At 70.8% G+C, this 230,686-nt stretch carries 178 protein-coding genes, 5 tRNA genes and 6 pseudogenes (1 of these 189 only partly in view); 118 read left to right on the top strand and 71 right to left on the bottom strand.

All coding sequences use genetic code 11. The annotated features are described in order from the left end of the window. Nucleotides 1-2,023 precede the first annotated feature (2,023 nt). The 3 genes and pseudogenes from K2224_RS01465 to K2224_RS01460 form a co-directional block, all read right to left on the bottom strand. Nucleotides 2,024-2,161, bottom strand: a complete 138-nt coding sequence (locus tag K2224_RS01465) for a hypothetical protein (protein ID WP_221904837.1) — start codon at nt 2,159-2,161, stop codon at nt 2,024-2,026. A 474-nt stretch (nt 2,162-2,635) separates the two neighbouring features. Continuing rightward, nucleotides 2,636-2,754: pseudogene (locus K2224_RS41275) on the bottom strand (IS5/IS1182 family transposase); the annotation flags it as partial. A 71-nt stretch (nt 2,755-2,825) separates the two neighbouring features. Beyond that, nucleotides 2,826-3,152 (bottom strand): hypothetical protein, encoded by a 327-nt coding sequence (locus K2224_RS01460; protein ID WP_221904836.1) that lies wholly within the window; start codon nt 3,150-3,152, stop codon nt 2,826-2,828. Nucleotides 3,153-3,310: 158 nt separating this feature from the next. Between K2224_RS01460 and K2224_RS01455 the strand changes: the two genes are divergently transcribed. Beyond that, nucleotides 3,311-5,104 carry an Hsp70 family protein gene (locus K2224_RS01455; protein ID WP_221904835.1) on the top strand — a complete coding sequence of 598 codons (1,794 nt, stop codon included), beginning with the start codon at nt 3,311-3,313 and terminating at the stop codon, nt 5,102-5,104. Between the two features lie 100 nt (nt 5,105-5,204). Here K2224_RS01455 and K2224_RS01450 read toward each other — a convergent pair whose 3' ends face one another. Further along, nucleotides 5,205-5,399: a hypothetical protein gene (locus K2224_RS01450; protein WP_221904834.1), complete on the bottom strand. Its 195-nt coding sequence runs from the start codon at nt 5,397-5,399 to the stop codon at nt 5,205-5,207. Nucleotides 5,400-5,522: 123 nt separating this feature from the next. Here K2224_RS01450 and K2224_RS01445 point away from each other — a divergent pair, with 123 nt between their 5' ends. Then, nucleotides 5,523-5,849 (top strand): hypothetical protein, encoded by a 327-nt coding sequence (locus K2224_RS01445; RefSeq protein WP_221904833.1) that lies wholly within the window; start codon nt 5,523-5,525, stop codon nt 5,847-5,849. A 360-nt stretch (nt 5,850-6,209) separates the two neighbouring features. Here K2224_RS01445 and eccCa read toward each other — a convergent pair whose 3' ends face one another. Further along, a complete protein-coding gene (gene eccCa / locus K2224_RS01440) occupies nt 6,210-10,169 on the bottom strand; it encodes a type VII secretion protein EccCa (RefSeq protein ID WP_221904832.1) in 3,960 nt (1,319 codons plus the stop codon). A gap of 324 nt (nt 10,170-10,493) precedes the next feature. Here eccCa and eccD point away from each other — a divergent pair, with 324 nt between their 5' ends. The 9 genes from eccD (at nt 10,494) to K2224_RS01395 (ending at nt 23,114) form a co-directional block, all read left to right on the top strand. Then, on the top strand, nt 10,494-11,984 hold the full coding sequence (gene eccD, locus K2224_RS01435) for a type VII secretion integral membrane protein EccD (RefSeq protein ID WP_260692283.1): 1,491 nt from the start codon (nt 10,494-10,496) through the stop codon (nt 11,982-11,984). 120 nt (nt 11,985-12,104) lie between these two features. After that, nucleotides 12,105-13,664: a type VII secretion protein EccB gene (gene eccB / locus K2224_RS01430; protein ID WP_221904830.1), complete on the top strand. Its 1,560-nt coding sequence runs from the start codon at nt 12,105-12,107 to the stop codon at nt 13,662-13,664. 181 nt (nt 13,665-13,845) lie between these two features. After that, nucleotides 13,846-15,000, top strand: a complete 1,155-nt coding sequence (gene mycP / locus K2224_RS01425) for a type VII secretion-associated serine protease mycosin (protein ID WP_221904829.1) — start codon at nt 13,846-13,848, stop codon at nt 14,998-15,000. 190 nt (nt 15,001-15,190) lie between these two features. Beyond that, nucleotides 15,191-15,682: a hypothetical protein gene (locus tag K2224_RS01420; protein WP_221904822.1), complete on the top strand. Its 492-nt coding sequence runs from the start codon at nt 15,191-15,193 to the stop codon at nt 15,680-15,682. A 1,783-nt stretch (nt 15,683-17,465) separates the two neighbouring features. Then, on the top strand, nt 17,466-18,662 hold the full coding sequence (gene mycP / locus K2224_RS01415) for a type VII secretion-associated serine protease mycosin (RefSeq protein WP_221904820.1): 1,197 nt from the start codon (nt 17,466-17,468) through the stop codon (nt 18,660-18,662). Between the two features lie 133 nt (nt 18,663-18,795). Next, nucleotides 18,796-19,158: a WXG100 family type VII secretion target gene (locus tag K2224_RS01410; RefSeq protein WP_221904819.1), complete on the top strand. Its 363-nt coding sequence runs from the start codon at nt 18,796-18,798 to the stop codon at nt 19,156-19,158. A gap of 83 nt (nt 19,159-19,241) precedes the next feature. Then, a complete protein-coding gene (locus K2224_RS01405; RefSeq protein ID WP_221904818.1) occupies nt 19,242-19,538 on the top strand; it encodes a WXG100 family type VII secretion target in 297 nt (98 codons plus the stop codon). An 820-nt stretch (nt 19,539-20,358) separates the two neighbouring features. Then, nucleotides 20,359-22,161 (top strand): alpha/beta hydrolase, encoded by a 1,803-nt coding sequence (locus K2224_RS01400; RefSeq protein ID WP_221904817.1) that lies wholly within the window; start codon nt 20,359-20,361, stop codon nt 22,159-22,161. Beyond that, nucleotides 22,158-23,114, top strand: a complete 957-nt coding sequence (locus tag K2224_RS01395; protein ID WP_260692282.1) for a hypothetical protein — start codon at nt 22,158-22,160, stop codon at nt 23,112-23,114. The genes K2224_RS01400 and K2224_RS01395 overlap by 4 nt, the downstream gene beginning before the upstream one ends. Nucleotides 23,115-23,569: 455 nt before the next feature. Here K2224_RS01395 and K2224_RS01390 read toward each other — a convergent pair whose 3' ends face one another. Further along, nucleotides 23,570-23,956 (bottom strand): recombinase family protein, encoded by a 387-nt coding sequence (locus K2224_RS01390; protein WP_221904816.1) that lies wholly within the window; start codon nt 23,954-23,956, stop codon nt 23,570-23,572. Beyond that, nucleotides 23,953-24,297, bottom strand: coding sequence for a DUF6415 family natural product biosynthesis protein (locus tag K2224_RS01385; protein ID WP_221904815.1), 345 nt, complete (start codon nt 24,295-24,297; stop codon nt 23,953-23,955). The genes K2224_RS01390 and K2224_RS01385 overlap by 4 nt, the downstream gene beginning before the upstream one ends. Before the next feature lie 586 nt (nt 24,298-24,883). On the opposite strand from K2224_RS01385, the gene K2224_RS01380 reads away from it, so the two are divergent. Further along, nucleotides 24,884-26,356 (top strand): helix-turn-helix domain-containing protein, encoded by a 1,473-nt coding sequence (locus tag K2224_RS01380; protein ID WP_260692281.1) that lies wholly within the window; start codon nt 24,884-24,886, stop codon nt 26,354-26,356. Nucleotides 26,357-26,398: 42 nt separating this feature from the next. Next, a complete protein-coding gene (locus tag K2224_RS01375; protein ID WP_221904813.1) occupies nt 26,399-26,995 on the top strand; it encodes a 2'-5' RNA ligase family protein in 597 nt (198 codons plus the stop codon). A gap of 439 nt (nt 26,996-27,434) precedes the next feature. Here the strand turns inward: K2224_RS01375 and K2224_RS01370 are convergent, their stop codons facing one another. After that, on the bottom strand, nt 27,435-27,806 hold the full coding sequence (locus K2224_RS01370; RefSeq protein WP_221904812.1) for a hypothetical protein: 372 nt from the start codon (nt 27,804-27,806) through the stop codon (nt 27,435-27,437). A gap of 780 nt (nt 27,807-28,586) precedes the next feature. On the opposite strand from K2224_RS01370, the gene K2224_RS01365 reads away from it, so the two are divergent. The 15 genes from K2224_RS01365 (at nt 28,587) to K2224_RS01295 (ending at nt 43,948) form a co-directional block, all read left to right on the top strand. Beyond that, a complete protein-coding gene (locus K2224_RS01365) occupies nt 28,587-29,069 on the top strand; it encodes an ATP-binding protein (protein ID WP_221904811.1) in 483 nt (160 codons plus the stop codon). Between the two features lie 349 nt (nt 29,070-29,418). Beyond that, the gene (locus K2224_RS01360) at nt 29,419-29,802 is read left to right on the top strand and encodes a hypothetical protein (RefSeq protein WP_260692280.1); all 384 of its coding nucleotides are present in this window, start codon (nt 29,419-29,421) and stop codon (nt 29,800-29,802) included. 284 nt (nt 29,803-30,086) lie between these two features. Then, the gene (locus K2224_RS01355) at nt 30,087-30,656 is read left to right on the top strand and encodes a hypothetical protein (protein ID WP_399017386.1); all 570 of its coding nucleotides are present in this window, start codon (nt 30,087-30,089) and stop codon (nt 30,654-30,656) included. Between the two features lie 215 nt (nt 30,657-30,871). Then, entirely contained in the window at nt 30,872-31,441 is a 570-nt protein-coding gene (locus K2224_RS01350; RefSeq protein WP_221904810.1) for an SAF domain-containing protein, read from the top strand. Between the two features lie 11 nt (nt 31,442-31,452). Further along, entirely contained in the window at nt 31,453-32,265 is an 813-nt protein-coding gene (locus tag K2224_RS01345) for a hypothetical protein (RefSeq protein ID WP_260692279.1), read from the top strand. Then, the gene (locus tag K2224_RS01340; RefSeq protein WP_221904807.1) at nt 32,250-33,602 is read left to right on the top strand and encodes a CpaF family protein; all 1,353 of its coding nucleotides are present in this window, start codon (nt 32,250-32,252) and stop codon (nt 33,600-33,602) included. The genes K2224_RS01345 and K2224_RS01340 overlap by 16 nt, the downstream gene beginning before the upstream one ends. Then, nucleotides 33,599-34,513, top strand: coding sequence for a type II secretion system F family protein (locus K2224_RS01335; protein WP_221904806.1), 915 nt, complete (start codon nt 33,599-33,601; stop codon nt 34,511-34,513). The genes K2224_RS01340 and K2224_RS01335 overlap by 4 nt, the downstream gene beginning before the upstream one ends. Next, nucleotides 34,510-35,409: a type II secretion system F family protein gene (locus K2224_RS01330; protein ID WP_221904804.1), complete on the top strand. Its 900-nt coding sequence runs from the start codon at nt 34,510-34,512 to the stop codon at nt 35,407-35,409. The genes K2224_RS01335 and K2224_RS01330 overlap by 4 nt, the downstream gene beginning before the upstream one ends. 51 nt (nt 35,410-35,460) lie before the next feature. Then, on the top strand, nt 35,461-35,655 hold the full coding sequence (locus K2224_RS01325) for a hypothetical protein (RefSeq protein ID WP_221904803.1): 195 nt from the start codon (nt 35,461-35,463) through the stop codon (nt 35,653-35,655). A gap of 11 nt (nt 35,656-35,666) precedes the next feature. Further along, the gene (locus K2224_RS01320) at nt 35,667-36,065 is read left to right on the top strand and encodes a TadE/TadG family type IV pilus assembly protein (RefSeq protein WP_221904801.1); all 399 of its coding nucleotides are present in this window, start codon (nt 35,667-35,669) and stop codon (nt 36,063-36,065) included. Between the two features lie 50 nt (nt 36,066-36,115). After that, complete coding sequence (locus K2224_RS01315) at nt 36,116-36,499, top strand: TadE/TadG family type IV pilus assembly protein (protein ID WP_221904799.1); 384 nt, start codon at nt 36,116-36,118, stop codon at nt 36,497-36,499. Beyond that, a complete protein-coding gene (locus K2224_RS01310) occupies nt 36,496-36,945 on the top strand; it encodes a Tad domain-containing protein (RefSeq protein WP_221904797.1) in 450 nt (149 codons plus the stop codon). Before K2224_RS01315 ends, K2224_RS01310 begins: the two co-directional genes overlap by 4 nt. 38 nt (nt 36,946-36,983) lie before the next feature. Next, nucleotides 36,984-39,746: a BTAD domain-containing putative transcriptional regulator gene (locus K2224_RS01305; RefSeq protein ID WP_221904795.1), complete on the top strand. Its 2,763-nt coding sequence runs from the start codon at nt 36,984-36,986 to the stop codon at nt 39,744-39,746. 1,242 nt (nt 39,747-40,988) lie between these two features. Further along, nucleotides 40,989-42,032, top strand: a complete 1,044-nt coding sequence (locus K2224_RS01300) for an AAA family ATPase (RefSeq protein WP_221904794.1) — start codon at nt 40,989-40,991, stop codon at nt 42,030-42,032. A 98-nt stretch (nt 42,033-42,130) separates the two neighbouring features. Continuing rightward, nucleotides 42,131-43,948 (top strand): VWA domain-containing protein, encoded by a 1,818-nt coding sequence (locus K2224_RS01295; protein WP_221904792.1) that lies wholly within the window; start codon nt 42,131-42,133, stop codon nt 43,946-43,948. 138 nt (nt 43,949-44,086) lie between these two features. On the opposite strand, the gene K2224_RS01290 is transcribed toward K2224_RS01295, so the two are convergent. Both K2224_RS01290 and K2224_RS01285 read right to left on the bottom strand, forming a co-directional pair. Next, nucleotides 44,087-44,476 carry a hypothetical protein gene (locus K2224_RS01290; protein ID WP_221904791.1) on the bottom strand — a complete coding sequence of 130 codons (390 nt, stop codon included), beginning with the start codon at nt 44,474-44,476 and terminating at the stop codon, nt 44,087-44,089. A gap of 78 nt (nt 44,477-44,554) precedes the next feature. After that, nucleotides 44,555-47,938: a hypothetical protein gene (locus K2224_RS01285; protein WP_221904785.1), complete on the bottom strand. Its 3,384-nt coding sequence runs from the start codon at nt 47,936-47,938 to the stop codon at nt 44,555-44,557. 375 nt (nt 47,939-48,313) lie between these two features. On the opposite strand from K2224_RS01285, the gene K2224_RS01280 reads away from it, so the two are divergent. Both K2224_RS01280 and K2224_RS01275 read left to right on the top strand, forming a co-directional pair. Continuing rightward, entirely contained in the window at nt 48,314-50,764 is a 2,451-nt protein-coding gene (locus K2224_RS01280; RefSeq protein WP_221904780.1) for a LamG-like jellyroll fold domain-containing protein, read from the top strand. A gap of 254 nt (nt 50,765-51,018) precedes the next feature. Further along, nucleotides 51,019-53,025, top strand: coding sequence for a LamG-like jellyroll fold domain-containing protein (locus K2224_RS01275; RefSeq protein WP_221904778.1), 2,007 nt, complete (start codon nt 51,019-51,021; stop codon nt 53,023-53,025). 156 nt (nt 53,026-53,181) lie between these two features. Here K2224_RS01275 and K2224_RS01270 read toward each other — a convergent pair whose 3' ends face one another. From K2224_RS01270 to K2224_RS01240, 8 genes and pseudogenes are all read right to left on the bottom strand, one after another. Further along, nucleotides 53,182-54,126: a helix-turn-helix domain-containing protein gene (locus tag K2224_RS01270; RefSeq protein WP_221904776.1), complete on the bottom strand. Its 945-nt coding sequence runs from the start codon at nt 54,124-54,126 to the stop codon at nt 53,182-53,184. A 374-nt stretch (nt 54,127-54,500) separates the two neighbouring features. Then, nucleotides 54,501-55,373, bottom strand: a complete 873-nt coding sequence (locus K2224_RS01265) for an extensin (protein ID WP_221904775.1) — start codon at nt 55,371-55,373, stop codon at nt 54,501-54,503. Beyond that, nucleotides 55,370-56,311 (bottom strand): bifunctional lytic transglycosylase/C40 family peptidase, encoded by a 942-nt coding sequence (locus tag K2224_RS01260; RefSeq protein WP_221904773.1) that lies wholly within the window; start codon nt 56,309-56,311, stop codon nt 55,370-55,372. The genes K2224_RS01265 and K2224_RS01260 overlap by 4 nt, the downstream gene beginning before the upstream one ends. Next, nucleotides 56,308-57,297: a replication-relaxation family protein gene (locus K2224_RS01255; protein WP_221904772.1), complete on the bottom strand. Its 990-nt coding sequence runs from the start codon at nt 57,295-57,297 to the stop codon at nt 56,308-56,310. Before K2224_RS01255 ends, K2224_RS01260 begins: the two co-directional genes overlap by 4 nt. Before the next feature lie 46 nt (nt 57,298-57,343). Further along, a complete protein-coding gene (locus K2224_RS40165; RefSeq protein ID WP_260692278.1) occupies nt 57,344-57,703 on the bottom strand; it encodes a type IV secretory system conjugative DNA transfer family protein in 360 nt (119 codons plus the stop codon). Nucleotides 57,704-58,380: 677 nt separating this feature from the next. Further along, nucleotides 58,381-58,494: pseudogene (locus K2224_RS40160) on the bottom strand (helicase HerA domain-containing protein); the annotation flags it as partial. Nucleotides 58,495-59,753: 1,259 nt separating this feature from the next. Beyond that, nucleotides 59,754-61,628 (bottom strand): VirB4 family type IV secretion system protein, encoded by a 1,875-nt coding sequence (locus K2224_RS01245; protein ID WP_260692277.1) that lies wholly within the window; start codon nt 61,626-61,628, stop codon nt 59,754-59,756. Beyond that, nucleotides 61,625-62,575 (bottom strand): PrgI family protein, encoded by a 951-nt coding sequence (locus K2224_RS01240; RefSeq protein WP_221904770.1) that lies wholly within the window; start codon nt 62,573-62,575, stop codon nt 61,625-61,627. Before K2224_RS01240 ends, K2224_RS01245 begins: the two co-directional genes overlap by 4 nt. A gap of 766 nt (nt 62,576-63,341) precedes the next feature. Here K2224_RS01240 and K2224_RS01235 point away from each other — a divergent pair. Next, nucleotides 63,342-64,283: a hypothetical protein gene (locus K2224_RS01235; RefSeq protein WP_221904769.1), complete on the top strand. Its 942-nt coding sequence runs from the start codon at nt 63,342-63,344 to the stop codon at nt 64,281-64,283. A gap of 281 nt (nt 64,284-64,564) precedes the next feature. Here K2224_RS01235 and K2224_RS01230 read toward each other — a convergent pair whose 3' ends face one another. The 5 genes from K2224_RS01230 to K2224_RS01210 form a co-directional block, all read right to left on the bottom strand. Then, nucleotides 64,565-64,945, bottom strand: coding sequence for a pilin (locus tag K2224_RS01230; protein ID WP_221909361.1), 381 nt, complete (start codon nt 64,943-64,945; stop codon nt 64,565-64,567). 351 nt (nt 64,946-65,296) lie between these two features. Continuing rightward, nucleotides 65,297-66,127, bottom strand: coding sequence for a hypothetical protein (locus tag K2224_RS01225; RefSeq protein WP_221904768.1), 831 nt, complete (start codon nt 66,125-66,127; stop codon nt 65,297-65,299). 359 nt (nt 66,128-66,486) lie between these two features. Further along, nucleotides 66,487-67,092 carry a hypothetical protein gene (locus K2224_RS01220; RefSeq protein ID WP_221904767.1) on the bottom strand — a complete coding sequence of 202 codons (606 nt, stop codon included), beginning with the start codon at nt 67,090-67,092 and terminating at the stop codon, nt 66,487-66,489. Between the two features lie 2 nt (nt 67,093-67,094). Continuing rightward, nucleotides 67,095-68,195: a WXG100 family type VII secretion target gene (locus K2224_RS01215; RefSeq protein WP_260692274.1), complete on the bottom strand. Its 1,101-nt coding sequence runs from the start codon at nt 68,193-68,195 to the stop codon at nt 67,095-67,097. Nucleotide 68,196: 1 nt separating this feature from the next. Continuing rightward, entirely contained in the window at nt 68,197-68,511 is a 315-nt protein-coding gene (locus tag K2224_RS01210) for a type VII secretion target (RefSeq protein ID WP_221904765.1), read from the bottom strand. Nucleotides 68,512-69,119: 608 nt separating this feature from the next. Between K2224_RS01210 and K2224_RS01205 the strand changes: the two genes are divergently transcribed. The 3 genes and pseudogenes from K2224_RS01205 to K2224_RS41560 form a co-directional block, all read left to right on the top strand. After that, nucleotides 69,120-69,776 (top strand): hypothetical protein, encoded by a 657-nt coding sequence (locus K2224_RS01205; RefSeq protein WP_221904764.1) that lies wholly within the window; start codon nt 69,120-69,122, stop codon nt 69,774-69,776. A gap of 17 nt (nt 69,777-69,793) precedes the next feature. Next, a complete protein-coding gene (locus K2224_RS01200; protein WP_260692273.1) occupies nt 69,794-70,747 on the top strand; it encodes a TRM11 family methyltransferase in 954 nt (317 codons plus the stop codon). A gap of 503 nt (nt 70,748-71,250) precedes the next feature. Further along, nucleotides 71,251-72,264 (top strand): annotated as a pseudogene (locus K2224_RS41560) (recombinase family protein); the annotation flags it as partial. Nucleotides 72,265-73,084: 820 nt separating this feature from the next. Here the strand turns inward: K2224_RS41560 and K2224_RS01190 are convergent. After that, a tRNA-Arg gene (locus K2224_RS01190) sits at nt 73,085-73,160 on the bottom strand. Between the two features lie 311 nt (nt 73,161-73,471). Here K2224_RS01190 and K2224_RS01185 point away from each other — a divergent pair. The 7 genes from K2224_RS01185 (at nt 73,472) to K2224_RS01155 (ending at nt 83,452) form a co-directional block, all read left to right on the top strand. Beyond that, a complete protein-coding gene (locus K2224_RS01185) occupies nt 73,472-75,223 on the top strand; it encodes a dynamin family protein (RefSeq protein ID WP_260692271.1) in 1,752 nt (583 codons plus the stop codon). 413 nt (nt 75,224-75,636) lie between these two features. Next, complete coding sequence (locus K2224_RS01180) at nt 75,637-77,487, top strand: YfjP family GTPase (RefSeq protein ID WP_260692270.1); 1,851 nt, start codon at nt 75,637-75,639, stop codon at nt 77,485-77,487. A 572-nt stretch (nt 77,488-78,059) separates the two neighbouring features. Next, nucleotides 78,060-78,614, top strand: coding sequence for a single-stranded DNA-binding protein (locus tag K2224_RS01175; RefSeq protein ID WP_221904762.1), 555 nt, complete (start codon nt 78,060-78,062; stop codon nt 78,612-78,614). A gap of 241 nt (nt 78,615-78,855) precedes the next feature. Continuing rightward, a complete protein-coding gene (locus K2224_RS01170) occupies nt 78,856-80,247 on the top strand; it encodes an LAETG motif-containing sortase-dependent surface protein (RefSeq protein ID WP_221909359.1) in 1,392 nt (463 codons plus the stop codon). Between the two features lie 286 nt (nt 80,248-80,533). Beyond that, nucleotides 80,534-82,198: an energy-dependent translational throttle protein EttA gene (gene ettA / locus K2224_RS01165; RefSeq protein ID WP_221904761.1), complete on the top strand. Its 1,665-nt coding sequence runs from the start codon at nt 80,534-80,536 to the stop codon at nt 82,196-82,198. A gap of 4 nt (nt 82,199-82,202) precedes the next feature. Continuing rightward, complete coding sequence (locus tag K2224_RS01160) at nt 82,203-82,637, top strand: thioesterase family protein (protein ID WP_221904759.1); 435 nt, start codon at nt 82,203-82,205, stop codon at nt 82,635-82,637. Then, nucleotides 82,634-83,452: a hypothetical protein gene (locus tag K2224_RS01155; RefSeq protein WP_221904757.1), complete on the top strand. Its 819-nt coding sequence runs from the start codon at nt 82,634-82,636 to the stop codon at nt 83,450-83,452. Before K2224_RS01160 ends, K2224_RS01155 begins: the two co-directional genes overlap by 4 nt. A 443-nt stretch (nt 83,453-83,895) precedes the next feature. Here the strand turns inward: K2224_RS01155 and K2224_RS01150 are convergent, their stop codons facing one another. The 8 genes from K2224_RS01150 to K2224_RS01115 all read right to left on the bottom strand — a co-directional run bounded on the left by K2224_RS01150 (nt 83,896) and on the right by K2224_RS01115 (nt 94,993). Further along, nucleotides 83,896-84,300: a globin gene (locus K2224_RS01150; RefSeq protein ID WP_221904756.1), complete on the bottom strand. Its 405-nt coding sequence runs from the start codon at nt 84,298-84,300 to the stop codon at nt 83,896-83,898. A 133-nt stretch (nt 84,301-84,433) separates the two neighbouring features. Then, nucleotides 84,434-86,083, bottom strand: a complete 1,650-nt coding sequence (locus K2224_RS40150) for an FHA domain-containing protein (RefSeq protein ID WP_260692269.1) — start codon at nt 86,081-86,083, stop codon at nt 84,434-84,436. 44 nt (nt 86,084-86,127) lie between these two features. Then, nucleotides 86,128-86,970 carry a hypothetical protein gene (locus tag K2224_RS01140; RefSeq protein WP_221904755.1) on the bottom strand — a complete coding sequence of 281 codons (843 nt, stop codon included), beginning with the start codon at nt 86,968-86,970 and terminating at the stop codon, nt 86,128-86,130. 98 nt (nt 86,971-87,068) lie between these two features. Beyond that, a complete protein-coding gene (locus tag K2224_RS01135) occupies nt 87,069-88,448 on the bottom strand; it encodes a protein phosphatase 2C domain-containing protein (RefSeq protein WP_221904753.1) in 1,380 nt (459 codons plus the stop codon). Nucleotide 88,449: 1 nt separating this feature from the next. After that, nucleotides 88,450-90,993 (bottom strand): serine/threonine-protein kinase, encoded by a 2,544-nt coding sequence (locus tag K2224_RS01130; RefSeq protein WP_221904751.1) that lies wholly within the window; start codon nt 90,991-90,993, stop codon nt 88,450-88,452. Then, nucleotides 90,990-92,303, bottom strand: coding sequence for a hypothetical protein (locus K2224_RS01125; RefSeq protein WP_221904749.1), 1,314 nt, complete (start codon nt 92,301-92,303; stop codon nt 90,990-90,992). Before K2224_RS01125 ends, K2224_RS01130 begins: the two co-directional genes overlap by 4 nt. Nucleotides 92,304-92,489: 186 nt before the next feature. Continuing rightward, nucleotides 92,490-93,497: a glutamate ABC transporter substrate-binding protein gene (locus K2224_RS01120; RefSeq protein WP_221904748.1), complete on the bottom strand. Its 1,008-nt coding sequence runs from the start codon at nt 93,495-93,497 to the stop codon at nt 92,490-92,492. Between the two features lie 14 nt (nt 93,498-93,511). Beyond that, entirely contained in the window at nt 93,512-94,993 is a 1,482-nt protein-coding gene (locus tag K2224_RS01115; RefSeq protein WP_260693396.1) for a hypothetical protein, read from the bottom strand. A gap of 430 nt (nt 94,994-95,423) precedes the next feature. Between K2224_RS01115 and K2224_RS01110 the strand changes: the two genes are divergently transcribed. Both K2224_RS01110 and K2224_RS01105 read left to right on the top strand, forming a co-directional pair. After that, entirely contained in the window at nt 95,424-96,116 is a 693-nt protein-coding gene (locus tag K2224_RS01110; protein WP_221904742.1) for a FadR/GntR family transcriptional regulator, read from the top strand. A gap of 299 nt (nt 96,117-96,415) precedes the next feature. Next, entirely contained in the window at nt 96,416-96,757 is a 342-nt protein-coding gene (locus K2224_RS01105; RefSeq protein ID WP_221904741.1) for a hypothetical protein, read from the top strand. A gap of 57 nt (nt 96,758-96,814) precedes the next feature. Here K2224_RS01105 and K2224_RS01100 read toward each other — a convergent pair whose 3' ends face one another. The 8 genes from K2224_RS01100 to K2224_RS01065 form a co-directional block, all read right to left on the bottom strand. Next, nucleotides 96,815-97,807 carry an N-acetylglucosamine kinase gene (locus tag K2224_RS01100; RefSeq protein WP_221904740.1) on the bottom strand — a complete coding sequence of 331 codons (993 nt, stop codon included), beginning with the start codon at nt 97,805-97,807 and terminating at the stop codon, nt 96,815-96,817. Continuing rightward, nucleotides 97,798-99,177 (bottom strand): 6-phospho-beta-glucosidase, encoded by a 1,380-nt coding sequence (locus K2224_RS01095; RefSeq protein WP_221904739.1) that lies wholly within the window; start codon nt 99,175-99,177, stop codon nt 97,798-97,800. The genes K2224_RS01100 and K2224_RS01095 overlap by 10 nt, the downstream gene beginning before the upstream one ends. An 8-nt stretch (nt 99,178-99,185) precedes the next feature. Continuing rightward, entirely contained in the window at nt 99,186-100,088 is a 903-nt protein-coding gene (locus tag K2224_RS01090; protein ID WP_221904738.1) for a carbohydrate ABC transporter permease, read from the bottom strand. Nucleotides 100,089-100,094: 6 nt separating this feature from the next. Next, a complete protein-coding gene (locus K2224_RS01085) occupies nt 100,095-101,051 on the bottom strand; it encodes a carbohydrate ABC transporter permease (protein WP_221904737.1) in 957 nt (318 codons plus the stop codon). A 10-nt stretch (nt 101,052-101,061) separates the two neighbouring features. Beyond that, a complete protein-coding gene (locus K2224_RS01080; RefSeq protein WP_260692268.1) occupies nt 101,062-102,483 on the bottom strand; it encodes an ABC transporter substrate-binding protein in 1,422 nt (473 codons plus the stop codon). Between the two features lie 102 nt (nt 102,484-102,585). After that, nucleotides 102,586-103,722, bottom strand: a complete 1,137-nt coding sequence (locus K2224_RS01075) for an ROK family transcriptional regulator (protein ID WP_260693395.1) — start codon at nt 103,720-103,722, stop codon at nt 102,586-102,588. Between the two features lie 480 nt (nt 103,723-104,202). Beyond that, the gene (locus K2224_RS01070) at nt 104,203-104,541 is read right to left on the bottom strand and encodes a hypothetical protein (RefSeq protein ID WP_221904735.1); all 339 of its coding nucleotides are present in this window, start codon (nt 104,539-104,541) and stop codon (nt 104,203-104,205) included. A 140-nt stretch (nt 104,542-104,681) separates the two neighbouring features. Beyond that, a complete protein-coding gene (locus K2224_RS01065; RefSeq protein ID WP_221904734.1) occupies nt 104,682-105,767 on the bottom strand; it encodes a mechanosensitive ion channel family protein in 1,086 nt (361 codons plus the stop codon). Between the two features lie 289 nt (nt 105,768-106,056). On the opposite strand from K2224_RS01065, the gene K2224_RS01060 reads away from it, so the two are divergent. Continuing rightward, nucleotides 106,057-106,593 (top strand): HNH endonuclease, encoded by a 537-nt coding sequence (locus K2224_RS01060; protein ID WP_018088296.1) that lies wholly within the window; start codon nt 106,057-106,059, stop codon nt 106,591-106,593. Nucleotides 106,594-106,668: 75 nt separating this feature from the next. Here K2224_RS01060 and K2224_RS01055 read toward each other — a convergent pair whose 3' ends face one another. Further along, entirely contained in the window at nt 106,669-109,626 is a 2,958-nt protein-coding gene (locus tag K2224_RS01055; protein ID WP_221909355.1) for a beta-N-acetylglucosaminidase domain-containing protein, read from the bottom strand. Between the two features lie 584 nt (nt 109,627-110,210). Between K2224_RS01055 and K2224_RS01050 the strand changes: the two genes are divergently transcribed. The 7 genes from K2224_RS01050 to alc all read left to right on the top strand — a co-directional run bounded on the left by K2224_RS01050 (nt 110,211) and on the right by alc (nt 117,700). After that, nucleotides 110,211-110,471 (top strand): hypothetical protein, encoded by a 261-nt coding sequence (locus tag K2224_RS01050; RefSeq protein ID WP_221904733.1) that lies wholly within the window; start codon nt 110,211-110,213, stop codon nt 110,469-110,471. 6 nt (nt 110,472-110,477) lie between these two features. Beyond that, nucleotides 110,478-112,670, top strand: a complete 2,193-nt coding sequence (malQ, locus tag K2224_RS01045) for a 4-alpha-glucanotransferase (protein ID WP_221904732.1) — start codon at nt 110,478-110,480, stop codon at nt 112,668-112,670. Nucleotides 112,671-112,775: 105 nt separating this feature from the next. Beyond that, a complete protein-coding gene (locus tag K2224_RS01040) occupies nt 112,776-113,024 on the top strand; it encodes a hypothetical protein (RefSeq protein WP_221904731.1) in 249 nt (82 codons plus the stop codon). 276 nt (nt 113,025-113,300) lie between these two features. Then, nucleotides 113,301-114,275 (top strand): acyl-ACP desaturase, encoded by a 975-nt coding sequence (locus tag K2224_RS01035; protein WP_221904730.1) that lies wholly within the window; start codon nt 113,301-113,303, stop codon nt 114,273-114,275. A gap of 157 nt (nt 114,276-114,432) precedes the next feature. Beyond that, on the top strand, nt 114,433-115,371 hold the full coding sequence (locus tag K2224_RS01030; protein ID WP_399017357.1) for a DMT family transporter: 939 nt from the start codon (nt 114,433-114,435) through the stop codon (nt 115,369-115,371). A 35-nt stretch (nt 115,372-115,406) separates the two neighbouring features. Beyond that, complete coding sequence (locus K2224_RS01025; RefSeq protein ID WP_221904729.1) at nt 115,407-116,381, top strand: LysR family transcriptional regulator; 975 nt, start codon at nt 115,407-115,409, stop codon at nt 116,379-116,381. Nucleotides 116,382-116,554: 173 nt separating this feature from the next. Further along, nucleotides 116,555-117,700 (top strand): allantoicase, encoded by a 1,146-nt coding sequence (gene alc / locus K2224_RS01020; protein WP_221904728.1) that lies wholly within the window; start codon nt 116,555-116,557, stop codon nt 117,698-117,700. A 268-nt stretch (nt 117,701-117,968) separates the two neighbouring features. Here alc and pepN (K2224_RS01015) read toward each other — a convergent pair whose 3' ends face one another. Then, nucleotides 117,969-120,542 (bottom strand): aminopeptidase N, encoded by a 2,574-nt coding sequence (gene pepN / locus K2224_RS01015; protein ID WP_221904727.1) that lies wholly within the window; start codon nt 120,540-120,542, stop codon nt 117,969-117,971. 122 nt (nt 120,543-120,664) lie between these two features. Between pepN (K2224_RS01015) and K2224_RS01010 the strand changes: the two genes are divergently transcribed. Both K2224_RS01010 and K2224_RS01005 read left to right on the top strand, forming a co-directional pair. Continuing rightward, nucleotides 120,665-120,895: a ribbon-helix-helix domain-containing protein gene (locus K2224_RS01010; protein ID WP_221904726.1), complete on the top strand. Its 231-nt coding sequence runs from the start codon at nt 120,665-120,667 to the stop codon at nt 120,893-120,895. Beyond that, complete coding sequence (locus tag K2224_RS01005; protein WP_313904739.1) at nt 120,882-121,229, top strand: type II toxin-antitoxin system PemK/MazF family toxin; 348 nt, start codon at nt 120,882-120,884, stop codon at nt 121,227-121,229. The genes K2224_RS01010 and K2224_RS01005 overlap by 14 nt, the downstream gene beginning before the upstream one ends. Nucleotides 121,230-121,324: 95 nt before the next feature. On the opposite strand, the gene K2224_RS01000 is transcribed toward K2224_RS01005, so the two are convergent. The 3 genes from K2224_RS01000 to pepN (K2224_RS00990) form a co-directional block, all read right to left on the bottom strand. Further along, on the bottom strand, nt 121,325-122,356 hold the full coding sequence (locus tag K2224_RS01000; protein ID WP_221904725.1) for an aspartate-semialdehyde dehydrogenase: 1,032 nt from the start codon (nt 122,354-122,356) through the stop codon (nt 121,325-121,327). A gap of 215 nt (nt 122,357-122,571) precedes the next feature. Beyond that, the gene (locus K2224_RS00995) at nt 122,572-123,597 is read right to left on the bottom strand and encodes a hypothetical protein (RefSeq protein WP_221904724.1); all 1,026 of its coding nucleotides are present in this window, start codon (nt 123,595-123,597) and stop codon (nt 122,572-122,574) included. 124 nt (nt 123,598-123,721) lie between these two features. Beyond that, complete coding sequence (gene pepN, locus K2224_RS00990) at nt 123,722-126,310, bottom strand: aminopeptidase N (protein WP_221904723.1); 2,589 nt, start codon at nt 126,308-126,310, stop codon at nt 123,722-123,724. A gap of 114 nt (nt 126,311-126,424) precedes the next feature. On the opposite strand from pepN (K2224_RS00990), the gene K2224_RS00985 reads away from it, so the two are divergent. Continuing rightward, entirely contained in the window at nt 126,425-127,069 is a 645-nt protein-coding gene (locus K2224_RS00985; RefSeq protein ID WP_221904722.1) for a DsbA family protein, read from the top strand. Nucleotides 127,070-127,222: 153 nt separating this feature from the next. On the opposite strand, the gene K2224_RS00980 is transcribed toward K2224_RS00985, so the two are convergent. From K2224_RS00980 to K2224_RS00970, 3 genes are all read right to left on the bottom strand, one after another. Beyond that, nucleotides 127,223-127,864: a superoxide dismutase gene (locus K2224_RS00980; protein ID WP_221904721.1), complete on the bottom strand. Its 642-nt coding sequence runs from the start codon at nt 127,862-127,864 to the stop codon at nt 127,223-127,225. Nucleotides 127,865-128,059: 195 nt separating this feature from the next. Then, complete coding sequence (locus K2224_RS00975) at nt 128,060-129,481, bottom strand: amino acid permease (RefSeq protein WP_221904720.1); 1,422 nt, start codon at nt 129,479-129,481, stop codon at nt 128,060-128,062. Nucleotides 129,482-129,756: 275 nt separating this feature from the next. Next, nucleotides 129,757-131,187, bottom strand: coding sequence for an amino acid permease (locus K2224_RS00970; protein WP_221904719.1), 1,431 nt, complete (start codon nt 131,185-131,187; stop codon nt 129,757-129,759). Between the two features lie 345 nt (nt 131,188-131,532). On the opposite strand from K2224_RS00970, the gene K2224_RS00965 reads away from it, so the two are divergent. After that, on the top strand, nt 131,533-132,132 hold the full coding sequence (locus K2224_RS00965) for a biotin transporter BioY (RefSeq protein ID WP_221904718.1): 600 nt from the start codon (nt 131,533-131,535) through the stop codon (nt 132,130-132,132). A 77-nt stretch (nt 132,133-132,209) separates the two neighbouring features. Here the strand turns inward: K2224_RS00965 and K2224_RS00960 are convergent, their stop codons facing one another. Next, nucleotides 132,210-133,676, bottom strand: coding sequence for an amino acid permease (locus K2224_RS00960; RefSeq protein ID WP_221909352.1), 1,467 nt, complete (start codon nt 133,674-133,676; stop codon nt 132,210-132,212). A gap of 188 nt (nt 133,677-133,864) precedes the next feature. On the opposite strand from K2224_RS00960, the gene K2224_RS00955 reads away from it, so the two are divergent. Together K2224_RS00955 and K2224_RS00950 are read left to right on the top strand one after the other, a co-directional pair. After that, a complete protein-coding gene (locus K2224_RS00955; protein WP_221904717.1) occupies nt 133,865-134,353 on the top strand; it encodes a ribose-5-phosphate isomerase in 489 nt (162 codons plus the stop codon). A gap of 126 nt (nt 134,354-134,479) precedes the next feature. Then, nucleotides 134,480-135,301 carry an Fpg/Nei family DNA glycosylase gene (locus K2224_RS00950; RefSeq protein WP_221904716.1) on the top strand — a complete coding sequence of 274 codons (822 nt, stop codon included), beginning with the start codon at nt 134,480-134,482 and terminating at the stop codon, nt 135,299-135,301. 28 nt (nt 135,302-135,329) lie between these two features. Here the strand turns inward: K2224_RS00950 and K2224_RS00945 are convergent, their stop codons facing one another. Beyond that, entirely contained in the window at nt 135,330-136,559 is a 1,230-nt protein-coding gene (locus K2224_RS00945; RefSeq protein ID WP_221904715.1) for a GNAT family N-acetyltransferase, read from the bottom strand. Between the two features lie 127 nt (nt 136,560-136,686). On the opposite strand from K2224_RS00945, the gene K2224_RS00940 reads away from it, so the two are divergent. Then, nucleotides 136,687-137,832, top strand: a complete 1,146-nt coding sequence (locus tag K2224_RS00940; protein ID WP_221904714.1) for a PP2C family protein-serine/threonine phosphatase — start codon at nt 136,687-136,689, stop codon at nt 137,830-137,832. 33 nt (nt 137,833-137,865) lie between these two features. Here K2224_RS00940 and K2224_RS00935 read toward each other — a convergent pair whose 3' ends face one another. Then, complete coding sequence (locus K2224_RS00935) at nt 137,866-139,044, bottom strand: cation:proton antiporter (RefSeq protein WP_221904713.1); 1,179 nt, start codon at nt 139,042-139,044, stop codon at nt 137,866-137,868. Nucleotides 139,045-139,468: 424 nt separating this feature from the next. Between K2224_RS00935 and K2224_RS00930 the strand changes: the two genes are divergently transcribed. Next, the gene (locus K2224_RS00930) at nt 139,469-139,663 is read left to right on the top strand and encodes a hypothetical protein (protein ID WP_026247383.1); all 195 of its coding nucleotides are present in this window, start codon (nt 139,469-139,471) and stop codon (nt 139,661-139,663) included. A 97-nt stretch (nt 139,664-139,760) separates the two neighbouring features. Here the strand turns inward: K2224_RS00930 and K2224_RS00925 are convergent, their stop codons facing one another. The 3 genes and pseudogenes from K2224_RS00925 to K2224_RS00920 form a co-directional block, all read right to left on the bottom strand. Further along, the gene (locus tag K2224_RS00925) at nt 139,761-140,141 is read right to left on the bottom strand and encodes an arsenate reductase family protein (RefSeq protein WP_221904712.1); all 381 of its coding nucleotides are present in this window, start codon (nt 140,139-140,141) and stop codon (nt 139,761-139,763) included. Nucleotides 140,142-140,428: 287 nt separating this feature from the next. Next, nucleotides 140,429-140,827, bottom strand: a pseudogene (locus tag K2224_RS41555) (FkbM family methyltransferase); the annotation flags it as partial. Nucleotides 140,828-141,007: 180 nt separating this feature from the next. Then, a tRNA-Gly gene (locus K2224_RS00920) sits at nt 141,008-141,078 on the bottom strand. 135 nt (nt 141,079-141,213) lie between these two features. Here K2224_RS00920 and K2224_RS00915 point away from each other — a divergent pair. The 5 genes from K2224_RS00915 (at nt 141,214) to clpX (ending at nt 145,988) form a co-directional block, all read left to right on the top strand. Beyond that, nucleotides 141,214-141,290, top strand: a tRNA-Pro gene (locus tag K2224_RS00915). Nucleotides 141,291-141,501: 211 nt separating this feature from the next. Next, nucleotides 141,502-142,899, top strand: a complete 1,398-nt coding sequence (gene tig, locus K2224_RS00910) for a trigger factor (protein ID WP_221904711.1) — start codon at nt 141,502-141,504, stop codon at nt 142,897-142,899. 302 nt (nt 142,900-143,201) lie between these two features. After that, nucleotides 143,202-143,804, top strand: coding sequence for an ATP-dependent Clp protease proteolytic subunit (locus K2224_RS00905; RefSeq protein WP_221909351.1), 603 nt, complete (start codon nt 143,202-143,204; stop codon nt 143,802-143,804). A gap of 64 nt (nt 143,805-143,868) precedes the next feature. After that, nucleotides 143,869-144,543 carry an ATP-dependent Clp protease proteolytic subunit gene (locus K2224_RS00900; protein ID WP_313904738.1) on the top strand — a complete coding sequence of 225 codons (675 nt, stop codon included), beginning with the start codon at nt 143,869-143,871 and terminating at the stop codon, nt 144,541-144,543. A gap of 161 nt (nt 144,544-144,704) precedes the next feature. Then, on the top strand, nt 144,705-145,988 hold the full coding sequence (gene clpX / locus K2224_RS00895) for an ATP-dependent Clp protease ATP-binding subunit ClpX (RefSeq protein ID WP_221904710.1): 1,284 nt from the start codon (nt 144,705-144,707) through the stop codon (nt 145,986-145,988). 89 nt (nt 145,989-146,077) lie between these two features. On the opposite strand, the gene K2224_RS00890 is transcribed toward clpX, so the two are convergent. Further along, nucleotides 146,078-147,040 carry a hypothetical protein gene (locus K2224_RS00890; RefSeq protein ID WP_221904709.1) on the bottom strand — a complete coding sequence of 321 codons (963 nt, stop codon included), beginning with the start codon at nt 147,038-147,040 and terminating at the stop codon, nt 146,078-146,080. A gap of 169 nt (nt 147,041-147,209) precedes the next feature. Between K2224_RS00890 and K2224_RS00885 the strand changes: the two genes are divergently transcribed. Continuing rightward, on the top strand, nt 147,210-149,828 hold the full coding sequence (locus K2224_RS00885) for a valine--tRNA ligase (protein WP_221904708.1): 2,619 nt from the start codon (nt 147,210-147,212) through the stop codon (nt 149,826-149,828). Here K2224_RS00885 and K2224_RS00880 read toward each other — a convergent pair. Beyond that, nucleotides 149,794-151,011: a hypothetical protein gene (locus K2224_RS00880; RefSeq protein WP_221909350.1), complete on the bottom strand. Its 1,218-nt coding sequence runs from the start codon at nt 151,009-151,011 to the stop codon at nt 149,794-149,796. The genes K2224_RS00885 and K2224_RS00880 overlap by 35 nt on opposite strands. 283 nt (nt 151,012-151,294) lie before the next feature. Here K2224_RS00880 and K2224_RS00875 point away from each other — a divergent pair, with 283 nt between their 5' ends. The 9 genes from K2224_RS00875 to K2224_RS00835 all read left to right on the top strand — a co-directional run bounded on the left by K2224_RS00875 (nt 151,295) and on the right by K2224_RS00835 (nt 161,924). After that, nucleotides 151,295-152,743, top strand: coding sequence for a penicillin-binding protein 2 (locus tag K2224_RS00875; RefSeq protein WP_221904707.1), 1,449 nt, complete (start codon nt 151,295-151,297; stop codon nt 152,741-152,743). 101 nt (nt 152,744-152,844) lie between these two features. After that, nucleotides 152,845-154,371, top strand: a complete 1,527-nt coding sequence (locus K2224_RS00870) for a folylpolyglutamate synthase/dihydrofolate synthase family protein (protein ID WP_221904706.1) — start codon at nt 152,845-152,847, stop codon at nt 154,369-154,371. 6 nt (nt 154,372-154,377) lie between these two features. Further along, nucleotides 154,378-154,722, top strand: a complete 345-nt coding sequence (locus K2224_RS00865; protein WP_221904705.1) for a DUF4233 domain-containing protein — start codon at nt 154,378-154,380, stop codon at nt 154,720-154,722. Nucleotides 154,723-154,942: 220 nt separating this feature from the next. Next, nucleotides 154,943-155,356, top strand: a complete 414-nt coding sequence (gene ndk / locus K2224_RS00860; RefSeq protein ID WP_221904704.1) for a nucleoside-diphosphate kinase — start codon at nt 154,943-154,945, stop codon at nt 155,354-155,356. A 298-nt stretch (nt 155,357-155,654) separates the two neighbouring features. Next, nucleotides 155,655-156,674: a rod shape-determining protein gene (locus tag K2224_RS00855; RefSeq protein WP_003985182.1), complete on the top strand. Its 1,020-nt coding sequence runs from the start codon at nt 155,655-155,657 to the stop codon at nt 156,672-156,674. Nucleotides 156,675-156,907: 233 nt separating this feature from the next. After that, on the top strand, nt 156,908-157,837 hold the full coding sequence (mreC, locus tag K2224_RS00850) for a rod shape-determining protein MreC (protein ID WP_221904703.1): 930 nt from the start codon (nt 156,908-156,910) through the stop codon (nt 157,835-157,837). Nucleotides 157,838-157,840: 3 nt separating this feature from the next. Then, entirely contained in the window at nt 157,841-158,575 is a 735-nt protein-coding gene (mreD, locus tag K2224_RS00845) for a rod shape-determining protein MreD (RefSeq protein WP_221904702.1), read from the top strand. Then, on the top strand, nt 158,572-160,713 hold the full coding sequence (gene mrdA / locus K2224_RS00840) for a penicillin-binding protein 2 (protein ID WP_221904701.1): 2,142 nt from the start codon (nt 158,572-158,574) through the stop codon (nt 160,711-160,713). Before mreD ends, mrdA begins: the two co-directional genes overlap by 4 nt. Then, complete coding sequence (locus tag K2224_RS00835) at nt 160,710-161,924, top strand: FtsW/RodA/SpoVE family cell cycle protein (RefSeq protein WP_221904700.1); 1,215 nt, start codon at nt 160,710-160,712, stop codon at nt 161,922-161,924. Before mrdA ends, K2224_RS00835 begins: the two co-directional genes overlap by 4 nt. A 19-nt stretch (nt 161,925-161,943) precedes the next feature. Here K2224_RS00835 and K2224_RS00830 read toward each other — a convergent pair whose 3' ends face one another. Then, nucleotides 161,944-162,432, bottom strand: coding sequence for an ATP-binding protein (locus K2224_RS00830; RefSeq protein ID WP_221904699.1), 489 nt, complete (start codon nt 162,430-162,432; stop codon nt 161,944-161,946). Nucleotides 162,433-162,587: 155 nt separating this feature from the next. Here K2224_RS00830 and K2224_RS00825 point away from each other — a divergent pair, with 155 nt between their 5' ends. The 3 genes from K2224_RS00825 (at nt 162,588) to K2224_RS00815 (ending at nt 167,112) form a co-directional block, all read left to right on the top strand. Beyond that, the gene (locus K2224_RS00825) at nt 162,588-164,174 is read left to right on the top strand and encodes a CYTH and CHAD domain-containing protein (RefSeq protein ID WP_221904698.1); all 1,587 of its coding nucleotides are present in this window, start codon (nt 162,588-162,590) and stop codon (nt 164,172-164,174) included. Nucleotides 164,175-164,302: 128 nt separating this feature from the next. Further along, nucleotides 164,303-166,249, top strand: coding sequence for a TIGR03960 family B12-binding radical SAM protein (locus tag K2224_RS00820; RefSeq protein WP_221904697.1), 1,947 nt, complete (start codon nt 164,303-164,305; stop codon nt 166,247-166,249). A 473-nt stretch (nt 166,250-166,722) separates the two neighbouring features. Continuing rightward, the gene (locus K2224_RS00815) at nt 166,723-167,112 is read left to right on the top strand and encodes a rodlin (RefSeq protein ID WP_221904696.1); all 390 of its coding nucleotides are present in this window, start codon (nt 166,723-166,725) and stop codon (nt 167,110-167,112) included. Between the two features lie 988 nt (nt 167,113-168,100). On the opposite strand, the gene K2224_RS00810 is transcribed toward K2224_RS00815, so the two are convergent. After that, the gene (locus K2224_RS00810) at nt 168,101-168,415 is read right to left on the bottom strand and encodes a hypothetical protein (RefSeq protein WP_221904695.1); all 315 of its coding nucleotides are present in this window, start codon (nt 168,413-168,415) and stop codon (nt 168,101-168,103) included. 503 nt (nt 168,416-168,918) lie between these two features. Continuing rightward, a complete protein-coding gene (locus K2224_RS00805; RefSeq protein ID WP_260693513.1) occupies nt 168,919-169,092 on the bottom strand; it encodes a hypothetical protein in 174 nt (57 codons plus the stop codon). Between the two features lie 130 nt (nt 169,093-169,222). On the opposite strand from K2224_RS00805, the gene K2224_RS00800 reads away from it, so the two are divergent. After that, entirely contained in the window at nt 169,223-170,239 is a 1,017-nt protein-coding gene (locus K2224_RS00800) for a terpene synthase family protein (protein WP_221904694.1), read from the top strand. Between the two features lie 581 nt (nt 170,240-170,820). Next, nucleotides 170,821-171,219 (top strand): replication initiator, encoded by a 399-nt coding sequence (locus K2224_RS00795; protein WP_313904737.1) that lies wholly within the window; start codon nt 170,821-170,823, stop codon nt 171,217-171,219. Between the two features lie 218 nt (nt 171,220-171,437). Here the strand turns inward: K2224_RS00795 and K2224_RS00790 are convergent, their stop codons facing one another. Together K2224_RS00790 and K2224_RS00785 are read right to left on the bottom strand one after the other, a co-directional pair. After that, nucleotides 171,438-172,472, bottom strand: coding sequence for a hypothetical protein (locus tag K2224_RS00790; RefSeq protein WP_221909968.1), 1,035 nt, complete (start codon nt 172,470-172,472; stop codon nt 171,438-171,440). Nucleotides 172,473-172,977: 505 nt separating this feature from the next. After that, on the bottom strand, nt 172,978-173,394 hold the full coding sequence (locus K2224_RS00785; RefSeq protein WP_221904693.1) for a MarR family winged helix-turn-helix transcriptional regulator: 417 nt from the start codon (nt 173,392-173,394) through the stop codon (nt 172,978-172,980). 279 nt (nt 173,395-173,673) lie between these two features. Here K2224_RS00785 and K2224_RS00780 point away from each other — a divergent pair, with 279 nt between their 5' ends. Continuing rightward, a complete protein-coding gene (locus K2224_RS00780; RefSeq protein WP_221904692.1) occupies nt 173,674-174,306 on the top strand; it encodes a class II aldolase/adducin family protein in 633 nt (210 codons plus the stop codon). A 644-nt stretch (nt 174,307-174,950) separates the two neighbouring features. Here the strand turns inward: K2224_RS00780 and K2224_RS00775 are convergent. The 4 genes from K2224_RS00775 to K2224_RS00760 all read right to left on the bottom strand — a co-directional run bounded on the left by K2224_RS00775 (nt 174,951) and on the right by K2224_RS00760 (nt 178,201). Further along, complete coding sequence (locus K2224_RS00775) at nt 174,951-175,118, bottom strand: hypothetical protein (RefSeq protein WP_221904691.1); 168 nt, start codon at nt 175,116-175,118, stop codon at nt 174,951-174,953. 223 nt (nt 175,119-175,341) lie between these two features. Further along, complete coding sequence (locus tag K2224_RS00770) at nt 175,342-176,550, bottom strand: cytochrome P450 (protein ID WP_221904690.1); 1,209 nt, start codon at nt 176,548-176,550, stop codon at nt 175,342-175,344. A 39-nt stretch (nt 176,551-176,589) separates the two neighbouring features. Further along, the gene (locus K2224_RS00765; protein ID WP_221904689.1) at nt 176,590-177,984 is read right to left on the bottom strand and encodes an NAD(P)/FAD-dependent oxidoreductase; all 1,395 of its coding nucleotides are present in this window, start codon (nt 177,982-177,984) and stop codon (nt 176,590-176,592) included. After that, nucleotides 177,974-178,201: a ferredoxin gene (locus tag K2224_RS00760; RefSeq protein WP_221904688.1), complete on the bottom strand. Its 228-nt coding sequence runs from the start codon at nt 178,199-178,201 to the stop codon at nt 177,974-177,976. Before K2224_RS00760 ends, K2224_RS00765 begins: the two co-directional genes overlap by 11 nt. 386 nt (nt 178,202-178,587) lie before the next feature. Between K2224_RS00760 and K2224_RS00755 the strand changes: the two genes are divergently transcribed. The 6 genes from K2224_RS00755 (at nt 178,588) to obgE (ending at nt 186,637) form a co-directional block, all read left to right on the top strand. Beyond that, nucleotides 178,588-179,118: a GNAT family N-acetyltransferase gene (locus tag K2224_RS00755; protein ID WP_221904687.1), complete on the top strand. Its 531-nt coding sequence runs from the start codon at nt 178,588-178,590 to the stop codon at nt 179,116-179,118. 269 nt (nt 179,119-179,387) lie between these two features. Continuing rightward, on the top strand, nt 179,388-180,215 hold the full coding sequence (locus K2224_RS00750; protein ID WP_221904686.1) for a TIGR03936 family radical SAM-associated protein: 828 nt from the start codon (nt 179,388-179,390) through the stop codon (nt 180,213-180,215). A gap of 215 nt (nt 180,216-180,430) precedes the next feature. Then, nucleotides 180,431-184,129, top strand: coding sequence for an Rne/Rng family ribonuclease (locus tag K2224_RS00745; RefSeq protein WP_221904685.1), 3,699 nt, complete (start codon nt 180,431-180,433; stop codon nt 184,127-184,129). Nucleotides 184,130-184,416: 287 nt separating this feature from the next. Continuing rightward, the gene (gene rplU / locus K2224_RS00740) at nt 184,417-184,737 is read left to right on the top strand and encodes a 50S ribosomal protein L21 (RefSeq protein WP_018538042.1); all 321 of its coding nucleotides are present in this window, start codon (nt 184,417-184,419) and stop codon (nt 184,735-184,737) included. A 14-nt stretch (nt 184,738-184,751) separates the two neighbouring features. Further along, nucleotides 184,752-185,009, top strand: a complete 258-nt coding sequence (gene rpmA, locus K2224_RS00735; protein ID WP_221904684.1) for a 50S ribosomal protein L27 — start codon at nt 184,752-184,754, stop codon at nt 185,007-185,009. Nucleotides 185,010-185,200: 191 nt separating this feature from the next. After that, nucleotides 185,201-186,637 (top strand): GTPase ObgE, encoded by a 1,437-nt coding sequence (gene obgE / locus K2224_RS00730; RefSeq protein WP_221904683.1) that lies wholly within the window; start codon nt 185,201-185,203, stop codon nt 186,635-186,637. Between the two features lie 201 nt (nt 186,638-186,838). Here obgE and K2224_RS00725 read toward each other — a convergent pair whose 3' ends face one another. After that, nucleotides 186,839-188,926 carry a HupE/UreJ family protein gene (locus K2224_RS00725; RefSeq protein ID WP_221904682.1) on the bottom strand — a complete coding sequence of 696 codons (2,088 nt, stop codon included), beginning with the start codon at nt 188,924-188,926 and terminating at the stop codon, nt 186,839-186,841. A 374-nt stretch (nt 188,927-189,300) separates the two neighbouring features. Here K2224_RS00725 and proB point away from each other — a divergent pair, with 374 nt between their 5' ends. The 5 genes from proB (at nt 189,301) to K2224_RS00700 (ending at nt 194,412) form a co-directional block, all read left to right on the top strand. Continuing rightward, nucleotides 189,301-190,419 carry a glutamate 5-kinase gene (gene proB / locus K2224_RS00720; RefSeq protein ID WP_221904681.1) on the top strand — a complete coding sequence of 373 codons (1,119 nt, stop codon included), beginning with the start codon at nt 189,301-189,303 and terminating at the stop codon, nt 190,417-190,419. Nucleotides 190,420-190,636: 217 nt separating this feature from the next. Next, a complete protein-coding gene (locus tag K2224_RS00715) occupies nt 190,637-191,134 on the top strand; it encodes a hypothetical protein (protein ID WP_221904680.1) in 498 nt (165 codons plus the stop codon). A 121-nt stretch (nt 191,135-191,255) separates the two neighbouring features. Beyond that, nucleotides 191,256-192,524 (top strand): glutamate-5-semialdehyde dehydrogenase, encoded by a 1,269-nt coding sequence (locus K2224_RS00710; RefSeq protein WP_221904679.1) that lies wholly within the window; start codon nt 191,256-191,258, stop codon nt 192,522-192,524. An 86-nt stretch (nt 192,525-192,610) separates the two neighbouring features. After that, a complete protein-coding gene (locus K2224_RS00705; protein WP_221904678.1) occupies nt 192,611-193,228 on the top strand; it encodes a hypothetical protein in 618 nt (205 codons plus the stop codon). Between the two features lie 59 nt (nt 193,229-193,287). After that, on the top strand, nt 193,288-194,412 hold the full coding sequence (locus tag K2224_RS00700) for a hypothetical protein (RefSeq protein WP_221904677.1): 1,125 nt from the start codon (nt 193,288-193,290) through the stop codon (nt 194,410-194,412). On the opposite strand, the gene K2224_RS00695 is transcribed toward K2224_RS00700, so the two are convergent. Next, the gene (locus K2224_RS00695; protein ID WP_221904676.1) at nt 194,375-195,469 is read right to left on the bottom strand and encodes a M48 family metallopeptidase; all 1,095 of its coding nucleotides are present in this window, start codon (nt 195,467-195,469) and stop codon (nt 194,375-194,377) included. The two genes, K2224_RS00700 and K2224_RS00695, sit on opposite strands and share 38 nt — an antisense overlap. A 142-nt stretch (nt 195,470-195,611) precedes the next feature. On the opposite strand from K2224_RS00695, the gene K2224_RS00690 reads away from it, so the two are divergent. The 9 genes from K2224_RS00690 to K2224_RS00650 all read left to right on the top strand — a co-directional run bounded on the left by K2224_RS00690 (nt 195,612) and on the right by K2224_RS00650 (nt 200,937). Next, nucleotides 195,612-195,761 (top strand): hypothetical protein, encoded by a 150-nt coding sequence (locus K2224_RS00690; protein WP_221904675.1) that lies wholly within the window; start codon nt 195,612-195,614, stop codon nt 195,759-195,761. Between the two features lie 133 nt (nt 195,762-195,894). Further along, nucleotides 195,895-196,056: a hypothetical protein gene (locus tag K2224_RS00685; RefSeq protein ID WP_221904674.1), complete on the top strand. Its 162-nt coding sequence runs from the start codon at nt 195,895-195,897 to the stop codon at nt 196,054-196,056. 53 nt (nt 196,057-196,109) lie between these two features. After that, on the top strand, nt 196,110-196,721 hold the full coding sequence (nadD, locus tag K2224_RS00680) for a nicotinate-nucleotide adenylyltransferase (protein WP_221904673.1): 612 nt from the start codon (nt 196,110-196,112) through the stop codon (nt 196,719-196,721). Nucleotides 196,722-196,745: 24 nt separating this feature from the next. Next, nucleotides 196,746-198,548 (top strand): LCP family protein, encoded by a 1,803-nt coding sequence (locus K2224_RS00675; protein WP_221904672.1) that lies wholly within the window; start codon nt 196,746-196,748, stop codon nt 198,546-198,548. Between the two features lie 188 nt (nt 198,549-198,736). Continuing rightward, nucleotides 198,737-199,171 (top strand): ribosome silencing factor, encoded by a 435-nt coding sequence (gene rsfS / locus K2224_RS00670; RefSeq protein WP_221904671.1) that lies wholly within the window; start codon nt 198,737-198,739, stop codon nt 199,169-199,171. Further along, nucleotides 199,168-199,821 (top strand): histidine phosphatase family protein, encoded by a 654-nt coding sequence (locus K2224_RS00665; protein WP_221909349.1) that lies wholly within the window; start codon nt 199,168-199,170, stop codon nt 199,819-199,821. The genes rsfS and K2224_RS00665 overlap by 4 nt, the downstream gene beginning before the upstream one ends. 114 nt (nt 199,822-199,935) lie before the next feature. Further along, nucleotides 199,936-200,008: transfer RNA gene (locus K2224_RS00660), tRNA-Ala, on the top strand. 515 nt (nt 200,009-200,523) lie between these two features. Next, on the top strand, nt 200,524-200,700 hold the full coding sequence (locus tag K2224_RS00655) for a hypothetical protein (protein WP_221904670.1): 177 nt from the start codon (nt 200,524-200,526) through the stop codon (nt 200,698-200,700). A 3-nt stretch (nt 200,701-200,703) separates the two neighbouring features. Then, a complete protein-coding gene (locus K2224_RS00650; RefSeq protein WP_004571982.1) occupies nt 200,704-200,937 on the top strand; it encodes a hypothetical protein in 234 nt (77 codons plus the stop codon). A 299-nt stretch (nt 200,938-201,236) separates the two neighbouring features. On the opposite strand, the gene K2224_RS00645 is transcribed toward K2224_RS00650, so the two are convergent. Further along, nucleotides 201,237-202,649, bottom strand: a complete 1,413-nt coding sequence (locus tag K2224_RS00645) for a glycosyltransferase 87 family protein (protein ID WP_221904669.1) — start codon at nt 202,647-202,649, stop codon at nt 201,237-201,239. 214 nt (nt 202,650-202,863) lie between these two features. On the opposite strand from K2224_RS00645, the gene K2224_RS00640 reads away from it, so the two are divergent. The 15 genes and pseudogenes from K2224_RS00640 to K2224_RS00575 all read left to right on the top strand — a co-directional run bounded on the left by K2224_RS00640 (nt 202,864) and on the right by K2224_RS00575 (nt 223,167). Then, a tRNA-Ala gene (locus tag K2224_RS00640) sits at nt 202,864-202,936 on the top strand. A 343-nt stretch (nt 202,937-203,279) separates the two neighbouring features. Further along, a complete protein-coding gene (locus K2224_RS00635; RefSeq protein ID WP_221904668.1) occupies nt 203,280-205,238 on the top strand; it encodes a protease pro-enzyme activation domain-containing protein in 1,959 nt (652 codons plus the stop codon). 321 nt (nt 205,239-205,559) lie between these two features. After that, nucleotides 205,560-208,457 (top strand): leucine--tRNA ligase, encoded by a 2,898-nt coding sequence (locus K2224_RS00630; protein ID WP_221904667.1) that lies wholly within the window; start codon nt 205,560-205,562, stop codon nt 208,455-208,457. 205 nt (nt 208,458-208,662) lie between these two features. Beyond that, nucleotides 208,663-209,427: a hypothetical protein gene (locus tag K2224_RS00625; RefSeq protein ID WP_221904666.1), complete on the top strand. Its 765-nt coding sequence runs from the start codon at nt 208,663-208,665 to the stop codon at nt 209,425-209,427. 201 nt (nt 209,428-209,628) lie between these two features. Next, nucleotides 209,629-210,474 carry a DegV family protein gene (locus K2224_RS00620; protein WP_221904665.1) on the top strand — a complete coding sequence of 282 codons (846 nt, stop codon included), beginning with the start codon at nt 209,629-209,631 and terminating at the stop codon, nt 210,472-210,474. A gap of 134 nt (nt 210,475-210,608) precedes the next feature. Then, a complete protein-coding gene (locus tag K2224_RS40145; RefSeq protein WP_260692267.1) occupies nt 210,609-211,775 on the top strand; it encodes a ComEA family DNA-binding protein in 1,167 nt (388 codons plus the stop codon). Further along, nucleotides 211,772-213,808 (top strand): annotated as a pseudogene (locus K2224_RS00610) (ComEC/Rec2 family competence protein); the annotation flags it as partial. The gene K2224_RS40145 and the pseudogene K2224_RS00610, both read left to right, overlap by 4 nt. A 115-nt stretch (nt 213,809-213,923) precedes the next feature. Next, nucleotides 213,924-215,357, top strand: a complete 1,434-nt coding sequence (locus tag K2224_RS00605) for a hypothetical protein (protein WP_221904664.1) — start codon at nt 213,924-213,926, stop codon at nt 215,355-215,357. Continuing rightward, entirely contained in the window at nt 215,341-217,278 is a 1,938-nt protein-coding gene (locus tag K2224_RS00600; RefSeq protein WP_221904663.1) for a hypothetical protein, read from the top strand. The genes K2224_RS00605 and K2224_RS00600 overlap by 17 nt, the downstream gene beginning before the upstream one ends. After that, nucleotides 217,275-219,434 carry an integrase gene (locus K2224_RS00595; protein ID WP_221904662.1) on the top strand — a complete coding sequence of 720 codons (2,160 nt, stop codon included), beginning with the start codon at nt 217,275-217,277 and terminating at the stop codon, nt 219,432-219,434. Before K2224_RS00600 ends, K2224_RS00595 begins: the two co-directional genes overlap by 4 nt. Then, nucleotides 219,431-219,871, top strand: coding sequence for a hypothetical protein (locus tag K2224_RS00590; protein ID WP_221904661.1), 441 nt, complete (start codon nt 219,431-219,433; stop codon nt 219,869-219,871). Before K2224_RS00595 ends, K2224_RS00590 begins: the two co-directional genes overlap by 4 nt. 100 nt (nt 219,872-219,971) lie before the next feature. Then, nucleotides 219,972-220,694 (top strand): hypothetical protein, encoded by a 723-nt coding sequence (locus tag K2224_RS00585; RefSeq protein ID WP_221904660.1) that lies wholly within the window; start codon nt 219,972-219,974, stop codon nt 220,692-220,694. Continuing rightward, complete coding sequence (locus K2224_RS00580) at nt 220,684-221,328, top strand: hypothetical protein (protein WP_221904659.1); 645 nt, start codon at nt 220,684-220,686, stop codon at nt 221,326-221,328. The genes K2224_RS00585 and K2224_RS00580 overlap by 11 nt, the downstream gene beginning before the upstream one ends. A 94-nt stretch (nt 221,329-221,422) precedes the next feature. After that, nucleotides 221,423-222,433 (top strand): annotated as a pseudogene (locus tag K2224_RS40140) (ComEC/Rec2 family competence protein); the annotation flags it as partial. Next, nucleotides 222,394-223,167, top strand: a complete 774-nt coding sequence (locus tag K2224_RS00575; RefSeq protein ID WP_221904658.1) for an arylamine N-acetyltransferase — start codon at nt 222,394-222,396, stop codon at nt 223,165-223,167. The pseudogene K2224_RS40140 and the gene K2224_RS00575, both read left to right, overlap by 40 nt. Nucleotides 223,168-223,232: 65 nt before the next feature. On the opposite strand, the gene K2224_RS00570 is transcribed toward K2224_RS00575, so the two are convergent. Then, the gene (locus K2224_RS00570) at nt 223,233-223,508 is read right to left on the bottom strand and encodes a hypothetical protein (RefSeq protein ID WP_221904657.1); all 276 of its coding nucleotides are present in this window, start codon (nt 223,506-223,508) and stop codon (nt 223,233-223,235) included. A gap of 164 nt (nt 223,509-223,672) precedes the next feature. On the opposite strand from K2224_RS00570, the gene holA reads away from it, so the two are divergent. Further along, complete coding sequence (holA, locus tag K2224_RS00565; protein ID WP_221904656.1) at nt 223,673-224,656, top strand: DNA polymerase III subunit delta; 984 nt, start codon at nt 223,673-223,675, stop codon at nt 224,654-224,656. A gap of 359 nt (nt 224,657-225,015) precedes the next feature. Here holA and K2224_RS00560 read toward each other — a convergent pair whose 3' ends face one another. Beyond that, nucleotides 225,016-225,750: a hypothetical protein gene (locus tag K2224_RS00560; RefSeq protein ID WP_260692266.1), complete on the bottom strand. Its 735-nt coding sequence runs from the start codon at nt 225,748-225,750 to the stop codon at nt 225,016-225,018. A 797-nt stretch (nt 225,751-226,547) separates the two neighbouring features. After that, entirely contained in the window at nt 226,548-226,814 is a 267-nt protein-coding gene (gene rpsT, locus K2224_RS00555; RefSeq protein ID WP_018538013.1) for a 30S ribosomal protein S20, read from the bottom strand. A gap of 351 nt (nt 226,815-227,165) precedes the next feature. Here rpsT and lepA point away from each other — a divergent pair, with 351 nt between their 5' ends. Together lepA and K2224_RS00545 are read left to right on the top strand one after the other, a co-directional pair. Continuing rightward, a complete protein-coding gene (gene lepA, locus K2224_RS00550) occupies nt 227,166-229,040 on the top strand; it encodes a translation elongation factor 4 (RefSeq protein WP_221904655.1) in 1,875 nt (624 codons plus the stop codon). Nucleotides 229,041-229,312: 272 nt separating this feature from the next. Next, on the top strand, nt 229,313-230,686 hold the 5' portion of the coding sequence (locus K2224_RS00545; RefSeq protein WP_221904654.1) for a long-chain fatty acid--CoA ligase. The gene runs 516 nt beyond the window's last position; the window shows 1,374 of its 1,890 coding nt (coding positions 1-1,374); it begins with the start codon at nt 229,313-229,315; its stop codon lies off the right edge, out of view.

Here is a 230,686-nt window from a genome sequence, read left to right as displayed (position 1 = left end):
GTCTCACGCCGCCGGGTCTCGGTCTCACGGGACCGGGTCTCGGTCTCACGCTGCCGGGCCTCGTCTCACGGTGCCGGGCCTCGGTCTCACGGTGCCGGGTCTCGGTCTCGCACAGGTCTCAGCGGGCAGGCAGCGGCACAAGATCGCGCTTCAACGACATGAAGCCCGGCTTCAACGACGGCTGTCGCGACACGACGACGTACTCCGTGTCGCTGTCGCCGCCTTGCCCCCGGACGTCTGCCACGTCCGGACGGCATGGGGTGTCCGACGTCGTCCGACGAGTTGTCGCCCTGCCCGTGCCCGGACTGCGCCCTGCCTTCGCCTCGGCTGCGCCCTGCCCGTGACGGGGCCCTGACGAACCGGCACGGTTCGCGTCACGCTGCACCGGCGAACCGTGCCGGACCGTGACGCGGTCCGTTACGGTCCCCGGCGGACCGTGCTGGGGAACTGGGGAACCCTGTTGAGGACCGCGTGGGGACCGGTCCCCAACCCGCTTCACCGGTGAGCGCACGAGCGCGAGCGCGACCACGCTCAGTGAGCGTAAACGCCGTGAAACCGTGAGCGTGAACGGTGCGCACCACACCGTCCTCCGCACCATTCACGCACACCGGTAAACCGGTAAACCGGAGATTTCCAGTTCCCAGAACGTGCGGTAGTGCAAGCGTCCTACCGCTCCCGTACGGCTCCCGTACGGGAGCGTCCCCGAGACTCCCGTAAGGCGCTTGTACGTCGCCCGTACGGCCACCGCGAGGGATAGGCGGCCTGCCGGGAATCCGCTTCCCGCCTGGGCGGGAAGCTCTTCGGGAGACGCCCGTACGGCCGTGCCGGTACAGCTGCACGCCTCCGTACGGTACGGAGGCGTGCAGTCGTACGTCGCCGTGTCTGTACGGGCGCCGTACCGTACGGATTACCGCTCCTGTTTACCGGTTTACCGGTGTGCGTGAATGGTGCGGAGGACGGTGTGGTGCGCACCGTTCACGCTCACGGTTTCACGGCGTTTACGCTCACTGAGCGTGGTCGCGCTCGCGCTCGTGCGCTCACCGGTGAAGCGGGTTGGGGACCGGTCCCCACGCGGTCCTCAACAGGGTTCCCCAGTTCCCCAGCACGGTCCGCCGGGGACCGTAACGGACCGCGTCACGGTCCGGCACGGTTCGCCGGTGCAGCGTGACGCGAACCGTGCCGGTTCGTCAGGGCCCCGTCACGGGCAGGGCGCAGCCGAGGCGAAGGCAGGGCGCAGTCCGGGCACGGGCAGGGCGACAACTCGTCGGACGACGTCGGACACCCCATGCCGTCCGGACGTGGCAGACGTCCGGGGGCAAGGCGGCGACAGCGACACGGAGTACGTCGTCGTGTCGCGACAGCCGTCGTTGAAGCCGGGCTTCATGTCGTTGAAGCGCGATCTTGTGCCGCTGCCTGCCCGCTGAGACCTGTGCGAGACCGAGACCCGGCACCGTGAGACCGAGGCCCGGCACCGTGAGACGAGGCCCGGCAGCGTGAGACCGAGACCCGGTCCCGTGAGACCGAGACCCGGCGGCGTGAGACCGAGACCTGTGCCCGTGAGACCGAGACCCGGCGGCGTGAGACCGAGACGAGACCCGCCGGCCTCGAAGCCCCAGGGCGTGCTCCCGAAACGGACCTGAAGCCGAGGAACGTGCTCCCGAAACGAACGGGGATGCCCTCGAAGCCGACCCACCCCACCCCGAAACACCACACAGAATCCCGAAACAAAACCGCCGAAGCAGAAGTGAAACGGGAGAACGAAGGCTCACGCTCGCGGGAATTCCCATTTCACGAGTTTCTGCAGTTTCTCGATTCCGCGAGTTGAGATCCGGAATTGATTGGGTACCGCGAATCGGTAAATCGATGTATGCTGGCGTCTGATCGCCAGTTCCGGGAAGCCGGATGGATCACTCGGTCCTCAAATGAGTCGGGCCCCACGCCTCTGATGCACGAGATCGTGGGGCCCCCGGTTCCGGACCTTGGATGGGCTCGGCCGTTGCACCGGCCGGGCCCATCGATGCTGCTAGAACAGCTCCCAGAGCAGTTTGTACACCCAGTACGCGGCCTGGCTGGCTCGCGCGATCAGAGTGAACGCCTGGACGGCTAACTGCCGCTTGGTCCGGTCCGGCCTGGTCTCCTCGTCGAGGTTCCTGCCGGACAACCAAATCACCTCCTCCCGGTAGACCAGCTGAAATCCACCGGAATTCTTGAAGTGACGTCTCGACGGTAGCAGAACTCCCCACCCCCAAAAGACAATCACCCAATGCCCCGCCACCCACGGATCCCCTAAGCGTGAGACCTGTCCGTGTTGGGGAGGGCCGGGTAATAGGCGTTTGGAGCGGATCTCTTGCTCCGCGCATTGCTCGGCAGGATTCCGTTTCCCAGTCAGACCCGCTCCTCCCGCTAGTACCTGGGGGTCCGGTCGTCACGGCAGCGGAGGCCGCTGCCTCCGCGCCGGGTGCCTGGGCTGCCAGTCCATTGCCGGTCTGGCCCGCGATCGCCATGTCAGCCGCGGAGCCATCCACACCGCCGTCGCCGACCTCATGCCCGAGCGTCCCGCCACGCCAGGTCGGCTCAGCCCGGTGGAACGCCCAAGATCACGGGTCCGCATGGGCACTCATGGGCCATGCGTGGCGTGGTCGAGGGAGGGGGCCAGAGTGCCGTCCATGATCAGCACGGTGGCCTTATGAATAGCCCTTTACGTTGCTGGAGTGCGAGCGACGGGTCAAGGTGGTCGATGATGCGGTCCGCGGCGCAGACGGCTCCTGCGCCGGCCAGCCACGGCAAGATCACCCCACCTCTGACCAGCGGTTACGAGGAAACGCTTAGGAGATCCCGTGGCTCTTCAAGACACTCCGCACTGTGTTGCGGGAGTGCCCTGAGAGCTCGGCAATGGCCACCTCGGAGAAGCCCCCCTTCTTCGCTTCGAGGATCAGGCGATCCCGTTCCTGGCACATGCGCCGGTACTCCGTGAGCTTCGCGCGGATCACCGCTTCGGCCGCGGGTTGCGGCGGCGGTGCGATCCAGGTTGGGGACCCCGGCACGCACGTATGCGACATGTTGTGCCTATCCAGTTCCACGCGCGGCAGCGCAGAACTGTCGGCGGCGAACCGCAGGTCAACACGCTGTGCAGAAATGCGCAGAATGCTCAAAATTGCACAGTCTCTTTAGTCTGCTCGGGTGAATATCGCGCTCCTGCCAGGGTTGGGAGTTGAAGGCGCAGCCGCCCCCTGCGACACCTTGACTGCTCCGCCACGGCGGACCGCCCAGGGAACTCATCCTGTGGCGCCATCCGAGTAAGGAACGCACAGTGTTCGACGCCCGCGTCTTCGCCGCTGTAGACATGGGGACCTATGCGATCGGCGGAGGCTGGACCACGGCCTCACCAGACAACGAGTCTCCCGAAACACGAAAGATCCACTTCTTCAACAACTGGGAATCGCAGCCGGGCCCCACCGTGAAGAACCTCTCGGCGCTCCTCCTGGACGCCAGCGACGAGATGATCGCGTGGGGCTACGAAGCCCGGCGCATGTGGCTCACCCAGGGCATGGCCCTACGCACCGTAGGAGCCAAGTACTACCACGGCTTCAAGATGGACCTCGGCGCTCTGGAGGAGCGCAAAAGCCTGGAGGAGGGCGCAACCTCGGAGGAGGGCGCAAGCCCGGTCGACGACACCTCCGAACCCGAACGCACCGACAACGCCTGCGGCGTGAGCTCCAGCGACCTTTTGACCGCGAACCTGCTCACGATGCTGCTGCGCCAGGTCGTGCAGACGATGCTTCAGCAGATCACCGCCAGCGGCTATGACGAGGACGACGTCCGCTGGGTGCTGACGGCACCCGCCTGCTTCACCGACTACCAGAAGGCCATTTACCGTGATGTGATCAAGAACGCCGGGCTGCCGGGCGAAGACGGGCGGGTCCTTCTCTCGCTGGAACCCGAAGCCGCCGCCCACTACGCTCGAGTATCCGGAGCACGCCAAGGCCACGCCGGCCCCGCACTGATGGCCCCGGGCGCTCGCTTCATGGTCGTTGACTGCGGGGGTGGCACGGTCGACATCACCGCCTACCAGAACGACCAGGACGGCAAGATGATCGAGATCGGGCGGTCCATGGGCGACCGCCTCGGCTCGGACTTCCTCAACCGCCGAGTGGAGAGCGAATACCTCCTCGATGGCTTCGGCAAGGACGTCATGGAAGACATCCGCGAGGCGTGCCCCGATGCCCTGCTGCACATGATCGACCAGTGGGAACGCGCCAAGGTCGCGGTGAGACTCGACCAAGAGGAGAACATCAACCTCCTCATCCCCACCGGGATCGACCGGAGGATGGGGGCGGCGGGCCGACGCCGGCTGGCCCGCCGCCAGAACAAGGTCGACGACGCCATCGTCCTCACCCCTGCACAACTGCACGCGCTCTTCGACACCGTCGTACCGGGCACCCTCGACCTCATCGAGGCGCAGCTCAACGAGATGGAATCCGCTCAGAACGACCCCGACGTCCCTAACGTGATCGTCCTTGCCGGCGGCTTCAGCAACTCGCCCTACCTCCAGCAGGCCATCAGGGAGCGCTTCGCGACCCGTGCCACCATTGTCGTGCCGCCGAACCCCGACATCGCCGTCCTAGCCGGCGCTGTCCACTTCTGCTATGACCCACAGACCCGCGCCCGCCGCAGCCGGTTCACCTACGGCATCGACACCTCGATGCCCTTTGAAGAGGGCATCGACCCTGAATCGGCCCGGCTGAGCACACCGGACGGGGACAAGTGCATGGACCGGTTCAACGTCTTCGCCACAGCCGGACAGTCAGTGCCGACGGACGCCGAGGTCTGCCACGTGATCTTCCCCTTGTTCGACCAACAGAAGAAGATCACGTTCGGCGTCTTCGCAACCCGGGACACCGAGCCCCGATACGTCACCGACGACGGCTGCGACCAGTTGGCAGAGGTCGCCATCGACCTCGGCCCGGTCATGCGCTTCGACCGGCAAGAACGCGGAGTACGCATCTTCATGAAGTTCGGCGAGACCGAGATCAAGGTCCGCTCCGAACTGGTGCAAGGAGGTGGAGAAGCCGCTACACAGGTCCGCTTCCACTCCAACTACTGATCCGAGACTCATGATCTTCCTTGAGCCCGGGCAATCCCCGCGGCAGACTGCCAGCTGTCCAGCAGAAGCCGACACTGACATGTGCATCCCCCCGGCCCCCCTACCAAGCACCGAAGAAGCCCTGGAGACCGCCCTGCAGCGGATCGACGCGCTGGAGTTCGAGGTACGACGCGGAGCCACCGAGCATCGACGCATGTGGGCGCACATCAGCCGCCTCGAACGGCAGCTCGGCGCACTCCTTGCCGCCCAACTCGATCGTCGCGACGATCTCGCGGGAACACAGCACTGCGAGCACCAGGAACTCTCTCGCCAGACCCGGACACTGATTGAGCAGCAGTTCCAGAACTTCGCCCGCCGGTACAGCGACAGAACCGACCTCGACACGGACCGGCCCTGCCGGGAACGTACCGCGCACCTCATGTCCATGCTCATCCGACAGCTCCTGGACAAAAGGCCAGCGTCCAGCTGGTCTATCCAGCAGTCCCTTCGTCTAGCAGAAGACCCCGGCATCGAGGCTGCGATCAACCGGCTGCGGACCGACTGTGTCACCCTGACGGAGCGCATCGCCAAGGTCGGGCTCGCACACGAATGGAGCTACGCCCACACGGTAGGAGCGCCCCTGGACTCTGGCAGACAGGAAGCCTGGGCGTCGTGCGACCCTGATGCGCCGATCTCCTTCCTCGTAGCGCCGGCGTACCTCGTCAACGGGCGCATCTACAGCCGCCAGCTCGTCTATACCGTCTGACGGACAAGGGCCCATGGGCCTGGGCCCCGACCCGTCCCTGGCGGTGGGCGACACACCGATGCCCAAGGCCGGTGGGGCCTGGCAGCCCTCCTCAGTGGCGCCGAAGAGGACGCAACCGACGACCAGGCAGCGCGCACCCTGGGCGCCGTCCAGATGGCCCTGCTCACAGGCATCATGAAGCCCCCGGCTGACAGTTCGTCGGGGGAGTGTCGCGTCGAGCAACGTTCAACCACTCCCGATCCTCTGACGTGGTGTTGGACGCCCACGCTGCAACGACGACCGCTACTGGGTCCGCACCTGCCACCGCAACGACAGCGCCTGGCGCCGCACCTACGAGGCCAGCTCCTGCTCGCAGGTGGGCTATTGGTCGGGTTGCCAGCCCAGCTGGACCAGGGATGTGCCGCGTTTGCGGGTGATGTAGTGGGCGCGCCCTGGGGGTAGGGGGCGGGGGCGGACGTTGGCGAGGATGTCGCCTTCATTGGGGTCGCCCGAGAGGATGAGGGCCTGGGCACCGAGTTCTGTGAGGCGTTGGAGGACGGGTTCGTAGAGGGCGCGGGAGATGCCGGCTGTGGTGCGGGTGAGGATGAAGTGGATGCCGGTGTCGCGGGCGTAGGGGAGTTTGTCGGCAAGAACTGCTAGGGGGTTGTTGGTGCTGGTGGCGATGAGGTCGTAGTCGTCGAGGAAGACGAAGAAGCGGGGGCCGGTCCACCAGCTGCGGTCGCGGAGCTGTTGGGGGGTGACGTCGGGGGCGGGGCGGCGGCGTTCCATGAGGCCGGCGAGGGCGTTCATGTGGATGTCGAGGGTGTCGTCGGTGGGGGCGTATTCGAGGAGGTGCCCGTCCGGGACGGCGCCGAGGAGCGTGCGGCGATAGTCGCCGACGACGATTTTGGCTTCGTCGGGGGTGTAGCGTTCGGCGATTTTGTGGGCGAGGTGGCGGAGGGTGGCGGTCTTGCCGGATTCGCTTTCGCCGAAGATGAGGAGGAAGGGGTCGGTTTCGAAGTCGGTGTAGACGGGTTCGAGGTTGGTTTCGTCGAGGCCGAGGGCGATGCCGCGGTGGGGGAAGTCGGAGCCCTTGGGGAGGTGGGCGGTGGGGACGGTGAGGGGGAGGAGGCGGACGGCGGGGGCGGAGGGGCCGGTCCAGTTTTCGGCGACTGTGCGGATGAACTCTGCTGTGGCGTCGACGAGTTCGGTGGTGGTGCCTGGCTTTCCTGTGTGGGGGAGGGCGGTGAGGAAGTGGAGTTTGGCTGGGGTTTGGCCGCGGCCGGGGACGCCGGGTGGGACGTTGGCGGCGGTCTTGCGGTCGAACTCGGAGTCCATGGGGTCGGTCAGGCGGAGTTCGAGTCGGCCGAGGATTTGGTCCTTGAGGGCGGCGCGGACTTCGAGGTGGCGGGAGGTGGTGAGGATGATGTGGATGCCGAAGCCGAGGCCGCGGGAGGCGAGGTCGGTGACGATCGGTTCCAGGTGTTCGTATTCGTCCTTGAAGGGGCCCCAGCCGTCGATGACGAGGAAGACGTCGCCCCATGGCTGGTCGGGGAGGTGGCCTTCGGCGCGGCGTCGGCGGTAGGTGGTGATGGTGTCGATGTGGTGGGTGCGGAAGTACTCCTCGCGGCGGGCGAGGATGCCGGCGACCTCGGCGACGGTGCGGCGGATGCGTTCGGGGTCCAGGCGGGAGGCGATGGAGCCGACGTGCGGGAGGCCGGTGAGGGAGCTGAGTGAGCCGCCGCCGAAGTCGAGGCCGTAGAACTGGACTTCGTGGGGTGTGTGGGTGAGGGCGAAGGCGCTGATGAGGGTGCGCAGGAGGGTGGATTTGCCGGACTGGGGGCCGCCGATGATGAGGAGGTGGCCGGTGGCGCCGGAGAAGTCGTGGTGGAGGGTGTCGCGGCGTTGTTCGAAGGGCTTGTCGACCAGGCCGAAGGGGACAGTGAGGGGGCGGCGGCCGGTTGTGGGGTGGTCGGTGGCGTGCAGGCCGCGGTCGGGGGTGGTGGTCAGGGCCGCGAGGAGTTGGTCGAGGCTGGGGGCGGTGTCCAGGGGCGGGAGCCAGACGCGGTGGGCGGGTGGTCCCTGGCCGTCCAGGCGGCGGACGATGACGTCCAGGACGGTGTCGGCCAATGCGCCGTCGGTCTGGGCGGGTGCCTCGGGGGCGGCGGGTTGCGCGGTCGGGGCGGGGCTGGTGACGGGGACGGGTGTGGCGGTGAAGAGGGCGGCGCGCTGCTGGATGGGGAATGCGTCGTGGTCCGTGCGGCTGCTCGCCGATCGGTGGGGGCCGGAGACGTAGGCGGCCTTGAAGCGGGTCATCTCGTCGGTGCCGAATTTGAGGTAGCCGGAGCCGGGGACGGAGGGGAGGTGGTAGGCGTCGGGGACGCCGAGGGCGACGCGGGATTCGGCGGCGGAGAAGGTGCGCAGGCCGATGCGGTAGGAGAGGTAGGTGTCCAGGCCGCGCAGGCGGCCTTCCTCCAGGCGTTGGGAGGCTAGGAGGAGGTGGACGCCGAGGGACCGGCCGATGCGGCCGATCTGGATGAACATCTCGATGAAGTCGGGCTTGGCGGTGAGGAGTTCGCTGAACTCGTCGATGACCAGGACGAGGGAGGGCAGCGGGTCGAGGGGGTGGCCGGCGGCTCGGGCCCTTTCGTAGTCATGGATGCTGGCGAAGTTGCCAGCTTGGCGGAGCAGTTCCTGGCGGCGTTGGAGTTCGCCGCGGAGGGAGTCGCCCATGCGGTCGACGAGGGAGAGATCGTCGGCGAGGTTGGTGATGACGGCGGCGACGTGCGGGAGGGCGGACATGCCGGCGAAGGTGGCGCCGCCCTTGAAGTCGGCGAGGATGAAGTTGAGGGTCTCGGAGGAGTGGGTGACCGACAGGCCCAGGACGAGGGTACGCAGGAGCTCGGATTTGCCGGAGCCGGTGGCACCGACGCACAGGCCGTGGGGGCCCATGCCGTTCTGGGCGGCTTCCTTGAGGTCGAGCATGACGGGTTGGCCGGATTCGTCGACGCCGATCGGGACGCGTAGGCGTTCGGGTTGGGAGCGGGGGCGCCAGGTGTGAGCGGTGTCCACGTCGGCGGGGTCGCCGAGGTCGAGGAGGTCGGTGAAGTCCAGATTGGCCAGGAGCGGTTCGTCCTCGTCGGTGCCGTCCACGTACAGGGGCGCGAGTTGACGGGCGAGGGTGTCGGCGCGCTCCAGGGACAGCAGGTCGGGAGTGCCGTCGTAGACGGAGACGGCCGATTCCAGGCGCAGGCGGGTGGGGTGGGAGGTTACCGACAGGCCGCCGCGGGGTTCGTCGAGTTCGCCGGAGACGACCTCGATGACAGTGACGCCTTGGAGGCCCTCGGGGGCGGCGAAGGCGGAGTCGGCGGGGACCATGCCGCCGTCCAGGACGATGACGAGGTGGGGCCGGTCGAGGAGGGGCGGAGCGTCCTTGCTGAAACGGGGGCGGTCGGCGAGGTGGCCGGCCAGGAGGGTTTCGAGTTCGGTGAGGTCGTCGGTGAACAGGCGTCGGGTGCCGGCGCCGTCAGCTGAGGTGGGCAGTTGGGTGTGCGGCAGCCACTTCGTCCACTCCCACCGGTCGATGGCGCCGGGGGCTGCCACCACGGCGACCAGGAGGTCGGCCGGCGAGTGCAGGGTGACGAGCTGACCGATCAGGGCGCGGGCCGTGCCCTGGGCGCAGGCCGGCTCGCCGGAGACCGTGAGGTGATAGAAGGCGCGCAGGGAGAGTGCGATCGGCATGTTGTGCAGCGAGCCGTGGGTGGCGAGAAAGCGCTGCATGATGCCGGCGGTCAGCGGTTCGAGTTCGTCGACGGGGGCGGTGTCGGGGGCGACAAGCGGGGTGGCCAGTTGCTGGGTGCCCAGGCCGATGCGGGCCTGTGCGAAGTCGGCGTCGCCGATGCGGCGCTCCCAGACGCGGCTGCCCTCGGCGACGATGGACCACAGCTGGTCGGGGGCGGGGTGGAGGTAGTGCTGGGCGCCCTGCTGGGCGGTGGCGGTGCGGCGGATGCGGCGGCGGGTCTGCGCCAGGTATTTGAGGTAGTCCCGGCGGCTCTGCGCCATCTCGCCCTGGGTGCCTCTGCGGTAGCGGACGATCTGGGCGAGGACCATGCCGATCGTCGAGACGAGCATCAGCGCGCCCATGATGCGCATGAACGGCGGCATGCCCGGCATGAAGAAGAAGACCACCGACGAGCCCATGCCGAGCATCGGCAGGAGCTGCATCAGCACGCCCTCCTGCTGGCCGCGCGGCAGCTCCGGCGGGGCTTGCAGGTGCAGCTCGTCCGTGGCGGGGCCGGGCGGAAGCGCCCGCGGTGGGCGCTTGACGACGATCTGGCTCACCGAGCATCAATCCCTCGACACGGAGGGAAGTTCCGTCCCGATCGCCCCCTGGCGACGGCGCCCCCCGCGTCAGGCGATCCTACTGCCGACTAATGTGACGAGTGGGAAGGGCCTCGCGGCGCGGTGACACAAAGCCTGTGACACAAGGCTGGTGACGCAAAGCTGCGGTGGCCGCCACGGTGCGGTGGCACGATGGCGCCCCGGCAGTGCCGCGTGCGGAACGCCGCGGCGATGAACAAGTGGATGAGCAAGTGACCGGGCGGCCGCGTGACCTAAGTGGCCGGATGACCAGGTGAGCAGGGGGCAGAGCTGAACACGGTGAGCATGAGTACGGGGACCGGCTTCCGCAGGGTCGCGGTGGTCGCCCCCGACAGCCGTATCGACGTGGCCCTGCCCGAGAACATCCCGGTCTCCGACATCTACCCGGAGATCCTGCGCCTGACCGGCCAGCGACAGCCCCCGGGCGCACCGACCGGCTACTACCTCTTCCGTGCCGACGGCAGCGCGCTCGACAGCGCCCGCACCCTCGCCGACCAGCGCGTCGTCGACGGCGAGATGCTGCACCTGCGCCCCTTCTCGAAGTCGCTTCCGCCGGCGGTCTTCGACGATGTTTCGGACGCGGTGGCTGCCGCCGTCACCCGGGACCGCCGTTTGTGGCACGACGGTCTGCTGCGCGGGACGGGTCTGGTCGGGGTCGGGGTGCTGCTCGCTCTTCTTGCTCTGGTGCTGTGGTTCGCCGACCCGGTGCGGCACGACATGCACAGCCTGCCGGGCGTGATCGCCGGTACGGCCGGTGTGCTGTTGGCCGCGTTCGCAGGGGTCCGGGCCCGGGTCTACGGGGACCAGCCGTCCGCCGTCGCGCTCGGCCTGGGCGCGTTGCCGGTGATGCTGTGCGCGGGCTCGGGGATCGTCGGTCCGGACGCAGGGCATGGGGCCGGGCGGCTGCAGTTCCTGCTGGGCTGTGTTGCCGTGCTCGTCGTCTCCGTCGCCCTGGTTGCGTTGTCGCCGTCCGGTGACGCGCCGTTCATCGCTGCCACGTTCGCCGCAGCCGTCGCCACTCTCGCCGCCTTCCTCGCCATCATCAGCGAGGCGACGGCCGCCCAGGCCGCGGCCGTCTGCGCGCCCGTGGTCATCGGCGTCATGGCCTTTCTGCCAGGGCTGGCCACGCGCCTGGCCCGGCTGCCTATCGGATACGCCACTCCGCGCAGCCTGAGCCAGGAGCGGGAGGCGGGGGCGGAACTGAGGGGTGGTGAGCAGCCCGTCGGTCTGGGCCCGGTTGGTCTGGAGCCCGTCGATGAGGAGCGCATCGCTGCCCAGGCCCGCCGCGGGCATGAACTGCTGCTGGGGCTGCTCGGCGGCTGTTGCGCGGTCCTCATCGGGGCCGCGGGCGTCCTCGGCTTCGCCCACTCCGCGTGGGCGCAGCTGCTTGCCCTCGCCACCGGTCTGGCGACGCTGTTGCGCGCCCGGCTCTTCCGCTACACCTCCCAGGTCGCCTGCGCGGTCGTCGCCGGCCTGGCCGCACTCTCCCTCCTGACACTGGGCGTGGCCTTCAACCCGCCCACCGGGATGCTGAACGACTTCCTTACGGGCGACCGCACCCCGCTGGATCTGCGTACGCTGTGGCTGGCGCTCGTGGTCATCGGCGCGGTGGCGCTGGTGACGACGGTCGCGCTGACGGTGCCGAAGAAGGGGATGACACCGTTCTGGGGCCGGGTGCTCGATCTCGCCGACGGATTCCTGCTGCTGTCCCTGATGCCGCTGTGCCTGGCGGTCCTGGACCTGTACAGCCAGGCGCGAAGCATGACCAGCGGTTGAGGAAGACGAGCGGTTTAAGGACATAGAGGCTCGGCCCGGGGCCCGGGAACCAGCAGGACCGGACGGCTACCGGATGACTCCAGAAGCGGCCGTAGAGGGAGCAGGGGGAAGCGCAGCGTCATGGCATCACGGCGGGACGAGCTCAACGGCTACACCTTCGCCAAGAAACGGCTGGTGGCCGCCTTCCTGCAGCCCTCCCCCGACCATACGGACGAGGGCGCCCCGAGCCCGCTGCGCGCGGTGCTGCCCGGCCTGGTCGTCGCCGCCCTGGTCCTGGCCGGATTCGGCGCCTGGGGCATGTTCCGCCCCAAGGCCCCCAAGGGCTGGGACACCCCCGGCGCGCACGTCATCCTGGGCAGCAAATCTGCCACCTTGTACGTGGTCCTGGAGACGGGCGGCAAGCGGCAGCTGCATCCCGTCCTGAACATGGCCTCCGCCCGACTGCTCGTCAAACCCGACCGTTCTGACGTCCTCAAGGTCGACGAGAGCGAGCTGGACAACGGAAAGCTCCAGCACGGCCCGACCCTGGGCATCCCCTACGCCCCCGACCGCCTCCCGGATGCCGGCGACGCGGCGAGGAGCAAGCGCTGGGCGGTCTGCGAACAACCGGGCAACAACGGCAGGTCCGTACAGAAGGCCACCTTCCTCTTCGCCGACCGCGACGCGGACAAGGTGGAGGGACCAGGCCGGCTACACGGAGGCCAGGCCCTCTACGTCCAAGAGACCAAGGGATCCGGCGAATCCGGAGAATCCGGCGGGGCTCGGTACCTGGTCGACCCGAAGGGCACCAAGTACCTCATCGACGGTGGCAGCGACACCGAACTGCTACTGCGTGCCCTGGTGGGAAGCCGGCAGCCCCAGCAGGTCACCAAGGACTGGCTCGCCACCTTCCACGACGGCACACCGATCGCCTTCCCCACCCTGCCTGGAACGGTCACCCAGCCCGCCAACGTCAAGGGACTCGGCGCACGCGAAAACCGCATCGGCACGGTGCTGCGCGCGACAACCGGCGACGGCACCCAGCACTACGTCGTCCTCCAGGGCAAGGTCGTCCCCGTCTCCGACTTCGTCGCCAAACTGCTCCTGTTCTCCCGTCAGACGGCCCCGCTGGAACAACACAACCGCCCCACCGAGGTGGACGCACAGTCCTTCACCCCACAGGCGCAGCAGCTGTTCGCCGAGAAACAGTGGCCGCAGGAGATGACCGAGCAGGTCAACACGGCCACGGCTCAAGGTGGCCGGGGCACGGTCTGCAGTGTGCTGCGTGGGGTGTCGAAGACTGGTGGTACGGAGCTGAGTACCTGGGCCGGAAAGGATTTCCCCCAGCAGATCGCCAACGGCGGTACCAGCGCGTACGTGACCCCGGGAACGGGCCTGTTCTACAAGCAGATCCAGCCGGGAGATGTCGTCTCCGGGGCGCATTTCCTCGTCACGGACACGGGCCTGCGTTACGGCGTCCAGACCAACAACGACAGCAGCGCCAAGCACTCCGGCATCGGCACCACAGGCCCGGCCAAGGAACAGCAATCCGGCCAAGGCTCCCAGGAGACCAACCGGGCGCAGATCCTCCTCGGCTACAAGGGCATCAAACCGGTGCTGGTACCGACGAACTGGTCGCAGTTCCTCCCGATGGGGCCCCGGCTGGACGCGAACGCCGCCCGCCAGCCCCAGGGCTCCTGAGGAACGGGGAGACGCAGTGAGGCGGAGAAGTACATCAGCCGCATGGGGCACGGCCACTGCCACCCTGTTTATGGGACTGATCGGGAGCGTTGCCCCCGTGTCGTCGGCCGCGGTCGCCCACGCCGCGGACGGGGAGGACGTCACGCCGGTCCCTCGGGGGAACGGTGTCTGTACCTTCCCCATGAAGCAACAGATCAAGGAACGCCCCTGGGCGCTGCAGCGCATCGTCTTCGACCAGCTGTGGCAGGACACCAAGGGCCGGGACGCGCACGGCCGCCCGGTACGCGTCGCCGTCATCGACACCGGCGTCGACAACACCAACCCACAGCTGGCCGAGGCCGTCGACGCCAAGAGCGGCTGGGATTTCCTGCACAACACCAAGGACGCCGGAAGCGACGTGGCGAGGGATCCGAAGGCGCCGACGGACGGCACGTACGACCCGGTGGGCCATGGCACCAAGGTCGCCGGCATCATCGCCGCCCGCCCACGTGCGGGCACCGGCTTCGTCGGGCTCGCCCCCGAAGCCACCATCATCCCCCTTCGCCAGAACGACGAGAAGGGCAGCGGCAACGCCGCCACCCTGGCCCAAGCCATCCGCAAGGCGATCGCCGCCGACGCGGACGTCATCAACATCTCCCAGGACACCACCAAGCCCCTCTCCCCCAACTCCGACTTGGCGGCTGCCATCCAGGAAGCCCGGCACAAGAACATCGTCGTCGTCGCCTCGGCAGGCAACGACGGCCTCGACGGCCAGCTCAAGGACACCTACCCGGCCGCGTACGACGGGGTGCTGGCCGTCGCCTCCTCCGACCGCAACAACGAACGCGCCCCCTTCTCTCAAAGCGGCGCCTTCATCGGCGTCGCCGCCCCCGGCGTGGACATGGTCTCCACCGTCCCCAAGGGCGGCCAGTGCGTGGACAACGGCACCAGCTTCTCCGCCCCCTACGTCGCCGGCGTCGCCGCCCTCCTGAAGGCCAAGCACCCGGACTGGAAGGAGTACCAGATCGTCGCCCAGATCGAGCAGACCGCCGAACGCACCGTCAACGGCCAAGACCCCTTCGTCGGCTGGGGCGTCGTAGACCCGGTACGCGCCCTCACCGACGACACCCACCCCATCGACCACCCCACCGCGACCAACGGCCTGACCAAGGCCACACCACCCGACCCCACCGCCTGGCCCGACGGCGAGAGCCCACAGGAGCGGACGGAGCGCTACGCGACGTACGGCCTGGGAGCGGGCGGCGTCGCGGTCGCGGTCATCGCGGGCGCCGCCGTCGTCTGGCGAGATGCCCGCAAACGGGGCGCACGCCCGCGGGCGCCCCGCGTCAATAAGTAGCCGTACTCACTTTCCTGGGGTCGTGGCCCATGAACCAAACGGCGCCAACGACTACGCTTCTGGACATTAGGAGATAGCGAGCTCCCCGAACGCATGGATGTAAGACGCACGGCCGTTGTCAGAGGTGATGGATAGAGTGGCTCCTGACGTAGGTGACTTACGCATAGCAGCATCCGGGGGGAAGAACGCCATGCGGGCCGACGAGACCACTGGCATGCAGGTGAACGGGGTAGCACCACAAGGCAAGAGCGCCGATCTTGCCGTCGAAGCCGAGACGCTGGCGAACTTCAAGAAGCGGGTAGACGACCTGCTGGCACGCTTGAAAGCCTCGAACGCGGCCCCGGGGACGCTCGGCCACCGCAAGATCGCTCCTGCCTCCTTCGGCCAGGGCTTCGCCGAGGCCCACGGCCTGGCCACCGCGTACGAGAAGGTGCTGGCCCAACTGGAAGCGTTCTCCAAGGCGTTCGGCGACCAGATCGAGGCACTGAGCATCGGCTCCCAGGTCGCCCAAAGCGGCTACGAAGCCATCGACGCCGACGTGAAGCACCGCCTGGCGACCATCCAGCGCCGCACCCAGGAGCTGTACCAGGCACCACGGCCCGAGAAGCGGCCCACCGACACCGCCGGTTCCGCCACAGCCGGCAGGGGCGAGGGCCAGTCCGCGGGCGCCGACGGCATCTGACGCGAGGGGGAAGAGAAGACGATGGCGGGGAACCCCAGCTCGTCCGGCAGCAGCAACTTCGAGAACGCAACACACCAGGCCCTGTACGACATGGTGGCCGGCGCGGACCACACGGAGATCTCGTTCACCGGCGCCAGCCTGACCCAGGCAGGCAAAGAGATCGAGCGGATCGCCACCGAGCTCAAGGCGCACGTCGAACGTGTGCAGTGGGAGGGCGAAGGCGCCGACGCCTTCCGTGAATGGAGCAACGACACCGTCAAGCAGAGCCACAAACTGGCCCACTTCGCCTCCACCACCGGCAACGCCCTCTCGGACGCCGGAACGGCGTTGTGGGAGGCGAAATCGATGCCCCAGCCGAAGCAGAACAACGCCGTTCAGCTAGACAGCGCGGCAACGCCTACGGCGCGCGGCGCAACCGGAGCTCCCCTGATGACGGACCCGGACCGCGAAGCGGCCGTGACGGCCATGAACCGGCTGGCCTCGTACTACCGCACGGCCCAGCAGACGATCGAGAGCCAGGAACCGCCCAACTTCAAGCCGGCATCCGGATTCGTGCCGGATCCGCCGCACTTGAAGGACGGAATCAGCAAGCGCTACACCTTCTTGGACCAACCGGCGGGTAGTAGGGCAGGAAATAGCGCCGGTAGTGCAGGGGGCGCTTCTGCAACGGGGAGCGGCGGTGGCGAGCAGCACGCAGGAGCCTCCCGTTCGGCTGTAGGTGGTGTGCAGCAAGACCCACAGGTCGGTACGTCTATCGACTCCACTGCACCCGTGGTCGTGCCCGGTAAGACACCGCAGCAAGGAGGCACCGTTCCGGTCACTCCCGAGCAGCACCCCGGAATTCCCTCCAGTCCCGTCGTACCCGGTCTGCCGACGACCCCTGGGGCGACTAAGGCTCCCTCAGGGCGTGGAGATACGACAAGCGCCCCGCAGCCGGATACCGCCCGTCCGGGCAAGGTGCAGGAAGGCCCCCGTGGTGCCATGCAAGACGGTGTTCCCGGTGCAACCACCCAGCGGAGCGGCACCACTTCTGGACGTCCCCAAGCGCCAGGGGGGACGGTCATGGGTGAGGAACGCGGCGTGATTCCGGCCAGGCCGGTGGGCAACGGCGGGAACCCTCCCGTCGCTGGAAGCGGGGCGGGCAGCGGCGCGGGAAGTTCTGGACAGCGCCCATTCTCTCCTCGCGGGGAGACGGTCGGAGCGCCCCGTGGGTCGGTCATGGGAGAGGACCACAGTGCCATGGCGCGCGGCGTCACGGGCGGAGGCCACCCTGGAGGCCCCAGCAGCGGTGGGAGTCGGGGTGTTCCTGGGCGTCGTTGGGCGTACGAGCCCGGTGGCACCGTGGGCGCGACGCCAGGCGGATCGGTGATCGGCGGCGAGCAGCGGCCCGCGCCGCCCGGCTCCGCGATGAGCAAGGGCGGCTCAGGCGGTGTAGCAGAGGGCACCGCGTCTGGAGCGCCGTCGGTCACGGGCCGTAGCTCGGCCGCTGAGCTGGGCGAGGCACGGGGACGAACGCAGGCGCCGAGTGGCCGGATATCCGAGTTCACACCCGGCGGCTCTGGCCTTGCACGAGGTAACCCCACCAGCAGTCTGCTCCCCATGTCCGGAGGACCGTCGGCCTCACGGGGCAGGCGGGGCCGTGCTCAGCGACCGGACTATCTCCATGAGGACGACGAGACGTGGATGGCGCAGGACCGATCGGTCATACCTCCGGTGATCGAATAGCGCTGACGTGATCGTGCAACGTCCAGGACGAAGGGAAGGACACTACACCGTGAATCGGGTGGCAATTCGCATGCGGCGGAACAGGTTCCAGCCGGCTGCACTCATCTGCCTCTCGGCGGCCTTCTGCCTGGGCGTTCTGGCACCGACTGCTAATGCGGTGGACATGAGATCGCGTCAGTGGCATCTGGACGCGATGAAGGCCGAGCGGATGTGGCAGGTCAGCACGGGAGAGGGCGTCACGGTTGCTGTGATCGACAGCGGTGTCGACAGTTCCGTACCCGAGCTGCGCGGCCAATTGCTCCCCGGCAAAGACTTCTCGGGCAAAGGGCAGGGTGCAAACCACGACGTTGAAGGACATGGCACGAGCATGGCGATGATCATCGCCGGCAGGCGGAACGGAGATGGCCCCTGGGGATTGGCGCCGGGATCGAAGGTCCTTCCCCTCAAATATGTAGGGACGTATGGGCTCGTCAACATGGCGAAAGCCATCCGCTATGCGGCGGACCAGGGGGCGAAGGTCATCAACATCTCCCGTGGCAGACCTGCCGTCAAGGAAGCGCAGGTCGAGCTGCAACCAGCGATTGACTATGCGAACAAGAAGGGAAGCCTGATTTTCGCGGGCACGGGTAATGACGGGGACAACGACAATGCACCTGCCTACCCAGCAAGCCTCCCTGGGGTTGTCGGAATCGGGGCCGTGGACAAGGACCTGAAAGTAGCCGAATTCTCGACCTATGGGCCACAGGTAGCGCTAGCGGCTCCCGGGGTTGGCATTCCCACGCGCTGTACCACGGCACTCCGGTACTGCGCCGAGGATGGAACCAGTGATGCCACTGCCATCGCTTCGGCCTCGGCGGCATTGATCTGGTCCGCGCATCCCACATGGACCAACAACCAGGTCCTGCGCGTCATGATGGAGACCGCCGGCAAGCCGGAGGATGGCAAGGTACCGAGCCAGTACCTCGGCTACGGGATCGTCCGTCCGCGCAAGGTACTACTCGACAAAGAGGGCGATCCCGGACCTGCCGATGTCAACCCGCTGCTGGCAGCGCGTAGTACTGCCTCTCCGTCGAAGGCACCGCGGCCAGGGTCAAACGATGACAGTCCCGGCAAGGCACAAAATCAATCCAGTCATACAGAGAACAGTGACTCCAACGTGTGGCCGTTCACCGTCGCTGCTGGGGTGGTAGCCGGGGCGGCGATCGTCGGTGGGCTGGTGATCGCTCGGCGTCGTAGAGCCCAGCGCAAAAGTTAAGAAGGGAGATTGCGACTCAAGTCATGTGACTAGAGTGACCGGAGTTCAGGCGGCCCTCGCTGGGTGGCCGTAACGTGAAGTCGAGAAACGAAATTGCTCGGCTTCAACACTTACTCATGGGGGAAGGTGGATCATGGCAGGGAACACCGCACTTACGTATGCGGAGATCGAGAAGCTCAAGAGCGAGATCCAGAGCGGTAGCCAGTCGATGTCGGCGCAGCTGCGTACTTTGGTGAACGCCATCGCGGCGGTCGAGACGGCGTGGACGGGCCAGGGTGCCAGTGCCTTCCGGCAGGCACAGAACGCACTCAATGAGGATCACGCCGCGCTGCGCCGGATGCTCGACGGCATTAACGACGCCGTTGCCCGTACCAGCACCACCAGCGACTCCAATGATGCCGAGGTGCTGTCCAGCTTCCGGGGCATCGACGTCAACGGTGGTGCAGCCGGCGGGCGCCTGGATCCCGGCGCTGCCAGCGGCATCAGCAACTACTAGACGTCGCTATAACGCTGGGGCATCGACTTCCTGGCGGGCGCACCACGACCACCGAGCAACAACTCCGAGAAGTGGGGGAGAGTATGGCCGGCGACCAGAACCTGCGGGTTACCTATGGCGCTCTGGAGCAGACCGCCGCGGACATCGAGCGGGCCGCAAAGGAACTGCAGGCTGAGCTGGACAAGATCTGGGGCGCGGTGAGGCGCGTCTCTGAGTCCTGGGAGGGTGAGGCCCACCAGGCATTCCAGGCCGCGGAGCGCCAGTGGAACTCCCGGGCGAGCCACATCCAGAGCACCTTGCAGCAGGTCTCCACCAAGATTCGTGCGGGCAGCGCGGATTACCAGGCGACAGACCGCCGGGCTGCTGGTTTCTTCCACTAGCAACCGATGGACGGGCATGGCTTTGGGGTGGGCGCGCATCGGACGGGCGTCCACCCCACGCCATTCTGTATATGCGGTGTGGTCGTCAGCTGCGCGCGGACGCTGGCAGCAAGCGTGATCGGACGCGGAATTGTGCGTGGTGCTGCGTTGGGCTGCTTTGGGCCTCGTCTGAGTTCCGCCGGTCGTAACTCCGCGTCTGACGGGGTCCGCTGATGCGATCACGTTGAGGCGTGTCGACCAGACTGAGCATGTGTACTCAGGTGGTGTAGAGAGCGGTACTTGTGACGGGGCGCGCTGTCATGTGTAGCGTCGATCCTGCTTGCAGCAGGTTGTGCGGGTTGGGGAGGGCGAATGGAATTCCTGGAGGAATGGGACCAGCTGGTCAAGGCGGCGCAGTCCAGGTCAGGGGGCGCGGCCCAAGGCTCTGGCCACGACGCCCGGATGACGCTCGCCTCGGCGCAGGCGAGCGGAAGCGGTGGTAGCAGCGGGTCTCCCGACCTGAAAGCGAGTCAGGGACCATGGACTGCTGCCTCCGGTGTCGCGAGTGCCTTGCAGGCGAGCACGGGCTCCGCAGAAGCCAGGCTCAGTACCGCGCATGAAGGTGTTACGTGGGGGCTCGAAGGGTTCATGACTCCAGCGGTCCTTAACGAGGTGCGTAACTCATGGAGCGGTCGCCTCGCGGACGTTAAGGCTGAGTGCCACCGGCTTGAGGGCGCGCTCAGGGCGGCGGGCAAGGAGTTCGGCGAGGTCGACGCGAGAGTGGCGCATTCGTTCACGCAGCAGCAGGGTCGCGACTCGAGGGCGGGGCGGTGACGGCGCAGTGATTACCTGGCAGCAGCTGCGGGACTTCAAGGCTCAGGAGTACAAGGACGCGGCCGACGGCTGGGGAGAGGTCAGCAGCCGCGCGAGCGCTGCCAAGGACAGGGTCGACAACGAGATGCTGGCGAAGCTCCGCGACACCCAGTCCGGCGACACGGCCCGTGCCGCGCTCCGCGATCTGGACCAGCTGAGCCGCAACTTTCAGTACATCCACACCGAGTGCGGCCTGATCCGTACCGCGCTGAACGGCTTCGCTTCGGAACTCGCCGGCCCGCAGAGGAAGCTCAAGAGCGCTTTGGATGAGGCGCAGCAGCTTGGCTTCACAGTGAAGCCGGACGGCTCGGTCCAGTACCCGGCCGCGGTCCCCTTCGCCCCTGAGACGGGCATCGCGACGCCTGACGCCCCCATCCGGTTCCTCCCCGGCAACGCAGAGAGCGGCGCCAACCCCAACAAGGGCAGAGCAGAGGACATCGCCGAGCGTATCGCCGCCGCGGTGCGCGACGCGGCCGAGGTGGACGGACGCTATCGGTCGGCCTTGACCAAACTCAAGGCGGCCCGAGGGCTGAAGGTCGACGACGCTGTCTGGGCCGACGCAGGGCAGGACCTCAAGGATGTGCGGAAGGCCGCAGGCGGCTACCTCAAAGAGGGCGATATCCCCAAGGGTAAGTCACCCGCTGACAACAAGAAGTGGTGGGAGAGCCTCACCCAGGAACAGCGCGACGAGTACACCGCGCTCTACCCGGCGAGTGTCGGACGGTTGGATGGTCTCCCCTCCACAGTGCGCGACGAGGCGAACCGCATCGTACTAGCTGAGACGCATGGCACCACGCAGCTGCAGTTGAAGAAATGGCTCGAGACGGAGCCCGAGAGGTACCAGCCCTACATCAGCCCTTACACGGGGTACCAGGTGAAGGGTGCGGTGGTTGAGACTGAGGAATGGAAGAAGTGGAACGAGAAGAAGGGCGAACTTGAGGGCCGCCTTAAGGGCATGGAGAACGTCCAGTCACGATTCAACACCTCCGAGGCGGGTGGGCGTCCGCCAGCGTATCTACTCGGCTTCGACAACAATAATCTGGGGCACGCCATTATTTCCATTGGAAACCCGGATACCGCAGACAACGTGGTTACATTCGTACCAGGTACAGGAGCTAAGCTGAGCTCCGTTGAGGACAACCTGAGTCGGGCTGAGGCGCTGCAGGCGGAAGCCGAAAGCATTGACTCCAGCCACAAGACGGCATCGATTCTATGGCAAGGCTACGATGCCCCGCAGGATATCGTCGGCGACGCGATGGATCCGAAGTTTGCAGACCGAGCGCGAGAGCCTCTGAGCAACTTCCTCACCGGGATCGAAACGGCCCATGACGGAAAGGTGAATTCGACGGTCCTGGGACACAGCTACGGAACGCTCGTCGCCGGGGAGACCATGCGTGATCACCCCGCCCTGCCAGTGGACAGAGCCATCCTTGTGGGCAGCCCCGGCGTAGGCGTGGACCACGCGAAGGACCTGAACATCCCGCCTGAGCGCGTGTGGGCAGCTACCGCCAAGAACGACCTCATCAATCTCGCTCCACCACAGGAGGGGGAACTGTCGATCCTGAACCCCATGGCGTACAAAAGGTTCTTTGACGACCACTCGATCCTCTACGGCTGTGACCCCACGACGGACGATTTCGGGGGTAAAACGTTCAAGGTGGCCGATGGCAAGGCTCCCGGCTCAGACGGTCCTATGCCCGCTCATTCTCAATATTGGGAGGGAGAATCTCTCACACACATGGCGAACATCGTGACCGGAGGAGAGTCGTGAGCCTGCGCAGAGTGGCTTCGGCCATTGCACTGGTTTCCGTGACAGTCGCAGTTGCGGCTTGCGGGGTGCAGAAGGACGAACGAACGGATGGCGGGGCGACATCGAAGCGAGTTGAGATGAACGAACATCAGGCTATCGAGCGTGCGGAGAAGATCGTCCATCAGGCGGTGGATGGTATGTCGCCGGCGCCGACGCTGAAGCCCGTTGGGAACACTACGGGAGCTTGCCTTGCTCGAGATGAGAGCGGCCATGACGACCGCGTCCAGGTGACCCGCATGTACCGGCTGACAGGCGTGCCGGGCGTCGATGCGAAGAAGCTTGTGCGGCAGGCCAGGGATGCTTGGGTGAAGCTGGGATATGAATTCCAATCCCCGGACGCGGACGGGGATTGGTCTGATCCCTTTCCTCGCGTCCACATGCGCACCGTGACCGACGATTTCTGGATGCAGGCCCTGACCGGTGTTGTGGACCGTCAGAAGGGCGAGGGTCTCACCACTATCAAGGTGACCTCGCCGTGTTTTGCGCCTGAGACATCCGGCAATGCCCGCGCGACTCCGTCCACGGTGCGCTCCGCCCACCACGACGAGCGCGCTGAGCGCCAAGTCCTGGCCCACTCCAGCGGTATTTACAACGCCCTCCGCGCCCCGCATGCCCCAGAGCAGGACGATCAGCCCCGTATGGTCCAGGACGCCGACGGCACGTGGCTCCATCATGCCTGGTCGACTGCACCGCTTACCGAGGATGAGACACTCCGGGCCATGGAGCGTGCTCAGGAGCATCTCGCGAGCGCGGGCTGGACCGTGCGCCATCTGAAGACGCGCGCGGGCTCTTCTTCGGTAGTTGCGCGGTATGCCGGTGACGACAGCGTTGCCCAGATTGCTCCATCATCCACCGGCGCTGTCCGAGTCGCCGTGACTGTGCCGGCGGCAGCTGTACTGCGCGCTGACGTGTGAAAGTGCCCAAACGAGTTGGCCGGCCCCGGCCCGCGTACCTGAGCTGTCCATAGGGCGGTCCGAGCGTGCCGTCAGCCGAGTGGCCGAGAGCCGCGAGGGGCGAGCCGCGGGAGGTGAAGAAAGATCCAGATCGGCACTCCGGGCTTGTGATCGCGCGTCGACGCCGTTCACCACCTGTCACCGTCCGCGATGCGCTGGACCCGTGTCCGCGTCACCCTCAGCGAGTCCGGATCCTCAGCCGGCCACACTCGACGCCCCGCCGCTCGCAGGTACGGGATGCCGTTCCTGATGTCGGTGACGATCGCCTGGCGGTTGGGGGCGTACTGGACTTCATCGCCGACCTGTGGACGTTGACTTGAGCTAGCCATGGCCACCACCGATGACGCCGATGGTGAGTACGAGGGCGAGCGCGGCCAGGCATGTCAGATAGGTGACGATGCGCCGATGCTGGGGAGTCATAGCCTCCTCCTGACCAGAACCGTGTCCTGGGCGGACCAGTGGGGTTCATCGAACGTGGTGACTGTCCGACCGCCGGCCTCGACGACGCGGTGTTGGAGCAGCTGACGGTGTGTGGCGTCGGTTGCGAGCCGGTCCAGGGTGTGGACCAGGCACAGCACCTCATGGTGGTCCGCCGCGGCATGCATGGCGGTCAGTAGCGCGGCCAGCTGCGGCCGGTGCATGGTCAACGCCTGATCGCCGAGGTCGTACCAGTGGCCGGCAAGGGGCCAGCCCATGCGGTCGGCGTAGTGCTGACAGCCGGCCAACCGCATGCCGAGCTGGCGGCGGGAGTGACTGGCACACCGGTCGTAGACGAAGGCCAGTGGGGGCTTCGTAGCTGTCATCGCTGGGCCCCCGCGATGTGCCGAGCCAGCAGGTACTGGCAGCCCCGAGCGAGCTGGTGCACCTGGACGTGGGCGGAGAGCGCGCCTTGCCCGAGGCCCTGGCGGGTATGCCGTTCGATCGCATCGAGCCGGGCCTTCAGCCGATGCTCCTCGATACTGCCGGTCCCTGGATGTCGGGCCTGCTTGCGAACCTCGGGGAGGAGGAGGGCGATGTGCCCCCGCAACTCCTCTTCCAGTTCGGTCAGTATGCCGGGGGCCGGTCGACCGGATCCGACACGCAGGGCACGCTGGATCGTCTCGCTGATCGTCTCCGAGTCGATCGGGCAATCTTCGCTGTTCACCTCGGGCCGTGGTGGGCATGCGTGCATAACCCACCCCCGCCTGCACTGCTCAGCCGCACTCTCTCTGAGACCGAGCCGACCGATTGCGAGGTCATCCGCGTCTACCGCCCGGATGTTGGCTACGAGCTGCTGACGATTCGCAGAGACCGGGATCTGCCTGGGAACGGGCGGGCGGGTGCGCTTGAGCATGTTCGTCGCCTCACTGCTGTGGCAGGACGGCGTGCTACTCGCGGGGTCGGAGCCGGGGGCGGGCGGTGAACCGTCATAGATCTCGGTGATCTCGGCTGGCCGTGTAGGCCCGAGGGGCTCGGCTCCTGATACACGGTGCGGGGGCATGGGGCACCTCCAGGTAGGCGTACGCCCAGCGGGGGAGTGGGCGCACTCCTACGCTTTCAATCCCGGAAGCCCCTGTCGCGAGCACCGGTGACCAATTCTTTTGGACACCAAGAAATCGCTTCCACCTGCGGTGAAGCCGTGACACGAGAGGAGAACTGGACAGCCCGGCCCTCGCAATTGCTCGGTTTTGAACCGAAAGGCTCTGGCGCGGCTCTACCGTGGATCCGTACGAAGACCTCCAAGGAGTGAGATGGTCTCGACTGCGGCTGGTGCCGCCCGGGCTGCTGCTGACCAACTGCGGGCGGCGATGAACAAGGCGGACTGCACGCCGGCGCAGATCGCCATAGAATTTCGAGGGCAGTTCGGGATCCGGCCGCGGGCGGCATGGCGGCTCGCCCACGGTCTGACGCTGCAAGAAGTCGCGGACCGGGTGAACGACCTGGCCTCCACCCGCCCAGGTGTGGCTGTCGCAGCAGATGCCTCGTTGGCAGCGAGATGGGAAAAGTGGCCAAGTCGGACTGGTCGAAGGCCCACTCCGAGCGTCCTGGTGGTCTTGGCAGAAGTCTTCGGATGCACGGCCGAGGAACTGATCGACTTCAAAGACCGACAGGCAATGCCCCCTGGGGAACTACAGATCCTCCGGCATGGCGCACCTCGTCGCCAAGCTCCCCAGATCTCTGCGCCGCCGGCGTACGTGGCCGTTCCAGAGCCTGAATCGGACCCTGTGCAGGCGGCTGCTGGTGAGTCCGCAGTCTGGGCGCAGTGGGCTGAGTCCACGAACGTCGGGGACATCGCGCTGGAGCAGCTGACAGCGGACGTGCGTGCGCTGGGGAGGGACTACCTGTGCCGCGATCCCGCAATCGTCTTTCGTGATGCCCGCCAGCTGCGCGATCGCATCTTCGATCTGCTGAGGGGGCATCAGCCACCGAAGCAATCCAGCGAACTGTATGTGCTGGCCGGCTATCTGTGCTGTCTGCTGGCTTGGATGTCATCCGACCTGAGCCCCCGGCTCGATTACGCCGACACTCAGGGACGCACGGCATGGCTCTGTGCCTCCCTCGCCGACCACACCGAGCTCCGGGCCTGGACTCTTTCAACCCGATCCAAGATCGCGTTTTGGGACGGCCGCTTTCGAGACGCCATTGCATTCGCTCGTGAAGGCGCCGCACTTCGGCCATCGGGCACCGTCGGTGTCCTGCTGGCGTGCCAGGAGGCTGATGCCTGGTCCCGGCTGGAAGCCGCAGACGAAGCCCACGCTGCCCTGGCGCGGGCGCATGAGGCGCAGGAGTCACTACAGGGCGACGACGACGTGGGTGGCCTTCTGTCATGTCCGAACTTCCGACGAGTCAACTACTCGACGGGGGTGAACCTGCGAACCGGGCGGGCATCCGAGGCCCTCCAGCAGGCGACAGGCGCCCTGGTCGGCCCATCGCCGCACGCATACGGCACCACCGCGCAAATGCGCATCACCCTCGCCTGTGCCCACGTCGTGATGGGGGATTCCGACGGCGCCGCGGAGGCCCTGCGCCCGGTGCTCACGCTGAGGCCCGAGCAGCGTCTGGCACCCATTGCCGAGCGAATGCACGAGTTCGCTGCCGCCGTCGCCCGATCGCCGATGGCCGAGAGCTCGATCGCCTCCAACCTGCAATCGGCGGTGAAGAGCTGGCATCTGGAATCAGCGCCGCGCCGACTGGCACTCTCGCCAGGCACACTCACGAGCTGATGGGATCCGGGTATGACAGAACACCGAGGGCAGCACAGCCCCATGGCCAACCACTGGTGGTGGCGGCCCGGCTGGCAGCAAGGAAGCAGATTTCTCACTTTCCACTTCACTTTCCGCGACGCCCCTGACGTCCACCGGCTCGCCGCCGACTACCGGCACGCGCTGGCCAATGTCGACGGCCTGGACCTGGTACCGGATTCCTGGTTGCACCTGACCACCCAGGGTCTCGGTTTCGCCAGCCAGGTTCGCAAGACCGATGTCCAGGCGATCCTCGACGCGGCTGAAGAAAGCCTGTCGAGCATCCCCGCCTTCGACTTGACCCTGAACCGCCCCGAGATCACCCCCGAGGCCATCCGGTGGGAAGCAGCACCCAGCGCCCCACCGACAGAAGTACGTTCCGCACTGCGCGAGGCAATCGGCACTGTCTGGTCCGACGTCCCTGAGGACGATGGCTTTGCTCCGCACGTCTCCATTGCCTATAGCAATGACACCGGATCGGCCGCCCCCATCCAGGCCGCCCTCGATGCCGTCGACAGCAGGCCGGCCACTGCCCATGTCAGCAGCGTCGAACTGATCTTGCTCAACCGCGATCAGCACATGTACCAGTGGGAGCACTACGCCCGACTGCCCCTTGCCTGACTTTCTGCACCGCCGTCAGCGGTGACGAACACACACTGCTTCGGCGCCGTCCGCCGTCCGGCTCGCCCGCGCCTGCCGCTGCGCACAGCGAGCCATCATCACCACTGACCAGGCCCTGGCCCGGCTGCGTCTCGGCGACCCGCAGTCGGCAGCCGCACTGCTGCATGCGTGCGTTGACGCCGCGTCGGCGACTGGAGGTCGAGTAGCGACTCGGCTACGACGTGCCCGAGGTGAGCTGCGGCCGTGGCGCTGGGAAGGCTGGGTTGCCGACCTCGACGACCACATGATCGAGGTCCTGGGCGCGTAGGCGTAAGCGCCGCGTGCTCAGGTCCGGGGGAGACGCCGTCGACGGGGGCTTCGCCGGTGAATGTGTTGCTCGACCGGTAGCGAAAGCTGGGTACGGGGCTGAGTCACGACCGGCCCCGTACCCGTGTTGCGTCTACCGGTGAATGATCATGCAGGCCATGCCGGGCAGGATTTGGCCCGAGAGGTCTTTCCACTCAGTGCACAGTCGCGAGCCGTTCGGGAAGTTCTCGTTGATGCTCCAGGTCGTGTGGTCGGTATCGCCCGTGGTGTCAGCCGACGTCCAACCTCGGAGATTCCGCATCCACTTCCCGTTCTTCTCCCGGAGCGTCAGGAACGCCTGGGCTTGGATCCGGTGGGGTGTTCTGGCCGTGGTCACACTGTCCACGTGCAATCCACTGCCGTACACGGTGATCCGGTTCCCCAGCCGGGTGGCTGACCCGGTGGCTTCCGCCGGCTGTGCACCGCCCAACACGACAAGTACGCCAAGACACGTCGAAATCATCATGTTTCTGCGCATACCGAATGAACGAGGACGCAAGCTCTTTCGTGATGAAAATGGGGCGAGATCATCCGTCGGCGTGAAGCCCGATGAACCGTCGCGGTCTTCTGTGGCGCGAGGGCCGCTGCCGTGTACGCCGGGTCAGGCCGGACGCTCGTTCTCGCGGATGAGCTTCAGGGGCAGTTCCGTGTCGCGTAGGTCCGGTACGACGGCATCGGCTCCTGCGTGGCGTAGTTCCGGTGTGGTGCTCCGTCCTGAGGTGACCGTGATGACCCGCACCCGTTCGCGCGCCCGCCCTCGATGTCGGCCGGGGTGACCCGATCCGCCACCGTCTACTGGCGCGACGTGTGCCCCGACCCGCGCAACCCGCGAACCACTTCCTATCTTGCGCACTCCCTAGGTGATTGCGAGCCCGTTCGTGCCCCGAGGGCATGAGGAAATACGCATCTCCACGTGACCGCGCCGCGTAATTCCCGGGATCGCGACCGTTTCGGCCGAGCCGTCTCGAATGGGATGTAAGCAAGGGCTCGCGAGATTCCCAAAGACCTTCTGGCCAGCGGCTTCCGCTCTTCGCGAGCGCCGCGGTTCGGTGGTCGCGTCCCGGCCGCGATCACCGTGGAGGTCTTCGGAAATGGCCCCGGTAATGTTCACCGCCGCATTCGCGATTCCACTGTTCGTCACAGTGAGCCCCCTAGCGCTCACCGAAGTCAGCGTGTGCCTACGCCCCGGACGCGGACGACACCGTCGCGTCGGTCGCGGGCGGCACGCAGCGCGAGGGGGCCGACGATGACATCGACACCCCCACCCACAGCGGACGGAACCACCCGAGTTCTGTGGCGCTGGACCGACCGCACCCCCGACGCGGCGGCGCGAGCCCGCATCGCATTGATCTGCGCCCTGGACCAGTTCGGTTGCGGGGGCGAGGCGCTCGAAGACGCCGTACTGGCCGCGTCCGAGCTGGTAGCCAACGCTCTTGAGCACGCGCCCGGCCCGTACGAGATGCGGCTGCGCTGCACCACGGCAGGACTGATCTGCGAGGTGGTGGACCGGGATCCTCGGATCCCGGTGGTCCCCGCGTTTCCGGCAGCCGCCCCGTTCGAGCCCGATCCGAAGAAGCGCGGCGGCGGCGTGGACGCGCTGCTGGAAGTCTTGGGGGAGCGAGGGAGAGGGCTCCAAATTGTTCATCAACTCACCAGTGGTTCCTGGGGCTTCAGAGCGCGGAGACGCGAAGGGGTGAAGCTGGCCTGGATGGCGATTCCGCGGACTTGAGCACGGTCCAGTGGAGGAAATGTGCGGGCTGTCGCCAAGGTGGAGGCAGTCCGCGCTCCCTTCGGACGGCGAAACGGACTGCCCTCACTCCCGTTGCGGTTGGACGGCGCAACGCCGGGTAGCCCGTTTGCAATCAATCACGCAGAGTGGTTATTTAGGTGCGATAGGTGACGGAAGGTGGGGGATCGTGACGGTTACTGGACGAGCGAGGACGCAACTTTACTGGGCTTGCACTGTTTCCACGGTTCTGGTCTTGGTGGGTGGGTGTGCTGGGGAGCGGCCTGATGCCAAGCCGTCGCCGGAGGGGACGGTTGGGTCTACGGCGCCGCGTACGCCCGGTGCGGAGCGTGTGGAAGCCCTTGCGACCTACCGTGCCATGTGGCGCGACCTTACGACGGCATCGGAAACGTCCGACGCGGCTTCCCCGAAGCTGGGCGATCACGCGACCGGCGGCGCTCTCGAGTTGCTGAAATACGGCTTGCGGAAGGCCAAGGAGGACAAGGTCGTCAGCAAAGGGGCCCCAAGGGTAAACCCTAGGATCATCAAGGCGACAAGCCAGGAGGTCGCATTGCAGGACTGCGTGGATGCTCGAAATTGGCTGGAGTACAAGCTGAACGGCGAGTTGAAGAACAACGTGCCGGGCAGTCATTTCCGGGCTGACGCAACCGTTCGTCGCAGTGAGGGGACCTGGAAGGTTTCGAAGCTTTACATGTACGAATCCGGAACATGCTGACAACTGGCTTTGCCGCAGCAGGGTACGCGATCATGAGCGCCCTGGCGGTGCTCTCGGTCGCATCCTCTGCACCGGCCTGGGCGGATGATTCCCATTCGCGGTTCGTCGGAGTTGCGTGTATCCCGGGTCAGTGTGAGTTGACTGCCGGCAGCGTATCGAAGCAGCCGGACGCTTCAGGAAAGAACAGGCCCGCAGCGCAAGCGTCGCATGCGAATCCAGGACACGGGGGCACGAAGACTTCGTCAGCCACGGAGCTGGAGGACTGGAAGCCCAGCTTGGCCACGATGGGCCTGGTCAACGCAGGCAAGGGGATCTTTCCGCGTGTCGAAGGCGAGGAGTCGCACAAACCCAAGGCAGACGCTGACCAGCACGTGCCGGTGAAGGCCGTGGCGCAGCGGGCGGTGGAGCAGCTGAAGTTGCCGAGGCCGGTGATCCGTATGAGTCCGCGTGAGGATTTGGCACAGGTGGTTCATGTGCCGACGTGGATGTGGGTGGAGCGCAAGACCTGGGGGCCGGTGACGTCCTCGGCGGCTGTGAACGGGGTGAAGGTGACAGCGACGGCTCGGCCGCGGGCGGCGGTGTGGTCGATGGGTGAGGGCGGCAGTGTGGTGTGTCGGGGGCCGGGGACTCCGTACTCGGACCGGTTCGACCCCAAGGCAGCGTCACCTGACTGCGGCTACACATACGAGCGGGCGTCGGTCTCTGCACCCGACAGGGCTTTTCGCCTGTCGGTGCGGGTGATTTGGGATGTGAAGTGGGAGGGAGGTGGGCGGTCCGGGGTGGTGCCTGGGCTGGTGATGACTGCCGAGCGACGCTTGGTGGTGGACGAGGTACAGGCCGTCGTCACGCATTGACGGGCTTGATTGGCCGGGCGGCTGTGTGTGGGTCGCTGGATCGTTGGATTTCGCTTTCTGCGAGGTGATTTGTGGGTACCTCCTTGCCTTCTTCGACTTTGAAAGGCTCCGGATCCGGTGTGCCGGGGGCGCGTCGGCCGGGTCCTGAGAAGAAGCCGACGGTGACGGGCGGTCGGCGTCGCCGGCTGGGCTGGGTGTGGGCAGGGGTGGGGGCCGTGGTGGTCTCGGCGGTCGGCTTCACGCTGGTCGCGCAGGTCATCGGCGAGCGGACCCAGGTGCTGGTGCTGGCTCATGACGTGTCGGCAGGCCACGTGTTGAAGCCGGGCGATCTGCGCGTGGTGCAGGTGGCGGCGGAGGCAGGGGTTGTCCCTGCGACGGACCGGGGCACGGTACTGGGGCGGCGTGCACGGGTGCCGCTGATGGGTGGGGCTCTGCTGGCACCGGGGCAAGTAGGGGCGAGTGCCGAATTCCCGCCGAAGGGGTTCTCGCAGGTGGCGTTCGCGGTGGAGCAGGGCGGTGCGCCGCCGGATCTCTCCAAAGGGGAACGCGTCGCAGTCGTTCCCGGTCCAGATGGCACCGGCACCGGTGCGGTGCAGGGTGCCGGCGAGGAGGAATCGGCCGCTCCGTCGATGGTGGGGACGGTGGCGGGGGTGCGGGCGCCGGAGTCGGCGGGTGGGCCGCGGGTGGTCACGGTGCTGGTGGAGACCGCGGCAGCACGTCGGGCCGCGCGGTTGGATCACCCGCATGTGGTGGTGCTCCCCACCGAGGGGGGTGAGTCTCCGTGAGGAGGCTGGTGGTGATCGGGTCGGTCTCGGGTGCCCCCGGGGTGACGACGGCTGCGCTGGCGCTCACCGCCGTGTGGCCACGTGAGGCGGATGGCGGGGTCCGGCCGGTGATGGTGGAGGCGGACGGGTCTGGTGGGGATCTGATGATGCGCTTCGGGCTGCCGCCGGCGCCTTCGCTGCTGGACGTGGCAGCTGCGGTGGGGAAGCCGCATCCCGGCTCCCTGCTGGGAGCGGTGAGCGAACTGCCCTTCAGAGTACGGGTGGTGGCTGCCGTGCCAGGGCGCCGCCCGTGCACGGAAGCGGTGCGGTTGCTGGCTAGTGAAGACGGTCGTGGCGTGCTGTTGGGCGAGGAGGGCGTCCAGGGCACGGCGCTGTTGGACGTTGGGCGGATCGGAACCGACGTGGAGCCACTGCTGCGGGCGGCTGATCATGTGGTCCTGGTGGCGCGGGGCGGTGCGGAGTCACTGACGCATGTCTCCGCGTACGGGCTGGGAGCTGAGGCGTTTGCCGAGCGGTTGACGTTGGCTGTTGTCGGGCCGTGTCCGTATCCGGCCGAGGAGATCACGGGGGCTCTCGGTATCGAGCGGGTGGTCTTCCTGCCGTGGGATGCCAAGGCGGTGGCGGCGATGAACCGCCCGCGTCGGGGAGCGTTGCGGACGACAGGCTTCCGGGCGTCGCCCTTGATGAGGGCGGTGCGGGTGCTGGCGAGGCAGCTGGCCGACTGTGGGGAAAGCCAGACCGAGGTTCAGGCGGACGGTCACAGTCGGCGGGATCCGGTGCCTTCCCTGGGTGATGGAGGGAAGCCCTCATGGGCGAAACGCTGATGCCGCCGGGCGTAGTACCGGCCCAGGACGAACAGGAATTGGTGCTGCTGGTGCGCCAGCGGGTGGCAGCGCGCCTGGCGGAGTATGCCGGTGAGCGCGAGGCAGCCGGGTTGCCGGCGGAGACCGAGGCGGCGCGCCGGTCCACTGTGGATCGTCTGCTGGCCGAGGAACTGGGGGCCCAGCGCCGCCTGGCCCTATCCTACGGCAGTCGGGTCGTCGATGCGGCTGTCGAGGATCGGGTTACCCAGGCGGTCACGGATGCGCTGTTCGGAACGGGGCGCTTGGAGCGGCTTCTGGCGGACACCACGCTGGAGAACATCTGCATCAATGGCTGCGATGTCGTCTGGGTCAAGGATGCCTCCGGCACGTGGCGCCGCGAGAGTGCGGTGGCGGCCTCGGATGCCGAGCTGGTGGAGCTTGTGCGCACCCTTGCGGCCAGTACGGGCGACGAAGAGCGTCGCTTCGACCGGGGAATGCCCCGGTTGAACCTGCAACTCCCAGATGGATCTCGCCTCTTCGCTGTTATGGCGGTCACGGGACGGGTGTCGCTGACGATCCGCCGCCATCGCTTCCCAGCGGCGTCGATGGCTGAGCTGGTGCGGCTGGGCGTGTGTGATCAGCAGTTGGCCGGGTTCTTGACGGCGCTGGTGCGGGCGCGGAAGAACATCGTGATCGGCGGCGGGACCAATGTCGGCAAGACCACGGTGTTGCGGGCCTTTGCTCACGAGATTCCGCCCATGGAGCGGCTGGTGACGATCGAGGACACTTTCGAGCTCGGTCTGGACGCCGATCCGGTGGCGCATCCGAATGTGGTGGCGATGCAGGCGCGGGAGCCGAATATCGAGGGGCAGGGCGGTATCGACCAGGCGGAGCTGGTGCGTTGGGGGCTTCGGATGTCCCCGGACCGGGTCATCGTCGGGGAGATCCGTGGAGCCGAGGTCATCCCGATGTGCAACGCCATGTCGCAGGGCAACGACGGCTCCCTGTCGACCATCCATGCCTCCACTTCGCGCGGGGTGTTCACCAAACTTGCCTCCTACGCGGCGCAGGCTCCGGAGCGGTTGTCGTTGGAGGCGACGAACCTGATGGTTGCCTCTGCGGTCCACTTCGTAGTGCACCTGGGCTGGGATACGGCCGGGCGGCGGGCGGTCGACTCGGTGCGGGAGGTCGTCGACGCCGACGGGGCCCAGATCGTCTCGAACGAGGTCTACCGCCCCGGCCCGGACGGGCGGGCTGTTCCCGCTACCCCGTTGCGGACGGAGACCCTCAACGACTTGGTGGTGGCCGGGCTTGAGCCGCAGGCGGCCGAAGCGCCGTGGTGGGGAGCGACAGGATGACCGCGTCCAACTGGGGTGCCGGCACCGTCACGGCGGTTGCAGTCGCGTTCGGGACCTTGTGCGGGCTTGGCTTTGTGGCGATCGGTTACGGCGTCGTACGGCGATCCGTGCGGGAGGAGCAGCCCGGGCTCAGACATCGGCTGCTCGGGCGGCTGCCTGCTGACTGGACGACCCGGCGCTTCGCGATCGCAGTGACGGTCGGGTTGGTTGTGGGCGCGTTGACAGGATGGCCGGTGGCGGCGGTGCTGACCACGGTCGCCGTGCTGACCTTGCCTGGACTGCTCGGCCCGGACCGCGCGGCGGCCAGGCGGACGGAGCGGATGGAAGCGCTGGCCGCGTGGACGGAGATGCTGCGCGACACCCTCTCCGCCGCGGCCGGCCTGGAGCAAGCCGTACTGGCGACCGCCGACATTGCGCCCACCGCTCTTGAGTACGAGATGCGGACGCTGGCTGCGACTGTCCGCTCGGGCCGTTCGCTGCCCACGGCGCTGAGGGCATTCGCCGCAGAGGTGGACGATCCGCTGGCGGATGTGGTGGTGGCCGCGCTGGTCATGGCGGCCGAGCAGCAGGCGGGCCAGTTGGCGCCGCTGCTGGGCGAGCTCGCGGAGTCGGTGCGGGAGCAGGTGGCCATGCGGCAGCGCATCGACGCCGGCCGCGCGAGCGTACGGACCGGCGTGCACGTCACCGTCATCGTCACGCTGGGGATGGCGGTGGGGATGGTGGTCTTCAACCGCCCGTTCCTGGATCCGTTCAACACGTGGACGGGGCAGGCGGTTCTGGCAGCGGTGGGGGGCTTGTTCGCCGCCAGCTTCACCTACCTGTCCGCCATTGGCCGCATCGACGAACCCGTCCGCCTGATCAACCCCACCGCACTCGCCGGCACGGGTGTCGCACCGGGAGGCCAACTGTGATCGTCATGCTGCTCGGCGCGCTGTTCGGCGCCGGAATCACCACCCTCGTCTACGGCCTGCGTCCTCCCAGACCCGCGCTCGCCGATGTCCTCACTGCCGTCAACGCACCTGTGGAGCCTGTGCATTCGCCGACACGCGATGCGGAGGAAATGGAGTGGGCGACCCGGTTGGGGCGGCGGGCCGTGCCGCTGGTGCGGGCGCTCGGCTTCCCCACTCGCTCGTTGCGCGCGGACCTGGCCGTGTGCGGGACGGACGAGGAGCAGCATCTGGCGGGAAAGGCGGCCTGCGCGATGACCGGGCTCGTCGCGCCGTGGACCGTGGTCCTGCTGCTGCGCCTGGGGGCGGGCGTCGCGGCCGGGTGGTGGGTGCCGCTGGCTGGCTCCCTCGCTTTGGCGGCGGTGCTGTTCTTCGTCCCGGACTTGGCTCTGCGGCGGCAGGCGGAGCGGCGACGCCGGGAGATGCGACATACCCTCAGCCTCGTCCTGGACCTGACCGTGATCGCCCTCGCGGGCGGCGCCGGCGTCCAGCAGGCGCTCACCCAGGCCATCGCCGCACCGCAAGGCTGGGCAGCCGGCGCCTTGCGCCACGCCCTGCATGTCGCCCAGCTCACCCGCACCAGCCCATGGACTCACCTGGGCGATCTCGGCCGGCAGCTGGACGTTTCCGACCTGGTGGAACTCTCCTCGACGCTGAGCCTGGCGGGCAGTGAGGGAGCGAAAGTCCGCAGCTCGCTGGGGGCGAAGGCACGGGCGATGCGACGGCGCAGGGTCTCCGAGGCTGACGGGGCGGCGCAAGCGGCCACCGAGCAGATGTCGCTGCCCGTGGTGGGGCTGTTCGGCGCCTTCCTGTTGCTGATCGGGTACCCGGCCCTGGCCCACGTGCTGTCTGTGACCTGAAAGCCCCTTTCCGAACCGTACGAGAACGAAGAGAAAGACGACAGTCCAGTCATGTTCGACGTGAACTTCCTGACCCGTCTGCTGCGGGCTCACCTGGCCAAGGTGCGCGAGCACACCCGTGGGGACGCCGGCTACACCACCGAGACCGTCCTGATCACCGCCCTGCTGGTCATCCTGGCGCTCAGCGTGGTGGGCATCATCGTTGCCAAGGTCACGGCCAAGGCCAAGTCGATCGACCTCGGGTAGAGGCGACCGCTATGCCACGTGGGGTGCGTGACGACCGCGGAGCGGCGACTACCCAGCTGGTGCTGGTCGTTCCGGTGCTGCTGCTCCTGGCCATGCTGGTGGTGCAATTTGCGCTCGTCTGGCATGCGCGGCACATCGCCCAGTACGCCGCCGGGCGGGCTCTGGCCGCTGCCCGCACGAAGGACGGGACCGCTGCCGAGGGCCGGGCACAGGCCCGGCGCAGCCTCGCAGCGCTGGGCAGCAGGGTCCTGACCGTCCCCTCCGTGACGGTCGACCGCACCACCGTGCAGACCACTGTGCGAGTCCGCGGAAAGGCCATAGCTGTGGTGCCCGGCCTGAGTCTGCGCGCGTCTGGCACTGCTTCCGGTCCCACCGAACGCCTCACCAGCCCCACTGGGCATCGGCCATGAGGGTTCAGGGGGCTTCAGTGTGTGAAGAGCGCGATCGGGGTTCGGCGTCGGTGGAGCTGGTGCTGGTCATCCCGTTGTTGGTGATGGTGTTGCTCGTCGTGGTGGGGCTTGGGCGGCTCGCTGACGCACGCCTGGTGGTGGCGGATGCCGCTCATCAGGCCGCCCGTGCCGCTTCCCTGGCCCGCACCGAACGCGCCGCCCGCACCCAGGCCCACCGCGCCGCGACGACGGCGCTCAAAGAAGTGCACGCCAACTGCACACATCCGAGCATCGGCGTCACGACCGGTGGCCTCATCCCGGGTGCCAACGTCTCGGCGAAGGTCTCCTGCACCGCCGGCCTGGCAGATCTCACCGGCACCGGGATGCCTGGCCACGTACGCCTGGCTGGCACGGCCTTCTCCGTAGTAGACACCTTCAGGGGCAAAGCATCGTGAAGACACGTGTCCGAAGGCATTTGGCCTGCGTTCGCGCCGGGTTCGTACAAGGTGATGACCGGGGTCAGGCCACGGCGTTCGTTGTCGGCGTCGTCGCTGCGCTGTGGCTGTTCGCCGGGATTGTCGTGGATGGGGGCTTGGCCCTGGCTGGCAAGGCCCGGGCGCTGGATGTGGCGCAGGAGGCCGCGCGGAGCGGTGCCCAGCAGCTCGACGTCGGACAGCTGCGCCACCACGACGAGGTCCGGCTCGTGCGTGCCGAAGCCGCCCGCGCCGCCCGCGCCCATGTCGCCTCCGCCGGAGACAGCGGCAGCGCGATGGTGAGGGGGAACGCCGTCACCGTCCACGTCACCCACCGCTACCACCCCCAGATCCTGCAACTGGTCGGCCTGCGCACCCTCACCCTGCACGCGACCGCCACCTCGCACGCCGAACGCGCCACCCCCTAAAGTCCGTTCACCACGTCCGCCGCGGAGGCCACCCGGCCATGACCCACCAAGTTGCACTACGCCAGCGCCTGACCGCGGCCGTCACGGCCCTGGGCACCCTCGCCCTCACCCTCGCCCTGCTGGCCGGGATGCCTTACGTGCTGTGGCAGGCGGTCGGCATCCCCTGGCCCGACAGTGTCCACTCCTGGCACGAGCTGGGCGAGCGGCTCGCACAGCCGATCAGCGATCCCCTGGTCATCGACCTGCTGGCCATGGTCGGCTGGGTGTGCTGGGCCGCCTTCGCCTTCACCGTGATCCGTGAAGTCTGCTGGTACACCGCGCACCTCCCACAACTGCTGCACGACCGACGCGCTCACCGCGACCACGTGGCCGACCTGTCTCTCAAGGGCTCGCTGGCCGCGCTGTGCATCGGCACTCTTGTCGTCGCTCTGCTCAGCCTCTGGCGCCCCGCGCCGGCCGCCGCCCAGCAGCCCCCTTTCGCGAACGAGGCCCCGCACCGGATCACCGCGACAGCCCCGCTCCACCCCGCGCTGGTGCAGCAAGCCACCACCGGCGCCGCAACCTCGGCGGCGATGTCCCGGCCGAAGGCCAACGGGCCTCACGCCAGCGCCGAAGCGGTGCGGCACATCGAGTACACGGTGGTGGAAGGTGACACACTGTGGGACATCGCCGCGGCGCACCTCGGTGACGCGCTCAAATGGCCACGGATCTACGCCCTCAACAAGGACCGTGTGCAAAGCGACGGTGCCCAGCTCGACGACCCGGACACGCTCCAGGCCGGCTGGCGGCTGACCCTCCCTGTCAGTAACCACTCCGCTTCGCCGGCAACCACCGTCGCTCCCGACGGCCCCACGCCGGATTCCGTATCGAAGTCCCCATCCGCCTCACCGGCGCCGCCCCGGCCAGCCCCCGACCAGGGACCTGCCACCGGCCGGCACGTCCTCTCCACACCACGCCAGGACGACGCCGCCTCGGGCCGCAAGGAAGAGGCGACGGCAGCGCCGGGACCGGCCGCCATCGGGTTCGGGGAGGCGAGCCTGATCGGCATCACTGTGGCGGCAGGTCTTCTGGCCGCGCGGCGCTACTGGTACGTCCACCAGCGCCGCCGGCGTGAACCGGACACGCAGGCACCCGCTCTCAGCCCCCTGGTCGACAAGGCCGCACAAGCCGCACACGCCGCCGCACAACCCCGCCGTCCCCGCGACCCCGAAGCCCTGATTACCCGCCGTACCCCACCCCAACAACCCTGCACTGCAGACACGGTGACCATCGGGGTAAGCGACAACAGCGAGGTGCCCCTCGACGTTCTGGCCACCACCGGCGGCTGCACCTGGACCGGCCCCGGAGCCGAGGACGCCGCCCGCGCGCTGCTGACCGGCGTCCTCACCGCCGCCGAACGCCAACGCCCCGCCGCTCCCCAAGTCAAGGCCGTTGTCCCGCAAGACCTCGCCGACTGCCTGCTGCCTGGCCTGCCGCGGCAGTTCAGCGCGGTGACCCAGACCACCGACACCGCACACGCGGTCCGTATTGCCGAACAACACCTGGTTATCCACGCCCGTGCACAGCACGACCGCGATACGCCGACGACCGGCCCAGCAACATCGGGCAGTGCCGACGAGACCGAACCCGGCGCCCTGCTCCTGCTGGCCACGCCGGACGCCGCCCACCTCGGACAGGTCCAGGCCCTGGCGACCCGCAGTCGACCCGGCGTCCTGATCGTGCTCACCCTCAACACCCCACTGCCTGAAGCCGAGCACTGGAACATCGCCGCCGACGGCACCACCACCCGACCCGACGCACACCTCCAACACCCCAGTCAGCTGGAGCTGTTCCACCTCACACCCGACGCGGGCCACGACATGACCGAGGTCCTCCTCGGCGCTCACGGCCAGCGCCCCCACCTGCGCATCCTCCCCGACCAACGCCCACCCTCGCGCGACAGCCAGCCACCAGCCGACCCCGCCGACGACTCGGAGAGCGAACCGCCCCCTGCCGACCTGCACGCCACCGCCCCCTCTCGTCCGCAACAGACCAAGCCCGTTCGCCTTCACGTCCTCGGCCCCGTCACGCTCTACGCCCGCGGTCACGAAGATCCCGTCGGCACCAACCTGCGGCCCGAAGTCCACGAATTCCTCGCCCTGCTCGCCGCCCACCCCACCGGACTCCTGGCCGCCGACATTGCCGACAAACTCCAACTCGACCCGGACAACGAGCAGAACGCACTGAAAAACCTCCGCCGCGCCGTACGACGCGCCCTGCGCACAGCAACCGGAATCACCACACAGGAATTCATCCTCCGTCAGGGAGAACTCCATAAACTCCACCCGGAACTCGTAGAAACCGACCTCGCGGATTTCACCCGCATCCTCAGGAAAGCTTTCTCTGCAACGACGGATTCAGCACATGACGCCTTGTCTGCTGTAGGGGAGGCCATGGCCCACTACCGCGGCCCCTTCGCGCATGGCACTGACTATCTGTGGGCTGACGCGATTCGGGAACACCTCACGACGCAGGCCACCGACGCCGCTCTCCGCCTGGCCCGCCAAGCCGAATACGCCACGGCCGAGCCGCAACACCGAGACGTCGTCCTGCCGCTCTTGGAGCACCTGGCAACCCTTCACCCGGACCACGAGCGGCTGACTCAACACGCCATCCGCCTCTACCAGGCCGCCGGCCGCCACGACGCCGCCCGACACTCCTACACCCGTCTCGAACGCCACCTCGCCGAACTCGGCCTCACACCCGACCCGGCCACCCAAGCCCTCATCACACCCAGGCCCCACTCCCGGCAGATGGGGTAAAGCCGCAGCTCACTACCGCTGCGAGCCTCACGGCCTGCGTGAGAGGCGCGATGGCGCTCCCCCCGCCGTTCCAGGCGTCGATTCCGCCGTCGCGCCCGTGTACGCGCTTGGAAGCGACGCCCCCGCCGGTCCCGTAGCCGCAGGTCAGGGCCCCAGCGAGCCACCCGCGGGCGAGGGCGACTGTATATCGGTGCAGTTATGCATCCCGATCTACTTGTGACAGGCCCGGCCGCCCGTGAACCCCGCGCGCATGCCGGCAGCCGGCCGCGCGATCTTCCATACCTCTAACCGTCCGCGGACACCTTCCTACGGGCCTGGACCCGGAACTGCATAGCTCCGAGCACCTGCGAGGCGCGGCGGCGCCCAGGCGTAGCCGAGGGTGCCGCCGCGCCGGGGGCCGCGCCGGGGGCCGCGCCGGGGGCCGCGCCGGGGGCCGCGCCGGGGCCGCGCCGGGGGCCGCGCCGGGGGCCGCGCCGGGGGCCGCGCCGGGGGCCGCGCCGGGGCCGCGCCGGGGGCCGCGCCGGGGGCCGCGCCGGGGGCCGCGCCGGGGGCCGCGCCGGGGGCCGCGCCGGGGGCCGCGCCGGGGGCCGCCACATGCAGGCGCCTGGGAAATGGTCGCCAATCCAGCGAACCACGACGCTTCGCGTCGCGCGTCTCAGAATTCCCCTGAATTCCCGTCGTGAATTCGCGAGAAGTCCAGCATTATCAAGCCGAATCTGGCTTCAGCTGGAATTCGGGTCGAGCTATATTTGAATTGTTCCCGGGAAATGGGAACGAGGAAACCCGCAAACTCCTTCGCGGAGGATATCCGCGCGCGGGTGAAGTGCGGCCAAAACCAATTCTGGCGCCCCGCTGCCTGAAAGCCGCCGCCTACCTCCCCACCTACGCCTGAAAAGACGGAGCAAGTCCATGTGCCCTGCGTTTGACGACAACGCGCCCGTGATTCCCCGCATCCCCCGGCCCAGACGCCCGATCGAGCCCATGCCCCGCCCGCCGCAGCCACCCCGACACCCGACCGTGCCGCGCCAGGCACCCCCCACAGACAAGTAACCGACTGCCGCTGCCCCCCAGCGACCATGACCGGAGCCACCTGTGACAACACCGCCCCCACACCACCCTCACCCGCCGACCACACCCACAGTCCGTGCAAACCCACCCGTACCGCCGAAGACCCGCCCCGGTGAGTTGCGAGCCAGGGTCGCGAAGGTCCTGGCAGGCCAGCCCAGTTCAGACTTCAGCGTCATGGAACTGGCGAAGACGCTGGGGCATTCAGGAGGAGCCGTCGGCAACGCCTGCGCCACGCTGGTGGCTCGGGGCGAGGCCGAGTTGGTGGGTTCCCACCCCCGCCGATACCGGGCCACGCCCAAGACCACTGCCGCCGCCCAAAGCGCCCCAACCAACCCGCCCGGCCCCGCACCGGCAGTGCCCCAATCTCGCCCCAACCCACCCTCGGCGAAAGCCGTGCACGTACCAGCTTCCCGTTCAGGAAGGCCGCTGCCCATCATGCGCCCGAACGGACAGCGATATCACCCCAGGGCCCTGGCCCAACTCCCGGACGTGGAAGCGTTGCGCAGGCTGCGCGAGGCGGGGGTTGCGGTGTTGCTGTACGGGCCTCCGGGGACGGGGAAGACCTCGCTGATCGAGGCGGCCTTCCCGGACCTGATCACAGTGGCCGGGGACGGGGACACCACCGTCGGCGACCTCATCGGCGAATACACCCAGGACACCAGCGGCGGCTACGAATTCATCTATGGCCCCCTGGTCACCGCCATGCAGGAAGGGCGCGCCCTCCTCCTGGACGACGCCACACTGATCTCCCCCAAAGTCCTGGCCGCCCTCTACCCGGCGATGGACGGGCGCCGTCAGATCCAGGTCAAGGCGCACAAGGGCGAGACGATCACCGCCGCCGATGGCTTCTACGTGATCGCCGGTCACAACCCGGGCGTGCACGGGGCTGTGCTGACCGAGGCGCTGGCCTCCCGGTTCAGCGTGCAGATCCAAGTCGGCTCCGATTACGACCTGGCCGCCTGCTTGAAGATCAACCGCACGGCGGTCCGCATCGCACGCCACCTGGCCACCAGCCAACAGGCAGGCGAAGTCGGCTGGGCACCCCAACTGCGCGAGTTGATCGCGTTCCAGAAGATCGCCGATGTCCTGGGCACCGAGGCCGCCTTCGCCAACCTGGTCGGCATCGCACCCCTGGAAGACCGCGATGTGGTCGCCGAGATCGTCACCAAAGCCCTCGGCCGCCCGGTCACCGCCCTCGCCCTGGGCCGCCAGCTCTAACCGCCGCCGGGCCCGGCCACGCGCCGGGCCCCGCAGGGTTCACCCCGGGCCAACCACAAACGCCACCCCTCAACCCGCCCTCGAAGGGATTCCCAGTCATGTCTGCGCAGTTGCACAACCACGTCCCGCCCGTCCCGCCCGCTCTGTCGGAGTCAGAACGGGCCGCCGCTCGCTGGGAGGACGACGGCGGTAGCCTCGCCGAAGTGCGCCCCAGCACGCACCGTGTCCAGTGGCTGCGGATCGCCGCTGCCCTCAGCGCCCGGCTTCCGGAACTGACCGGCCGTGAAGACATTCTCGTCACCTGCGAGGACGGCACCCGCTCTGGTGCCCCCGCTGCCTTCTACCCCACCCTCGCCCAACTGGAGATCGACACCGCCCTCTTCGCCCCGCTGCATCCGGCCACCATCCGCCCCGCCCGGCCCGGCGACGAAGACCGCTACCCCGCCGCCTGGGGAGCCTTCGTCCACGAAGCCGCGCACGCCGCCCACAGCCACTGGCACACCCCACCCCCACTGCGCGGCACCGCCCTCGATGAGGCCGGGCAAATCCTGGAGGAGTCCCGTGCCGAACGCGCACACCTGGGCCGCCGCCCCAGTGACCGCCGCTACCTACGCGCCGCCATCCGCACATTGATCCTGAACGACTTCGCCAGCACTGCCCCCTCCGACCGTTGGCAGGCCGCCCTCGCGGCCGGGTTGCTCCTCGCCCGCCGCGACGCCGGAATCCTCGCCCCGGACGAAACCCACACCCTGGAGCACACCCTCACCGGCATCCTCGGCCCCGAACTCCTGAAATCCCTCGCCGACATCTGGACCGCAGCGCACGCCACCGGCGACGCGGACGGGGCGGCAATGATGGACCACGCCCGCGCCTGGTGCCAGGCCCTGGGCGCCGCCCCCACCGGCGCACCCCCGCCGCCGGGCCCGACCAGCGGCCGCGTGGGCGTGCTGGCCGAAGTCATCGGCAAGGTGGTCGCCCAGGTGCAGGCGAACGAGGCCGCCCAGGCCGCCGTCGAAGCCAAGGTCGCCGCCGCACGCGCGGCCCGCGCACAGGCCAAGGCGAGTCAGGCCGCCCAGGCACGGCAGGCGGCGAAGACCGCCCAGAAGGTCTTCTCCTCCAACGGGCGCCCTTTCACCCCCGACGCACCCGGCAAAGGCCGCGACCGTTCGCCGGTGACCGGAACCCGGGCGCCGGAAGCAGGAGAGAAAGCGGCGGCCGGACGGCTGGCCCGGGCACTGCGGGCCGCCGCCTACCGCGAACGCACCACCACCGTCACCGCCTCCGCCGCCCCGCCCGGACGCCTCAACATGCGCCAGGCGCTGGCCCGGGACGCCCAACGCGCCGCAGGCGCCACCCCCACCGCAACCCCCTGGACCCGCACCCTCCACCGCCCCACCCCCACCCCACCCCTCCGGGTCGGCATCGCCGTCGACGTCTCCGGCTCCATGCACCGCGCCACCGCCCCCATGGCCTCGGCCGCCTGGATCCTTGCCAAAGCCACTGCCCTGACCGACCCCGACTCCCGCACCGCCACCGTCGCCTACCACCGCTCGATCACCGCCATCACCGCCCCCGGACGTACCCCCGCCCGCGTCACCCAGTTCAAAGCCAAGGGAGCGGACCACAGCCTCGCCGAGGCCACCGACGCCCTGACCGCCGGGCTCGACCTCGACCGCCCGGGGGCGGGCCGCCTGCTGGCCATCGCCTCCGACGGCTGCTACCGCCCCGACGAGGCCGCCCGCGCCGCCGAGCGCATCACCGCCCTTCGACGAGCAGGGTGCGCGGTGCTGTGGCTCGCGTTCGACCCCGACCCCCGCCCCCTGCCCGGTACCACTTTGCTGGAACTCACCGACCCGGCCCAGGCCGCCATCGCCATCGGGAAAGCCGCCACCGCGGCCCTCGCCGCCACTACCTGACCCGGCCGCCGCCCCGGCACCGCCCGGGGCGGCGGCCGGCCGACCAAACGATCATGCTTCCCCGCATTCGCGCTGGCCACCACCGAACCCCGTCGCTGATTGAAATCCACCTGGCTGCACGGCGCTTACGGCGTGCGGTCATGTCGCGAGCACGAATGCCAGTATGCACATGAGGCTGACCGAAATGATCGGGGTCGCGACAGCCCACGCAGGGTACTCGTATTTGTCTCGCTTTACACCTCGGCGCATTTCTTCGCCGTACTTGCGGAAGAGTTTTCCGGCCGGAAGAAGGCCTATGGTGAGTCCGGTCCAAGCGAAGGAGTACAGAACCAGCATCTGTCGAGCATTCCAGTGCTGATACTGGATACTTCCTACTGCCATCATTCCGAGGCAGCATCCGACGGAGAGGATGAGAAGCACGACTGTCAGTTTGCGCGCCTTCATCCACTTGTCTATGGCCAGACAGAATATGAAGGTTGCGAAAGCTGCCATGAGTAGCAGGTAGACGAGGGGAAGCTGCGCGAGCACGGCAGGTCCTTTCGGCAGCGCATCACGGGCTGGCGGGTGTTGCGCCAGCCCGTGATGCGAGTCCTATGTCGTATCTATTCAGAATCCAAGAGATCCCAACAGGCCGGTAACCGGTGATATGAGATCGTGTCCGAACTGCGTGATCTTCGTGGCGACCTTAGTGCCGCCGAGAGCACCGATCCACTTGGACTGGCCGAAGGTGAGCACTCCTAGCGCGGTGCTTGCCAAGGATGACTTGAACTCGCCACTCGTGAAACCGTACCCGGCTCCGGTGTACAGCGTGTTCAGCCCGGCAAAGGCGAGTGAGGCGTACCCGAACCCGGTGGCGGCAGCTTCCACGAAGGGAACGGCTGGTGGAAAGAACATGCCGACCGCCAGGCCGCCGACGCCGAGAAGGGCCGAGATGAATCCGGTTCCGATGCTGGCCCAGTTGGTAACGTCCGCCAGCCATCGCATCTCCCCCTTCCACCATCGGTAGATGTCCTTGAGCAGCTTGACCGTGTCGTTTTCGGGCGTGTCGGCTGGATTCTTGCCGGCTGTCTTGGCCTTACGCGCTTCCTCGGCGGCTTTCCTGGCCGCCACTGCTGCTTCTGCCTGCCGTTTGACGGTGGCGATGTGGTGCGCTTGGGTTGCGGCGTCGGCCGCCGTCTTCGCGTCCTTGCCGGCCTGGATTGCAGAGCTACGCGCGGAAGAGGCCGACACCTGAGCCGAGTTGGCGGAGGACACCGCGCGGCGCGCGGCATCCACAGCGCGGTTGGCTGAGTAGTTCGCCGAGCGCGCGGCCGTACGGGCGGTGGCGGCTGCCTGCTTCGCCCTGTCGGCCGAGGCTTGTGCGTCCTTGGCCGACTTCTCGGCGGCGTCCGCGTTCGCGTCCGCCTGCTTGGCGGACTGGGCGGCCTGCTGGGCGGAATTCTTCGCCTTATCCGCCCACTTCACTGCGTCTGTGGCTGCGTCGCGGGCTCTCGCCGCCGCCTCCTGGGCACGCGCGGCATCCTCCTGCGCCTTGTGCGCGATCTTCGCAGCGGCGGCGATGGCGCCTTGGACGCCGGCGATGTGGCTGGCGGCGTCGTGATCGAGCTGTGCGGTCTTGAACTGGACCGAGGCAAGGAAGTTGCGGCGCATCCATGCCGGGCCTTCCAGCGCGGCCTGGGCGTGGGCTTTGGTGTACGGGCCTGCCGTGGCGATGAGGGTGGCGGCAGCGACCGCGTCGTCCTCCCGCTGTGCCGACTCATATCCGGTGCTGAGGAATTCGTAGAGGGCCTTGGCGGTTCCGGCGTTCATCGCGTCGTTCGCTGCCTTTTTCACCGCGCTGCCGGGGTGGTTCGCCAGAACGAGGGAGACCGCGACGCGGTTGTCCGTCGCAGCGGCCTCGATGACGCCGGTGTCGAGGAACTTCGTGGCGGCGTCCGGGGCGTCGCTCTCCAGCGCCTTGGCCGCGGCATCGGCAACGTCCGGGGCGGAGGTCTGAGCGATGTACAGGACGGTCTCTCGGTCGTCCTGCCTCTGCGCGATCTGCCGGTCGGTGTCGATCCAGGCATGGATGTCCGCGTCCGTGCCGGACAGGGCGAACCGTGCGGCCTCGCGCGACCAGGAGCCGCGGGAGTCCATCAGGGCGATGGCCGCCTTGCGCCCGAGGGTGGCGGCGAGTCCCGTGTCGCCCGCCTTCTGCGCTGACTCGGCCTTGGAGATGAGGTCCTTGGTGGCCTTGTCGGCCTGCTCGGACTGCGTACGTCTCTCGGCAAGGTCCGCTCTCTCCTGCTCTTCGATCTCCGCGAGCAGGCGGGCCTCTTCCATCGCCTGCTTCCTGTCCTCGTCCAGGCGCTGCCACTCGGCCTCTCGGGCCTGCTTCTCCACCTCTATCGCCTGGTTGACGGCATCAGTGGCGGTGTTGGCGGCCTTGGTGGCTTCGTTGGCGAACTCGGAGGATTTCTTCGCGTACTCGACGGCCTGGCCCGCGTACTTGGCAGCCCATTCGGCGGCCTCCGCGGACTTCTCCGCGTGGTCGGCCGCGCTGTTCGCAGCGTCGCGTGCGGTACGGGCTGCCTTCGCTGCTGTGTTCGCCAAAGCCTGTGCTGTGCCAGCAGCATTGGTGGCGATGGAGGCGTTGGCGCTCGCGATCCGTGCCTGTCGCTTGGCTTCCGCTGCCTGGGCTTGCGCCTTGCCTGCGGAGGCGGCCGCTGCGGCGGAAGCGTTCGCGGCAGCGGCCGCATTACGGGCTGCCGACGCGGCTGCGGACCCGGCGCTCGCGGCCTGGGCCGAGGCGGTGGCGGCATAGTCGGCGGCCTTTGCCGCGCTGCGGGCCTTGGCTGCGGCATTGCGGGCGGCAACGGCCGCGTCCTTGGCGCCGGATGCCTTGGAAGCGTCCTTGGATGCGGCGATTGCAGCGCTGTACGCCTTGGCGGCGGCAGATCCAGCGGCGGCTGCGGCCTGGCTCGCGGCGGTAGCAGCGTAGGCGGCGCGGCGGGACGCTTGGACGGCGGCGTGAGAGGCGCGGATGGCGACACGGGCGGAGTCGGCTGCTCCCTGCGCGGCACCTGCTGCCTTGCGGGCCGCCTTGCCGGACATGACGACATCTTCCTGAGCCGCCTTGGCCTCGGATGCAGCGTTTTCTGCTGCCTCCTTGGCCTCCTGAGCCGCCTCCACAGCACGGGCGGCGGCCTCCTCGGCCTGCTTTGTCTTGGCGTCAGCCTTCTTGCCTTCGCGTTCGACGAGCGCGACGAGTTCCTCGATCGTCGCAGCTTCCTGGTCGCGGGCGCGGGCGATGTGCTGGCCGGTGTCCAGGAACCATTCGACGTCGGTGGCGGTACCGGACAGGGCTCGGGAGGCGTACTTCTTCACCTCTGGGCCCGCTTGCACCATCAGAGTGGATACCTCGACACGCATGTCTTCCAGACGGGCGGTGTACTGGCCTTCTGTGAGGTACTCCTCGAGCGCTTCTTGGGTGTCTGTAGTGAGGGCGGTACTGCCGTCGCGGCGTACGGCCTTGGCACCCGAGGCCATCACGGTCGCGGTGGCCACCCGCAGGTCTTCCATGATGCCGGCCTTGAAGCCGCCCTTGAGGTAGTCGGCGATGGTGTCGTCGCCGCCATCCAGTGCTCTGGACGCCTCGCGGCGGGTGCCTTTACCGCCACCCGCGAGGGAGGTGGCGACGGCGATGCGGTTGTCCTCAGCCGTGGCCTTGGGGAGTTCGACGGTCAGGAAGGTCTGGATGTCGGTGTCGGAGCCGATCAGCGCCGCTTCAGCCGCGGCGCGGGCGGCCCTGCCACCCAGCATCCACGCCTTGACAGCCTTCGCCCGGTCGGTGTCAGGCAGAGCGAATGGGTCACCGTCATCGCCGTCGGCCGACGGGGTGTCAGCTCGGGCGGCTATGGGGTTGAGGACGAGGCTTGAGGTGGTGGCGGCAGCAGTGGTGACTGCTAAAGCAGCCAGTAGGCGCCGCCTGCTCCAATAGGTGGTGTCCAAGGTGGTCCTATCCGATGGCGCCTGGCGGCAGCCCACATGCGGCGGCACGCCGCCAGACAAGTTCATGCTGTGGTCATCGCCGGTATGTCCCGGTAGTGGTACGCGAGTTGCACAAGGGTCACAACCGAGCGTCTCGTGACCATATGTAGGTAAAGGGCACGTTGGCTACCTGTGTGCACGCTGTGAAGGCGTGAGAAAGGCTACAAAGCCTTTATGCGCCCCGATATCCGAATTATGCAGGTTTATTGGGGTGGTGTGAGATACGCGCCCGTGTTTGTATTTTGCCTCTCCGTGCCCGCACCACACCGCACTTGACGGTGTGTGTCCTGGAACGGGCGGGCGCGACTCAGCTCACCTTTCACACAAGGACCTTGCATGAAGCTCTTACGGCGGGTCACCGTCACGGGTGCGACGGCGGCGGCCTGCGCGGCCGTGGTCATCGCCACCACCACCTCCCATGGGTCCACAGCCCGAGCACCGATGATGACGGTGGCGGACGATCAGCCCGGCTATGCCATCGAGGACTTCACCTACCCGGACGGTGACAAGCTCAAGGAAGAGAAGGGGATCACACTCAAGCGCGGCGACGGCCACATCACCCTCGCCGAGTGCGGCAGCTCTACGGACCTGATGGAGGTGCAGTCGCGGAAGGGAAAGACCTGCTTCCGCATCACCGGCGGCTCCGGCTATCTAGCCCTGGAGATCCCGGCCGTATTCGCCGTCAAGGGCAGCACCGACCACGCCGCGCGCCTCACCCTCACCACACCGGACAACGAGAAGCGCGAGGTCGAGGTCCCCAAGAACGACAAGGACGAGTGGACGCCGGTCGGTGAATCCACCGACCCCCAGCGCCGCGAGCACCTCCTGGTCGAGATCAGCGTCGGCCAGGGCAAGCCGGCGTCGATGTTGTCCGGCGATGCCGCCCGTCCCTGGCTGGCTCGCGTCACCGTGAACAAGCCGGGGTACGAAGGCGGGCGGAGCTGTACGGGTGCTCTGGTCGACAGGACGTGGGTGCTGACTGCGGCAAGCTGTTTCGCAGACAATCCGGCCAAGCCGATGCGAGCCGCAGCGGCTCCTATGCTCGACGCCACAGCCTCATTCGCCGGGCAGGCCCCAGTGAAGATCGATTACTTGATACCGCGTAGCGACCGGGACGTGCTGCTTGCCCGCCTGGCCACCCCAGTCACTGGCATCACCCCCGCCACGCTGGCTGGAAGTGCCCCTACTGGAGCATCGCTGGTCGCCGCGGGATTCGGTCGTACCGACACCACGTGGGTGCCCAACAGCCCGCATCACAGCAACGTGGCCCAGAGCAGCACCACCGACACCACTCTGAAGCTGACCGGGGGCCTGGTGTGCAAGGGTGACGCCGGAGGTCCGATCCTCGACGCGAACGGTCGTATCGCGGCTGTACAGAGCCGTGCCGTTCACGGCGGCTGCTTGGGCCAGGCTGGACAGGGTGACAGTGCGATCGCGGCCCGCACCGACAACATCATCCCATGGCTGGACGGCAGCACCTTCAGCGGGAAGGCGCGGTTCGTCCTGGATGAGGATGCCGGTTCGCGGCGTGTGTCGGGTGGCGTACCCGAGGAGTTTGCTGCTCGGTTGGGCGGCGGTGCCGAGCTGGGTGTTGCGGGCAAGATCGGCACTGCGTTGAAGCTGAACGGGACGTCAGCGTACGCGGCCACGGCTGGACCGGTGGTGGACACCACCAAGTCGTTCTCAGTGTCGGCCTGGGTCAGGCTCGACGACAAGGACCGCAATTACACCTTCCTGTCGCAGGCGGGAAGCAACGCCAGCGGGTTTCAGCTGTACTACTCCAAGTACTACGACAAGTGGCTCTTCAACCGGCACGCCAAGGACACCGACGACACGGGCATCATCCGCGCGATGAGCAAGAATGCCGCAGAGTCAGGTGTGTGGACCCATCTGGCCGGTTCGTACGATGCGGCCAAGCAGACGCTGTCGTTGTTCGTGAACGGTGAGTTGCAGCAGTCGGTGCAGTTCACCACGCCGTGGCGGGCAAATGGCGGTCTGCAGATCGGCCGGCTGCACTACAAGGGCACCTGGCAGGAGAACACCCGCGGTCGCATCGATGATGTGCGAGTTGTGCAGTCGGCAGTCGAGCCAGCCGATGTCGCGGTGATCGCAGGTGGCAGTGTGCCCGCGCATCTACAGGAACTGGCCTCCTTCCCGCTGGATGAGGAATCAGGTAGCGCAAGCGTCAGCGGAGGCAAGGGCGCAGGGCCGGTGGCGACCCTGGCCGGCGGCGGAGCCGAACTGGGCGCCGAAGGCAAGATCGGCACCGCGTTGAAGCTGAACGGGACGTCAGCGTACGCGGCCACGGCTGGACCGGTGGTGGACACCACCAAGTCGTTCTCGGTGTCGGCCTGGGTCAGGCTCGACAACAAGGACCGCAATTACACGTTCCTTTCTCAGGCCGGTGACCACGCCAGCGGGTTTCAGCTGTACTACTCCAAGTACTACGACAAGTGGCTCTTCAACCGGCACACCACGGACACCGACGACACGCCGATCGTCCGCTCGATAAGCAAGGACGCAGCACAGACGGGTGTCTGGACCCAGCTGACCGGCGTGTATGACGCGGCAGCCAAGAAGATCCAGTTGTTCGTCAACGGCGAGCCGCAGACGGCAGTCGACTTCACCTCCCCTTGGCGGGCCGGCAGTGCTCTTCAGATCGGCCGACTCTTCTATAAGGGCACCTGGCAGGAGAACTTCGCCGGAACCATCGACAACATCCGCATCTGGGACCGGTCCGTCGAGGCTGGCGAAATCATCAACGATGGTCTCCGCATCAAGAACTAGCGGTCGGTGAATCACCTTCACACCGGGGTTGGCCCGGCGGATCCTACCGGGCCAACCCCTGATTATTGTCGAGGTGGAGCCCCCTGTGTATTGGTTCGCTCAATTAGTGAGGTTCCGAAATGAAACTGCGTGGCGGCTTCATACTGCCATTGATGTTGATAACGGCACTTGCCGCAATCCTGTGGATGACGGTATCGAGTGGCTGGTTAGCGGCATCATCTAGTGCGCGATCCCCCGCCGCTGAGATGACATCCTTGGCCGAGAATGCGAATTTCACCCTGAATGAGGGAGCTGGTTCACGGCGGGTGTCGGGGGGCGCAGCCAGGGAGTTTTCCGCGCGACTGGGTGGCGGTGCCGAGTTGGGTGCTGTCGGCAAGTCCGGCACTGCACTGCGTTTGAACGGGCCATCGGCGTATGCGGCGACGCCCGGTCCGGTGGTGGACACCACCAAGTCGTTCTCGGTGTCGGCCTGGGTCAGGCTCGACGACAAGGACCGCAATTACACGTTCCTTTCTCAGGCCGGTGACCACGCCAGCGGATTTCAGCTGTACTACTCCAAGTACTACGACAAATGGATCTTCAACCGGCACTCCACTGACACGAATGACACCGAGATCACTCGGGCAGCAAGCGCGGAAGCCGCGCAGCCAGGCGCCTGGACCCATCTGGCCGGTTCCTATGACGCGAGCCATCAGACGGTATCTCTGTTCGTGAACGGCAAGCTTCAGGAGTCGACGAAATTCACGACTCCATGGCGGGCAAATGGCGGACTGCAAATCGGTCGACTCTTCTACAAGAGCACCTGGCAGGAAAACGCACACGGCCTCATCGACGATGTTCGGATCGCGCAGTCGGCCATAACACCGGACGACGCCACCGCCATCGCTCGTGGCGCCCTTCCAGCACACCTGCAAGAGCTGGCCTCTTTCTCGCTGGATGAGGAATCTGGTAGCGCACGCGTCAGTGGAGGCAAGGGTGCAGGGCCGGTGGCGACCCTGGCCGGCGGCGGAGCCGAACTGGGCGCCGAAGGCAAGATCGGCACCGCGTTGAAGCTGAACGGAACATCCGCATACGCGGCCACGGCCGGACCGGTGGTGGACACCACCAAGTCGTTCTCGGTGTCGGCCTGGGTCAGGCTCGACGACAAGGACCGCAATTACACGTTCCTTTCCCAGGCTGGTGACCACGCCAGCGGGTTTCAGCTGTACTACTCCAAGTACTACGACAAATGGATCTTCAATCGCCACGCCAAGGATACCGACGACACACCGATCGTCCGCTCGATAAGCAAGGACGCAGCACAGACGGGTGTCTGGACACAGCTGGTTGGCGTGTACGATGCGGCCAATCAGACGGTATCGCTGTCCGTGAACGGTGAGCTCCAGGAGTCGACGAAATTCACGACTCCGTGGCGGGCAAATGGCGGACTGCAAATCGGTCGACTCTTCTACAAGAGCACCTGGCAGGAATACTTCGCCGGAACAATCGACGACGTTCGCATCTCCGCGGAGACCGCTCTCGTAGATTGCTCGCATATTCAGACTGTCGGACATCGTGGTGCCCCGAAGATCGCCACGGAGAATACAGTCGCCTCGCTGGAGACGGCGATTGACCGCGGTGCGGACTGGGTCGAAACTGATGTGCAGTTCACCAAGGACGGCCAACCGGTCATCATGCACGACGAGACCGTGGACAGGATGACCGATGGTACGGGACGCATTGATCAGCTCACGGCAGCAGAGATATCCAAGCTGACGATGAAGGGCGGAGGACGCGTCCCCACCCTCGAACAGGTGCTGTCCTCACCCAAAGTCAGGTCCGCCCAGCTCCTCCTGGAAATAAAGGGGCCACAAACGCCCGCAGACGTGAATCACGCTCTCAGACTGGTCTCCGAGGCCGGAATGACCGAACGCACGATGGTCCAGTCCTTCGACGAGACCGTGGTGCGGTACGCGGCTTCCTCACCGTACAAATTCAAGGTCGCCTTGCTCCGGGACAACCTCGATGCCGATCCCGTGGCGACGGCCAGAAAATTCTCTCTCACTGCGTATGCGGTGAGCTTCAAGAGACTCTCGGCCCGGCCTTCGGTGGTGGACCAGCTCAAGGCAGCCGGGGTCAAGACGTTCGTCTGGACAGTCGACTATGAAGGTGACTGGCAAGCCGCAACGTCGTGGGGCGTTGACGGAATAATCACCAACCGCCCGGACCAGTACCTGCAATGGCGGAGATCCCACTGTGCCCCAACCGTCACCCCTCGCTGACAGGACACTCCAGCGAGACTTACGGGCGCGTTGACGCCACGTGAGGGGACGGGCCCCTGACACGAATACCTTCCGTTCGCTGGGCACGTGAGGGACCAGGACGCACGAGGGCGTACCCCGCTTGGTCCGCGGGGTACGCCCGGTCCGGTTTTGTGGCTAACCGTTGTCGGCCGCCCCGGTGGCCTGGGCCAGCCGGAAGGTTCGCGGCTGGTCGGTGACCTGTTCGGCGATTCCCGAACCGACCAGTTTGACAAGGGCGTTGGCGATGGCGCCGGAGGACTTCTCGATGACGCGGCTGATGCGGGTGGCGGTGAAAGCCTCGTCGGGGTGTGCGTGGAGGTGGTCGATGACCATCTGCCGGAGCGCTCCTGGTGCGAGCCGCCCATCCTTGGTCGGTGCCGGTTGCGCCGCTGCCCTATGCGCCTCGGCGGCTTCGCTCGACACGGGGGCGTTGTCATCCCCGCTCTGCGGGCCGTCTCCCTGGCTGTCGTTGCCGTCGGGCTGCTCGATGCCCTGGGACGCCTCTACGTGAGGGGCGTCGGCTTCCGGCTCGGTGCTGGGGTCGGTGTTGTCGGCGGCCGACGTATCGGGGGCGTCGGGCGGGGTGTCCGTGGGCAGGTCGGTGTCGTCCGTGACGGTGGGGTTGGGACTGTCGGGGGCAGGGGCTGCGGCGGTGCCGGACGTCCTGTCCTCGGACGTTTCCTCATCGCCTTCTACGTCGTCGTCGACGCGTCCCGCGGAATCGGTGGGAGTGCTTTCCGGCTGCGTGTCGGCGGGCTGTGGGGCGTGTTCTGGCGTGTTGGTGGTCTCGGAGGTGGGCGTCGGGGGTACGGGGTGCCAGAGGTCGGGCATGCGGCGGGGGCCGTCGTGGCCGCCGGGGGTGCGGGCGGCGAGGCCACCCTTCTCCAGGGTGGTTACGGCGCGTCCGGCGGTGGAGTGGCTGATGCCTGCGGCGTGGGCGAGTTCGGCGACGGTGACGGGTTCGGTCCGGCCGATCAGTTCGGTGTAGACAGCGGTGGCTGCGCCGGTCAGGCCCGTGGGCGGTTCCGGGGCGGAGGCGTTGTCTGGGGTGGGTGTGGTGTCGGGGTTGGTGTCGGACATGTTGGGGTCCTCGATTCCGAGTGCAGTGTGGGTGGTTGAGGTCCCCGGCCGGGGTGCGGCGCTGCGTTGGCGGGCCGCGGTGTTCGCCGGCGCGTGCGCGGCGCGTTCATCCGGGCGAACGTGGCTGTGACGAGGGCGAGTTCACGCTGGGGGAACCCACTGGGCTCGGCGGCCACGACCATGGACGCTCGAACCGTGGGCCATGTCAAGCGAGGGGATTCCCGGAATCGCCGCTGGTCGGAGTGGTTGGTGCGGTCGATGGAGCGAAGCTTGGAGAGTGGGGGTGGCGTGTCCCGGTTGGGGCGGGGCGTGGGAGGGCGGTCCCGGTGTGCGGGTGGTCGGTGATCCGCCCGGTGCCGTGGGCGGGGGCGGGTTCATCCGATCGGGGGTGGGCGGTCGGTGCGGTGGGTTTGGAGTTGGTTGTGGAGTCGGCGGGCGCGGTTGGAGCCGACGCCGAGTTCGTTGCGTAGCCGCCAGGCGGTGACCGGTTTGCCGGTGGTGGCGCGGGCGGCGTTGTCGAGGGCGACGGCGTGCGGCCATAGGTCGGTGTCTGTCGCCCCGGTTCCGACCGGTGGGCGGTCGGTGGGCGGGGGCTGGGGGTTGGGTGCGTTGTCGCCGGTCTCGGGCCCGGCTGGGTCCCTGTTTGTGTTGGCCGGGGTAGTGACTGCGTTTGGACAGCGGTCGGTTTCGCTGGCCGGAGTGGATGCGGGTGGACGGTGGGCGGTCGGCGGTTGGGCGGCCGGGGTGGTGGGGGCGATAGGTGGTCGGAGGGTGTGGGCGGTGGGCGGTTTTGGGGAGGTGGTCTGGTCGAGGAGGTGGGTGATGGTGCGGCGGTAGGCGGCGATGGTTTCGGTGAGGGTGATGAGGAGGAGGGCGGGGGTGAGGTGGAGGAGGACGGCTGCGGGGTCGGCGTGGTGGGGCCAGCCGATGTGTCCGTCGGGCCAGAGGCTTTGCCAGGTGTTCATGAGGGCGGCGGTGGAGCCGGCACTCCAGCGGAGGGTGGTGGACCAGGCGGGTGGGGTGATGCCCCAGGCGGCCAGACGTGCGTCGACGTAGAGGACGCCGGCGAGCGCGGTGCCGATCATGGGGTCGAGGAGGACGGCGATGGGGAGGGGAACGTCGCGGCTGGTGGCGAAGCGGGTGACGTTGACCGTGGTGAAGACCAGCGCCAGGCACCCGACGATGCACAGCACTCGGGTCATGGCGCGAAGGAGTTGGACTGCTTCGCGGGCGGCGATCTGTTTCACCAGGCCCCGCCTCTGGGCCGGGCGCCAGGTCTGGTTGCTCCTTGGAAGGCGGGAGTGGTGGTGCGTGCGGGGCCTTGGCGGACGACGGCGCCGGGGTGAGGTGCGTCGATCGCCTGCCCGTTGCCGGTGTAGACCGCGACGTGGGTGATGCGGTGGGGGCCGGTTCCGTAGAACAACAAGTCGCCTGAGAGCAGTTGAGTGGGCTTGGGGAGGTGGGGGTCGGCGTCGTACTGAGCCTGTGCCACGCGTGGGAGGTGGATGCCTGCGGCGCGGTAAGCGGCTTGGGTGAGGCCGGAGCAGTCGAAGCCGCCGTCGGAGGGGCCGTTTCCTCCCCAGACGTAGGGGGTGCCGAGCTGGGCGCGGGCGAAGGCAATCGCCTTGGCAGCAGGGTTGGTTGTGGCCGGTGCGGCGGTGGCGTATGTACGGGCGGTGGTGAGCACTTGGGCCACGTAGGTATGAGAGTGGTTGTAGGCGAAGACTGCTGACCGAAGGTTGCTGCCGTTCTTTGCGCCGTTGGCGCACAGCAGGCGGGCCGCGGCGTACACCGCGTCGACCGGGTCCCAGGGTGTTGGTGGCTGCTGGCCTCCAGGGGGCACGGGGTGCGCGTAGGCCTGGAAGGTGGACGGCAAGAACTGCATCGGTCCGACGGCGCCTGCGGTGGAGACCATGGTGGGGTGGCGGGCGTGGTCGGTCTCGGTCTTGCCGATGGCGGCGAGGACGGTCCAGGACAGGCCGGGGCAGGCGAGGGCGGCGCGTTGGTAGAGGGCGAGCATGCGGGATGGGATGTCGTTGAGGGCGTGTGTGCTCGGGGAGGTCGGTGCGCTGGTGTTTGGGGAGAGTCCGCCGAGTGCTGCGGCGATGGTGAGGGCGGCGAGGAGTGGCAGGGTCAGGATTGTGCAGCCGATGCCGGTGATCGCCTTTGTGAGCAGGGAGCTCACGATCCGGCCTTGGGGGCGGCGGGCGGTTGTGGGGGTACGGGAAGGGTGAGGGGCGTGTCGGCGTCGGTCGGTTCCAGGCCGGAGGCGGGGCTGAGGGCAGGCCAGTGGTCGGTGAGGGCGGCGAGGGTGGTGCGGCGGGCGCCGGGTTGGAGTGGTGCCCACCAGGGGCCCCAGGGTTCGCTGGTTGTGAAGTCTCCGGATGAGGTCGCCACGTTCAGCCCCAACTCTCTTGCCGTGTTGGCGAGGCGGTGCCGCAGGGCTTGGTCACGGGACTGGGTACGGGTGTGGATGAGCAGGGCCGGGCGGGCGCCGGTGGCGGTGGTGAAGGCGGCGTAGCCGGCGAGTTTGGCTTCGACGCGGGCGAGGGGTTGGCTGCCGGTGTCGTATTCGAGGAAGAAGGGCAGCAGGCGGTCGCCGCCGTGGTAGTGGGCGTAGGCGTCGGGGCGGATGATGTCGCCCCAGCGGCGGGCTGCGGAGTGTTCGGAGAGCCCGAGGGAGAGGCTGGCGGTGGGGGTGGTGTGGGTGTGGGCGGCGAGGTGGGTGAGGAGGTCGTTGACGCCGAGGTCGTGGCCGAGGGAGGGGGAGTAGGCGATGCGGCCGGTGTGGGTGGGGCGCCAGCCGACGGCTTCGGGGTCGAGACCGGCCTGGGCGGCGAGGAGGGCGGCTCCGGCGGGGCCGAGGGTGTAGTGCTCGGGGGCGGAGCCGGTCTGGGTCAGGGGGCGGAAGGAGTCCACGACGGCGTGGTGGTGGAGGGTGCGTAGGCGGCGTTGGGCGGAGCGGAGTGAGGTGTAGGCGAGGCGGGTGATCTGGTGGGTGGTCAGGACGCGGTGCTCGTGGAGCATGCGGGTCAGCCAGAGGTCGCGGGTGGTGAGGCGGCGGGCGAGGGCGGCGATGTCGGTGTGTTGGGTGGGGCGGGGGCGGCTGGTGGCGGCGCGGGCGGTGTAGCGGGAGCCGGGGCCGGAGGCGGGGCGGGGGAGTGCGGGCATGGCGGATCACCGTGGGGTAGGGCGAAGGGACTGGTGGGGTGGTTGGTCAGGGGCGGGTGGCTTGTCGTGGGCCGGTGCGGGAGGCAGCAGCGGTTCGCAGGTCTTTGGCACGGCCGGGAATGGCGGGTGACAGGGGGTAGGTGGTGAGGGTGAAGGCGGTGGATTCCGCGCCGTTGGTCAGGAGGTGGGCGGCGGCTTGGTAGGGGCCGAGGTGGGCGAGGCCGTGGGCGGCGAGGGTGGGCAGGGTGTGGCGTTCCAGTGCGTTGGAGTCCTCGGGGGAGGCGTTGAAGAAGACTTTGTTGCGGGCGTTGGCGGAGATGCCTTCGCGCAGGTCGCGGGGGAGCTGTGCGAGGTGTTGGTGGGCCAGGAGCATGGACAGGCGGTAGCCGCGGGCCTCGGCGAGCATGTCCTCCAACGGGTAGGGCAAGACGAGGAAGTTGTGCGCCTCGTCGATGCTGAGCGTGGCGTCGATGCGTTGGTGTTCGGGGTGCGGGCGCGGGCTGCGGCGGCTTGCCAGGTGCCGGCGACGATGAAGGAGCCAAGGAGACGGGCGGTCTCTTCGCCGAGGGCGCCTTTGGGGAGACGGGCCAGGAGGATGCCGCCGTTGAGGACGCCGGTGAGGTTGAAAGTGGAGGGGCCGGCGGCGATCGCGCGGCGGGCGAAGTCGCGCAGCAGGAACGCACGCAGCTTGTTCATGACCGGTCCGACCACCGCGGCGCGTGAGGGATCGGACATCGACTCGTACCAGGCCCAGAACCCTCGCAGGACAGGGTCTTGGAGGGCCGGAACGATACGCAGCCGGTAGGCGGACTCGCCCAGCAGACGGGGAACATCGGCGAGAGTGACCAACTGGCCGGTGCGGTTGCGGTATTTGAGGAGGGTCAGGCAGGCGGCGCGCATGATGTCGTCGGTGCGCGGTCCCCAGAAGGCGGTGAAGATCCGGCGGAAGATGCCGGTGATGTTGTCCACGACGACATCGATGTCGGTGCCGTCGAGCACGTTCAGGCACGGGGGCGTGTGGGGGTCGTCGGGGTCGATGAGGACGAGGCGGTCGGCGCAGGTGTCGGGCAGGCGGTCCAGCAGGTCGTTGATCAGGTCGCCTTTGGGGTCGATGACGATGACGCCGCGGTGATTGCGGACGTCGTCGAGGACGAGGTTGGCGATGAGGGTGGACTTGCCGGAGCCGGTTGCACCCATGACGTGCAGGTGGTGGCGGGCGTCGGCGACGGCGAGACCTACGCCGCGGCGGGCGCCGGTATCGGAGTGGCCCAGGGGTTTGATGCTATTGCCGGGGGTGGGCTTGGAGATCTGTGGGGGTGGGAGGACGGAGCGGGCGCCGGCTCGGCGCAGGCCGGGGGCGTCGGGGTCGTAGGGGAGGTGGGCGAGGGCGGCGAGTTCCGGTACCGAGAGCAGCGCCGGGCGGGAGGCGGGGAACTGTCGGCCGGTGAGGCGTGGTTCGGGGTGACGGAGGCGGGTGCGGGTGAGGTAGTTGCGGTCGGCGTACAGGCCGAAGGCGGAGGAGATGGCGTGGGCCCGGCCGCGGGCCACATCCTGTGCGCGGTCGGTCTTTTGTGAGCAGGTGGCGGCGTAGGTGAGGGTGCACTGCCACTGGGCGCCGGATTGTTTGGCCACCATCTGGCGTACGGCGGTGCCGTGGTCGGGGTCCTGCTTGCCGGTGGTGGCGGGTTGGGCACGGTGGAGGAGAAGCGCGGTCAGGGTGGAAAGACGGGCTGGGGCGTGCCCGGCTTTGAGTCGCCTTGCCTGGTGGCGGGCGCGGCGCAGGGCGCGGCCGGTGGCGGGGCGGGCCAGGATCTGCACGCAGGCCGATTCATGGTCGGCCATGCCGGTGGCGGCCTGGAGCAGGGCGCGTAGGGGGTCGGTGGGGTGGTCGGTGCGGAGGGGGAGAACGTCGGGGCGGGCCGGCCGCAGGCGTCCGGCCGTGCGGGAGACGGCGTCGTCTGCGTTCGGGAGGAGGGGAGCAGGTGCGGTGACGCGGGTGTGGGCGCCGGGCCAGGCGGCTTCGACGGCGCGGCACACCAGGCCCACGGGGACGGTGCCCGGGACCCACATACGGATGCGTAGGCCGCTGTGCGACCAGGTGTATTCGAAGGCGAGGTGGGGCTGGCCGGTGGTCAGGCGGCGCCACCACGGGCGCAGCAAACCGGAGAGCTGGGCCCACAGGACCTCACCGCCCTTGGGCGCGGCATGGGGCGGGGCGAGGATCTCCACGCAGCGGGCACCATCGGCGAGACGCTGCCGGCGCGAACGTAGAAGACGGCGCCGGGCTACGTATCCGCATGCTGCGGACAGGAGGATGGTGGGGATCAGGACGGGCGCGGCCGCGGTGCACCAGGCGAGGGTGGCGTGGAGGGCGATGGGGGCGAACGTCTCGGGGTGGGTGAGGAAGTCCACCAAGGGGCCGCCCGGCGGGGCGATGGCTCGCATCACGGGTCCGGTCACAGCATCCGCCTCTCGTCGCCGTCGTCGCAGGTGCTGTCGTGTGCGCAGCCATCGGCGTAGACGGATCCCTCATCTCTTGGGTGCTGAGAGGTGGCCGCAGTGAACAGCTCGCTGGGGTCTGTCGTGATCACCTCGTGTTCGCCCGGAGCGGCGACGCTGGTGAGGGCGACTTTGTGGCGGCGGTCGCCGGTCAGCAGCAGTGCCTCGCCTCGGGAGGCCGAGAGCAGGAACTCCCGCTCGCCGTGGCAGAGATGGAAGGTCTCGCTGATGACGTCGATGGCTTGTGGGGCCTGGCGGAGCAGGATCTGGGTGGCGGCGTTGGAGACGATGGCCCGGCCCAGAGGGGAGGCGAGCACGTCGTCAGCGTCTTGGGTGACGATTGCCAGTCCGGTCCAGCGCTTGCGGGCGGCTTTGGCCATGCGGAATAGGAAGCGGGCGCCGGCCCCGTCGCGCATCAGCCGCCATGCCTCGTCCACCACGACCAGATGGCGGCCCGCGTTCGGACGGGAGGTGACTTGCCGCCAGATGGCGTCCAGGGCGAGCAGCATCGCCGGGGCCGTGACCTCTTCTGGCAGGCCGAGGAGCGCGTAGACGACCAGATGCCCGGACGTAGCAGTGGTGCTGGGACCGTTGAACAGGTGGGCGTGCGAGCCGGTGGTGTAGGGGGCGAGCCGGTTGGCGAGGTCCGCTGCCGTTCCGCTCCCGTCCTCGTTGAGCGCGGTGGTCAGGTCGGCGAGGGTGGGCGGGGTGCGGGCCCAGGTGCGAACGTCGGTAGTGATCCCTACACGGGCGTAGGTGGCGAGGATCGCCTGGTCGAGCACCGCTTTGTCCGCTGCGGTCAGATCGGTGCCGAGCAGGACGGTGAGGAAGGTGTGCAGGAACAGCACGCGCCGCGTCAGTGCGTCTTCACTGTCGCGTGCGGATACCGGGAGGTCGAAGGGGTTGAGGCATACCCCTTCCGTACCCAGCCGCACCACGTGCCCGCCGACGGCCTCGGCGAGGCGGACGTACTCGTCCTCCGGGTCGAGGACCGAGGCGGTGACACCAGTGAACAGCAGCCGCAGTAGTTCGAGTTTGGCCAGGTAGGACTTGCCGGCGCCGGAGCGGGCCAGGGTGATGGAGTTGTAGTTGTCCTGAGCGAAGCGATCCCACATCACGGGGGCACCGGAGACCGCGTTCAGCCCGTACAGCACCCCGGTGGTGGTGCCGTCCTCGCCTGTGGTGACGGGTAGGTCGGGGCTGGTGAAGGGGAAGCACGTGGCGAGGGCGGCGGTGTCGAAGGTGCGGCGGATCTTGAGGGTGTCGAGGCCGAGCGGCAGGGTGGCCAGCCAGCCCGGTAGCGCCCGGTAGGTCGTGGGCGCGACCGTCATGAGGAGTGACTCGGCGATGGCGCGGACGGCGGCGGCTTGCTCGGCGAGGGTGTCCTCGTCCGGCGCGTGCACGGTCAGGTACAGGGCGAGGTGGAAGAGTTTTCCTTCGCCGCGGGCGATGCGGTAGGCGAGTTCAGTGGCGTCCGCAGCAGCGGCCTCCACCTCGGGGTCGTCCAGGCGGCCTTTATCGAAGCCGGTGCGGCGGCCGGATTCCAGGCGGGCGCGCTGCTTCTTCAGGCCGGCGGCGGCCACCGGGTTGGGGACGGGCTCGATGTGCAGGGCGATGTCGAGGTGGCCTGGGAAGTTCAGCAGGGGGGCGAGCCAGCCGGGGGTGACCTCCGCGGGGTAGCCGGTGACCACGAGGGTGGTGGCCAGGTGGGCGCCGATGGCCAGGGCGCGGGCGTGCACCTCGATGGCTTCGGGACCAGGCGCGTTCAGCAAGGCTGCACCGTTGGTGGTGGGGGTGGTGGCTGGGCGGCGGCGGAGAAGACGTTGAGTCACGTGAGGTCACCTTCCGATGCGGTCCTGTGCGGGGTGGGTGTGTCGGGGTTGCAGGCCGCGTGCACCAGGCGGGTGCTGTGTGGGCCGTCCTGGGGCGTGACGGTGATCTCGGCCGGTGCCAGGGCGCGGGCGGCCTCGTCAAGGCGCTGGAGCACCCGCCCCGCGCTCGCATTGCGCATGACGCCGGAGGTGGGGGCTTCCTCGCGGGCGACGAGCAGGATCTGCCGGCCGATGAGGTTGCCGCTTGCGGCGAGGTCGGTGAGGAAGTCGGCGTGCGCGTGGGCGGCCGCTTCCAGTGCCGGGTGCGGCAGGGCGGCGGCCCCGTGGTGCAACGCGTCGGCCAGCGGGGTGAGTTCGACGTGGTGAGAGCGCACCAGCAACTGGGTCGGTCCGGTGAGGGAGTTGAGCCAGCGGGCGAACGCGGCGGTCAGCCCTTGTTGTTCGGCCGCCGAGCGCAGCTCGAAGTTGACCGTGGAACACCTCGCCATGGCGGCGCTCCCCGCATTGCCCAGGTCGAGCACCCCTTCCGGGGTGATGCCGCCGTACGGCATGCGCATGGCGGCCGGGGGCGGCCCTGCGGCCTTGGCCCAGCGGTGGGGCACGATGGCGGGCAGTGGGGGAACGCCTTCGGGGGCGTGTACCCGGCGCTTGGGCATGCGCGAGTCGGTGAGCGCGGCGAGCAGGAAGCGGTCCAGGCCGACGCCTTCCCGGTGGCCGAGCGCGAGCGCTGCCACGGCTCCGGCAATGGGGGCGGCCAGGGCCGCGTAGGCGAGCGGTGCAATGAAGGCGCGCGTTGCCCACCAGCCGCCGTACAGAACGACGGCCGTGGCGGCGAGGACGGCGGTCTGCCGGGCGGTGAAGGGGCCCAGGAGGCGGTCGGGGCGAGAGATATCTGCGGGGATACGTGTGGCGTATGTGGCATCGGTTGGGGCGTCTGGTGCTGCCATGGGATCTACCTCCGGGGTGGTTCGAGGGGCAGCCGCAGCTGCAGGGGACGCGGCGGCCGTGGGTGTGCGTGTGCGGCGGGAGTGCGGAGGGGTAGTGGCCGTGACTGTGGTGCTGCTGAGGGGAAGGCAGGCGGTGGAGTGGCTCGCCGGGTGGGGGAGCCGGGCGTGGGGGTGGTTGTGCGTTCGGCATGGATCGGCAGCGACGCCTGTGTTGGCTGGGCCGCCCGGGCCGGGATGCGCTCGGTGGTGACGGGGAGGGCGAGTTGCCGGATGCGACGGGTCTGGCTGGGGCGAAGTACGGAACGAGGACCTGTCGGTGTACGGCTGAGGGGGCAGAGCGCGGGCCGGGACGTCGAGCAGCGTGGACGCCGGAAGCAGTACCTGCGGGAGTTCGTGAGGACGCGTTGGCGATGGCCGTCGCCGGACGTGCCCCGCCTGCTGCCGGGGCTGTCGGTGCCGGTGCCGACCGGCCATCGGTGGCGGTTCCCGCCTGGGAACGTCCCGAGGAGGAACCACCGCGGGAAGACAACGTTCGCCGCGAACTACCTCTCCTACTCCCCGGCCCCGGTGCAGAGGGCCGCCCACCGCCGCCGCCCCCGCCTGAACCAGGACGTCCCCCTCCACCCGCTGGCCCTCCACGGCCTGTGCCGAGTCCCGCTGCGCCGCCTCCGCCTGGGCGGCGCCGCAGCAGGCTCATGCCGGGCACGTAGTGGTCCATGAGCCGGTATAGCGCCAGGTGCTTGAGCACCCGCACCGCAGAAGGCGCATGGGGGCTGTGGGCGGGGGTGCCGCGCAGGATGACTTGCATGGTCCAGCCGGGGATCTTGAACAGCACCCAGAACAGGCCGAGTCCGGCGAGCAGCGTGCCCAGCTGGTCGGCCTTCGGGATGCCCAGCGTCGAGGCGCCCGGAGCGAAGAACAGCCTGAGGGCGAGAACGAACGTGATCGACTGCGCGACCTGGATGACCAGGCACCCGGCCAGGGCCCGCCACCACAGCCGTGCGATCGGATCGGTCAGCGGGTGGGCATGGCACGCAAGCGCGAGGGGGCCGCAGACGGCCACCAGTGCCAGTACCGCGACCCGCACCATGAAGCCGATCAGCACCGCCAGCACCAGCGCGATCATCATGATCGCCAACAGCAGCAGATACAGCTTCAGCCCGGCCACCTTGAAGAGGGCGAACGGCAGGACACGTTCGACCATGCCCTGCCCGGCGTCCGAAAGATCGGTGGTCATGATGGCGTGGGCGAGGGCGTTGGACAGACTGATCGCCTTGCCCATCACCGTCAGCGAGCTGGCCGCCGCGACGATTCCCAACAGCAGCCGCGGGAGGATCTGTTTGAGGGCGTAGCGGGTCTGGACGGTTTCGTGGCCCATGACGGTGATGCCGCCGGCGGTCACGAACAGCACGTAGATCCCGACCGTGATCTCCAGCGTGGCTTTCCACAGCCGTTTGACGTCGGCGTGCTGGGTGACGTCGGGGGGCGCCAGCAGGGTGTCGGCCAGAAACTCGCGGAGCGGTTTCATGACCTGTTCGATCAGTGTGCCGAGGAACGAGGTGATCGCGTTCACGATCATCGCGGGGAAGTCGGGGAGTACGTCCCAGCCCGAGGAGGTGTCCTTGACACACTCGCGCCCCTCTGCCTCGCACGCCGAAGGCGTAGGACCCGGCTTCGGCTCCGCGGACGACGGCCGCGAGGGCTGTGAAGACTTCGGAGTCGGACGGCCCGGTGCGGGGGTCGGCCCGGGCACCGGGTCAGGTTTCGGTGAGAGGGAAGGTGGCTTCGGAGCGGTGGCGGTGGCGGTGGCGGTAGGGCCGGGGGCGGGCTGGGGCTCGGGCTGCGGCGGCTCCGGAGCTGCGGGCGCCCGAGCGGCTGCCGCCGCGTAAGCCGTTCTCGGTGCGGCGTTCTGCGCCGACAGTGCTACTGGAATGAGCACGGCCAGGATGCACAGAGCGGGCACGGCCCGTGCGAGGTGCCTGGCGCGTGTCATTTTCCGTCACCGCCGCCGACGCCGACGATGTGCTGCAACACGGTGACCAGAGCAGGAGCCAGGACCGCCAGCCCGTAGCCGATAGCCGCGGCTTTCAAGGCCCTCTTCGCGGAGTCGACTTCGCCCGGGTCGCCCCCGGCCATCAGGTACCGCAGGCCGCCGAAGGTCAGAAACAGCGTGGCAAGTCCGGACAGGATGCCGACGACCCAGTTCCGCAGATTCTTGATCACGGTGGGAATGTCCGCGACCGCCCACACACGCGGCGAATTCGCCAACAACAGCAGCGCAACGCACGCCGTGACGAAGGCGAACCGGGTCACCCAGCGGCCCTTCGGGCGGCTTGGCCGCCGGTGCGGCCGGCGAAATCTTGCGAGCATGGCGGACGCCCCTCCAGCAGACACAACACGGCACGGGGAAAGAAGCGGATCGACGAAGCGCGATGCGACCAGGCGCATCACGGGGGTTCGTGCGGTGTGGGGTGAACACGGAACCTGTCCCGGGGCCGTCCTCCTTGAGGCGGTGGGGGCAGGGGGGCTCGGGTGTCAGCACGAGACGGTGCGTTCACCCCACACGGCAACGACCTGGCAGCAGCCCCGGAAGGGGGCCTGCGCCGGGGACCGTCACCACCGGGTGCATGGTGCGCATCCGATGGCGACGTTCACTGGTAAAAGGGATTTACGGCCCCCGAAAATGACATTCCCGGCCGGAAGTCCCTCGAATGCGCGCGGTTACTGGTCGCGCATCTGGTGGTGCAGGTAGGCAGCCAGCTGCTGCTCGGCAGCAGCGCGGTGGCGATAGAGCTGACGTACGCTCACACCCCGCTCATCCGCCAGAAGCTGCATCGGCTCACCGTCCAGACGCGTACGAGCGATCAGCTGCGCCTCCGCGACCCCTACGGCGCCGGCGCTGACCGCACGCGTCAAGACCGCGTACTCATTCCTCGCCTCGCCGCTGTCAATCCCCTGGGGGGCGGCCTGACAGGCGGTTCGCGCCATGGACTGGGTGAGGCGGCCGAGGTGAACGGCCTGGTGCCCCGTCTCCTGCTCGACGCGTCGCCGTGCGGCGTAGACCAGCCGGTTCACCGCCCGGTCGGCCGTCGCGAACAGCTCCCGGGCGACGTCCGCGGCCTCCACGTCCACGGTGGACACGGCAGAGGTGACGGCAGCCAGGGCTTCCTGCTCGACCTCGGCCCGCTCCAGGTGGGTGGGGCAGGCCAGGCGGGCCAGCATCCGGCGCAGCACCGGAACCGTCATCCCTACGGCTACGAGGTCCCACGGGTCGCCCAGGCGTTGGGCCCGGCGCACCACTTCACCCCAGGTGTGCTGACGCAGCGTCGGCGAAGTGGCGGCGTGGGCAAGGCGGGAGCGGATCTGGTCGACGGGCAGCACCGGCTGCTCCGGCTCCTCACACACCAGATGAGTCGGCAGTGTGAGCGGCTGGGCCGCGGTGGCGAGCGCGAGGAAGGACTCCTCCAGCGCCTGGAGTGGGGAGCGGCCGGCGGCTGCACGCGTACAGGCAGTGCGGCGGGCGGCGGGGCGAGAGGTGGAGTGGGGGTGCATTGGGAAGCTCCTTGCGGGAGTGGCGATCACTGTCGCCGAAGCCCTCTCACCCCTCCGCGCCACTCACGGGCCGCCCGCGCGCCAACTCCGGGCGATTGCCGCGCCACTGGTTCGGTATGTGCGATGGCTCGGCGCCGGCCCACCCCACATGACCAGCGCCACCCTGGTGGCCCATCGCCCGAGAATCGAACACAAAGAATTTTCGGGCCGTGCCTACGGAGACCACCGCCCAGCCCAGGACTGGCTCGGCAGTGGCTCGCAGGTGGCTCGCACTGGCTCATATGCCAGTGCGACACCGCGGCTGGCCCATACGCGCTGCGCTCAGCTTCTCTGCGCTGACGACCCGTGCCGGCTTTCTGTCACTGCGTCCAGTGCCACGCTTCTGCGGGGAAGTCGTCGATGATGGACGCGACGGTTTCGGCGAGGGACAGAAGGTCCTCGTAGGTCTTGCGCCCGTCCGTCCAGCCGATCATGCGGCTCCCCTCGATGCGCCAACCGAGCTGGGCTTTGTGCATGAGCCGTTCCAGGGCGTACGTGTTGATGAGTGCCGCGAAGTCGACGTCCTCTGAGTGGCAGTGCACCCGGTGGGTGCCGATCTCTGTCAGGTCCCGGAACCGGCCGGGAGTGCGGGGTAGCGCCGGACGCTTTTCCCGCCCGGGCAGCATCAGCCGCCTGCTGGTGAAGGCGGTGGCCGGGAGCGCGCGGGGCAGGGGGAGCACGGCCACGGAGTACGGCCACGCGACATGGGCCCGGCCACTGCCCTTCAATGCCCGGAGATGGAACATACTTACCTCCCGGCCCTGGAGGCTGCCCTGCAGCAGGTGGCGAAGAGACAGGCCGTCCGGGCCGAGGCTGAAGGGGTAGCCGTCATGGTTGAACGTGTCGAGGTAGGCGCGGTCTCTCTTGCGGTAGGTCCAGGCCGGGTCGTCCCGGAAGCGTTTGATGCTCTTGCGAACCTCGAACACGGTCAGTCTTCTTGTTCCTTTTCTTGGGGCAACTCGGTGTTGGCGACGTTGCCGATGCCGTAGATGGCGCCGTCCGTGGGGACCTGCTGCCAGGCGGGGAACTTCTCCCGGTTGGTCGCGCGGTGACCGCCACCGCCGTTGTTGATCTTGTCACCCGCGTGGTTCGCGGCACCGCCGGCGGCTCCGGCCGCACCGCTGAAGCCCACGTCCCGCCAGAAGTCCTTCTTCTGCCCTTCCCACATGTCCACGCCGTCCGCAGCTGCTTGCCCGCCCGCGGATCCCACGCCTTCCACGACCGCCCTGCCAGGCAGATTCTCGCCGCCGAGCCCTCTGCCCAGGGCCGCCCCTGGGCCCCACACCTTTTCGGCAGCGCGCTCCCCGGAGTTCTGCGCCCACTTGGTAACACCTCGTCCAAGGGCGCCCGCGCCTTCCGAGATGACCGTGCCTCCCAGCCCGGCCACGGCAGCATCCTGCAAATCCTGGCCCCAGTCGATCTTCTGCCCGGTGGCCCACTGTCCGCCGACGTTGCTGATGAAGTTGGCGTCCATACTCTTGCCGAACTCGAAGCCGAACTTGAGCAGCTTGCTGCTGTTCATCGCCGTCCTGATCTTCTCCATCACTTCGGCGACGCGGATCAGCAGTTGCCCCAGTCGGGTTACTTCGCCCGCTGCCTCGGCGACTTCCGCGGCGGCCGCGCCGGCCGCGACGGCGTCGGAGAAGCCCCCGGTCAGCACGGTCAGGCCGATGCCGATCGCCACCGTCGCGGCGATCTCCTCGGCCACCCGGTGGACCTCGTCATTGGCCTTCTTGATGGCATCCGCGGTGTGTTCCAGCTGCTGGGCGACGGTCTCGAAGTGCGGCAGTGCCTTCTCCACCTGGCTCTTGGTGTGGTTCCAGTGGGCGTGGAAGGCGTCGGCGGCGGCACCGGTCCAGTTGTCGCCGAGCCGGGCGACCTCATGGTCCTGGGTCTCGATCGTGCTCTTCAGATCGTGGGCCATGCCCCGCCACGCCTCGGCGCACGCCCGCAGCACCGACGGGTCCCCGCCAGGGTTGAACAGGTCGAAGCTCTTCTCGATCTGCGGCTGCTGCTCCTGACCGGCCACGTCACTTCCCCCCGAACTGCTGCGCCTGCGCGGCATCGGACGCCTGGTACGTGGCGACGGTGTGCTGCAGACCCTCGGCGTAGTGCTGCAGCCCGGTGCGTAACTGTTGCAGGGCGGTCACGGTGTGGCGGGTCATCTCGACGTACTGGGACAGGGTCTCGGTGGACTCGGACATCACACCGAAGGCATCGTCCACGTTCTCCGCGCGTGAGGCGAAAGCGCTGATGCGGTCATCGAGATGGTCGGCGGAGGCGGTGAAATCCTTGCCGAGAGCCGTGACCGGCTCGGGGTGGATCGAAAAATGCTCATGCGTCATAGCTGTCCCCCGTGGAGATGCCCTGTGTGATCGCTGCACTCAGGAGCGTAGGCAGACAGGCATCACGGACTGGATGTGCAGGGCATGGATCTTCACGGGCCCCTAACGCGATCCGAGATCCCCGGACAAGCTCATGGGGCGGCCCGGGCCGACGCAACCAGAGCAGCACACCCAGTCTTGCCAATAACCGTGGCCTGGTTGCCGCCACCGTTCCCGGACTCGGGCACGAACCGGGCGGTCACCAACCTTCAGTGAAGGTGATCCAACTTCGACGGCACGGAGCGCCGCAAGCGACCAGTGTCACCCCTGCGGCCCATCGCCTAGGAATCGAACAAAAAGAATTTTTGGGCTGTGTTCACCGAGACCACCGATGCCTTCAGGGCTGGTTCGGCGGTGGCTCACAGGTGGCTCGGTACTGGCTCGTTTGGCCACTGAGCTGGGCAAAGTTGGCGTGCCGATCAGCGCGAGCCTCAGCTGACACGTCGGGCCGCTGGCCGCCCGGCGAGTTCGAACGCCTCCAACAGTGATGACAATTCGGCGCCGTCGTTTCCCTATTACTCATGTCAGCACAGACGGCTTGGAACCCCTGCCCCGGGCGCCACACGCCGATGTCCACCAACCGACGCCGCACCGAAAGCGCTTCCCGCCGCCACACCCCCCGCCCGCTGCCAACCACCCTCTGGCTCCCCGCCCCCGACCAGCCCGACCCGGTCCCGGCCCCCGGCACCGTGCTGCCCCACTGGGCGATCGAGAAGATCCGCACAGAGTTCACGCACCGCCCCGGCCAGGCCCCCGCACCGCTGCTGAAGCTCTCCGTCCCGGACACCGAGCCGGGCATGGACGTCCGCACCCCCGTCCTCACCTACAGCGACGGCACCCCCAGCCGACTGTCGATGCTGCTTGCCGAACTCCACCCCGCCGCCCTCCCCGCCTCCACTGACAGCCTCCCCGGGGCCGTCGGCGAGATGCCCGGAGCCATCGACGAGGGCTGGGCCGGCTTCTTCCACCGCGCCCACCGGCTCCTGCCCGCCGACGGACTGCTGTTGCTCGCCACCCGCCAGCGCCGGGACGACGGCGCAGGACTCACCGACCCGCTCGGCTCCCTCATCGCCTGCGCCCGCACCGCCGGCTTCCGCTACCTCCAGCACGTCATCGTCGCCCACGCCCACCCCGCAGCCGAGCACCTCACCCCCTGCCCGCCCGCCGACGCCGACCCAGGCGTCCTCCACAGCGACCTGATCGTCCTGACCACGATCCACGCCTGAGCAGAGAGGAGTTCCCCATGCTTCGTTCCGACTCGGTGTGGAACACCGCCCCCACCTCCGCCCCCGCCCAACGCAAGGGCCGCTACGTCCTGGGCTCGTCAGCCCATCCGGCCAAGATGCACCCCGGGATCGCCGCCCACGCCATCGCCACCTACACCCATCCCGGCGACCTCGTCCTCGACCCCATGTGCGGCATCGGCACCACCCTCGTCGAAGCCCTCCACCTCGGCCGCAACGCCCTCGGCGTCGAGTACGAACCGAAGTGGGCAACGCTCGCCTCCCTCAACGCACGCGCCGCGGCACAAGCAAGCGCCACAGGTACCGGAATCGTCCGCTGCGGCGACGCCCGACGCCTCACCGACCTCGTCCCCGCCGATGCTCGCGGCGAGGTGGCCCTCGTGGTCACCTCACCTCCCTACGGACCCAGCGTCCATGGACAAGTCCGCTCCTCACGGGAGACCGGCGAACCCGGCGTCGTCAAGAAGGACTTCCGCTACAGCCATGACCGCGCCAACCTCGCACACGTCTCCACCGACCGGCTCCTGCACGCCTTCACCGAGATCCTCGCCCAGTGCCGCACCATGCTCCGCCCCGGCGGCACAGCCGTCATCACCACCCGCCCCTGGCGCGAACGCGGCGAACTGATCGACCTCCCGTCCGCCGTCCTCGCCGCAGGCCAGGCCGCAGGACTCCGCCCCACCGAACGCTGCGTCGCCATGCTCGCCGGCATCCGCAACAGCCGCCTGGTCACCCGCCCCTCGTTCTTCCAGATGAAGAACGTCCGCGACGCCCGCCGCCAAGGCATCCCGCTCTCCGTCGTCCAGCACGAAGACGTGATCGTCTTCACCAAGTTGACAGGCGCTTCCCACAGGGCAGGCCGTCCAACGCACGCGGCCCGGACCGCGCACGAGCCGTCCCCAGCGGCTGGTGTCCGGTACCGCACCTGCACCGCTGGAGGTCACCATGGCTGACGCCGGCCTGCGAAGTAAGCCACCGCGCTCCAGCGCCGCCGGCTCGTACTTCGGCGTACGGGCCGGCCATAGCGGCCACGCCGCGCGGCAAACCGAGAACGACCGCCACGGTGCCCCGGTTTCCACCCGGCTCTGTACCCGCAACCTCGGGGACGCACCGGCAAGCGACTGGCACAGCGCCCCACCACACCAAGCCGCGCGAGCCATCAAGGGGCCGGTTCCCGGACAGACTCCTCCTCACCACTGCCTGACGCAACGGGAGCGGCCATGACATCTCCCGACGACGAACCTCCGAACCAAGAACACCGGAACCGCCACGTCGACGACGTGGCTCCGGTTCCCGTCGACAGGGTGATCCGCTCTTCACCACACCAGAGCTACCGTCCGGACCGGTTCCGTAAAACGACGGCGCCGGACGTGGTGTTCGAGGTGGAACTCGCCAACGGCGAGGAGGCCGAGGCACTGCGTCGCCTCCAAAGACAGGTCATGGTGGAGGTCATGACATGGATCGTGCAGCAGCGGATGCGCACCCCGGCAGACTCCTCGCTGCTGTCGCGCCAAGTGGCCGATCCCGCCGCGGACCGGGACCCGGGCAGGGCAGCTCCGCCGGGCTGACCCGTCTGGTCTTCCTCGGCCGCACTTCGACCGAGGACAAGCAGGACCCCACGATCTCGTTGCCGCGGCAGGTGCGCTCGTGCCAGAGCGTCCTGCCGCAAGGCATCGTCATCGTCGGCTTCTACTACGACGTCGAATCCGGCCGTAAGGACCTGGCCGCTCGTGGTCACGGCCGTGGCCACGAACGCTTCGACATCCCAGTACCCCGCGACGGCGGAATCCAGGACCTGCTGGCTCTGGCAGAGGGCCCCGAGCGGCATTTCGACGCGGTCATCTGCGAGTCCATCGAACGTGTCGCCCGCCGCACGTACTTCGGCACACTCATCGAGCACCGCCTCGAAGCCGCAGGCGTTCCCCTCTTGGCCTCCGACGAACCCATCAATTTCACCGGATCGCGCACCAAGAAGGCCACCCAGGTCCTCACCCGCCGCGTCAAGCAGGGCGTAGCCGAGTGGTACGTCCTGGAGATGCTGGAGAAAGCATGGGGAGGCTTCGAGGAACACACCATCCAGGGCTACAACATCGGCAAGCCACCCTACGGCTATCTCGCCGACCGCATTCCACATCCCGTCCCAGCCCGCCGAAGCGAAGGCAAGACCAAGACCCGCCTGCTCCCCGACCCCATCTCTGCCCCCGTCGTCCGCAAGATCTTCGACTGGCGCGTCACCGAGAGGCTCAGCCGCAGGGCGATCGCCGACCGGCTCAACGAAGCTCTGGACCTCAACCCGCCGCCAATTCCGCCCGATCCGGCGAAAGCCGTCGGCCGCTGGACCGCGTCGAACGTCCGCGACGTCCTGACCAACCCCAAGTACACCGGTCACATGGTGTGGAATCGCCGCGCCCGCAAGACCCGCGGAGGCAAGTACAACCCGATCGAGGACTGGGTCTGGTCCCCGCAGCCCACCCACCCTCCGCTCGTCTCCCTGGAGACCTTCGTACACGCGCAGGCCGTGCCCGAACAACGCGAGCGCTCTCGCTCCGGCCCCGGCCCCAATACGGCCCACCCCCAGGCCCGCCGCACATACCCCCTGCGATCGTTCCTCTTCTGCTCCCTCTGCGGACGGCGCATGTTCGGCAAGAACCGCCGAGACCTCAGCTTCTACGCGTGCGCGCCGAAGCCCGGTTACGTGCCCGAAGGCCACCCGAAGAGTCTGTGGATCCGCGAGACACACCTCATGGACGTCCTCAACGACTTCTTCGCCCAACGCATCTTCGGCCCCGATCGCCGCGAGCTGCTGGCCGCCGCGCTCCCCGAAACCGACGAGAACGAGTGGCGACGCCACGCCGAGCGGGAGAAGGCACTGCGCGACGCCGAAGCCGACCTCGCCCGCCGCCGCGACCGACAGTTCCACGCCCTTGAGATCGCGGACGGACTCGATCCGGCATTCATCCAAGGCGTACAGCTGCGCGTCGCCGAACTCGACCAGCAGATCGCCGCCAAAAAGGCAGAGACCGAAAAACTCCAGCGGCAAACCCCTGCCCGACAAGATCCAGCGCTCGTTGATGCCCTGCCCGCCGGCCGCTGCGAGATCGCCACACTCCCCGACCTCATGCGGCGGAGGATGTTCGAAGCCTTCCGGCTCCAGATGCACTACGACAAGCGCGCCAACAGCGCCCGATGCCGTGTGGTGCTCACCAGCGACATGATCAACAGCACCGCCCGCGTCGCCGCGGAGGCGCTGCGGGCGGGACATGGAGATGGGGCGACTGTTCCCATCTGTGTGGCGCCCCCGGCAGGACTCGAACCTGCGGCCAAGCGCTTAGAAGGCGCCTGCTCTATCCACTGAGCTACGGGGGCCGGTGGTGGGTGTGGATCACGGACCGCGGACCAGGATAGAGGCCCGGGTGCCTCGTCCCGGTTGCTTCACCTCCGTGGCACGTTGTGGAGGTTCGGTGAAGCGATCCCGATAATCGCAGGCAGGTACGAATCCTGCACGGCTTTTGGCGCCTCGTGCGGCGGGTGTTGTGCACTCGTTATGCCTGAGTCTCGGATATTACGAAAATCCAAAATGTCACCTATGTCGTTCCGTGGAGATCCCTGTGGCGCACACAAGGGTCTATACGCTTCAAAAACCTAACGAAATTGGGCATTCTTCACATGTGGTGACCTTGGATGTAGGACCCCGGCTGATCGACGCACTGTCCGTACTGCGTGACCGCGTCGATGCCGCGCGATTTCCCCTGCCGCTCGGGGGCGCCGCCCGCGCCCGGCGGGACCGGGCCGAGCTGCTCTCCCAGCTCGACGACTATGTGATGCCCCGCCTGTGCGCTCCTAAGGCCCCTCTTCTCGCGGTCGTCGGCGGATCGACGGGGGCCGGCAAGTCCACCCTGGTCAATTCGCTGGTGGGGCGGCGGGTCTCCGAGGCGGGGGTGCTGCGGCCCACGACGCGTACACCGGTACTGGTGTGCCACCCCGACGACCACCGCTGGTTCGCCGGGCAACGGGTGCTGCCGGGCCTCGCCCGGGTGTGGGTGCCGGAGCAGGACGGCGGCGACGACGGCGAGCGGGACGACGGTGGTGAGAACGGCCACGGTGGTGGTGGGCGCGGCCCGGTGGACGAGCCCGGGGTGCCGACCGTGCGGATCGAGACGGACCCCGCGCTGCCCAGCGGGCTGGCGCTGCTCGACGCCCCCGACATCGACTCCCTGGTGGCCGGCAACCGCGAACTGGCCGCCGAGCTGATCTGCGCGGCCGACGTCTGGTTGCTGGTCACCACCGCCGCCCGGTACGCGGACGCGGTGCCCTGGCACCTGCTGCGCACCGCCAAGGAGTACGACGTCACGCTGGTCACCGTCCTGGACCGGGTGCCGCACCCGATCGCCGCCGAGATCTCGGGGCGGTACGCGGAGCTCCTGCACCGGGCCGGCCTCGGCCACGTACCCCGATTCACCATCCCCGAGCTGCCCGAGTCCGCCGGCGGGGGCCGCGGACTGCTGCCCGCCACCGCCGTCGCCGGCCTGCGCGACTGGCTGGAGCGGCACGCCCAGGACCCCGCCGCCCGTAGTGCCGCAGCGGACCGGACGGCCACCGGCGTGATCGCCTCGCTCCGCAGCCGGATGCCCTCGCTGGCCGGCGCCGCCGCCGCACAGCATGCCGCGGCGCTGCGGCTGGCCGGCCGGGTCGAGGAGGCGTACGAGGAGGCCGCGACGCGGGTGCGGCGCGAGGTCGCGGCGGGCGAGGTGCTGGCCGGCGACGCCCGCGCCCACTGGTACGCGCACGGCCTCGGCGGCCGTCCCGACGAACTGCTGGACGCGCTCACCCGCGGGCTCACCGCGTTGCTGGTCTGCGCCGTCGAGGAGGCCGACGAGCGGGCCGTGGGCGCCTGGCGGCGGGACCCGGCGGCGGCCGAGGTGGCGGCGAGCGCGGCGGACGGGGCCGCGGGCGCCGCCGGCCGGATCGGCGTGATCGTCCGGCGCTGGCGGCGCTGTCTGGAGGAACTCGCCGAGGAGGAGGCCCGGGAGACGCGCGGCGGCCAGGCCGGTGAACGGGCCGACCCGGTGGACGTGGAGGAACCGGCGGCCCTGCTGGCCACCGCGCTGCTCGGCGGGCGCCGGGCCCGTACGGCCGGGGAGAACCTCGCCGACCTGTTGGGGGCGCAGAGCGCGCTGCGGCTGTGTGACCAGGGCACCCGGCTGCTGACCAAGTACCTGCAGTGCGCCCTGGACGGTGAACGGGAGCGCCGGCTGGCCCCGTTGGACCGGCTGACGGTGCCGCCGGACCAGCAGGCGGAACTGATCGCCGCGCTGTCCGTGGTGCAGCGGGAGCAGCGCCGGCGACGGCCGGTGACGGAGTGGGAGACGGAACGGGCGCGTGGGCGCGCGGCGGCGGATCGGTGCGGGAGAGAGGCAGTGACCGGGTGACGGAGTCCGAGCGGCGACGGACGGAGACGGGGACCGATGAGGGCGGGGAGGGGGTGGTGCGGGTCGAAGGAGCCTGGGACGACGGGGTGATCGCGCGGCGGGTGCGCAGCGGGGAGCGGACGGATGACGCACGGGAGAGGTGTGAACGGGACAGCGGGCTGCGGGAGGACGAGGCGCCGGCGGCGGGAGACGTCGACGAGGTGGATGCCGTGCTGATGGCCTTGACCATGGCCGAGGCCGGTGCGTCCGTCGGTGCGGAGAGCGTTGGGGCCGCTGTTGGGAGTGGTGGGGCTGGGGCTGGTTCGGTGGGCGGTGCCGCTGGGGCGGGCAGGGATGCTGCCCGTGGGCGAGTGGCTCGTGGGACGGGGGGTGGGGGAGCGGTTGCCGGGGCGGTCGAAGGTGTCGAGGACGAAATGGTGGGTGGGCCCGGGTACAAGTGGGTGCCCGGTGAGGCGCGGCGGGCCGCGGAGGTGGGGCTGCGTCCCCGGTTGGAGGCGTTGCGGGAGCTGATCGCGCTGTCCCGGAGCCGGCTGGACGGGGCGGTGCTGGACGAGGCCGGGCACGTGCTGGAGGCGGCCGACGAACGGTACCGGCTCTCCGGGGAGCACACCGTCGTCGCCCTCGCGGGCGCGACCGGCAGCGGGAAGTCCTCGCTGTTCAACGCCCTTGCCGGGGCGCCCCGTTCGGAGGCCGGGGCGCGCCGCCCCACGACCGGCGAACCGGTGGCCTGCGTCTGGTCGGGCGGCCGGCCGGGCGCGGAGGGGCTGCTGCGCCGACTCGGGGTCCCGGTGCACCGCCGCCACACCCCCGCGCAGGGCAGCCCCGAACTGGCCGGACTGGTCCTGCTCGATCTGCCCGACCACGACTCGTCGGCCGTTGCGAACCGCGAACAGGTCGACCGGCTGCTGAAGCTGGTGGACGCGGTCATCTGGGTGGTCGACCCGGAGAAGTACGCGGATGCGGTGCTTCACGAGCGCTATCTGAGGCCGCTGGCGGGCTACGCCGAGGTCACGTTCGTGGTGCTCAACCAGGTGGACCGGCTGCCCGGCGACGCCGCCGACCAGGTGGTGGACGACCTGCGCCGGCTGCTGGACGAGGACGGGCTGGCGCTGGGCGAGCACGGGGAACCGGGGGCGACGGTCCTGGCCCTCTCCGCGGCGACCGGCGAGGGGGTGGCGGAACTGCGGGAGGCGCTGGGCCAGTTCGTGGCGGAACGGGGTGCGGCGGACCGCAGGCTGACGGCGGACGTGGACACCGCGGCGGAGCGCCTGCGGACGGCGTATGTCGCGGACGGCCGGGTGGGCCTGACCGAACGGGCCCGGGAGGAGTTCGACGACCGGCTCGCCGAGGCGGTGGGGGCGGCGGCCATCGGGCGGGCCGCGGAACGGGACTGGCTGCGGCACGCCGCGCGGGCGTGCGGCTCGCCGTGGTCGCGGCTGCGGTCCCGGCGGAAGGCGCGTCGGGCGCGGCGGCGGGGTGCGACGGCGATGACCGGCGGAGGCGGCCATGGCGCGGCGGCGGTCCGGATCGCCGCACCGCGGACGGGATCCGGGGCCGGGAACGGGGCCGAGGCCGCGGATGCCGAGCCGACCGGATCCGGAAGCGTTCGCTCTGAGCGCGCTCGTTCCGGGCGTGCGCGTTCCCGGCGTACCCGTTCCGGGGGCGCGGCCGCCGGGGCCGTGCCCGTACGCGTGGTGGCCCTCGGATCCGTGCGGGGCGAGGACGGGCGGGCGGCCGCGCGGCCGGTGGTGGAGCAGGCGGTCCGGACCGTGGCGGGCCAGGCCGCGCTGGGGCTGCCGATGCCCTGGGCGCAGGCGGTGCGGGAGGCGGCGGGGCGGGGCGCCGAGGGGCTGCCGGAGGCGCTGGACACGGTGGCGGCCGAGGCCGAGGAGGCGCTGCGGCACGGGCCGGACGCGAAACCGCGGTGGTGGACGGTGGCGGCCGCGGTGCAGGGGCTGCTGTTCGTCCTTCAGGTGGTCGGCGTGTTGTGGCTGCTGGGCGCCGTGACCGGGGTGACGGATGCGACGGAGTGGTTCTCCGGGGTGCTGCCGGTGGTCGTGGGTTCGGTGGGTGGCCCGGTGCTGACCTGGTTGTGCGGGATGGTGGCCCGGGGCCCGGCCCGGCGCTACGGGCAGGAGGCCGAGCGCAGGCTGAGGGGAGCGGCGGCGGGATGCGGCCGGGCGCGGGTGCTGGAGCCGTTGGCCGCCGAACTGCTGCGGTACCGCGAGGTGCGGGAGCGGTACGCGGTGGCGTCGGGAGTGTGAGCCGCGAGGCGCGGAGGACGGGCGGCCGGAGGAAGGGAAGAGGGCAGAGGGCAGAGGGGGAGGGGAGTGAGAAGAGAGGGGACGGGCGGCGGATGGAACGCCGTCCGTCCCCTCGTCCGGGTGACGGAGTTTTCCACAGGCGGCTGTTCCACCGGCGACCGTTTGTCCACAGCCCGCCACGGCCGGCGCCGTGTCCGTGCACGATGGGTTCCGCGAAGCGCGGCGGCACGGAAGGGCCCGACGTAATGCCGCGTGAAGCGATACGCGTCAACAGTCATGTGTGGCAAGGCGGTTGACTCCATAAAAGCTCGACCGAGAGGGCGTGGGGATGGGGGCGGAAGTCGCGTGCGGGAAGTCACGCACCGAAGTCGCGCGCTGACAAAGAATCACCGGAGAGGAAGCGGGGTCGGGGCGCCGGAATATCGAAGGCGTCGAAGAGGCGAAGCGCCACGGAAGACGTGAACGTGGAGATGCGGACGTGCCGACATGAATGTGGCGGCAGGAACGTGGCGGCATGGACGTGATGGCGTGCTGAAGCGACGTCATAAAGAGGGGACGGGGGAGAGGCATTCATGAACGACACGATGGTGACGCTGGTGGGGAACGTGGCCACGGCGGTGGAGCACCGGGAGACCGCGGCGGGGGTGTCGGCGGCGCGGTTCCGTATGGCGGCGACCTCGCGGCGGTGGGACCGGGCGCGGGAGTGCTGGACCGACGGGGAGACGAGTTTCTACACCGTGCGGTGCTGGCGGGCGCTCGCGGACAACGTCGCGGCCTCGGTGGCGGTCGGGGAACCGCTGGTCGTCCAGGGGAGGTTGCGCCTGCGGGAGGGGGAGCAGCCGCCGGAGAAGGGTGGGCAGCGCTGGTTCGCGGCGGAGGTCGACGCCATGGCGATCGGTCACGATCTCGCGCGCGGCACCTCGGCGTTCCGCCGGGTGTCGAAGGCGCGGAAAGCGGCGGAGGGAAGTCGGCCGGCGGGGGAAGTGGGCGGGGAACTGGCGACGTTGAAGGAAGTTGAATCGGGTACGACCGTGGTATTGGCGGGCGGGCCCGAACGGTCGGCGGGTGTTCCGGCGGAGAGAATGGCCCGTACCGGCAATTCGCCCCAGAAGGTATCTGTGCCCTGAAAACGTCCAGAGATTTGTCGATAATGTCGGCACACCCTGCGTGTATTCGGTAACGATTGCGATTCGGATCGCTTATGGGACGCCATTACCGGGGACCCTGATGCGCCCGCTCCATAAGATCCGACGAGTACTCACGGGGGCTGACCAGGCTGACCAGTTCGGCCGTTGAGTTCTTGGGATCTTTCCGGTGAGGCGACCACTCCAGCCGACTGCCTCGCCCAGAGGGGAAATCATGCTTTCGATGAAGGGGCGGGGCGCAGCCCGCCTTGCCGCCGCGGTCGTGGCCTCCGGCCTCATCGCGGCGGGCACGATAGCCACCGCGGGGACCGCCGTGGCGGATGACCCGGCCGCATCGCACGGGGGCGCCACCGCGACCCTCGGCGGGCTGAAGACCTTCGACCAGGCCGTGGTGCACGGTGACGGAGGGGACCAGCGCGTCGGCGCCGGCCTCTTCGAGATGTCGGTGGACAACGGCGGCACGCTCCAGACGTACTGCATCGACATCCACAACCCGACGCAGCAGCAGGCCCGTTACCAGGAAGTGCCGTGGAGCGCCTCGTCGCTGCACGACAACGCGGACGCCGGCAAGATCCGCTGGATCCTGCAGAACTCCTACCCGCAGGTGAACGACCTGGCCGCGCTCTCCTCCAAGGCCGGTGCCGGGCAGCTGAGCGAGAAGACCGCCGCGGCGGGCACCCAGGTCGCGATCTGGCGCTTCTCCGACCACGTCAAGGTGGACGCGGTCGACCCGGCCGCCGAGAAGCTCGCCGACTACCTGGCGAAGAGCGCGCAGAGCGTCTCCGAGCCCAAGGCGTCGCTGACCCTCGACCCGCCCGCGGTCTCCGGTAAGTCCGGCGGCAAGATCGGCCCGGTCACCGTGCACACCAACGCCGACAGCGTCACCGTCTCCCCGGCGGCGGACGCGCCGGGTGGCGTGAAGGTCGTGGGCAAGGACGGCAAGCCGGTCACCAGCGCCCGGGACGGCAGCCAGCTGTTCTTCGACGTCCCCAAGGGGGCCGCCGACGGCACCACCTCGCTGAGCGTCCAGGCCGCGACCAAGGTCCCGGTCGGCCGTGCCTTCACCGGCATCGGCGTGCACGCCAAGAGCCAGACCCAGATCCTGGCCGGCTCCAGCGAGTCCACGGTCTCCGCGGCCGCCACGGCCTCGTGGAAGAAGCAGGGCGCGATCCCGGCGATCACCGCGGAGAAGGACTGCGCCAAGGGCGGCGTGGACGTCACCGCGAGCAACAAGGGCGATGAGGCGTTCCGCTTCCAGCTGTCCGGCAAGGACTACGAGGTCGCCCCGGGTGCGTCCAAGACCGTGACCGTCCCGGTCGGCGAGGACCAGTCGTACCAGATCACGATCACCGGTGCCGGTGGCTTCAAGAAGACCTTCTCCGGCGTCCTGGACTGCAAGACCGCCGGCAACGGCGGCCGGCCCTCGCCGCACCCGAGCCCGGCCTCGGCCGGCGGCACCACCGGCGGCAGCACCGGCGGTCACGGCACCGACCTCGCCGAGACCGGTTCCAGCAGCGCCACCCCGGTGATCGCGGGCATCGCGGTCGTCCTCGTCCTGGTCGGCGGTGGAGCGGTGTTCTTCCTGCGCAAGAAGAAGACCGGGCAGTCCGCCTGAGCAGGCGAGCCGGCCGTCCCGGCCGCAGGCGGTCCTCGTGACCACCGGTGAGCGTGCCGTCGGCACACCGTGACCGCACGGTCACCGGACGCACAAGTCGAAGGCCCCGGAGCGCACTGTCCGCTCCGGGGCCTTCGCCGTCCGTCCTCCGGAACCCGTTTCCGTCCGGGGATGGACGTACGGCAAGATGGGGTGTATCTGCCCTCGCGCGGCCACGCCGCACCATGGCCCAGGCGGCGGAGCCGCACAGACCACCTGATAGATCCAAACTGCCGGACGGTTTCTCTTGGCTGAGTACATCTACACGATGCGCAAGACGCGCAAGGCGCACGGCGACAAGGTCATCCTCGATGACGTGACGCTGAGCTTCCTGCCGGGCGCGAAGATCGGTGTCGTGGGTCCCAACGGCGCCGGTAAGTCCACGGTGCTGAAGATCATGGCCGGTCTTGAGCAGCCGTCCAACGGCGATGCGTTCCTCTCGCCGGGCTACACCGTCGGCATGCTCCTCCAGGAGCCGCCGCTGGACGAGTCCAAGACGGTCCTGGAGAACGTCCAGGACGGCGCCCGCGAGATCATGGACAAGCTCAAGCGCTTCAACGAGGTCGCCGAGCTGATGGCGACCGACTACTCCGACGCGCTGATGGAGGAGATGGGCAAGCTCCAGGAGGACCTGGACCACGCGAACGCGTGGGACCTGGACACCCAGCTGGAGCAGGCCATGGACGCCCTGGGCTGCCCGCCCGGCGACTGGCCGGTCACCAACCTCTCCGGTGGTGAGCGCCGCCGCGTGGCGCTGTGCAAGCTGCTGCTGGAGGCCCCCGACCTGCTGCTCCTCGACGAGCCCACCAACCACCTCGACGCCGAGTCGGTGCAGTGGCTGGAGCAGCACCTGGCGAAGTACCCCGGCACCGTCGTCGCCGTCACCCACGACCGGTACTTCCTCGACAACGTCGCCGGCTGGATCCTGGAGCTGGACCGCGGCCGCGCGATCGGCTACGAGGGCAACTACTCCACGTACCTGGAGACCAAGCAGACGCGTCTGAAGGTCGAGGGCCAGAAGGACGCCAAGCGCGCCAAGCGCCTGAAGGAAGAGCTGGAGTGGGTCCGCTCCAACGCCAAGGGGCGGCAGGCCAAGTCCAAGGCCCGTCTGGCGCGTTACGAGGAGATGGCCGCCGAGGCGGACAAGATGCGGAAGCTGGACTTCGAGGAGATCCAGATCCCGCCGGGCCCCCGTCTGGGCAACGTCGTCGTCGAGGTCAACAACCTCAGCAAGGCGTTCGGCGAGAAGATCCTCATCGACGACCTCAGCTTCACGCTGCCGCGCAACGGCATCGTCGGCGTCATCGGCCCGAACGGCGCCGGCAAGACCACGCTGTTCAAGATGATCCAGGGCCTGGAGACCCCGGACTCCGGCGACATCAAGGTCGGCGAGACCGTCAAGATCTCCTACGTCGACCAGAGCCGCGAGAACATCGACCCCAAGAAGACCCTGTGGGCCGTGGTCTCCGACGAGCTCGACTACATCAACGTCGGCCAGGTCGAGATGCCCTCGCGCGCCTACGTCTCCGCGTTCGGCTTCAAGGGCCCGGACCAGCAGAAGCCGGCCGGGGTGCTCTCCGGCGGTGAGCGCAACCGCCTCAACCTCGCGCTCACCCTCAAGCAGGGCGGCAACCTCCTGCTCCTCGACGAGCCGACCAACGACCTCGACGTCGAGACGCTGTCCTCCCTGGAGAACGCGCTGCTGGACTTCCCCGGCTGCGCCGTGGTCGTCTCCCACGACCGCTGGTTCCTCGACCGCGTCGCCACGCACATCCTGGCGTACGAGGGCAACTCCAAGTGGTTCTGGTTCGAGGGCAACTTCGAGTCGTACGAGAAGAACAAGATCGAGCGGCTGGGCGCGGACGCGGCCCGCCCGCACCGTGCGACGTACAAGAAGCTCACCCGGGGCTGACACCGTGCGCCACCTCTACTCCTGCCCCCTGCGCTGGTCGGACATGGACGCCAACGGCCATGTCAACAACGTGGTGTTCGTCCGCTACCTCGAAGAGGCGCGGATCGACTTCATGCGCCGGCTGGCGCCGGGGGGCGGCAGCCCGTCGTTCACGGGCGGCTCGGTCGTCGCCCGGCACGAGGTCGACTACCTGCGGCAGCTGGTGTACCGGCCCGAGCCGGTGACCGTCGAGGTGTGGGTGACGGAGATCAGGGCGGCTTCGGTGACGGTGGGGTTCGAGGTCAAGGACGGGGACGCGGTCTGCCTGCGGGCCAAGACCGTGGTGGTGCCGTTCGACTTCGCCGCGGGGCGGCCGCGCCGCCTCATGGCGGAGGAGAAGGTGATCCTCAAGGACTATCTGGACGACGCCGCGCATCAGGAAGGGGCCGGCACGGGATGACGGTGCTGCGGCTGGCCGACGCCGGGGAGGCAGCGGACCTCGCGGCCTTCCTCGCCCGGCTGATCCACTACGACCGCGGGGCGGCGGTACGGCTTCAGACGGGCGGCGGGGTGCTGGCCGTCTTCGGCCGCCCGCCGTCCTTCGAGGTGCTGGCGATTCGGACGGCGCGGTTGGTGGGGGACGGCACCGGCGTCGACGGTGGTGCCGGTGCCGACGGTGGTGCCGGTCCGGGGCGCGTCGGTGGTCCGGGCCTCGATGTGACCGTTTCCGCGGGGGAGCTTCTTGAGGGCATCGAGGAGGCGGCGGGGAGCGTCGCCGTGCCCGCCGCGGTCACCGGGCCGCCGTGGGCCGGGGTGCTGCCGCCGCGGGGCGGCTGGACGCGGGTGCCGGGGTTGCCGTCCCCGGATGCGTTGCGGCGTGCGGTGGCCGCCGCGGTCGCCGAGTTCCGTGCCCGGGACGAGGCGTTGCCGCCGCAGCGGCGGACCCGGAACGAGCGGGACCGGATCGGCCGGGAGATCTGGTCGCGGACGCTGGGCGACACGGAGTTGCCGTTGCGGGTGGTGCATGCGGCGCAGGCGCTCGGTTTTCTGCGGGGGGCGGTGCCGGCCGGGGCCGGGGTGCCGGGAGCGGTCGGTGTGGCCGGTGCTACCGGTCCGGGTGGTGTGGCCGGGGCGTCGGAGTCGGCGCCGGAGCTGGCGCTGTTGGCTGCCGGGGGGTGGCTGCGGTTGAGCACGCCGTATGGGTCGGTTGCCGTGCGGGTGGGGCGTGTGGCGGGGGCGACGGGGCTGTCGGGGCTCACGGTCACGCCGGTCTGAGCGGGGCCGGGGCCTGACGGGGTGGGGGCGCCGAGGCGATGTGCCCCGGACCCGCCCCTTTCCTGAACCGGGGTCGGCCCCGGGCACCGTTGCGGCCGTCGGGTCGCGTGTTCGGGGACCGTTCTGCGCGGTCCCCGTTTGTGTTCTGCGCGGTCCCCGTTTGTGTGCAGTTCCCGCTTGTGTTCGGGGCTCGCCCTGCGGGCTCGATATCGCCCTCCGGGCTCGTCCTCAAACGCCGGACGGGCTGGATATTGCGGGCCGGATGCGGCTGAACTGGGGCACGTGGGACGGGCGTTGCAGGACTGGGCGCGCAGTCTGGATGTGCTGGGCGGGGTGTGTTGGGGCTCAGGGGGCGTCGGGGGTGTCGGGCCAGATGGTGATGTGGTCGGGTTGCAGGTGGAGGAGGGGCGGTCGCGTAGGGCCAGGGCGGTGTGACCGTTCTCTCACCCTGCGGTGTTGATCATCGACGCGGCGGCGTACGTGAGGTAGTTCCACAACTGCGTGCGATGGTCCTCGGCCAGTCCGAGGGAGTCCACGGCGTCCCGCATGTGCCGCAGCCAGGCGTCGTGCGCGGCCCGGTCGACGGCGAACGGGGCGTGCCGCATCCGCAGCCGGGGGTGGCCGCGGTTCTCGCTGTAGGTGCGGGGGCCGCCCCAGTACTGCATGAGGAAGAGGGCGAGGCGCTCCTCGGCCGGCCCCAGATCCTCCTCCGGGTACATCGGCCGCAGCAGCGGGTCCTCGGCGACGCCCTCGTAGAAGCGGCGCACCAGACGGCGGAAGGTGTCCTCGCCGCCGACCTGCTCGTAGAAGGTCTGCTCCTGCAGGGTGTCGTGCGGAATGTCGTTCACCCGTCCATGGTGGCAGACGTCGCGACCGAGGATCCCGGACTTGGGGCCGGTCTCCGGGCGGTCGCCGGCGGACACGACTCCGGGGCGCGATCGGTCGATCACGCCCCGGAGTTGGTGAGGTGTCGTGCGGCGGTCAGCCGCGGCGGACGGTCAGCGTCGTCCAGGCGCCGACGTGCACCCGGTCGCCCTCGTGGAGCGGCACCGGGACGTACGGCTGGATCGGCTCCTCGGCGAGGTTGACCGTCGTGCCGTTGGTGGAGTTCTGGTCCACCACGGCCCAACTGCCGTCCTGCTGCTGGACGAGCAGGGCGTGCTGGTGCGAGACGCCCGGGTCCTCAGGGGTCCGGCCCAGGTCGACGTCGGGGGCCTCGCCGGTGCTGTTCCGGCGCCGGCCGACCGAGACCTGGCCGCCGGTGAGCGGCAGCACCTGCTCGGGGGAGTACGAGGGGAGGTTGAGCCCCGCGGCCTCCGGGCCGCTGCGGCTCATCATCGCCATGAAGTACTCGCGGTCCGGTCCGATGGCCACCACCCAGCCGTCGCCGACCACCGGCGGCGGGCCCTGCGGCGGCGCCGCCGGAGCCTGGCCGGGGCCGCCGCCCCACTGGCCGTCGGGCCCCGGCTGGGGCTGCTGCTGCGGCGGGAACGGGGCCGGCGGCTGCTGCTCGAACGGGGCCTGCGGGCCGGGTCCGGGCTGCGGGGGCGCCATCGGCGGGGCGGCGTTGGCCGCCGGTGCCTGGTGCGGCGGGGTCAGCGTCCAGTCGTCACCGCCCTGCTGCGGGGGCGGCGGCGGGCCGGGCTGGCCGGCCGGGCCGGGGCCGGGTCCGGGCATGCCGGGGGGCGGGCCGGGCTGACCCGGGTAGCCGCCGGGGCCGGGCATCCCGGGCGGCGGGCCCGGCTGCTGCGGGGCCTGCTGCTCGAACGGCGCCTGCTCGAACGGGGCCGGCTGCTCGAAGGGAGCCTGCTGCTCGAACGGGGCCTGCGGCGGCGGGAAGCCGTAACCACCCTGTGGCGGCTGGCCGCCGGGACCGTGCGCGGGCGCACCGGGGCCACCGGGGCCGGGGGCCGGCGGCGGGAAGCCGTAGCCGCCCTGCGGCGGCTGGCCGCCGGGGCCGGGTGCGGGCGCAGCGGGCGGCGGGGCGAACGACGCCGGGGAGTTGGTGAGGAAGTTGTACTGGCACTCGGTGCAGAACGGCGCCATGCCGTCGCGCGGCGCGCGGCACTGCGGGCAGAACTCCGTGGACTGCTCGGGACCGGGCGCGGGAGCCGGCATTCCGGGCGCGGGCATCCCCGGGGCGGGCGCGCCGTGCGGCGGGGTGCCGTGCGGGGGCGTGCCGGGACCGGGCATGCCGGGGACGCCCGGACCGCCAGGTCCACCGGGGCCGGGGGCCGGCGGCGGGAAGCCGTAACCGCCCTGCGGCGGCTGGCCGCCGGGACCCTGCGTGGGCGCACCGGGGCCACCGGGACCGGGCATTCCGGGGGCCCCGGGACCGCCGGGACCGCCCGGACCGGGCGCGGGCGGGAAGCCGTAACCGCCCTGCGGGGGACCGGGCTGGCCGGCCGGGCCGGGACCCGGCGCACCGGGCGGCGGACCCGGCTGGCCGGGCGGCGGCGGGCCGGGCTGGCCGGGCGGCGGGCCCGCGGGGCCGTTCGGCTCGGGCGGCGACGTGTTCAGGAACCCCGCCGGCAGGGAGGGCGGCGGGGGGACGGCTCCCGCCATGCGCTGGCCGCACACCTCGCACCAGTCTTCGGCCACCGACTGGTGGCCGCTCGGGCAGGTCGGCATGTCGGTTCTTCCCCCTCCGTACCAAAACTTCCGGGTGGTACTGATCAGTTCTGAACGTGCTCGTTCATTGCGTTTTCTCCGGGCGTTGGGTGGGGTCCGGGTGCCGTCCGGGAGCTTTCCCGGCCGGCCTCGGCCGCCTTCGCCGCCTGTCGCACAGTACCGGTCGCGGGATCGGCGTCGCCCACCACCTTCGCAAGGAGTTTCGCAGTGTCCCCGCTTCCCAGGTCGGCGGCGAGCCCCGTCGCACGGCGCAGTTCGCACACCGCGCGGACGGCATCTCCCCACTTCGCCGCATCCAGCCCCCGCTGGATGGCTTGGGCCAGTTCGGACCGTCCTGTGTGGTGCGCCACGTGTAAGTCGATCCGTACCGCGGCGGCCGGATCGTCCGTCCACACGGCGCGGACGAGGCCCTGTGCGACGACCCGGGGCGCGGCCCCGTCCGGCGTCGGCAGCAGCACCGAGAGCCGGGCGGCGAGCATCTCCCGGCCGAGCCCGGGGTCCGGGACGCGGAGGAAGAGGTGGTAGTCGCGGGACTCGTCGCCCCAGGGGCCGGTCGGGTAGTCGCCCGAGCGCGGCCCCGACGCTCTTCGGTGCCCGGTCAGGTCCTCGGTGGCGGGCGCCACTTGGCGCAGGAACCCGACCTCGGCGCCCAGCGGCGTCCGCACCCGCAGCACGACCCCGGTCTCCGGGCCGAGGGCCGCGCCGCCGGCCACCGGAACACCTCCCTCCGGCCGCGGCCCGGGAACCGGCCGCCCGCCGGTCGAACCGCCCCCGGTCGCGGTGACGGTGACGACGGCGTGCAGCCCGCGCCCGCCCTCGGGAAGGAAGGGATTGTGGTGCACCTCGGCGGTGAAGCGCGGCACGCGCGACTTGGCGAGGTTGGCCATGGGTTACGTCCGCTCCTTGCGGCCGTCGCCGGCCGGTCCACCGGCGGGTCGGACGGCCCGGTGGGTGGTGGCCGGGTCCGGCGCGTGCGGTTGCGGGCTCAGGCCGATCCTGCCCCGTCCGCGGGCGCCGGGAACCGCACCACCGCGACCGTTACGTTGTCGTGCCCGCCGCCGGCCAGGGCGTGGTCGACCAGCACCCGCGCGGCGTCCAGCGGCCGGGCCGGGGCGTCCGTCGGCAGCACCGCCGCCATCGCCCCGGCCGTCTCGACGTAGTTCCACAGCCCGTCCGTGCACACGACCACCGTGCCCGGCCCGTCCGGCCGGAACGCCGCGATGTGCGGTTCGACCTCGTACGCGTCCGCGCCGAGCCATCCGGTGATGGCGTGCGCCCGCTCGTCGGCGTTGGCCTCGGCCTCCGTCATCAGGTTGTTGGCGACCATCTGGGCCGCCCAGGAGTCGTCCTCGGTGAGCCGGACCGGCGGCGCGGTGCGGTCGTCGGGGATCCAGTACGCCCGGCTGTCGCCGACCCAGCCGATGGTCAGCAGCCCCCCGCCGACCAGGGCGCCGACGAAGGTGCAGGCCGGGGCGTTCTGCTGGCGGAACTCGTCGTGCGCCAGCGACGGGTCGGCGGCCAGCGCATCGACCGCCGTCGAGGCCGCCAGCACCGCGTCGTGCATGGCCTGCTGCGGGTGGGCGCCGCGCGGCAGTGCCATCCGCAGCGCGCCGGCGGCCCGTTCGGCGGCGATCCGGGAGGCGTCGTCGGGACGGGTGGCCGAGGAGACCCCGTCGCAGACCACCGCGATCACCGCCGGCGCGCCGTCCGGCAGCGCGGTGCCGGCCAGCGCGAAGAAGTCCTCGTTGCGGTGGTGCCGGTGGCCGACGTCGCTGACCGCCGCGACCCCCGGCAACTCCTGCTCCAGATGGTCGCGTTCGGGCCGCACCGGGGTGTCCGGGGACGTTCCGCTTCCGGTCGCGGCGGGCGCGCCGGCGGACACCGCGGGCGCGTCGAAGATCGTTCCGCCCGGCTCCCCGGCGTCCGCCGCTGGCCCCTGCGGGACGGCCGTCCCGGCGTCCGCCGTGGTGCCCGCCGCGGGCTCCGCTTCCGTGCCGGCGGCGGCCTCGGCCGGAGCGGCCGGCACGGCGTCCGCTTCGGGCCGCGCCACGGCCCCGGCGGCGGCGTCGGCGACCGCCTCGTAGCCGACCACCCGCGGGTCCGCTGGCCGGCCGGCGGGCCCTGCCGACGGCACCCTCGCGCCCCCGTGATCCCCGTACGCGAGACGGGTCGTGGGGTCGGGCGGCGGCGGCCCCGCCTGCGCCGCCGGCCCCGCCGCGTACCCCGCCGGGGGCGCACCGTGTCCCGTGGGCAGGCCGTGGCCGCCCGACGTCAGGGGATCGGCGCCGCACCGTCCGCAGTAGTTGTCCCCCGCGGCGAGCGGCTCACCGCAGTTCCGGCAGCGGGACGGCCCAGTCACACCCATGTCACACCCATGTCCTGGGGCGGAAGCGGTTGGCCCGCTCCACCAGCTCGATCCTTTCCTCGCCACGCCGCGCGAGCCGCGCCAGCAGACGGTACGAGCGCTCCAGCCCGAACCGCAGCCCGCGCTCGTCCAGCGGACTGCCGAGCAGCGTCGGCACCGCCGCACCGGCCGGCTCCCCGCCGCCCGGCGCCCCGGGCCCGTCGCCGTGGCTCCCGGAGAGTACCCAGTCCAGGGCACTGCCCAGTACTTCGGTGGCCAGCAGTTCCCGGCGCCGGTCGTCCAGGCCGAAGTCGGCCAGCGCCTCGACCTGTTGGGCGGCGGCCCGCAGATCCGGCAGCAGGGCCTCCTCGGGCGAGCGCTGCCGCAGCCGGGCGCGGACCGCCGCGATCCGGGCCGCGGTGTGGTGGATGGACGCCTCCGGTACGGATTCCAGCGCCGCCACCGCACCCTCCCGGTCGCCGGCCGCCAGCCGCACCCGGGCCAGTCCGAACGCGGCGCTCACATACCCGCGGTCGGTCGCCCAGACGAGGCGGTAGTACTCCGCGGCGTTCTCCCACTGGCCGAGGAGTTCGGCGCTGATGCCCAGCGCCAGCTTCGGCGCCTGCTCGCCGGGGAAGGCGTCGTAGACCGCGTCGAAGGCCAGCGCGGCGCCCTCCCGGTCGCCCGCCGCCAGCGCCGCCAGCCCGCGGTGCCAGACCACCCGCCAGTCGTCGTCCGCGGACACCTCCGCCGCCCGCCCGCCGTCGGAGGCGGCCGCGGCCCCGCCCAGCTCCAGCCGGGCGCGCAGGGTCCGCAGCCGCAGCTCCGGCGAGTCGGCGGGCGCCGCGCGCAGGGCGGCCAGCAGCTCCGCCGGCGTCGCGGCGTGCAGACCGGCCAGGAACCCGGCGTTGGGGTCGTCGGGGTCCGCCCGCGGCACCGGCAGCGCCAGCGCCGCCCCGGCCACGTCCAGCGGCCGCAGCTCCGGGCCGCCGTCCGCCCGCACCGGACCCGGTGCCGCGGCCCGCCCGGCGCGCCGCCGGCCGGTCCGCCGGCCGCCCAGCAGCGAACTGTCGCCGGCCGGCGGCCCCATCAGCTCCGTGCCCACCACCCGCAGTTCGGGCCCGAACAGGGTGGAGTGCGCCGGCCGCGGCTCGCCCGTACGGAGCGCCGCCACCTCCCGCAGAACCCCCGTCAGCTGCTCGGCCATCTCCTCCGCCGACCCGAAGCGCCGGCCCGGATCCGGATCGGTGGCCCGTACCAGCAGCCGGTAGAAGGACTCGTAGGAACGGAACACCTCGATGTGCTCCGGATCCGGCAGACAGTCCGCGAAGACGTTGGTGAAGCCCTGGAAGTCGAAGGTGAGGACGGCGAGGGTGCGGGCGACGGTGTAGAGGTCGGAGGCGACCGACGGGCCCATCTCGCCGACCTCGGGCGCCTGGTAGCCGATCGTGCCGTACAGCGGGCTCTCGTGGTCGTCCATGCGCCGCACCGCGCCCAGGTCGATCAGCTTGAGCCGGTCGTGCTGCTGGAGGGCGTTGTCGACCTTGAAGTCGCAGTAGAGCAACTGCCGCGCGTGCAGATGGCCGAGTGCCTCCAGCGCCTCGACGCCGTACGCGCACGCCTGCTCCACCGGCATCGGGTCGCGCCGCCCCTGGGACGTGCGCCGCTCGTTGGCGAGGTCCTTCAGGGAGGTGCCGTCGACGTACTCCATGACGATGTAGCCGTCCCGGCTGCCGGTCGCCCGGTCCAGGTGCTCGACGAAGTTGTAGATCCGCACGATGTTGGGGTGCTCGATCGCGGCCAGGAACCGCCGCTCGGACACCGCCGCCGCCAGCGCCTCCTCGTCACCGGTGTCCAGCAGCCCCTTGAGCACCACCCACCGGTCGTCGACCGCACGGTCCCGCGCCAGATAGATCCAGCCCAGCCCGCCGTGCGCCAGGCACCCGGCGACCTCGTACTGGTCGTGCACCAGCTCCCCGGCCCGCAACTTCGGTACGAAGCTGTACGGATGGCCGCACTTGGTGCAGAAGCCCTCCGCCGGGCCCGGCCGGCCGTCCCGGCCCCGTCCCACCGGCGCCCCGCACTCGCCCCGGCTGCAGAACCGCTTCCGTTCCGGCACCGCCGGCTGCGCCAGCACCGCCGACCGCGGATCGCGCCGCGGCACCTGCGGCACCGTCACCAGCCCGGCGCCCAGCCGCCCGTGCGACGCACCGGAACCGCCCCCGGACCCCGAGGCGGGGCCGCCGGCTCCCCGGCCGCTGCCGCGCACCACCGGCGGCGTCCGGCCGCCCGGCCCGCTCCCGGACCGGCCGCCCGCCCGCCGCCCCGGGACGTGCGTCCCGGCCGTCCGCCGCCTCGGGGCACCGGTCGGCGGCGGCGCCGCGACCGTCGCACCGCCCTCGTCGACCCGCTGCGTCAGCACCGTCGCGGTCGCCGACAGCAGCCCCTCGGGCGACACCACCGGCGCCAGCCCGCACTCGTCGCAGTACAACTCCCCGTCGCCGACGTCTTCGTATCGCCCGTCGCAGTCCCGGCGCTGGCACCGCCCCCCGTCCCGCTCCGTCACGACTCCGCCCTGCCGTCCCGCGGCTCCGGGACCATCGCCTCCGCCGCCGCCTCCTGATAGCGCCACACGGCCTGCTCCGCCGCCCGCAGATCGCACGGCGCGCTCCACAGCATCCGGCGCGCCACGTCATAGCGCTCCATCAGCATCGGGTCCTCCGCCAGGCCGCACCGCGCCACCCGCGCCCGGTACGCGTCCAGCCGGCCGCGCAGCTCGGCCCGGACGGCCAGCGGCGCGGTCACCGCCGTCAACGACTCCCGGGCCCGCCGGAGTTCGTCCTCCGCCCGCTCCTCCAGGCTGTCCAGCAGCGGCGACAGGCGGTGCCACTGCGACCGGCGGCGGTACTCCGCGGCCGCCGCCAACTGCTCGTGCAGCACCGTCGACGGGCCGCTGACCGCCGGCACCTCCGACGCGGCGATCTTCGCCAGCACCTCCCCGCGCGCCTGCCGCGCCTCGGTCAGCGTCCGGTCCGCCCGCGACAGCACGTCGCGCAGCAGCATCAGCCGTCGCTCCGCGTCCTGCCGCACGTCCAGCACCGCCGCCACCTCGCGCCGGATGTCCTCCAGCGCCCGCGCCGCCCGGTCGTAGCGGGCGGTGTCCGGACGCCCCCCGCCCGGCGCCGCGCTGCCCGCCCCCGACGACACCCAGAACGCCAGCGGATCGGCGATCACCAGGGCCCGCAGCCGCGTCAACTCCTCGGTGATCCGCTCCAGATCGTCACCGGCCGGATGCTCCCCCGGACGCACCCCCACCGAATGCGCCAGCGAGCGCGTCCGCCGCAACTCCTCCGCCAGCAGGTCTATCCGGGCCGGCAGCGCCGACCACACCGCGTCCGCCGCCACGATGACGTCCAGCGACCGCGCGTACAGGCCGTTCAGCCGTCCCACCAGCTCCGCCAGGCCGATCCGCTCCGCGCCGCCGCCGTCCCCGGCGCCCGGCGCGTCCGCGGCCGGGACCGTCACCCCGCCGCCGTGCAGCAGCTCGGACAGCTCCGCCAGCTCCTCGGCGGACGGCCAGCGGCGCCGCGCCCGCAGCTCCCGGGCGGCCGTCAACACCTCCGTGTACGCGTCGAACAGCGACCACAGCAGCGCGAGGGACCGCTCCGTCTCGGCCCAGCGCTCCTTGCTGACGCCCGACAGCTCGGCGCCCTCCAGGAGCCGGCGGCCGGCGTGGTCCTGCAACGCCAGCAGCGACGTCTCGATCGCCTCGTACTCCGCGCCGAGCCGCGCCAGCGCGCGGTCCACCTCCTCCCGGTCCACCGCCGGGGCATCGGGCCTTCCCGCCGAGCCGGGGAAGGGTCCAGGGACCCCCATCGATCACCTCTCCAATACGCGTACCGTGCACGGCGGTTGGTGCACCCGGCGTCGCCCGCCGGGCCCTTCGGCTCCTCGCCCCCGCTCCAGCCCCTCCATAGTGGACCCATCCGGCGCCCCGTGGCGCACCCGTCCCCCGGCTCCCGGCCCGCTGCGCGCAGCAGGCACCGACCGTCCGCGCCGCCCTCAGTCGCCGTACTCCGGTGCGGGCGGCCCCGATATGCCGGGCAGATCGGCCTGCAACCACTTCCGGTACGCCCGCATCCAGGGACTGTCGTCCCCGCCGCTGCGGTAGTCGTCCAGGACCTTGTTGACCCGGCGCACCAGATCCGGGTCGTCCTTGTTCATCGCCACCCCGTACGACTCGTCGGTGAACGGCCGGCCCTTCAGCTCCACCGTCGGGTCCTGCGCCGCCTGCGCCGCCGCCAGCGCACTGTCGGTGACCACCGCGTCCGCCTCGCCCAACTGGAGCCGCACCAGGCAGTCCAGCTGGTTGGGCGCGGTCAGCACCTTCGCACCGTGGTTGCGCCGCGCCAGCTCCGCCTCGCCCGTCGAACCCGCCGCGGTGCACACCCGCCTGCCGCGCAACGAGTCGTCGAACGCCGTGATCGGCGACTCCTTCGGCGCCAGCACCTGCTGCCCCGCCTGGAAGTACGCCGTCGAGAACGCCACCTGCTCCTTGCGCGCGCAGTTGATCGTCATCGTCCGCACCACCATGTCCACCGTGCGCTGCCGCACCGCCGGGATCCGCTGGTTGGTCGGCACCGCCTGGAAGACGACCTTGGCGTCCGGCCCCAGGATGTCCTGGGCGATCGCCCGCGCCAGGTCGATGTCGAAGCCCTCCAGCCGGCCGGTGTCCCGGTCGCGGTACCCCCACCGGTAGGTGTTCTGGTCCACCCCGACGACCAGTTGGCCCTTCTTCCTGATCCGCTCCACCGCCGGCCCGTCGGCGGGCGAGGGCCGCAGGCTCTGCGCCGCCGTGCCCGGTGTGCACCGCGCCGCGGCCGGTGCCGCGTGCGGCGTCCCCGGCCCGTACGAGCGGTGCGTCGCCACCGGGCCCGGGGCGTCCGGGCGCGCCCCATGGCCCAGCGCGGGCACCAGCACCGTCGCGGTCGCCGCCATCACGGCCATGCCCGCCACGACCGGCGCCAGGACGGCCCGCAGATTCCGCAGCCCCCGCCCGCGCGTCCCCATCTCCCCGGACCTCCTCACCGGTACTCCGACAGCCTGCGCCCGATCCCCAGCACCGCCGCGACCGCGGCCACGACGGCCAACACCCCGGCGCCCGCGGCCAGCAGGCCGAACGCCGCCCGCCCGCGATCCGCCGCCGACCGGAACCGCGCCTGCTCATGGACGAGCGCTCGCTCCAGCCCGGTGTCGACCCGGTCGAACGACGCGCCCGTCGAGCCGCCCCCGCCGATCACCTGCGCCAGCGCCCGGTGGTAGTCGCCCCGGTCGTCCGCCGCCCGCGCCGCGGCGTGCCGGGCCCGCCACTGCCCCAGGGCAGCCACCGCGTCCCGCACCGGCCCCCGCCCCGTCTCGTCGCCCGCCGACACCAGCGCCCGCCCCAGCTCCCCCGCGCCGCCCACCGGGCCCGGGCCGTCCGCCGGGCCCGCCAGCCGCCCCATCTTCGCCTGGAAGTCGACCTCGTAGAAGTCCTTCTGGTCGGCGGTCAGCACCGCGCCGCGCGCCACCAGCGTCAGATTCTCGTCCGCCCGCGCCCGCAGGGCGTCGATCCGGGCGGTGTTGAGCACCTGCAGCGACCGGGCGCCGTGCGCATCCGCGGCGGTCAGCCCGGCCCGCGCCACGACGTGCGCCGCCACCAGCCACAGCAGCACCGCCACCGAGGCCGCCGTCGCCGCCAGCAGACCGTGGTTGAACACCCGGTTGGTGCGGCGGTGGTGCCGGCGCTGCGCCCACACCAGAGCGGCCAGCGCCGGCGCCCCCGCGGCCAGCGCCCACCACGGCCGCGCGGTGGCCCGCTGCACGTCGGCGGCGAGCCGCTGGCGCTCCGCGTCGTACAACTCCCGGGCCGCCGGGAGGAGTTCCGTCCGCATCCGCTCGTTGGCGTAGCGCAGATAGGCGCCGCCCAGGGGCAGCCCCTGCCGGTTGTTGGTGCGGGCCGTCTCGATCAGCCCGGTGTACCGCGGCAGCAGGGTGTTCAGCCGGGCGATCTGCGTCCCGGCCGGATCCGCCGCCCGGCCCTCCGGGCCCGGCACCCGCGCCTGCGCCGCCGCCTTCACCAGCAGCCGCGACGCGGTCGCCAGGTCCTGCTCGTAGCGCGCCCGGGTCGCCGGGGACTCCGTGCCGCCCGCCAGGAACCCGCCGGCGGCCGTGGTGTCGGCGTCCGCCAGCGAGCGGTAGATGCTCGCCGCGTCCGCGGTCAGCGGCTGGCTGCGCAGCACCACGTCGTCGGCGGCCCGCGACCGGTCCGTCACCTGCCAGGCGGTGGCCGCCCCGAACACCAGGAGCAGCAGCGCCAGCACCGCCCCGATGGCGCGCAGCCGCCCCGGCTCGGTCGTCGCGGCCGCCCGCAGCCGGTCCACGCCCTCGGCCCACGCGGTGCGCCGGCGCGCGGCGGACGGCTCGCCAGGGCCGCCGGGCGCCCCCGGGGGCACCGAAGCGCCGGACGGCAGAGCGGACGCCGAGGACTCGGACGACACCGACGACACCGACGACACCGAGGACATCGACGACACCGACGAACCACCCCCTGGGTCGCTGACTGCGGGCCGGTCCCGAGCCCGGCGCCCGCGGGCACGAGGCGCACGGCCGTCAGTATGTCCGTGTCCCCCGGTCGGCACACCGGACTTGACCCGATCTTGTTCGGAACGCCGAACGCCCCGCGGTCCTCCGACGGCCTTCCGCCGGCGCCCCACCACCCTTCATCACGCCCGCCCGCCGCCCCCGGTTCCCCGCATTACGCTTACGAGGAGTCGCCGATACCTGGCGACCGGGATCGGACGCTCCGCCGCCGGCCGCCGCCCCGGGTGACACGCGTCCGGAGTCCCGCCCCATGGGACCCGCACCGCACGAGAGCCCCACGACGCCCGCGCCGGACCCGTCCGCCTCTCCGCGACGGCCGAAGACGTCCGTCCCGCCGAGAAAGGGAGTGATCGAGTGCAGTCCGTCCGCAAGGGCCGGGTGTCGCTCGTGGAGTCCGCGACCGACGAGATCCGCGGCCAGATCGTGAGCGGCACCTGGCCCGTGGGCAGCCGCATCCCGCCGGAGAGCGCCCTGTCCGAGGCCCTCGGCGTCAGCCGCGCCTCGGTCCGCGAGGCCGTGCGCTCGCTCGTCCACTCCGGACTCCTCGAACCCCGCCAGGGCGACGGCACGTTCGTGATCTCCGACGACGACAGCGCGGTCGCCCTCCGCCGCCGTCTGGAGCGCGCCGAGCTGAGCCATGTCACCCAGGTCCGCCAGGGGCTCGACGTGGTCGCCGCCCGGCAGGCCGCCAAGCACCGCACCGACGCCCAGCTCGCCGGCATCGAGGCCGCCCTGGAGCGCCGCGGGGCCGCCCTCGCGGCCCACGACAGCGAGGCGTTCACCGCGGCCGACGCGGAGTTCCACATCCTGGTCGCCGAGGCCGGCGCCAACCCCGTGCTCGCCGACATCTACCGCTCCCTCAGCACCGCCCTGCGCGCGGAACTCCGCCGCGCCGCCTGCCTGGACACCGCCGACGCCGCCGCCACCGACCCGCACTCCCGCCTCACCGACGCCATCCGCGCCCGGAACCCCCAGGCCGCCGTCGACGCCGCGGTCCAACTCCTCGCGGGCCACGTCCGGGACCTGGCACTGCCACTGGACGACTGAGGGGCGGGGGAGGGGCCGGGCCGTGGTGGTCGGGTGCGGACGCGCCCACCGGCCGGGCCACCCACCGCGCCACCGCACGAGCGACCGGCCGGACGACCGCCCTCGGCGCGCACCTTGCCGCCTCGCGCCCCCGCGCCACTCCCGCGCGCCGCTGACGACCCCACCCCGATCCGACTACTCTGAGTGACGAAGGTTGGTTCTCCCGCCAACCCTCGAAGCAACGGAAACAACGGAAGCAACGGAAGCAACGGAAACGACGGACGTCACGGAATCAACGGAATCGACGGAGGAACGACGCCATGCGCCGCATCAGCCAACTCCTGACCCCCCTCACCAAGACCGGCTCCAAGATCGGGTCCAAGACCGCCTCCAAGGTCGCCACCAGGGCCCCGGCCGCCCCCGCGCCCACCGCCCCGGCCACCGGATTCCTCACCATCGGCAGCACGACCTACATCAACCCGACCGGCACCTACCCCCTCCTCCACGCCCCCGACGGCGCCCTCACACCCATCGCCAACGACACCGACCGCCCCATCACCATCATCACGGAAAGCGACCTCTCCCCGCCCCCGCCCGCCCTCGTCCTGGCCCCGGGCGAACGCGCCGAGACCCGCAGCGGCGACTGCGTCCAGGTGGGGTGAGTCACCGGCAACCGCGGTGACGGGCGGGTACTTCCCTCTATGCCCATTCCTCCCGCTCTATGCCCATTCCGCCCGCAGGCGGGTGTAGGCCCGTCGGGGCGGTCCGGGGGTCGCCCGGTCCAGTGCGTCCAGGGCGGCGCCGAGGACCGGGGGCGCGGTGAGGAGGTGCGGGACGGCCTTCGGCGCCCGGGCGGCGAGGAGTTCGGTGACGTGGTCGTGGAGAAGGGGGTGCCGGGCGGCGAGGATGCCGCCGCCGAGGATGACCGGGGTCGGTTCGGAGAGGAGGTCGAGGCGCTGGAGGGCGACGGAGGCCATCAGGGCGATCTCCTCCGCCTGGCGGGCCACGAGGGAGCGGGCGACGGCGTCGCCGTCCGCCGCGACGGCGAAGAGCAGGGGGGACAGTTCGTGCCGGCGGTCGAGCGGGATCCGCCGCAGGTGCAGGGCCTCGATCAGTTCTGCCATCGTCGTCAGGCCGAAGTGGGCCGGTAGCGCGCGGGCGAGTTCGCTCGGTGTGCCGCGGCCGTCCTCGGCGCGGGCGGCGTGCCACAGGGCCTCGTCGGCGAGGAAGGAGCCGCCGCCCCAGTCGCCGGAGATCCGGCCGACGGCCGGGAAGCGGGCGGTGGCCCCGCCGCGGCCGACGCCGACGCAGTTGACGCCGGCGCCGCAGACCACGGCGACGCCCAACTGCTCGGCGCCGTCCGGGAGTCCGGCGCGGAGCAGGGCGAAGGTGTCGTTGCGTACGGTGACGGCGTCCGCCCAGCCGCGGGCGACGATCTCGGTGGTCAGGCGGGTCACTTCGACGGGGAGGTCGGCGTTGGCGAGGAAGGCGGAGAGCTGGGCGGCCGGGCCGTCGGCGGGCAGTCCGGCCCGGCGCCGGGCCTCGGCGATCAGGGGGGCCAGCACGTCCACGGCGCGGGCGGTGCCGACCAGATGCGGCTGGAAGCCGCCGCCGCGGGCCCGGCCGAGGACCCTGCCGTCGGTGGCGACCAGCACCACGTCGGTCTTGCTGTTGCCCGCGTCGACGGCGAGCGCAGTGCCGGTCAGGCCCACGTGAGGTGCTCCCGGTTGTGTGCGATCAGCGCGTCGGCGAGCCGGTCCGCGTGGTCGATCTGGCCGATGAGGGGGTGTGCGAGGAGTGCGGTGAAGACCCGGTCGCGGCCGCCTTTGAGGGCCGCGTCCAGAGCCAGGTGCTCGTAGGCCGTGACATTGGCGACGAGCCCGGCAAAAAGGGGGGCTAGGGGGCGGAGGGGGAGGGGGGAGGCCCCCCGGGAGCCGACCGCGGCCGGCACCTCGATCACCGCATCGTCCGGCAGGAACGGCAACGTCCCGTTGTTGAGGGTGTTGACGACCTGCACATCACCGACCAACTTCCCCTCGGCACCCCACCCTTCACCACCCGCCCCGTCCCCGGCCCGTAGGCCACCCCCCGCGTCGGAATCCGCCCCGCCCCCGCCCGCCAGCAAGGACGACGTCAGGGCTACCGCTGCCTCGGAGTAGAAGGCGCCGCCGCGGCGGGAGAGGAGGGCGGGTTTCTCGGCCAGGGCCGGGTCGGCGTAGAGGCCGAGGAGTTCGCGTTCGAGGGCGGCGACCTCGGCGGCGCGGGAGGGCTTGGTGCGCAGCTCCGCCACCACCGCGTCGTGCCGGTAGTAGTAGCGCAGGTAGTAGGAGGGGACGACGCCCAGGTGGTCGAGGAGCGCGCGGGGCATGCGGATGTCGGCGGCGACCGCGTCGCCGTGTTCCGCGAGGAGCCGGGGCAGGACGTCCTCGCCGTCGACGCGGACGGCCCGCTCCCAGGTGAGGTGGTTCAGGCCGACGTGCTCCAGCTCGACGCGTTCGGGGGCCACGCCGAGCAGCCCGGCGAACTTCCGCTGGAAGCCGATGGCCACGTTGCACAGTCCGACGGCCTTGTGCCCGTGGGTGAGCAGGGCCCGGGTGACGATGCCCACCGGGTTGGTGAAGTCCACGATCCAGGCGTCCGGGCAGCGGCGGCGGACCCGTTCGGCGATGTCCAGGACGACCGGGACGGTGCGCAGTGCCTTGGCGAGGCCGCCCGCGCCGGTGGTCTCCTGGCCGACGCAGCCGCACTCCAGCGGCCAGGTCTCGTCCTGGTCGCGGGCCGCCTGCCCGCCGACCCGCAGCTGGAGCAGGACGGCGTCGGCGCCGTCGAGTCCGGCGTCCAGGTCGTCGGTCCAGGTGACGGTGCCCGGGTGGCCCTGCCGGGCGAAGATCCGGCGGGCCAGTGCGCCGATCAGCTCCAGCCGCTCGGTGGCCGGGTCGATCAGGACGAGTTCGCCGACCGGCAGCACGTCCCGCAACCGCGCGAAGCCGTCGATGAGTTCGGGGGTGTAGGTCGAGCCGCCGCCGACCACGGCGATCTTGACGGGGGAGTGCGGGGGGCGGCCCCCGGACGTTGGCAGCATGAGCGGTTTCAGCCCTTCACTCCGGTGAGTGTGACGCCTTCGACGAAGGCTTTCTGCGCGAAGAAGAAGACGACGATGACGGGGGCCATGACCAGTACCGTCGCGGCCATGGTGAGGTTCCAGTTGACGTTGTGCGCGCTCTTGAAGGACTCCAGGCCGTAGGAGAGCGTCCAGGCGGCCGGGTTCTGGGCGGTGTAGATCTGCGGCCCGAAGTAGTCGTTCCAGCAGTAGAAGAACTGGAAGAGGGCGATGGCGGCGATGCCGGGGCGGGCCATGGGGAAGATGATCCGCAGCAGGGTGCGGAGTTCGCCGCAGCCGTCGACCTTCGCGGACTCCACATATTCCTGAGGGATCGTCAGCAGGAACTGGCGGAGCAGGAAGATCGAGTAGGCGTCGCCGAACGCCATCGGGACGACCAGCGGCCAGACCGAGCCGGTCAGGTGCAGCTGCTGCGCCCACACCAGGTACATCGGGATGACGACGACCTGGGGCGGCAGCATCATCGTGGAGATGACGAGCAGCATCGCGGTGCGACGGCCGCGGAAGCGGAAGCGGGCCAGCGCATAGGCGACCGGGACCGCCGAGCAGACCGTGAAGAGGGTGCCCAGGCCCGCGTAGAGCAGCGAGTTCTTCCACCAGTCGAGGAAGCCGGGGGTGGTGAACACGCTGGCGTAGTTGGACCAGTTCCACTCGTGCGGCCAGAGTTCGCCGCTCATCGCCTGGTCGTCGTTCATGACGGAGGTCAGCAGGACGAAGACGAACGGGAGGAGGAAGAAGAGGGCGGCGGCGACGGCCACCGCGTGCACGGCGATCCAGTGCAGCAGCCGTCTGCGGCGGGCGCCGGCGGCCTGGGTGCCGGTGGCGCGGGGGGCGCGGGCGGCCGGGCGGCGGGGGAGCGTGGTGGTGGTCATGTCGGATCAGTCCTCCGCCGGGAGCAGGCCGGCGCCCTTGCGCATCAGCAGGGTGGTGACGGCCATCGCGAGGGCGAACAGCACCAGCGAAAGGGCGCAGGCGGCGCCGGTGTTGAAGTTCTGGAAGCCCAGCGAGTAGACGAGCTGCGGCACGGTCAGGGTGGAGTGGTCCGGGTAGCCGGGCTGGATGACGGTGCCGGGGCCGAGGGAGACGCCGGAGGCGAGTTTCCCGGCGACCAGCGCCTGGGTGTAGTACTGCATGGTCTGTACGACACCGGTGACCACCGCGAACAGCACGATCGGGGTGATCGTCGGCCAGGTCACATAGCGGAACCTCGCCCAGGCGCCGGCGCCGTCCAGTGCGGCGGCCTCGTACTGCTCCTTCGGGACGTCCAGCAGCGCCGCCATGAAGATCACCATCAGGTCGCCGATGCCCCACAGGGACAGCAGGACCAGCGACGGCTTGGCCCAGGCCGGGTCGTTGAACCACTCCGGGCCCGGGATGCCGACCGCGCCGAGGATCTCGTTGACCGGCCCGGTGGCCGGGTTGAGCAGGAAGACGAAGGCGACGGTGGCGGCCACCGGCGGCGCCAGATAAGGCAGATAGAACGCGGTGCGGAAGAATCCGGCGCCCGATTTCACCTTGGTGACGAGCAGTCCGATGCCCAGTCCGAAGACGACTCGCAGCGCCACCATCACCACGACCAGCCAGAGCGTGTTCCACAGCGCCGGCCCGAACAGCGGCATCTGGGTCAGCACGTATTTCCAGTTCCGCAGGCCCACGAACGCGGGCTGCTCGATCTGGTTGTAGTGCATGATGGAGAAGTAGCCGGTGGCGATCAGCGGGTAGCCGAAGAAGACCGAGAATCCGACGAGCCAGGGGGAGAGGAATCCCAGGATGCGCAGGCGTTCGCGGAGGTGTTTGCGCCGCAGCGCCGGCGCGGGGGAGGCGGTGACTGCCATGGGTGCTCCGTCAGTTCTCGGACTGGAGGTTGTCGGCGTCGATCCGGGCGTCGAGGGCGCGCAGTCCGGCGTCGAGATCGGGGACCTTTCCGGCTTCCACGGCGTAGGAGAAGTCCTGGAGCGAGGTGACGTACATGTCGCCGTTGTCGGACGGGGGCAGTGCGGTGCTGTGCGGATTGCGGACGATGTCGAGGAAGGTGCGGAACTCCGCGTCGGCGTCCAACTCGGGGGAGACCAGGGCGGCGTTGGTGGACGGGACGTTGTGGATGGCGTTGGCGAAGGCGACCACCTGGTCGGTGTCGACGGTCAGGAACTTCACCAGTTCCCAGGCCGCGTTCTGATGCCGGCTGCTGTGCGCGATGCCGGCGACGGTGCCGGTGAGACAGCCCCGGCCGTAGGTGTCGGCACGGTCGTCGGGCACCGGCATCGGCGCCACGCCCCAGTCGAACGGCGCCTTCGCCTTCCTGAGCATCAGGCCGCGCCATTCACCGTCCATGTGCATGGCCACCTTCTGTCGCAGAAAGGCGTTCTGTGCCGACATCTCCTCGCCGAACGTGGTGCGGAACTTCTCCAGCGGGCCGTATCCGCCCTGGGCGACGAGGAGTTCGCGCTGGGTGGTGAAGAATTCCCGGGTCGAGGGTTCCTCGGCGAGCCGCGCTTTTCCGTTCCGGTCGAAATACCGCGGGCCCCACTGTGCGAAGAGCCGGTCCGGGCTGTTCTGGTACAGCCGGAAGTCCGGCATGAAGCCGACCTGTCGGTAGCCGCCGTTCCCGGTGCGCCGGGTGAGTTTCCCGGCGTCCCGTTCCAGCTCCGACATGGTGCGCGGCGGCCGGGTGATGCCGGCTTTCCGGAAGGCGTCCTTGTTGTAGTACAGCCCGTAGGTGTCGGCGAGCAGCGGCAGCGCGCACTGCCGGCCGCGGTACTGCGTATAGGAGAGCAGGGGCCCGGGAAAGACCTCCTCCTTCACCACGCCGCTCTTGTGCAGAAAGGGGTCGAGGTCCGCCCACATTCCGGAGGAGCAGTACTGCCCGACGTTGTTGGTGGTGAACGACGACACCACGTCGGGTGCGTCGTCGCCGCCGGCCCGCAGCGCCTGGTTCATGGTGGCGTCGGAGACGTTCCCGACCGCCTTCACGGTGATGTTGGGGTGGCGTTTCTCGAACCGCGCGATGCTGTCGTCGATGGCCTTGACCTCGCCGGCGTCGGACCAGCCGTGCCAGAAGGTGAGGGTGACCGGCCGGGTGGGGTCGTCGCGGTCGCTGCCGACACTGGGGTGGGCGCAGCCGGCGGCGAGCAGCCCGGCGGCCAGCACCACGGGCAGCGCCGCCGGCCGCCCGGTCCGGCCACGGCGGCGGGCGCGGGGGCGCGGGCGGCCGTGCGGTCGTGGTCGGGCACCCGGGCGGGGGAGCGGCATGAACGGCACGAGCGGCATGCGGACTTCCTTACGTCGGGGGGTCCCGGGCGCCCGGACGGGCTCCGGCCGTGACGGTCGCCGGGCCCGTTCGACGTACAGGACGGGCCCGGGGCCGGGGGCTCAGCCGGTGTCGAAGACCGCGTCGCGGGTCTCCGCCAGTGCCGTGCGCAGCGCGCCGGTGAGGATGGGGTCGCCCGCGATGTCGCTGATCCGGATCTCCGGGCGGGGCAGCGCGAGCCCGGTGAACTCCGCCTCGACCAGGGCCCGCAGCGCCTCCCCGCCGGCCTGCGGCACCTCGCCGGAGAGCACCACCAGGCGGGGGTCGACCACCGCGACCACCGCGGCCAGGCCGGTCGCCAGCCGGCGCGCCACCTCGGCCCGTACGTCGTCCCGGGCCAGTGCCTCGGCGACGGTGCGGACCTCGGGGGCGCCGGAGGCCCGGGCGAGGGCGAGCACGCTGGGCGTGCCGACCAGTTGCTGGAAGCCGCCGCCGGCGTCCGGCCGGGCGGCGCTGCGGTCGCCGTCCCGGGCCAGCCGGGCGCCGGGCAGCGGCATGTAGCCGATCTCGCCGGCGCCGCCGGTGGCCCCGCGCAGCAGCCGCCCGTCCAGCACGATCGCGGCGCCCACGCCCTCGTCGACCCACACCAGCACGAAGTCGTCGAAGTCCTGGGCGGCGCCGTCGTGCTGCTCGGCCACCGCGGCCAGGTTCACGTCGTTCTCGATGACGACCGGGACGCCGAGGGCCTCGGCCAGCTCCTCCTTCAGCGTCCGCGACTGCCAGCCCGGCAGGTGGGGCGCGTACCGCAGCAGGCCGGTCTGCGGGTCCAGGGCGCCGGGGGTGCCGATCACCGCGCGGTGCAGCTGTTCGCGCGTCAGCCCGGCCTCGGCCAGCGCCCCGTCGACGGCCCGTGCGACCAGCCGGGCGGTCTGTGCGGTGGCGCCCTCGGGGCCCGGCCCGGTGCCGATCCGCTCCTCGCCGAGCACCCGGCCGGTGAGGTCCGCGACGGCCGCGGTGATGCCCAGCTGGTCCACGGCCAGCGCGGCGACGTGTGCGGCGGCCGGATTCACCTCGTACAGCTGGGCGTTGGGCCCGGGCCGGCCGGTGACGTTGCCGGTGGTCCGGACCAGCCCGGCCGCGGTGAGCCGGGCGAGCAGCTGGGAGGCGGTCGGCTTGGACAGCCCCGTCAGTTCGCCGATCTGGGTGCGGGTCAGGGGGCCCTGGGAGACCAACAGGTCCAGTGCGGCCCGGTCGTTCATCGCCCGCAGCACCCTCGGCGTGCCCGGCGTTCCCTGTCCTGCTGCGGCCATGGTTACTGCCCACCCCGTGTTCCGTGCGGATGCCGATCGGGAGCCGACGACCGGGAATCGACGACCGGGAACCGATCGGACGTCGATCGGACGTCGACCGGAAGGTGTCTGTTAGGAAACCTTCCAATTACTGGAAGGAAAGTAGGGCGGCCGTCGGGTGCGCGTCAATGGCCCGGACGGAGGTTTCATACGCCCGGGGCGGGGCGGGGCGGGGCGGACGCGGCCGGTGGGGTCGGGTGGGGTCGGCCCCGGCGCGGAGAGAGGGGCGCCCGGCGGTCGGCCGGCGCGCCCCTCGGTGTTCCCCCGTGTCCCCCGTGTCCCCCGTGTTTCTTGATCCCCCGTCTCTGTGTTCCCCCGTGGTCACGGGCCGGCCGGCGTCCCCGTCGGCTCACCGCCCCGCCGGCCGCCCGTTGGGTACGTCGCCCGGTCTCAGCCCTCTTCCCAGCCCACGCTGCCGACGCCGGTGCCGCCGTCGCAGGTGGCCTCGGAGTGGTCCCGGGCGCCCGGGTTGAGGGTCCGCCAGGGGCCGGTCTGGTCGGGCCACCAGCCGCAGACCACGGTCACCCGGAAGCCGATGGTGCGGTTGGTGTTGTTGGTGCAGTCCGCGGTGCCGCGGCGTCCGTCGGAGTTCGTGGTGCAGGTGAGGTCGTTCTTGATCTGCGGCCGCGCCGTGGCGGACGCGGGGGCCGCGGCGGTCAGGGCCCCCGCGCTGCCGAGCATCAGAACCGAAGCGACGGCCCCCGTGGCCACGCGATTGCGGATCTTCATGGTGAAGTCTCCTTCTCCGTCCTTGGTGTCGTTGGTGCCGACACCGTGGACACGAAGCGGGACCGCGCCCCGTATGACAGAGGCGCATGTGATCTGGGTCACATGCGCCTCGTCGTCCGTCTCCGGCCCCGCCTACGGGGCTACTGCTTGTCCAGCTGCGGCGGCGGGATCGGTGTCGTCGCCTGGGACTGCGGCGACGACGGGTTGCCGAGCGCCGAGGGGGCGGCGATCCCCGAGGACGGGTCGCCCGGCGCCGCCTCGTCCTCCTCGGCCGGGCGCGGCGCGAGGTGTATGCCCGCCGCGTCCAGCGCGTGCTTGATGCGCCAGCGCAGCTCCCGCTCGACGCCGGCCGCCTTGCCCGGCATGGTCTTGGCCGACACGCCGACCGTGACGGTGTCCAGTGACACCTCGCTCAGGCCCAGCACCTGCACCGGCTCCCACAGCTGCTCGTTCCACGGCTCGGCCTTGGACATCGCCTCGCCGGCGTCGGTGATCACCGTGCGGGCCCGCTCCAGGTCCTGGTCCGCGGCGATCAGCACGTCCACACTCGCGGTGGACCAGCCCTGGCTGAGGTTGCCGATCCGCTTGACCTCGCCGTTGCGGATGTACCAGATCGCACCGTTGGCACCGCGCAGCTTGGTGACCCGCAGGCCGACCTCGATGACCGTGCCGGTGGCCACGCCCGCGTCGATCTCGTCGCCGACGCCGTACTGGTCCTCCAGGATCATGAAGACGCCGGAGAGGAAGTCGGTGACGAGGTTGCGGGCGCCGAAACCGATCGCGACACCGGCCACGCCGGCGCTGGCCAGCAGCGGCGCCAGGTTGATCTGGAGCACCGAGAGCACGGTCAGTGCGGCGGTGCCCATGATCACGAACGAGGCGACGCTGCGCAGCACCGAGCCGATCGCCTCCGACCGCTGCCGCCGTCGCTCGGCGTTGACCAGCAGCCCGCCCAGCGCGGTGTGCTGGGCCGCGGCGGCGGTGCGGTTCATCCGCTCGATGAGCTTGGTGATGGTGCGGCGTATCACATGCCGCAGGACCACCGCGATCACGATGATCAGGACGATCTGCAGGCCGGACGTGAGCCACGTCCCCCAGTTCGCCTGTATCCAGTCGGCGGCGTTGGTGGCCTTCTGGGTGGCCTCGTCGAGGGAGGTCGGACCGGTGGAGCCGGACGCGGCGGTGCGCAGCGGCACGGCGGCGGCCGACGGGGCGGACCAGTACACAGCGGAACCTTCCGTGAGGGACAGCACGCCCGGCCCGCTCTGGGACCCGAGAAGCCGGGCAGACCTACCACACTAACGGGGCAACGCGGGCGGACCGCGCCTGTGTTCGATCAAGGAGCTTCCGAGAAGGTCGGAATGAGCCGGATCCGTAGGGGTCTGCGACCCTGTGGTCGAAAACACCTCCGGCCCGTTACCCGGTCATGGTGGCGCTCCGACCAGGCACCGGGGGACACTGTGGGGAGATCGTCCCGGCGCGAGCCACGCGCCGCCGGCGTACAAGGAGGCACCCGTGCCGCATGTCCTGGTCCTCAATGCGTCGTACGAGCCGCTCGGCGTCGTACCGCTCCGCCGCGCGCTCATCCTCGTCCTCAATGAGAAGGCCGTCAGCCTTGAGGAATCCGGCGCCCTGATGCACAGCGCGACCCGTGTCATACCGGCTCCGAGCGTGGTCCGCTTGAAGCGGTTTGTGAGAGTGCCCTTTCGGGGCCCCGTCCCGCTGACCCGTAGGGCGCTGTTCGCCCGGGACGGCGGGCGTTGTATGTACTGCGGTGGCGTCGCAACCAGCGTCGACCACGTCATCCCGCGCAGTCGCGGCGGCCAGCACACCTGGGAGAACGTCGTCGCCGCCTGCCGGCGCTGCAACCACGTCAAGGCCGACCGCCATGTCGCCGAGATCGGCTGGCGGCTGCGTCATCAGCCCGCCCCGCCGTCCGGACTGGCCTGGCGCATCATCGGCACGGGGCATAGGGACCCGCGCTGGCTGCCCTACTTGCAGCCGTACGGCGCGGACGACGCGTTGGCCCGGATCGATGCCGTATCGGCGTAGATCCGGGTTTTTGCGTCATGCGGGACGGCGGTCCCGGTGTGGCGGGGGCTCCCAGGGGCCCCCGCCACAGACGCGTCACCCTGCCGCCACCGCGTACGCCTCCACGCTCCACAGCGAGTAGCCGAACCGTGTCGCCCGCTTGTCGCCCTGGATCCGGACGTAGCGGGCGTCCTCGGCGTCCATCCGCACCGCCTCCCGGCCGCCCTTGCCGTCGGCGACCGTGGCGGCGGTCCGCCAGGTGTGCCCGTCGGACGAGACCTGGACGCGGTAGGCGGCCGCGTAGGCGTCCTGCCAGTGCAGGACCACCAGGCCCAGCCGGGTCGGGCGGGGCAGCGCGAACTGTAGCCAGGCGGCGTCCTCGGCGGGGGAAGACCAGCGGGTCCTCGGGTCGCCGTCGGTGGCCGCGGACGCCGGGAAGTCGTCGTTCTCGTCGCCGGACGAGGAGGTGTCCGCGCCGCGCGCCAGATCGGGGCCGCCGGTGGGCGGGAAGACCCGCAGGGTCAGCTTCTGCTGCCGGCCGGCGAAGGCGACCGAGACCTGGTACGTCCCGGAGGGGGTGTCCTTGGGGATGTCCACGGTCACCGGGACGAGCGCGGTGCCGCCCCGCGGGGCGGTCACCTCCTTCGGCGCGTGGACGGTGAAGCCCTTGGGGGCGGTGACCGCCAGCGGGCCGTGCACCTCGCCGGGGCGGCGGGAGGAGATCAGGGCCTCCACCGCCGCCCGGCCGCCGGTCTGGGCGTCGGTCTCGGTCCGGGACAGCTCCAGGCCGGCCTGCGGGGTGTCGTCGAACCACGGCGTGAGCGCGTGCACGGACGGTGCCGGGGTGTTGCCGGCCCAGGTCAGCCGCACCGCGTCGGCCCGCAGCCCGGCCGTGCGGGCCTCCGTCCAGCCGGTCGCCGACAGCGGGCCCAGGCGCTGCCAGCCGGAGCCCGGCACATGCGCCTCCAGGGAGACCGCGCCGGCCGCCGGGCCCGGATCGGTGAGCGCGCCGACCGCGGCCAGCGGCCTGACGCGCGGGAAGGGCACGGTCAGCGCCGTGCGGCCGTCGCCCCGGTCCGGTGCCGGGACGTTGCCGTGCGCGCCCGTCCAGGCGTCCGCCTCGGTCATCGCGCGGTCCAGGAACGGCGCCAGCACGCCCTTGCCGACCGTCGCCGGGCTGCCGTCCAGCTGCGTCCGCAGCCGCAGCACCGTGCGCTGCGCCGCCCAGGCCGCGTCGCCGTCGTCCCGGGACTGTGCCAGCAGGGTGTCCACGGCCTGCGCCCCGGCGTCGCCGAAGCGGGCCAACTGCTCGGCCCACGGCCCGATTTCGGCCCGCAGGTCGGAGGCCAGGCCCCGGGGCGCGGCGCTCATGGTGCGGAACGCGGCCCGCAGCGACCGTGCGGCCTCGGCGAAGTCCGGGTCGTCCCCGGGCCGGCCGCTGTTGACGGCCGCCGCGCGGGTCTTCCAGAAGCGGTCGATCAGCGGCCGGAGGTATCCCGACTCCTCGCCGTCGAGCAGTGACGACGCGGTGTTCCCGGCCAGCGTGCGCAGCGCCGTACGGGCCCCGGGGTCGGCGCCGGCGAGGTCGTCGACGGCAGCCGCCCAGGACTGCGCGGGGCGGTAGTCGCGCGGGTTCCAGGCGTAGTCGGCGGCGGTGAACAGCGGGATCCGGGACGCCAGCGGCTGCTCCATGGCGTTGGCGAGCAGCGCCGCCGAGCCGGTGGCGACGGCCGGTTCGCGGCCGGTGTAGGGGCCGAGGAAGATCCGGTCCTGGGCGTAGTCGTTGACGGGGTAGTTGTCCATGGTGACCAGCGGGTGGCCGAACGCCGCGCGGGCGGCGGCCAGTTCACCGCCGGTGATGGTCCGCGGCACCACGCCGACGCCGGTCCAGGCCACCTCGACCCGGTCGTTGAGGGCCGCGGCCAGCGCGCCGCGGTAGGCGGTGGCCCCGTCCTGGTAGTACTCGGTCGGCATCAGGGACAGCGGTGCGGCGCCGGGGTGCCGCTCGGCGAGGTGCCGGGCCAGCGCGTTGGCGACGCCGGCCTGCGCCTTGGCGGCGGCCTGCGGCCCGGTCCCGAAGGTCTCGGCGTCGGCCGCGCAGTGCCACTCGCTGTAGCTGACGTCCTGGAACTGCAGCTGGAAGGAGCGCACCCCCAGCGCCCACATCGCGTCCACCTTGCGGCGCAGCGCCCGCAGGTCGTCCTCGGAGGACAGGCACATCGCCTGGCCGGGCGCCACCGCCCAGCCGAGGGTGACGTGGTTGGCACGGGCCCGCTCGGCCAGGGCCCGGAAGTCCGCCCGCTGCTCGGCCGGGTACGGGTCGCGCCACCGCGCCTGCCGGTACGGGTCGTCGCCCGGGGCGTAGAGGTACTGGTTCTGCTTGGTGCGGCCCATGAAGTCCAGCTGGGCCAGCCGCTGCGCCCGGCTCCACGGCTGCCCGTAGAAGCCCTCGGTGGTGCCGCGCACACCGGTGGCCGGCCAGTCCCGGACGACCACGGAGGCCAACTGCGGCTCCCCGCCCTGGCCTTCGGTGACCAGCTGCCGCAGGGTCTGCGCGGCGTGGAAGAGGCCGTCCGGGCCGACGCCGTCCAGCGCGACGGTGTCCCGGCCGGCGACCTGGCCCACCGCCAGGCGGTAGCCGCCGGACGGCAGATCGCCGCGGGCCGGTACCCGCAGCGCCCGCAGGGCGTCGTCCGCGGGCGCCCCGCCGGCCAGCAGCACCGGCCCGTCCGCGGGCAGCCGGTCGCCGGGCGCGGCCTGCCGCACGGTGCGCACCCCGGCCTCCCGCAGCAGCCCGCGCAGCACGTCGAGGGTGTACGGGTCGGTGTCCGGCGCGGCCACCAGCACCGCCGCCGGGCCGAGCGGCACCGCCGCGCCGAGCTGCCGCACCGACTGGGGGCGCGGCCAGACCGCGGGCGGGACGCCCGCGTCGGTCGGCCGGCCCGGCTGGTCGGGGGTGCCGGCCGCCGGGTCCGCCGGGGCCGCCTGGGCGGCCGGTACGCCGCCGAGCAGTCCTCCTATGACGGCCGCGGCCAGTGCGGTGGTGCCCGCCACCCGCGCCCGGCCGCCGCTCCTGCCCGTACCGGCTCTTCCGCCCCATACGCCCCGGATTCGCACGGTCGCTCCTCGTCCCCGTCTCTCGTGCTCACCGGCTCCCGCCGGTTCCCCCTGTGTGCCCCGTCATATATCGCGTCGTCCGGCCGTCGCGGCGGCACCGCGCGCCAGGGGGCCCGACCGGCGGACGGGAGCCGCGGTGCGGGTGTGGTGGTCGTGGTGCGCGCGGTACGGAACCGGGGGTTCACCACCCGTCGGTACCGGTTCGGACAGACCTTCGGCCGTGAGCCCACCATTGTCGCGGTGAGGGTGTCAACCGGGCCTCGGGCGCGCCCCCTACCCTCCGCCGGTTCGTCCCTTTCCTCCCCGGGGGCGGCCGGGTCGCAAGCCTTCCGTCGCCGCAGGAATTGCGTCGCGGAGGCCCGTCGCGCGCCGTTCTCTGCGTCGGGCGGCGCTCCTCGCCGTCAAATCGCCGGTCGGGGCCGTATTGTGACGTGACTCACGTTTGCTGGGTGAAGACGTCTGCGGTCGTGTCGACTGGGTAGGGCAGACGTGTCCCACTACCGATGAACGGGAGGCCCCTCGTGGCCGCATCCGCTCAGTTGCTCCTCGACGCCCTGGCCTCGAAACCCGGCGGTGAGTCCGGGCTCTTCGACGGGGTCTCCGGCCCCGACTCCGGCCTGGAGGGCTCCGGCTCGTTCAGCTTCACCGAGCCGCCGCTCACCAGCGAGCCCCCGCTCGCCGACAGCGCCCCGCTCACCAGCGAGGTCCCCATCACCGCCGAACTCCCGCTGACCAGCGAACCGACGGCCACCGGGCTGGGCACGGAGTCGATGGAGGTCTGAGCCGCCATGGGCCGCGCCCGGCTCGCCCGGCTCCACGGCATCGCCACGTCCTACGAGCCCGCACCGGGCCGCACCGTCCACGTCTCCGAGGACACCGTCGTCGCGGTGCTCGCCGCACTGGGTGTCGACGCCTCCACCCCCGAGGCCGTCCGCGCCGCCCTGGCCGCCCACGACGAGACCGCCGGCAGCGCCCTGCTGCCGCCCACCGTCACCGCCCGCGCCGGCCGTCCGCCGCGGCTGCCCGCCCTCCCCGACGGCACCGTCCTGAGCGTCCGCACCGAGGACGGCGCGCTCGTCGGCGCCGAAGTACGGGACGGCGCCCCGCACGGCGGCGCCCGGGACCCGGCGGCGCTCGCCGAGCTGCCCCTCGGCGTCCACGAACTCCACGCCACCGCCCCCGACGGCCGCACCGGCCGGGCCCGCCTGATCGTCGCGCCCGGCACCGTGCCCGCCCCGCCCGGCCGCAGCCACGGCTTCCTCGTCCAGCTCTACTCCCTGCTCTCCCGGCACTCCTGGGGCATGGGCGACCTCGGGGACCTCGCCGACCTCGCCGCCTGGTCCGGCCGCACCCTGGGCACCGGTTTCGTCCAGCTCAACCCCCTGCACGCGGCCGTCCCCGGCCCGCCCACCGACCCCTCCCCCTACCGCCCCTCCTCGCGCCGCTTCCCCGACCCGGTCCACCTGCGGATCGAGCTGATCCCCGAGTACGCCCACCTGGCCGGCGACGCCCGCGCGCGGGCCGACGAACTGGCCGCCCGGGCCGGGGAGTTGCGCGACGCCGTCCTCGACCGCGGCGGACTGATCGACCGGGACGCCGTCTGGGACCTCAAGCGCCGGGCCCTGGAACTCCTCTGCGCCGTCCCGCTCGGCCCCGGGCGGCGCGCCGCGTACTGCGACTTCCTCGCCGAGCAGGGCCCGGCCCTGGACGACCACGCCACGTGGTGCGCGCTCGCCGAGCGGCACGGCCCCGACTGGCGCTGCTGGCCGGCCGGTCTGCGCGACCCCCGCTCCGCGGAGACCGCCCGGGTCCGCCACCGCCTGCTGGACCGCATCGACTTCCACTGCCGGCTCGCCTGGTTCACCGACCAGCAGCTCGCCGCCGCCCAACGCGCGGCCCGCGAGGCCGGGATGGCCGTCGGCCTCGTCCACGACCTCGCCGTCGGCGTCCACCCCTGTGGCGCCGACACCTGGGCCCGGCAGGACGCGTTCGCCGCCGGCATGTCCGTCGGGGCGCCGCCGGACGCCTTCAACTCCCGCGGCCAGGACTGGGGTCTGCCGCCCTGGCGCCCGGACGCCCTGGCCGCCGCCGGCCACGCCCCCTACCGCGAGCTGCTGCGCGGTCTGCTCCGGCACGCCGGCGCGCTCCGCATCGACCATGTGATGGGCCTGTTCCGGCTCTGGTGGATCCCCGAGGGCCGGCCGCCGACCGACGGCGCCTACGTCCGCTACGACGGCGAGGCGATGCTCTCGGTGCTCGCCCTGGAGGCCCACCGGGCCGGGGCCGCCGTGATCGGCGAGGACCTCGGCACCGTCGAGCCCGGCGTCCGCGAGGCCCTCGCCGAGCGCGGCGTCCTCGGCACCTCCGTCCTGTGGTTCGAACGGGACTACGGCAACGGCGCCCGGGCCGACGGGGACCGGCCGGGCGACGCGGGCGGGACGGCCGACGGGGACGGCCCGGCGGCGGTGGACGGCCGGGTGCCGCCGGGGGCGGTCACCGAGGAGGCCCGGATACTCGCCCCCGACGAGTGGCGCGCCGGCTGCCTGGCCACCGTCACCACCCACGACCTGCCGCCCACCGCCGCCCGGCTCGCCGGCGCCGACGTCGCCCTGCGCGCACGCCTCGGCCTGCTCACCGGCCCGCCCGAGCAGGAGCGCGCCCGGGCCGGCCACGAGCTGCGCGAGTGGCTCGGCGCGCTGTCCCACCACGGCCTGCTGCCCGAGGGCGCCGGCGACGAGGAGGCGGTGGTCAGGGCCGTCCACCGCTTCCTGCTGCGCACCCCGGCGCGGATGGTCGGCATCTGGCTCCCGGACGCGGTCGGCGACCGCCGCCCGCAGAACCTCCCCGGCACCTGGCAGGAATACCCCAACTGGCGCCTGCCCATCGCCGGCCCCGACGGCCGCCCGCACACCCTGGAGGAGCTGGCCGCCTCGCCCCGGCTGCACGCCCTGATGCGCGAGGTGGCGGAGCTGGTGGGCTGACCGCGGCCCGCCGCGGGCGACGCCGGCGGGCCGTCCGGCCTGCCGGTATGCCGCTTGCCCCACCCCGGACGCGCGGGGCGGGGCACCGTCCGCTACGTTGAACGGGTGAGCAACAAGGTCAAGAACACCGCCGTGCGCGCCGGAACCGTCACCGCCGGCACCGCGCTGATGCTGCTGATGTCGTCCCCCGCGTTTGCGCTCACCCGCGACGACGGTGACGACCCGGGTCCGGGCCTGAGCGTGATCGAGACGCTCGGCCTCTACGTCGTGACGCCGATCGTGCTCTTCCTCGTCATCGCCGGGCTGGTCATGGTGACCGACAAGTCCCGCAAGCAGGCCAGGTCCAAGGGCTGATCCGCAGCCCCGCGCGGGCCCGGCCAGCTGCCCGCGGCCACGACGCGGACGCCTTCACAGGGGCGCCCACCGGTTCTTCCCGGACCGGTGGGCGCCCCTTTCCGTATGCGCGGACCAACGATCACGAAATACCGGACACAGAGGGGCAGTTAAGGCTCTTCCGGGCAATTAACCCTTGGGGAGATGTTTAACCGGGGCGTACCTACGATGACGTAACCTACGGGGCCGTAAGTCCGAACCTACGGACCCGTAGGTCTGTCGTCCCCAGGAGTTCCCGTGACCATCGCCCCCGACCGCCTCGACGGAGCGCGCGGCCAGGCCGCCTGGACCGACACCCGCCTCCTCTACGCCCTCGAAGAGGTCGTGGAACAGGAGCTCAACCGGCATCTGAAGGCCGCCAAGGAGTGGATGCCGCACGAGTACGTGCCGTGGAGCGACGGACGGAACTTCGACGGGGTGCTGGATGGCGAGCCCTGGGCCCCCGACCAGTCCAAGGTCACCCCCCTCGGCCGCACCGCGCTGGTCGTCAACCTCCTCACCGAGGACAACCTCCCCAGCTACCACCACGAGATCGCCACCCTCTTCGGCCGGGACGGCGCCTGGGGCACCTGGGTCCACCGCTGGACGGCGGAGGAGGGCCGGCACGGCATCGTGATGCGCGACTACCTGCTCACCAGCCGCGCGGTGGACCCGGTCGAGCTGGAGCGGTTCCGGATGGCCCACATGTCCGAGGGCTTCGAGTCCGACAATGCGCACGGCATGCTGCACTCGGTGGCGTACGTCGCCTTCCAGGAGCTGGCCACCCGGATCTCGCACCGCAACACCGGCCGGCACTCCGGCGACCCGGTGTGCGACCGGATGCTGGCCCGGATCGCCACCGACGAGAACCTCCACATGGTCTTCTACCGCAACCTCCTCGGTGCCTCCTTCGAGCTGGCCCCCGACCGGACGATGTGCGCCGTGCGGGACGTGGTCACCGGCTTCCGGATGCCCGGCCACGGCATGCCCGGCTTCGAGCGGGCCGCCGCCCGGATGGCCCTCGGCGGGATCTACAACCTCCGCATCCACCACGACGACGTGCTTCAGCCGGTGCTGCGCCACCTGAAGGTGCTGCAGCGCGGCGGGCTGGGCCCCGAGGGTCTCGCCGCCCAGGAGGAGCTGGGGGTGTTCCTGGACGGCCTGGACGCGCAGGCGCGCCGCTTCGACGAGCGGCAGGCCGCGATCCTGGCCCGCCGGGCGGCCCGCGGCTGACCCGGATCGGAACTCCCGGAGCCGATTTCCCGCAGCGGATTCAGCAGAGCGGTTTCTTTTAGCTTTACTGAAAGGAATCGTCTGAAGTATTCGATGGACCTGATGGATAGCTGGCTGCCACGGTGGACGCACATCCACCACCGAGGGAGAGGAAACCGTGGCAGTCCTGGAGCGGGTCCGCGTCCACCGCACACCGTCCGCGCAGGCCGTCGGGCTGGCCCTGGCCCTGGCGGCGACCGTCGTCTGGTCCGGCAACTTCGTCATCGCCCGCGCCCTGCACGCGACCGTGCCGCCCGTCCAGACCGCCTTCTGGCGCTGGATCGTGGCGCTGCTGGCGGTCGCCCCGTTCGCGCTCGGCCCGGTCCGCCGGGACTGGCCGGTGATCCGCCGGCACCTCGGATTCCTGGCGGTGGCCGCCCTGTTGGGCGTCACCCTCTTCAACACCCTGATCTACACCGCCGGTCGGAGCACCTCCGCCACCAACATGGCGATGATCGCGGCCGCTTCGCCGATGATGATCGCCCTCTTCGACCTGGTCGGCCGGCGGCGCGGCGGCCGTGAGCCGCTGGGGGCCCGCCGCGCCGCCGGCATGGTGCTCGCGCTGCTGGGCGTGGTCACCCTCGTCGGCAAGGGCTCGCCGACCGCGGTGCTGCACCTGGACTTCGCCGGCGGCGACCTGTGGATGCTGGCCGCCACCACCACGTTCGCCGGCTACAGCGCGCTGCTGCGCCGCCGCCCCGAGGGCATCGGCCAGCTCTCCTTCCTGTTCATGACGTTCGCGCTGGGCGCCGCGATGCTGGTGCCGGCCTATGCCGTCAGCCGCACCGTGGAGGGCGGCTTCCCGGTCACCACCGGGACGGTCGGGCCGCTGCTCTACATCGGGGTGTGCTCCTCCGCCGTCGCCTACTTCACCTGGAACAAGGCGATCGCCCTGGTCGGCGCCGCCCGCGCGGGCGCCGTCTACTACCTCCAGCCGGTGTGCGTGGCGCTGCTCTCGGCGGCCGTCCTGGGCGAGGGGATCGGCGCGGTGCAGGTGGTGTGCATGGCGCTGATCGTCGCCGGGGTCGCCCTGGGGGCGGCGGCCGGCCGGCGGTGAACGAGCCGGCCGCGCCGGGTGCGTACGCTGCCCGCATGGCCGACTGGGACATCAAGAAGCTCCGCATCCTGCGCACCCTCCAGGAGCTGGGCACGGTCACCGCGACCGCCGAGGCGCTGCACATGACGCCCTCGGCGGTCTCGCAGCAGTTGTCCGGGCTCGCCAGATCCCTCGGGGTGACGCTGCTGGAGGCACACGGCCGGCGGGTCCGGCTCACCGGCGCCGCCCAACTGGTGCTGCGGCACGCCGAGGCGGTCTTCGCGCAGCTGGAGCGGGCCGACGCGGACCTCCTCGGCTACCTCCAGGGGGAGGCCGGCACGGTGCGGGTCGGGGCGTTCTCCACCGCCATCCCGGCGCTGGTGGTGCCCGCCGTCCAGGAACTGCGCCGCAGCCACCCGGGGCTGGCGGTCACCGTGCGGGAGGCCGAGGCGGAGGCCGCGTACGAGCTGCTGGCCGAGGGCAGTGTCGATCTGGCGCTGTCGCTGGCCGCGCACGCGCCCACCCCGCGCGACCCGAAGTTCAGCCGGGTCGCGCTGCTCGCCGACCCGCTGGACGTGGCGCTGCCGGCCGGCCATCCGCTGGCCGCCGAGCCGGGGTTGCGGCTGGCCGACCTGGCCGGCGAGCCGTGGATCTTCGGCAGCAGCGGTCCGTGGTCGCAGATCACCACCGCCGCCTGCGAGAGTGCCGGGTTCGTCCCGGAACAGGCGCACGCCGCCGCCGACTGGAGCGCGATCTGGGCGATGGTCGCGGCCGGTATGGGCGTGGCGCTGGTGCCCCGGATGGCGACGGCGGGCGGGCTGCGGGCCCCCGGGCACGGCGGCGGGGTGGCGCTGCGGGTGCTCCACGCCGACCAGCCGCGCCGCCATGTGGTCGCCGCCGTCCGGCGCGGCTCCGAGGCGGCGCCCGGCCTGGCCCGGGTGCTGGCCGCGCTCCGCCAGGCGGCCGCCGCCCAGGCGTCCACCGGCCGCACCGGCGACGACGGCGGACCGCCGGCCTTCGCGACGGACTGAGGCGCCCCACCGGCGGCGACCTCTCAGCTACGACCTCTCGGCTGCGCCCGTGAGCGGCGACCTTTCAGTGCGGCTGAAGGTATTCCTCACGAACTTTCGATGGACCTGTGAGGTGTTCCGCTGCGACGGTGGACCGGTCCCCAGCACCGCACACAGGAGCAGAAGGGAAACGCATGTCCGCCACCCCGGCAGCCGATGCCACCGATCCGCACGCCAACGACGCCCAGCCCTACGCAGGCGGCGACCCGTTCGCCGACTACCGCGGCGGTGACTTCGCCTTCACCTCGCTCGTCGACCTGGCCGACCGCCGCTTCGGCGCCGGTGTGATCGCCGCCAACGACGAGTTCTTCGCCGAGCGGGAGAACCTGCTGAAGCCGGGCCCGGCGGTCTTCGACCCCGAGCACTTCGGGCACAAGGGCAAGATCATGGACGGCTGGGAGACCCGGCGCCGCCGGGGCGCCGACGGCGACCACCCCTTCCCCACCGAGGACGAGCACGACTGGGCGCTGATCCGCCTGGCCGCCCCCGGCGTGATCCGCGGCGTCGTCGTCGACACCGCCCACTTCCGCGGCAACTACCCGCAGCAGGTCACCGTCGAGGCGACCGCGCTGCCCGGCAGCCCCGGCCCCGAGGAGCTGCTCGCCGACGACGTGAAGTGGGAGGAGATCGTCCCCCGCACCCCCGTACGCGGCCACGCCGCCAACGGCTTCGAGGTCACCGCCGAGCGGCGCTTCACCCACCTCCGCCTCAAGCAGCACCCCGACGGGGGCATAGCCCGCCTCCGGGTCCACGGCGAGGTGGTCCCCGACCCGGAGTGGCTGGACGTGCTCGGCACCCTCGACCTGGCGTCGGTGATGCACGGCGGCACCGTCGAGGACGCCTCGGACCGCTTCTACTCCTCGCCCACCCAGATCATCCAGCCGGATCTGTCGCGCAAGATGGACGACGGCTGGGAGAACCGCCGCCGCCGGGTCCGCGGCACCAACGACTGGGTGCGGTTCAAACTCGCCGCGCAGGGCGAGATCCGCGCCGTCGAGATCGACACCGCCTACCTCAAGGGCAACTCGGCCGGCTGGGCCCGGCTCTCGGGCTGCGACGGGAACCCGGACGACGCCTCCGCGTGGTTCGAGATCCTGCCCAGGACCCGGCTCCAGCCCGACACCCCGCACCGCTTCGTGCTGCCCCGCCGGGTCACCGCCACCCACGTCCGCCTGGACGTCTACCCCGACGGCGGCCTGGCCCGGATGCGGGTGCACGGCGACCTCACCGAGGCCGGCCGGGCCGAACTCGTCCGCCGCTTCGACGAGTTGAGCGGCTGACGCGGCACCCGCCGCGGCACCCGGCACCTCGTCCGGCACCGCGCCTTCCGTCGGGTCCCGTGGGAGGGGGACGGGACCCGGTGGCACTCCTCCGCGCTCGCAGGAGCCGGGGGATTCCCGACCCGCCCGGCGGACGGTCACGCTCCTGACGCCCCGTCCGCCGGGCGACTCCAGACGCCGCCTCGCGCGTCACCACCCGCGGCAAGGGGTGTGCCCCCGGAACCGGTTCGGTTCCGGGGGCACGCCCCTTGGCGCTGCCGCGGGCCGGTCAGGCGCCGGCCGCCGCGTCCGCCGCGCGGGCCCTCAGCGCCCGCTCGACGCCGGCCCGGGACTCCGTCACCAGCCGGCGCAGGGCCGGGCTGGGCTCGGCCCGGGCGAGCCAGGCGTCGGTGGCCTCCAGGGTCTCCGGGGAGACCTGGAGGGCCGGGTAGTGGCCCACCACGATCTGCTGCGCCATCTCGTGGCTGCGGCTTTCCCAGACGTCCTTGACCGCCTCGAAGTACTTCGCGGTGTAGGGCGCCAGCAGCTCCCGCTGGTCGGGCTGGACGAAGCCGGCGATGACGGCCTCCTGCACGGCGTTGGGGAGTTTGTCGGACTCCACGACCGAGGCCCAGGCGGCGGCCTTGGCCTCCGCGGTGGGCCGGGCGGCGCGTGCCGTCGCCGCGTGCCGTTCGCCGGCCGAGGTCGCGTCCCGCTCCAGCTCGGCGGCGATCTCCGGCTCGTCGGCCCGGCCGGTGGCGGCCAGCCGCTCCAGCAGCGCCCAGCGCAGCTCGGTGTCCACGGCCAGCCCGGGGATCTCCTGCGTACCGTCCAGCAGGCCCGCGAGGAGGTCCAGCTGCTCTCCGGTGCGGGCCGACGCGGCGAACGCCCGCGCCCAGGCCAGCTGGTGGTCGCTGCCCGGCTCGGCCGCCCGCAGATGCGCCAGCGCCGCCTCGGTCCACTGCGCCAGGCCGCGTCCGCGCCACTCGGGTGCCGCGTACAGGTCCAGGGCCAGCTTCACCTGGCGGTGGAGGGACTGGACGACGCCGATGTCGCTCTCCTTGCCGATGCCGGAGAGGACCAGTGCGAGGTAGTCGCGGGTGGGCAGTTCGCCGTCGCGGGTCATGTCCCAGGCCGAGGCCCAGCACAGGGCGCGCGGGAGGGAGTCGGCGAAGTCGCCGAGGTGCGCGGTGACGACCTTCAGCGACTCCTCGTCCAGCCGGACCTTGGCGTAGGAGAGGTCGCCGTCGTTGAGGAGGATCACGTCCGGGCGGCGGAAGCCGGCCGGGAAGGGGACCTCGGTGCGTTCGCCGTCCACGTCCAGTTCGACGCCGCCGGTGCGCAGAAGCTTGCCGTCGGTCAGGTCGTAGTAGCCGATGGCGATGCGGTGCGGGCGCAGTACGGGCTCGCCGGTGGCGCCGGCGGGCAGTGCGGGGGCCTCCTGGCGTACCGCGAACGCGGTGACGGTGCCGTCGGCGTCCACGGTCAGCTCCGGGCGCAGGACGTTGATGCCCGCGGTCTGCAGCCACTTCTTCGACCAGGTCGCGAGGTCCCGGCCGCTGGTCGCCTCCAGTGCCCCGAGCAGGTCGCTCAGCCGGGTGTTGCCGAAGGCGTGGGCCTTGAAGTACGCCTGGACGCCGGTGAAGAACTCGTCCATGCCGACGTAGGCGACCAGCTGCTTGAGGACGCTGGCGCCCTTGGCGTAGGTGATGCCGTCGAAGTTGACCAGGACGTCGTCCAGGTCGCGGATCTCGGCCATGATCGGGTGGGTGGAGGGCAGTTGGTCCTGCCGGTAGGCCCAGGTCTTCATGGAGTTGGCGAAGGTGGTCCAGGAGTGCGGCCACTTGCTGCCCGGCGCGTACGCCTGGCAGGCGATGGAGGTGTAGGTGGCGAACGACTCGTTCAGCCACAGGTCGTTCCACCACTCCATGGTGACCAGGTCGCCGAACCACATGTGCGCCAGCTCGTGCAGGATCGTCTCGGCACGTACCTCGTAGGCCGCGTCGGTCACCTTCGAGCGGAAGACGTACTGGTCGCGGATGGTGACCGCGCCGGCGTTCTCCATCGCCCCGGCGTTGAACTCCGGGACGAAGAGCTGGTCGTACTTGGCGAAGGGGTAGGCGTAGTCGAACTTCTCCTGGAACCAGTCGAAGCCCTGGCGGGTGACCGCGAAGATCTCCTCCGCGTCCAGGTGCTCGGCCAGCGACGGCCGGCAGTAGATCCCCAGCGGCACCGAGCGGCCGTCGGCGCCCTCCCAGGTGCTGTGCACACTGTGGTAGGGGCCGGCGATCAGTGCGGTGACGTAGGTGGAGATCCGCGGGGTCGGCTCGAACCGCCAGACGTCGTCGGCCGGTTCGGGCGTGGGGGAGTTGGAGATGACCGTCCAGCCCGCCGGGGCCTTCACGGTGAACCGGAACGTCGCCTTGAGGTCCGGCTGCTCGAAGGACGCGAACACCCGCCGGGCGTCGGGCACCTCGAACTGGGTGTAGAGATACGCCTGCTGGTCCACCGGGTCGACGAACCGGTGCAGCCCCTCACCGGTGTTGGTGTACGCGCAGTCGGCGACGACCGTCAGCTCGTTGCGCCCCGCCCGCAGCCCGGGCAGCGCGATCCGCGAGTCCGCGAACGCCTCCGTCGCGTCCAGCGCGGTGCCGTTGAGCACCACCTCGTGCACGGTCGGCGCGACCAGGTCGATGAACGACGCGGCACCGTCCTGCGCGGCATCGAACCGGACCGTCGTCACCGACCGGAACGTGCCCCCCTCCTGCGCCCCGCTCAGGTCCAGCTCGATGTCGTACGCGTCCACGGTCAGCAGACGCGCCCGCTCCTGGGCCTCTTCCCGGGTCAGATTCGTACCAGGCACCCGTGCCTCTCCTTCACAGTCATCGGTTGTCGCAGCGTCGGGCCATCCTTCCACGCGGGGCGGTTGCCGCGGGGCGTACCTGGGGTAGCGCCTTCCTGCCTACCTCGGGTAGCCTTATGGGTATGAAGATTAGTGTGAGTCTGCCGCAGGAGGACGTTGACTTCGTTGACGAGTACGCCGCCAAGAAAGCGGCGGAGTCCAGGTCCGCAGTGATACACGCCGCCATCCAGATGCTGCGAGAGGTGGCTCTGGAAGAGGAGTACCTCGCGGCGTGGGACGAGTGGTACGCCAGTGAGGATGCCGAACTGTGGGACCGTACGGTGGGGGACGGGCTTTCTGATGAATCGCGGTGACATCTACCTGGTGGATCTGGAGCCGGCAGTCGGCAGCGAAGCCAACAAGCAGCGGCCTGCCGTCCTGGTGACGAATAATGCGGCGAACCGCATGGCACGCCGCGCGGGGCGTGGTGTTCTGGCCGTGGTGCCGGTGACGTCCAACGTCGCGCACGTGCGGCCGTTCCAGGTCTTCCTGCACAGCACAGAGTGCGGCTTGAAGGTCGACTCCAAGGCGCAGTGCGAACAGATCCGTGCGTTGGACTTCTCGCGCTTCGGCCAGCAGGTCGGAGTGGTGCCGCCGCACACGCTCAAGGAGATCGATCGCGCACTGCGGCAGCAACTGGCGCTCTGAACGGTTGTGCCCTGGGGCGCCCTCCGACCGAAGGCCGGGGCCCGTACGGAAGCGACTTCCGTACGGGCCCCGGCCTTCGGGTAGCGGTCTGTGGTTCAGCCGCGCAGCTCCGCGGCGACCAGCTCGGCGATCTGGACGGCGTTGAGCGCCGCGCCCTTGCGCAGGTTGTCGTTGGAGACGAACAGCGCCAGGCCGTTGTCGACGGTCTCGTCGCGGCGGATCCGGCCCACGAAGGCGGCGTCCTGGCCGGCGGCCTGGAGCGGGGTGGGGACGTCGGAGAGCGCCACGCCGGGGGCGGCGGCCAGCAGCTCCTGGGCGCGCTCGGGCGCGATCGGGCGCGCGAAGCGGGCGTTGACCTGGAGGGAGTGGCCGGTGAAGACCGGGACGCGGACACAGGTGCCGGAGACCTTCAGCTCCGGGATGTCCAGGATCTTGCGGCTCTCGTGGCGGAGCTTCTGCTCCTCGTCGGTCTCGTTCAGCCCGTCGTCGACGATCGAGCCGGCCATCGGCAGGACGTTGAAGGCGATCGGGCGGACGTAGTTCTCGGGGGCGGGGAACTCCACCGCGGCACCGTCGTGCGTCAGCTGGGTGGCGTCCTGCTCGATGACCTTGCGGGCCTGCGCGTCCAGCTCGGCGACGCCGGCCAGGCCGCTGCCGGAGACCGCCTGGTAGGTGGCGACCACCAGGGAGACCAGTCCGGCCTCCTCGTGCAGCGGGCGCAGCACCGGCATGGCGGCCATGGTGGTGCAGTTCGGGTTGGCGATGATGCCCTTGGGCCGGTCGGCGATGGCCTGCGGGTTGACCTCCGCGACGACCAGCGGGACCTGCGGGTCGCGGCGCCAGGCCGAGGAGTTGTCGATCACGACCGGGCCGGCGTCGGCGACCTTCTCCGCCAGCGCCCGGGAGGTCGCGCCACCGGCCGAGAAGAGCACGATGTCCAGTCCGGAGTAGTCCGCGGTGGCCGCGTCCTCGACGGTGATCTCGGTGTCCTGCCAGGGCAGCGTCCGTCCGGCGGACCGGGCCGAAGCGAACAGCCGCAGCTGCTCGACCGGGAAGTTGCGCTCGGCGAGAATGCGCCGCATCACGCCGCCGACCTGTCCGGTCGCTCCGACGATTCCGATCCTCATGGGACTCCTTCTTTCTGACCTGGCCCGCCCGCCGGCCGGGCTACGGGTGTCTCTGCTGGAACACCTGCTCAGTGGCGCTCCCATCATGTGTGTGAGACCCGTCGCCTTGTCCAATCCATTCCCATAGACGGAGACCGGGGCCGCGCGGTTGCCCACGGAGCGTTTCCGGTGGTCACCTGTCGTCACCCGCGGTCACCTCCCGCGGTGGGGCGCGGTCAGTGCGGCAGGACGACCACGTACGACGTGGGCTCCCGGTCCGCCGCCGCCATCAGGGCCGTGCGGATCACCGTCGCCTGCTGTTCGGGGGCCTCCCGCAGCATCTGCGGCCGGCAGCGGACGAGGGTGACGCCGAGCCGCTCCAGACGCTCCCGCTGCTCGTCGCGGGGCGGGTCGGCGGGACGGTGGTCGGACGGGCGCGGAGTGCGGGTGTCGAGCGTCACGGCCACCCCGTATTCGGGCCAGTACGCGTCGACCACGCCCAGGTACGGGCCGCCGGGCAGCCGCAGGTCGACGTTCCACAGCGGGTCGGGCAGCCCGAAGGTGCGCACCATGTCGTAGAGCCGCTGCTCGGCCAGGGCCCGGCCCTCGGCCATCAGGGCGTCCACCGCGTCGACCACGTGCGGCCGGGTCAGCAGCCGGGCCCGGCTCAGCTCCCGCACCACCGAGGCCGCCTCGCAGTGCCCGCCGCGCACCGCCTCGGTCAGCAGCCGGCGCACCGTGGTGCCGTCGCCGAGGTTGGCCACCGCGTCGGCCAGCGCACGCGGCACGGGGGCGGTGGGGACGCCGGTGACCTCCTCGGGGAGCGGCAGGTCCGCGCCCCGGACGATGCCCGCGAAGCCGGCCGAGCGCAGCCGCCGGGTGCGGCCCACCAGGACCTCGATGCGGTCCAGGGAGAGCAGCGGGGGAGCGGCGGCGAAGCCGTGCAGGGCGAGCGCCGCCAGCCCGGTGATCATCGGTTCCGGGGTGGCCTCCCCGGAACGCGGCTGGGTCGGCACGGAGGGGCCGCGGTGGCGGGCGTAGAGCAGCGCGGCGTGCAGCCGCTCCTCGCTGGTGGGCGGCCCCTGGTGGAGCAGGTGGACGCCCGGCAGCAGCTGCTGCCAGGGGCCGCCCGGACGGCAGCGCTCGGCGATCTCGGCGGGCGGGACGCCGTACGCCCGGAGTTGATGGGTCGTCAGCACCGGGCAGCTGCCGTCGGCCAGGTGGTGGAGGGGGAGCGGGGAGAGCGGCATGTCGTGGTTCATGCCGGGCAGATTCCCGGCCCCCCTCCACCCCCTAACCGCTGTTACCCGCCTGTGGCACAAGCGGGACAATCCTGCCCTCAAGTACGGGCGTTCGACGGCCGATAGAGGCAGGTCGGGGCCCGGGTTACGGCCTGGGGCCGGCCGCCTCGTCACAAGCCTGTGCGCGCAGTGCCCGGGCCAGGTCGTCCCGCTCCTCCAGCACCAGCCGGCGCAGTGCGGGCGCCGCCTCCGGGCGCTCCGCCAGCCAGCCGTCCGCGGCCGCCAGCGTGGCCCCGTCCACCTGCCAGGACGGGAACAGCCCGCGCACCACCGACATCCCGATCTCGATGGACCGCTCCTGCCAGATCCGCTCGATCGCGGTGAAGTAGCGCGGCGCGTACGGCGCCAGCAACTCCCGCTGCGAGGGCTGTGCGAAGCCGCTGAGGGTCGCCTCCACCAGGGCGTTGGAGAGGGCGTCGGACTCCATCACGTCCGCCCAGGCGGCCGCCTTGACCTCGGCCGCGGGGCGGGCGGCCAGGCAGCGCACCTGGTGCCGCTTGCCGGAGGCGGTGTCGTCACGGGCCAGTTCGGCGTCGATCGCGGCCTCGTCGGCGGCCCCGTGCGCGGCCAGCGGCAGCAGGAACGCCCAGCGCAGCTCCTGGTCCACGGCCAGCCCGTCGATCTTCGCGGTGTCGTTCAGCAGCCCCCGGAGGAGCTGGAGGTCGGCCTCGGTGGTGGCCACCGCGGCGAAGTGCCGGGCCCAGCTGAGCTGGTGGCCGCTGCCCGGCTCGGCCAGCCGCAGCTCGCGCAGCGCGGCCGCGGACAGCTCCTGGGCGGCCCGCTCGCGGTACTCCGGCGCGACGTAGTGCTCCAGCGCCGCCTCCGCCTGGCCGAGCACCGACTGCAGCACCCCGACGACGGTCTCCGCGCCGGCGAACCGCCGCACCAGCGCCAGGAAGTCGCGGGCCGGCATCAGCCCGTCCCGGGTCAGCCCCCACACCGCCGTCCAGCACAGCGCCCGCGCCATCGGGTCGGTCAGGTCGCCGAGCCGGGCCCGCAGGGTGGCCAGCGACCCCTCGTCGAAGCGGGTCTTGCAGTACGTCAGGTCCTCGTCGTTGACCAGGATCAGCTCCGGCCGCTCGACGCCGGCCAGCTCCGGCACCGCCGTCCGCGGCCCGGCCACGTCCACCTCGGCGCGGGCGTAGCGCACCAGCGCCGAGTCCGCGTCCAGGCGGCGGTACAGGCCCACCGCGACCCGGTGCGGCCGCAGCTCCGGGTGGCTCTCGGACGCCTCCTGGAGGATGCTCAGCTCGGTGATCCGGTCCTGTGCGTCGTAGGTGACCTGCGGCGTCAGGGAGTTGAGGCCGGCCGTCTCCAACCAGGCGCGGGACCAGGCGGCCAGGTCCCGGCCGGAGGTCTCCTCCAGCACCGACAGCAGGTCCGCGAGCCGGGTGTTGCCGTAGGCGTGCCGCTTGAAGTAGCGCCGGGCGCCTTCGAGGAACGCGTCCTGGCCGACGTAGGCGACCAGCTGCTTCAGGACGCTGGCGCCCTTGGCGTAGGTGATGCCGTCGAAGTTGAGCTTGGCGTCCTCCAGATCGCGGATGTCGGCGGTGATCGGGTGGGTGGAGGGCAGCTGGTCGGCCCGGTACGCCCAGGACTTGCGGCGGTTGGCGAAGGTGATCCAGCCGTCGGTGAAGCGGGTCGCGCCGACCTGCGCGAAGCTGCCCATGAAGTCCGCGTAGGACTCCTTCAGCCACAGGTCGTCCCACCAGTGCATGGTGACCAGGTCGCCGAACCACATGTGGGCCATCTCGTGCAGGATGACGTTGGCCCGGCGCTCGTAGGACGCCTCGGTGACCTTGCCGCGGAAGATGAACTCCTCGCGGAAGGTGACGCAGCCGGGGTTCTCCATCGCGCCGAGGTTGTACTCGGGCACGAACGCCTGGTCGTACTTGCCGAACGGGTACGGGAAGTCGAAGCGGTCGTGGAAGAAGTCCAGGCCCTGCTTGGTGACGGTGAAGACGTCGTCCGCGTCGAAGTGCCGGGCCAGCCCCTTGCGGCACAGCGCGCCGAGCGGGACCGTCAGCTCGGTGCCGTCCTCGAAGGTGCGGCGGTAGGTGTCCGTCACGTAGTGGTACGGGCCGGCGACCACCGCGGTGATGTACGTGGAGATGGGTTGGGTGGTGGCGAACCGGTGCCGTCCGCCCTCGGCGTCGCCCTCCTGGGCGCCGTTGCTCAGCACCAGCCAGCCGTCCGGCGCGGTCACCTCGAAGGTGAACGGGGCCTTCAGGTCGGGCTGTTCGAAGTTGGCGAAGACCCGGCGGGCGTCGGCGGGCTCGTACTGGGTGTAGAGGTAGACCTCGCCGTCCTCGGGGTCGACGAAGCGGTGCAGGCCCTCGCCGGTGCGGCTGTAGGCGCACTGCGCGTCGACGACGAGGGTGTTCTCGGCGGCGAGGTCGGCCAGCGCGATCCGGGTGCCGTCGAAGACCGCGGCCGGGTCCAGCGCGCGGCCGTTGAGGGTGAGCGCGGTGACCGAGGGCGCCAGGAGGTCGGCGAAGCTCGTCGCGCCGGGCTCGGCGCAGCGGAAGCGGATCGTCGTCCGGGAGCGGAAGGTGGCCGCCTCGGGGCCCCGGGCGACCGCTGAGCGGACGTCCAGCGCCACGTCGTAACCGTCGACCGTCAGCAGCCGGCCCCGCTCACGTGCCTCTTCCCGGGACAGATTCTCACCTGGCACGGTGTGCCTCCCTCACCCTCGTCTCGGATATCGAACACGGGGAATCATGGCACGCATGCGGTCGGTTGAAGCGTGTACGGAACAACGCCGCTGAAGCTCTCAAGAGGAGACCTCGTGTCCGAGACCGCCAAGACCCCGGCAGACTTCTGGTTCGACCCGCTGTGCCCCTGGGCGTGGCTGACCTCCCGCTGGATGCTGGAGGTGGAGAAGGTCCGCCCGGTCCAGGTGCGCTGGCATGTGATGAGCCTGGCCGTGCTCAACGAGAACAAACTCGACGAGCTGCCGCCGCAGTACGCGGAGAACATGCGCCCGGGCGGCAAGGCGTGGGGTCCGGTCCGCGTGGTGACCGCCGCCCAGCAGCTGCACGGCGACGAGGTCGTCGGCAGGCTCTACACCGCGCTCGGCAACCGCTTCCACAACGCCGGCGAGGGCGTCAGCCACGAGTCCATGGCCGCCGCCCTGGCCGACGCCGGCCTGCCCGCCGAGCTGATCGAGTACGCCGACAAGGACACCTACGACGCCGAGCTGCGCGCCTCGCACAAGGAGGGCATAGACCTGGTCGGCCAGGAGGTCGGCACGCCGGTGATCGCGGTGCCGGGCTCGGACGGCGACCAGATCGCGTTCTTCGGTCCGGTCGTCACCCCGGCCCCCAAGGGCGACCAGGCCGCCAAGCTCTGGGACGGCACCCTGGCCGTCGCCTCCGTCCCGGGCTTCTTCGAGCTCAAGAGGACGAGGACGCAGGCGCCGACCTTCGACTGAGCCCCGTCCGCACCCATCGGCGGCCGGCGGACGCCGCGCGAACACAGCGGGGCCCCCGCGAGTCACGTCCTCGCGGGGGCCCCGCCGTTGTCCGCCTGCCAGGTGAAGGGTGAGAAGACGATCACGAGGCAGGCCGCCTCGGCCGCTACCGCCTCACGGCGCCAGCAGCAGGTTGTTGGCGCGCTCCTTGGCGGCCGTGTAGCGCTTGGCCACGTCCTGCCAGTTGACGACCTGCCACATCGCCTCGATGAAGTCCACCTTCTGGTTCTTGTACTGGAGGTAGAAGGCGTGCTCCCAGGCGTCGAAGACCAGGATCGGCACCGAGCCCTGGCCGACGTTGCCCTGGTGGTCGTAGATCTGCTCGACGATGAGGCGGCCGGTCACCGGCTCGTAGGCCAGGACGCCCCAGCCGGAGCCCTGGGTGGTGGCGGACGCCTTGGTCAGCTGGGCCTTGAACTTGGCGAAGGAGCCGAAGCTCTCGGCGAGGGCGTCGGCGAGCTCGCCCACGCCGTCCGCCGCCAGCGGCTCGCCGCCGCCGTCGCCGGTCATGTTGTGCCAGTAGATGCTGTGCAGGATGTGGCCGGAGAGGTGGAACGCGAGGTTCTTCTCCAGGCCGTTGATGCTGCCCCACTGATCCTTGTCACGCGCCTCGGCGAGCTGCTCGAGGGTGTCGTTGGCGCCCTTCACATAGGCCGCGTGGTGCTTGTCGTGGTGCAGCTCGATGATTTCGGGGCTGATGACGGGCGCCAGCGCCGAGTAGTCGTACGGGAGTTCCGGAAGTGTGTAGGTCGCCATGCCGACCCCGCCTCCAAGCTGCGATATCGCCGTAGTTGCAATCAATGTGCAAGAGCACGCTATCAGCAGGAGTGATCACGGACCCATGGTGGCGGGCGACCTGGTCCCAAAGACGTAAGGCGGGGCGGGACCTCCGATGGAGGCCCCGCCCCGCCCTGGGGAACCGGGTGGGCCGTCGTCGGCCCGGATGCGGCTCTACTGCCTGCTCAGCGTCCGCTGCCGGACGAGCCCGACGACGGTCAGCACCAGGCCGAAGCCGGCGGTGAAGAACAGCTGGATCCGCTGGTTGTCGTCGCGCAGCATCAGCACCAGCACCGCGGCGATGCCGGCCAGCGCCACCCACGTGAGGAAGGGGAAGGCCCACATCTTCACGATCAGCTTCTCGGGCTCCTCGCGCTCCAACTGCCGCCGGGTGCGCAGCTGGGCGGCGGCGATGAAGCCCCAGACCACCAGGACGGCGGCGCCGACCATGTTCAGCAGCCACTGGAAGACCGTGGTCGGCCACACGAAGCTCAGCACCACCGCGAGGAAGCCGAACGTGGCGCACAGCAGCACCGTCCGCCGCGGCACGCCGCCGCCCACCTTCCCGAGGAAGGCCGGGCCCTGGCCGCGGGCGATCAGCGAGTAGGCCATCCGGGAGGCACCGTAGATGTTGGCGTTCACCGCCGAGAGCAGCGCGACCAGGATGACCACGTTCATGATCTGGCCGGCCGCCGGGATCTTGAGGTAGTCCAGCACCGCCACGTAGGGGCCGCTCTTGGCGATGGACGGCGCGCTCCAGGGGATGACGGTGACGATGATCGCCATCGAGCCGACGTAGAAGAGCGCGATCCGCCACATCGCGGTGCGCACCGCGCGGGCCACGCCGCGGGCCGGGTCCTTGGACTCGGCGGCCGCGATGGTCACCGTCTCCAGACCGCCGTAGGCGAACACCGACGCCAGCAGACCGACCATCAGGCCGTCCACGCCCTTGGGCAGGAAGCCGCCGTCGCCGGTCAGATGGCTGGCGCCGGGCGCCGAGGTGCCGGGCAGCAGACCGAAGATGGCCAGCAGGCCCAGGACCAGGAAGAGGACGATCGCGGCGACTTTCAGGGCGGCGAACCAGAACTCGAACTCGCCGAAGTTGCCGACCGAGGTGAGGTTGGTGGCGGTGAAGACCACCATGATCAGCAGTACCCACATCCACGGCTGGGTGGACGGGAACCACTGGTGCAGCACGTCCGCCGCGCCCAGCGCCTCGACCGCCACCGCCACGCACAGCAGCGCGGTGAACATCCAGCCCACGGTGAAGCCGGCCCAGGAGCCTATGGAGCGCTCGGCGTGCACGGAGAAGGAGCCGGAGGACGGCCGGGCCGCGGACATCTCGCCGAGCATCCGCATGATCAGCATGACCAGTGCCCCGGAGACCGCGTACGCCAGCACGATCGACGGGCCGGCCGCCGCGATGCCCTCGCGCGAGCCGACGAACAGCCCCGCGCCGATCACGCCGCCGAGGGCGATCATCGAGAGGTGGCGCTGCTTGAGGCCGTGCGACAGTGCGCCGCCGTCCTGGCCGGTGCCCGGGGCCGCGGCGGACCGCGCATCGGCGGAACCGGCGGACGAGGGTGTCCGATTCATGTCGTACCTGTCCCAGTAAGTGAGATGCGGGCGGGGCGATTCTGCGTTCTCCCGGGGCCGCGGACGGCTCATTTCCGGGGGTCCTCGGCAAAGCTGGCTCAGTCTGGGCGTCCCTGTCCGCTCAGGGCAACAGTCGTGCAGCGATTGTTCGGTATTCAGACGCGATCGTGACCGAGCGTGTCTGATACCTCGTCGAATGCGACAAATGTGAGGTCGGTCTCAAACGCGGCGGGACGGGCCCGGAACCGCCCCGGCCGCCCCGCCGACGGCGGCCCTCAGCCCCGCGCCCGCCGCGCCCGCAGCTCCCGCACGCCCGCCACCAGCAGCACCGCCGCGGTCGCCCCGGCCGACCACAGCAGCTGCGGCCGGGCCGTGTCGTCGGTCAGCATCAGCACGATCACCGCGCCCATCGCCGCCAGCGCCAGCCACGTCAGATAGGGGAACGCCCACATCCGCAGCACCAGCCGCTCCGGCACCTCCTGTTCGATCCGGGGCCGCAGCCGCAGCTGGGAGACGGCGATCAGCCCCCAGACGAACAGCAGCACCGCGCCGACCGAGTTGAGCAGGTACAGGAAGACCGAATCCGGCCACTTGAGATTCAGCAGCACCGAGACGAAGCCGAACGCGACGGAGGCCAGCACCGCCCGGCGCGGCACGCCTCCCCCCCTCTCGGTTTCGCTCGAGCGGGGGGACCCCCACCCCGACACCTTCAGCAGCCCGCGCGGCGCCTCCCCGCGCTCGGCCAGCGAGAACACCATCCGCGAGGCGCCGTAGAGGTTGGCGTTCAGCGCCGACAGCAGCGCCACGAACACCACGATGTTCATGATCTGCCCGGCGCCGGGCACCCCGATGTGGTCCAGCACCATGACGTACGGGCTCTTCCCCGGCCGCATCGACGACCAGGGCAGCACGGTGACGATCACCAGCATCGAGCCCACGTAGAAGAAGAGAATCCGCCACACCGCGCTGCGCACCGCCCGGCCCACCGCCCGCGCCGGATCGTCGGACTCGGCCGCCGCGATGGTGACCACCTCCAGCCCGCCGAAGGCGAACACCACGGCCAGCACCCCGGAGACCACCCCGGACCAGCCGTGCGGCAGGAAGCCGCCCTGCCCCGTGAGGTTGGCCAGGCCGACCGGCTGTGTGTCGGGCAGCACCCCGAAGATCGCCAGCAGGCTCAGTGCCAGGAACAGCACGATCGCGGTGACCTTCAGCGTCGCGAACCAGAACTCGAACTCACCGAAGTTCTTCACCGAGGCCAGGTTGGCGGCGGTGAAGACGATCATGAAGACGAGCACCCAGCCCCACTGCGGCACCGCCGGCACCCAGCCGTGCGCGATCTGCGCCGCGCCGGTGGCCTCCACCGCCAGCACCACCACCAGCAGGAACCAGTACAGCCACCCCACGCTGAACCCGGCCCAGCGCCCCAGCGCCCGCTCCGCGTGCACCGAGAACGCCCCCGACGCCGGCATCGCCGCCGACATCTCCCCGAGCATCCGCATGATCAGCATCGCCAGCGCCCCGGCGATCAGATAGGACAGCACGATCCCCGGCCCGGCCACCGCGATGCCCGCGCCGGAGCCCACGAACAGCCCCGCCCCGATCACCCCGCCCAGCCCGAGCATCGTCAGGTGGCGCTGCTTGAGCCCCGCGGACAGCGGCTCCTTCTCGGCCTTCTCGGTCACGGGCGGCAGTGCGTCATGCATCGGCTCGTACTCTCGCAAGGGGCGCAAGGGCGGGATCGCCGCCCGGTCCGGGGGAACTCCACAGGTGACCGCGGAGGCCGTCCCAGTCTCCCCGCCCGGGACCGACTACCACAAAACCGGCCCCGCACCACCGCCCCTTCCGTGACGAGCATCACGTGACCTGCGAAGACGCCCCGCGCCCCGGCGGGCTCCGGCATTCCGGCCGTTGTCCGGAACTCCCCAAGCGGGCCGGTGCGGCTTTGTCACCGCTCGCGCGTGATCTCCGCCGCCCCCCTGAACTAACGTCATCACGTCCCGCCGGACCGTCCGCCCCGGACGGTCCCCTCACACCCGCGGAGTCCCCTGATGAGCACAGCCGCCCCCACCCTCCGGCCCGGAGCCGTCCTCGCCGACCTGCTGCCGGCCGCCACCGCCACCCGCGCCCGCGTCCGCGACGCCGCGCTGGTCGCCGGCGGCGCCGTGATCACCGGCCTGGCGGCCCAGATCGCGGTCCCGGTCCCCGGCTCCCCGGTCCCGGTCACCGGCCAGACCTTCGCCGCCCTCCTCGTGGGCGCCTCGCTCGGCGCCCGCCGCGGCCTGCTGTCGCTGGCGCTCTACGCCGTGGCGGGCATCGCCGGCGTGCCGTGGTTCGCGGGTGGCGCCTCGGGTGCCGGCGGCGCCACCTTCGGCTACGTCCTCGGCATGCTGCTCGCCGCCACCGCCGTGGGCGCGCTGGCCCGCCGCGGCGGCGACCGCGGGGCGCTGCGCACCGTCGCCACGATGGCCGCCGGCAACGCCGTGATCTACGCCGTCGGCGTCCCCTACCTCGCGCTCACCCTGCACATGTCGCTCGGCCGGGCGGTCGCCGTCGGCATGGTGCCGTTCCTGATCGGCGACGCCCTCAAGATCGCCCTGGCGACCGGCGCGCTGCCCACCGCCTGGAAGCTGGCCGGGCGCCGGGGCTGAGCACCCGCGGCGACGACGGCGGGGCCCGCACCCGGGAGGGGTGCGGGCCCCGCCGCCTTGCGTTCGGCCCGGGGCGGCTACGCCTGCTCGGGCGCCCGCACGGCCGCCGCCGGCTCCGGCACCTCGCGCGGGCGCTTCTTCTGCAGGATCAGCCCGGCGACCAGCACCACCGCGGCCGCCACCACCGACAGCACCATCTGCTTGCGGCCGCTGTCGTCGTAGAACATGTAGCCCACGACGAAGAGGATCAGCGCGATGGTGGCGTAGGTCAGCCACGGGTACAGCCACATCCGCACCGTCAGCCGCTCCGGCGTCTCCCGCTCGATGGTCCGGCGCATCCGCAGCTGCGAGACGCAGATCACCAGCCAGACGAAGAGCGCCACCGCGCCCGAGGAGTTCAGCAGGAACTCGAAGATGGTGTCCTTCGAGGTGTAGCTGAAGATCGTCGCGATGAAGCCGAAGGCCACCGACGCCCAGATCGCCACCGCCGGGACGCCGCCCTTGTTGACCGTCGCGAACGCCTTCGGCGCGTCGCCGCGCTCACCGAGCGAGAACGCCATCCGGGACGCCGTGTAGAGACCGGAGTTCAGGCAGGACAGCACCGCGGTCAGCACGACCACGTCCATCACCGTGCCCGCGTACGGGATCTTCAGCGACTCCAGCACCGCCACGTACGGGCTCTTGGTCACCGCGTTGCTGTCCCACGGCAGCAGCGTCACGATCACCGCGATCGACCCGATGTAGAACAGCGCGATCCGCCAGATCACGCTGTTGACGGCCTTGCGGACGGCCATCACCGGGTTCGGCGACTCGCTCGCCGCCAGCGTGACGATCTCGCTGCCCATGAACGAGAAGACCACCAGCAGCATCCCGGAGAGGATCGCGCCCGGTCCCTTCGGCAGGAATCCGCCGTGTCCCAGCAGGTTCGCGGTGCCCACCGCGTGGTGCCCCGGCGGCAGCCCGAAGATCGCCAGCGCCCCGACCACGATGAAGACCACGATCGCCACGACCTTGATCCCGGCGAACCAGAACTCGAACTCGCCGAACGAGCTCACCGACACCAGGTTCGTACCGGTCAGCACGATCATCACCAGCAGCGCCCAGGCCCACTGGGGCACCGCCGGTATCCAGCCGGTGAGGATCCCCGCCGCCGCGGTCGCCTCGACCGCCAGCACCACCGACCAGAAGAACCAGTACAGCCAGCCGATGGTGAAGCCGGCCCAGCGGCCCAGGGCCCGGTCCGCGTAGGCGGAGAACGATCCGGAGGTGGGGGAGGCCGCGGCCATCTCGCCCAGCATCCGCATCACCAGCACGACCAGCAGGCCGGTCAGCGCGTACGAGAGGAGGATCCCCGGGCCGGCGGCGTTGATGCCGGCTCCGGATCCGACGAACAGGCCGGCGCCGATCACCCCGCCAATGGCGATCATGGACAGATGGCGGTTCTTGAGGCCGGCCTGGAGCCCTTCGGGCGACCGGTTCGCGGAGCCGTCGCCGGGGTGACCGGCGGTGGGTACCGCGGGGGGAGTAGGCGGGTGCGCGCCCATGTGCACCGTCCTTCGGTGGTTCTCGGTGTCGAACCCAGGCATTAGAACGTTGTTAACGACCGTTTGGAAGAGCCGAATCCGGATCGTTGTCGTTACTGGCGAGTTGCCTGAAGTGCTGGGGCCGCGGCGAGGAGACGGGCCGCGCCCCGGTGGCGTCTACCCCGGGAACGGCATGCCACACTCATGCCATGCGCGTGTACATCGGCTCCGATCATGCCGGCTTCGACCTCAAGAACCACCTCGTGGACTGGCTCAAGGCCAACGGCCACGAGCCCGTCGACTGCGGCCCGCACATCTACGACGCCCAGGACGACTACCCGCCGTTCTGCCTGCGTGCCGCGGAGCGGACCGCCGGTGACCCGGACGGCCTCGGCATCGTGATCGGCGGCTCCGGCAACGGCGAGCAGATCGCTGCCAACAAGGTCAAGGGCGTCCGCGCCGCGCTCGCCTGGAGCGAGGAGACCGCCAAGCTCGGCCGCGAGCACAACAACGCCAACGTGATCTCCGTCGGCGGCCGGATGCACACCGTGGACGAGGCCACCCGCTTCGTCGAGGTCTTCCTCGCCACCCCGTACTCCGGCGAGGAGCGGCACACTCGCCGCATCGAGATGCTCTCCCGCTACGAGACCACCGGCGAACTCCCCCCGATCCCGGCCCACCACCCCCAGCAGGACTGAACCCGCTGCCGCCGGTTTTGTGGGCAGTCGTTCCTCCCCCACGCCTGAACGGCGCGGGGGAGGGCGGGCACAAGCCGGCCACCGGGCCGCACCCGGCAACGAAACCGTCCGGAGGACACGACCCCCATGCCCGAGGGGCACACCATCCACCGCCTGGCCGCGGACCACCGCGAACGCTTCGAGGGCGTAGCAATCCGGGCGACCAGCCCGCAAGGCAAGTTCGCCGACGGTGCCGCCCTCATCGACGCCCAGGTCATGGAGAGCGCCGAGGCCCACGGCAAGCACCTCTTCCTCGGCTTCGGCCCCGACCGCTGGGTCCACATCCACCTCGGCCTCTTCGGCAAGCTCGGCTTCGGCGGCGCCCCGCCCCCGCCGCCCACCGACACCGTCCGGCTGCGACTGGTCGGCGCCGACCACCACGCCGACCTGCGCGGCCCCACCGCCTGCGCGCTGATCACCGACGCCGAGAAGCAGGCGATACACGACCGGCTGGGCCCCGACCCGCTGCGGCCGGAGGACGACGGCGAGCTGGCCTGGCGACGGATCGCCCGCAGCCGCACCACCGTCGCGGCGCTGCTGCTCGACCAGAAGGTGATCGCCGGCGTCGGCAACGTCTACCGCGCCGAGGTCCTCTTCCGGCACGGCATCGACCCCTACCTCCCCGGCCGCGCCCTGCGCCGCGACCAGTGGGACGCGGTCTGGGCCGACCTCGTCGCCCTGATGCGGGAGGGCGTGCGGAACAACCGGATCGACACCGTCCGCCCCGAGCACACCCCGGAGGCCATGGGCCGCCCGCCCCGGGTCGACGACCACGGCGGCGAGGTCTACGTCTACCGGCGCACCGGCGCCCCCTGCCACATCTGCGGCAGCGAGATCCGCACCGCCGGCCTCGCCGCCCGCAACCTCTTCTGGTGCCCCCGCTGCCAGCCGCCCGCCGCCCGCCCCTGAGGGCCGCCGAGGGCGGCGCCGGCAGGCGTCAGAAGCCGTGCGGCAGCCACGGCGCCACGTCCGACCCGAACGCCAGCGACGCCGCCGCCAGCGCACCCGGCCGCAGCTCCCGCACCCGCCCGGCCCCGGCCAGCGTCGACAGCGCGAACCCGCCCAGGTAGGCGGAGCCCAACTCCCTTACGGACAGCGCGAGTTCGGCCGGTTCGGTGGTCCGCTCGCAAACCGCGCCCTGCTCGTCGCCGGACAGCCGCCAACGCCCCGCGTTCCACGGACAGAAGTCGTCGGCGACCTCCAGCACCACCTCCACCGGCGCCCGGTACGTCCGGGCCCCCAGCGCCGCCCCGACGTCCACCGGCCGGACGAACAGCTGCTCCTGCATCCTGATCGCACAGCGCCGCTGGTCGGCGACCAGGTGCGGCAGTGGGTCGTCCAGCGGCCGGCCGCGCGCCACCACCGACGTGGTCAGGTCGATCCCGAACAGATAGCGCCACAGCGCCGCGTAGGTCACCGGGTCCAGCGCGTCGATCTGGCGCACCAGCACCGCCCCGCGCGGCCCGGTGTGGTCCCAGTCGGGCTTGACGGCGTACCGGGCGTAGCCCCGCACCTCGCCGTCCACCTCGGCCAGCACGCACTGGAGTTGACCGGCGCCGTCCCGCTCGCTCTCCGGGTCGAGCACGTGCTGCCGTTCCCAGTGGGGGCGGCGCGCCAGCATCCCGGGCCGGGTCGGCACCAGCTGCCCGTAGACCCGCTCGCACTCCGCCACCGACGCCTCCGGGTCCACCAGCCGCAGCCGGACGCCGTCCACGCCCGGCAGGTCCGGGGCGGCCAGCCGCACGGTGTCCACGGTCATCGACATCGCCTGGGTGGCCGGGCCGTAGCCGAACCGCCCGTAGATCGCCGGCTCCGTGGCGGTCAGCGCCGCCAGCGCCTCCCCGCGCTCGTGCACGTCCGTCAGCTGATGCCGCATCATCGAGCGCAGCAGCCCGCGCCGCCGGTGGGTCGGCTGCACACTGATCAACGTGACGCCGGCGACCGGGAGTTCGTTTCCACCGGGCACGGTTAGTCCGAACGAGAACGATCCGCCGGTGCCGACGATCCCGTCGCCGTCCCACACCCCGAAGGCCCGCTCGACCTCGGTGATCGCACGCCACCACGCGCGCCTCTCCGGCCCGTCCGGCACCCCGCCGAACGCCACGTCCAGCCTGTCGTACCAGGCATCCCAGTCGCTCTCGCACAACGGCCGCAACTCTGTCGTCATGAGCCATCCGTAGCAGCCGGTCCTCCGGCCGCGCGACCGTATTTCGAACGCGGATTCCCGGCAATTCCCCGGAGTGACGTGCGGCGAATCGACGCGCCGCCGAACGGGTGGATAAGGTCCCAGAACAATGACACGCGGCGCGGGAGCGGAAAGCCTGAGGGCCCGGATGCACAAACGGCTGCACCGGACCCGCATCGGCATGCGCAAGGCCGGTGTCGACTACTTCCGCGGCGACGGCTCCGACTGGCTCGCGCTGGCCGCCCTGCTCGCCGCCGTCCCGGCCATCGCCCTGGGCACCCTCTGGCACCCGGAGTGGATCGCGCCGACCGCGCTGGTCCTCCCGGTCATCGCCGGCGGGCTGCTGCTGCGGCCGGCCAACCTCCTCGTCCTGTACGCCGCCTCGGCCGCCGCACTGATCGTCGAGGCGGCGCTGTTCGGCCCGTACGACGAGGGGCGGGACCGGATCACCCCGGGCACGGTCCTGGTGGTCGCCGCGGTCGGGCTCTCCGGGCTGCTGGTGGCGCAGTTCCGCAGCCGGGTCGGGGTGCCCTGGCGGCGCGGCGGCACCATGCTCTTCGACCTGCGGGAACGGATCCGGGTGCAGAGCACGCTGCCCAAGCTTCCCAAGGGCTGGCACCACGAGATGGCGCTCCGCCCGGCCGGCGGCCAGTCCTTCTCCGGCGACTTCGTGGTGGCCTCCCGCACCCAGGGCGGCAACATCCTGGAGGTCGTGCTCACCGACGTCTCCGGCAAGGGCATGGACGCGGCGTCCCGGGCGCTGCTGCTCTCCGGCGCCTTCGGCGGCCTGCTGGGCTCGCTGCCGCCGCACGGCTTCCTGCCGGCCGCCAACGGCTATCTGCTCCGCCAGGACTGGGACGAGGGCTTCGCCACCTCCGTCCACCTCGTCCTGGACCTGGAGTCCGGGGACTACGAGCTGTTCTCCGCGGGCCATCTCCCCGGCCTCCAGCTCAGTGCGGGCACCGGCCGCTGGGAGGAGAAGGCGGGGGAGGGCCCGCTGCTCGGGGTCTACGACGGCGCCCAGTTCGACCCGGTCAAGGGGACGCTGCGCCCCGGCGACGTGCTGATGCTGTTCACCGACGGCCTGGTGGAGGCCGCCGACCGCGACATCGCCGAGGGCATGGACCGGCTGACCGGCGAGGCCGAGCGCTATGTGCACAGCGGCTTCGCCGGCGCCGCCTGGCATCTGATCGAGGCGGTCGCCAAGGACGTCAACGACGACCGGGCGCTGCTGCTCATCTGCCGGGACGGCTGAGCTCCACCTGGGCGGCCGATCCCCCGGTGATCCCTAGGCGCGGCCGACCGGCTCCGGCTCCGCGACCCGCCCCGTGCGGCCGCTCGGCAGCACCCGGGCCAGCAGCCCGGAGCGGCCGGCGGCCAGCGGGCCGAGGACGGCCAGGACGAGCACATAGCCGGCGATGAACGGCGCCAGCCGCTCGTCGAGTCCGGCGCCCGCCGCCATCGTCGCCAGGATCAGCGCGAACTCGCCGCGGGCCAGCAGCGCGGTGGCGATGTTCGCGGCCGGGCCCGGCCCGAAGCCGTAGATCCGGGCCGCGGTCATCCCCGCCAGGACGTTCATCAGCAGCGTCAGCGCCACCGCGATCAGCACCGGCCACACGACGCTCGGCAGGTCGCCGGGGTCGATGGAGAGCCCGAACGCGAAGAAGAAGATCGCCCCGAACGCGTCCCGCAGCGGATGCACCAGCTTCCGGATCCGCGGCCCGGACCGCGTCCCGCCGAGCATCAGGCCCACCATGAACGCCCCGATGGCGTCCGCGACACCGAACCACTCGGAGATCCCGGCGACCAGCACGGCGGCACCCAGGAAGGAGATCACCAGCAGTTCGTTGTCCTTGGTGGCGATCAGCCGGCCGACCACGCGGGTGCCCCAGCGGGCCGCGGCGGCGAGCAGCAGCAGGAAGCCGAACGCCTTCCCGGCGGCCGGCGCCGCCGAGGCGAGCGAGTCGGCCCCGGAGAGCACCGGCTGCAGCGCGGCCAGGTACAGGGCCAGGAAGATGTCCTCGACGACGATGATGCCGAGGATCGGCTTGGTCTCCGGGTTGCCCAACCGCCCGGTGTCGACCAGCACCTTGGTGACGATCGCGGACGACGAGATGCCCAGCACCCCGGCGAGCACCAGCGCCTCGGAGGTGCCCCAGCCGAGCGCGAAGCCGAAGCCGAGGCCGGCGCCGACGTTCAGCGTCAGATACGCGCCGCCGGCCAGCGCCATCCGGCGGCCGCCCGTCTTGAGGTCGTCCACATGGAATTCCAGGCCAAGGTAGAAGAGCAGCAGCACCAGGCCGAGGAGGGAGAGCATCTCCAGGTCGTGCGGGTCGGCGACCAGCACGATGCCGGGGGTGTGCGGGCCGAGCAGGATTCCGGCCAGGATGAACAGGGGGATGGTCGGGAGTCCGATGCGGCCGCCGAGGCGGGCGAGGACGGCGGCGGCGAGGAAGGCACCGCCCATGGCGATCAGGGTGTCTGCGTGTCCGATGGGCCCGTTCCTCCTGGTCGTCAAGCGCTCCGGCCAGTTTGGTCAAGAGTGCGTCAAGAGATCATCAATACTTAGATTACCAAACTATTCCGAGTGCTGGTGGTGCCGGTCCGTGGCGCCTGTCTGTGGTGCCCGTCCGTGGTGCCCGTCCGTGAGGGCCAGGAGGGGGCTCGGGGCGGGGCCGGGGTGGGACTGAGGGGCGTGGGGCCGCATCGGATCACCCCACAACCCCACACTCACCCCGCTTCACGCCAACCCCATGAATCGGGCGAAGCGTTGGCCGAAGATTCGTCACCCGCCTGCGATGGGCATGGAGTTGATGGCACGATGGGTGCCAGGGGTGTGCGCGGCATGCTCCAGGGCCGGTGAGGCGTTCCGACCGAGGGTGTGATCAGTTGTGGCTCTATCGCTGTCAGTTGTCCTGATGCTGGGGATCATCCTGGTCGTACTGATCAAGCAGAAGGCGATCAAGGCCGGCCCGGCGTTCGTCGCCATACTCTTCGGCTTCTTCCTCGCCTCCACGGGAATGGCGCCGTCGATCAACAGATTCCTGAACTCGATCGCGAACACGATCAACCACATCACGTTCTAGATCACGTTCTGGACCATGTTCCGGGGGCACGCTCCCGTCACACCCTCGATCGCGTCCGGGTCGGCCCGCGGGCCGGTTCCCGGTTGCGGGCCGCCGCTCAGGAGGTCGGTCCGCCCCCGGTCCGTCCCAGCGCGTCCCGTACGGCATCCTCACTGCGTCCCACCAGCGCCGAGCCGTCGTCGGCGGTGATGATCGGGCGCTGGATCAGCCGGGGGTGCGCCGCCAGCGCCTCGATCCACCGCTCGCGGTCGTCCGCCGTGCGGCCCCAGTCCTTCAGGCCGAGCTCCTTCGCCTCGGCCTCCTGGGTGCGGGTGATGTCCCACGGCTCCAGCGTCAGCCGCGCCAGCACCTCGCGCAGCTCCTGCGCGCTCGGCGGCTGTTCGAGATAGCGCCGCACGGTGTACTCCGCCCCCTCCGAGTCGAGGAGCTGCACGGCGGAACGGCACTTGGAACAGGCCGGGTTGATCCAGATCTCCATGGCTGCACCCTAGTCAACCCGGACGCCCCTCGACCCGGCACCTGGCACAAGTGCGCTGCCGGCAAGGGGAAAACGGGTGTACGGCGGGTCAACCCTTTCTGCCACCGGCGGGTCCGGGTCCCTTCCGGGCGCGCTCCCGAGGTGCTGCGCGCGCTGCACGAGGACCCCGGGCCGACCGACGCCGCCGTGGAGAAGACCATCCGCCTCCCCGGCCACCCACGTCCTGCGGGTGGCCGGGGAGGACACCCGGCGGCCGCCCGGACCCGCTTCCTGCAAATCCCGTGAATACGCGACCAGTCCTCCTCGCGAATTCCCCTCAGTGCGTCCATCCCGGCCCGCTCCACATCGGTCTTCAGCAGCGCGATATCCGGCGAACCGTGTTCCCGGAAAATATCCGAAACCGTCGTGACGGCCACCTCGATGACTTCTCCGACATGCGCTCCGTCGAGCACGTCGGCAATCGAGGAGTCGTCCGGCCCGCGGTTCCGCAGAAACGTCCGGCTGCTCTCGCCGTCCGCCTCCCGGTCCGCGTACAGCCCGGAATTCCCGGGCGCGTCCGGGTGGCAGACCATCGTCCCGGACCCCGCCTCGGCGGCCACCGCGGCGCGCACCGGCCCGCAGCCGGCTGCCGGCCCGCCGGCAGAACGCGTCGGAGGCGACCTCCTGCCACGGCAATCGGGAAACATTTTCGGATGGGGTCACCACGGCGAACCGGTGGTTCCGCGACAGGGAATTCGGCAGGGAAAGCGACAACGCTCGGTGGCGCACCTCGGACGTACCCGGCGGGACGTACCCGGCGGCGGCCGACGAAAACGGCCCGGGGCCGGATCGCAGAAAGTCGGCGATCCGGCCCCGGGCCGTTACGGAGCGGGCGACGGGAATCGAACCCGCGTAGCCAGTTTGGAAGACTGGGGCTCTACCATTGAGCTACGCCCGCGAGCGCCACGGTCGGTCGGACCTCGGCACGCAGAGCATCGTAGCGGGTGAGGGCGCCGCCGTGCACACTGCCCCGCGCTCTCGAACAACAGGCAGCCACACGGCCCTCGGCCATGTACCCTACGTGTCGCACCGACGGGGTGTGGCGCAGCTTGGTAGCGCGTCCGCTTTGGGAGCGGAAGGTCGTCGGTTCGAATCCGGCCACCCCGACCAGCAGGCACCCGTCCCGCATGCCGCGAAGCAGGCAAAAGCGGGCATAAGCGTCCGATCAAGATCGCGTTGTGGGTGCCCTCCTCCTTGCGGTTACTATGCAAGCTGCGTGCCCGTATGTCTCTGTACCGGGCGCGATCGGCCGGACCGGGACGTGCCGGAAGCCGGCTGGTCTGAAGCAGAACCCCCAAAGTCAGCCCAAGGAGACCGAACCGTGAAGAGCGCCGTGGAGACCCTGAACCCGACCCGGGTTCGGCTCACTGTCGAGGTGCCCTTCGAGGAGCTCAAGGACAGCCTCGACGCGGCGTACAAGAAGATCAACCAGCAGGTCACGGTGAAGGGCTTCCGCAAGGGCAAGATCCCTGCCCGCGTCATCGACCAGCGGTTCGGTCGTGGCGCCGTGCTGGAGGAGGCCGTCAACGACGCGCTCCCGAAGTTCTACACCAACGCGGTCAACGAGGCGGAGCTGAACGTCCTCGGCCAGCCCGAGGTGGACATCACCGAGCTCAAGGACAACGAGCTGCTGGCCTTCACCGCCGAGGTCGACATCCGCCCCGCCCTGGAGATCCCGGACTACTCCGGCATCGAGGTCGAGGTCGACGCCGTCGAGGTGTCGGACGAGGACGTCGAGAAGTCGGTCGAGCAGCTGCGTGAGCGCTTCGCCTCGACCACCACGGTCGAGCGCGCCGCCGAGGACGGCGACGTGGTGACCGTGGACCTGGAGGCCAAGGTCGACGGCGAGGTGCTGGCCGACGGCATCGCCAACGGCGTCAGCTACACCATCGGCTCCGGTGAGCTCCTCGACGGCATCGACGAGGCCGTCAAGGGCCTGGAGGCCGGCGGCAGCGCGACCTTCACCTCCGAGCTCAAGGGCGGCTCCGCCCAGGGCAAGGAGGCTTCGGTCAAGGTCGACGTCACCGAGGTCAAGGCCCGCGAACTCCCCGCCCTGGACGACGACTTCGCCCAGCTGGCCAGCGAGTTCGACACCCTCGACGAGCTCAAGGCGGACAGCCGCAAGCGCCTGGAGCGGATGAAGAAGTTCGACCAGGCCACCCAGGCCCAGGAGAAGGTCCTGGACGCGCTGCTCGGCCTGATCGAGGTCCCGATCCCCGAGAAGCTGCTCGAGGACGAGATCCGCACCCGCAAGCACAACCTCGAGCACCACCAGCTCGGCCAGATGGGCCTCGACCTCGCCAAGTACCTGGAGCTCCAGGGCAAGAGCGAGGAAGAGTTCGACGCCGAGACCAAGGAGCAGGCGGAGAAGGGCATCAAGACCCAGTTCGTCCTCGACGAGCTGGTCAACAAGGAGAAGCTCAACGTCAGCCAGGAGGAGCTCACCGAGCACCTCATGCGGCGTGCCCAGTCCTCCGGCATGAGCCCCGACCAGTTCGCCCAGGCGGTCGTCGAGGGCGGCCAGGTGCCGATGCTGGTGGGCGAGGTCGCCCGCGGCAAGGCCCTCGCGGTGGTCGTCGAGGCCGCCTCGGTCAAGGACACCAACGGCGAGGCCGTCGACCTGGAGGACGAGGACGAGGCGGAGGCCGCCGAGGCCGTCGTCGCCGAGGCCGAGGGCACCGAGGAGAAGGCCGAGGAGGCCGCCAAGACCGAGGGCTGAGCCCCCGGCCGTCCGGGGTCTCCCCGGGCGTTTCCAACGGTGAGTACGGGTCCGAACACGCACGTGAGCGTGTTCGGGCCCGTCTCTCGTCCCGGTCCGTGAGCCTGCGCTCACAGCGAACAGTTCTCGCTGCGGGATGGCGTTGTCCGACCTGCGCGTTAGGGTCCGTAGATACGAGGGCAGGGGAGTTTCCGAATGCGCGCCGGGCGCACCACACGGCGCAGGTCCCCACGCCCCAGAAGACGACGCTGAGACGGTCGCGAGCCGTCCGACAACGAGCAGGTGGACACGTGACGATCCCGATGCCTTCCGCCGCCGCTGAGCCGACCATCGGTGGCCTCGGCGACCAGGTCTACAACCGGCTGCTCGGCGAGCGGATCATCTTCCTCGGCCAGCCGGTCGACGACGACATCGCCAACAAGATCACGGCGCAGCTGCTGCTCCTGGCCGCTGACCCCGACAAGGACATCTACCTCTACATCAACTCCCCCGGCGGCTCGGTCCCGGCCGGCATGGCGATCTACGACACCATGCAGTACATCAAGAACGACGTGGTCACCATCGCCATGGGCCTCGCCGCCTCGATGGGCCAGTTCCTGCTGAGCGCCGGCACGCCGGGCAAGCGCTTCGCGCTGCCGAACGCCGAGATCCTGATCCACCAGCCCTCCGCCGGCCTGGCGGGCTCGGCCTCGGACATCAAGATCCACGCCGACCAGCTGCTCCGCACGAAGAAGCGCCTGGGCGAGCTCTCCGCGCACCACACCGGCCAGACCCTGGAGCAGTGGACCAAGGACGCCGACCGCGACCGCTGGTTCAGCGCCGAGGAGGCCAAGGCGTACGGCATCATCGACGAGGTCATGCACTCCGCCGCCAGTGTCCCGGGCGGGGGCGGCACCGGGGCCTGAGCCCCGGACACAGGCCCCGCAGTCGACCCCAGCCCCTCTCGCCACCAGGACGGTGAACCTCCAGATGAACAACTACCCCGGAAGCGGCCTTTACGAGCGCACGAAGGCCGAGTTCTCCGGCATGACCGCCGAGTCCCGCTACATCGTTCCGCGCTTCGTCGAGCGCACCTCGCAGGGCGTGCGCGAGTACGACCCGTACGCGAAGCTCTTCGAGGAGCGGGTGATCTTCCTCGGGGTGCAGATCGACGACGCCTCCGCCAACGACGTCATGGCCCAGCTGCTGTGCCTGGAGTCGATGGACCCGGACCGCGACATCTCGGTCTACATCAACAGCCCCGGTGGTTCCTTCACCGCGCTGACGGCGATCTACGACACCATGCAGTTCGTCAAGCCCGACATCCAGACGGTCTGCATGGGCCAGGCGGCCTCCGCGGCGGCCGTGCTGCTGGCGGCCGGCACCCCGGGCAAGCGCATGGCGCTGCCCAACGCCCGGGTCCTGATCCACCAGCCGTTCAGCGAGACCGGCCGCGGCCAGGTCTCCGACCTGGAGATCGCCGCCCGCGAGATCCAGCGGATGCGCCAGCAGCTGGAGGAGATGCTGGCCAAGCACTCGTCCACGCCGATCGAGAAGATCCGCGAGGACATCGAGCGTGACAAGATCCTCACCGCCGAGGAGTCGCTGGCGTACGGTCTGGTCGACCAGATCGTCTCGACGCGGAAGACCTCCGTCTCCGTCTGATCGCGATCTTCGCGAAATGCGCCGGAGTGTTGCCCCCTTGGACCGAGTGAACCGAGTCGGTCCAAGGGGGGCCCGTACGGGGGGCCCGGCAAGGTACCGTCGATAGGCAAGCACCCGGGTCCGCGGAGCAATGCGGATCCCAGGCGAAGGGGATTCACCTCGTGGCACGCATCGGTGACGGCGGCGACCTGCTCAAGTGCTCGTTCTGCGGAAAGAGCCAGAAGCAGGTGAAGAAGCTCATCGCGGGACCTGGTGTGTACATCTGCGACGAGTGCATCGATCTCTGCAACGAGATCATCGAGGAAGAGCTCGCCGAGACCTCCGAGGTGCGCTGGGAGGAACTCCCCAAGCCCCGCGAGATCTACGAGTTCCTCAACGGCTACGTCGTCGGCCAGGAGCCCGCCAAGAAGGCGCTCTCGGTGGCCGTGTACAACCACTACAAGCGCGTCCAGGCGGGCGAGAACGGCCCCGGTCGCGGCGACGAGGGCATCGAGCTGGCCAAGTCCAACATCCTGCTGCTCGGCCCCACCGGCTCCGGCAAGACCCTGCTCGCGCAGACCCTCGCCCGGATGCTCAACGTCCCCTTCGCGTTTGCCGATGCGACCGCGCTGACCGAGGCCGGCTATGTCGGCGAGGACGTCGAGAACATCCTCCTGAAGCTGATCCAGGCCGCGGACTTCGACATCAAGAAGGCCGAGACCGGCATCATCTACATCGACGAGATCGACAAGGTCGCCCGGAAGAGCGAAAACCCGTCGATCACCCGGGACGTCTCCGGCGAGGGCGTCCAGCAGGCCCTGCTGAAGATCCTGGAGGGCACCACGGCCTCCGTGCCGCCCCAGGGGGGCCGCAAGCACCCCCACCAGGAATTCATCCAGATCGACACCACCAACGTGCTCTTCATCGTCGGCGGTGCCTTCGCCGGCCTGGAGAAGATCATCGAGGCCCGGTCCGGCGCCAAGGGCATCGGCTTCGGCGCCACCATCCGCTCCAAGCGCGAGATCGAGTCCAAGGACCGGCTCCAGGAGGTCATGCCGGAGGACCTGGTGAAGTTCGGGATGATCCCCGAGTTCATCGGCCGTCTCCCCGTCCTCACCTCGGTCCACAACCTCGACCGCGAGGCGCTCCTCCAGATCCTCGTCGAGCCGCGCAACGCCCTGGTCAAGCAGTACCAGCGGCTCTTCGAACTCGACGGCGTGGAGCTGGACTTCGACCGCCCGGCCCTGGAGGCCATCGCCGACCAGGCCATCCTCCGCGGCACCGGCGCGCGCGGCCTGCGCGCCATCATGGAGGAGGTCCTCCAGGCGGTGATGTACGAGATCCCGTCCCGCAAGGACGTCGCCCGCGTCGTCATCACCGCCGACGTGGTCCACTCCAACGTCAACCCCACCCTCGTCCCCCGCACCCGCGGCGACTCCGGCGAACCCCACGAGAAGAGCGCGTAACGGCACCACCGCCTTCCAACGCCACCGCCCGGCAGCGCAGTTGCTGCCGGGCGGTGGTGTGTGCCGGTACGGACGGCGCGGCGCCGCCGCTACTTCTCCTTGCGGACCTCGTTGCGGATCTTGGCGGTCTTGTCGGCGAGCTGCTCGGCGCTGGGGGTGGTGGCGGAGCCGCCGCCGTTGGGGTTGGGCATGGCCGACATGGTGACCACTCCGAGGGCACTGTTGTCGCCCCAGATGCAGACGGAGGCCGTGACGGGCACGGTCATCCCGCTGATCGAATAGGTGAGCTTCTTCGTCTCGCACTTGAGGACATCGCCGTCGAAGCCGCTGGGCGAATACGCGGTAGGCGGTGTGACGTCCTCGATCGTCGGTTTCCTTGAGCCGTTCTTGAGGCCGTCGTTGAACTTGGCGAACGCCTGGGTGACAGCGCCCTGCGGATCGGCGACGTTTCCGTACACGCCGGACACCGACAACTGCAGCCCAGAGGGGTCCTTGTAGGTGCCGCCGACGCCCTTGGCGCTGGTGATCCCAAGGGCCTTGGCCTCCTTGTCGTTGGAGAAGTCCTCGGCACCGCCGGTGCCGCCGGGCTTCTGGACCTTGCTGAACTGCCCGCTCAGCAGGCTGTCCGGCAACGAGATCGTGTACGGCTTCACCTGGCCGCCCGAGCCGAAGACGAAGTACGCGCCGACGCCGATCGCCGCGACCACCGCGACGGCGCCGATGATCAGGCCGACCTTCTTGCCGCTGCCGCCGCCGGTCTCCGGCTCCTGGGGGATCATCCCGTAGGGGGTCTGCTGGCCGCCGTAAGGGGGCTGCTGGCCGTACGGGCCCGGCTGCTGGGGCTGGCCGTAGGGCGGCTGCGGGGCCTGCTGCGGGAACTGCTGCTGCGGGGCCTGCTGAGGGTAGCCGTAGCCCTGCTGGGGAGGCACCGGGCCGCCCTGCTGCGGGTAGCCGTAGCCGGGCTGCGGGGCGGGCGGCTGCGGCTGGCCGTACGGGCCCGGCTGCTGGGGCTGTTGGCCGTACGGGCCCGGAGGCGGCTGGTTGAAGCTCATGGAGCGGTCCCCTCGTGACTGCGGTGACGCCGGAGTGCTGCGCGTGGCGTCCGGGCGTCGGCGTGATGTTTATGCGCTCCCGACATCCTGTACGACGCCGCCGACAACCGGTGCCCCGGGGGCGAAACCGATTCGAAGCCGCAACGCGGGCGCCCGTACACTGTCGGTCGTGACCGAGAACACTCAGCAGAAGCACAGCGTCCCCGAACTGCCGACTCAGTACACGCCGGCCGAGGTAGAGGGGCCGCTGTACGAGCGCTGGGTAGAGCGGGGCTACTTCGAGGCGGACGAGAAGAGCGAGAAGCCGCCGTACACCGTCGTCATCCCGCCGCCGAACGTCACGGGCAGCCTGCACCTGGGGCACGCCTTCGAGCACACGCTCATCGACGCGCTCACCCGCCGCAAGCGCATGCAGGGCTACGAGACGCTCTGGCAGCCGGGCATGGACCACGCCGGCATCGCCACCCAGAACGTCGTCGAGCGCGAACTCGCCAAGGAGGGCGTGTCCCGGCACGACCTGGGGCGCGAGGCGTTCGTCGAGCGCGTCTGGCAGTGGAAGGGCGAGTCGGGCGGCCAGATCTCGGGCCAGATGCGTCGGCTCGGTGACGGCGTCGCGTGGTCGCGGGAGCGCTTCACCATGGACGAGGGCCTGTCCAAGGCCGTCCAGACGATCTTCAAGCGGCTCTACGACGACGAGCTGATCTACCGCGCCGAGCGCATCATCAACTGGTGCCCGCGCTGTCTGACCGCCATCTCCGACATCGAGGTGGAGTACCAGGACGACGAGGGCGAGCTGGTCTCGATCCGTTACGGCGAGGGGGACGCCGCCATCGTCGTCGCCACCACCCGCGCCGAGACGATGCTCGGCGACACCGCCGTGGCCGTCCACCCCGAGGACGAGCGGTACGCGCACCTCGTCGGCACCGAGATCGAACTGCCGCTGACCGGCCGGCGGATCCCGGTCGTCGCCGACGAGCACGTCGACCCGGAGTTCGGCACCGGCGCGGTCAAGGTCACCCCGGCGCACGACCCGAACGACTTCGAGATCGGCCGCCGGCACGACCTGGCCAACCTGGCCGTCCTCGACGAGCGCGGCGTGATCACCGCGCACGGCCCGTTCCAGGGGCTGGACCGCTTCGAGGCCCGGTCGGCGATCGTCGGCGCGCTGCGCGCCGAGGGCCGGATCGTCGCCGAGAAGCGCCCGTACACCCACTCCGTCGGGCACTGCTCGCGCTGCAAGACCACCATCGAGCCGCGGCTGTCGATGCAGTGGTGGGTCAAGGTCGGCCCGCTGGCGAAGGCCGCCGGTGACGCGGTCCGCGAGGGCAAGGTCGCGATCCACCCCAAGGAGATGGAGTCCCGCTACTTCGGCTGGGTCGACAACCTCCACGACTGGTGCATCTCGCGCCAGCTGTGGTGGGGCCACCGCATCCCCGTCTGGTACGGGCCGAACGGCGAGGTCGTCTGCGTCGGTCCGGACGAGCAGCCGCCGAGCGGCGAGGGCTGGCACCAGGACACCGACGTCCTGGACACGTGGTTCTCCTCCGGTCTGTGGCCGTTCTCCACGCTGGGCTGGCCCGAGCAGACCCCGAGCGTGACGAAGTTCTACCCGAACTCCGTCCTGGTCACCGGCTACGACATCCTCTTCTTCTGGGTCGCCCGGATGATGATGTTCGGCCTGTACGCGATGGACGGCACCCCGCCGTTCCACACCATCGCGCTGCACGGCATGGTCCGCGACCAGTTCGGCAAGAAGATGTCCAAGTCCTTCGGCAACGCGGTCAATCCGCTGGACTGGATGGACACCTACGGGTCGGATGCGGTGCGGTTCACGCTCGCCCGCGGCGCCAACCCCGGCGTCGACGTCCCGATCGGCGAGGACTGGGTGCAGGGCTCCCGGAACTTCGCCAACAAGATCTGGAACGCCACCCGCTTCGCGCTGATGAACGGCGCGACGGTGGAGGGCGAACTCCCGCCTGCCCAGGCCCTGTCGGCGACCGACCGGTGGATCCTCTCCCGGCTGAACTCCGTCGTCGCCGAGGTCGACGCGTACTACGACGACTACCAGTTCGCCAAGCTGTCGGACACCCTCTTCCACTTCGCCTGGGACGAGGTCTTCGACTGGTACGTGGAGCTGTCGAAGACGACGTTCATGGCGGGCGGCCCGGCCGCCGACGCCTCCCGCCGGGTGCTCGGCGAGGTCCTGGACGTCACCCTGCGGCTGCTGCACCCGGTCGTGCCGTTCGTCACCGAGACGCTGTGGACGACGCTGACCGGCGGCGAGTCGGTGGTCATCGCCGACTGGCCGGCGGACTCCGGCTTCCGGGACGCGGCGGCCGAGCGGGAGATCGAGACGCTCCAGCAGGTCGTCACCGAGGTCCGCCGGTTCCGCTCGGACCAGGGCCTGCAGCCGGGCCAGAAGGTCCCCGCACGGCTGGACCTGACGGGCACCGCGCTGGCGCCGCACGAGACCGCGATGCGCTCCCTGCTGCGCCTGACGCCGGCCGCCGAGGGCTTCACCGCCACCGCGTCCCTGCCGGTCGCCGGCGCCACCGTCGCCCTGGACCTGTCCGGCGCGATCGACGTCGAGGCGGAGCGCAAGCGGCTGACGAAGGACCTGCTCGCGGCCGAGAAGGAGAAGAAGCAGGCCACCGCCAAGCTGGGCAACGACGCGTTCCTCGCCAAGGCGCCGGAGCCGGTGGTGGAGAAGATCCGCGGCCGGCTGGCGACCGCGGACGCCGACATCGAGCGGATCACCGCGCAGTTGGCGGCCCTGCCCACGGCGTAGTCGGCGCGCCCGGCCATCCGCCGGGCCCCGCAGCCTCCTCCGCAGGCCCCTCGTCCGTACGGGCGGGGGGCCTGCGCCGTCCCCGGCGTCCCCGCCGGCCGCCGCGGTCGCCCCGTTCCCGGACCGGCCAGAGCAGTACGTAAGCCGTGGAGACCGCCACGAACGCCAGCCGGATCAGGCCCCGTGCCGAGTCGTCGGGGATCGCGAAGACACTTCCGTAGAGGACCAGCAGCGCCAGCCAGCTCCACCAGGGCACCAGGCGGCGCTGCCCGATGACGTCCCACAGCAGCGTGCCGAGCAGGACCGACGCGGTGTAGTAGGTGTAGACGCTGGGGTCGAGGACGATCCGGGCGTTGGCGCCGAGCAGCACCACCGCCGCCCAGCGGCCCCGCCAGACCGCCAGCCCGCCGAGCACCAGCCCGAGGCCGAACTGCGCGGGCCGGACCCAGCCGGGCGTCTCGGGGTCGTCGGCGCCGAGCCAGCGCAGCGCGGACGCCGGCTGGTTGGGGATGGCGAACTTGGCGGCGGCGAAGGACTGGGCGTCGCCGAGGAAGAACGGCAGCCAGGCGACCGCGACCAGCCCCGCGCACCACAGGCCGGCCTTGAGCCACTGGTGCCGGGGGAGCGCCAGCAGCAGCGGGACGAAGGCCAGCGCGGTCGGCTTGGAGTCCATCGCCAGTGCCAGGAACACGCCGGTCAGGGCCGCGTTGCCGCTGGTGACCGCGCGGACCGCGAGGGCGGTGAAGAACAGCGCCAGGACGTCGTCGAGGTGCCCGAAGCGGACCGCGACCTCGATCCACATGGGGATGAACGCCAGCCCGGCGATCAGCACCCGCTGCCGCAGCCGCTGGTGGTTGGTGCCGGTGCCCAGGAAGTGGTGGGCCGCGCTGCGGCCGGCCAGCACCAGGATCACCAGGCCCAGCGCGGACATCAGGGCCGCGGCCAGGAACTGCCCGGTGGCCTCCGGGAACGGGTTGAACAGCCCGGCGGTCAGGAAGCTGATCGGCCCCATCTGGAGCTCGGGGTGGTGCGCGTAGAGGTTGAGGCCGCCGGTGCCGTCGCCGGAGGCGCCCTGGTAGATCAGCTCGCCGCCGGTGCGCAGATAGTGCCAGGAGAAGCCGCCGTGCGGTTCGACGATCATGAACCACAGCACGGTCCATGCGGTGAGCAGCACCAAATGCATCCGCTGACTGATTGCCGGCACGCTTCTTCAGCTCCTGCTTTCCACACTCTTCGCGACGACCGCGGTCGCACGTTCTTACGGTCCGGGGCTTTTCAGACCCCGCCGTGGAAGAGGGCGTGCGACGGCGGAAAGGTTGTCCCGCCCGGCGGTTCGATCCCTCACATCCAGGGGTTACGCGCTTCTCATGACGCTCTCATGAAGCCGAGGCACCGTGGACCGGAATGCCGGGGTTCCGGCGGAAACGCATGCCCGGTCCCGTCCCGAACACCGAGGAGCCGCGCCCGTGAACAGACCTCTGCGACGGATCTCGGTCTGCTGCCTCTCGCTGATCCTGGCACTGATGGGCTGGGCCACCTGGATCCAGGGTGCCAAGGCCAGCGACTACCGGGAGGACGCGCACAACCCGCGGGTGAACATCGCCAGGTACTCCTCGCCGCTGGGCAACATCCTCGTCGACGGCCAGCCGGTCACCGGCTCGGCCGCCACCTCCTCCTCGCTGAAGTACAAGCGGACCTACAAGGACGGCCCGCTCTACGCCCCGGTCACCGGCTTCTCGTCGCAGATCTTCGGCAGCACCCAGCTGGAGAGCCTCTACGGCCCGCTGCTCGGCGGCACCGACAGCCGCCTCCAGAGCCCCGCCGACACCCTGCTGCACGAGCGCCCCAAGGCCGGCGACGTGGCCACCACCATCGACCCCAAGGTGCAGAAGGCCGGCTACGAGGCGCTGGGCGGCAAGACCGGTGCGGCCATCGCCCTGGACCCGGCGACCGGCCGCATCCTGGGCATGGTCAGCACTCCGTCGTACGACCCGGGGAAGTTCGCCGGGTCCTCCGCCGCCGACCAGAAGGCGTGGGAAGCCCTGACGAAGGACGGCGGTCAGCCGAACCTCAACCGCGCGCTGCGCCAGCCGCTGCCGCCCGGCTCCACCTTCAAACTGGTGGTGGCCGCCGCCGCGCTGGAGAACGGCCTGTACTCCTCGGTGGACCAGGCCACCGACAGCCCCGACCCGTACACCCTGCCGAACACCCGCACCCAGCTGACCAACGAGAGCGCCTCGGCGCCCTGCGAGAACGCCACCATCCGCACCGCGCTCCAGTACTCCTGCAACACCGTCTTCGCCAAGATGGCCGTCGACCTGGGCAAGGACAAGGTGCGGGCGCAGGCCGAGAAGTTCGGCTTCAACGACGCCAAGATGGACGTCCCGGTACGCGCCACCAAGAGCGTCTACCCCTCGGACATGGACCAGGCGCAGACCGCGCTCTCCGGGATCGGCCAGTTCGACGACCAGGCCACCCCGCTCCAGATGGCGATGGTCGCCTCGGCGATCGCGAACGGCGGCGACCTGAAGACCCCGCAGCTGGTCGACAAGCTCACCGACGGCGGCGGCAACACCCTCCAGCAGAACGGCCCGAAGACCTACCACCAGGCGATGTCGGGCCGGACCGCGGCACAGCTGCGCTCGGCGATGCAGACGGTCGTGGACAAGGGCACCGGGTCCAACGCGAAGATCGACGGGGTGACCGTCGGCGGCAAGACCGGCACCGCCCAGCACGGCGTCGACAACAGCGGCACGCCGTACGCCTGGTTCGTCTCGTACGCCGACGACGGCAAGGGGCACCGGGTCGCGGTCGCGGTGATGGTCGAGGACGGGCACGCGGCCCGCAACGAGGTCTCCGGCAACGGCCTGGCGGCCCCGATCGCCAAGGCGATGATGCAGGCCGCGCTGTCCTGACCGGCGCGGCGGCCGGGCGGTCGGCGGGCGGCCGGGCCGGCAGCGGCGGCGCGAGGGGCGGCGCCGGCCCGTTGTCGGTGGCGCCTCGTAGACTTGTCGTCGTGAGCGAGCGCCCCCAGAACGACGATCCCGACCCGACGCCCGACCCGGCCGACGCCTTCGAGGAGATGGTGGAGGCGGAGACCGAGCGCGACCCCGACCTCGCCGTGATCGAGGCCGGCAGCCGGACCCTGCGCGCCCAGGCCGGGCCGCCGCAGGGGGAGCAGGTCCCGGCCCGCCCCGCCGACCCGGAGGTCGACCGCGCGCTGCGCGCCGTCGAGGAGGAGCTCGGCGGCCGCTGGGGCGAGACCCAGCTGGACCCGTCGACCGCGCGCATCGCCGCGCTCATGGACATCCTGGGCTCCCCCCAGCGCGCCTACCCCTCCATCCACATCACGGGGACGAACGGCAAGACCAGCACCGCCCGCATGATCGAGGCCCTGTTCGGCGCCTTCGAGCTGCGCACCGGCCGCTACACCAGCCCGCACGTCCAGTCCGTCACCGAGCGGATCAGCCTCGACGGCAGCCCCGTCTCCGCCGAGCGCTTCATCGAGACCTACCGCGACATCGCGCCGTACGTCGAGATGGTCGACGCCCAGCAGGAGCACCGCCTCTCCTTCTTCGAGGTGCTCACCGCGATGGCCTTCGCCGCGTTCGCCGACGCGCCGGTGGACGTCGCGGTCGTCGAGGTCGGCATGGGCGGCACCTGGGACGCGACCAACGTCATCGACGGCGACGTCGCCGTGATCACCCCGATCTCGCTGGACCACACCGACCGGCTGGGCGAGACGCCCGAGCAGATCGCCGGCGAGAAGTCCGGGATCATCAAGAAGGACGCCACCGTCGTCCTCGCCCAGCAGCCGGTGGACGCGGCCTCGGTGATGCTCAAGCGCGCCGTCGAGGTGGACGCCACGGTCGCCCGCGAGGGCATGGAGTTCGGCGTGCTCTCCCGCGAGGTGGCGGTCGGCGGCCAGATGCTGACCCTGCGCGGCCTCGGCGGCGAGTACCCGGAGGTCTTCCTCCCGCTGCACGGCGCCCACCAGGCGCACAACGCCGCGGTCGCGCTCGCCGCCGTCGAGGCGTTCTTCGGCATCGGCGCCGGCCACGCCCGCACCCTCGACATCGACACCGTCCGCGCCGCGTTCGCCGCGGTCAGCTCGCCCGGCCGGATGGAGGTGGTCCGGCGCAGTCCCACGGTGGTGCTGGACGCCGCGCACAATCCGGGCGGTGCCCGGGCGGCGGCGGAGGCGGTCAGCGAGGCGTTCGGCTTCAGCCGGCTGATCGGCGTCGTCGGCGCCAGCGACGACAAGGACGTCCGGGGCTTCCTGGAGGCGTTCGAGCCGATCTTCGCCGAGGTCGTGGTGACGCGTAATTCCAGCCAGCGGGCGATGGATCCGGACGAGCTGGCCGCCGTCGCGGTGGAGGTCTTCGGCGCCGAGCGCGTCCAGGTCGAACCGCGGCTGGACGACGCCCTGGAGGCGGCGATCACCCTCGCCGAGGAGGAGGGCGAGTTCTCCGGCGCCGGCGTGCTGGTGACCGGCTCGGTGATCACGGTCGGCGAGGCCCGGCTGCTTCTGGGAAGGAACTGACGGACCATGCGCACCCTGTGTGCCGGCACCCTGATAGGAGAGTTCTTCGTGATCGGCTTCGCCGGCCTGGTCGCGATGCAGCTCACCGACATCTCCCGGGCCACCATCTGGATCGTCAGCGGTGTCGCGATGCTGCTGAGCCTGCTGCTGTGCGGGATGCTGTCCCGCCCCGGCGGGGTGCAGCTGGGCTGGGCACTCCAGATCGCCCTGATCGCCAGCGGCCTGGTCGTCCCCACGATGTTCTTCCTCGGCGCGGTCTTCGCCGCCCTGTGGTGGGCCTCGGTCCACTTCGGCCGCAAGGTGGACGAGGCGAAGGCCCGCTTCGCGGCCGAGGCGACGACGGCGGGCTGAGCCCCACGTTGTCGGCTTTCCCGCCGTAGGGTTTCGCCTTGTTGCGCCTGCGGCGCCGGGCCGCTGCGCGGGGCTGTTGGTCGCCTCCCGTTGTGGGGTGGAGAGGAAGCCCGGTGGGGCTGCCGTGGGCGGGCGGGCTCAGCCACCCGGCAACGGACGCCCCGTATTCGGGCGATAGCCTGGCACCGCTGATCGCCGTTCAGATACAGGGAGTCCCTCCGTGAGCCAGCGCACCCTCGTCCTCCTCAAGCCCGATGCCGTCGAGCGCGGTCTGATCGGCGAGATCATCCGCCGCATCGAGCGCAAGGCCAACTGGACGATCACCGCGCTGGAACTGCGCACCCTCGACCGCGAGGTGCTGGAGCAGCACTACGCCGAGCACGTCGGCAAGCCGTTCTACGAGCCGCTGGTGGAGTTCATGTCCTCCGGGCCGGTCGTCTCGCTGGTCGTCGAGGGGGAGCGGGTCATCGAGGGTGTCCGCGCGCTGGCCGGGCCCACTGACCCGATTGCCGCGCCCAGTGGGTCCATTCGTGGGGACTTCGGAACGATCACCCGAGAAAATCTCATCCACGCCTCGGATTCCGAAGAGTCCGCCGAGCGGGAGATCAAGATTTTCTTCCCTGGCATTTCTTGATCCGAAGAGTACGGCCAACCCCCTTGTGACCAGGGGCGACCGGTGAAATCATCGGTCGCCCCTCGGTGTATTCGCCGCGAGCGGGGGAACGCGTTCCCGCGACACGACGTCACCATTAAGGGGGGCGGGTGCGTGTACGGCTGACAATGGCGGAACGGCCTCCTGCCGTGTTCGAGTGGGAACCCACTACGAACTACGATGGGGGCTTCCGCGTCGCACGGCGCATCACCTCCTGCCGACCTCAAAGTAAGCATTCGCTCCAGTTGGGAAGGCCAGACGTATCCTCATGGGGAACAACATGTCGTTCATCGGCCGTGACATGGCTGTCGACCTCGGGACCGCCAACACGCTGGTGTACGTCAGGGGCCGCGGCATCGTCCTCAACGAACCGTCGGTCGTGGCCATCAACACCAACACCGGCGGCATCCTCGCCGTCGGCGCCGAGGCGAAGAAGATGATCGGCCGGACCCCCGGCAACATCGTCGCCGTACGGCCCCTGAAGGACGGGGTGATCGCCGACTTCGAGATCACCGAGCGGATGCTCCGGTACTTCATCCTCAAGATCCACAAGCGTCGCTACCTGGCCCGTCCGCGGGTGGTGGTCTGCGTTCCCTCCGGTATCACGGGAGTTGAGCGCCGCGCGGTCATCGAGGCGTCGACCCAGGCCGGCGCCCGCCAGGTGCACATCATCGAGGAGCCGATGGCCGCCGCGATCGGTTCCGGCCTCCCGGTCCACGAGGCCACCGGCAACATGGTCGTGGACATCGGCGGCGGCACCACCGAGGTCGCGGTCATCTCGCTCGGCGGCATCGTCACCGCCCAGTCCATCAGGGTCGCCGGCGACGAGCTGGACAACGCGATCATCCAGCACATCAAGAAGGAGTACAGCCTTCTGCTGGGCGAGCGCACCGCCGAGTCCATCAAGATCACCATTGGTTCGGCGTACGACCTGGAGCAGGACGAGCACACCGAGATCCGCGGCCGCGACCTGGTCTCGGGTCTGCCCAAGACCGTCGTCATCTCCGCCGCCGAGGTCCGCAAGGCCATCGAGGAGCCGGTCAACTCCATCGTCGACGCGGTCAAGACGACACTGGACAAGTGCCCGCCGGAGCTGTCCGGTGACGTGATGGACCGCGGCATCGTTCTGACGGGTGGCGGCGCCCTGTTGCGCGGCCTCGACGAGCGGCTGCGCCGCGAGACCGGTATGCCGATCCACATCGCCGAGGACCCGCTCGACTCGGTGGCGCTCGGTTCCGGCAAGTGCGTCGAGGAGTTCGAGGCGCTCCAGCAGGTCCTGGACTCCCAGCCGCGCCGCTGAACCACCGGTCCCGGCCTGTCGCGCGGGCGTCACACGGCGTTCGCGCGGGCCGGGCACCATACAGAAACGGCCGATCCGCCCGGCGGATCGCCGGGCCATACCGCAACGCTCCCACAGACACGGTGCACTGACGCTCCACCACCGCGCCGTCACAGCAAGGCACTCAACCCCCGAACGAGACCGGCGGGGCCCGTAGCCGGCCGGTCCTACGAGGAAGGACACGGCCGCCGCACGTGAGGGACACACGAGAGAGCCGGCTGCTGCTGGTGCTGCTGATCGCGATCGCGTTCGCGCTGATCACGGTCGATATCCGCGGCGGCGAACAGTCCCCGCTCGACGGCGCCCGGCAGGCCGCCGCCTCCGCCTTCGGCCCGGTGGAGCGCGGCGTGGCCCGCCTCGTCAACCCGGTCGGAAACGCCGTCAGCGCCGTACGCGACTCCGGCGAGCGCCACAACCGCATCAGCGACCTGGAGCACGAGAACGCCGCGCTGAAGCTCAAGCTCGGCTCCCCGGACCGCAACCGCAACCGCGCCGCCGAACTCGACAAGATCCTCAAGACCGCGGCCGCCGGCCAGTACGCGATCAAGGGCGCCGAGGTCATCGCCATCGGCTCCGCGCAGGGCTTCTCCTGGACCGTCACCATCGACGCCGGCAGCCGCGACGGCATCGTCCGCGACATGACCGTCCTCAACGGCGACGGGCTGGTCGGCCGGATCACCACCGTCACCCCGCACACCTCCACCGTGCTGCTCGCCGCCGACCCGGAGTTCACCGTCGGCACCCGGATGGAGAAGACCAACGAGATCGGCTTCGCCAACGGGCAGGGCGTCCGCTCGCTCCGCGTCGAGCTGCTCAACGGCCGGGCCGACGTCAAGAAGGGCGACCGGCTGGTCACCTTCGGCTCCAGCAAGGACAAGCCGTTCGTGCCCGGGGTGCCGGTCGGCGCGGTCACCAAGGTCGAGCCGCTCAACGGCGATCTGACCCGCACGCTCCAGGTCCGGCCGTTCGTCTCCTTCTCCTCCCTCGACGTCGTCGGCGTCGTCGTCCAGCCGCCCCGCAAGGACCCGCGGGACACCGTCCTGCCACCCCCGGTCAAGCCCAGGCCGACACCGACGGTCACCGTCACGGCCACACCCTCCGAGAGCGCTTCACCCAGGAGCTGACCGATGCGCATCAACCGGATCCTGCTCGCCGCCCCGCTGGCGGTGATCGCCCTGATCGTCCAGGTCGGCATCCTCGCCAGACTCCATCTGCCGGGCGCCGTACCGGATCTGCTGATGCTGGTGGTGGTCGGCCTGGCCCTGGTCTACGGCCACGTCGGCGGCTCGCTGATCGGCTTCGGCGCCGGGCTGCTCGCCGACCTCGCCCCGCCCGCCGACCACGCCATCGGCCGTTACGCCCTGGTCCTGTGCGTCATCGGCTACGCCGCGGGCCTGACCAAGCCGGACAACGGCCAGCACCGCTCGGCGACCCTGCCGCTGGTGGTGGTGATCGCCGCCGCGATCGGCTCGACGCTGCTGTACGCCGGCGTCGGCTCCCTGGTCGGCGACACCGCGGCCCGCCATGTCGGCCTGGTCGGACTGGTGCTCAGCGCCACTCTCTACGATCTGCTGCTCGCACCGTTCACCGTTCCGCTGGTGATGGCGGTGGCGCGCAGGACCGAGCACGACCCGCTGGCCACGGATGCCGGCGGCACCACCGGGGCGGTCGCCGGGCGCCAGGGCTGGGCCGGCGGCGGCCTCGGCGGCGGTTCGTGGGCCGGCGGGTGGCTCACCACCGGCACCGGCCTCAAGGCCAGCCGCAACGCCATGAAGGCGATCCGCACCGGCCGGGTGCCCAAGCCGGGCCGCGGCGGGCGCGCCAAGGGGGTCAAGGGCATCAAGGGGGTCAAGCGGCTGTGAGCAATATTCCGGAGACGGGGCGGACCTCCCGTATCAACACCCGGCTGATCGCCATTCAGATCCTGGTCTTCTCGCTGCTGGCGACGCTCGGCGGGCGGCTCTGGTACCTCCAGATCCGCAACGGCCAGGAGTACGCGGCCAAGGCCAGGTCCAACCACGTCCAGCAGGTCATCGAGCCCGCCACCCGCGGCTCCATCCTCGACGCCCGCGGCGTGCCGCTGGCCGACAACCAGACCCGGCTCGTGGTCTCCGCCAACCGCACCGACCTGATGAAGATGAAGGACGGCGGCAAGGCCGTCCTCGCCCGGCTGGCCAAGGTGCTGGACATGCCGGTGCAGGAGATCCGCAACAAGGTCCGGCTCTGCGACGCCAAGACCCCGCAGCCCTGCTGGAACGGCTCGCCCTTCCAGCCGATCCCGATCACCGACAAGGCCACCACCCAGCAGGCCCTGCAGATCCGCGAGCGCTCCGAGGACTTCCCCGGCATCAGCGCCCAGCCCACCGCCGTCCGCCGCTACCCGGCCCCCGGCAAGGCCAACACCGCGCAGGTCCTCGGCTACCTCTCGCCGGTCACCGACGCGGAGATCCAGAAGGCCAAGAACGGCCCCTCGCCGCTGCTGCGCTCGGACCAGGTCGGCCGGTCGGGCCTGGAGCGGCAGTACGACAACTACCTGCGCGGCAAGGCCGCCGTCACCCGCTACGAGGTCGACAACCTCGGCCGGGTCATCGGGCAGGCCGACAGCGACAAGGGCCAGGCCGGCTCGACCCTGGTCACCAGCATCGACGCCCGCGTCCAGGCCATAGCGGAACAGCAGCTCGACAAGGCCATGAAGGACGCCCGCTCCCAGATGGACCGGAACACCGGCACCAACTACAAGGCCGACTCGGGCGCCGTGGTCGTCATGGAGGCGAAGACCGGCCGGGTGGTGGCGATGGCCTCCAACCCCACCTACGACCCCAACTCCTGGGTCGGCGGGATCTCCGGCAAGGACTACGCCAAGCTGACCGGCAAGAGCTCCAACTACCCGCTGCTCAACCGCGCCATCCAGGGGCAGGCCGCCCCCGGCTCGATCTTCAAGGTCATCTCGACCTCGGCCGCGGTCAACGCCGGCTACCCCTTCGACGGCCACTACCCCTGCACCAGCGCGTACAGCATCGGCGGCCAGGTCTTCCGGAACTTCGAGGGCGAGTCGGAGGGCGACATCAGCCTGGGCCGTGCGCTGGAGGTCTCCTGCGACACCGTCTTCTACCGGATCGGCCACGACGAGTGGAAGAAGGACGGCGGGGACAAGCCGGTCAACAACCCCCGCGACTGGTTCTACCGGACGGCCCACCAGTTCGGTCTCGGCAAGGAGACCGGCATCGACCTGCCCAACGAGGTGCGCGGCCGGGTCCCCGACCGCCAGTGGAAGAACGCCTTCTGGAAGGCGAACAAGGACAGTTGGTGCGCGCACCCCAAGGACGGCAACGACTACGTCTCCAAGCTCGCCCGGGAGAACTGCCTCGAAGGCATGAAGCTGCACGCCTACGACTCGATCAACTACGCCATCGGCCAGGGTGACACCCTCGTCACCCCGATCCAGATGGCGACGATCTACGCGGCGCTCTCCAACGGCGGCACCCTCTACAACCCCCTCGTCGGCAAGGCCGTCGTCAGCCCCGACGGAAAGTCGGTGCGGACGATCCGGCCCGAGGCGCACGGCCATCTGCCGGACACCCCGGAGACCATCAAGCAGATCGACGCCGCGCTCCAGGGCGTCACCGAGCGGGGCACCGCCGCCTGGCGCTTCCAGGGCTGGCCGCAGGACAAGATCCCGATGCACGCCAAGACCGGTACCGCCGAGGTCTACGGCAAGCAGACCACCTCATGGTTCGCGACGTACACCAAGGACTACGCGGTCGTGATGACCATCTCCCAGGGTGGTACCGGATCCGGCGCCTCCGGCCCGGCCGTCCGCAGCATCTACAACGCGCTCTACGGCGTCAACGACAAGGGCGAGATCGACCCCAAGGCCGCGCTGCTCCCCGCACCGGAGAACAAGCTGCCCAAGATCGAGAGCGACGGCACCATCCTCTCGCCGCCCATCAAGCCGCCGGCCGACCCGTCGCCGTCCCCCTCCGGGAGCCCCCAGCAGTGACCACACCGCTCTTCTCCCGGACCTTCTCCGTCCGCCGTTACGCCCCCGACCGGGGCGTCTGGGGCCGGCTGACGGCACGCGACTCCGTGGTGCGCAGGCTCGACTGGATACTGCTGCTGTCCTGCCTGGTGCTCTCCCTGATGGGGTCGCTGCTGGTCTTCTCCGCCACCCGCAACCGCACCGAGCTCAACAGGGGCGACGAGTTCTTCTTCTTCGTCCACCACCTGCTGAACACCACCATCGGCATCGGGCTGGCTGCCGGCACCATCTGGCTCGGCCACCGCACCCTGCGCGGCGCCGTGCCGGTCCTCTTCGGCGTCTCGGTGGTGCTGGCGATCCTGGTGCTGACCCCGCTGGGCGCCACCATCAACGGCTCCCGCTCCTGGCTGGCGATCCCCGGCGGCTTCTCGCTCCAGCCCGCGGAGTTCACCAAGATCACCATCACGCTGGGGATGGCGATGATCCTGGCGGCCCGGGTCGACGCAGGCGACCGCCCCTATCCCGACCACCGCACCGTCGTCCAGGCGCTGGGCCTGGCCGCCATCCCGGTGGGCGTGATCCTCCTGATGCCCGACCTCGGCTCGGTGATGGTGCTCGGCGCCATCATCCTCGGCGTGCTGCTGGCCAGCGGCTGTTCGAACCGCTGGATCCTGGGCCTGCTGGGCACCGGCGTCGTCGGCTGCGTCGCCATCTGGCAGCTCGGATTGCTGGACGCCTACCAGATCGCCCGCTTCGCCGCGTTCGCCAACCCGAGCCTGGATCCGGCCGGCGTCGGCTACAACACCAACCAGGCCCGGATCGCCATCGGCGGCGGCGGGCTCACCGGCTCCGGCCTCTTCCACGGCAGCCAGACCACCGGCCAGTTCGTCCCCGAGCAGCAGACCGACTTCATCTTCACCGTCGCCGGCGAGGAGTTGGGCTTCGTCGGCGCGGGCCTGATCATCCTGCTGCTCGGCGTCGTGCTCTGGCGTGCCTGCCGGATCGCGCGGGAGACCGGCGAGCTCTACGGCACGATCGTGGCCGCCGGCATCATCGCGTGGTTCGCCTTCCAGGCTTTCGAGAACGTCGGGATGACCCTGGGCATCATGCCCGTCACCGGTCTGCCGCTGCCGTTCGTCTCCTACGGCGGCACGTCGATGTTCGCGGTGTGGATCGCCATCGGGCTGCTGCAGTCGATCCGCGTCCAACGGCCGGTCTCGGCCTCCCGCTGAACCCGCGGCCCGCGCCGGGTCAGCGGCCCGTGTGCAGCTCGAACCACAGGGACGTGGTGTGCGGCGGCCCCTCGAACGGGGTCGTCCCCCAGTCGTCGGCGAGCCGGCTGATCAGCAGCAGTCCGTGCGCCGGGTCCCGGTCGCCGGGCGGGCATGGGGGTCCCCCCTGGACCGGAGCCTGCCGGAGACCCTTGGGGGCCGGGGAGGGGACCAGCGCCGGGCCCTCGTCGTGCACGCTGATCCGCAGACCGTGCGGCGCGGTCAGCACCCGCAGCAGGATGTCCGCGGAACCGGGCGTTCGGAGATGCGCCCTGGTCACCGCCTCCGAGGTGAGCAGGACGGCGGTGTCCCGGAGCGCGGCGAGCGGCCCGTCGCCCAGCAGCGCGCGGACGAAGTCCCGGGCGGTCTTCGGGGTGCCGGGCCGGCTGGGCGCCGTGAGCAGATACGGGCGGGCGCCCGCCGCGATGCGGAAGGCGGGCCGGGCGAGGGCTGCGGTGTCGGGGTGCACGGTGTCTCCCGGAGTCGGTCGAGCCGATTGCCACGCTGCGTGCGTAGTCAGTAACACACCGTAAAACACCGTGTGTCGACGGTGCCACCCCGTTCTCGGCGCATATCGATGCCGGACGGCTGGTCGGTAGCCCCTTGGCTGACTAGATTCGATGCATGGCGGACACCGTGCGAGAAATCGAGCGGAAATACGAAGCGGGCCCCGACGCCGGCCGGTTGCCCGACCTGACCCGCGCCGGCCGGGTCGCCACCGCGGCGGAGCGCGACCCCCGGGACCTGGACGCCGTCTACTACGACACCGCCGACCTGCGCCTCGCCGCGGACGGTGTCACCCTCCGCCGGCGCACCGGCGGCCCCGACGAGGGCTGGCACCTCAAACTCCCGGTCGTGCTCCCTGAGGTCACCGGCGCGGTGCGCGACGAGATCCGCGCCCCGCTCTCCGACGCCCCGCCCGCCGAACTCACCGCCCTGGTCCGCTCCCGGACCCGCGGCGCCGCCCTCGTCCCCCTCGTCCGCCTCCGCACCCGGCGCACCGTCCACGACCTCTGCGACGCCGCCGGCCGGCCGCTCGCCGAGGTCGCGGTGGACGAGGTGCGGGCCCGGCGGCTGCACCCGGAGGGCGTGCGGCGGAAGACCCGCTGGCGGGAGATCGAGGTCGAGCTGGCACCGGGCGTCGGCGCCGGCCAGGAGCTGCTGGACGAGGTCGAGCGGGTGCTGACCGAGGCCGGTGTGCGCCCCGCCGCGGCCCCGTCGAAACTGGCCCGCGCCCTGGCCGAGACGTCGCCGGCGGCCGCCACCCGGCCCACCGCCGACGGCCCCGGGGTCACCGAGGGCGCCGACGGCCCCGACCGCTCCGCCGACACCGCCGGCGACGTCGTCCTCCGCTACGTCCGCGCGCAGGTGCGGGCCCTCGTCGAGCTGGACCCGGCGGTCCGGCGCGAACTGCCCGACGCGGTGCACCAGATGCGGGTCGCCACCCGCCGGCTGCGCAGCGCCTTCCGCTCGTACGGCAAGGTCCTCGACCGCGCCGCCACCGACCCGCTGGGCGTCGAACTCAAGTGGCTGGCCGCGGAGTTGGGCGTCGGCCGGGACCAGGAGGTGCTCGCCGACCGGCTCACCACCGCCCTGGCCGGGGTACCCCGCACACTGCGGCTGGGGCCGGTCCGGGCCCGGCTGCGCACCTGGTCGGTCCGGCGCGGCGCGGGCGCCCGCGACCGGCTGCTCGACGCCCTCGACGGCCCCCGCTACCTCGCCCTCCTGGACGACCTGCACGCCCTGCTCGGCGCCCCTCCGCTGCGCGGCCCCGCCGCCCGCCCCGCCCGCTCCGTCGTCGCCGGCGCCGTCCTCAAGGACTACCGGCGGCTGGCCCGCCGCGTCGAGGACGCCCTCGACACCCCCGCCGGACCGGCCCGCGACGAGGCGCTGCACAACGCCCGCAAGGCCGCCAAGCGCACCCGGTACGCCGCGGAGGCGGCCACCCCGGCGCTCGGTCGCCCGGCCCGGAAGTTCACCCGGCGCGCCAAACAGCTCCAGCAGCTGCTCGGCGACCACCAGGACAGCGTGGTCGCCCGCGCCGCCCTGCGCGAGCTGGCGGCCCAGGCCCACCGGGCCGGCGAGAACGGCTTCACCTTCGGCCTGCTGCACGGCCGAGAGGAGGCCCTGGCCGACCGCCGGGAACGGGAGCTGCCGGGGCTCTGGACGAAGGTCTCCCGCCGCGGGCTCCGCCAGGCGCTGCGGGGGTGAACGGGGCGGCCTCCCCGCCCGTCCGCACGGCGTCCCGGGGCGCCGCCTTCCAGGATCGCCGTGCCGGAGGGTGCCCCCGGGCGGGTTACGCTTGTGAGTCGCCCCTTGTCAGCCCACGAAGGTTCGAGATGTCCGAGTCGGTTTTCCCGCAGCTCGAAGCTCTGCTCCCGCATGTGCAGAAGCCCATCCAGTACGTCGGCGGTGAGCTGAACTCCACGGTCAAGCCGTGGCAGGAGTGCGACGTCCGCTGGGCGCTCATGTACCCCGACGCCTACGAGGTCGGGCTGCCCAACCAGGGCGTCATGATCCTCTACGAGGTGCTGAACGAGCAGGACGGCGTCCTCGCCGAGCGCACCTACAGCGTCTGGCCGGACCTCGAAGCGCTGATGCGCGAGCACAAGGTGCCGCAGTTCACCGTCGACAGCCACCGCCCGGTCGGCGATTTCGACGTGTTCGGCCTGAGCTTCTCCACCGAGCTCGGCTACACCAACATGCTCACCGCCCTCGACCTGGCGGGCATCCCGCTGGAGGCGAAGGACCGTACCGAGGACCACCCGGTGGTGCTGGCCGGCGGGCACGCCGCCTTCAACCCCGAGCCGATCGCCGACTTCCTCGACTGCGCGGTCATCGGCGACGGCGAGCAGGCGGTCCTGGACATCACCCGGATCGTCCGCGAGTGGAAGGCCGAGGGCCGTCCCGGCGGCCGCGAGGAGCTCCTCTTCCGGCTGGCCCGCACCGGCAACGTCTACGTCCCCCGGTTCTACGACGTCGAGTACCTCGCCGACGGCCGCATCTCGCGCGTCGTCCCGAACCGCTCCGGCGTCCCGTGGCGGGTCTCCAAGCACACCGTCATGGACCTCGACGAGTGGCCCTACCCCAAGCAGCCGCTCGTCCCCCTGGCCGAGACCGTCCACGAGCGGATGTCGGTCGAGATCTTCCGTGGCTGCACCCGCGGCTGCCGTTTCTGCCAGGCCGGCATGATCACGCGTCCCGTCCGGGAGCGAAGCATCACCGGCATCGGCGAGATGGTGGACAAGGGCCTGAAGGCCACGGGATTCGAGGAGGTCGGCCTGCTGTCGCTGTCCTCCGCGGACCACACCGAGATCGGCGACGTGGCCAAGGGCCTCGCCGACCGGTACGAGGAAGACAAGATCGGCCTGTCGCTCCCGTCCACCCGGGTCGACGCCTTCAACATCGACCTCGCCAACGAGCTGACCCGCAACGGGCGCCGCTCCGGCCTGACCTTCGCCCCCGAGGGCGGCAGCGAGCGGATCCGCAAGGTCATCAACAAGATGGTCTCCGAAGAGGACCTGATCCGGACCGTCGCCACCGCCTACGGCAACGGCTGGCGCCAGGTGAAGCTCTACTTCATGTGCGGTCTGCCGACCGAGACCGACGACGACGTCCTCCAGATCGGCGACATGGCGGTCAACGTCATCGCCAAGGGCCGCGAGGTCGCCAAGTCCAACGACATCCGCTGCACGGTCTCCATCGGCGGTTTCGTCCCCAAGCCGCACACCCCCTTCCAGTGGGCGCCCCAGCTCTCCGCCGAGGAGACCGACGCCCGCCTGGCCAAGCTGCGCGACAAGATCCGCGGCGACAAGAAGTACGGCCGCTCCATCGGCTTCCGCTACCACGACGGCAAGCCCGGCATCGTCGAGGGCCTGCTCTCCCGCGGCGACCGCCGCATCGGCGCGGTCATCCGCGCGGTCTACGAGGACGGCGGCCGCTTCGACGGCTGGCGCGAGCACTTCTCCTACGACCGCTGGATGGAGTGCGCCGAGAAGACGCTGCCCGACTTCGGCGTGGACGTCGACTGGTACACCACCCGCGAGCGCACCTACGAGGAGGTCCTGCCCTGGGACCACCTCGACTCCGGCCTCGACAAGGACTGGCTCTGGGAGGACTGGCAGGACGCCCTCGACGAGACCGAGGTCGAGGACTGCCGCTGGACCCCGTGCTTCGACTGCGGCGTGTGCCCGCAGATGGACACCCACATCCAGATCGGCCCGACCGGCAAGAAGTTGCTGCCGCTGAGCGTGAAGAAGCCCGCGACCAGCGCAAACCCCCAGTAACGCGAACGACGCCTTACGACGGATCACCGACGCCGTGACTGACGTCACAGAGATTTGAGATGACTGAGGTGCTGAGCGCGCTCGGTGCCGGTGTCTCGGAGCATCGGCGATCCGTCGCGTCGGCAGAGGCCCCCAGAACGCCTCCGCCGACACAGGAAGGCCCCCTCGAACGTCCACTCCGAGTGAGTGGGTGTGAGGGGCCTTCGGGTGTGCGTGGGTCCTGGTTTCTGACGGTCGCCGGGGGCTGGGGCCGTGACGCCACCGCTCATGACGGTGCGAGAAGCTCTGGGGCTCGGAGCCGTTCACTCGTGAGTGGGGGATCCGCCTTAAATATGGTTCCGTCGCAGTCCAGTTGTCGAGCATGACGTACGACCGTCATCGGCTGGCCTGTGTGTCAGCCGCATCCGTGGGGGGATGGGCCGGTGGGGGATTCGTTCCGAAAGTCGCCTGTTCCCCAGACCGGAAGGAACAGAGTGATCAAGCACGCTCTCGCAGCAGCAGCACTCATGCTCACCCTCGGCGTGGTGAGCGCCGCTCCGGCGGCAGCCGATACGGGCACACGTAACGGCAACCATGCGCAGGATGCATACGGCAACACGGCTACCCACGGCGCTATGGACCCGCAGCTGTCCCTGATCGAGGGCACCCTCAATCGGCCCTGCGTCGCGATCCCCATCAAGGCCAACATCCAGCAACTCATCGGCCTGGTGAACATCGTCTCGCTCCAGGACATCCCGATTCTGTCCGCACCACAGAACCAGCAGTGCACCGACAACTCCACCCAGGCCAAGGGCGACGAGCCGCTCTCGCACATCCTCGACCAGATCCCAGTCCTGAGCAGCAACGGCGTCGATAACGGGTGACAGCTGGGCTAGGCCGTACCTGGGGCTTTCGGTGGCAGGGGGTGCGCCTATGGCGCTACGGCCGAAGCGGGTTGGCCGAATCGCTCGGAAGGGAGCTTGCGGCGCTCGTTTGCCCGCAGTTCGATACATGGCCACAACTGAGCCAGGGCGGTGAGGAGTTGCTGCCGCTGAGCGTGAAGAAGCCGGCGACCGGCGCAAACGGTCAGTGACGTGAGCGATGCCTTACGACGGATCGCCGATGCCGTGACTGACGTCATAGAAGTCGAGAGGGTTGAGGTGCTGAGCGCGCTCGGTGTCGGTGTCTCGGAGCGCTGGCGATCCGTCGTCCGGTCGGCAGAGGTGCCCAGAACGCCTCTGCCGACACAGGGAGGCCCCTCGAACGTCCACTCAGAGTGAGTGGGTGTGAGGGGCCTTTCGGCTGTCTGCGTCGTCTGCCGCGGGTGGAAGCTGATGAGCGGCAGTGGCCGCAGTCGAATGCTTAGGGCATATGCGCGTGTTGTCGTGAATCGTGCATGAATCGGGCTCTAAAGTCTCGACTTGTGGCCCAAGGCTTGGCTGTCCGTCTGGAGGACTGTGGGGCCGTAAGCGTCCGCTGAGGGGTGTGCACTCGGGGTGTATCGCTATCGCGCGGACGCTTCCGTAGTTCCCGGCTCGCACTGTGCTTCCGGCAGTGCGATCCGGGGACTGTGGATTAATGAGAACTCCCATTCTGATGAAGGGAGGCCCTTCTAACACCCACTCCGAGTGGACTGCGTCTGGGGTTTCGGATCACGTTGGCGTGGGACAAAAAGGAAAGGGCCGCTGACCAAGCCTCACCGGAGAGCTTGGTCAGCGGAGCTCTGTTCGTGCTGCGGATGACGCTGCCTTGAGCTTCGGGATTCTTACCAGCTCCCAAGAGGCTCGGCAGGTGGCTTTCGTGCCCGAGGGTGTGAGGTCGGGATGAGGCGTGCCCCCGGCGTCGGCCTGGGATGGGCGCCGGGGGTGGCGTTCATTCCTTGTCGCCCTTGCCGCCGAGGGCGAAGCTGTTGTTGCAGCCGATGTTTGAGCCCATCGTGGTGTTTTGGGCGCCGGGGGAGCCTTCACCGCCGAGCGCGTCACCCAGCGCTCCATCGAGGATCCCGACCTCGCCGAGCACGTTGACGTTCTCGTCGTGCGACCGGCACTGGCTTCCCTGTCTGATGTTGAATCCGCCGTCTCCCTTGCCGCCTTGCCTTCCGCCGGCGGCGTTGGCGGTGCCGAAACCAAGAAGGGAGACGCTGCCGAGGATGGCCACCAATACGGCAGCCTTCTGGAGCTTGCGCATTTCTTCTCCGATGGAGTGGAAGGGGTCGATCAGTAGCTGATCGACTTGGTGCGGCGGCAACGTTAGTAACGAAATATGGCACTATCGCTTAACGACTCACTGGAATTAGTTAAAATTCTCCTGCGGGAATAAATGGCATAGTAGGCGGGCCTGATTGTATGAATGATGTGCGGAATTCTCGGCAGGGTATTCGTAATGCCTTGTGCTCGACAGTCCGTCAATGAGTTGCTTCTCGGCTCCTGCTATGTCTGCTACGACGCTGTGAAGAGTTGGGAGCGTGAGCGGGCTCGATGGCGTACTGATGGTCGCCAGGGCGTGCTAGCTGCTGCCGGCTGGGTGGGACGGGCGTCTCCTGCCCGGTGGGCGTGGCCACGGTTGACGCTGCTCGGAGTCCGGAAGAAGGGTTCACGTCGGCGGGGGCGGCACGGGTGTTGGCCGCCGCGTGTCGGGCCGCTGGGCTGGACGGCTCGGCTTCGTTCATGGCTCGGCCGGCGCCTTTGTGGTCACCGATGTTGGAAAGGGCGCGGGCTTCCAGGGCCTTCCATGGCCGAGTACATCGACATGGCGCGCGGAGTCGCCTTGCCTTCGGCGCCTTCGATGGCGGCGCGGGCAAGGTTGATGGCCTGGGTGTGGTTGCCGAGGTAGTTGGCCTGGTGGCTGAGGTCGACCAGCATCACGCCTTAGGGAGTCTGCGCAGTGCTGCGCGGCTTGCGTACATCCGAGCGCCGTTGAAGCGCCCTTGCTCCTGGCCCGAGATTTGTCGTCACAAGCCACCCATGGTGAAACCGACTTGAAGGGGCAGGGCGTATGCAGGAGTACGAGGAGTTCGACATCCCATTCCCCCCACGGGTCAATCCGCTACTGCCCGCAGCGGAAACCCGGCATATCGAGTGGATGCGTGGCATGGGTCTGCTGGCCGGTCCGGAGGCCGAGGCGAAGTACCGGCTGTGGAGTCCGGCGGAGGTCGGGGCACGCTGGTTCTATCTGGCCCAGGGCGATGACCTGGCCCTGGGCTGTGACGTCTTCGGGTGGTTCTTAGCCTTCGACGACCAATTCGACGGACCGCTCGGCCAGCAGCCCGAGTCCGTGGCCGCCGTCATCGAGCGCACCGCCGCGGTACTGGACGGGGAATCCGACACGGCGGCCGTCAGCGGGCATCCGCTGACGGCCGCCTTCAGCGACTTATGGAAACGGGAGCGTGCCGGGATGTCCCCGGCATGGTGCGAACGCGCCGTTCGGCACTGGAAGCAGTACCTGCACGCCCACGTCACCGAGGCAACCAACCGCGTTCAGGGAGTCTGGCCGAGTACGCCGGACTACCTGGACCTGCGCTACCGCACGGGGTTCATGCCCCCGCTGCTGGACCTGATCGAACGGGTCTGGCGCAGCGAACTCCCCCCGCCGGTCTACGACAGCCCCGAACTGCGCCTGATGCGTTATGTCACCAACCAGAACATCAACATCGTCAACGACGTTCTGTCGCTGGACAAAGAAGAAGCCCAGGGCGATCAGCACAATCTCGTACTCATCATCGAACACGAACAGCGATGCACACGCTCCGAAGCCATCGACAGGGCCCGCCGCATGGTCGACGAGTGGACCCGCACTTTCAGCCGCACAGAACCCGCCATCACCAACGTGTGCGATCGGCTCGCAATCCCAGTCGCCGACCGCACCAACGTCTACGGCTGCATCGAGGGAATGCGCGCCGCGATCCGCGGCAACTACGACTGGTGTGCGCAGACCGGCCGCTACGCGGCTCACCGCCCCAGCAGCGTGCCGCTGCCGGCGGCAGTGAGCCCATGGGCACCAACGCCCTCCTGACACGTTGACCGTGCTCCGGGCACTGCCGCAGCCGACGACGGGGGCAACAGCCAGCCATAGTCCGGCTACCGGCATCGCCCCGCACGGCCGTCGTCGGCTGGCGGTGTGCGCGGGGCTGTCGGCGGTGAGGCGGTAGGCGAGTTGGGCACGGCCGGCGCCGGTGCGCAGCTCTTCGAGGATCAAGGGGCGCCGGTCGGTGCCGAGGGTCAGCCGGGAGGCCAGCAGGATCGGGGTCACGTCGGGGGCCTGTAGCGCGTCGCGTTCGTCGAGCGGCATCCGGGCGCTGACGGTCTCGTCCCAGGCGAGCTTGTGCCCGGCCGCAGTGGGAAGCGCGTAGATCAACTCCGGCTCGGTGTCCTGATGGCCAGTGCGGAACGTCTTGCCGCTGCGAGTGATGGTCCGCTCGAAGCTGACCGCCGGGGTAGGGAGGGCGCGGACGTAGCTGCGCTTGCCGTGGGTTACCTCGATGAGCCCTTCGGCAGCACGAATGACGTCTTGTGACGTCTCATCTCTGTATGGCCAAGGAGGCCACCGCTCATGCAGTCCATCCCTGTGGACACCTCGCGGCTCGGCGTACTGCGGTGCGCGGTCGGGCCCGAGCCGAAGCTCGCGGACTTCGAGACCAACAGGTCAAGAAGGACCGGGACGGCAACACCCTCGACCTTCCGGAGCCGGAACCGCTCAGACTGCGGGCCTGGGCACACACCCTCGGCTACCGGGGCCACATCCTCACCAAATCCCGGGCCTACTCCACCACTTACACCGCTCTGCGCGCCGAACGCGCCGAGTACCAGAGCGTCGCCGTCGGTGCCGAGCCGGGTGACGCCCCCGACGTGCTCACGGACGCGTGCCGGCGCTATGTCGGCTCCGGCCACACCCCCGGCGCAGCCCTCATCGCCGCAGGCATTGCCGAAGACCTCCGGCAGACCCGGCAGTTCTACGCAGCGGCGAGAAGAGGCGAGGGGGAGTGGAGCCCGTAGTCGCTCTACCCGAGCTTGAGGCCACTTCTCCACGCTGCCTGTCTTTGCCCCGCTCTGCGGGGGCCGGAGCGAGGGCAATGATCGAAAGCGAGATCGTGATCGTGGATGACGACGGTACCGAGGAACCATTTGATCCCTCGAAGTGGCTCACGTGGGAAAGCCGCCTCCCGGACTGCCCGGGAGGCGGCTCATGCGCTCGCGACTCGTGGCCTGTACACCTAGGCCGGCGTGGAGTCCCAGGTCAGGAGTACGTAGCCGTTTCCGCCTGGCTGGCCGTTGGTGCCTACCAAGCCTTTCTGTCCGTCCTTCCCGTAGTTCTCGGCCAGGTACTCCCGTGCCGCACCGCGTGCCCCGACACCGCCGTCACCGCCTCGGCCTCCGGAACCGCCCTGGCCTCCTTGGCCGATGGCCTGCGGAGGCGTGATCAAGGTGTCCTTGACGGCACCGCCCTTCCCGCCGTCACCGCCGGCTCCGCCCTGACCGGCTTGCCCGCCCTTGGCCGGGACCGTGTCCGGGTCCGTGAACAAGGCACCCCAACCGCCCCGGCCGCCGTACGCCCCCGGGCTCCCGGCCCGGCCCTGTTCGGCAGCGGCAGGCGCATACCATTGGCCGTCCTTGACCGACTTGCCGATCTCCGCATACCCCCCGGAGCTGGCCGTGCTGGCGACACCGCCGGGGCCGGGTGTTCCGCCGTCACCGCCGCGCTCACCGTAGGTCGGCGGGTCGGGTGTGGGGAACGGTGTCTGCTGGTACCGCGCGCACTTGGGCCCGGTGTTGCCGTTGCAGCCTCCTTCCCCAGCCTTGCCGCCGCCGGCTGCCTTGCCGCCGCCACCGCCACTGGCGTCCAGCAACCAGCCGACCCTGGGGTCGGTGATGTTCGAGCCGCTACCGTTGTCCCCGTCGCCGGGGTTGTACGCGTCCTGACCGCGCTTGCCGGGACTGTCCTTCGCGCCGGCGCCGCCCTGCGTGCCCACGCCGCCGGCGCCGCCGCCCTTGCCACCGACTCCGACGAAGATCTTCAACTTCTGGCCCGGTTGCACGGTGAAGCGGCCTGTGGCGTACGTGCCACCGCCCCCACCGGTTCCGCCCGCTCCGCCTCCGCCGCCGGCGCCGCCGCCACCGCCACCGTGCCGTACGTTCTTGGCCCAGATGGTGGCCGCGTCCGTACCTCCGCCTCCACCCCCACCGCCGCCCGTGGCGCCACCGGCTCCACCACCGCCTGCGCCCCATACGTACGCGGTGATGCTGTGCACGCCCTGGGGCACAGTGAACTCGGTCCACCCTGTGGTGGTGAACGCGGCCCGGCACGTACCGCTGGCGCACGGAACGCCAGCCGGTTGCGCGGGCACCGTTGAAGCCGATGGAGCCGCGGCCATAGTGCTGGCCAGAAATGGAGCCGCAAGGAGGGTGCGAAGCAGGGTTTTCAACGACAACTCCCTTGTCCCGTAGCTGCGTTCATGAAGTCGGGCTGTGGCAGCCACGACCCATTCGCCCACCCAACAGGCCACACCCCCGAGCCGCAGACGGAATCTGCGACCTTCAACTGAAAGGATGAAGTGTCGTATGTGCATGCACTGTTATGGCATGGGTCCCGCCGGGTGGTGAAGGCGCGAACGGATCAACGACGGCATCTTCTTCGGTGGGGGAGGGGCAAAGGACCCCCGTAGCCGGATCTGCCGACGGTACGCCTGGTTGCACCGTCCCCAGGCGGCCACTGCCCTGCCTGGCCCTGCTGCCCGGGCCGGGTACGTCGGGTGCTCACAGCCTGCCGAGCAGGTCCAGCAGGGTTGCGCGCTGTCGCGGCGTGAGGGGGGCGAAGACGTCCTCGACGACGCGTACGCGCTCGGCATGGAGCGACCGGCGCATGGCGGAGCCCTGGTCGGTCAGTTCGACCAGTGTGGAGCGCCGGTTGCCCGGGTCGGACAGGCGGCGCACCAGCCCGGCCTCCTCCAGCGCGTCGATGAGGGGGGTCACCGCGCGCGGCACCACGCCCAGTCGCTCCGCCAGTTCCGTCATCCGCGGCGGCGTCCCGCTGCGTGCCAGGAGGCCGAGCACGCGGGCCTGTGCGGGGGTGATGCCGAAGGGCGCGAAGCGTTCCGCCTGCTGGGCCCGCACGCGTTTGGCCACGCTCAGGAACAGTTCGCCCAGGCCCCCGGACGCCTCGTCGGTCTCCATGCACCGAGGCTAGCACCTGACTGAACCCCGTTCTTTATGAACCACCTTCTTAATGAGGGATTCTAATTAAGAGGTAACTTCAGTATGTTGATGGCGCCCGCGGGCGGATCGCTCGACGGGAACGGGAACCGGAACGGCGTCATGAACGGGCACGCGAAGCCGAAAGGGGTACCTGTGGCACACGGTCAGAAGGGGGAGGTCGTGGTGGAGACGGCCGCGGCGGAGACTGCCGCGGTGGCGCTGGGCAGCCGGGTGCTGGCAGCGGCCGGGTAGGGCGACATGGTGTGGGGGCATCTGGCGGTGCGCGACCCCGAGGGGCGGGGGGTGTGGATGAAGGCCCCCGGCTGGGGACTGGAGGAGGTCGGGCCGGACCGGGTCGTGCTGGTCGGCTGGGACGGCCGTTCCCTCGCCGGTCCGGACGGGGTGCACAAGGAGTATCCGATCCACACCGAGCTGATGCGGGCCCGTCCGGACGTGAACGTCACGGTCCATACGCACGCCCCGGCCGTCAACGCCTTCGCCGCGCTGAACCGGCCGCTGCTGCCGGTCAGCCACGACGCGGTCCTCTTCGCCGAGCACGGTCTGCCGCGCTACACCGCCACCGCCGGTCTCGTCAGCACCCCTGCGCTGGGGCGGGCGTTGGCCGAAGCGCTCGGCCCGGCGCGTGCCTGCCTGATGCCCCAGCACGGCCTGGCCGCGGTCGGCCGGGACCTCGCGCACGCCGTGCTGACCGCCCTGTTCCTGGAACGGGCCTGCCGCATCCAACTCACCGCGCAGGCCGCCGGCGAGATCCGGTGCTGGACCGGTCCCGAGGAGAGCGTGCGCAAGGCGGCGGAGTGCTGGCCGGACAGCCAGATGTGGGCGGGCTGGCGCTACTGGACCCGCCGGGTCGGCCACGCCGAGACCCGTTGAGGGGCGGTTCCCCGTGCCGCCGCTCCATCAGGCGATCGTCACCACCCGACCCGATGGCCGATCCGATGGCCGGCCCTACGACCTGGCCGACGTGGAGATCGAGCACACCACGGCCAACGGCGTCGCCGTCCGGGTCTACGTTCCCCGGAGCACCCCCGCCACGGTCGGTCTGGTCTGGGTGCACGGCGGTGGCTTCACGCAGGGCGGCCTGGATGTGCCCCATGCCCACCTGGTAGCGGCCCAACTCGCCCGCCGGACACCGGCGGTGCGTGCGGCCGTGCGCGGGAGCCGGGCCCGGCGCCGGAGCGGATGTGCGGCTGTGGTCAGGGAATTTGTTGCAGTGGTCTCGCGGGTGATGCGACGGTGCCGTCCGGGATCGTTGCCATGGAATGACGGTGAATGCTGTCGCTGTGGGCGATGAAGGGGAACGCGGTGCGGGGGAGGGCGGGCTGGCTCGGGCCCGAACGCCGGCGGATCGCGCTGGACTTGTGGGTTCGTCTCGTGGTGCGTCGGTGAACTCGACGGCGCTGCGGCCCGGTTGGGCGGGGTGTCCGGGCCGGCTGTCCGGGTCGGCTGTCCGGGCCGGGCGTTCGGATCGGGCGTTCGGGCCTGTCGGGTGGCCTCGGGGAATCGCCCTGCCGCCGCTAGAGGGAGATGAGGCAGCCGATGACGGGGGGACAGTGTCCGTGGATGTGCAGGTGGAGGAAGTCGTCGTCGTCCCCGAGGGGGCGCGCCTGGGCGGGCGCGACGAGTCCGAAGGTGAGGATTGCGCTTACCGCTGCGAGGGTGGCTATTCGACGGAGATGCGTCATGAGCTTGTGCCTCCTAGACGGGAGTTGGCGGCGCCCGAAGGCAGGCGCACCAGGAGCTACGCATTGATACGACGGTACCCGTTTGGGCGGTTTCGCCCCGAAAGGGGGTGGGCCGATCGCGTGAGTCGGATACCTGCCGCCGTGCTCTCGTCGTGGCCCCACCGGAAGGGCCGTCGGGGCGGCCGTCCAGGACCTGCCGCGGCGTTCCGGGCCTGCCCGGCGTTCAGGCCCTGAGGCCCTCGATCGCCACCGGGAGGTGGCGGGGGCCGCGCAGCACCGCGTTGGCACGGTACGGCGGCGGGTCCTCCAGCAGCCCGGAGAACCTGACCCGGCGGAACAGTTCCTCCACCGCCACATGGAGTTCCATCCGGGCGAGCGGGGCGCCGAAGCAGTAGTGGATGCCGGTGTAGAAACCCAGGTGCTCGTTGTCCTCGCGGTCGGGATCGAACCGGTCGGGGTCCTTGAAGCGCTTGGGGTCGCGGTTGGCCGCGGCCAGCATGAGCCAGACCGGCGAGCCCTGGGGGATCGTGGTGCCGGCGATGTCGATGTCGGCCAGGGCGGTGGTCCACGGGACGAACTGCACCGGCGGCTCGTACCGCAGCACCTCCTCGACGAGCGGCACGGCCAGGCCCGGCTCGTTCTGGAACCGCCGCAGGATGTCGGGGTGCCGCAGCAGCGTCAGGGTCGTGTTGGTGATCGCGTTGACGGTGGTCTCGTGGCCGGCGACCAGGAGCAGCACCGCGGTGGCCTCCAGGTCCGCCGCAGTCATGTCGGGGGCGAGCGCGCTGAGCATCCCGGGGCCGGGGTGGCGGCGTTTGGTCTCGATCAGTTCGGCCAGGTAGGCGCCCAGCTCCTGGCGCGCCCGCTGCCCCTTCTCCTGGCCGTCGTCGCCGCCGGAGTGGGGATCGAGCGCCGACGCCAGGGCATCGGCCCACCCGTGGAAGCGCGCTTCGTCCTCGCGCGGCACGCCCAGGACCTTGCAGATGGCGGTGACGGGGAGGGGGTAGGAGAAGTCCTCGACGATGTCGACCTGGTCCTTGCCCTCGAAGGCGTCCAGCAGCTCGGTGACGACCTTGGCCAGGTCGCCGCGCAGCGAGTCGAGGAACCCGGGGCTGTGCGGGGGCCCGAACGGCCGGTTGACGGTGTCGCGCAGCCGGTCGTGCACGGGCGGGTCGGTGAAAGTGAAGCTGGGCGGCAGGCCGGTCTCCTCCGGCGGCTGCCCGACGTGGGCGTAGCCGAGCCCACGGTTGCCGGTGTCGTTGCTCAGCCGCGGGTCGTTGGCCAGGTTCCGCACCTCGTAGTACGTGCTGACCAGGTAGGTGCCGTCGTCCTCCCGCCTGACCGGTGTCCGGCGCAGCTCCGCGTAGAGCGGGTACGGATCGGCCCGGTTGGCGTAGTCGGTGATCTTCGCGGAGATGGTCCCGAGCGTCATGGTGTCTCCTGAGGGCTCCGGGCGGCACAGGGCCGGTGATCAGGCCCGCGCCGGAACGAACTCGACACGCCGCTCGCTCGGCGAGTGCCCCGTCAGCGTGACGGTGGGCCCGTGCGTGGGCAGATGGGGATCGGGGAAGTCCGGGTCGACCGGCTGCAGCGTCTCGGTCCGGCGGTCGACCGTGCGGTACTCCGGCGGGAACGGCGCGCCGGCCGCGATCTGCTCCTGGTAGAACCCCAGCCACTTGGCTCCGTCGAAGGACGCCGCGGCGATCACCCGGCCGCGGAAGCCGTACACCGCGACGAACCGGTCCTCGGCGAGCGTCCCCTGGGCGACGACCAGCTGGTCGCCCAGCGGCGGCACGCCCACGGACTTGATGTTGACGCCGAACTGTGAGGACCAGAACATCGGCAGCCACAGATGCGGACGGCGCCTGGGACCTGCACAGATCATGTTGTGGGCGGCGATCTCGGCCTGTTCGACCGCGTTGCCCCAGTGCTCCAGCGACAGGAACTGGTAGTCGAACAGCGGGTGCGGGGTGCGGGCGACGTCACCGGCCGCGTAGATGTCGTCGGTGACGATGCCGTTGACGTCGAACACCCGGCACCCGGCGTCGCACGCGACCCCCCGGGGGCCCGCGGCCAGCCCCGAGCCGGCGAGCCACTCCGTGTTCCGGACGGCACCGAGCGAGACGACCGCCACCTCCACGTCGATCGCCGAACCGTCGGAGAGATGGGCGCGCCTGAGCCGTCCCCCGTAGTCGCCCTCCAGGGCGGTGACGCTGACCCCGCAGCGCAGATCGACTCCCTTCCGGCGCTGCAGCCGGTCCGCGACCGTGCCGATCACCCCGCCGAGCGCGCCGACCAGCGGCGCCGGGGCGCGCTCGGCGACCGTGACAGCCAGGCCCAACTCCCGGCATACGGAGGCGACTTCGGATCCCGTGAAACCGGCGCCGATCACCAGCACCCGGGACGCGCCCCCGGTCAGCTTCCGCTGCAGACGTGCCGAGTCGTCGCGGGTGCGCAGTACGAACACCCCGTCCAGCGCGGCCTGTTCCGGGTGGAACCAGGGCCGCGCCCTGGTCCCGGTGGTGATCAGCAGGCGGTCGTAGGGGACGGTGTCGCCGTTCGCCAGGCGCACCTGTCTGGCGTCCCGGTCCAGGCCCTCGGCGGCGACACCCAGACGCCATGCGGCGTCGATGTCACGTCGGCGCGGCAGCGCGGTGTCCTCGGGCCGGGTCCGCCCGAGGAGCGCCTGCTTGGACAGCGGCGGACGGTCGTAGGGTTCGTACGGCTCGTCGCCGATCATCGTCAGGGAGCCGGTGAACCCCTGCTCGCGCAGGGTCTCCGCGGCGCGCAGGCCGGCCAGCGAGGCGCCGACGACGACGATCCGGCCCTGCCGCCGCAGGACCTCGACGTCTGTGTCAGCCGACATCGGGCTCCACACCCCTCGTCGGCTCGTCGGAGTAGTCGACGAGGATGGCCTGCACCGGGCAGGCCGCCGCAGCCTTCTCCACGCGGTCCCGCTGCGTCTCGTCGAAGCGAGGGGAGAACAGCAGCGCCTCGTTGCCGTGGAGGGCGAACACGTCCGGGGCGAGGAACACGCACTGCGCGAATCCCTGGCACCGGTTGAGATCGACGACAAGCCTCATCTGGAACCCGCTTCCCGCTCGGACTCCGGCGGCCGCAAGCTCCGTAGCCCTTGCGCTCGGTCCACACGATCGGATGGCATGCCTCACCTTCAGGATCGACGCCGCCGCACCGGCCCGCAAACCGGGAGCGGACGCTCGCAACCGGCGCGGACGACCGGTGGCCTTCCCTGCTCGCGGCAGTTTCTGATATCGGAAACGCTACGTTGCATTCCTGGTCGGGGTCGCGTGTTCGTTGTGCGAGATCTCTATAGCTCGCACGTGAAGAGGGTGAAGCGGTTCGGCTGGATGTCGGTGTTCTGCATCCGGTGCAACGGACTCAAGCCTCAGCCGTTGCAATGGGTGCCTCGGGCGGCGCTGCCGGGACGGCGGCCCGCACAATGATCGCCATGGCACCGCAGCTGAGCGCACCGACCGTCCGTGTCCACGACTCGTTCCTCGCCGCCATGACGGAGTTCCGCGCCGAGGGCGTGCACCGTTCCCCTTACTCCGGCCTCGGTCGCGAACTGCGGACCTGGCACACCCGCTGGCGGTCGGCCGAGGGCTTCGCCGCCTACGTCCGCGAGATCGAAGGGGTCGGAACGGACGAGCGGCCCGACGGCCCCGTGCCGATGACCACGTTCTGGTGGGTGGACGGCACGGAGTACCTGGGGCGGATCACCGTCCGGCACCGGCTCACCCCGTCCCTGCGCGAGTTCGGCGGCCACATCGGCTACGCGGTGCGCCCCACCGGCCGCCGCCGGGGCCACGCCACCGCGATGCTGCGCGCCGTGCTGCCGCACGCCCACCGGCTGGGCATCGACCCGGTGCTGGTGACCTGCGACGAGACCAACACCGGCTCGCGCCGGGTGATCGAGGAGTGCGGTGGGGTTTTCGAGGACCGCCGGGCGGAGAAGCTTCGGTACTGGATCTCCGCGTGACCTCCGCGACGGCGCGGCGCCGGGCCGTCGCCGGCCCACCCGTCCGAATGGATTTCCCCGGGGCGGGCGGGATCGCGGCACCCGGCCCCGGCGCCCCGCCGGGAACCAGCCGGGACGCCGGCACGTACTCTAGGCAAAGACGTCCGGGCCCGATGTGTCCGCGCCCACGCGGGGACGGTCCGGACGGGGCGGCGCCAGCCGCGCCCTGAAACCAAGGAGAAGTAACACTGGGCAAGCGACAGCCCGAAGGCCCGCCGCCCGCACCGGCGGTGCAGCGCATCCGACTGCGTTACACCAAGCGCGGCCGCCTCCGGTTCACCAGCCACCGCGACTTCCAGCGCGCCTTCGAACGGGCCCTGCGCCGCGCCGAGGTCCCCATGGCCTATTCGGCGGGCTTCACCCCGCACCCCAAGGTGTCGTACGCCAACGCGGCGCCCACCGGGACCGGCAGCGAGGCCGAGTACCTGGAGATCCAGCTCGCCGAGCACCGGGATCCGGAGACGCTCCGCGCGCTGCTCGACGCCTCCCTGCCCGCCGGTCTCGACGTGACCGACGCCGTGGAGGCCCGCACCAGCGGCCTCGCCGACCGGCTCCAGGCGTCGGTGTGGGAGATCCGGCTCGACGGGGTCGCCCCCGAGGAGGCCGGGCGCGCCGTCGAGGCGTTCCTCGCCGCCGAGGAGGTGCCGGTCGAACGCCGCACCAAGAACGGCCTGCGGACCTTCGACGCCCGGGCCGCGGTCGCGCGCCTGGAGGCCGTCCCGGCAAAGGGCGGCAGCGAAGGCCCCGCTCAGGGCGATAGGCCCGACGGCAATGCCTGTGCGATACTGCGGCTGGTTGTTCGGCATCTGACACCTGCCGTTCGACCCGACGACGTCCTGTCCGGCCTCCGGGTTACGGCCGACCTGGCGCCGCCGGTCCCCGCAGCGGTGACCAGGCTGGCGCAGGGGCTGCTCGATGAGGAGACCGGCACGGTGACCGACCCGCTGGCGCCCGACCGCGACGCTGCCACGGCCGCCCCATCCACGGCCGCCGGGCTGAGTACCGCGACGGTGCAGGGCGGGGTCTCCCCGGCCACTTCCGGGGACGGCACTGCGTAGGACGCGTCGTCGCGTCGCCGATCAACCAGGGCGCCACCCCGGTCCGGCGGACGCACTGACCAGAAGACTTTCGCCGGTCCGGACCACGGGCCCGGCGAGCGAGACGACAGCTCCCGTGCGGCGCACGCGCCCCGGACGGCGGGACCGCGCCCAGCGCGCGGACCGCGGCCGGAATCAGGCGTGGCGCCCGGGAGCGTGACGGGAGAACCGCCCGCATGCTCGAATCTATTGAGCCCACCGAATCCTCGCGTCCCACGGACCGCGAGAGCGACAACAACTCGCCCAGTGACACGCTGCCGCCGCGCCGCCGGCGCCGCGCGGCGTCCCGCCCGGCCGGTCCGCCGGCCGGCGCCGTCGAGGCCGCCGAGGTGAGCACCGACCGCCCGGCCGCGGGCTCCGACACCGCGCTCGTCGCCGTGGCGCAGTCCGCCGCCGACGAGGAGAAGCCGGCCCGTCCGCGCCGCCGGGCGACCCGCAAGGCCACCTCCCCGGCCGGCTCCCCGCGCGCCGTCGTGTCCTCGGAGGCGCCCGAGCCCGCCGAGACCCCGGCCGCCGCCACCGCCGAGACCCCGGCCGCCGCTGCCGAGGAGAAGCCGGCCCGTCCGCGTCGCCGGGCCACCCGCAAGGCCACCGCTCCGGCCGGCGCACCGCGGTCCGAGGAGCCCGCCGCCCCGGAGGCCGTCGAGGCGCCCGCCGCCGTCGAGGAGGCCCCGGCCGCCCCCGCCGAGGAGGAGCCGCGTCCGGCCCGTGCGCGTCGCCGGGCGACCCGTAAGGCGACCGCTCCGGCGGCCGCCCCGGAGCCGGTCGTCGAGACGCCGGCAGCCGAGGAAGAGGCGGCGGACGAGGAAGCCGAGGAGGCGGCCGCGGCCGTCGAGGCGCCCGCCGCCGAGGAGGAGCCGCGTCCGGCCCGTGCGCGTCGCCGGGCCACCCGTAAGGCCACCGCTCCGGCCGCCGCCGCGGAGCCCGCGGCCGAGGCCCCCGCCGCGGAGGCCGCCGAGACCGAGGCGCCCCGCCGCCGGAGCCGCCGCCGTGCCGAGCGGCCCGCGGAGCCCGTGGCCGCCGAGGCGTCCGCGCCGCAGGCCGCGGAGGAGCCCCCCGCCGAGGCGCCGGCGCGCGGCCGCCGCCGGGCGCAGCGGCCGCCGACGGCCGTCTTCCAGGCCCCGGTCTTCGCCGAGCCGATGTTCCAGACCCCCGAGAGCGCCGCCGCCGAGCACGCCGCCGCCCGCCGCGAGGCGGAGGCGACCACGGAGACGTCGGAGGAGGCGCCGGCGGGCGCCCAGCGCCGCCGTCGCCGGCGCCGCGGCGAGCCGGCCGAGGCCGCGTCGGCGGCTCCCGCGCAGGTCGAGGAGCCGGTGACCGCCGAGGTCGCGGAGGCTGTCGAGACCGCCGAGGTCGAGGAGCCCGAGGAGCCCGAGGAGGAGCACGCCGAGGCCGGGACCGGCGAGGACGGCGACCGTCCCTCCCGCCGGCGCCGCCGGGGCGGCCGTCGTCGCCGCCGCGGCGAGATGGCCGAGGGTGCCGAGGAGCAGCCCGAGGCCGGTGCGGGCGAGGAGCCCGAGGAGGCCGCCGAGGGCGAGGAGCCGGAGGAGCACCCGGAGTCCGGCGCCGGCACCAGCAGCAGCCGCCGTCGCCGGCGCCGCCGCCGGCGCACCGGCGAGACCGCCGAGGCCGAGGGCACCCACACCGACGACCCGGAGCGCACCGTCGTCAAGGTCCGCGAGCCGCGCAAGAAGGAAGAGGGCACCGGCGCCGACGAGGTCCAGTCCATCAAGGGCTCGACCCGTCTGGAGGCCAAGAAGCAGCGTCGCCGTGAGGGGCGCGAGCAAGGCCGCCGCCGGGTGCCGATCATCACCGAGGCGGAGTTCCTGGCGCGCCGGGAGGCCGTCGAGCGGGTGATGGTGGTCCGCCAGAGCGGCGAGCGCACCCAGATCGGTGTCCTTGAGGACAACGTGCTCGTGGAGCACTTCGTCAACAAGGAGCAGGCGACCTCGTACGTCGGCAACGTCTACCTGGGCAAGGTGCAGAACGTCCTGCCCTCCATGGAGGCCGCCTTCGTCGACATCGGCAAGGGCCGCAACGCCGTGCTGTACGCCGGCGAGGTCAACTTCGAGGCGCTGGGCATGGCCAACGGGCCGCGCCGCATCGAGACCGCGCTGAAGTCCGGCCAGTCCGTCCTGGTCCAGGTGACCAAGGACCCGATCGGTCACAAGGGTGCCCGGCTGACCAGCCAGGTCTCGCTGCCCGGCCGCTACCTCGTCTACGTGCCCGAGGGCTCGATGACCGGTATCAGCCGCAAGCTCCCGGACACCGAGCGGGCCCGTCTGAAGCAGATCCTCAAGAAGATCGTCCCCGAGGACGCGGGCGTCATCGTCCGCACCGCCGCGGAGGGCGCGAGCGAGGACGAGCTGCGCCGGGACGTGGAGCGGCTGCAGGCGCAGTGGGAGGAGATCCAGAAGAAGGCGAAGGCGTCCTCCACCAGCTCGCCGAGCCTGCTCTACGGCGAGCCGGACATGACCGTCCGGGTCGTCCGCGACATCTTCAACGAGGACTTCTCCAAGGTCATCGTCAGCGGTGACGACGCCTGGGAGACCATCCACGGCTATGTCTCGCACGTCGCGCCGGACCTCGTCGACCGCCTGCAGCGGTGGACCTCCGAGGTCGACGTCTTCGCGACGTACCGGATCGACGAGCAGCTGATGAAGGCGCTGGACCGCAAGGTCTGGCTGCCCAGCGGCGGTTCGCTGGTCATCGACAAGACCGAGGCGATGGTCGTCATCGACGTCAACACCGGGAAGTTCACCGGTCAGGGCGGCAACCTCGAGGAGACCGTCACCCGGAACAACCTGGAGGCGGCCGAGGAGATCGTGCGCCAGCTGCGGCTGCGCGACCTGGGCGGCATCGTCGTCGTCGACTTCATCGACATGGTCCTGGAGTCCAACCGGGACCTGGTGCTGCGGCGCCTGCTGGAGTGCCTGGGCCGGGACCGCACCAAGCACCAGGTGGCCGAGGTCACCTCGCTCGGCCTGGTCCAGATGACCCGCAAGCGGGTCGGCCAAGGCCTGCTGGAGTCGTTCTCCGAGCAGTGCGTGCACTGCAACGGCCGCGGCGTGATCGTCCACATGGACCAGCCGGCGGCCGGTGGCGGCAAGCGCAGGAAGAAGGGCAAGGCCGGCGCGAACGGCGCCCAGCCGGAGCAGCCCGCCGAGGTCGCGGCCGAGGCCGTGCCGGCGGTCGCCGCCCCGGCGGAGGAGCCGCTGCCGGAGCTGGAGCCGGTCGCGGTGACCGAGGCCCAGCTGCAGCCGTCGGTGGACGGCACCGACGAGTGGTTCGGCAGCCCCGCGGAGGCCGAGGCCGCCGCGGCGGGTCGGAGCCGTGGCCGCCGCCGGGTCAGCCGGAAGGCGACGGCACCGGCGGGTGCGCCCAAGGCCACGGAGGCCGCCGCGATCGTGGTGCCGGCCGCCCCGGCTGCGGCCGCCGAGCCGGAGCCCGTCGCCGAGCCCGTGCCGGCGGCGGAGACGGCCCCCGCCGAGCCCGCGCCGCCGCGTGCGCGCCGCCGGGCGACCCGCCGGGTGTCCGCTCCGGCGGGCTCGCCGGAGGCCGCCGACGAGGCGGCGGGGACGATCGTGGTCGGCACGCCGGCCGCGGAGGCCCCTGCCGAGGCCCCCGAGCAGCCCGCCGAAGCGGCCGAGGGTGCCGAGCCGGCCCCCGCGGCGAAGAAGACCGCGAAGAAGACGGCGGCGAAGAAGACCACGGCCAAGAAGGCCGCGGTGAAGAAGACCACGGCCAAGAAGACGGCGGCGAAGAAGACCACCGCCAAGAAGGCCGCGGTCAAGAAGACCACTGCGAAGAAGACCACGACGAAGAAGGCGGCGGCCAAGAAGACCGCGGCGTCGTCGACGGAGGGCGCGGCGTAAGCCGCTCCGGTGCCCCCGGTGCTTGCACCGGGGCGGACTGAGCAGTGCCCGGACCCGGACCGTCGCGAGGCGGTCCGGGGCCGGTTTGACCCCCTGGTCGAGGCCCCGTAACCTTGACCGTCGGTGTCTGTGTGACACCACCCCTTCTGAGCAAACACCCCTCGGCCCCGCCGAGGGAGGCCGCTCGTCCCGCTCGTGGTCCACGGGTCGGATTCCACGGGACGTCCCTGAGCCCGTGAGAGCGGCTGGCATCAGAGGATCCGTTACCTAGCGAGAGAGAGTTCCGCGTGTACGCGATCGTGCGCACCGGCGGACGCCAGCAGAAGGTTGCTGTTGGCGACGTCATCGAGGTTGACCGCATTTCCACCAGCAAGGTCGGCGACACCGTCGAGCTCTCCACGCTGCTGGTCGTCGACGGTGACGCGGTCACCAGCGACCCGTGGGTCCTCGCCGGCGTGAAGGTCCAGGCCGAGGTCGTGGACCACCACAAGGGCGACAAGATCCGGATCCAGAAGTACAAGAACAAGACCGGTTACAAGAAGCGGATCGGCCACCGCCAGCTCCACACGGCGCTGAAGATCACCGGCATCGACGCTCCGGCGAAGTAAGGGACTGAGGAGACATGGCACACAAGAAGGGCGCATCGTCCACTCGGAACGGTCGCGATTCCAACGCTCAGCGGCTCGGCGTGAAGCGCTTCGGCGGCCAGGCCGTCCTCGCCGGTGAGATCCTGGTCCGCCAGCGCGGCACCCACTTCCACCCGGGCAACGGCGTCGGCCGCGGCGGCGACGACACCCTGTTCGCCCTGCAGCCCGGTGCGGTGCAGTTCGGCACCTTCCGCGGCCGCAAGGTCGTGAACATCGTCCCGATCGCCGAGTAATTCGGCCCGGACGACGCACGTCGACAGCACGCCAGGGGCGGACCGCCTCTTTCCGCGCGAAGCGGGAAGACCGGTCCGCCCTTGGCGCGTTGTGAAGAAGACATACCCGCTGTACGCGCGGCATCCCCGGGCGTAGGCGGCCGTTCCACGCATTACGCAGACAACCCCGCTGATCTGGAGGCATCCCCACCATGACCACCTTCGTGGACCGCGTCGAGCTGCACGTCGCCGCGGGTAACGGAGGCCACGGCTGCGCCTCCGTCCATCGGGAGAAGTTCAAGCCGCTCGGTGGCCCCGACGGGGGCAACGGCGGCCGCGGCGGCGATGTGACCCTGGTCGTCGACCAGGACGTCACCACGCTCCTCGACTACCACCACCACCCGCACCGCAAGGCCACCAACGGCCAGCCGGGCGCGGGCGACAACCGCGAGGGCAAGAACGGCCAGGACCTGGTCCTGCCGGTGCCCGACGGCACCGTCGTCCTGGACAAGAACGGCGAGGTGCTGGCCGACCTGGTGGGCCAGGGCACCCGTTTCGTCGCCGGCCAGGGCGGCCGCGGCGGCCTCGGCAACGCCGCGCTGGCCTCGGCCCGCCGCAAGGCCCCCGGCTTCGCGCTGCTCGGCGAGCCCGGCGAGGCCCGGGACATCGTGCTGGAGCTGAAGACCGTCGCGGACGTCGCGCTGGTCGGCTACCCGAGCGCCGGCAAGTCCTCGCTGATCTCGGTCCTCTCGGCCGCCAAGCCGAAGATCGCCGACTATCCGTTCACGACGCTGGTGCCCAACCTCGGCGTGGTGACCGCGGGCGAGACGGTCTACACCATCGCCGACGTCCCCGGCCTGATCCCCGGCGCCAGCCGGGGCAAGGGCCTGGGCCTGGAGTTCCTGCGGCACGTCGAGCGGTGCGAGGTGCTGGTCCACGTCCTGGACACCGCCACGCTGGAGTCGGACCGCGACCCGGTCTCCGACCTCGACGTCATCGAGGAGGAGCTGGCCCAGTACGGCGGCCTCGGCGACCGGCCGCGGGTGGTCGTCCTCAACAAGATCGACATCCCGGACGGCAAGGACCTCGCCGACATGATCCGCCCGGACCTGGAGGAGCGCGGCTACCGCGTCTTCGAGGTCTCCGCGGTCGCCCGCCAGGGCCTGAAGGAGCTGTCGTACGCGCTGGCGGAGATCGTCGCCACGGCGCGTGCCGCCAAGCCGGTCCAGGAGGCGACCCGCATCGTGATCCGCCCCAAGGCGGTGGACGACGCGGGCTTCACGGTCACCAAGGAGGCCGACGGGTTCTTCCGCGTCCGCGGCGAGAAGCCCGAGCGCTGGGTCCGCCAGACCGACTTCAACAACGAGGAGGCGGTGGGCTATCTGGCCGACCGGCTCAACCGCCTCGGCGTGGAGGACGAGTTGCTGAAGGCGGGCGCCCGCGCCATGGACGGCGTGGCGATCGGCCCCGAGGACAACGCGGTGGTCTTCGACTGGGAGCCGTCGCTGTCGGCCGGTGCGGAGATGCTCGGCCGCCGCGGCGAGGACCACCGCTTCGACGCGCCGCGCCCGGCCGCCCAGCGCCGCCGCGACCGCGACGCGGCCCGCGACGACGCGCAGCGCGACTACGACGGCTTCTCGCCCTTCTAGTTCGAGGGCGCAACGGCGTCCGGGGCGTATCGACTCCGGGCCGTACCGGCCGACGCGGTCCGGCGCCGCAAGCACACCCAAGGCCCCGGGAGGAACGCTCCTCCCGGGGCCTTCGCGTCCTCGCAGGGTCTTCGCGTCCTCGCGTACGGCTCGCGTACGGGCTCCTCGGCCACGGGCCCCCACGTACGGCCCGCTGCGGGCTTAGACGGCGGCGGGGGTGTCCGGGGCGCCGTCGGTGCCCGGCCGGGCCGTCCCGGTGGCGGGTAGGGCCTGCTGCGAGCGCTGGACGGGGATTCCGGAAAGCCGGTTCTCCATCCGCCGGCGCCGCTCGTCGGCCTTGGCGCACAGCTCCAGCGCGGCCTGGTTGAAGCGGATCGCCGACGGCGGGTCGGACGGGCCGAGCAGATGCTCCTTGAGTTCGGCGCGGGCCGTGGCCAGGCCGTCCCGCTCCGGGTGCCGGACCGCCTCCAGGAGCGCGGGCACCCCGGCCGCGTCGGGCGCGAGGACGGTGGCCGCCCGCACCGTCGGGAACTGCGCCCGGAAGTCGTCCTCGTCCAGCCCCGAGGTGTTGACGACCGCGTACGGCTTTTCGCTGGTCAGGTAGTCGGAGACCACGCTGGAGACGTCGCTGATCAGCAGGTCCGCCTCGTTGAAGCAGGCGAAGATGCCGGGGCGCGCGGTGACGACGACGCGGTGCTCCCACTCCGGGAAGGAGTCCCAGTACGCCTTCTCCCAGGCGGTGACCGCGGCCTCGACGGCGGCCGCGCGGCCCTCCTCGGGGGTGCTCTGGAGCCGCATCCGCTCCAGCTCGTCGGCGCTCTTGCGGAAGTCCGCGGTGGTCAGCCGGTCGAGTTCGACGGTGCGGCGGTCCAGTTCGGCGGCGGTCTCGGGGCCGGGCCGCGGGCCGCCGCGCCGGGCGTTGGCCGCGGCGATCATCGCCTGGATGCGGAGGTTGGCGGCGCCGGCCCGCGGGTCCACCGAGCCGGTCATCGGGTGCGGCTTGTAGAGCAGCCGGACCGAGGGGTCGGCGAGCAGGGCGCGGACGATGTTCTCGCCGGCCAGGATCACCGAGGTGTTGCCCGGGTTGCCGTCCCAGCCCTCCCAGGTGGGCGCGTAGAGCACGGTGGTGTACCGGCCGACCGGGGCGCCCTCGTAGGGCCGGATCGGCGCCAGTTGGGGGCGGCCGACCTCGACGACGTCCTTGTCCTCGATGCCGATCTCGGCGAGCTGGTAGCGGTCCCGGGCCGCCGGGCCGGCCACCCACACCTCGTCGTACGCCTTGGCGTACGGGTTGCAGGAGGAGAGCTTGTCGCTCTCGCCGTGGTTGATGAAGGCGTGCTTGATGGAGGGGATCCGCAGGATCTGCGAGGTCTTCCCGGAGTTCGCCGGGTGCAGCAGCACCTTGAGGGTGGAGTGCTCCAGCCGCATCAGGTGGGAGACCTTGGGGATGCAGACGATCGGGATGTCGGTGGCCTCGATCTTCTGCACCATGAACCGCTCGCGGAGCACGATGATCGGCCGGCCGTCCAGCCCTGCCAGGGTGTCCAGCCACATGTTGGCCTGGTAGGCGGAGGCGGCGCCGCCGGAGAAGTACATGCCGACGGTCGGCCGGTAGGCGGCCAGCCAGCGGTCCAGCCATTCCAGGGCGCGCTGTTCGCCGACGACCTGCTTGCGGGGCAGCAGCCAGGTGCTGAGGTAGAGGGTGCCGCCGGCCGAGAGCAGCAGCGCGATGCCGATGCCGATGCCGCCCCAGAAGACGTTGCCGGTGACCGCGGTGACCATCATCCCGGCCGTGGTCGGTACCGAGAAGCGCAGCAGCCGCCGGCCCGTCTGGCGGTAGAGCAGCCGCGGCGGGGCGTCGGTCAGGCCCAGCGCGCCGGCGTCGACGTTGCGGGTGACGATCGGCAGGCTCCGGGAGCGCCGGACCAGGACCGCGACCGCCTGGCACACGAAGTGGGTGCCGTAGAAGGCGAGCAGGGTGATGGTCAGGGGAGCCTGCTCCTCCAGGGGGTTGATCCCGTCGATGTGCAGCAGGCCGACCAGCATCAGCATGTCCCGCAGCAGTTGACGCACCGTCACATCGAAGCGGATCCGACCGAGCAGGGCGAGCAGGGCGGGCTGCTGGTGCTGGAGGACCAGGTCGAGACCCAGGTTCACCACGGACGCCGCGATGAACAGCGGAATGACGGGCAGCAGCGCGCCGAGCAGCTGGGCGGTGAACGCGACCATCATCGCGAAGAGCGCCGCGAGCTGGACGGCTCGTCTGGGGGCGATTCCGGCGGAAGGCACGGGAGAGGGCTCCTGGCAGCAGAAAGGTCATGGGGGGAGGCCGGGGACGGCGGCCGGGTCCCGCGCTGCGACACCGCCGAAGCGACGAAACGGGACCGACGGACACCCGACCGTATGACCTTGTTGGCCTTGGTGACAATCTGCTGTGGCTCTCTTCGCCGCGAAACGGACCAGTCGAACGCAACCTTCGAGTGCCGATATCCGTCTTAGTTTTTTACGGCCCACCTCGGATTCGGCGAGTCCGGGTGTCCGCCGGTGCGTCCGCCAGGCGATATGGCGGAGCGTCGGCCCGGGGTGCTGCCGTAGATTGCGGCTGTACGGGTTCCCGACCGGGTCCCGTGCGGCCAAGGGTTCGCGAGCACAGGGGTACGCAGGTGGCAGGGGCAAGGCAGGACGTGGAAGACGCCCGCCGGATCGTGGTGAAGGTCGGCTCGTCCTCGTTGACCACGGCCGCGGGGGGACTGGACGCGGACCGGGTCGACGCCCTGGTGGACGTCCTGGCCAAGCACCAGGACAAGGAGATCGTGCTGGTCTCCTCCGGGGCCATCGCGGCCGGCCTCGCCCCCCTGGGGCTGGAGCGCCGCCCCCGCGACCTCGCCCGGCAGCAGGCCGCCGCCAGCGTCGGCCAGGGCCTGCTGGTCGCCCGCTACACCGCCTCCTTCGCCCGTTACGGCCGCCGGGTCGGCCAGGTGCTGCTCACCTCCGACGACACCAGCCGCCGGGCCCACTACCGCAACGCCTGCCGCACCCTGGACCAACTGCTGGCCATGGGGGCGGTGCCGATCGTCAACGAGAACGACACCGTCGCCACCGACGAGATCCGGTTCGGCGACAACGACCGGCTGGCCGCCCTCGTCGCCCACCTCGTCCGCGCCGACCTGCTGGTCCTCCTCTCCGACGTGGACGGCCTCTACGACGGCGACCCGTCCACCCCCGGGACGTCCCGGATAGCGGTGGTCACCGGCCCCGGCGACCTGGAGGGCGTCTCCATCGGGAGCGCCGGCAGGTCCGGTGTCGGCACCGGCGGCATGGTCACCAAGGTGGAGGCGGCCCGGATCGCGGCCGCGGCCGGCATCCCGGTCGTCCTCACCTCCGCCGTGCACGCCGCCGACGCGCTGGCCGGCACCGACACCGGCACGCACTTCCTGCGCACCGGCCGCCGCTCCGCCGACCGGCTGCTGTGGCTGGCGCACGCCTCCACACCGCAGGGCGCCCTGGTCCTGGACGACGGCGCCGTGCGGGCCGTCGTCGAACGGAACTCCTCGCTGCTGCCCGCCGGGATCTCCGCCGTGGAGGGCGAGTTCGCCGCCGGGGACCCGGTCGAGCTGCGGGACACCGACGGCCGCGCGGTCGCCCGCGGGCTCGTCAACTTCGACGCCCGCGAAATCCCCCGATTGATTGGTCGTTCCACCCGGGATCTGGCCCGCGAGCTCGGACCGGCGTATGAGCGCGAGGTCGTGCACCGCGACGACCTGGTGCTGCTGCACCACTGACCCGCCCCACCCGGGGGCACCGGCACGGTCCCGTACGGGACCGGCCTTCATCAGCCCTTCACCGAGGACCTTCGGCAAAACCGCCCCGCGAGCCGCCGCGGGCTGGTCAACTTTGTTGGGGGGCGCCGCAGCACGCGAGCGCAGGCGCCGAAGGACGACCGCACCAGTCGGCTCCGCCCCCAGGGGACGGAGCGATTCGCATCACAGGAGGCCGCCGGTGACACGAGGGCGCCCAGGGGCTCCGGCCCGAGGGACGGCGGAGCGCGCACTGACCAGCGTCGGGACCGCCACGAGCACCGTCCGGCCGGAGGACGGCCGGCGGGCGGAGCGGGAGCGGACGGCACCGCGGCCGCGGGAGGCCGAGCGCCGGGAGGCGTCCCGGCTGTGGCACGTCACCCTCAGCGTCTCCGGCGCCGAGGCCCCGCTGAAGGAGGTCCGCCGGGCGCTCGAACAGCTCGCCCACGACCACCCCTTCCTGCTAACCAGCCGCTACGCCAACGACCACGCCGAGATCCGCTACTGGGAGGAGGCCCGGGACCTGCACGACGCGGCGGCGGTCGCGCTCCGGCTGTGGGGCGAGCACCGCTCGACGGCCAAACTGCCGCCCTGGGAGATCGTCGGCCTGGAGGTCATCGACCGGGAGACCTACCACCAGCGCGTAGCGGAGGGCTACGGTCCGCCGCCGGCTTCGCCGGTCGGCGTCCATCCGTACTGACCCGCCCGCCGTACCCGCGCGGCCCGCCGGGTCGTCCACAGGTCGTGTCGCCGGTGCGACCGGCGTCCCGCTCTGTGGAATCCGGCGCGGCCGCAGCCCGGCGCGGAGTTAGGCTGCGGCCATGACCAGCAGTGCATCCCAGTCCTCGCCCGTCCTCGACACCGCCCGCCGCGCCAGGGAGGCGGCCGCCGTCCTGGCCCCGCTGCCGCGCACGGCCCGCGACGGGGCGCTGCTCGCCATCGCCGACGCCCTGGTGGCGCAGACCGACGCCGTGATCGCGGCCAACGCCCAGGACGTCGAGAAGGCCCGGGCCGCCGGCACCTCCGAGTCGATCGTGGACCGGCTCACCCTCACCCCCGAGCGGATCGCCGCCATCGCCGACGACGTCCGCAAGGTCGTCGCGCTGCCCGACCCGGTCGGCGAGGTGCTGCGCGGCTCGACCCTGCCCAACGGCCTCGACCTCCGCCAGGTCCGGGTCCCGCTCGGCGTCGTCGGCATCATCTACGAGGCCCGGCCCAACGTGACGGTGGACGCCGCCGCCCTCTGCCTCAAGTCCGGCAACGCCGTACTGCTGCGCGGCTCCTCCTCCGCGTACGCCTCCAACAGCGCGCTGGTGGACGTGCTGCGCGGCGCCGTGGCGAGCGCCGGGCTGCCCGCCGACGCCGTCCAGCTGGTCCCCGGCGAGAGCCGCGACTCGGTGCGCGAACTGATGCGTGCCCGCGGCCTGGTCGACGTGCTCATCCCGCGCGGCGGCGCCGCCCTGATCCGCACGGTCGTCGAGGAGTCCACCGTCCCGGTCATCGAGACCGGCACCGGCAACTGCCACGTCTACGTCGACGAGGCCGCCGACCTCGACATGGCGATCGACATCCTGGTCAACTCCAAGGCCCAGCGCCCCAGTGTGTGCAACGCCGCCGAGACCGTGCTGGTGCACGCCGGCATCGCCGAGAAGTTCCTGCCGCGCGCCCTGGAGGCACTGACCCAGGCCGGCGTGGTGGTGCACGGCGACGCCGCCTGGCAGCAGGCCGGCCCCGGCCTCGTCGCCCCCGCCACGGAGGAGGACTGGGCGACCGAGTACCTCTCCTACGACATCGCGGCCGCCGTGGTGCCCGACCTGGAGGCCGCGGTCGCGCACATCCGCCGCTGGTCCTCCGGCCACACCGAGGCCATCGTCACCGGCTCGCAGGCCGCCGCACGGCGGTTCACCCAGTTGGTGGATTCCACGACGGTCGCGGTCAACGCCTCGACCCGCTTCACCGACGGCGGCCAGTTCGGCTTCGGCGCCGAGATCGGCATCTCCACCCAGAAGCTGCACGCCCGCGGCCCCATGGGACTGCCGGAACTGACGTCCACGAAGTACATCGTCACCGGCGACGGCCACACCCGCTGACCCACCCCGCGCACGGCCCCGTCCGCGCTGCTGTCCGGCCGCTTCTCTCCCTGCCCAAAAGGTCCGGCCGGGGCTACTCTGGACGGGTGCCGGACGACGTGGGGGGCACGCCGTTCCCGGACGGCGAAGAGCCCGACGAGCACCACCACGGGAGCCACGGACGAGCGGACGAGGAGTTCGCTTCCGTGGTCTTCGACGAGGACTTCGTAAGGGCCGCGACGATCCACGAACCCTCGGCGGTCGAGCGCATGCTCGCCGCCGCCGAGGCGCGCGCCGAGGCCGAGGCGGCCGCCCGACCCGGCGGCGGCTTCGGCCCGGACGACGACTACGACCACGACGACCTCGCCGACCGCCCCGAGGACCGCGACGGCTTCCGCCCGGACGATCCCTACGGCCCCTACGGCGGGGCCCTGCGCCCCTACCGCGGCGCCGCGCGCTGGCACCGCCCCATCGCCTGGGTGCTGGCCGTGGTGATGGGCGTCGGCCTGGTCGCGCTGGCCTTCAGCGCCGTCTACCGCGGCGCCTCCGGCCGCACCCAGAGCCCCGCCCCGGCCAGCTCCACCGGCGTCGACGCCCCGGCCCCCGGCACGCTGCCCAGGAGCGGCCGGGACGCCCTCGGCACGCCCCGCCCCGCGGTACCGACCCCCGGCGCTCCCGCCGAGCCGCTGCGCCCGTCCCTCTCCGCGGGATCCGGGGCGCACTGACCCGAAATCGCGGCGTCCTCCGGCGTTTACGCCGGCCCCGTCAGACCTACCCTTGTTGTATGACCGGGCCTGGTGACCCTCCCGAAGGGACGCCCGACGGCGCCCCGGGAGGCGGTGACGACGAGTACCGATCCGTGGTCTTCGACGAGCGGTTCGTCCGCGCGGCGCGACTGCAGGAGTTCTCCGCCGACGAGCGACTGGGCGAGCACCACGCACCGGCGGTGAAGGCCCGCCACGCCTGGCTGCGGCCGGGCGGCTCCCGCCAGGCGGCCCTGTTGGTGCTGCTGATCGTGCTGGCCTTCGGCACCGCCGTCTACATGGGCATCCGTCACCCGTACAAGGCCCCCGAGCCCGCCCCCGCCCAGCCGCTGCGGTCCTCGGTGGTGCCGCTGGCGCCGCCCGGCACCGTCCCGGGCGCGACCCCCGAGGACCTCTTCGCGCACAGCCCGGCGGCCGACTACCGGATCGGCGCGGCCGGTATCAACCTCCCCACCGTCGAGCGCACCGCGCACTTCTCCGACGGCCAGATCGTCACCGCGATGAGCATCGCCAAGGACTACCTCGTCCGCTCGTCGGTGGACCCGGCCACCCTCACCGGCGGCTCCGTACGCCCCGTCAGACTGCTGCTGGACACCGGCCAACTCGACCAGTTCGACCGGAGCCTGGCGCATCCCGACGACAACGGCCGGGACGCGGCGACCGGTTGGCTCGTCCGCTTCGACCCGAAACAGGTCACGCTCGCCGACCGCGACGTCCGCGTCGACGGCACCCTGAGCGCCACGGAGGTCGGCGCCGACAGCCTCGACGTGACCGCCGACTACACCTTCGTCTACGCCGTCCGGCCGGCACCGGGCGCCCCGCGGGACGCCGCCGGGCAGCACACCGGCACACCGACGCCGGGCGCCGCCTCGCTCGTCACCGTCCGGCGCGAACTGCACTTCCGGATCGGCCGGGACGACCTCGCCGACCACCGCCTGTCCGTCGTGCAGAGCAGCCTCCAGGCCGGGCCGATGAGCTGCTCCGCCGACCCGGCCGGCACGCTGCACCCGCTGCTTGCCGGGCAGCACGCCGGCCCCGACCGGCCCGCCGGTACCGACCCCTACGCCCGGGGCCGGGCCAACGCCTCGCTCTGCGGCCAGCTTTCGGCTACTTCCCAGCCGACCCCGAGTCGTCCGATCCGCTAGCGCCGTCCGCTCCGCCGGCGCCGTTGGAGCGCGAGCCGAAGACGGTGTCGCGCAGCTTGCCGCCCAAGTCCCCGGCGCCGCCCGCGATATCGCGCACCAGGCCCATCAGCGGGTCCTTGCTGGTGCGCACCGAATCGGCGTAGTGCGCCGCGGAGTCCCGGAAGGAGTCGGAGACCGAGGCGTCCTTGTCCTCGTCGCGGCGCGGGTAGTGGCCGTCCATGATGCGCTGGTAGTCGCGGCTCTCGGACCACTTCTTCAGCTCGGCCGCGCGGACCGTGGTGAACGGGTGGCTGCGCGGCAGGACGTTGAGGATCTTCAGCACGGAGTCGCGCAGATCGCCGCCGGACTCGTACTCCTCGGCCTGCTTGAGGAAGGCGTCGACGTTCATCTCGTGGAGGTGGTTGCCGCCGGCCAGCTTCATCAGGCCGCGCATCGACGCCTGGAGGTCCTGCCCGACCAGCAGGCCGGCCCGGTCCGCCGACAGCTCGGACTTGCGGAACCACTCGCGCAGCGCCGTCACGATCGCCATGACCGCGACATTGCCGAGCGGGATCCAGGCGACCTTCGTCGCCAGGTTGGTCAGGAACAGCAGGATCGTGCGGTACACCGCGTGCCCCGAGAGGGCGTGGCCCACCTCGTGCCCGATGACGGCCCGCATCTCCTCCTCGTCGAGCAGCTCGACCAGGCCGGTCGTCACCACGATGATCGGCTCGTCCAGGCCGATGCACATGGCGTTGGGCTGCGGGTCCTGATTGACGTACATCGGCGGGACCTTCTCCAGGTCCAGGATGTAGCAGGCGTCGCGCAGCATCGCGTGGAGGTGGGCGAACTGCTGGTCGCCGACGCGGACCGAGTCCGACAGGAAGAGCAGCCGCAGGCTGCGCTCCGGCAGCAGGCCGCTGAGCGTCTTGAAGACGGTGTCGAACCCGCTCAGCTTGCGCAGCGCGACCAGCGCCGAGCGATCCGCCGGGTGCTCGTAGGACCGCGACGAGATTCCGGGGAACCGCCTGCGGTTCCGGCCCGGTACGCTCGCGCCGCGGTCTGGGCTCTCCGTCATTGGGGCCTCCCCCTGTTCGACTGCGTGTGATTCAGCCTAGAGGACGCCACTGACAGCCGAATGGATGCCCGGGCGTACGCTGGCGAGCGGACCAATGCCCGCCGGGCCCGCACAGAAGCCCGCACAAAAGGGAGCCATCGTCATGCCGCATCCGAGCCTGCTGCTCGCCGTCGCCGAGACCTCCAGGGACAGCGGCCCCGGCTGGATCCTGCGCACCGTGATCATCGTCGGCGTGCTGGGCGCCGCGCTGCTCGCCTGGATCCTGCTGCGCGGCTACGGCAACCAGGACTGACACCGGACCGGGAAGGGGCGGTGACGCGGCCGGACGCCTCCGAGGAGGAGTCGGCGTGAGCCCGCGGTGACGTGGCGCTTACGATGTGGCGGAAAGCCTTGTCCGAACCCCGCCCGGATTGGTCCCGCCAACGATGAGCCTGAACTCTGCCGCACAGTCCCTGGTCACCCTTGCCGAAGCCGGGCAGAAGGGCGGCCAGCACGAAAGCCTGAGCCCCTACCTCACCGGTGGCAGCGCCCTTTTCATCCTGCTTCTCCTGCTCTGGATCACCACCCGCTTCAACCGCGACCGCTGAGCCTTCCGGACCCGGCAGCCGGGACCGCGTCCCGCCAAGTAGGGTCTGCACGCATGGGAGAGCACACAGGACCCGTGAAGCGGCGACTGGGCGTGATGGGCGGCACATTCGACCCGATCCATCACGGACACCTGGTCGCCGCCAGCGAGGTGGCCAGTCAGTTCCACCTCGACGAGGTCGTCTTTGTGCCCACGGGGCACCCGTGGCAGAAGAGCCACAAGAAGGTGTCGCCGGCCGAGGACCGCTATCTGATGACGGTCATCGCGACCGCGTCGAACCCGCAGTTCTCCGTCAGCCGTATCGACATCGACCGCGGCGGCGAAACGTACACGATAGACACGCTGCGTGATCTGCGGGCCCAGCACCTCGACGCGGATCTGTTCTTCATCACCGGCGCCGACGCGCTCAGCCAGATCCTGACCTGGCACGATGCGCCGGAGCTGGTCTCGCTCGCCCACTTCATCGGGGTGACCCGGCCCGGCCACGTCCTCGCGGACCCCGGGCTGCCCGAGGGGGCGGTGTCCCTGGTCGAGGTGCCCGCGCTGGCCATCTCCTCGACCGACTGCCGGGCGCGCGTCGCCCAGGGGGATCCGGTCTGGTACCTCGTACCGGATGGTGTGGTGCGCTACATCGACAAAAAGCAGCTGTACCGCGACGATCGCTGACGGGGCAGACGGAAAGGGGCGCCGGTGAGCGACCGACACGATCCGTACGGGCCGCAGGACCCGTATGCCCAGGACCCGTACGCCCCGCAGCAGGGGCAGCCGGGCCAGGGCTACGCCTACGACGCGTACGGCCGGCCGGTGCCCCATGAGGCGCCGCAGCAGTACGAGGCGCAGCCGTACGAGCAGCAGCAGTACGACCCCTACGGGCAGCCGATCGCGCCGGGCGCCTACGAGCCCTATGACCCCTACGGGGCCCAGGGCAATCAGGCGCCCCCGGCCCAGCAGCCGTACCACGACCAGCAGGAGTACGGCTACGACGCCTACGGCCGGCAGGTACCGCAGCAGACCGGCTACCCGCAGCAGTACGACCCGTACGCCCAGCCCCAGCAGCCCCAGCATCAGTCGCCCCAGCAGACGGACTGGATCCCGCAGCAGGTCCAGCAGCCCCCGTACGAGCAGGACCCCTACGGGGAGCTCCGGCCGCACACCGGGCGGGCCGCCGCGGCGCCGGCGGCCGCCCCGGAGGAGCCGCCCGCGCCCGGCGGGGCCGACAAGGGCGCCGGGGCTCCGGGGGAGGAGCACCACACCGGGGAGTTCGCGTTCGTCGAGGATCCGGACGAGGAATCCGAAGACGTCATCGACTGGCTGAAGTTCACCGAGAGCCGCACCGAGCGGCGCGAGGAGGCCAAGCGGCGCGGCCGCAGCCGCCTGATCGCCCTCTCCGTCGTCCTGGCCCTCCTGGTGGCCGGCGGCGTCGGCTATCTGTGGTGGGCCGGCAAGCTGCCCGGGCTGCCCGGTGCGGGCGGCGGCACCGCCCCCGCGGCCGGCGGGCAGAAGCGCGACGTCCTCGTGGTGAACCTCCGGGACACCAAGACGGGGAACAGTTCCACCGCCCTCCTCGTGGACAACGAGACCACCCACAAGGGCACCACCCTCCTCCTGCCCAACAACCTCATCGTCACCAAGGACGACGGCACCCCGACGACGCTCGGCAAGTCCGTCAAGGACGACGGCACCGACGCCACCCGGGAGTCCCTCAACACCCTCCTCGGCGCCGACCTGAAGGCCAGCTGGCGGCTGGACACCCCCTACCTGGAGAACCTCGTCGAGACCGTCGGCGGGATCAACGTCGACACCGACACCGCCGTCCCCGGTGACAAGAAGGGCGACACCCCGGTCGTCAAACAGGGCGCCGGCCAGCTCCTCAACGGGCAGGCGGCCGTCGCCTACGCCACCTACCAGGGCCCGGGCGACACCCAGGCCAAACAGCTGGAGCGGTTCGGGCAGGTCATGCAGGCCACTCTGAAGAAGGTCTCCAGCGACGCGGACGGCGCCACCGCCACCGTGAAGGCGCTGCTCCAGATCCTCGATCCGCCGCTCACCGAGGCCCAGTTGGGCAGTTCGCTGGCCCAGCGTGCCGAACTGGCCAAGACCGGCAAGTACGACACCGAGGTGCTCCCGGTACAGGCCGACGGCACCATCGCCCAGAACACCGCGGCCGGCGTCGTCAAGGACATCCTGGGCGGCACGGTCAAGAAGACCGCACCGGGCGCGACCCCGCGGGTCGCGGTCCGCAACGCCACCGGCGACAAGGCCGCCACCGGAAAGGCCCAGGTCGCGCTGCTCAACGGCGGCTACACCTTCGTCGACGGCGGCAGCGGCGGCACCGCGGCCGCCTCCCAGGTGACGTACGGGGACGCCGCGCAGCGAGCCAAGGCCGGGGAGGTCGCCAAGACGCTGGGCCTTCCGGCGGGCGCCGTCCGGCAGGGCACGGTCGCCGACAACGCCGATATCGCGGTCGTCCTGGGCCAGGACTACAAGGGCTGACTGACCAGGCAGGAAGCGGCCACCTCCCGGCGGGGCGGAAATGCCCGCCGGGAGTGTCGGTGGTCCGTGAGACCCTAAAGGGGTACCTGACGCCGCTCCGGCCGCCCAGGACCGCAGGTGCGCAGCGGGCCCCGCCGCGCGTCCCGCGTTCCGGCCGGCAGCGGCCCCACCGACCCGGAAAGCCGCTTGTGACCGCCACGGACCGCTCCCTCGAGCTCATCAACGCCGCCGCCCTGGCAGCAGCCGACAAGCTCGCGCACGACATCATCGCGTACGACGTCAGCGACGTCCTCTCGATCACCGACGCCTTCCTGCTGGCCTCCGCGCCCAGCGACCGCCAGGTCAAGGCGATCGTCGACGAGATCGAGGAACGCCTCAACAAGGACCTCGGCGCCAAGCCCGTCCGCCGCGAGGGCGACCGCGAGGCCCGCTGGGTCCTGCTCGACTACGTCGACATCGTCGTCCACGTCCAGCACAGCGAGGAGCGGGTGTTCTACGCGCTGGAGCGCCTGTGGAAGGACTGCCCGGAGATCGACCTCCCGGAGGAGGCCAAGGCCACCCGCGGCAAGGCCGCGGAGCACGCCCGGACCACCGGGGCCGACGAGGACGGGGGCCCGCGCTGAACGGCTCCAAGGGCGGCCGGGGCCGTCGCGTCGTCCTGTGGCGCCATGGCCAGACGGCCTGGAATCTGGAGCGCCGCTTCCAGGGCTCGACCGACATCGAGCTGACCGAGACCGGCCTCGCCCAGGCCCGGCGCGCCGCCCGGCTGCTGGCCGCGCTGCGCCCGGACACCATCATCGCCTCCGACCTGCGCCGGGCCATGGCGACGGCGGGCGAGCTGGCCGCCCTGACGCGGCTGGACGTCTCCTACGACGCCGCGCTGCGGGAGACCTATGCCGGCGCCTGGCAGGGCCTCACGCACGACGAGATCCTCGCGCGCCACGGCGAGGAGTACAGCGCCTGGAAGCGTGGTGAGCCGGTGCGCCGAGGCGGGGGCGAACTGGAGACCGAGGTCGCCGACCGCGCTGCCCCGGTCGTCCTCCACCACGCCGACAAGCTGCCCGACGGCGGCACGCTGGTCGTCGTCAGCCACGGCGGCACCATCCGCACCACCATCGGCCGGCTCCTCGGGCTGGAGTCCCACCACTGGGAGGGCCTGGGCGGTCTGTCGAACTGCTGCTGGTCCGTGCTGGGCGAGGGCGCACGCGGCTGGCGGCTGCTGGAGCACAACGCCGGCACCCTGCCGGAACCGGTGCTCGGCGACGACGACTGAGCCCCCGTGGCAGTGCCGCCGGACCGGATTTCACATCTGGGCAGGTCGCAGGCTAAAGTTCTTCTTGTTCGCGGGGAACGCGGGGGAAACCCCGAAGAAACCGCAGCAAGACCCGGGGCTATAGCTCAGTTGGTAGAGCGCCTGCATGGCATGCAGGAGGTCAGGAGTTCAATTCTCCTTAGCTCCACAGTCCGGAAGATCCCCGCCTCCTCCAGGAGGCGGGGATCTTTGCATTGCGGCCGGATGTGGCGCCGGCGGCCGGTCGTCCGGGCACGGTCGCCGACCCGGGGGGTGCGCCACGTCACTCCGCCGGAATTCCCGTCTCTCCTCGGGCGCGATGTCGCCGGGTTCCCCTCTTCGCCCCGGGGCCACGCGGGTCCTGACTCCCGGCCTCGGGCGGCTGGTCCGGTCGGCGAGCGGATCATGAACTCCCGTTCCCGCGGCCGAGGTTGCCGACCGGACCGGCGATCTTCGCCGGCTCCTCGCCGGTGAGCCGATCCGGCCGCGGGGTTCGGCGGCCCCGGCCGCGCGGGAGGGGGGCGGAGGGCCTGACGGGGCGTCGAGGCGCCGTGGACGGGCGTTCGCGCGCCGGGCGGTGCGGGAAGCGCTCGGCGGGGCGGTGGGGCGCTGCACGGGCGGGCCTGACCCGGTGGGCGGTCCGTGGCAGAATCGGACGGCGCCGCCAGGGGAGGAGGGAACGCGATGCCCACGAGCATCCACGGGGAGGTCGAGTACCTGCCCGCACCCACTGCCGCGCGCGCCGCCAGGGGCGTGGCTCTCCAGTGCCCCTCGTGCGGTTCCTCCCATGTCGCACAGGTGCTGGGCGACAACGGCGGGGTTTCCTTCGTCTGTACGGCCTGCGGCCACAGTTGGAGCTGATGGATGGGCGCCCACAGCAGGAAGTGCGACTGGTGCGGCAGCGGCACCCCGATCGTCCGCGACATGGAACCGGTCAACGCCGATTACCAGTACTGGTGCGAGGAATGTGCGCGTGCCCTGGTCATAAAGGGCGATCCCATCGAGACCTACCGCGAGCTCGACGGGGAGCCGATCTACGGCCGGCTGCTGGACGAGCACTGCACGCTGAAACGGTTCTATTCCTTCGCCACGGCCTGAGTTGGGCCCGGCCGGCGAGACCGGCAGCCAGGGCCGTCGCCAATCGGTCGTTTTCCTAAGCGCATTGGGCGGCAGCGAACACTTTCGATCGCTTCCGATGGTTCGGAATTCCCGTGGAACGGCGGGGCGTTCACGTGTCAGGACGGCTGACGGAACGGCCGTCGGAACCGCTGCCGGAGCGGCCGGCAGCGTACGGCGACGGACCGCGGCAGCGCGTATCGGAGACGGGCGCGCGCTGCGGACGGGAACGGGGGCGGACATGACGGGGGCAGGCGGCGGACTGGCGGTGGTGCGGTCGGTCAGGGGCGAGGAGGCCCGGAGGGGGTGGAGGGGCCGGACGAGCCGGTGGGTCCGGGCGACGTACCGGCCATGGGCTCGGGCCTGGGCTCCGGCCGCGGTGCGGGCTCGGATATCGGCCCCGCGGCGACCGGCCGCCGGAGCCGGGCCGCGGCCAGCACCAGCAGCGTGAGCCCGGCCAGCGGGTAGACCGCGGAGAGCAGCATCTGCCCGGCGTTCTGGTGGAGTTCCTCGTGCTGGTGCCAGCGGTGCGGCACCCACCACAGCGCGAACGAGCAGAACAGCAGCCCGGTCGCCCCGGTCACCGCCCACCAGCGGCGGGCCGCGATGCCGGAGTGCCGCAGCGCCTCGGAGCCCAGCAGGATCAGCATCGGGACGCTCCACACCCAGTGGTGCGACCAGGAGATCGGGCTGATCAGCAGGGCGGTGGCCGCGCAGGCCAGGGTCGCCCAGGCGCGCTCGCCGCGCAGCAGTGCCCCGGCGGCCAGCGCCAGCCCGGCGACGGCCGCCAGTCCGGCCAGGACGAGCCAGGCGGCGCCGGGGTCGTGGGTGTGCAGCAGCCGGGCGAGGGTGCCTCGCAGCGACTGGTTCGCGGTGATCTCCACCTCGCCGACCCGGTCGGCGGCGAACACGATCTCGGTCCAGAAGCGGTGCGAGTCGCGCGGCAGCGCGACCGCGGAGAGGAGGGCGGTGGCGCCGAAGGTGCCGGTGGCGACGGCGGCCTGCCGCAGCCAGGGGTTCCAGGCGGCGCGCCATCCGGCGCCCGAGCGCAGTCGCCGAGCGGCGTGCGCAGCCCCGGCCAGGGCGAGGAAGACGGCGAACAGCGCCGGGGTCAGCTTGATGCCGGCCGCGATGCCGATGCCGATGCCGGCCCAGCGGTTGCTGTCCCGGCGGGTCAGGTCCCACAGCACCAGCACGGCGAGCAGGAGGTTGATCTGGCCGTAGCGCAGGGTCGTCCAGACCGGCTCGCACCACACCAGCAGTGCGGAGAGCGCCAGCGTCGCGGCGAGCGGCGGCACCCGCCGGGGCCGGCCGACGAGGCGGAGGGAGAGGTGGACGACGGCGACGAGCAGGACGAGGTTGCCCGCCGTGGCCAGCGTGCGCATCACCGGGACGCCGAAGAAGGTGAGCGGGACGAACAGCAGCGCGGCGAACGGCGGGTAGGTGTTGGGCAGCCGGGCGGAGGTGGCCACCATGTCGTAGAGGGCCCTGCCGTCGCGGGCGGTCTCGCCCTCGGCGCGGTAGACCATCAGGTCCACCATCGAGACGTGCGCCAGCCGCTGCGCGACCCAGAAGGCGGCGAAGGAGACCAGGCAGGCCAGCGCAGCGGCGCGCACCGGGTGGCGGCGGATCACGCCCGCGCGGGGGTGTGACCCGCGGGGGTGGATGGGCTGGTCCGGCTCCAGCGCGGTCACGGCGTACGGCTCCCCTGGACGAATCGGGCACGGCTCGCCGACAGTACCTCGGGTCCCGCCGGTGGGCCTGCGGGGGCGTCGTGGCCCGAAGGGGCTCGTCCAGGGGCGGTGGCCGGGGGATGGGAGGCGATTTGGCAGAAGGCCGGGGGGTCCGTGTAATGTAGGCGATGCCGCAGCGGGGAGCCGGAAGGAAAACCGCAGCGGAGCAGGACCTGGGGCTATAGCTCAGTTGGTAGAGCGCCTGCATGGCATGCAGGAGGTCAGGAGTTCAATTCTCCTTAGCTCCACAGAACACAGAGCGGGCCGTCCGTAGAGGACGGTCCGCTCTGTTGTGCGTTTACGGGGCCGGCCCCCCATAGGGGGCCTTCCGGGGTTGCCCTGATATTCGGTCAACAAGCTGTCATATTCGGCGAGTTGGGTGGCCCTTTCGTGGCCGCTTCTGCCCGTTCCTGGCGGTTCTTTGGTCTCTTCTTGGTGATCGCATGACCCTGACATGAACGGTTCACCGAAAGAGTGGCGAATCGCGTGAGCGTCACATCCGACGCATTCACCGCTGATGAGGTGTCGCGCACCGGCGCACCGGCGCGGCGTCACCACGCAGCGCACCGCATCGCCACAGCAGGGGGTTACATGAGAGCAAGCCGCACCAGATCACCGCGCGTCCGCGCCGGTCTGGCCTTGACCGCGGCGCTGCCGATGGTCGCCGGAGCGCTCGCGCTCGGCGCACCGGCCGCCGACGCCGCGGGCCACGACGGGGGCCGGCACGCGCTGCAGGGCACCAAGCCGCGGTGGGCCACCGCGCAGGCCGACCAGGGCGCCACCGCCGACAGCGCCCGGGTCAACGCCCGGGTCTACCTGGCCGGCCGGGACGCCAAGGGCCTCGCGGACTACGCCAGGGCCGTTTCCGACCCGCACTCCGCCACGTACGGGAAATACCTGAGCACCGCCCAGGTCAAGACCCGCTACGGCGCCACGAAGGACCAGATAGCCAGGGTGACCGCCTGGCTGAAGAAGTCCGGCCTGGCGGTCACCGGCGCCACCGACCGCTATGTGACGGTCACCGGCGACGCGGCCGCCGCCGAGCGGGCCTTCGCCACCGACCTGCACAACTACCGCAAGAACGGCCACACCTACCACGCGCCGTCGGCCACCGCCTCCGCGCCCGCGGCCCTCTCCGACGCGGTCCTGACGGTCACCGGCCTGGACAACGCGCCCCGGCTGGCCCGGCACCACTCCGCCGAACTGCCGCCGCCGTCGCCCGTCTTCCGCAACGCCGGGCCGTTCTCCACGTACTACGGCTCGCGGACCGACAAGGACCTGCCCTCGGCCTACGGGAGCAAGGCGCCGTACGCGGTCAAGGGCTACACCGGCAAGCAGCTGCGCGCCGCCTACGGGGCGAAGAACTGGACCGGCAAGGGCGTCACCGTCGCGATCACCGACGCCTACGCCTCGCCGACCATCGCCAAGGACGCGGACACCTACGCCGCCCGCAACGGCGACGCGCGCTACCGCAAGGGTCAGCTCTCGCAGGTCCTGCCCAAGGACTACACGCACATCACCGACTGCAAGGCGGCCGGCTGGTACGGCGAGGAGACCCTCGACGTCGAGGCGGTGCACGCGGTGGCCCCCGCCGCGGACATCGTCTACGTCGGTGCCGCCTCCTGCAACGACGACGACCTGCTGGACTCGCTCGGCAAGGTCGTCGACGGGCGGCTCGCCGACATCGTCTCCAACTCCTGGGGCGACATCGAGGCCAACGAGACCCCGGACGTGGCCGCCGCCTACGACCAGCTCTTCCAGCGCGGCGCCGTCGAGGGCATCGGCTTCTACTTCTCCTCCGGCGACAACGGTGACGAGGTCGCCAACACCGGCACCAAGCAGGTGGACACCCCGGCGAACTCCGCGTGGGTGACCGCGGTCGGTGGCACCGCCCTGGCCGTCGGCAAGGGCAACAGCTACCAGTGGGAGACCGGCTGGGGCACCCAGAAGACGGTGCTCTCCAAGGACGGCAACGACTGGACCGACTTCCCCGGCGCCTTCAGCGGGGGCGCGGGCGGCGGCACCAGCAAGGCCGTCGCGCAGCCCTTCTACCAGCGCGGCGTCGTCCCGGACGCGCTGGCCAAGGCCAACGGCGGCAGCGCCATGCGGACCGTGCCGGACATCTCGGCCGTCGCCGACCCGAACACCGGCTTCCTGGTCGGCCAGACCCAGACCCTGCCCAACGGCAAGCTCGGCTACGACGAGTACCGCATCGGCGGCACCTCGCTGGCCGCGCCGGTGATCGCGGGCGTCCAGGCGCTGGCCCAGCAGGCCCGGCACGGCATCGCCATCGGCTTCGCCAACCCGGCCATCTACCAGCGGTACGGCACCTCGGCCTACCACGACGTGACCGACCACCCGCTGGGTGCCGGCCGCGACCTGGCGGTCGTCCGGGTGGACTTCGCCAACGGCGTCGACGCCGCCAAGGGCACCATCACCTCGCTGCGCAGCCTCGGCAAGGACAGCTCGTTGCACGCCACCGTGGGCTACGACGACGTCACCGGCGTCGGCTCCCCCGGGGCCGGATACGTCAGCTCCTACCGTCCCTGACGCAGGGGCCGTCCCCGAGCCGCGCCGCCGCCCCGTGACCTCATGAGGCGGCGGTAGGGGAGGGGGACAACAGGACAGGGCCCGCGCCGGGGGGAATCCCGGGCGCGGGCCCTGTGCGCCCTGCGGTACCCTGACGCCATGTGTGCCGTACGCCTTCTGCTTAGCGGGCCGCGCTGATCAGTCCCGACCGGGCCCTCCGCTGTGGCCGCCCGGGTCGGAATCGGCGCGGCTTCCCCTCCTGAGCGAGGGGCATTTTTGTTTCCGCGGAAACCGTGTCCGCAGCAGCCGCAGGCAGAGACGATCGATGGAGCTTTGAGGACGATGAGCGAGACGACTACCGCTGCCGAGGTGGCAGCGCCGCACCGCTACACGGCCGCGCTGGCCGCCGACATCGAGGCACGCTGGCAGGACTTCTGGGAGGCGGACGGGACCTACGAGGCCCCCAACCCCGGCGGGACGCTGGCGGGCGACCCCGAGGCGGTGGCCCGCCCCAAGAAGTTCGTCATGGACATGTTCCCGTACCCCTCGGGTGCGGGGCTGCACGTCGGCCACCCCCTGGGCTTCATCGCCACCGACGTCTACGCCCGCTACCACCGCATGACGGGCCACAACGTCCTGCACACCCTGGGCTTCGACGCCTTCGGCCTGCCCGCCGAGCAGTACGCCGTGCAGACCGGCACCCACCCGCGGGTCTCCACCGAGGCCAACATCGTCAACATGCGGCGCCAGCTGCGCCGCCTGGGCCTGGGCCACGACCAGCGCCGGTCGATCGAGACCATCGACCCGGCGTACTACAAGTGGACCCAGTGGATCTTCCTGCAGATCTTCAACTCCTGGTACGACCCGGAGGCGGACAAGGCACGGCCGATCGACACCCTGGTCGCCCAGTTCGAGGCCGGCACCCGGCCCACCCCCGACGGCCGCCCCTGGGCGGAGCTGTCCGGCCCCGAGCGCGCCGACGTCCTGGGCGGATACCGCCTGGCGTACGCCTCGGACGCCCCGGTGAACTGGTGCCCCGGACTGGGCACGGTGCTGGCCAACGAGGAGGTCACCGCCGAGGGCCGCTCCGAGCGCGGGAACTACCCGGTCTTCAAGTCCAAGCTGCGCCAGTGGAACATGCGGATCACCGCCTACGCGGACCGGCTGCTGCGCGACCTGGACGCACTGGACTGGCCGGACGCCATCAAGCTCCAGCAGCGCAACTGGATCGGCCGCTCCGAGGGCGCCCGCGTCGACTTCCCGGTCGGCGACTCCGACAAGATCACGGTGTTCACCACCCGCCAGGACACCCTGTTCGGCGCGACCTACATGGTCCTGGCCCCCGAGCACCCGCTGATCGCCGGCTCCGACAACGGCACCGGCTCGATCGTCCCCGATGCCTGGCCCGCGGACACCCACGACGTGTGGACCGGCGGCCACGCCACCCCCGCCGAGGCCGTCGCCGCCTACCGCAAGCAGGCCGCCGCCAAGTCCGACGTCGAGCGGCAGGCCGAGGCCAAGGACAAGACCGGCGTCTTCACCGGCGTCCACGCCACCAACCCGGTCAGCGGCGAGCAGATCCCGGTCTTCATCGCCGACTACGTCCTGATGGGCTACGGCACCGGCGCGATCATGGCCGTCCCGGCCCACGACAGCCGCGACTTCGCCTTCGCCCGCGCCTTCGAGCTGCCCCTGCGCTGCGTCGTCGAGCCGACCGACGGCCGCGGCACCGACACCGCCACCTGGGACGACGCCTTCGGCGCGTACGACGCGAAGCTGGTCAACTCCGCCGGCGCGGAGATCTCGCTGGACGGCCTGGGCGTGACCGAGGCCAAGGCCAGGATCACCGAGTGGCTGGCCGCCAACGGCATCGGCGAGGGCACCGTCAACTTCCGGCTGCGCGACTGGCTGTTCAGCCGCCAGCGCTACTGGGGCGAGCCGTTCCCGATCGTCTACGACGAGGACGGCGTGGCGCACCCGCTGCCCGAGTCGATGCTGCCGCTGGAACTCCCCGAGGTCGACGACTACTCGCCGCGCACCTTCGACCCGGACGACGCCGACACCCGGCCCGAGACCCCGCTGTCCCGTAATGAGGACTGGGTCGACGTCGAGCTGGACCTGGGCGACGGCCGCGGGGTGCGGCGCTACCGGCGCGAGACCAACACCATGCCCAACTGGGCCGGTTCCTGCTGGTACGAGCTGCGCTACCTCGACCCGGACAACGGCGACGCGCTGGTCGACCCGGGCGTCGAGCAGTACTGGATGGGCCCGGGCGAGGGCCGGCCGCACGGCGGTGTCGACCTGTACGTGGGCGGCGCCGAGCACGCCGTGCTGCACCTGCTGTACGCCCGCTTCTGGTCCAAGGTGCTGTTCGACCTGGGGCACGTCTCGTCCGCCGAGCCGTTCCACAAGCTCTACAACCAAGGCATGATCCAGGCGTACGTCTACCGGGACGCCCGCGGGATCGCCGTCCCGGCCGCCGAGGTCGAGGAGCACGAGGGCGGCGTCTTCTACTACGAGGGCGGCAAGGTCTCCCGGCTGCTGGGCAAGATGGGCAAGTCCCTGAAGAACGCCGTCACGCCGGACGAGATCTGCGCCGAGTACGGCGCGGACACCCTGCGCCTGTACGAGATGGCGATGGGCCCGTTGGACGTCTCCCGGCCCTGGGACACCCGTGCCGTCGTCGGCCAGTACCGCCTGCTGCAGCGGCTGTGGCGCAACGTGGTCGACGAGGCGACCGGCGAGGTCACCGTCGTCGACGCCGAGCCGGACGAGGCCACGCTGCGGGCCCTGCACAAGGCGGTCGACGGCGTCACCCAGGACATGGCGAACCTGCGCTTCAACACCGCCATCGCCAAGATCACCGAGCTGAACAACCACCTGACCAAGGCGGGCGGCCCGGTGTCGCGCACCGTCGCGGAGCGGCTGGTGCTGCTGATCGCCCCGCTGGCGCCGCACATCGCCGAGGAGCTGTGGCGCAGGCTGGGCCACACCGGCACGATCGTCCACGCGGACTTCCCGGTGGCCGACCCGGCGTACGTCGTGGACGAGACGGTCACCTGCGTCGTCCAGGTGAAGGGCAAGGTCAAGGCCCGCCTGGAGGTGGCGCCGTCGATCTCCGACGCGGATCTGGAGGCGGCCGCGCTGGCCGAGCCCGCGGTGGTCGCGGCGCTGGGCGGCGCGGGCGTCCGGAAGGTGATCGTCCGGGCACCGAAGCTGGTGAACATCGTTCCGGCCTGACGGCCTAGCCGGCTGAGCCGCCCCTGACCTGGTCTTCTGGCGGCTCTGCCGGTGGCCGGGGACGGTGTGCCGCACGCGTATAGGTGGTTTCCCCTACGGGCAGGTTGGGGGTTCGTTTGGAACCCGCGACCTGCCCGACGCGTTTACGGTGGAGGGACGGGCGCCGGCGGGGAACCGGCGCCGCCGACACCTCTGGGGAGTGCCCATGGAAGCCGCCGTCGCGATCGTCGGGTTGCTCTTCGTGCTGTTCGTCGCCGCCGGGGTGTTCCTCACGGTCAAGGCGGCCCAGGCGGCCAAGCGCGGGGTGGACCGCAAGGTCGCCCAGGCCCGGCGGACGGTCGAGGACACCACCCTGCGGGCGCGGCAGTTCACCCAGCCCGGGGTCGTCGGCGAACTGGCGCAGCTGCGGCTGTCGTTGCGCACGTCCATGCGGGCCACCCAGGAGGTCCTGCGCAGAGCCTCCTCCGAGGACGCCTCGCTCGCCGAGGCATCCCGCCTCTTCGAACGGCTCAGCGCGCACGGCCGCGAGCTGGACGACGACCTCCAGCGCCTGGAGCGCGAGCCCAGCAAGGCCGGTATCGCCGAGCGCCTCCCCGAACTCCGGGAACGCCTGGAGCGCATCACACACTCCGCCGAATCGCTCCGCTGGGCCGCCCGCGACCGGGCCCGCAAGTTCGCCGACGACGATCTGGCCGCCCTGAGCGACCAGATCGACATGGAGGCGGGGGCCCTGCGGCACTGGACGGATGCGGGGACGGGGGCAGGATCGGGGTCGGGCTCAGGTTCGGGGTCGGGTTCTGGTTCGGGCTCGGGGGAGAAGGGCTTCTCATGGAAGCCGGTGGGCGAAGAGGCACCGCCCGCGATCACCGCCCAGGACGCCCGTACCCGGCCGACGTACCCGTGGGAGAAGTCCCCGCGGCGGGAGACGTCCCGCCCGGGGAGCGGCAAGGGCGAGGGCATAGCGGGGTAGGGCGCTTTTCGGGGGCGGGGCAGTGCGGGGCGGTTCGTGAGGCGGGTCCGGCGTCCGCCGTGCGATCTCCCGTCTCCTCGTCCCGCCGCTCCCCGACCGGCCGTGACCTGGGCGGACTTGGCGTAGCCTTGGTTAAATCCGGAAGACCCCGGCAGGGGCCCGCACTGTCGAGCGCCCGCGTCCCCGGATAACCTCCCAGTCATGTCCCGCCATGTCGCGATCGTCACCGATTCCACGGCCTACCTGCCGCGGGCGGCTGTCGAACGCCACCGCATCACGGCCGTACCGCTGACCGTCGTCCTGGGGGACCAGGCCCTGGAAGAGGGCACCGAGATCTCCGCGAGATCCGTCGCGCAGGCGCTCCAGAAGCGCCGGCCCGTGACGACGTCGCGGCCGAGCCCCGCCGTGTTCGCGGACACCTATCGCGCCATCGCCGAGGCCGGGGCGAGCAGCATCGTTTCCCTTCACCTCTCCTCGGAATTCTCCGGCACCTACGACGCGGCGGTGCTGGCGGCGAAGGACGCGCCGGTACCGGTACGGGTCGTGGACACCGGGATGGTGGCGATGGCCCTCGGGTTCTGCGCCCTTGCCGCCGCGGAGGCGGTGGAGGCCGGCGGGGACGCGGACGACGCGGTGGCCGCCGCGGAGAAGCGCGCCTCGGGCACCTCCACCTATTTCTACGTCGACACCCTCGACTACCTGCGGCGCGGCGGCAGGATCGGCGCTGCGCAGGCGCTGCTCGGCTCGGCGCTCGCCGTCAAGCCGATCCTCCAACTCGCCGACGGGCGCATCGAACTGCTGGAGAAGGTCCGTACGGCCTCCAAGGCCATCGCGCGCCTGGAGGAGATCGCCGCGGAGCGGGCGGGGGAGGGCCAGGTCGATATCGCGGTCCACCATCTCGCGGCTGCGGAGCGGGCGGACGCGTTGGCCGAACGGCTCCGGGAACGGGTGCCGGGGCTGAACGAACTGCATGTGAGCGAGGTCGGAGCGGTGATCGGCGCACACACGGGGCCGGGGCTGCTGGGGGCTGTGGTCTCGCCGCGGTGACGGGCGTTCGAGCTGTGGCGTGGCATGCCTCCGGGTGGCCGTGTGGGTGACAGAGTTATCCACAACTCTCCACTTATCCACGGGATTTGACGCAGTTCGGCGAGATCGGCGCGAGGTGCCTACCGTCGAGGGCTATGAGCACTTACCGAACGGCTTCCCTGCCGGATTCAACGTCGGTTTCACTGTCCGTTTCCGCGTCGGAGGCACCGGCCGGACCGTCCCTCCCGGCCGCCGCCTCCCCGGCCGCCGCCTCCCCGCCCGCCGTCGCGCCGCCCACGCGTTGGGGACGGCAGGAGCGCGAGCGCCTGCGGGAGTGGAAACGCGAACGGATGCGGGCGCGGGCCGCGGTGATCTTCGGAGCCGATCAGTGGGACGGCGCGGAGAGTGGTACCGGTGCGGGCGCCGACCCAGGGGCGCGTGGGCCGGCCGGCGGCGGTCGCGGGCGTCCGGAGGTGGCGGCGGAACCGTCGTACGCCCAGGGTGCGCCGCCGTCCAGGGAGCACGATCCGCCGGGTCCCCGACGGGATCTTCCGGGTCCCCGACGGCATGAGAGCTGGTGGCCGGCGGTACGTGAACGGCTGCCGCTGTGGGTGCAGTTACGGTGCGGCACGACTCCGAAGGCGCTGGCCGCGCTGGCCCTGGTGCTCGTCGTCGGGGTGGGCCTCGCCGTTCAGCACTTCTGGGCGGCGCGTCCCGAGCCCGTGAGTGCGCCCGGCGCCGATCGTCCGATCGCGGTGCCCGGGCCAGGGGCCCGCTCACCGGCCCAGCGGTGGTCGTCGGGACAGTCCCCGCCCCAGGGCTCGGCGCCCGGCGGACCATCGGGCGGTGCAGGCCGGATGCTGGTCGTGGATGTCGTGGGGAAGGTCCGGCGCCCCGGAGTCCACCGGTTGCCGGCGGGCTCACGGGTGACCGATGCGCTGGATGCCGCGGGCGGGGTGCTGCGCGGGACGGATCTCCGCGGGCTGAACCGGGCCCGTCTCCTGACCGACGGCGAACAGATCGTCGTCGGCGTGGAGGGTGCGGGCGTCACGGGCGGCACAGGTGGCACGGGCACGAGTGGACAGGCCGGGGCCGGCGGTGCAGGGGGCGGCGCGCCGGGGGCGCCGAATGGGCCGCTGAGCCTCAGCTCGGCGACGGAGCAGCAGCTCGATGCGCTGCCCGGCGTGGGTCCGGTGCTGGCCCGCCACATCATCGAATTCCGCACCCAGCACGGCGGGTTCACCTCGGTCGACCAGCTCCGCCACGTCACCGGCATCGGTGAACGCCGCCTCGCCGATCTGCGCCCCTTGGTGACGCCATGACGTCGACCGGGGCATCGATCGAGGGCTTCGGCAATCGGGAGCGCGCGTCGGCCGGGTCGGCGGAGGCAGCTCAGGACGGCCCCGCCGACCTGCGGCTGGTCGGTCCTGCGGTGGCGGCGTGGGCGGCGGCAGCGGTCGCCTTGGGGGCGCCGGGTGGTGCGGTGGCAGTGGGGTGCATCGTGGCCGTGGTGCTCGCGGGACTCGTGCTGTGGTGGGCCCGAGCGCTCCCGGAGCGACCGGATGCGTCGGCACCTCCTGCTGCCATGGCGGGCGGCCTGCTGGGCGGCCGGTCCGTGGGGGCACTCGTGGCGCTGGCGGCGGTACTGCTCTGCGCCGCGGCCGGGGCCGCGTCCGCCGCGCTGCACGCCGCGGACGTACGTCGCGGGCCGCTGCCGGCCTGGGCTCAGCGGTACGCCAGGCTCACGGTGGAGCTGGAGGTGACGGACGACCCCCGGCTGTCCCGCCCGAAGGTGCGTGGCTCCCAACAGGCGCCGCCTGCACTGCTGTTCAACGCCGATGCCGTGCGCGTCACCACGCCGGACGGCAGGGTCACCGACGTCCGCACCCCTGTGCTGGCCGTCGTACAGCAGCAGGGCGGCACGAAGGACGGGAAGGGCACGAGCCGGAGTGCTCTGAGCGGACCGAGCGGACCGAGTGGACCGATCGGTCGGAGTGGTCGGAGTGATCCGAGTGGCTCCGCATGGCGGGGGTTGCTGCCGTCGACCCGGATCCGGGTGGTGGCGCGTGTCACGGCGCCGCTGGCGGCGGCCGATCGGACGGCTGCGGTGCTGCGGGTCACCGCCGACGGGCCGCCGGTCGAGGTGGGGCCGCCATCGCCCCTTCAGCGGCTGGCCGGAAGCCTGCGCGCCGGGCTGCGCACGGCGACCGACGGGCTGACTCCGGATGCCCGCGCGCTGCTGCCCGGCCTCGTGGTGGGCGATGTGTCACGGGTACCGCCCGATCTCGACGAAGCCTTCAGCGCCACCGACTTGACCCACCTGCTCGCCGTCTCCGGCAGCAATCTGACCATTGTGCTCGCCCTGTTGATCGGCCCGCCGCACCTCGCCGCCCGGGCCGAACGACGAGGACTGGCACGGCGCCTGGGGCTCTCGCTGCGCGGCACCGCGCTGATCGGCGGTGCTCTCGCCCTCGCCTTCGTCCTCGTATGCCGACCTGATCCGAGCGTGCTGCGGGCCGCCGCCTGCGGGCTGATCACGCTGCTCGCCATCGGCACCGGCCGCCGCCGCTCGCTGCTCCCCGCGCTCGCCGCCGCCGTACTGCTGCTAATCCTCTACGACCCCTGGCTCGCCCGGCGCTACGGCTTCCTGCTCTCCGTCCTGGCGACCGGCGCGCTGCTCCTGCTCGCGCCGCGCTGGAGCACCGCCCTCCAGCGCCGCCGGGTCCCACCCCGGCTCGCCGAGGTGGTCGCCGCCGCGGCCGCCGCCCAGGCGGTCTGCGCACCCGTCATCGCGGTGCTCGCGGCGCGGGTGGGCCTGGTGGGCGTGCCCTGCAACCTGCTCGCCGAACTGGCCGTGGCCCCCGCGACGATCCTCGGCTTCGCCGCCCTTGCAGTCGCCCCGTTGGCATTGCCGGTCGCCAAGGTGCTGGCCTGGTGCGCGGGCTGGCCGGCCGAGTGGATCGCCGGTGTTGCCCGTACGGGGGCGGAGCTGCCGGGCGCGGAGGTCGGCTGGCCCGGTGGCTGGGTGGGCGGGCTGATGCTCGCCGTCGCCACCGTGGTGCTGCTCGCGGTCGGCCGCCGGGTGCTGCGCCGTCGATGGCTGTCTGTGGCGTGTGCGCTGGCCGTGGTGCTGGCGGTGTGCCGCCCGGCACCGCTGACCCGCGTGCTGACGGGTTGGCCGCCGCCGGACTGGCGGGTCGTGGCCTGTGATGTGGGGCAGGGGGACGGGCTGGTGCTGGCAGCCGGGGACGGTACGGCGGTCGTGGTGGACACCGGGCCCGAGCCCCGCGCCATCGACCGCTGCCTGACCACACTGGGCATCCACCGGATCCCGCTCCTCCTGCTCACGCATTTTTTCTCTCCACAGTTCTGATCTGTCTCACCGCAATGAGTGGTTTGATCAAATTTCCCTAGAGTGTTCCGTCTGTCCTGTTCTTCTCTGTTCTGGCTGATGTTCCAGAGGAGGGAAGTTGGACCTGTTCTTTGTGAAGCGTCCGCTGGTGGAGCGGTACGGCGACGGGCTCCCGGGCGGCACGGCGGTGGCTCTGCTGGACCGGCAGGTGATCCCGGACGGGATGCCGATCGTGCTGGGGTCGGACATGCGGCCGGTCGAGCCTCTGTCCTCGTGGTTCCGTCATCTCGCCTACCTGGGGCGGACTGCGGGGACGATGCGCTCGTACGCGTACGTCGTGCTGCGGTTGGCCGATTACCTTGCCTCGCGGCAGACGGACCTGCTCGCCGCGGGGGAGGTCGATCTGCTTGCCTACCGGCGCCAGCGGCTCGATGTCCAGGCGGCGCCGCTCGACCAGGTGACGTGGGACCGGGAGGCGTCGACGGCCAACGGGATGTTCGCCTGGCTGACCGAGGCCGGGCACCGCTCGCACGGGCCGCTGCGGATGCCGAAGGCATACGGATCGGGGATGTCGCACGGCATGCGGGTGCGGCATCTCGCTCTGGATCAGTACCTGTTCTTCCGCGATGTCGGGCTGGGCGGGCAGTGCCCGGACGGTGAGGTCGATGTTGCTTTCCGGGGCGGGTTCCCGCACCGCAACCGGGCGGCGGCCGAGCTCGCGCTGATGACCGGGATGCGCAAGCGGGAGTGGTCGACGGTGCTGCTGCCGGAGCTGGCCCGCCGGCCCGAAGGGCCGGCGGAGTTCCCCCTGCAGGCATGCGCGAAGGGCGGTCGGCGCCGGGACGTCTACGTCCCGGCGGCTCCGCTGGACCTGGTGGACACCTACCAGCTGCTGGAGCGGGCGGAGACCGTCGAGCGGGCGGCGGCCCGGCTCGCCCGCCGGCACCGCGAACTGTTCGTCGTCGACGACATCGACGACTTCGGCCGCCTCTCGGGGATGCTGGGCGGGCGGCGCCGGACGTTCGCCATGGCCCGGATGCCCGCTGAACTGCGGCGGATCACGGTCCGCGAGTGCGACGGCGGACTGGAGGCGATGGCGGTCTTCCTCGGCCAGGGCGGGTTGATGCTGGGGGCATCGTCCTGGGACCGGATCCGGCGCCATGCCTGGGAGAGGATGTCCGCCTTCGCCCGGAGGGGGCCGGCTCCGGTGCTGCCGCGCAAGCCCTGGCGCTTCCACGACCTGCGGCACACGTTCGCCCTGCGCTTGCTCAAGCACCTCACCCAGCTGCTGATCGAGAAGGAACTTCGTCGGGCCGACCCACGGCCGCTGGTGACCCTTGCCGAGCACATCTCGATGAACCCGCTGCTGGTCGTCCAGCGCGCTCTTGGCCACGCGAGCCCTCGCACCACCTATGAGTACCTGGCCTACCTGGAGGACTCGATGACCTACGTTGACCAGGCATTTCGTGCCTGGGCAGACAGCGACGGAGCCTCCTACACGGACATCGCCGTCTGGCTGCTGGAGGGGGAACGCAGTGCCCAGGAGAGGTGAGCGCACACGGGACTTCACCGAGCCCGCCGAGGAAGAACGTCCGCAACGGCTCGGTGGTATCTGGGAGTTGAAGACCTCCACCGCGCACGGCCGCCGGGCCAGGGTGAAGGTGGACACGACGGGATTTGCCTGCCGCCGCCTGGCGGACGAGCTCGCGGCCGAGCTGGCCGACTACGTCGAGCTGAAGCGGCCGCACCCGACCGGGGTGTTCACCTACCGGCGGGGTCTGCTCGACTTGTGCTCGTTCGTGGACCGCAAGGCCGGGGCGGAAGCGGCGGCCTGTTCGCTGGCCCGGCCCGAGCCAGACGTCAGTTTCCACATCAGGGAGTGGATCAGGGCCCTGCCCGGGCAGTTCGAGGAGGGCTCTACCCGGCCCTACTTCCTGGCCGCTGATGTCCTGTCCCTGATCCGTTTTCGCGGTCAGCATCCCGAGCGGGTGCTGGCGCCGGCTGTCCAGAGGCTGCTGACGACCGCGATCCCGGCGAGCATCCCGCGCACGCACCGGCAGCTGGAGGAGTTCACCCGGGCGGAGAAACGCGAGCTGGTCAGGGCCGCCTGGACGGATATCCGCGGGCTGAGACAGCGGCTCCAGCGGGGCCGTGAACTGGTGGCGGCAGGCGCCGACCCGCGCACGGAGGGCTGGGCCAGCCTGGCGAACCTGGCCTTCGGCCTGGCGAACGGCCTGGTCACTCCGCTGGAGATCTGGAGGGCTCTGCCCAGCCACCATGCCTGGCCACCGGAGCTGAAAGAGGTCTTCGACTTCACCGGAGTGCGGTTCAACCCGAACATGGGCCGCTACCTGCTGACGATCGCGATCGCCTCACTGCTCTATCCGCGCAACGTCGACTTGCAGTCGTTCCGGGTGCTGCTGGTCGCCGCGACCGGCCATGCTCCCGAAGAGGTCGCCTACCTGACCGAGGGCGACGTGGAGTTCGTTCCCGGAGGAGTACGGCTGCGGCTGGTGAAGCGACGCGCCCACAAGATCCGCTACCGCGAGTTCAAGGAGATGGGCGAGGAGAGCCAGGTCATGCACCCGGACCGGGCCGGGCTCAGCACGGCCGAGATCCTGAGGACCCTGATCGAGGTCACCGCTGCCGCCCGGCGCCGCAGCACCGCCAAGAAGCCCTACCTGTTCATCCGCGGGAGCGTCATCCCGCACACCGACAACTCCCACCAGCGCGGTGAACTGTCCTTCCGGCCCTTCGAACCGGTCGGCCGCGGCGGCGGCCTGGACGAGTGGGTGGAACGGACCGGGGTGACGGTCGCCGGGAAGATGGACATCCGGCGGCTGCGGAAGTCGGCCAAGGTCGAGAAGACCATCGCGTTCCGCGGTCTGGTCAGCGATGCCGCCGACGATCACACCGAACAGGTCTTCTGGGGCCACTACGCGCACGGCACCACCCTGCGGACGATGGCCGGGCACACCATCACCCGCGCGCAAGACGACTGGCTGAAGCGGGCCCTGGCCGGTCCGGTGGTGCTGGACGAGGAGGCCGCCGGCCAGCTTCGCGACCCGGAGGTCCTGGACACGCTCGGACTGGACGCCCAGCAGGCCGAGGACATCGTCCAGGGCGAGCTCGACATGGGCGTCAGCAGCTGCCGCAACCCCTACCAGTCGCCCTACAGTCCGCCCGGCGAGCTCTGCGCGGTCGCTCCGCTTCGCTGTCTGGAATGCACCAACGCGTTTATCCTGCCGTCCAACCTGCCCCAACTCCTGTTGTTCGCCGAGCATGTGGAATCCCTGGCGGCCCGGCTCGACCCCAGGGTCTTCCACAAGGCATGGGGGCAGAGCCGCACGAACCTGAAGGCGGTGCTGGCCGACGTCCTGCCCGCCGACCTGGAGCGGGCCCGCCAGCAGATCACCGACCAGGGCCTGCGGCTGCAGCTTCCCCTTTCCTCGTTCGTGGAGTTCGACTCATGACCTCACCCGCGGACTTCACCCACGAGCCCGTACGCGATCCGGCACCGTCCCGCCTGCACGAATACCTCACCGCCCCGCTCGGCCTGTCGGACGTGTTCGCTCAGGACGAGCCGGTCCTCCAGGGGCGGCCGCTGCTGCCGGGCGTCGAGATCCCGCCCTTCGGCCGCACGGACCGGTGGCTGTTCGAGGCCCAGCGGCGTCCCGCGAACGTCGCCCCGTCCGGCTGGATCGCGGTGTTCGACGGATTCCCCAGGCAGTGGAACCTGCGGGTCCGCGAGATCAGCATGTCCGTGCTCAACCCTCAGCACCCGGCCCTGCTCAAGACCGGCGTCTGCCTGGACCGCGACCCCTACCAGCCGGGCACGGTGATGGGCATGCTCTCCGAGCTGCGGGTGCTGATCGAGTGGGTCCGCGAAGCGGGCCTGAGCCTGCATCCCGCCCACTGGACCAGTAACGACATGCACCGCTTCATCGCGGAGAAGTCCGAGATCCGCTCGACGGCGACGGTCCGCAACTACGTCGGCTCCGTCCGGCTCCTGCACGAACTCGCACCCGCGCTGACCGGCGGCGGCCTGGCGGCCGACCCCTGGCCGGGCCGCTCGGCCCGAACAGTGGCCAAGGACCCCGCAACCGACGAGGTCTCCACCCCGAACATCCGGCCCGAGGTCTGGTTTCCCCTGATCAAAGCGGCCTGGACCTACATCGACACCTTCTCCGCGGACATCATCACCGCCCGCGACACCCACCTGCGGCTGGCGCCGCGGCCGAGCGGCCCGCTGGAACCGTTGCCCGAGCACGTGATCCGATGGCTGGCCGGCCCGGACCGCACCGTCCCGCTTCATCACGGCGGGTGCGGCCAGGCCGGTGAGCCGAACTGGAGCCTGCTGGCCGAACTCATGGGCCGCGGCAGCGGCAACGCGTTCTCCTCGAAGGGCCACGCCGGGAACCGGGTCAGCAGAGCACGGGAAATCGTCCTGCAGGCACTCGCCGAGGGCCGCGGGCGTCCGGGCAGCCTCATCGAGCACCTCACCGAGGTCGACCGTCCCGACGGCAGCCGGGGCCCCTGGCATCCCGGCATCGACCCCTGGGCCCTGGGCCACGAATGCCGGGCCCTGCGGGCCGCCTGCTACATCTTCGTCGCCGCCATGTCGATGATGCGCGACAGCGAGATCCGTGAAGTCGTACGCGGCAGCGTCGTCGCCGAGTTCTACGGGGCACCGGCCATCGTCTCCCGCAAACGCAAGCAGGACCCCGGCCGCCCCATGGAGCACTGGTGGATCATCGAGCCGGTCGCCCGCGCGATCCTCGTCGCCGAGGAACTGTCCGCCCACCCCGAACTCGTCTTCGCCGACCCCGGCCTGCCGGGCAGCACGACCCGCATCAACAGCTACGAGCACAGCGTCAGCCGCAAGCTGATCGAGAAGTTCATCGAGCACGTCAACGAGACCTCCGACCACACCGGCCTGGAGAAGATCCCCGCGGACAAGGTCGCCCCGCACATGTTCCGCAAGACCATGTCCATGCTCGTCGCCACCGAACCCGGCGCCGAGATCGCCCTGGGGCTCCAGCTCAAGCACGCGGCCACCCGAGCCCTGGCCAACCGGTCCACCCAGGGCTATGGCGCCTCCGACGCGAACTGGTCCCGCCTGCTGGACACCGCCATCGAGGACGCCCGCTTCATGCGCCTGCGGGACCTCTACGACCAGCACCACGCAGGCGCCGTGATCGGCTACGGACCCGGCGCCGACAAACTCACCAACACCTTCAACAGCGTCAAGAAGGCCGCCATCGAAGCCACCCGCACCGCGAAGACCGGCGACAAACGGACCGAATACGACCTCCTGCACAAGACCCGCGTCACGCTCCGCTTCGGCAAGCTCAACCACTGCACCCTCGACCACAACCACCCCGACGGCGCGAAATGCCTCGAAGAAGCGGTCGTCCCCGCCGGACACACCGGCCCGCTGATCGACCGCTGCCAGCCCGGCCGCTGCCCCAACAGCGTCATCACCCCCGACCACCTGCAGATCTGGAAGAGCGAGGAGCACAGCCTCCTGACCCTGCTGGAGACGCACAAGATCGCCCCCTGCCGCCGGGACCAGCTCAACCGACAGCTCGACGACGTCCGCTCAGTGATCCGAAGGGCCGAGAAATGACCCAGCCCACCACCGCCGAGACGATCACGGACCACGCCTCCGCCGAGGCGGTCAAGGCCCTGCGGGCCGCGATGGAACGGCTCCTCGCGGGCCGCCCCACCTGCACCGACGGGCGGCTGATCAAGGAGAACCTCTACCGGGAAGCCGGCGTCAGCCGGGCCACGATGAACCGGGCCCACAGCATCCTCGCCGAATGGGACCGACGCACAGCCGCTACCGACGCCCGCACCCCCGGCGAAGCCCGACGCGATGACGAACTCCAGAAGCTACGTGTCGAGGTGAGGACTCTCAAACGAGAGCGGACCCAGCTCCAAGGCCGACTCGATGCCTCCGCCACGGTCATCGCCGCCCTTCACCACGACAACGAAGCCCTCCGCCAGCAGCTGGACACGCAGACCGGAGCCGTCGTCGCCATCGGCCCACCACGCTCCGAATGATCCCGAGGGGGCCGCCCTCCCGGCCGTTGTCAGTGCCCCACGGCAAGATGGCGAGACCAGCACTGCGTGATCAAGTCCGCCATCACTGGGGGGAGTTGCATTGCCTGCAAGGAAGCGAGAGGACCTGCCGGTCGGCAGCATGCTCGGCATCCACGAAGTGACCGGGCCGTCGTTCCCGAAGCTCGTGAGGGGCCGCAGTGGACAGTCAGCCAAACGAAACCGGTATTTCGTCCCCGTCCGCTGCACGGCCTGCAAGAGAAAAAAGGAGATCCGGGAGGACGCGCTAGAGCAACTGAAAACGTCCGCCTGCGGCTACTGCTACGCGAGCGTGGACGGCGACCCGGAAGCCCGAATCCACGTCGAGAGAGTATGGAACGGCCAGGTCCAGGTCTATGACAGATACCGATTTCACGGAAAATCGCGCAGTGCCCTTCACAGCGTCTGGACCAACATGCGGGAGCGATGCAACAACCCGAAGTCAAAAAAATATCCCGGATATGGTGGCCGCGAAATACCAGTCACAGTTGATCCAGCCTGGGAAAACTTCCTAACCTTCGCCCGGTGGGCAGAGGAGAACGGATACCAAAAGGGCCTGGAACTCGACAGGATCAACAACGACCTCGGCTACAGCCCCGAGAACTGCCGATGGATCACCGACCAGGAGAACCTCATGAACCGAAGCAGGTATCTCTCCGCCCCACTGCTTGAAGCCCTCGAAGCCCGGGCAGCACGCGACAGCGTCGACACCTATACGGTGATCCGACGAGCTCTGGAAGCCTGCCGCGAGGCGACTCAGCAGGCGGGGGGCGGTCATGGCCAGTGAGCGGCAGGGCTCAGCGAAGCGCCCGCCAGCAGCCGTCGGAGATGTCTACGGACGGCTGAAGGTCATCAAGTTCCTCGACAGGCGCCAGAACAACAGTGGCGAGTGGATTCAATGGGTCCTCGTTGAATGCTCATGCGAGAACCGGACCCGCAAAGAATTGAGGCTCACGAGCCTGAGATCAGGAAACACCCGCAGCTGCGGGTGCCTTGCCAGAGAGACGACGATTGCGAGAGCGACGACGCACGGCGATCACAAGTCTCGCCTTTATGGCGTCTGGGCGTCCATGAAGAACCGATGCAAGAGTACCACTCACCGTTCGGCGCACCGCTATTCGCTCAAAGGCATCACCGTCTGCGAGGAATGGCAAGAATACCTGGCCTTTCGGGACTGGGCCCTTGCGAACGACTACATGGACGGCAAGGAACTCGACCGGAAGGACAACAACCTGGGCTACAGCCCGGATAACTGCGAGTGGGTAACAAAGATCGAAAACCTTGACAACCGCGCCAAGTACTTGCCGGAGGAACTGGAAGACTGGCTCCGCACTCACGCACGCCAGACCGAGTCCTCCCCCTACGAAGTGATCAAGGCAGCCTTGGAAAGCTACTTGGGTGTCTCACGATCTGGGGACTGACGGGACTGCCACGAGGCAAGGGCCAACCTGCTTGGCCACCGATATACCGGGACGTGAGCGTCTCATGAGACATCGAAACGGTGGAGAACAGGTCCACGCCGACCATGTGGACGGCCTGCCCGGGGCGCTGCGCGGGCGGTCGGTCGGCGCCATCGAGACCACGACACTGCAAGAACCCTATGGCCGGGCGAAGTTCGTACGGGAAGCGGCGGCCGGTGCCCGGATCCCCGTCCTCAGGGCCGTACCGGGCGAACGGCGCCACCTGGGCCCCCTCGCGTGGGAGGTCCTCTGGCCGGTCGCGCCCCCGTTCACGCCGCCGACGTCCGCACAGGCAGCGACACCCTCGACTGGGACTGGGACTGGGACTGGGGCCGGGGCCGGGGAGTTCTCCGGGCCCAATGACGCCAGTGTGGCCCTGCTCGTTCGGACGGGCGGGCTGACCGTCCTCCTGCTCGGGGATCTTGAACCCCCGGCCCAACAGGCGCTGTTCGCCGCTCACCCGGAACTGTCCGCCGTCGATGTCCTCAAGGTGGCGCACCACGGATCCGCCTACCAGGACCCGGAGTTGATACGCCACCTGATGCCCCGCCTGGCCCTCATCTCCTGCGGCGCCGGAAATCCGTACGGACATCCCGCTCTGCGCACCATTGCGTCGCTGCGCGCCGGGGGCACGCTGGTGCTGCGTACCGACACCGATGGCGCGATCGCGGTCGTCGGTACCCCCGGCAGGCTGGCCGCGGTGGTCGGCGGACGCCGGCCCCGGGGGCAGCCCGGCAGATCCAGGAGGCGGCCACGGGGTGTCCCGGGCCGTAGACGGCGGGAGCTCCGCGGAACAGGGAGATCCATGCCGACGCTGAGAACGAGGGGCACGGGCCCACCGAGATCGAGCGGAGTACGGACACGACAAGATCTACGAGGTACAGGGACAAGGAAAGAGACAGAGACAAGGAACGCAACAAGGAAAGCGACAAGAAAAAGGCAGGAAAAGGGAAGGGGAAAGGGACGGGGAATGAGTCAGGGAATGAGTCAGGGAATGAGTCAGGGAACAGGGAGGACGCATATCTCATGGACGATGCCACCGCTGACGCCTATCTCCGGCGGATAGCCGCTGCTCGGCCGGCCGTCGCGGACGTCGAGGCGTTGCGTGCGCTGCAACTGAGCCATCTACGGGCCGTGCCGTTCGAGAACCTCGCCATCCATCTGGGAGAGGAGATCGTCCTCGCCGAGCAGCCGCTGGTGGACAAGATCGTCGGGGCTCGCCGGGGCGGATTCTGCTACGAACTCAACGGCGCGTTCGCGGCACTGCTCCGGGCGCTGGGTTACGAGGTCGAGCTGCTGTCGGCGCGGGTGTTCGGACCCGACGGGCTGGGGATTCCGTACGACCATCTCGCGCTGCGGGTGCACACTCCCACCGGGCCGTGGCTGGTCGACGTCGGCTTCGGACAGAACAGCCACTGCCCGCTGCGGCTGGACAGCGACGCGGACCAGAAGGATCCCGGGGGCGTCTTCCGAGTAGTGCAGGCACCGGGGGGCGACCTCGACGTCCACCGGGACGGCGATCCGCAGTACCGCATGGAACAACGTCCGCGCGAGCTGCGGGACTTTGAAGCGGGTTGCTGGTGGCAGCGTACGTCGCCCAAGTCGCATTTCCGGCGGTCGCTGGTCTGCTCGCGGCTCACGGAGACCGGCCGGGTCACGCTCTCCGGGCGCACGTTGGCGATCACCGGTGCCGACGGCACCCGGGAGGAGCGTGAGCTGGACGCGGCCGAGGTTCTCCCGGCTTACCGCACCCACTTCGGCATCGTGCTGGAACGGGAGCCCGTCCTCGTGAGCGAGTGAGGAACGACGGGAGGGACGGAGGAGAAGGAGCGACGGGGGGCAAGGAAGGGGAGAAGGGGGGACGGCTACTCGGTCTCGCGCCAGCCGTCGTATTCCATGGCGAGGGCGTCCAGGCGGGCGGCGTCGTAGGCGGCGTCGGGGTCCTCGATCACCACCAGCCACTGCGCGTCCTCGGCGTCGTCCTCGCCGGCCAGGGCGTCGCGTACGAGCTGGGGTTCCTCGGCGACGCCGAAGCGTTCGGTCAGGGCCTCGGCCACCTCCTCGGCGGCGTCGCGGTCGGGGAGGACGAGGACGTGGCGTCCGTGGTGGGTGTCGTGTACCGGGCCGTGGCTGCTGTTCACCGGTCCATTGTCGGGCAGTGGGCAGTGGGCAGTGGGCAGTGGGCAGTGGGCAGTGGGCGGTGGGCGGTGGGCCCGGCCGGTGGTGGGGTGCCATCGGACGGGCCCGGTCCGGGCGGGGCTCCGGCGGGCGGCGTTGTCGGTGGGGCGTGGGATGCTGGGACGCGATGGCCAGGAAGACAGCTAACGACGACCCCCTCGCCCCCGTGACGATCGCGGTGGGGCAGGAGGAGTTGCTGCTCGAGCGCGCGATGCAGCAGGTGGTGGCCGCGGCCCGGGCGGCCGACGCGGATACCGATGTGCGGGACCTCACCCCCGACCAGCTCCAGCCCGGCACCCTCGCCGAGCTCACCAGCCCCTCGCTCTTCGCCGAGCGCAAGGTCGTGGTGGTGCGTGCTTCGCAGGACCTGTCCGCGGACACCGTCAAGGACGTCAAGGCGTATCTCGGCTCGCCCGCCGAGGAGATCACCCTGGTGCTGCTGCACGCCGGCGGCGCCAAGGGCAAGGGGCTGCTGGACGCGGCCCGCAAGGCAGGTGCGCGGGAGATCGCCTGCCCCAAGATGACCAAGCCGGCCGACCGGCTCGCCTTCGTCCGCGGCGAGTTCCGGGCGGCCGGCCGCTCCGCCACGCCGGAAGCCTGCCAGGCACTGGTGGACGCCATCGGCAGTGATCTGCGCGAGTTGGCGTCGGCGTGCGCGCAGCTGGCCGCCGATGTCGAGGGCACGATCGACGACGCCGTGGTCGCTCGCTACTACACCGGCCGGGCGGAGGCGTCGAGCTTCACCGTCGCCGACCGGGCGGTCGAGGGCCGGGCCGCCGAGGCGCTGGAGGCGCTGCGCTGGGCGATCGCGACCGGCGTCGCCCCCGTCATGATCACCAGCGCGCTGGCGCAGGGCGTCCGGGCCATCGGCAAGCTCGCCTCCGCCCCGCGCGGGGCCCGCCCCGGCGACCTCGCCCGTGAGCTGGGCATGCCGCCCTGGAAGATCGACCGGGTTCGGCAGCAGATGCGCGGCTGGTCGGCGGACGGCGTGGCCAGGGCGCTGCGCGCGGTGGCCGAAGCCGACGCGGGGGTGAAGGGCGGCGGCGACGATCCCGAATACGCCCTGGAGAAGGCCGTGGTGACGATCGCGCGGGCGGCCCGCTCGCGGTAGGCGGTGGGACGACCGGCGGTGGCCGCGATGATCGGTGGGGACGGCAGCCGGTGGGGGCGACGGTCGGTGGAGACGACGGACCGTGGTGCCGGTGCAGGTGCCGGTGCCGGTGCCGCTGACGGCGACGGGCAATGCAACCAGCCGCGGCCCGGGCCCCAGGCCGGGGCAGGACAGCGGCACCCAGACTGAGGCACCGAGACCCAGGCACCCGGACTGAGGCGCCGAGACCCAGGCACCCGGACTGAGGCGCCGAGACCGGGGCACCCCCGGGGAAACTCCCCGGGGCCCCCGAACACCCCTGCACGCATCGGGTGGCCAGCCCTGGACGCCCCCCACCCGCCCCCTCCATCCCCCAACCCTCACCCCCGCAGTCGCTTCAGCGTTTCCTTCGCGCTGGTTTCCAGCATCGTGGCGAGCTCGGCGGAGGACGGCGGCTTCGCGGTGCTGTTGGCCGTCGTGTAGCTGGACCACGTCGACTGGTACGTCAGCCAGCCGTCCCGGACGGCGAGGACGACATAGGCGCTCTTGCCGCCGCCGGGGGAGTCGTTGCGGGTCACGAGGTACGCCTCGTCGCCGAGGCCGGTGACGGGCTCGACCTTGTACGAGACGGTGGTCTGCTGTTTCTCGTACGCGCGGTAGACGTCGCCGAACTCCGGGCGCGGGTCGGTCTTCTTGTGCAGGGTGACGGAGTTGTAGAGCCAGGTCGAGGAGTAGTCGCCGGCGCCGGCTTTGTCGGCGCTGAGGGAGACGTTGCACCACATCGAGTCCATGGAGTTCATCCGTGAACCGCTGTGCTGCGGGTTGGGCGGGGACGACACCCCCGACGGACCCGAGCCGGATGCCGCGCCCGAGCCGGAGCCCGTGCTCGGCTTGGCCTTGTAGTGGCCGTTGGCGAACGGCGCCAAGGAGGTCGCGGCGCACAGGTCGTCCCGGAACGCGTAGCCCTTGAGGTCGGGGGAGGGCTCCGGGGAGAAGGCGCCGGTGGCGAACATCACGGACGCCCCGATCGCGGTGGCCGCCACCGCGCCGCCGACGGCCCACAGCCAGCCGGAGACGCCGCGCCCGCCCGCCCCACCGCCTGCCCCACCGGGCATGCCGCCGAGGTTGCCGCCGAGCGGTGCCCGGTAGGCCGCGCTCGGTGCTGCCGGCGCGGCCAGGGCCCTCGGTGCTCTCGGTGCACCCGACGTCCCAAGCGCCCCATGCACCCCTGGTACCCCCTGCGCCCCCGTTACGCCACCTTGGGTACCCGGCAGCGGATAGCCGTACCCGCCCGGCCCCTGGGCATACGGATTCTGCCGGTAGGGCATCGAAGGCGAAGGCGACGACGAAGAAGGCGGGGGTGGAGGCGGCGGCTGCGACTGCGACTGCGGCGCGGGCCTAGGACCGTAGGCGGGAGGCTGCGGTACGGAGTAGGGATCGTTCTGCTCCCCCGAATTGGACATGGCGGCAGACTAGTGGACATCCCTCACATCTGACGCTCTCCGGAGCCGCGTTGCACCCTGCCGGAAGGTGCATTCGGACTCGACCGGGAGTCGCGCCGGCACCTCCCCGGAGCGCCCGCCCGCAAACGCCCGCCGAGCGCACACCGGGCGCTTCCGGGGCCTTCCGGGCCTCACCTCAACCGCCCGCCCCCACCACCCCCTGCCGTCCCCCCCCCCACACACACACGACAAAAGACCCCGCCGTCCCCAAAAGGGGACCGACGAGGTCTTTTGTATCCAGTTAGGACGGCTGCTCGGCGGACGTTGCCGCGGAGGAGCCGACTGCGCCGCACCCGCGTGGCGAACGCAGGCCGCGTGCGGCGCGGTGGTGCACCGAAAGGGAGCGGTGAGAGGGGCCGCTGGGTCCCTGATCGGCAGGGTGACCGCGTCGGGCGCGGTCGGGGCGAAGGTCAGCCCTTGAGGCCGGCGACCTTCTTGGCCAGCGCCGACTTCTTGTTGGCGGCGTTGTTCTTGTGCAGCACACCCTTGCTGACGGCCTTGTCGAGCTTCTGGGCCGCCAGGGCCTGCGCGGCGGTGGCCTTCTCGAGGTCACCGGCCTCGATGGCCTCGCGGGTGCGACGGATCGCGGTCTTCAGCGAGGACTTGACAGCCTTGTTGCGCTGACGAGCCTTCTCGTTGGTCTTGATCCGCTTCATCTGGGACTTGATGTTCGCCACGAAAGAGCCTTTTCAGGTTCGTTGGAGTTTCGAGTTGCGCCTCGTACGAGAGAGGGCACGAAGCGCAGTGGACCAGGCTACCAGCAGGGTTTACGGGCTCCCAAACCGGACCCTGAACCGGCACCCGCGCGCGGGCGGCCCGCGTACCCGGCGCCTGTAACGGCCGAAGCGGACCCCGCCCCTCCGGAAGGCGTGCCATGCCTGGCGCCCCGGCCTCCGGTGTCCCGGCGCCCGAGCGGGCCCGCCCCGCCGCCCCATGCCCGAACCCCTCACCCCCGCCGGTCATGGGACGATGGGGGAGACATCACAAGACCGAGTCCCGCCTACCCGCGTTCACTGAATGGACCCTGCGTGCCCGCGACCCCTCCGAACGTGCCGGAGCCGAGCCGTACCGACCCGGCGCTCCTCCGAAACTTCTGCATCATCGCGCACATCGACCACGGCAAGTCGACGCTCGCCGACCGGATGCTCCAGCTCACCGGTGTCGTCGACCAGCGGCAGATGCGCGCGCAGTATCTCGACCGCATGGACATCGAGCGCGAGCGCGGCATCACGATCAAGTCCCAGGCGGTCCGGCTGCCCTGGAGCCCCTCCGAGGGCGAAGCGGGAAGTGGGACCACCCACATCCTGAACATGATCGACACGCCGGGCCACGTCGACTTCACCTACGAGGTGTCCCGCTCGCTGGCCGCGTGCGAGGGCTGCATCCTCCTCGTCGACGCCGCCCAGGGCATCGAGGCCCAGACCCTCGCCAACCTCTACCTGGCGATGGAGAACGACCTCACGATCATCCCGGTCCTCAACAAGATCGACCTGCCGGCCGCGCAGCCCGAGAAGTTCGCCGCCGAGCTGGCCAACCTCGTCGGCTGCGAGCCCGAGGACGTGCTGAAGGTCTCCGCCAAGACCGGCGTCGGCGTGCCCGAGCTGCTGGACAAGGTCGTCCGCGAGGTGCCGGCCCCGGTCGGCGTCAAGGACGCGCCCGCCCGCGCGATGATCTTCGACTCGGTCTACGACGCCTACCGCGGCGTGGTGACGTACGTGAAGGTCGTCGACGGCACGCTCGGCAAGCGCGAGCGGATCAAGATGATGTCCACCGGCGCCGCCCACGAGCTGCTGGAGATCGGCACCAACTCGCCGGAGATGAAGCCGGCCGACGGCCTGTCCGTCGGCGAGGTGGGCTATCTCATCACCGGTGTGAAGGACGTCCGCCAGTCGAAGGTCGGCGACACCATCACCCAGCTCAGCAAGGGTGCCGAGGAGCCGCTGGGCGGCTACAAGGACCCCAAGCCGATGGTGTTCTCCGGGCTGTATCCGCTGGACGGCTCGGACTACCCCGAGCTGCGCGACGCGCTGGACAAGCTCCAGCTCAACGACGCCGCGCTGGTCTACGAGCCGGAGACCTCGGCCGCCCTGGGCTTCGGTTTCCGCGTCGGCTTCCTCGGCCTGCTGCACCTGGAGGTCGTCCGGGAGCGCCTGGAGCGCGAGTTCGGCCTCGATCTGATCGCGACCGCGCCCAACGTGGTCTACCGCGTGGAGATGGAGGACGGGGCCGAGCACACCGTCACCAACCCCAGCGAGTTCCCGACCGGCAAGATCGACGTGGTGCACGAGCCGGTCGTCCGGGCCACGATCCTGGCGCCCAGCGAGTTCATCGGCTCGATCATGGAGCTGTGCCAGAACCGCCGCGGCACGCTGCTGGGCATGGACTACCTCTCCGAGGACCGGGTCGAGATCCGCTACACCCTGCCGCTCGCCGAGGTCGTCTTCGACTTCTTCGACCAGCTCAAGTCCAAGACCCGCGGCTACGCCTCGCTGGACTACGAGCCCACCGGCGAGCAGACCGCCGACCTGGTCAAGGTCGACATCCTGCTGCACGGCGACAAGGTCGACGCGTTCTCCGCGATCACCCACAAGGACAAGGCGTACGCGTACGGCGTGCGGCTGGTCGCCAAGCTGCGCGAGCTGATCCCGCGGCAGAGCTTCGAGGTGCCGATCCAGGCCGCCATCGGCAGCCGGGTCATCGCCCGTGAGACCGTCCGCGCCATCCGCAAGGACGTCCTCGCCAAGTGCTACGGCGGTGACATCTCCCGTAAGCGGAAGCTGCTGGAGAAGCAGAAGGAGGGCAAGAAGCGGATGAAGATGGTCGGCAGCGTGGAGGTGCCGCAGGAGGCGTTCATCGCGGTGCTGTCCTCGGACTCCGACGGCGACGGCAAGTCGAAGAAGTAGTCCGGGGCGTCGTCGGAGAAGCGACGGACGCAGGACGCATGCGCGGGGCGCCGGTTCCTTGGGGGACCGGCGCCCCGCGCCGTGTCGGCGCCGGTCGCACGGGGCCCGCGGGCCCGCCGGTCAAGCGTGTGTCATGTGCACCTATCGCTCGGGTCACATCGTGAACCAGTCGGGTGCAGCCCCTTACGTGGCGGCCCCACGCGCTCTAGTCTGATCACTGCTCAAAGGTTACTCGCGAGTCACCAGCAACGAAGCGGGCCCCGGAGGACGCCGTGACCGACACTCACACGCTGATCGACAACCGGCCGCCTTCGGTGGCGACCCTGTTCCTGGAGCGGGTCGCGGCCACACCGGACACCGAGGCATACCGCTACCCCGTCCCGCCCGCCTCGGGCGCCGGGCCGGACGACTGGAAGGTCCTCACCTGGGGCCAGGCCGCCGAGCGGGTCCTCGCCGCGGCCGCCGGCCTGATCGCACTGGGCATCCGCCCCGAGGAACGGGTGGCACTGGCCGCCGACACCCGGGTGGAGTGGATCCTCGCCGACCTCGGAGTGCTCTGCTCCGGCGCCGCGACCACCACCGTCTACCCCTCCACCAACGCCGACGAGACCGCGTTCATCCTGGCCGACTCCGGCAGCCGGGTACTGATCGCGGAGAACGCCCGGCAGCTCGCCAAGGCCCGCGAGAGGCGCGCCGAGCTGCCCGAGCTGGCACACGTCGTCGTCATCGACGAGGCCGACGCGCAGCCCGCGGACGACGACCCCGAGGGCTGGGTGCTCTCCCTCGCCGAGCTGGAGAAGCGCGGCACCGTCCATCTGGAGCAGCACCCGGAGTGCGTCAAGGAGCGGGTCGCCGCGCTCCGCGCCGACCAGCTGGCCACCCTGATCTACACCTCCGGGACCACCGGCCGCCCCAAGGGCGTGCGGCTGGCCCACGACTGCTGGGCGTACATGGCCCGTGCCATCCAGGCGACCGGCATGGTCACCACGGACGACGTGCAGTACCTCTGGCTGCCGCTGGCGCACGTCTTCGGTAAGGTGCTCAGCGCCGGGCAGATCTCGGTCGGGCACGTGATCGCGGTGGACGGCCGGGTCGACAAGATCATCGAGAATCTGCCGGTGGTCCGGCCGACGTACATGGCCGCCGTCCCGCGGATCTTCGAGAAGGTCTACAACGGCGTCGCGGCCAAGGCGCGCGAGGGCGGCGGCGCCAAGTACAAGATCTTCCAGTGGGCGGCCGGGGTGGCCCGCGAGTACGCCAAAACCTCTCAGGAGAACTTCCGGCACACCGGCAACACCGCGGTGCCGTTCGCGCTGGCCGCCAAGCACAAGGTCGCCGACGCCCTCGTCTACACCAAGCTGCGGGAGGCGTTCGGCGGCCGGCTGCGCGCCGCGATCTCCGGCTCGGCCGCCCTCGCCCCGGACATCGGCTACTTCTTCTCCGGCGCCGGCATCCACATCCTGGAGGGCTACGGCCTGACGGAGTCCAGCGCCGCCAGCTTCGTCAACCCCGGCGAGGCGTACCGCACCGGCACCGTCGGCAAGCCGCTGCCCGGCACCGAGGTGCGGATCGCCGAGGACGGCGAGATCCTGCTGCGCGGCCCCGGCATCATGCAGGGCTACCACGGCCTGCCCGAGAAGACCGCC

The sequence above is a fragment of the Streptomyces sp. BHT-5-2 genome (genome assembly GCF_019774615.1).
Lineage (GTDB): Bacteria > Actinomycetota > Actinomycetes > Streptomycetales > Streptomycetaceae > Streptomyces.
Note: the sequence above shows the minus strand (reverse complement) of the source record. Positions and strands in the feature narration are given on the sequence as shown.

Coding starts and splice junctions, on each gene's coding strand:
- K2224_RS00765 (WP_221904689.1), bottom strand. CDS start 177,984: ATGTCGGCTGACACAGACGTCGAGGTCCTGCGGCGGCAGGGCCGGATC.
- K2224_RS00820 (WP_221904697.1), top strand. CDS start 164,303: ATGTCCGAGTCGGTTTTCCCGCAGCTCGAAGCTCTGCTCCCGCATGTG.
- K2224_RS01410 (WP_221904819.1), top strand. CDS start 18,796: ATGGCAGGGAACACCGCACTTACGTATGCGGAGATCGAGAAGCTCAAG.
- K2224_RS01170 (WP_221909359.1), top strand. CDS start 78,856: ATGAAGGGGCGGGGCGCAGCCCGCCTTGCCGCCGCGGTCGTGGCCTCC.
- K2224_RS01180 (WP_260692270.1), top strand. CDS start 75,637: ATGGTGGGTGGGCCCGGGTACAAGTGGGTGCCCGGTGAGGCGCGGCGG.
- K2224_RS01335 (WP_221904806.1), top strand. CDS start 33,599: ATGACCGCGTCCAACTGGGGTGCCGGCACCGTCACGGCGGTTGCAGTC.
- K2224_RS01390 (WP_221904816.1), bottom strand. CDS start 23,956: ATGACAGCTACGAAGCCCCCACTGGCCTTCGTCTACGACCGGTGTGCC.
- K2224_RS00935 (WP_221904713.1), bottom strand. CDS start 139,044: ATGGGCGGTGCCTTCCTCGCCGCCGCCGTCCTCGCCCGCCTCGGCGGC.
- K2224_RS00900 (WP_313904738.1), top strand. CDS start 143,869: ATGAACAACTACCCCGGAAGCGGCCTTTACGAGCGCACGAAGGCCGAG.
- K2224_RS01095 (WP_221904739.1), bottom strand. CDS start 99,177: ATGCTGCCAACGTCCGGGGGCCGCCCCCCGCACTCCCCCGTCAAGATC.
- K2224_RS00710 (WP_221904679.1), top strand. CDS start 191,256: ATGACCAGCAGTGCATCCCAGTCCTCGCCCGTCCTCGACACCGCCCGC.
- K2224_RS00590 (WP_221904661.1), top strand. CDS start 219,431: ATGACCCAGCCCACCACCGCCGAGACGATCACGGACCACGCCTCCGCC.
- malQ (WP_221904732.1), top strand. CDS start 110,478: ATGGGCCGCGCCCGGCTCGCCCGGCTCCACGGCATCGCCACGTCCTAC.
- eccB (WP_221904830.1), top strand. CDS start 12,105: ATGGCATCACGGCGGGACGAGCTCAACGGCTACACCTTCGCCAAGAAA.
- K2224_RS01105 (WP_221904741.1), top strand. CDS start 96,416: ATGCGCCGCATCAGCCAACTCCTGACCCCCCTCACCAAGACCGGCTCC.
- K2224_RS00980 (WP_221904721.1), bottom strand. CDS start 127,864: ATGGCGACCTACACACTTCCGGAACTCCCGTACGACTACTCGGCGCTG.
- K2224_RS40150 (WP_260692269.1), bottom strand. CDS start 86,083: ATGCCGACCTGCCCGAGCGGCCACCAGTCGGTGGCCGAAGACTGGTGC.
- K2224_RS01125 (WP_221904749.1), bottom strand. CDS start 92,303: ATGGGGGTCCCTGGACCCTTCCCCGGCTCGGCGGGAAGGCCCGATGCC.
- K2224_RS00810 (WP_221904695.1), bottom strand. CDS start 168,415: ATGCGCAAGCTCCAGAAGGCTGCCGTATTGGTGGCCATCCTCGGCAGC.
- K2224_RS00970 (WP_221904719.1), bottom strand. CDS start 131,187: ATGCATGACGCACTGCCGCCCGTGACCGAGAAGGCCGAGAAGGAGCCG.
- K2224_RS01025 (WP_221904729.1), top strand. CDS start 115,407: ATGGCCGACTGGGACATCAAGAAGCTCCGCATCCTGCGCACCCTCCAG.
- K2224_RS01005 (WP_313904739.1), top strand. CDS start 120,882: ATGAATCGCGGTGACATCTACCTGGTGGATCTGGAGCCGGCAGTCGGC.
- K2224_RS00890 (WP_221904709.1), bottom strand. CDS start 147,040: ATGAGCTTCAACCAGCCGCCTCCGGGCCCGTACGGCCAACAGCCCCAG.
- K2224_RS00580 (WP_221904659.1), top strand. CDS start 220,684: ATGGCCAGTGAGCGGCAGGGCTCAGCGAAGCGCCCGCCAGCAGCCGTC.
- K2224_RS01155 (WP_221904757.1), top strand. CDS start 82,634: ATGACGGTGCTGCGGCTGGCCGACGCCGGGGAGGCAGCGGACCTCGCG.
- K2224_RS00940 (WP_221904714.1), top strand. CDS start 136,687: ATGACACGCGGCGCGGGAGCGGAAAGCCTGAGGGCCCGGATGCACAAA.
- K2224_RS01080 (WP_260692268.1), bottom strand. CDS start 102,483: ATGCCGCTCGTGCCGTTCATGCCGCTCCCCCGCCCGGGTGCCCGACCA.
- K2224_RS00745 (WP_221904685.1), top strand. CDS start 180,431: ATGCTCGAATCTATTGAGCCCACCGAATCCTCGCGTCCCACGGACCGC.
- K2224_RS01000 (WP_221904725.1), bottom strand. CDS start 122,356: ATGAGGATCGGAATCGTCGGAGCGACCGGACAGGTCGGCGGCGTGATG.
- obgE (WP_221904683.1), top strand. CDS start 185,201: ATGACCACCTTCGTGGACCGCGTCGAGCTGCACGTCGCCGCGGGTAAC.
- K2224_RS00630 (WP_221904667.1), top strand. CDS start 205,560: ATGAGCGAGACGACTACCGCTGCCGAGGTGGCAGCGCCGCACCGCTAC.
- K2224_RS01365 (WP_221904811.1), top strand. CDS start 28,587: ATGACATCGACACCCCCACCCACAGCGGACGGAACCACCCGAGTTCTG.
- K2224_RS01405 (WP_221904818.1), top strand. CDS start 19,242: ATGGCCGGCGACCAGAACCTGCGGGTTACCTATGGCGCTCTGGAGCAG.
- K2224_RS00755 (WP_221904687.1), top strand. CDS start 178,588: ATGGCACCGCAGCTGAGCGCACCGACCGTCCGTGTCCACGACTCGTTC.
- K2224_RS00955 (WP_221904717.1), top strand. CDS start 133,865: ATGCGCGTGTACATCGGCTCCGATCATGCCGGCTTCGACCTCAAGAAC.
- K2224_RS00800 (WP_221904694.1), top strand. CDS start 169,223: ATGCAGGAGTACGAGGAGTTCGACATCCCATTCCCCCCACGGGTCAAT.
- K2224_RS00865 (WP_221904705.1), top strand. CDS start 154,378: ATGCGCACCCTGTGTGCCGGCACCCTGATAGGAGAGTTCTTCGTGATC.
- K2224_RS00965 (WP_221904718.1), top strand. CDS start 131,533: ATGAGCACAGCCGCCCCCACCCTCCGGCCCGGAGCCGTCCTCGCCGAC.
- K2224_RS01300 (WP_221904794.1), top strand. CDS start 40,989: ATGGAACTGGCGAAGACGCTGGGGCATTCAGGAGGAGCCGTCGGCAAC.
- holA (WP_221904656.1), top strand. CDS start 223,673: ATGGCCAGGAAGACAGCTAACGACGACCCCCTCGCCCCCGTGACGATC.
- K2224_RS01240 (WP_221904770.1), bottom strand. CDS start 62,575: ATGGCAGCACCAGACGCCCCAACCGATGCCACATACGCCACACGTATC.
- K2224_RS01255 (WP_221904772.1), bottom strand. CDS start 57,297: ATGCCCGCACTCCCCCGCCCCGCCTCCGGCCCCGGCTCCCGCTACACC.
- K2224_RS01200 (WP_260692273.1), top strand. CDS start 69,794: ATGCTTCGTTCCGACTCGGTGTGGAACACCGCCCCCACCTCCGCCCCC.
- K2224_RS00770 (WP_221904690.1), bottom strand. CDS start 176,550: ATGACGCTCGGGACCATCTCCGCGAAGATCACCGACTACGCCAACCGG.
- K2224_RS00775 (WP_221904691.1), bottom strand. CDS start 175,118: ATGACGCATCTCCGTCGAATAGCCACCCTCGCAGCGGTAAGCGCAATC.
- K2224_RS40165 (WP_260692278.1), bottom strand. CDS start 57,703: ATGCTCGCCGAGGCCCGCGGCTACCGCCTGTCCATGCTCCTGGCCCAC.
- K2224_RS01090 (WP_221904738.1), bottom strand. CDS start 100,088: ATGACCACCACCACGCTCCCCCGCCGCCCGGCCGCCCGCGCCCCCCGC.
- K2224_RS00700 (WP_221904677.1), top strand. CDS start 193,288: ATGACCGGGCCTGGTGACCCTCCCGAAGGGACGCCCGACGGCGCCCCG.
- K2224_RS00625 (WP_221904666.1), top strand. CDS start 208,663: ATGGAAGCCGCCGTCGCGATCGTCGGGTTGCTCTTCGTGCTGTTCGTC.
- K2224_RS00975 (WP_221904720.1), bottom strand. CDS start 129,481: ATGAATCGGACACCCTCGTCCGCCGGTTCCGCCGATGCGCGGTCCGCC.
- K2224_RS01115 (WP_260693396.1), bottom strand. CDS start 94,993: ATGTCCTCGGTGTCGTCGGTGTCGTCGGTGTCGTCCGAGTCCTCGGCG.
- K2224_RS01120 (WP_221904748.1), bottom strand. CDS start 93,497: ATGGGGACGCGCGGGCGGGGGCTGCGGAATCTGCGGGCCGTCCTGGCG.
- K2224_RS00655 (WP_221904670.1), top strand. CDS start 200,524: ATGCCCACGAGCATCCACGGGGAGGTCGAGTACCTGCCCGCACCCACT.
- K2224_RS01355 (WP_399017386.1), top strand. CDS start 30,087: ATGGGCCTGGTCAACGCAGGCAAGGGGATCTTTCCGCGTGTCGAAGGC.
- K2224_RS00650 (WP_004571982.1), top strand. CDS start 200,704: ATGGGCGCCCACAGCAGGAAGTGCGACTGGTGCGGCAGCGGCACCCCG.
- K2224_RS00575 (WP_221904658.1), top strand. CDS start 222,394: ATGGACGATGCCACCGCTGACGCCTATCTCCGGCGGATAGCCGCTGCT.
- K2224_RS00780 (WP_221904692.1), top strand. CDS start 173,674: ATGGTGTGGGGGCATCTGGCGGTGCGCGACCCCGAGGGGCGGGGGGTG.
- alc (WP_221904728.1), top strand. CDS start 116,555: ATGTCCGCCACCCCGGCAGCCGATGCCACCGATCCGCACGCCAACGAC.
- K2224_RS00950 (WP_221904716.1), top strand. CDS start 134,480: ATGCCCGAGGGGCACACCATCCACCGCCTGGCCGCGGACCACCGCGAA.
- K2224_RS01085 (WP_221904737.1), bottom strand. CDS start 101,051: ATGGCAGTCACCGCCTCCCCCGCGCCGGCGCTGCGGCGCAAACACCTC.
- K2224_RS01420 (WP_221904822.1), top strand. CDS start 15,191: ATGCGGGCCGACGAGACCACTGGCATGCAGGTGAACGGGGTAGCACCA.
- K2224_RS00785 (WP_221904693.1), bottom strand. CDS start 173,394: ATGGAGACCGACGAGGCGTCCGGGGGCCTGGGCGAACTGTTCCTGAGC.
- K2224_RS01295 (WP_221904792.1), top strand. CDS start 42,131: ATGTCTGCGCAGTTGCACAACCACGTCCCGCCCGTCCCGCCCGCTCTG.
- K2224_RS01135 (WP_221904753.1), bottom strand. CDS start 88,448: ATGGGTGTGACTGGGCCGTCCCGCTGCCGGAACTGCGGTGAGCCGCTC.
- K2224_RS01375 (WP_221904813.1), top strand. CDS start 26,399: ATGGCCAACCACTGGTGGTGGCGGCCCGGCTGGCAGCAAGGAAGCAGA.
- K2224_RS00905 (WP_221909351.1), top strand. CDS start 143,202: ATGCCTTCCGCCGCCGCTGAGCCGACCATCGGTGGCCTCGGCGACCAG.
- K2224_RS00825 (WP_221904698.1), top strand. CDS start 162,588: ATGGCGGACACCGTGCGAGAAATCGAGCGGAAATACGAAGCGGGCCCC.
- K2224_RS01305 (WP_221904795.1), top strand. CDS start 36,984: ATGACCCACCAAGTTGCACTACGCCAGCGCCTGACCGCGGCCGTCACG.
- K2224_RS00690 (WP_221904675.1), top strand. CDS start 195,612: ATGCCGCATCCGAGCCTGCTGCTCGCCGTCGCCGAGACCTCCAGGGAC.
- K2224_RS01140 (WP_221904755.1), bottom strand. CDS start 86,970: ATGGCCAACCTCGCCAAGTCGCGCGTGCCGCGCTTCACCGCCGAGGTG.
- K2224_RS01225 (WP_221904768.1), bottom strand. CDS start 66,127: ATGCACCCCCACTCCACCTCTCGCCCCGCCGCCCGCCGCACTGCCTGT.
- K2224_RS00595 (WP_221904662.1), top strand. CDS start 217,275: ATGACCTCACCCGCGGACTTCACCCACGAGCCCGTACGCGATCCGGCA.
- K2224_RS00995 (WP_221904724.1), bottom strand. CDS start 123,597: ATGAACCACGACATGCCGCTCTCCCCGCTCCCCCTCCACCACCTGGCC.
- nadD (WP_221904673.1), top strand. CDS start 196,110: ATGGGAGAGCACACAGGACCCGTGAAGCGGCGACTGGGCGTGATGGGC.
- K2224_RS00620 (WP_221904665.1), top strand. CDS start 209,629: ATGTCCCGCCATGTCGCGATCGTCACCGATTCCACGGCCTACCTGCCG.
- K2224_RS01235 (WP_221904769.1), top strand. CDS start 63,342: ATGGGGGCTGTGGGCGGGGGTGCCGCGCAGGATGACTTGCATGGTCCA.
- K2224_RS01325 (WP_221904803.1), top strand. CDS start 35,461: ATGTTCGACGTGAACTTCCTGACCCGTCTGCTGCGGGCTCACCTGGCC.
- K2224_RS01370 (WP_221904812.1), bottom strand. CDS start 27,806: ATGATGATTTCGACGTGTCTTGGCGTACTTGTCGTGTTGGGCGGTGCA.
- K2224_RS00760 (WP_221904688.1), bottom strand. CDS start 178,201: ATGAGGCTTGTCGTCGATCTCAACCGGTGCCAGGGATTCGCGCAGTGC.
- K2224_RS00560 (WP_260692266.1), bottom strand. CDS start 225,750: ATGCCCGGTGGGGCAGGCGGTGGGGCGGGCGGGCGCGGCGTCTCCGGC.
- K2224_RS01320 (WP_221904801.1), top strand. CDS start 35,667: ATGCCACGTGGGGTGCGTGACGACCGCGGAGCGGCGACTACCCAGCTG.
- K2224_RS01270 (WP_221904776.1), bottom strand. CDS start 54,126: ATGTCCGACACCAACCCCGACACCACACCCACCCCAGACAACGCCTCC.
- K2224_RS00855 (WP_003985182.1), top strand. CDS start 155,655: ATGTCGTTCATCGGCCGTGACATGGCTGTCGACCTCGGGACCGCCAAC.
- K2224_RS00960 (WP_221909352.1), bottom strand. CDS start 133,676: ATGGGCGCGCACCCGCCTACTCCCCCCGCGGTACCCACCGCCGGTCAC.
- K2224_RS40145 (WP_260692267.1), top strand. CDS start 210,609: ATGAGCACTTACCGAACGGCTTCCCTGCCGGATTCAACGTCGGTTTCA.
- K2224_RS01380 (WP_260692281.1), top strand. CDS start 24,884: ATGGTCTCGACTGCGGCTGGTGCCGCCCGGGCTGCTGCTGACCAACTG.
- K2224_RS01175 (WP_221904762.1), top strand. CDS start 78,060: ATGAACGACACGATGGTGACGCTGGTGGGGAACGTGGCCACGGCGGTG.
- K2224_RS01070 (WP_221904735.1), bottom strand. CDS start 104,541: ATGAAGATCCGCAATCGCGTGGCCACGGGGGCCGTCGCTTCGGTTCTG.
- eccD (WP_260692283.1), top strand. CDS start 10,494: ATGAGTACGGGGACCGGCTTCCGCAGGGTCGCGGTGGTCGCCCCCGAC.
- mreD (WP_221904702.1), top strand. CDS start 157,841: ATGCGCATCAACCGGATCCTGCTCGCCGCCCCGCTGGCGGTGATCGCC.
- K2224_RS01340 (WP_221904807.1), top strand. CDS start 32,250: ATGGGCGAAACGCTGATGCCGCCGGGCGTAGTACCGGCCCAGGACGAA.
- K2224_RS00685 (WP_221904674.1), top strand. CDS start 195,895: ATGAGCCTGAACTCTGCCGCACAGTCCCTGGTCACCCTTGCCGAAGCC.
- K2224_RS01205 (WP_221904764.1), top strand. CDS start 69,120: ATGTCCACCAACCGACGCCGCACCGAAAGCGCTTCCCGCCGCCACACC.
- K2224_RS00695 (WP_221904676.1), bottom strand. CDS start 195,469: ATGACGGAGAGCCCAGACCGCGGCGCGAGCGTACCGGGCCGGAACCGC.
- K2224_RS01075 (WP_260693395.1), bottom strand. CDS start 103,722: ATGAACGACCGGGCCGCACTGGACCTGTTGGTCTCCCAGGGCCCCCTG.
- rpmA (WP_221904684.1), top strand. CDS start 184,752: ATGGCACACAAGAAGGGCGCATCGTCCACTCGGAACGGTCGCGATTCC.
- K2224_RS00925 (WP_221904712.1), bottom strand. CDS start 140,141: ATGGAGATCTGGATCAACCCGGCCTGTTCCAAGTGCCGTTCCGCCGTG.
- mycP (WP_221904829.1), top strand. CDS start 13,846: ATGAAGCAACAGATCAAGGAACGCCCCTGGGCGCTGCAGCGCATCGTC.
- K2224_RS00945 (WP_221904715.1), bottom strand. CDS start 136,559: ATGACGACAGAGTTGCGGCCGTTGTGCGAGAGCGACTGGGATGCCTGG.
- K2224_RS01280 (WP_221904780.1), top strand. CDS start 48,314: ATGAAGCTCTTACGGCGGGTCACCGTCACGGGTGCGACGGCGGCGGCC.
- K2224_RS01230 (WP_221909361.1), bottom strand. CDS start 64,945: ATGCTCGCAAGATTTCGCCGGCCGCACCGGCGGCCAAGCCGCCCGAAG.
- K2224_RS00635 (WP_221904668.1), top strand. CDS start 203,280: ATGAGAGCAAGCCGCACCAGATCACCGCGCGTCCGCGCCGGTCTGGCC.
- K2224_RS01010 (WP_221904726.1), top strand. CDS start 120,665: ATGAAGATTAGTGTGAGTCTGCCGCAGGAGGACGTTGACTTCGTTGAC.
- K2224_RS01210 (WP_221904765.1), bottom strand. CDS start 68,511: ATGACGCATGAGCATTTTTCGATCCACCCCGAGCCGGTCACGGCTCTC.
- K2224_RS00880 (WP_221909350.1), bottom strand. CDS start 151,011: ATGCATTTGGTGCTGCTCACCGCATGGACCGTGCTGTGGTTCATGATC.
- K2224_RS01445 (WP_221904833.1), top strand. CDS start 5,523: ATGTCCATGCTCATCCGACAGCTCCTGGACAAAAGGCCAGCGTCCAGC.